Annotated in this window: 254 protein-coding genes, 1 tRNA gene, 2 riboswitches and 4 other annotated features (1 of these 261 cut by a window edge); of the genes, 201 read left to right on the top strand and 54 right to left on the bottom strand. The window is 36.4% G+C overall.

Features of this window, described 5'->3' with window-relative positions:
* Window positions 1–100 precede the first annotated feature (100 nt).
* From recJ to ACHZK0_RS21390, 8 genes are all read left to right on the top strand, one after another.
* Entirely contained in the window at window positions 101–2,440 is a 2,340-nt protein-coding gene (recJ, locus tag ACHZK0_RS21425; RefSeq protein ID WP_242253434.1) for a single-stranded-DNA-specific exonuclease RecJ, read from the top strand.
* A gap of 47 nt (window positions 2,441–2,487) precedes the next feature.
* A complete protein-coding gene (locus tag ACHZK0_RS21420; RefSeq protein ID WP_000346221.1) occupies window positions 2,488–3,000 on the top strand; it encodes an adenine phosphoribosyltransferase in 513 nt (170 codons plus the stop codon).
* Between the two features lie 210 nt (window positions 3,001–3,210).
* On the top strand, window positions 3,211–5,394 hold the full coding sequence (relA, locus tag ACHZK0_RS21415) for a GTP diphosphokinase (protein WP_242253422.1): 2,184 nt from the start codon (window positions 3,211–3,213) through the stop codon (window positions 5,392–5,394).
* Window positions 5,395–5,411: 17 nt separating this feature from the next.
* Window positions 5,412–5,852 carry a D-tyrosyl-tRNA(Tyr) deacylase gene (locus ACHZK0_RS21410; RefSeq protein WP_001266958.1) on the top strand — a complete coding sequence of 147 codons (441 nt, stop codon included), beginning with the start codon at window positions 5,412–5,414 and terminating at the stop codon, window positions 5,850–5,852.
* Between the two features lie 213 nt (window positions 5,853–6,065).
* Window positions 6,066–6,242: a hypothetical protein gene (locus ACHZK0_RS21405; RefSeq protein ID WP_001242605.1), complete on the top strand. Its 177-nt coding sequence runs from the start codon at window positions 6,066–6,068 to the stop codon at window positions 6,240–6,242.
* A gap of 54 nt (window positions 6,243–6,296) precedes the next feature.
* Window positions 6,297–6,527: a binding site (T-box leader), on the top strand.
* A gap of 69 nt (window positions 6,528–6,596) precedes the next feature.
* Window positions 6,597–7,868 (top strand): histidine--tRNA ligase, encoded by a 1,272-nt coding sequence (gene hisS / locus ACHZK0_RS21400; protein WP_033656406.1) that lies wholly within the window; start codon window positions 6,597–6,599, stop codon window positions 7,866–7,868.
* Window positions 7,869–7,880: 12 nt separating this feature from the next.
* Window positions 7,881–9,656, top strand: a complete 1,776-nt coding sequence (aspS, locus tag ACHZK0_RS21395) for an aspartate--tRNA ligase (RefSeq protein ID WP_242240519.1) — start codon at window positions 7,881–7,883, stop codon at window positions 9,654–9,656.
* 220 nt (window positions 9,657–9,876) lie between these two features.
* On the top strand, window positions 9,877–10,644 hold the full coding sequence (locus ACHZK0_RS21390) for a ThiF family adenylyltransferase (RefSeq protein ID WP_000903182.1): 768 nt from the start codon (window positions 9,877–9,879) through the stop codon (window positions 10,642–10,644).
* A gap of 423 nt (window positions 10,645–11,067) precedes the next feature.
* Here ACHZK0_RS21390 and ACHZK0_RS21385 read toward each other — a convergent pair whose 3' ends face one another.
* Together ACHZK0_RS21385 and ACHZK0_RS21380 are read right to left on the bottom strand one after the other, a co-directional pair.
* Entirely contained in the window at window positions 11,068–11,709 is a 642-nt protein-coding gene (locus tag ACHZK0_RS21385; RefSeq protein WP_000857720.1) for an RsfA family transcriptional regulator, read from the bottom strand.
* Between the two features lie 37 nt (window positions 11,710–11,746).
* Window positions 11,747–13,033 (bottom strand): replication-associated recombination protein A, encoded by a 1,287-nt coding sequence (locus ACHZK0_RS21380; protein WP_000812939.1) that lies wholly within the window; start codon window positions 13,031–13,033, stop codon window positions 11,747–11,749.
* Between the two features lie 292 nt (window positions 13,034–13,325).
* On the opposite strand from ACHZK0_RS21380, the gene cymR reads away from it, so the two are divergent.
* From cymR to ACHZK0_RS21345, 7 genes are all read left to right on the top strand, one after another.
* Window positions 13,326–13,742: a cysteine metabolism transcriptional regulator CymR gene (cymR, locus tag ACHZK0_RS21375; RefSeq protein ID WP_000704116.1), complete on the top strand. Its 417-nt coding sequence runs from the start codon at window positions 13,326–13,328 to the stop codon at window positions 13,740–13,742.
* Window positions 13,743–13,777: 35 nt separating this feature from the next.
* On the top strand, window positions 13,778–14,923 hold the full coding sequence (locus ACHZK0_RS21370; RefSeq protein WP_262740327.1) for a cysteine desulfurase family protein: 1,146 nt from the start codon (window positions 13,778–13,780) through the stop codon (window positions 14,921–14,923).
* 16 nt (window positions 14,924–14,939) lie between these two features.
* On the top strand, window positions 14,940–16,055 hold the full coding sequence (gene mnmA, locus ACHZK0_RS21365; RefSeq protein WP_048531354.1) for a tRNA 2-thiouridine(34) synthase MnmA: 1,116 nt from the start codon (window positions 14,940–14,942) through the stop codon (window positions 16,053–16,055).
* 110 nt (window positions 16,056–16,165) lie between these two features.
* Window positions 16,166–16,825 carry a tetratricopeptide repeat protein gene (locus ACHZK0_RS21360; protein WP_073516586.1) on the top strand — a complete coding sequence of 220 codons (660 nt, stop codon included), beginning with the start codon at window positions 16,166–16,168 and terminating at the stop codon, window positions 16,823–16,825.
* A gap of 97 nt (window positions 16,826–16,922) precedes the next feature.
* Window positions 16,923–19,259, top strand: a complete 2,337-nt coding sequence (locus ACHZK0_RS21355) for an ATP-dependent RecD-like DNA helicase (RefSeq protein WP_097844005.1) — start codon at window positions 16,923–16,925, stop codon at window positions 19,257–19,259.
* A 127-nt stretch (window positions 19,260–19,386) separates the two neighbouring features.
* A complete protein-coding gene (locus ACHZK0_RS21350; RefSeq protein ID WP_000469281.1) occupies window positions 19,387–19,575 on the top strand; it encodes a hypothetical protein in 189 nt (62 codons plus the stop codon).
* Window positions 19,576–19,593: 18 nt separating this feature from the next.
* Window positions 19,594–19,722 carry a YrzQ family protein gene (locus ACHZK0_RS21345; protein ID WP_001053553.1) on the top strand — a complete coding sequence of 43 codons (129 nt, stop codon included), beginning with the start codon at window positions 19,594–19,596 and terminating at the stop codon, window positions 19,720–19,722.
* Window positions 19,723–19,757: 35 nt separating this feature from the next.
* Here ACHZK0_RS21345 and ACHZK0_RS21340 read toward each other — a convergent pair whose 3' ends face one another.
* Window positions 19,758–19,970: a hypothetical protein gene (locus ACHZK0_RS21340; RefSeq protein ID WP_000242555.1), complete on the bottom strand. Its 213-nt coding sequence runs from the start codon at window positions 19,968–19,970 to the stop codon at window positions 19,758–19,760.
* 176 nt (window positions 19,971–20,146) lie between these two features.
* Between ACHZK0_RS21340 and ACHZK0_RS21335 the strand changes: the two genes are divergently transcribed.
* Window positions 20,147–21,214: an AI-2E family transporter gene (locus ACHZK0_RS21335; protein WP_242253393.1), complete on the top strand. Its 1,068-nt coding sequence runs from the start codon at window positions 20,147–20,149 to the stop codon at window positions 21,212–21,214.
* Window positions 21,215–21,252: 38 nt separating this feature from the next.
* On the opposite strand, the gene ACHZK0_RS21330 is transcribed toward ACHZK0_RS21335, so the two are convergent.
* On the bottom strand, window positions 21,253–21,597 hold the full coding sequence (locus tag ACHZK0_RS21330) for a PH domain-containing protein (RefSeq protein ID WP_242253391.1): 345 nt from the start codon (window positions 21,595–21,597) through the stop codon (window positions 21,253–21,255).
* A 222-nt stretch (window positions 21,598–21,819) separates the two neighbouring features.
* Window positions 21,820–22,039, top strand: a binding site (T-box leader).
* Window positions 22,040–22,079: 40 nt separating this feature from the next.
* Here ACHZK0_RS21330 and alaS point away from each other — a divergent pair.
* The 12 genes from alaS to ACHZK0_RS21270 all read left to right on the top strand — a co-directional run bounded on the left by alaS (window position 22,080) and on the right by ACHZK0_RS21270 (window position 34,166).
* On the top strand, window positions 22,080–24,722 hold the full coding sequence (gene alaS, locus ACHZK0_RS21325; protein WP_242253376.1) for an alanine--tRNA ligase: 2,643 nt from the start codon (window positions 22,080–22,082) through the stop codon (window positions 24,720–24,722).
* Between the two features lie 76 nt (window positions 24,723–24,798).
* Window positions 24,799–25,065, top strand: a complete 267-nt coding sequence (locus tag ACHZK0_RS21320; RefSeq protein ID WP_000348590.1) for an IreB family regulatory phosphoprotein — start codon at window positions 24,799–24,801, stop codon at window positions 25,063–25,065.
* Window positions 25,066–25,068: 3 nt separating this feature from the next.
* Window positions 25,069–25,482, top strand: coding sequence for a Holliday junction resolvase RuvX (gene ruvX, locus ACHZK0_RS21315; RefSeq protein ID WP_001221203.1), 414 nt, complete (start codon window positions 25,069–25,071; stop codon window positions 25,480–25,482).
* 12 nt (window positions 25,483–25,494) lie between these two features.
* The gene (locus ACHZK0_RS21310; RefSeq protein ID WP_000392245.1) at window positions 25,495–25,773 is read left to right on the top strand and encodes a DUF1292 domain-containing protein; all 279 of its coding nucleotides are present in this window, start codon (window positions 25,495–25,497) and stop codon (window positions 25,771–25,773) included.
* 220 nt (window positions 25,774–25,993) lie between these two features.
* Window positions 25,994–27,064: an endolytic transglycosylase MltG gene (gene mltG / locus ACHZK0_RS21305; RefSeq protein WP_242253374.1), complete on the top strand. Its 1,071-nt coding sequence runs from the start codon at window positions 25,994–25,996 to the stop codon at window positions 27,062–27,064.
* Between the two features lie 202 nt (window positions 27,065–27,266).
* Window positions 27,267–27,908 (top strand): O-methyltransferase, encoded by a 642-nt coding sequence (locus ACHZK0_RS21300; protein WP_000389094.1) that lies wholly within the window; start codon window positions 27,267–27,269, stop codon window positions 27,906–27,908.
* 7 nt (window positions 27,909–27,915) lie between these two features.
* A complete protein-coding gene (locus ACHZK0_RS21295; RefSeq protein ID WP_061677214.1) occupies window positions 27,916–28,845 on the top strand; it encodes a peptidase U32 family protein in 930 nt (309 codons plus the stop codon).
* An 18-nt stretch (window positions 28,846–28,863) separates the two neighbouring features.
* On the top strand, window positions 28,864–30,144 hold the full coding sequence (locus tag ACHZK0_RS21290) for a peptidase U32 family protein (protein WP_061677215.1): 1,281 nt from the start codon (window positions 28,864–28,866) through the stop codon (window positions 30,142–30,144).
* A 17-nt stretch (window positions 30,145–30,161) separates the two neighbouring features.
* Complete coding sequence (udk, locus tag ACHZK0_RS21285; RefSeq protein ID WP_000537082.1) at window positions 30,162–30,800, top strand: uridine kinase; 639 nt, start codon at window positions 30,162–30,164, stop codon at window positions 30,798–30,800.
* 278 nt (window positions 30,801–31,078) lie between these two features.
* Complete coding sequence (greA, locus tag ACHZK0_RS21280; protein ID WP_000179964.1) at window positions 31,079–31,555, top strand: transcription elongation factor GreA; 477 nt, start codon at window positions 31,079–31,081, stop codon at window positions 31,553–31,555.
* Window positions 31,556–31,647: 92 nt separating this feature from the next.
* On the top strand, window positions 31,648–33,402 hold the full coding sequence (locus tag ACHZK0_RS21275) for a peptidoglycan D,D-transpeptidase FtsI family protein (protein WP_242253349.1): 1,755 nt from the start codon (window positions 31,648–31,650) through the stop codon (window positions 33,400–33,402).
* A gap of 116 nt (window positions 33,403–33,518) precedes the next feature.
* Window positions 33,519–34,166 (top strand): YrrS family protein, encoded by a 648-nt coding sequence (locus ACHZK0_RS21270; protein ID WP_242253347.1) that lies wholly within the window; start codon window positions 33,519–33,521, stop codon window positions 34,164–34,166.
* A 35-nt stretch (window positions 34,167–34,201) separates the two neighbouring features.
* Here ACHZK0_RS21270 and ACHZK0_RS21265 read toward each other — a convergent pair whose 3' ends face one another.
* On the bottom strand, window positions 34,202–34,417 hold the full coding sequence (locus ACHZK0_RS21265) for a YrzA family protein (RefSeq protein ID WP_000010984.1): 216 nt from the start codon (window positions 34,415–34,417) through the stop codon (window positions 34,202–34,204).
* A 136-nt stretch (window positions 34,418–34,553) separates the two neighbouring features.
* Here ACHZK0_RS21265 and ACHZK0_RS21260 point away from each other — a divergent pair, with 136 nt between their 5' ends.
* The 13 genes from ACHZK0_RS21260 (at window position 34,554) to ACHZK0_RS21200 (ending at window position 46,387) form a co-directional block, all read left to right on the top strand.
* A complete protein-coding gene (locus ACHZK0_RS21260) occupies window positions 34,554–35,192 on the top strand; it encodes a class I SAM-dependent DNA methyltransferase (protein ID WP_097818249.1) in 639 nt (212 codons plus the stop codon).
* 14 nt (window positions 35,193–35,206) lie between these two features.
* Entirely contained in the window at window positions 35,207–35,902 is a 696-nt protein-coding gene (gene mtnN, locus ACHZK0_RS21255) for a 5'-methylthioadenosine/S-adenosylhomocysteine nucleosidase (protein WP_001217038.1), read from the top strand.
* Window positions 35,903–35,984: 82 nt separating this feature from the next.
* A complete protein-coding gene (locus ACHZK0_RS21250) occupies window positions 35,985–36,908 on the top strand; it encodes an O-acetylserine dependent cystathionine beta-synthase (RefSeq protein WP_242253345.1) in 924 nt (307 codons plus the stop codon).
* 3 nt (window positions 36,909–36,911) lie between these two features.
* On the top strand, window positions 36,912–38,045 hold the full coding sequence (locus tag ACHZK0_RS21245; RefSeq protein ID WP_242253342.1) for a bifunctional cystathionine gamma-lyase/homocysteine desulfhydrase: 1,134 nt from the start codon (window positions 36,912–36,914) through the stop codon (window positions 38,043–38,045).
* A gap of 260 nt (window positions 38,046–38,305) precedes the next feature.
* Window positions 38,306–40,909 carry a bifunctional acetaldehyde-CoA/alcohol dehydrogenase gene (gene adhE, locus ACHZK0_RS21240; RefSeq protein WP_242253328.1) on the top strand — a complete coding sequence of 868 codons (2,604 nt, stop codon included), beginning with the start codon at window positions 38,306–38,308 and terminating at the stop codon, window positions 40,907–40,909.
* A gap of 126 nt (window positions 40,910–41,035) precedes the next feature.
* Entirely contained in the window at window positions 41,036–41,263 is a 228-nt protein-coding gene (locus ACHZK0_RS21235) for a YrhC family protein (RefSeq protein WP_262740352.1), read from the top strand.
* Window positions 41,264–41,421: 158 nt separating this feature from the next.
* Window positions 41,422–42,369 (top strand): ABC transporter substrate-binding protein, encoded by a 948-nt coding sequence (locus ACHZK0_RS21230; protein WP_262740324.1) that lies wholly within the window; start codon window positions 41,422–41,424, stop codon window positions 42,367–42,369.
* Window positions 42,370–42,374: 5 nt separating this feature from the next.
* Entirely contained in the window at window positions 42,375–43,403 is a 1,029-nt protein-coding gene (locus tag ACHZK0_RS21225) for a FecCD family ABC transporter permease (protein ID WP_262740323.1), read from the top strand.
* Window positions 43,390–44,208 (top strand): ABC transporter ATP-binding protein, encoded by an 819-nt coding sequence (locus tag ACHZK0_RS21220; RefSeq protein ID WP_262740322.1) that lies wholly within the window; start codon window positions 43,390–43,392, stop codon window positions 44,206–44,208. Before ACHZK0_RS21225 ends, ACHZK0_RS21220 begins: the two co-directional genes overlap by 14 nt.
* The gene (locus ACHZK0_RS21215) at window positions 44,175–44,570 is read left to right on the top strand and encodes an ankyrin repeat domain-containing protein (RefSeq protein WP_061677232.1); all 396 of its coding nucleotides are present in this window, start codon (window positions 44,175–44,177) and stop codon (window positions 44,568–44,570) included. The genes ACHZK0_RS21220 and ACHZK0_RS21215 overlap by 34 nt, the downstream gene beginning before the upstream one ends.
* 308 nt (window positions 44,571–44,878) lie before the next feature.
* Complete coding sequence (locus ACHZK0_RS21210; RefSeq protein ID WP_242240504.1) at window positions 44,879–45,385, top strand: GNAT family N-acetyltransferase; 507 nt, start codon at window positions 44,879–44,881, stop codon at window positions 45,383–45,385.
* Window positions 45,386–45,441: 56 nt separating this feature from the next.
* On the top strand, window positions 45,442–45,900 hold the full coding sequence (locus ACHZK0_RS21205) for a GNAT family N-acetyltransferase (RefSeq protein ID WP_270339913.1): 459 nt from the start codon (window positions 45,442–45,444) through the stop codon (window positions 45,898–45,900).
* A 109-nt stretch (window positions 45,901–46,009) separates the two neighbouring features.
* Window positions 46,010–46,387 (top strand): MaoC/PaaZ C-terminal domain-containing protein, encoded by a 378-nt coding sequence (locus ACHZK0_RS21200; RefSeq protein ID WP_262740320.1) that lies wholly within the window; start codon window positions 46,010–46,012, stop codon window positions 46,385–46,387.
* 33 nt (window positions 46,388–46,420) lie between these two features.
* On the opposite strand, the gene ACHZK0_RS21195 is transcribed toward ACHZK0_RS21200, so the two are convergent.
* Window positions 46,421–46,966 carry a helix-turn-helix domain-containing protein gene (locus ACHZK0_RS21195; protein ID WP_001020698.1) on the bottom strand — a complete coding sequence of 182 codons (546 nt, stop codon included), beginning with the start codon at window positions 46,964–46,966 and terminating at the stop codon, window positions 46,421–46,423.
* A gap of 156 nt (window positions 46,967–47,122) precedes the next feature.
* On the opposite strand from ACHZK0_RS21195, the gene ACHZK0_RS21190 reads away from it, so the two are divergent.
* Window positions 47,123–47,527, top strand: coding sequence for a DoxX family protein (locus ACHZK0_RS21190; RefSeq protein WP_262740319.1), 405 nt, complete (start codon window positions 47,123–47,125; stop codon window positions 47,525–47,527).
* A gap of 22 nt (window positions 47,528–47,549) precedes the next feature.
* A complete protein-coding gene (locus ACHZK0_RS21185; protein ID WP_395760856.1) occupies window positions 47,550–48,407 on the top strand; it encodes a VOC family protein in 858 nt (285 codons plus the stop codon).
* A gap of 15 nt (window positions 48,408–48,422) precedes the next feature.
* Here the strand turns inward: ACHZK0_RS21185 and ACHZK0_RS21180 are convergent, their stop codons facing one another.
* The 3 genes from ACHZK0_RS21180 to ACHZK0_RS21170 form a co-directional block, all read right to left on the bottom strand.
* Window positions 48,423–48,737: a 4a-hydroxytetrahydrobiopterin dehydratase gene (locus ACHZK0_RS21180; RefSeq protein ID WP_000979537.1), complete on the bottom strand. Its 315-nt coding sequence runs from the start codon at window positions 48,735–48,737 to the stop codon at window positions 48,423–48,425.
* Window positions 48,718–50,472, bottom strand: coding sequence for an aromatic amino acid hydroxylase (locus ACHZK0_RS21175; RefSeq protein ID WP_395760855.1), 1,755 nt, complete (start codon window positions 50,470–50,472; stop codon window positions 48,718–48,720). The genes ACHZK0_RS21180 and ACHZK0_RS21175 overlap by 20 nt, the downstream gene beginning before the upstream one ends.
* Before the next feature lie 164 nt (window positions 50,473–50,636).
* Window positions 50,637–50,864: a binding site (T-box leader), on the bottom strand.
* A 50-nt stretch (window positions 50,865–50,914) separates the two neighbouring features.
* Window positions 50,915–51,143: a binding site (T-box leader), on the bottom strand.
* Window positions 51,144–51,363: 220 nt separating this feature from the next.
* Window positions 51,364–54,111, bottom strand: a complete 2,748-nt coding sequence (locus ACHZK0_RS21170; protein ID WP_262740316.1) for a S8 family serine peptidase — start codon at window positions 54,109–54,111, stop codon at window positions 51,364–51,366.
* Between the two features lie 297 nt (window positions 54,112–54,408).
* Between ACHZK0_RS21170 and ACHZK0_RS21165 the strand changes: the two genes are divergently transcribed.
* Window positions 54,409–55,647 (top strand): TolB family protein, encoded by a 1,239-nt coding sequence (locus tag ACHZK0_RS21165; RefSeq protein ID WP_395760854.1) that lies wholly within the window; start codon window positions 54,409–54,411, stop codon window positions 55,645–55,647.
* Between the two features lie 43 nt (window positions 55,648–55,690).
* Here ACHZK0_RS21165 and ACHZK0_RS21160 read toward each other — a convergent pair whose 3' ends face one another.
* Together ACHZK0_RS21160 and ACHZK0_RS21155 are read right to left on the bottom strand one after the other, a co-directional pair.
* A complete protein-coding gene (locus ACHZK0_RS21160) occupies window positions 55,691–55,813 on the bottom strand; it encodes a DUF4023 domain-containing protein (RefSeq protein ID WP_000071861.1) in 123 nt (40 codons plus the stop codon).
* 69 nt (window positions 55,814–55,882) lie between these two features.
* On the bottom strand, window positions 55,883–56,221 hold the full coding sequence (locus tag ACHZK0_RS21155) for a phosphoglycerate mutase (protein ID WP_262740314.1): 339 nt from the start codon (window positions 56,219–56,221) through the stop codon (window positions 55,883–55,885).
* Between the two features lie 169 nt (window positions 56,222–56,390).
* Between ACHZK0_RS21155 and ACHZK0_RS21150 the strand changes: the two genes are divergently transcribed.
* From ACHZK0_RS21150 to ACHZK0_RS21140, 3 genes are all read left to right on the top strand, one after another.
* Window positions 56,391–56,993 carry a histidine phosphatase family protein gene (locus tag ACHZK0_RS21150; RefSeq protein WP_395760853.1) on the top strand — a complete coding sequence of 201 codons (603 nt, stop codon included), beginning with the start codon at window positions 56,391–56,393 and terminating at the stop codon, window positions 56,991–56,993.
* A gap of 27 nt (window positions 56,994–57,020) precedes the next feature.
* The gene (locus tag ACHZK0_RS21145) at window positions 57,021–57,557 is read left to right on the top strand and encodes a CHAT domain-containing protein (protein WP_242253304.1); all 537 of its coding nucleotides are present in this window, start codon (window positions 57,021–57,023) and stop codon (window positions 57,555–57,557) included.
* A gap of 263 nt (window positions 57,558–57,820) precedes the next feature.
* Window positions 57,821–58,321: a DoxX family protein gene (locus ACHZK0_RS21140; protein WP_098870262.1), complete on the top strand. Its 501-nt coding sequence runs from the start codon at window positions 57,821–57,823 to the stop codon at window positions 58,319–58,321.
* 41 nt (window positions 58,322–58,362) lie between these two features.
* Here ACHZK0_RS21140 and ACHZK0_RS21135 read toward each other — a convergent pair whose 3' ends face one another.
* Together ACHZK0_RS21135 and ACHZK0_RS21130 are read right to left on the bottom strand one after the other, a co-directional pair.
* Window positions 58,363–59,247, bottom strand: a complete 885-nt coding sequence (locus tag ACHZK0_RS21135; protein WP_242253303.1) for an alpha/beta fold hydrolase — start codon at window positions 59,245–59,247, stop codon at window positions 58,363–58,365.
* 15 nt (window positions 59,248–59,262) lie between these two features.
* A complete protein-coding gene (locus ACHZK0_RS21130) occupies window positions 59,263–60,096 on the bottom strand; it encodes a GNAT family N-acetyltransferase (protein ID WP_242253301.1) in 834 nt (277 codons plus the stop codon).
* Between the two features lie 261 nt (window positions 60,097–60,357).
* On the opposite strand from ACHZK0_RS21130, the gene ACHZK0_RS21125 reads away from it, so the two are divergent.
* A complete protein-coding gene (locus ACHZK0_RS21125; RefSeq protein WP_061677265.1) occupies window positions 60,358–61,743 on the top strand; it encodes an alkaline phosphatase in 1,386 nt (461 codons plus the stop codon).
* A gap of 54 nt (window positions 61,744–61,797) precedes the next feature.
* Window positions 61,798–62,265, top strand: a complete 468-nt coding sequence (locus tag ACHZK0_RS21120; RefSeq protein WP_242253296.1) for a hypothetical protein — start codon at window positions 61,798–61,800, stop codon at window positions 62,263–62,265.
* A gap of 77 nt (window positions 62,266–62,342) precedes the next feature.
* On the opposite strand, the gene ACHZK0_RS21115 is transcribed toward ACHZK0_RS21120, so the two are convergent.
* Window positions 62,343–62,993: a GTP pyrophosphokinase gene (locus ACHZK0_RS21115; protein ID WP_097818229.1), complete on the bottom strand. Its 651-nt coding sequence runs from the start codon at window positions 62,991–62,993 to the stop codon at window positions 62,343–62,345.
* A 390-nt stretch (window positions 62,994–63,383) separates the two neighbouring features.
* Between ACHZK0_RS21115 and ACHZK0_RS21110 the strand changes: the two genes are divergently transcribed.
* From ACHZK0_RS21110 to ACHZK0_RS21100, 3 genes are all read left to right on the top strand, one after another.
* Complete coding sequence (locus ACHZK0_RS21110; protein WP_277929653.1) at window positions 63,384–63,968, top strand: nitroreductase family protein; 585 nt, start codon at window positions 63,384–63,386, stop codon at window positions 63,966–63,968.
* Window positions 63,969–64,110: 142 nt separating this feature from the next.
* Window positions 64,111–64,260 (top strand): 50S ribosomal protein L33, encoded by a 150-nt coding sequence (gene rpmG / locus ACHZK0_RS21105; RefSeq protein ID WP_001265617.1) that lies wholly within the window; start codon window positions 64,111–64,113, stop codon window positions 64,258–64,260.
* 68 nt (window positions 64,261–64,328) lie between these two features.
* The gene (locus ACHZK0_RS21100) at window positions 64,329–65,828 is read left to right on the top strand and encodes a YcdB/YcdC domain-containing protein (RefSeq protein WP_395760852.1); all 1,500 of its coding nucleotides are present in this window, start codon (window positions 64,329–64,331) and stop codon (window positions 65,826–65,828) included.
* Between the two features lie 55 nt (window positions 65,829–65,883).
* On the opposite strand, the gene ACHZK0_RS21095 is transcribed toward ACHZK0_RS21100, so the two are convergent.
* Window positions 65,884–66,570, bottom strand: a complete 687-nt coding sequence (locus ACHZK0_RS21095; protein ID WP_395760851.1) for a hypothetical protein — start codon at window positions 66,568–66,570, stop codon at window positions 65,884–65,886.
* Window positions 66,571–66,757: 187 nt separating this feature from the next.
* On the opposite strand from ACHZK0_RS21095, the gene sigK reads away from it, so the two are divergent.
* Window positions 66,758–67,471: an RNA polymerase sporulation sigma factor SigK gene (sigK, locus tag ACHZK0_RS21090; RefSeq protein WP_000051382.1), complete on the top strand. Its 714-nt coding sequence runs from the start codon at window positions 66,758–66,760 to the stop codon at window positions 67,469–67,471.
* Between the two features lie 290 nt (window positions 67,472–67,761).
* Window positions 67,762–68,550: a phosphatidylserine decarboxylase gene (locus tag ACHZK0_RS21085; protein WP_063260778.1), complete on the top strand. Its 789-nt coding sequence runs from the start codon at window positions 67,762–67,764 to the stop codon at window positions 68,548–68,550.
* Between the two features lie 148 nt (window positions 68,551–68,698).
* Here ACHZK0_RS21085 and ACHZK0_RS21080 read toward each other — a convergent pair whose 3' ends face one another.
* The gene (locus tag ACHZK0_RS21080; protein ID WP_000853283.1) at window positions 68,699–68,854 is read right to left on the bottom strand and encodes a sporulation histidine kinase inhibitor Sda; all 156 of its coding nucleotides are present in this window, start codon (window positions 68,852–68,854) and stop codon (window positions 68,699–68,701) included.
* A 247-nt stretch (window positions 68,855–69,101) separates the two neighbouring features.
* On the opposite strand from ACHZK0_RS21080, the gene ACHZK0_RS21075 reads away from it, so the two are divergent.
* From ACHZK0_RS21075 to ACHZK0_RS21040, 8 genes are all read left to right on the top strand, one after another.
* Complete coding sequence (locus ACHZK0_RS21075) at window positions 69,102–69,614, top strand: YqeG family HAD IIIA-type phosphatase (protein ID WP_000765309.1); 513 nt, start codon at window positions 69,102–69,104, stop codon at window positions 69,612–69,614.
* Between the two features lie 3 nt (window positions 69,615–69,617).
* A complete protein-coding gene (gene yqeH / locus ACHZK0_RS21070) occupies window positions 69,618–70,724 on the top strand; it encodes a ribosome biogenesis GTPase YqeH (protein WP_000140794.1) in 1,107 nt (368 codons plus the stop codon).
* A gap of 15 nt (window positions 70,725–70,739) precedes the next feature.
* On the top strand, window positions 70,740–71,573 hold the full coding sequence (gene aroE, locus ACHZK0_RS21065) for a shikimate dehydrogenase (protein WP_061677273.1): 834 nt from the start codon (window positions 70,740–70,742) through the stop codon (window positions 71,571–71,573).
* A 5-nt stretch (window positions 71,574–71,578) separates the two neighbouring features.
* Window positions 71,579–71,872 carry a ribosome assembly RNA-binding protein YhbY gene (gene yhbY, locus ACHZK0_RS21060; RefSeq protein ID WP_000955226.1) on the top strand — a complete coding sequence of 98 codons (294 nt, stop codon included), beginning with the start codon at window positions 71,579–71,581 and terminating at the stop codon, window positions 71,870–71,872.
* Window positions 71,873–72,010: 138 nt separating this feature from the next.
* The gene (nadD, locus tag ACHZK0_RS21055) at window positions 72,011–72,580 is read left to right on the top strand and encodes a nicotinate-nucleotide adenylyltransferase (RefSeq protein WP_270605868.1); all 570 of its coding nucleotides are present in this window, start codon (window positions 72,011–72,013) and stop codon (window positions 72,578–72,580) included.
* Entirely contained in the window at window positions 72,570–73,139 is a 570-nt protein-coding gene (gene yqeK, locus ACHZK0_RS21050; RefSeq protein ID WP_061677275.1) for a bis(5'-nucleosyl)-tetraphosphatase (symmetrical) YqeK, read from the top strand. The genes nadD and yqeK overlap by 11 nt, the downstream gene beginning before the upstream one ends.
* The gene (rsfS, locus tag ACHZK0_RS21045; RefSeq protein WP_000653203.1) at window positions 73,136–73,492 is read left to right on the top strand and encodes a ribosome silencing factor; all 357 of its coding nucleotides are present in this window, start codon (window positions 73,136–73,138) and stop codon (window positions 73,490–73,492) included. Before yqeK ends, rsfS begins: the two co-directional genes overlap by 4 nt.
* Entirely contained in the window at window positions 73,489–74,238 is a 750-nt protein-coding gene (locus ACHZK0_RS21040) for a class I SAM-dependent DNA methyltransferase (protein WP_270339925.1), read from the top strand. The genes rsfS and ACHZK0_RS21040 overlap by 4 nt, the downstream gene beginning before the upstream one ends.
* A 171-nt stretch (window positions 74,239–74,409) precedes the next feature.
* On the opposite strand, the gene comER is transcribed toward ACHZK0_RS21040, so the two are convergent.
* The gene (gene comER, locus ACHZK0_RS21035; RefSeq protein WP_270339926.1) at window positions 74,410–75,237 is read right to left on the bottom strand and encodes a late competence protein ComER; all 828 of its coding nucleotides are present in this window, start codon (window positions 75,235–75,237) and stop codon (window positions 74,410–74,412) included.
* Between the two features lie 77 nt (window positions 75,238–75,314).
* On the opposite strand from comER, the gene ACHZK0_RS21030 reads away from it, so the two are divergent.
* The 3 genes from ACHZK0_RS21030 (at window position 75,315) to ACHZK0_RS21020 (ending at window position 78,871) form a co-directional block, all read left to right on the top strand.
* Entirely contained in the window at window positions 75,315–75,914 is a 600-nt protein-coding gene (locus ACHZK0_RS21030; RefSeq protein ID WP_088028193.1) for a helix-hairpin-helix domain-containing protein, read from the top strand.
* A gap of 63 nt (window positions 75,915–75,977) precedes the next feature.
* On the top strand, window positions 75,978–76,535 hold the full coding sequence (locus ACHZK0_RS21025) for a ComE operon protein 2 (protein ID WP_061677282.1): 558 nt from the start codon (window positions 75,978–75,980) through the stop codon (window positions 76,533–76,535).
* Between the two features lie 14 nt (window positions 76,536–76,549).
* Window positions 76,550–78,871 carry a DNA internalization-related competence protein ComEC/Rec2 gene (locus ACHZK0_RS21020; protein WP_270339928.1) on the top strand — a complete coding sequence of 774 codons (2,322 nt, stop codon included), beginning with the start codon at window positions 76,550–76,552 and terminating at the stop codon, window positions 78,869–78,871.
* A 28-nt stretch (window positions 78,872–78,899) separates the two neighbouring features.
* On the opposite strand, the gene ACHZK0_RS21015 is transcribed toward ACHZK0_RS21020, so the two are convergent.
* On the bottom strand, window positions 78,900–79,034 hold the full coding sequence (locus ACHZK0_RS21015; protein ID WP_000997609.1) for a YqzM family protein: 135 nt from the start codon (window positions 79,032–79,034) through the stop codon (window positions 78,900–78,902).
* Between the two features lie 348 nt (window positions 79,035–79,382).
* Between ACHZK0_RS21015 and holA the strand changes: the two genes are divergently transcribed.
* Entirely contained in the window at window positions 79,383–80,393 is a 1,011-nt protein-coding gene (gene holA, locus ACHZK0_RS21010) for a DNA polymerase III subunit delta (protein ID WP_061677286.1), read from the top strand.
* Between the two features lie 83 nt (window positions 80,394–80,476).
* Here the strand turns inward: holA and rpsT are convergent, their stop codons facing one another.
* Window positions 80,477–80,734, bottom strand: coding sequence for a 30S ribosomal protein S20 (rpsT, locus tag ACHZK0_RS21005; RefSeq protein ID WP_001274014.1), 258 nt, complete (start codon window positions 80,732–80,734; stop codon window positions 80,477–80,479).
* A gap of 181 nt (window positions 80,735–80,915) precedes the next feature.
* On the opposite strand from rpsT, the gene gpr reads away from it, so the two are divergent.
* The 31 genes from gpr to ACHZK0_RS20850 all read left to right on the top strand — a co-directional run bounded on the left by gpr (window position 80,916) and on the right by ACHZK0_RS20850 (window position 112,016).
* Entirely contained in the window at window positions 80,916–82,019 is a 1,104-nt protein-coding gene (gpr, locus tag ACHZK0_RS21000; RefSeq protein WP_262740304.1) for a GPR endopeptidase, read from the top strand.
* Complete coding sequence (locus ACHZK0_RS20995) at window positions 82,016–82,381, top strand: YqxA family protein (protein WP_073516549.1); 366 nt, start codon at window positions 82,016–82,018, stop codon at window positions 82,379–82,381. Before gpr ends, ACHZK0_RS20995 begins: the two co-directional genes overlap by 4 nt.
* Before the next feature lie 210 nt (window positions 82,382–82,591).
* Window positions 82,592–84,415: an elongation factor 4 gene (gene lepA / locus ACHZK0_RS20990; protein WP_063260785.1), complete on the top strand. Its 1,824-nt coding sequence runs from the start codon at window positions 82,592–82,594 to the stop codon at window positions 84,413–84,415.
* Between the two features lie 151 nt (window positions 84,416–84,566).
* Entirely contained in the window at window positions 84,567–84,941 is a 375-nt protein-coding gene (locus ACHZK0_RS20985) for a winged helix-turn-helix transcriptional regulator (protein ID WP_001293536.1), read from the top strand.
* A 51-nt stretch (window positions 84,942–84,992) separates the two neighbouring features.
* Window positions 84,993–86,132 carry a radical SAM family heme chaperone HemW gene (gene hemW, locus ACHZK0_RS20980; RefSeq protein WP_262740303.1) on the top strand — a complete coding sequence of 380 codons (1,140 nt, stop codon included), beginning with the start codon at window positions 84,993–84,995 and terminating at the stop codon, window positions 86,130–86,132.
* Window positions 86,133–86,265: 133 nt separating this feature from the next.
* Window positions 86,266–87,282, top strand: a complete 1,017-nt coding sequence (hrcA, locus tag ACHZK0_RS20975) for a heat-inducible transcriptional repressor HrcA (RefSeq protein ID WP_262740302.1) — start codon at window positions 86,266–86,268, stop codon at window positions 87,280–87,282.
* A gap of 114 nt (window positions 87,283–87,396) precedes the next feature.
* Entirely contained in the window at window positions 87,397–87,963 is a 567-nt protein-coding gene (grpE, locus tag ACHZK0_RS20970) for a nucleotide exchange factor GrpE (protein ID WP_061677297.1), read from the top strand.
* A 26-nt stretch (window positions 87,964–87,989) separates the two neighbouring features.
* A complete protein-coding gene (gene dnaK, locus ACHZK0_RS20965) occupies window positions 87,990–89,825 on the top strand; it encodes a chaperone protein DnaK (protein ID WP_073516545.1) in 1,836 nt (611 codons plus the stop codon).
* A gap of 193 nt (window positions 89,826–90,018) precedes the next feature.
* Entirely contained in the window at window positions 90,019–91,134 is a 1,116-nt protein-coding gene (dnaJ, locus tag ACHZK0_RS20960) for a chaperone protein DnaJ (protein WP_262740301.1), read from the top strand.
* Window positions 91,135–91,162: 28 nt separating this feature from the next.
* Window positions 91,163–92,101: a 50S ribosomal protein L11 methyltransferase gene (gene prmA / locus ACHZK0_RS20955; RefSeq protein WP_262740300.1), complete on the top strand. Its 939-nt coding sequence runs from the start codon at window positions 91,163–91,165 to the stop codon at window positions 92,099–92,101.
* Between the two features lie 144 nt (window positions 92,102–92,245).
* Complete coding sequence (locus ACHZK0_RS20950; RefSeq protein ID WP_001190162.1) at window positions 92,246–92,995, top strand: 16S rRNA (uracil(1498)-N(3))-methyltransferase; 750 nt, start codon at window positions 92,246–92,248, stop codon at window positions 92,993–92,995.
* A gap of 6 nt (window positions 92,996–93,001) precedes the next feature.
* Complete coding sequence (gene mtaB / locus ACHZK0_RS20945) at window positions 93,002–94,354, top strand: tRNA (N(6)-L-threonylcarbamoyladenosine(37)-C(2))-methylthiotransferase MtaB (RefSeq protein ID WP_262740298.1); 1,353 nt, start codon at window positions 93,002–93,004, stop codon at window positions 94,352–94,354.
* A gap of 484 nt (window positions 94,355–94,838) precedes the next feature.
* On the top strand, window positions 94,839–95,012 hold the full coding sequence (gene rpsU, locus ACHZK0_RS20940; protein WP_000048061.1) for a 30S ribosomal protein S21: 174 nt from the start codon (window positions 94,839–94,841) through the stop codon (window positions 95,010–95,012).
* Between the two features lie 15 nt (window positions 95,013–95,027).
* Window positions 95,028–95,471, top strand: coding sequence for a GatB/YqeY domain-containing protein (locus ACHZK0_RS20935; protein WP_000054579.1), 444 nt, complete (start codon window positions 95,028–95,030; stop codon window positions 95,469–95,471).
* A 108-nt stretch (window positions 95,472–95,579) separates the two neighbouring features.
* A complete protein-coding gene (yqfC, locus tag ACHZK0_RS20930; protein WP_000732264.1) occupies window positions 95,580–95,873 on the top strand; it encodes a sporulation protein YqfC in 294 nt (97 codons plus the stop codon).
* Window positions 95,874–96,051: 178 nt separating this feature from the next.
* A complete protein-coding gene (gene yqfD, locus ACHZK0_RS20925; protein ID WP_097819255.1) occupies window positions 96,052–97,251 on the top strand; it encodes a sporulation protein YqfD in 1,200 nt (399 codons plus the stop codon).
* 3 nt (window positions 97,252–97,254) lie between these two features.
* Entirely contained in the window at window positions 97,255–98,214 is a 960-nt protein-coding gene (locus ACHZK0_RS20920; protein WP_061677308.1) for a PhoH family protein, read from the top strand.
* Window positions 98,215–98,407: 193 nt separating this feature from the next.
* Entirely contained in the window at window positions 98,408–100,552 is a 2,145-nt protein-coding gene (locus tag ACHZK0_RS20915) for an HD family phosphohydrolase (RefSeq protein ID WP_262740297.1), read from the top strand.
* Complete coding sequence (gene ybeY, locus ACHZK0_RS20910; protein ID WP_000054689.1) at window positions 100,549–101,019, top strand: rRNA maturation RNase YbeY; 471 nt, start codon at window positions 100,549–100,551, stop codon at window positions 101,017–101,019. The genes ACHZK0_RS20915 and ybeY overlap by 4 nt, the downstream gene beginning before the upstream one ends.
* Entirely contained in the window at window positions 101,016–101,369 is a 354-nt protein-coding gene (locus ACHZK0_RS20905) for a diacylglycerol kinase family protein (protein ID WP_000715483.1), read from the top strand. The genes ybeY and ACHZK0_RS20905 overlap by 4 nt, the downstream gene beginning before the upstream one ends.
* Before the next feature lie 99 nt (window positions 101,370–101,468).
* Window positions 101,469–101,867: a cytidine deaminase gene (locus ACHZK0_RS20900; protein ID WP_063260793.1), complete on the top strand. Its 399-nt coding sequence runs from the start codon at window positions 101,469–101,471 to the stop codon at window positions 101,865–101,867.
* On the top strand, window positions 101,860–102,765 hold the full coding sequence (gene era / locus ACHZK0_RS20895; RefSeq protein ID WP_001080235.1) for a GTPase Era: 906 nt from the start codon (window positions 101,860–101,862) through the stop codon (window positions 102,763–102,765). Before ACHZK0_RS20900 ends, era begins: the two co-directional genes overlap by 8 nt.
* Window positions 102,766–102,941: 176 nt before the next feature.
* Window positions 102,942–103,085, top strand: coding sequence for a YqzL family protein (locus ACHZK0_RS20890; protein WP_000883924.1), 144 nt, complete (start codon window positions 102,942–102,944; stop codon window positions 103,083–103,085).
* A gap of 33 nt (window positions 103,086–103,118) precedes the next feature.
* Window positions 103,119–103,865 carry a DNA repair protein RecO gene (gene recO / locus ACHZK0_RS20885; protein WP_000487012.1) on the top strand — a complete coding sequence of 249 codons (747 nt, stop codon included), beginning with the start codon at window positions 103,119–103,121 and terminating at the stop codon, window positions 103,863–103,865.
* Between the two features lie 107 nt (window positions 103,866–103,972).
* A complete protein-coding gene (locus tag ACHZK0_RS20880; protein WP_000583755.1) occupies window positions 103,973–104,605 on the top strand; it encodes a helix-turn-helix transcriptional regulator in 633 nt (210 codons plus the stop codon).
* A gap of 29 nt (window positions 104,606–104,634) precedes the next feature.
* Entirely contained in the window at window positions 104,635–105,447 is an 813-nt protein-coding gene (locus ACHZK0_RS20875) for a pyruvate, water dikinase regulatory protein (protein ID WP_000368939.1), read from the top strand.
* A gap of 852 nt (window positions 105,448–106,299) precedes the next feature.
* Window positions 106,300–108,096 (top strand): DNA primase, encoded by a 1,797-nt coding sequence (dnaG, locus tag ACHZK0_RS20870; protein WP_073516535.1) that lies wholly within the window; start codon window positions 106,300–106,302, stop codon window positions 108,094–108,096.
* Between the two features lie 59 nt (window positions 108,097–108,155).
* Window positions 108,156–109,283 (top strand): RNA polymerase sigma factor RpoD, encoded by a 1,128-nt coding sequence (gene rpoD, locus ACHZK0_RS20865; protein WP_000764063.1) that lies wholly within the window; start codon window positions 108,156–108,158, stop codon window positions 109,281–109,283.
* Between the two features lie 385 nt (window positions 109,284–109,668).
* Window positions 109,669–110,025 carry a cytochrome c550 gene (cccA, locus tag ACHZK0_RS20860; RefSeq protein ID WP_000828145.1) on the top strand — a complete coding sequence of 119 codons (357 nt, stop codon included), beginning with the start codon at window positions 109,669–109,671 and terminating at the stop codon, window positions 110,023–110,025.
* A gap of 165 nt (window positions 110,026–110,190) precedes the next feature.
* Window positions 110,191–110,898 carry a tRNA (adenine(22)-N(1))-methyltransferase gene (locus tag ACHZK0_RS20855; protein WP_270339938.1) on the top strand — a complete coding sequence of 236 codons (708 nt, stop codon included), beginning with the start codon at window positions 110,191–110,193 and terminating at the stop codon, window positions 110,896–110,898.
* Window positions 110,895–112,016, top strand: a complete 1,122-nt coding sequence (locus ACHZK0_RS20850) for a Nif3-like dinuclear metal center hexameric protein (RefSeq protein WP_262740294.1) — start codon at window positions 110,895–110,897, stop codon at window positions 112,014–112,016. The genes ACHZK0_RS20855 and ACHZK0_RS20850 overlap by 4 nt, the downstream gene beginning before the upstream one ends.
* A gap of 40 nt (window positions 112,017–112,056) precedes the next feature.
* Here the strand turns inward: ACHZK0_RS20850 and ACHZK0_RS20845 are convergent, their stop codons facing one another.
* Together ACHZK0_RS20845 and ACHZK0_RS20840 are read right to left on the bottom strand one after the other, a co-directional pair.
* On the bottom strand, window positions 112,057–113,007 hold the full coding sequence (locus ACHZK0_RS20845) for a 4-hydroxy-3-methylbut-2-enyl diphosphate reductase (RefSeq protein ID WP_000706674.1): 951 nt from the start codon (window positions 113,005–113,007) through the stop codon (window positions 112,057–112,059).
* Between the two features lie 89 nt (window positions 113,008–113,096).
* Window positions 113,097–113,831 carry a YqfQ family protein gene (locus ACHZK0_RS20840; protein ID WP_262740293.1) on the bottom strand — a complete coding sequence of 245 codons (735 nt, stop codon included), beginning with the start codon at window positions 113,829–113,831 and terminating at the stop codon, window positions 113,097–113,099.
* A gap of 180 nt (window positions 113,832–114,011) precedes the next feature.
* Here ACHZK0_RS20840 and ACHZK0_RS20835 point away from each other — a divergent pair, with 180 nt between their 5' ends.
* Both ACHZK0_RS20835 and ACHZK0_RS20830 read left to right on the top strand, forming a co-directional pair.
* Entirely contained in the window at window positions 114,012–115,322 is a 1,311-nt protein-coding gene (locus tag ACHZK0_RS20835) for a DEAD/DEAH box helicase (RefSeq protein WP_061677320.1), read from the top strand.
* Between the two features lie 191 nt (window positions 115,323–115,513).
* Window positions 115,514–116,410 carry a deoxyribonuclease IV gene (locus tag ACHZK0_RS20830; protein WP_061677322.1) on the top strand — a complete coding sequence of 299 codons (897 nt, stop codon included), beginning with the start codon at window positions 115,514–115,516 and terminating at the stop codon, window positions 116,408–116,410.
* A 26-nt stretch (window positions 116,411–116,436) separates the two neighbouring features.
* Here ACHZK0_RS20830 and ACHZK0_RS20825 read toward each other — a convergent pair whose 3' ends face one another.
* Window positions 116,437–116,691 (bottom strand): DUF2624 domain-containing protein, encoded by a 255-nt coding sequence (locus tag ACHZK0_RS20825; RefSeq protein WP_061677324.1) that lies wholly within the window; start codon window positions 116,689–116,691, stop codon window positions 116,437–116,439.
* Window positions 116,692–116,840: 149 nt separating this feature from the next.
* Between ACHZK0_RS20825 and ACHZK0_RS20820 the strand changes: the two genes are divergently transcribed.
* The 4 genes from ACHZK0_RS20820 (at window position 116,841) to ACHZK0_RS20805 (ending at window position 119,986) form a co-directional block, all read left to right on the top strand.
* Window positions 116,841–117,719: a YitT family protein gene (locus ACHZK0_RS20820; protein WP_061677326.1), complete on the top strand. Its 879-nt coding sequence runs from the start codon at window positions 116,841–116,843 to the stop codon at window positions 117,717–117,719.
* 236 nt (window positions 117,720–117,955) lie between these two features.
* A complete protein-coding gene (locus ACHZK0_RS20815) occupies window positions 117,956–118,726 on the top strand; it encodes a metal ABC transporter ATP-binding protein (RefSeq protein ID WP_262740292.1) in 771 nt (256 codons plus the stop codon).
* Window positions 118,726–119,559 (top strand): metal ABC transporter permease, encoded by an 834-nt coding sequence (locus tag ACHZK0_RS20810; RefSeq protein WP_262740291.1) that lies wholly within the window; start codon window positions 118,726–118,728, stop codon window positions 119,557–119,559. Before ACHZK0_RS20815 ends, ACHZK0_RS20810 begins: the two co-directional genes overlap by 1 nt.
* 13 nt (window positions 119,560–119,572) lie before the next feature.
* Complete coding sequence (locus tag ACHZK0_RS20805) at window positions 119,573–119,986, top strand: Fur family transcriptional regulator (RefSeq protein WP_001054512.1); 414 nt, start codon at window positions 119,573–119,575, stop codon at window positions 119,984–119,986.
* A gap of 78 nt (window positions 119,987–120,064) precedes the next feature.
* Here ACHZK0_RS20805 and ispG read toward each other — a convergent pair whose 3' ends face one another.
* From ispG to ACHZK0_RS20790, 3 genes are all read right to left on the bottom strand, one after another.
* Entirely contained in the window at window positions 120,065–121,168 is a 1,104-nt protein-coding gene (gene ispG, locus ACHZK0_RS20800) for a flavodoxin-dependent (E)-4-hydroxy-3-methylbut-2-enyl-diphosphate synthase (protein WP_075308387.1), read from the bottom strand.
* Between the two features lie 164 nt (window positions 121,169–121,332).
* Window positions 121,333–121,698: a hypothetical protein gene (locus tag ACHZK0_RS20795; RefSeq protein WP_262740290.1), complete on the bottom strand. Its 366-nt coding sequence runs from the start codon at window positions 121,696–121,698 to the stop codon at window positions 121,333–121,335.
* A gap of 53 nt (window positions 121,699–121,751) precedes the next feature.
* Entirely contained in the window at window positions 121,752–122,516 is a 765-nt protein-coding gene (locus tag ACHZK0_RS20790) for a DUF1189 domain-containing protein (protein ID WP_262740289.1), read from the bottom strand.
* A gap of 242 nt (window positions 122,517–122,758) precedes the next feature.
* Here ACHZK0_RS20790 and ACHZK0_RS20785 point away from each other — a divergent pair.
* The 14 genes from ACHZK0_RS20785 to glcK all read left to right on the top strand — a co-directional run bounded on the left by ACHZK0_RS20785 (window position 122,759) and on the right by glcK (window position 136,996).
* Window positions 122,759–122,832, top strand: a tRNA-Ile gene (locus ACHZK0_RS20785).
* 221 nt (window positions 122,833–123,053) lie between these two features.
* Window positions 123,054–123,665 carry a superoxide dismutase [Mn] gene (gene sodA / locus ACHZK0_RS20780; RefSeq protein WP_001052034.1) on the top strand — a complete coding sequence of 204 codons (612 nt, stop codon included), beginning with the start codon at window positions 123,054–123,056 and terminating at the stop codon, window positions 123,663–123,665.
* 117 nt (window positions 123,666–123,782) lie between these two features.
* Window positions 123,783–125,060, top strand: a complete 1,278-nt coding sequence (locus ACHZK0_RS20775) for an MFS transporter (protein ID WP_097819265.1) — start codon at window positions 123,783–123,785, stop codon at window positions 125,058–125,060.
* Between the two features lie 109 nt (window positions 125,061–125,169).
* A complete protein-coding gene (locus tag ACHZK0_RS20770; RefSeq protein ID WP_262740287.1) occupies window positions 125,170–127,296 on the top strand; it encodes a peptidoglycan D,D-transpeptidase FtsI family protein in 2,127 nt (708 codons plus the stop codon).
* A gap of 328 nt (window positions 127,297–127,624) precedes the next feature.
* The gene (gene phoX / locus ACHZK0_RS20765) at window positions 127,625–128,542 is read left to right on the top strand and encodes a phosphate ABC transporter substrate-binding protein PhoX (protein ID WP_262740286.1); all 918 of its coding nucleotides are present in this window, start codon (window positions 127,625–127,627) and stop codon (window positions 128,540–128,542) included.
* Between the two features lie 27 nt (window positions 128,543–128,569).
* Window positions 128,570–129,520, top strand: a complete 951-nt coding sequence (gene pstC / locus ACHZK0_RS20760; protein ID WP_262740285.1) for a phosphate ABC transporter permease subunit PstC — start codon at window positions 128,570–128,572, stop codon at window positions 129,518–129,520.
* Window position 129,521: 1 nt separating this feature from the next.
* The gene (gene pstA, locus ACHZK0_RS20755; protein WP_262740284.1) at window positions 129,522–130,388 is read left to right on the top strand and encodes a phosphate ABC transporter permease PstA; all 867 of its coding nucleotides are present in this window, start codon (window positions 129,522–129,524) and stop codon (window positions 130,386–130,388) included.
* A 28-nt stretch (window positions 130,389–130,416) separates the two neighbouring features.
* Window positions 130,417–131,232, top strand: coding sequence for a phosphate ABC transporter ATP-binding protein (gene pstB / locus ACHZK0_RS20750; RefSeq protein ID WP_000226681.1), 816 nt, complete (start codon window positions 130,417–130,419; stop codon window positions 131,230–131,232).
* Between the two features lie 163 nt (window positions 131,233–131,395).
* Entirely contained in the window at window positions 131,396–132,052 is a 657-nt protein-coding gene (gene phoU / locus ACHZK0_RS20745) for a phosphate signaling complex protein PhoU (protein WP_098237943.1), read from the top strand.
* Window positions 132,053–132,432: 380 nt separating this feature from the next.
* Entirely contained in the window at window positions 132,433–134,787 is a 2,355-nt protein-coding gene (locus ACHZK0_RS20740; RefSeq protein WP_088028178.1) for a sugar phosphate nucleotidyltransferase, read from the top strand.
* Window positions 134,788–134,856: 69 nt separating this feature from the next.
* Complete coding sequence (rpmG, locus tag ACHZK0_RS20735; protein WP_001265616.1) at window positions 134,857–135,006, top strand: 50S ribosomal protein L33; 150 nt, start codon at window positions 134,857–134,859, stop codon at window positions 135,004–135,006.
* A 104-nt stretch (window positions 135,007–135,110) separates the two neighbouring features.
* Entirely contained in the window at window positions 135,111–135,689 is a 579-nt protein-coding gene (locus tag ACHZK0_RS20730; RefSeq protein ID WP_270605872.1) for a 5-formyltetrahydrofolate cyclo-ligase, read from the top strand.
* A 103-nt stretch (window positions 135,690–135,792) separates the two neighbouring features.
* Window positions 135,793–135,993: a YqgQ family protein gene (locus tag ACHZK0_RS20725; protein ID WP_000253699.1), complete on the top strand. Its 201-nt coding sequence runs from the start codon at window positions 135,793–135,795 to the stop codon at window positions 135,991–135,993.
* 19 nt (window positions 135,994–136,012) lie between these two features.
* The gene (gene glcK, locus ACHZK0_RS20720; RefSeq protein ID WP_270339942.1) at window positions 136,013–136,996 is read left to right on the top strand and encodes a glucokinase; all 984 of its coding nucleotides are present in this window, start codon (window positions 136,013–136,015) and stop codon (window positions 136,994–136,996) included.
* 80 nt (window positions 136,997–137,076) lie between these two features.
* On the opposite strand, the gene ACHZK0_RS20715 is transcribed toward glcK, so the two are convergent.
* Window positions 137,077–137,250, bottom strand: a complete 174-nt coding sequence (locus ACHZK0_RS20715) for a DUF2759 domain-containing protein (RefSeq protein ID WP_000524846.1) — start codon at window positions 137,248–137,250, stop codon at window positions 137,077–137,079.
* A 170-nt stretch (window positions 137,251–137,420) separates the two neighbouring features.
* On the opposite strand from ACHZK0_RS20715, the gene ACHZK0_RS20710 reads away from it, so the two are divergent.
* Together ACHZK0_RS20710 and ACHZK0_RS20705 are read left to right on the top strand one after the other, a co-directional pair.
* A complete protein-coding gene (locus ACHZK0_RS20710) occupies window positions 137,421–138,050 on the top strand; it encodes an MBL fold metallo-hydrolase (protein ID WP_063260804.1) in 630 nt (209 codons plus the stop codon).
* 9 nt (window positions 138,051–138,059) lie between these two features.
* Entirely contained in the window at window positions 138,060–139,172 is a 1,113-nt protein-coding gene (locus tag ACHZK0_RS20705; protein WP_262740281.1) for a class I SAM-dependent methyltransferase, read from the top strand.
* 144 nt (window positions 139,173–139,316) lie between these two features.
* Here ACHZK0_RS20705 and ACHZK0_RS20700 read toward each other — a convergent pair whose 3' ends face one another.
* The 4 genes from ACHZK0_RS20700 to metI form a co-directional block, all read right to left on the bottom strand.
* Window positions 139,317–139,607 (bottom strand): ArsR/SmtB family transcription factor, encoded by a 291-nt coding sequence (locus ACHZK0_RS20700; protein WP_000894375.1) that lies wholly within the window; start codon window positions 139,605–139,607, stop codon window positions 139,317–139,319.
* A 433-nt stretch (window positions 139,608–140,040) separates the two neighbouring features.
* A complete protein-coding gene (locus ACHZK0_RS20695; protein ID WP_270339944.1) occupies window positions 140,041–140,553 on the bottom strand; it encodes a cysteine hydrolase family protein in 513 nt (170 codons plus the stop codon).
* 159 nt (window positions 140,554–140,712) lie between these two features.
* Window positions 140,713–141,876, bottom strand: coding sequence for a cystathionine beta-lyase (gene metC, locus ACHZK0_RS20690; RefSeq protein ID WP_270339945.1), 1,164 nt, complete (start codon window positions 141,874–141,876; stop codon window positions 140,713–140,715).
* Window positions 141,873–142,985 (bottom strand): cystathionine gamma-synthase/O-acetylhomoserine thiolyase, encoded by a 1,113-nt coding sequence (metI, locus tag ACHZK0_RS20685; RefSeq protein WP_061677367.1) that lies wholly within the window; start codon window positions 142,983–142,985, stop codon window positions 141,873–141,875. Before metI ends, metC begins: the two co-directional genes overlap by 4 nt.
* A gap of 93 nt (window positions 142,986–143,078) precedes the next feature.
* Window positions 143,079–143,188: riboswitch (SAM riboswitch) on the bottom strand.
* A gap of 203 nt (window positions 143,189–143,391) precedes the next feature.
* A riboswitch (SAM riboswitch) is annotated at window positions 143,392–143,501 on the top strand.
* 70 nt (window positions 143,502–143,571) lie between these two features.
* Here metI and ACHZK0_RS20680 point away from each other — a divergent pair.
* The 6 genes from ACHZK0_RS20680 to ACHZK0_RS20655 all read left to right on the top strand — a co-directional run bounded on the left by ACHZK0_RS20680 (window position 143,572) and on the right by ACHZK0_RS20655 (window position 151,273).
* Window positions 143,572–145,404: a bifunctional homocysteine S-methyltransferase/methylenetetrahydrofolate reductase gene (locus tag ACHZK0_RS20680; protein WP_270339946.1), complete on the top strand. Its 1,833-nt coding sequence runs from the start codon at window positions 143,572–143,574 to the stop codon at window positions 145,402–145,404.
* Entirely contained in the window at window positions 145,404–148,802 is a 3,399-nt protein-coding gene (metH, locus tag ACHZK0_RS20675) for a methionine synthase (RefSeq protein ID WP_395760850.1), read from the top strand. The genes ACHZK0_RS20680 and metH overlap by 1 nt, the downstream gene beginning before the upstream one ends.
* An 18-nt stretch (window positions 148,803–148,820) precedes the next feature.
* On the top strand, window positions 148,821–149,879 hold the full coding sequence (gene murG / locus ACHZK0_RS20670; protein ID WP_270339948.1) for an undecaprenyldiphospho-muramoylpentapeptide beta-N-acetylglucosaminyltransferase: 1,059 nt from the start codon (window positions 148,821–148,823) through the stop codon (window positions 149,877–149,879).
* Window positions 149,880–149,945: 66 nt separating this feature from the next.
* A complete protein-coding gene (locus ACHZK0_RS20665) occupies window positions 149,946–150,236 on the top strand; it encodes a DUF3966 domain-containing protein (RefSeq protein WP_097864753.1) in 291 nt (96 codons plus the stop codon).
* 94 nt (window positions 150,237–150,330) lie between these two features.
* Window positions 150,331–150,705 (top strand): nucleoside 2-deoxyribosyltransferase, encoded by a 375-nt coding sequence (locus ACHZK0_RS20660; RefSeq protein WP_262740275.1) that lies wholly within the window; start codon window positions 150,331–150,333, stop codon window positions 150,703–150,705.
* 79 nt (window positions 150,706–150,784) lie between these two features.
* A complete protein-coding gene (locus ACHZK0_RS20655; RefSeq protein WP_270339949.1) occupies window positions 150,785–151,273 on the top strand; it encodes a hypothetical protein in 489 nt (162 codons plus the stop codon).
* A 36-nt stretch (window positions 151,274–151,309) separates the two neighbouring features.
* Here the strand turns inward: ACHZK0_RS20655 and ACHZK0_RS20650 are convergent, their stop codons facing one another.
* A complete protein-coding gene (locus ACHZK0_RS20650; RefSeq protein WP_001093241.1) occupies window positions 151,310–151,621 on the bottom strand; it encodes a hypothetical protein in 312 nt (103 codons plus the stop codon).
* A 253-nt stretch (window positions 151,622–151,874) separates the two neighbouring features.
* On the opposite strand from ACHZK0_RS20650, the gene ACHZK0_RS20645 reads away from it, so the two are divergent.
* Window positions 151,875–152,090, top strand: coding sequence for a DUF3912 family protein (locus ACHZK0_RS20645; RefSeq protein ID WP_001008329.1), 216 nt, complete (start codon window positions 151,875–151,877; stop codon window positions 152,088–152,090).
* Between the two features lie 199 nt (window positions 152,091–152,289).
* On the opposite strand, the gene ACHZK0_RS20640 is transcribed toward ACHZK0_RS20645, so the two are convergent.
* The 3 genes from ACHZK0_RS20640 to ACHZK0_RS20630 all read right to left on the bottom strand — a co-directional run bounded on the left by ACHZK0_RS20640 (window position 152,290) and on the right by ACHZK0_RS20630 (window position 154,856).
* Complete coding sequence (locus tag ACHZK0_RS20640) at window positions 152,290–153,684, bottom strand: L-cystine transporter (protein ID WP_001094339.1); 1,395 nt, start codon at window positions 153,682–153,684, stop codon at window positions 152,290–152,292.
* 107 nt (window positions 153,685–153,791) lie between these two features.
* Window positions 153,792–154,034 carry a DUF2626 domain-containing protein gene (locus tag ACHZK0_RS20635; RefSeq protein ID WP_000440719.1) on the bottom strand — a complete coding sequence of 81 codons (243 nt, stop codon included), beginning with the start codon at window positions 154,032–154,034 and terminating at the stop codon, window positions 153,792–153,794.
* 126 nt (window positions 154,035–154,160) lie between these two features.
* A complete protein-coding gene (locus ACHZK0_RS20630; protein WP_395760849.1) occupies window positions 154,161–154,856 on the bottom strand; it encodes a helix-turn-helix transcriptional regulator in 696 nt (231 codons plus the stop codon).
* Between the two features lie 205 nt (window positions 154,857–155,061).
* On the opposite strand from ACHZK0_RS20630, the gene comGA reads away from it, so the two are divergent.
* The 10 genes from comGA to ACHZK0_RS20580 all read left to right on the top strand — a co-directional run bounded on the left by comGA (window position 155,062) and on the right by ACHZK0_RS20580 (window position 160,677).
* The gene (gene comGA / locus ACHZK0_RS20625) at window positions 155,062–156,105 is read left to right on the top strand and encodes a competence protein ComGA (RefSeq protein ID WP_395760848.1); all 1,044 of its coding nucleotides are present in this window, start codon (window positions 155,062–155,064) and stop codon (window positions 156,103–156,105) included.
* Window positions 156,098–157,129, top strand: a complete 1,032-nt coding sequence (gene comGB, locus ACHZK0_RS20620) for a competence type IV pilus assembly protein ComGB (protein WP_395760847.1) — start codon at window positions 156,098–156,100, stop codon at window positions 157,127–157,129. Before comGA ends, comGB begins: the two co-directional genes overlap by 8 nt.
* A gap of 11 nt (window positions 157,130–157,140) precedes the next feature.
* Window positions 157,141–157,440, top strand: a complete 300-nt coding sequence (comGC, locus tag ACHZK0_RS20615) for a competence type IV pilus major pilin ComGC (protein WP_061677382.1) — start codon at window positions 157,141–157,143, stop codon at window positions 157,438–157,440.
* On the top strand, window positions 157,437–157,892 hold the full coding sequence (gene comGD / locus ACHZK0_RS20610; RefSeq protein ID WP_262743203.1) for a comG operon protein ComGD: 456 nt from the start codon (window positions 157,437–157,439) through the stop codon (window positions 157,890–157,892). The genes comGC and comGD overlap by 4 nt, the downstream gene beginning before the upstream one ends.
* Window positions 157,885–158,187 (top strand): competence type IV pilus minor pilin ComGE, encoded by a 303-nt coding sequence (comGE, locus tag ACHZK0_RS20605; RefSeq protein ID WP_238955220.1) that lies wholly within the window; start codon window positions 157,885–157,887, stop codon window positions 158,185–158,187. The genes comGD and comGE overlap by 8 nt, the downstream gene beginning before the upstream one ends.
* Entirely contained in the window at window positions 158,157–158,627 is a 471-nt protein-coding gene (gene comGF / locus ACHZK0_RS20600; protein ID WP_270605880.1) for a competence type IV pilus minor pilin ComGF, read from the top strand. The genes comGE and comGF overlap by 31 nt, the downstream gene beginning before the upstream one ends.
* Complete coding sequence (comGG, locus tag ACHZK0_RS20595) at window positions 158,624–158,995, top strand: competence type IV pilus minor pilin ComGG (RefSeq protein ID WP_395760846.1); 372 nt, start codon at window positions 158,624–158,626, stop codon at window positions 158,993–158,995. The genes comGF and comGG overlap by 4 nt, the downstream gene beginning before the upstream one ends.
* Window positions 158,996–159,171: 176 nt before the next feature.
* On the top strand, window positions 159,172–159,822 hold the full coding sequence (locus ACHZK0_RS20590; protein WP_395760845.1) for a 2OG-Fe(II) oxygenase: 651 nt from the start codon (window positions 159,172–159,174) through the stop codon (window positions 159,820–159,822).
* Between the two features lie 118 nt (window positions 159,823–159,940).
* Window positions 159,941–160,438 (top strand): shikimate kinase, encoded by a 498-nt coding sequence (locus ACHZK0_RS20585; RefSeq protein WP_395760844.1) that lies wholly within the window; start codon window positions 159,941–159,943, stop codon window positions 160,436–160,438.
* A 38-nt stretch (window positions 160,439–160,476) separates the two neighbouring features.
* Window positions 160,477–160,677: a YqzE family protein gene (locus ACHZK0_RS20580; protein WP_000106080.1), complete on the top strand. Its 201-nt coding sequence runs from the start codon at window positions 160,477–160,479 to the stop codon at window positions 160,675–160,677.
* A 67-nt stretch (window positions 160,678–160,744) separates the two neighbouring features.
* On the opposite strand, the gene ACHZK0_RS20575 is transcribed toward ACHZK0_RS20580, so the two are convergent.
* On the bottom strand, window positions 160,745–161,377 hold the full coding sequence (locus ACHZK0_RS20575; RefSeq protein ID WP_001073110.1) for a VC0807 family protein: 633 nt from the start codon (window positions 161,375–161,377) through the stop codon (window positions 160,745–160,747).
* A 140-nt stretch (window positions 161,378–161,517) separates the two neighbouring features.
* A complete protein-coding gene (locus tag ACHZK0_RS20570) occupies window positions 161,518–161,634 on the bottom strand; it encodes a hypothetical protein (protein WP_003279814.1) in 117 nt (38 codons plus the stop codon).
* 73 nt (window positions 161,635–161,707) lie between these two features.
* On the opposite strand from ACHZK0_RS20570, the gene ACHZK0_RS20565 reads away from it, so the two are divergent.
* Both ACHZK0_RS20565 and ACHZK0_RS20560 read left to right on the top strand, forming a co-directional pair.
* Window positions 161,708–161,935, top strand: coding sequence for a hypothetical protein (locus ACHZK0_RS20565; protein ID WP_000032702.1), 228 nt, complete (start codon window positions 161,708–161,710; stop codon window positions 161,933–161,935).
* 96 nt (window positions 161,936–162,031) lie between these two features.
* Window positions 162,032–162,163, top strand: a complete 132-nt coding sequence (locus ACHZK0_RS20560) for a hypothetical protein (RefSeq protein WP_061677393.1) — start codon at window positions 162,032–162,034, stop codon at window positions 162,161–162,163.
* Window positions 162,164–162,198: 35 nt separating this feature from the next.
* On the opposite strand, the gene ACHZK0_RS20555 is transcribed toward ACHZK0_RS20560, so the two are convergent.
* Entirely contained in the window at window positions 162,199–162,993 is a 795-nt protein-coding gene (locus ACHZK0_RS20555) for a YqhG family protein (protein WP_395760843.1), read from the bottom strand.
* Window positions 162,980–164,662 (bottom strand): DEAD/DEAH box helicase, encoded by a 1,683-nt coding sequence (locus tag ACHZK0_RS20550; RefSeq protein ID WP_061677397.1) that lies wholly within the window; start codon window positions 164,660–164,662, stop codon window positions 162,980–162,982. Before ACHZK0_RS20550 ends, ACHZK0_RS20555 begins: the two co-directional genes overlap by 14 nt.
* Before the next feature lie 392 nt (window positions 164,663–165,054).
* Between ACHZK0_RS20550 and gcvT the strand changes: the two genes are divergently transcribed.
* The 12 genes from gcvT (at window position 165,055) to ACHZK0_RS20490 (ending at window position 174,114) form a co-directional block, all read left to right on the top strand.
* Window positions 165,055–166,155 carry a glycine cleavage system aminomethyltransferase GcvT gene (gcvT, locus tag ACHZK0_RS20545; RefSeq protein ID WP_087956936.1) on the top strand — a complete coding sequence of 367 codons (1,101 nt, stop codon included), beginning with the start codon at window positions 165,055–165,057 and terminating at the stop codon, window positions 166,153–166,155.
* 20 nt (window positions 166,156–166,175) lie between these two features.
* Window positions 166,176–167,519 carry an aminomethyl-transferring glycine dehydrogenase subunit 1 gene (gene gcvPA / locus ACHZK0_RS20540; protein WP_000903236.1) on the top strand — a complete coding sequence of 448 codons (1,344 nt, stop codon included), beginning with the start codon at window positions 166,176–166,178 and terminating at the stop codon, window positions 167,517–167,519.
* Window positions 167,516–168,991, top strand: a complete 1,476-nt coding sequence (gene gcvPB, locus ACHZK0_RS20535) for an aminomethyl-transferring glycine dehydrogenase subunit 2 (RefSeq protein WP_262740575.1) — start codon at window positions 167,516–167,518, stop codon at window positions 168,989–168,991. The genes gcvPA and gcvPB overlap by 4 nt, the downstream gene beginning before the upstream one ends.
* Before the next feature lie 293 nt (window positions 168,992–169,284).
* On the top strand, window positions 169,285–169,488 hold the full coding sequence (locus tag ACHZK0_RS20530; protein WP_000639160.1) for a DUF3929 family protein: 204 nt from the start codon (window positions 169,285–169,287) through the stop codon (window positions 169,486–169,488).
* A 70-nt stretch (window positions 169,489–169,558) separates the two neighbouring features.
* Window positions 169,559–169,750, top strand: coding sequence for a hypothetical protein (locus ACHZK0_RS20525; RefSeq protein ID WP_000535935.1), 192 nt, complete (start codon window positions 169,559–169,561; stop codon window positions 169,748–169,750).
* Between the two features lie 118 nt (window positions 169,751–169,868).
* A complete protein-coding gene (locus tag ACHZK0_RS20520) occupies window positions 169,869–170,243 on the top strand; it encodes a GntR family transcriptional regulator (RefSeq protein ID WP_001021351.1) in 375 nt (124 codons plus the stop codon).
* A 3-nt stretch (window positions 170,244–170,246) separates the two neighbouring features.
* Window positions 170,247–171,119: an ABC transporter ATP-binding protein gene (locus ACHZK0_RS20515; protein ID WP_375811207.1), complete on the top strand. Its 873-nt coding sequence runs from the start codon at window positions 170,247–170,249 to the stop codon at window positions 171,117–171,119.
* Window positions 171,100–171,768: an ABC-2 transporter permease gene (locus ACHZK0_RS20510; RefSeq protein WP_395760842.1), complete on the top strand. Its 669-nt coding sequence runs from the start codon at window positions 171,100–171,102 to the stop codon at window positions 171,766–171,768. The genes ACHZK0_RS20515 and ACHZK0_RS20510 overlap by 20 nt, the downstream gene beginning before the upstream one ends.
* Before the next feature lie 14 nt (window positions 171,769–171,782).
* The gene (locus ACHZK0_RS20505; protein WP_395760841.1) at window positions 171,783–172,415 is read left to right on the top strand and encodes an ABC-2 transporter permease; all 633 of its coding nucleotides are present in this window, start codon (window positions 171,783–171,785) and stop codon (window positions 172,413–172,415) included.
* 31 nt (window positions 172,416–172,446) lie between these two features.
* Entirely contained in the window at window positions 172,447–173,070 is a 624-nt protein-coding gene (locus ACHZK0_RS20500; RefSeq protein ID WP_395760840.1) for an ABC-2 transporter permease, read from the top strand.
* On the top strand, window positions 173,054–173,677 hold the full coding sequence (locus ACHZK0_RS20495) for an ABC-2 transporter permease (RefSeq protein WP_262740668.1): 624 nt from the start codon (window positions 173,054–173,056) through the stop codon (window positions 173,675–173,677). Before ACHZK0_RS20500 ends, ACHZK0_RS20495 begins: the two co-directional genes overlap by 17 nt.
* Before the next feature lie 248 nt (window positions 173,678–173,925).
* Window positions 173,926–174,114, top strand: a complete 189-nt coding sequence (locus ACHZK0_RS20490; RefSeq protein WP_081110183.1) for a hypothetical protein — start codon at window positions 173,926–173,928, stop codon at window positions 174,112–174,114.
* A 16-nt stretch (window positions 174,115–174,130) separates the two neighbouring features.
* On the opposite strand, the gene ACHZK0_RS20485 is transcribed toward ACHZK0_RS20490, so the two are convergent.
* From ACHZK0_RS20485 to ACHZK0_RS20465, 5 genes are all read right to left on the bottom strand, one after another.
* Window positions 174,131–174,388 carry a DUF3975 family protein gene (locus tag ACHZK0_RS20485; protein WP_262740581.1) on the bottom strand — a complete coding sequence of 86 codons (258 nt, stop codon included), beginning with the start codon at window positions 174,386–174,388 and terminating at the stop codon, window positions 174,131–174,133.
* A 15-nt stretch (window positions 174,389–174,403) separates the two neighbouring features.
* The gene (locus ACHZK0_RS20480; RefSeq protein WP_000312621.1) at window positions 174,404–174,718 is read right to left on the bottom strand and encodes a DMT family transporter; all 315 of its coding nucleotides are present in this window, start codon (window positions 174,716–174,718) and stop codon (window positions 174,404–174,406) included.
* 1 nt (window position 174,719) lies between these two features.
* Window positions 174,720–175,052, bottom strand: coding sequence for a DMT family transporter (locus tag ACHZK0_RS20475; protein WP_061677420.1), 333 nt, complete (start codon window positions 175,050–175,052; stop codon window positions 174,720–174,722).
* Between the two features lie 71 nt (window positions 175,053–175,123).
* Window positions 175,124–175,705: a TetR/AcrR family transcriptional regulator gene (locus tag ACHZK0_RS20470; RefSeq protein WP_002073006.1), complete on the bottom strand. Its 582-nt coding sequence runs from the start codon at window positions 175,703–175,705 to the stop codon at window positions 175,124–175,126.
* 95 nt (window positions 175,706–175,800) lie between these two features.
* Complete coding sequence (locus ACHZK0_RS20465; protein ID WP_262740582.1) at window positions 175,801–176,778, bottom strand: LacI family DNA-binding transcriptional regulator; 978 nt, start codon at window positions 176,776–176,778, stop codon at window positions 175,801–175,803.
* A gap of 347 nt (window positions 176,779–177,125) precedes the next feature.
* Between ACHZK0_RS20465 and ACHZK0_RS20460 the strand changes: the two genes are divergently transcribed.
* The gene (locus tag ACHZK0_RS20460; protein ID WP_262740669.1) at window positions 177,126–177,662 is read left to right on the top strand and encodes a DNA polymerase III subunit delta; all 537 of its coding nucleotides are present in this window, start codon (window positions 177,126–177,128) and stop codon (window positions 177,660–177,662) included.
* A 39-nt stretch (window positions 177,663–177,701) separates the two neighbouring features.
* Here ACHZK0_RS20460 and ACHZK0_RS20455 read toward each other — a convergent pair whose 3' ends face one another.
* The gene (locus ACHZK0_RS20455) at window positions 177,702–178,085 is read right to left on the bottom strand and encodes a rhodanese-like domain-containing protein (protein ID WP_048531103.1); all 384 of its coding nucleotides are present in this window, start codon (window positions 178,083–178,085) and stop codon (window positions 177,702–177,704) included.
* 171 nt (window positions 178,086–178,256) lie between these two features.
* On the opposite strand from ACHZK0_RS20455, the gene ACHZK0_RS20450 reads away from it, so the two are divergent.
* A complete protein-coding gene (locus tag ACHZK0_RS20450) occupies window positions 178,257–179,093 on the top strand; it encodes a lipoate--protein ligase family protein (protein ID WP_131934238.1) in 837 nt (278 codons plus the stop codon).
* Between the two features lie 29 nt (window positions 179,094–179,122).
* Here ACHZK0_RS20450 and ACHZK0_RS20445 read toward each other — a convergent pair whose 3' ends face one another.
* From ACHZK0_RS20445 to ACHZK0_RS20430, 4 genes are all read right to left on the bottom strand, one after another.
* Window positions 179,123–179,962, bottom strand: coding sequence for a hypothetical protein (locus ACHZK0_RS20445; RefSeq protein WP_395760839.1), 840 nt, complete (start codon window positions 179,960–179,962; stop codon window positions 179,123–179,125).
* A 200-nt stretch (window positions 179,963–180,162) separates the two neighbouring features.
* Complete coding sequence (locus ACHZK0_RS20440) at window positions 180,163–180,831, bottom strand: DUF1048 domain-containing protein (RefSeq protein ID WP_270605887.1); 669 nt, start codon at window positions 180,829–180,831, stop codon at window positions 180,163–180,165.
* A 7-nt stretch (window positions 180,832–180,838) separates the two neighbouring features.
* Window positions 180,839–181,525, bottom strand: coding sequence for a DUF1129 family protein (locus ACHZK0_RS20435; protein ID WP_270605888.1), 687 nt, complete (start codon window positions 181,523–181,525; stop codon window positions 180,839–180,841).
* A 5-nt stretch (window positions 181,526–181,530) separates the two neighbouring features.
* Window positions 181,531–181,848, bottom strand: a complete 318-nt coding sequence (locus ACHZK0_RS20430; protein WP_000556083.1) for a PadR family transcriptional regulator — start codon at window positions 181,846–181,848, stop codon at window positions 181,531–181,533.
* 157 nt (window positions 181,849–182,005) lie between these two features.
* Here ACHZK0_RS20430 and splB point away from each other — a divergent pair, with 157 nt between their 5' ends.
* The 3 genes from splB to ACHZK0_RS20415 all read left to right on the top strand — a co-directional run bounded on the left by splB (window position 182,006) and on the right by ACHZK0_RS20415 (window position 184,320).
* Window positions 182,006–183,031, top strand: coding sequence for a spore photoproduct lyase (gene splB, locus ACHZK0_RS20425; RefSeq protein WP_270339969.1), 1,026 nt, complete (start codon window positions 182,006–182,008; stop codon window positions 183,029–183,031).
* Between the two features lie 144 nt (window positions 183,032–183,175).
* Window positions 183,176–183,604, top strand: a complete 429-nt coding sequence (gene mntR, locus ACHZK0_RS20420; RefSeq protein WP_001143071.1) for a transcriptional regulator MntR — start codon at window positions 183,176–183,178, stop codon at window positions 183,602–183,604.
* A 53-nt stretch (window positions 183,605–183,657) separates the two neighbouring features.
* Window positions 183,658–184,320 (top strand): HAD family hydrolase, encoded by a 663-nt coding sequence (locus ACHZK0_RS20415; RefSeq protein ID WP_395760838.1) that lies wholly within the window; start codon window positions 183,658–183,660, stop codon window positions 184,318–184,320.
* Here ACHZK0_RS20415 and ACHZK0_RS20410 read toward each other — a convergent pair.
* Window positions 184,317–184,718, bottom strand: coding sequence for an SA1362 family protein (locus ACHZK0_RS20410; RefSeq protein ID WP_046956360.1), 402 nt, complete (start codon window positions 184,716–184,718; stop codon window positions 184,317–184,319). The genes ACHZK0_RS20415 and ACHZK0_RS20410 overlap by 4 nt on opposite strands.
* Before the next feature lie 79 nt (window positions 184,719–184,797).
* Complete coding sequence (locus ACHZK0_RS20405; protein WP_395760837.1) at window positions 184,798–185,718, bottom strand: DUF1385 domain-containing protein; 921 nt, start codon at window positions 185,716–185,718, stop codon at window positions 184,798–184,800.
* Window positions 185,719–185,962: 244 nt separating this feature from the next.
* On the opposite strand from ACHZK0_RS20405, the gene ACHZK0_RS20400 reads away from it, so the two are divergent.
* From ACHZK0_RS20400 to efp, 4 genes are read left to right on the top strand one after another with little or no spacing between them, the layout of a single operon-like run.
* Entirely contained in the window at window positions 185,963–186,451 is a 489-nt protein-coding gene (locus tag ACHZK0_RS20400) for a YqhR family membrane protein (protein ID WP_061677441.1), read from the top strand.
* Between the two features lie 52 nt (window positions 186,452–186,503).
* Window positions 186,504–186,944: a type II 3-dehydroquinate dehydratase gene (gene aroQ, locus ACHZK0_RS20395; protein WP_000757087.1), complete on the top strand. Its 441-nt coding sequence runs from the start codon at window positions 186,504–186,506 to the stop codon at window positions 186,942–186,944.
* Between the two features lie 4 nt (window positions 186,945–186,948).
* Complete coding sequence (gene pepQ, locus ACHZK0_RS20390) at window positions 186,949–188,010, top strand: Xaa-Pro dipeptidase (protein WP_000411051.1); 1,062 nt, start codon at window positions 186,949–186,951, stop codon at window positions 188,008–188,010.
* Window positions 188,011–188,031: 21 nt separating this feature from the next.
* The gene (gene efp, locus ACHZK0_RS20385; protein WP_029439892.1) at window positions 188,032–188,589 is read left to right on the top strand and encodes an elongation factor P; all 558 of its coding nucleotides are present in this window, start codon (window positions 188,032–188,034) and stop codon (window positions 188,587–188,589) included.
* Window positions 188,590–188,624: 35 nt separating this feature from the next.
* Here the strand turns inward: efp and ACHZK0_RS20380 are convergent, their stop codons facing one another.
* Complete coding sequence (locus ACHZK0_RS20380) at window positions 188,625–188,945, bottom strand: hypothetical protein (RefSeq protein ID WP_097818193.1); 321 nt, start codon at window positions 188,943–188,945, stop codon at window positions 188,625–188,627.
* A gap of 275 nt (window positions 188,946–189,220) precedes the next feature.
* On the opposite strand from ACHZK0_RS20380, the gene ACHZK0_RS20375 reads away from it, so the two are divergent.
* The 9 genes from ACHZK0_RS20375 to ACHZK0_RS20335 are packed head-to-tail and all read left to right on the top strand — an operon-like array spanning window position 189,221 to window position 194,757.
* Window positions 189,221–189,502, top strand: a complete 282-nt coding sequence (locus ACHZK0_RS20375) for a YqhV family protein (protein ID WP_000816054.1) — start codon at window positions 189,221–189,223, stop codon at window positions 189,500–189,502.
* A gap of 27 nt (window positions 189,503–189,529) precedes the next feature.
* Window positions 189,530–190,456, top strand: a complete 927-nt coding sequence (gene spoIIIAA, locus ACHZK0_RS20370; RefSeq protein WP_395760836.1) for a stage III sporulation protein AA — start codon at window positions 189,530–189,532, stop codon at window positions 190,454–190,456.
* Window positions 190,450–190,965 carry a stage III sporulation protein SpoIIIAB gene (gene spoIIIAB, locus ACHZK0_RS20365; protein ID WP_000238690.1) on the top strand — a complete coding sequence of 172 codons (516 nt, stop codon included), beginning with the start codon at window positions 190,450–190,452 and terminating at the stop codon, window positions 190,963–190,965. The genes spoIIIAA and spoIIIAB overlap by 7 nt, the downstream gene beginning before the upstream one ends.
* A gap of 14 nt (window positions 190,966–190,979) precedes the next feature.
* Window positions 190,980–191,183 carry a stage III sporulation protein AC gene (gene spoIIIAC, locus ACHZK0_RS20360; RefSeq protein ID WP_000020914.1) on the top strand — a complete coding sequence of 68 codons (204 nt, stop codon included), beginning with the start codon at window positions 190,980–190,982 and terminating at the stop codon, window positions 191,181–191,183.
* A gap of 23 nt (window positions 191,184–191,206) precedes the next feature.
* A complete protein-coding gene (gene spoIIIAD, locus ACHZK0_RS20355; protein ID WP_079998460.1) occupies window positions 191,207–191,590 on the top strand; it encodes a stage III sporulation protein AD in 384 nt (127 codons plus the stop codon).
* A gap of 10 nt (window positions 191,591–191,600) precedes the next feature.
* Window positions 191,601–192,773 (top strand): stage III sporulation protein AE, encoded by a 1,173-nt coding sequence (spoIIIAE, locus tag ACHZK0_RS20350; protein WP_000943696.1) that lies wholly within the window; start codon window positions 191,601–191,603, stop codon window positions 192,771–192,773.
* A 12-nt stretch (window positions 192,774–192,785) separates the two neighbouring features.
* Window positions 192,786–193,418, top strand: a complete 633-nt coding sequence (spoIIIAF, locus tag ACHZK0_RS20345) for a stage III sporulation protein AF (protein WP_395760835.1) — start codon at window positions 192,786–192,788, stop codon at window positions 193,416–193,418.
* Entirely contained in the window at window positions 193,408–194,070 is a 663-nt protein-coding gene (spoIIIAG, locus tag ACHZK0_RS20340) for a stage III sporulation protein AG (RefSeq protein ID WP_262740591.1), read from the top strand. Before spoIIIAF ends, spoIIIAG begins: the two co-directional genes overlap by 11 nt.
* A gap of 15 nt (window positions 194,071–194,085) precedes the next feature.
* Window positions 194,086–194,757, top strand: coding sequence for a SpoIIIAH-like family protein (locus ACHZK0_RS20335; RefSeq protein WP_395760834.1), 672 nt, complete (start codon window positions 194,086–194,088; stop codon window positions 194,755–194,757).
* Between the two features lie 99 nt (window positions 194,758–194,856).
* Here the strand turns inward: ACHZK0_RS20335 and ACHZK0_RS20330 are convergent, their stop codons facing one another.
* Window positions 194,857–195,051, bottom strand: a complete 195-nt coding sequence (locus ACHZK0_RS20330; protein ID WP_033678013.1) for a hypothetical protein — start codon at window positions 195,049–195,051, stop codon at window positions 194,857–194,859.
* Window positions 195,052–195,507: 456 nt separating this feature from the next.
* Here ACHZK0_RS20330 and accB point away from each other — a divergent pair, with 456 nt between their 5' ends.
* From accB to ACHZK0_RS20255, 15 genes are all read left to right on the top strand, one after another.
* Window positions 195,508–195,996, top strand: coding sequence for an acetyl-CoA carboxylase biotin carboxyl carrier protein (gene accB, locus ACHZK0_RS20325; RefSeq protein WP_262740593.1), 489 nt, complete (start codon window positions 195,508–195,510; stop codon window positions 195,994–195,996).
* A 16-nt stretch (window positions 195,997–196,012) separates the two neighbouring features.
* Window positions 196,013–197,365 carry an acetyl-CoA carboxylase biotin carboxylase subunit gene (accC, locus tag ACHZK0_RS20320; RefSeq protein ID WP_061677463.1) on the top strand — a complete coding sequence of 451 codons (1,353 nt, stop codon included), beginning with the start codon at window positions 196,013–196,015 and terminating at the stop codon, window positions 197,363–197,365.
* Window positions 197,366–197,387: 22 nt separating this feature from the next.
* The gene (locus tag ACHZK0_RS20315) at window positions 197,388–197,780 is read left to right on the top strand and encodes an Asp23/Gls24 family envelope stress response protein (RefSeq protein ID WP_000807630.1); all 393 of its coding nucleotides are present in this window, start codon (window positions 197,388–197,390) and stop codon (window positions 197,778–197,780) included.
* Between the two features lie 347 nt (window positions 197,781–198,127).
* Window positions 198,128–198,520 carry a N utilization substance protein NusB gene (nusB, locus tag ACHZK0_RS20310; RefSeq protein ID WP_000830249.1) on the top strand — a complete coding sequence of 131 codons (393 nt, stop codon included), beginning with the start codon at window positions 198,128–198,130 and terminating at the stop codon, window positions 198,518–198,520.
* Between the two features lie 23 nt (window positions 198,521–198,543).
* On the top strand, window positions 198,544–199,404 hold the full coding sequence (gene folD / locus ACHZK0_RS20305; protein WP_262740594.1) for a bifunctional methylenetetrahydrofolate dehydrogenase/methenyltetrahydrofolate cyclohydrolase FolD: 861 nt from the start codon (window positions 198,544–198,546) through the stop codon (window positions 199,402–199,404).
* Between the two features lie 26 nt (window positions 199,405–199,430).
* Complete coding sequence (xseA, locus tag ACHZK0_RS20300; RefSeq protein ID WP_395760833.1) at window positions 199,431–200,789, top strand: exodeoxyribonuclease VII large subunit; 1,359 nt, start codon at window positions 199,431–199,433, stop codon at window positions 200,787–200,789.
* Window positions 200,779–201,009, top strand: a complete 231-nt coding sequence (xseB, locus tag ACHZK0_RS20295; RefSeq protein WP_000428423.1) for an exodeoxyribonuclease VII small subunit — start codon at window positions 200,779–200,781, stop codon at window positions 201,007–201,009. Before xseA ends, xseB begins: the two co-directional genes overlap by 11 nt.
* The gene (ispA, locus tag ACHZK0_RS20290; RefSeq protein ID WP_061677470.1) at window positions 201,009–201,899 is read left to right on the top strand and encodes a (2E,6E)-farnesyl diphosphate synthase; all 891 of its coding nucleotides are present in this window, start codon (window positions 201,009–201,011) and stop codon (window positions 201,897–201,899) included. Before xseB ends, ispA begins: the two co-directional genes overlap by 1 nt.
* Window positions 201,900–202,201: 302 nt before the next feature.
* Window positions 202,202–204,094, top strand: a complete 1,893-nt coding sequence (gene dxs, locus ACHZK0_RS20285) for a 1-deoxy-D-xylulose-5-phosphate synthase (protein ID WP_097864733.1) — start codon at window positions 202,202–202,204, stop codon at window positions 204,092–204,094.
* A gap of 3 nt (window positions 204,095–204,097) precedes the next feature.
* On the top strand, window positions 204,098–204,937 hold the full coding sequence (locus ACHZK0_RS20280) for a TlyA family RNA methyltransferase (RefSeq protein WP_395760832.1): 840 nt from the start codon (window positions 204,098–204,100) through the stop codon (window positions 204,935–204,937).
* A 142-nt stretch (window positions 204,938–205,079) separates the two neighbouring features.
* The gene (argR, locus tag ACHZK0_RS20275) at window positions 205,080–205,529 is read left to right on the top strand and encodes an arginine repressor ArgR (RefSeq protein ID WP_001032581.1); all 450 of its coding nucleotides are present in this window, start codon (window positions 205,080–205,082) and stop codon (window positions 205,527–205,529) included.
* Between the two features lie 268 nt (window positions 205,530–205,797).
* Window positions 205,798–207,537 (top strand): DNA repair protein RecN, encoded by a 1,740-nt coding sequence (gene recN, locus ACHZK0_RS20270; protein ID WP_073516461.1) that lies wholly within the window; start codon window positions 205,798–205,800, stop codon window positions 207,535–207,537.
* A 118-nt stretch (window positions 207,538–207,655) separates the two neighbouring features.
* On the top strand, window positions 207,656–208,954 hold the full coding sequence (spoIVB, locus tag ACHZK0_RS20265; RefSeq protein ID WP_063260843.1) for a SpoIVB peptidase: 1,299 nt from the start codon (window positions 207,656–207,658) through the stop codon (window positions 208,952–208,954).
* Between the two features lie 287 nt (window positions 208,955–209,241).
* Window positions 209,242–210,036, top strand: coding sequence for a sporulation transcription factor Spo0A (gene spo0A / locus ACHZK0_RS20260; RefSeq protein WP_033656399.1), 795 nt, complete (start codon window positions 209,242–209,244; stop codon window positions 210,034–210,036).
* A 290-nt stretch (window positions 210,037–210,326) separates the two neighbouring features.
* On the top strand, window positions 210,327–211,853 hold the full coding sequence (locus ACHZK0_RS20255; RefSeq protein WP_262740596.1) for a glycosyltransferase family 39 protein: 1,527 nt from the start codon (window positions 210,327–210,329) through the stop codon (window positions 211,851–211,853).
* 186 nt (window positions 211,854–212,039) lie between these two features.
* Here the strand turns inward: ACHZK0_RS20255 and ACHZK0_RS20250 are convergent, their stop codons facing one another.
* On the bottom strand, window positions 212,040–212,186 hold the full coding sequence (locus tag ACHZK0_RS20250) for a YycC family protein (protein ID WP_016125813.1): 147 nt from the start codon (window positions 212,184–212,186) through the stop codon (window positions 212,040–212,042).
* Window positions 212,187–212,236: 50 nt separating this feature from the next.
* Between ACHZK0_RS20250 and ACHZK0_RS20245 the strand changes: the two genes are divergently transcribed.
* Window positions 212,237–212,965 (top strand): glycerophosphodiester phosphodiesterase, encoded by a 729-nt coding sequence (locus ACHZK0_RS20245; RefSeq protein WP_262740597.1) that lies wholly within the window; start codon window positions 212,237–212,239, stop codon window positions 212,963–212,965.
* A 161-nt stretch (window positions 212,966–213,126) separates the two neighbouring features.
* On the opposite strand, the gene ACHZK0_RS20240 is transcribed toward ACHZK0_RS20245, so the two are convergent.
* On the bottom strand, window positions 213,127–213,360 hold the full coding sequence (locus tag ACHZK0_RS20240; protein ID WP_001190187.1) for a DUF2627 domain-containing protein: 234 nt from the start codon (window positions 213,358–213,360) through the stop codon (window positions 213,127–213,129).
* A gap of 137 nt (window positions 213,361–213,497) precedes the next feature.
* Between ACHZK0_RS20240 and ACHZK0_RS20235 the strand changes: the two genes are divergently transcribed.
* The 17 genes from ACHZK0_RS20235 to ACHZK0_RS20155 all read left to right on the top strand — a co-directional run.
* Window positions 213,498–215,570, top strand: a complete 2,073-nt coding sequence (locus tag ACHZK0_RS20235; protein WP_262740598.1) for a sigma-54 interaction domain-containing protein — start codon at window positions 213,498–213,500, stop codon at window positions 215,568–215,570.
* A 195-nt stretch (window positions 215,571–215,765) separates the two neighbouring features.
* Complete coding sequence (gene yqiS / locus ACHZK0_RS20230; protein WP_097818210.1) at window positions 215,766–216,665, top strand: phosphate butyryltransferase; 900 nt, start codon at window positions 215,766–215,768, stop codon at window positions 216,663–216,665.
* Window positions 216,666–216,699: 34 nt separating this feature from the next.
* Window positions 216,700–217,800, top strand: a complete 1,101-nt coding sequence (locus ACHZK0_RS20225; RefSeq protein ID WP_000171356.1) for a leucine dehydrogenase — start codon at window positions 216,700–216,702, stop codon at window positions 217,798–217,800.
* Between the two features lie 87 nt (window positions 217,801–217,887).
* Window positions 217,888–218,991, top strand: coding sequence for a butyrate kinase (gene buk, locus ACHZK0_RS20220; protein ID WP_395760831.1), 1,104 nt, complete (start codon window positions 217,888–217,890; stop codon window positions 218,989–218,991).
* A 4-nt stretch (window positions 218,992–218,995) separates the two neighbouring features.
* Window positions 218,996–220,417, top strand: a complete 1,422-nt coding sequence (gene lpdA, locus ACHZK0_RS20215) for a dihydrolipoyl dehydrogenase (protein ID WP_395760830.1) — start codon at window positions 218,996–218,998, stop codon at window positions 220,415–220,417.
* Between the two features lie 27 nt (window positions 220,418–220,444).
* Window positions 220,445–221,446 (top strand): 3-methyl-2-oxobutanoate dehydrogenase subunit alpha, encoded by a 1,002-nt coding sequence (bfmBAA, locus tag ACHZK0_RS20210; RefSeq protein WP_061677485.1) that lies wholly within the window; start codon window positions 220,445–220,447, stop codon window positions 221,444–221,446.
* Between the two features lie 13 nt (window positions 221,447–221,459).
* Window positions 221,460–222,443 carry a 3-methyl-2-oxobutanoate dehydrogenase subunit beta gene (gene bfmBAB, locus ACHZK0_RS20205; RefSeq protein ID WP_000290073.1) on the top strand — a complete coding sequence of 328 codons (984 nt, stop codon included), beginning with the start codon at window positions 221,460–221,462 and terminating at the stop codon, window positions 222,441–222,443.
* A 15-nt stretch (window positions 222,444–222,458) separates the two neighbouring features.
* Window positions 222,459–223,778: a dihydrolipoamide acetyltransferase family protein gene (locus ACHZK0_RS20200; protein WP_270605891.1), complete on the top strand. Its 1,320-nt coding sequence runs from the start codon at window positions 222,459–222,461 to the stop codon at window positions 223,776–223,778.
* Between the two features lie 341 nt (window positions 223,779–224,119).
* Window positions 224,120–225,298: an FtsW/RodA/SpoVE family cell cycle protein gene (locus ACHZK0_RS20195; protein ID WP_098884377.1), complete on the top strand. Its 1,179-nt coding sequence runs from the start codon at window positions 224,120–224,122 to the stop codon at window positions 225,296–225,298.
* Between the two features lie 105 nt (window positions 225,299–225,403).
* Window positions 225,404–226,108 carry a DUF421 domain-containing protein gene (locus tag ACHZK0_RS20190; RefSeq protein WP_061678081.1) on the top strand — a complete coding sequence of 235 codons (705 nt, stop codon included), beginning with the start codon at window positions 225,404–225,406 and terminating at the stop codon, window positions 226,106–226,108.
* Between the two features lie 69 nt (window positions 226,109–226,177).
* Entirely contained in the window at window positions 226,178–226,642 is a 465-nt protein-coding gene (locus ACHZK0_RS20185) for an NUDIX hydrolase (protein WP_061678082.1), read from the top strand.
* Window positions 226,643–226,763: 121 nt separating this feature from the next.
* Window positions 226,764–227,171: a YjdF family protein gene (locus ACHZK0_RS20180; protein WP_395760829.1), complete on the top strand. Its 408-nt coding sequence runs from the start codon at window positions 226,764–226,766 to the stop codon at window positions 227,169–227,171.
* A gap of 143 nt (window positions 227,172–227,314) precedes the next feature.
* Complete coding sequence (locus ACHZK0_RS20175; RefSeq protein WP_262740670.1) at window positions 227,315–227,728, top strand: BrxA/BrxB family bacilliredoxin; 414 nt, start codon at window positions 227,315–227,317, stop codon at window positions 227,726–227,728.
* A gap of 406 nt (window positions 227,729–228,134) precedes the next feature.
* A complete protein-coding gene (locus ACHZK0_RS20170) occupies window positions 228,135–228,914 on the top strand; it encodes a transporter substrate-binding domain-containing protein (protein ID WP_242240320.1) in 780 nt (259 codons plus the stop codon).
* A 36-nt stretch (window positions 228,915–228,950) separates the two neighbouring features.
* Window positions 228,951–229,610, top strand: a complete 660-nt coding sequence (locus ACHZK0_RS20165; RefSeq protein WP_262740602.1) for an amino acid ABC transporter permease — start codon at window positions 228,951–228,953, stop codon at window positions 229,608–229,610.
* Complete coding sequence (locus tag ACHZK0_RS20160) at window positions 229,603–230,325, top strand: amino acid ABC transporter ATP-binding protein (RefSeq protein ID WP_262740603.1); 723 nt, start codon at window positions 229,603–229,605, stop codon at window positions 230,323–230,325. The genes ACHZK0_RS20165 and ACHZK0_RS20160 overlap by 8 nt, the downstream gene beginning before the upstream one ends.
* A 100-nt stretch (window positions 230,326–230,425) precedes the next feature.
* On the top strand, window positions 230,426–230,686 hold the start of the coding sequence (locus ACHZK0_RS20155) for an aromatic acid exporter family protein (RefSeq protein ID WP_000472675.1). 708 nt of this gene lie beyond the right edge of the window; the window shows 261 of its 969 coding nt (coding positions 1–261); its start codon is at window positions 230,426–230,428; the stop codon falls past the right edge of the window.

The raw sequence follows: 230,686 nt of genomic DNA, 5'->3' as shown, positions 1-230,686 counted from the left end.
CATTATTAACATTTTAGTATATAGATATTGCATCGTAGTTTGCATTATATTGTCACCCCTTAATCTGTCTTGTATAATGAACAGGTTAAGGGGTGATTTCGTGTTACAACCGAAGACGCGTTGGAAAGAAAAAGAATATAATAATGAGCGAGTGAGTGAATTAGCAAGTAAATTACAATTATCACCACTTGTCGTTTCGTTATTCCTCGGTAGAGGACTAGATACAGAAGATAAGATTTTAGATTTTTTAAATACAGAAAATCAAGAATTTCATGATCCATTTTTATTAGAAGGAATGGATAGAACGGTAGAACGTGTAAATAAGGCGGTTCAAAATGGAGAGCAAATATTAATATTTGGTGACTACGATGCGGACGGAGTAAGTAGTACGACTGTGTTATATCTTGCCTTGCAAGAATTAGGGGCGGACGTAGAATTTTATATCCCAAACCGTTTTACAGAAGGGTATGGACCAAACGAAGAAGCGTTTCGTTGGGCACATAGCGCAGGGTTCTCGCTAATTATTACTGTTGATACTGGTATCGCAGCAGTGCATGAAGCGAAGGTAGCGAAGGAGCTTGGAGTAGATCTGATTATTACAGATCACCATGAGCCACCACCGGAATTGCCAGAAGCACTTGCGATTATTCATCCGAAATTAGATGGCGGTGTGTATCCGTTCCACTATTTAGCTGGTGTAGGTGTTGCGTTTAAAGTTGCGCATGCACTATTAGGCCGTGTACCAGAACATTTATTAGAAATTGCAGTGATTGGTACAGTAGCCGATTTAGTATCACTTCATGGTGAGAATAGATTGTTAGTGAAGCGCGGTTTAAAACATATGCGCATGACAAAAAATATCGGACTAAAGGCGCTGTTTAAAGTTGCTAACGTTTCGCAAAGTGAAATTACAGAAGAGAGCATTGGCTTCTCGATTGCACCGCGTATTAATGCAGTTGGACGTTTAGAAGATGCTACACCGGCTGTACATCTTTTATTATCAGATGACCCAGAAGAAGCAAAAGAGCTAGCTGAAGAAATTGATGAGTTGAACAAACTGCGAAAAGATATTGTAAAGCAAATTACAGAAGAAGCTATCGCTGAAGTGGAAAATAATTTTCCGCCAGAAGACAATAAAGTATTAGTGCTTGCAAAAGAAGGCTGGAATCCAGGTGTAATTGGAATTGTCGCTTCTAAATTAGTTGAACGTTTTTATCGTCCGACGATTGTATTAAGTATTGATCCTGTAAAAGAAACAGCAAAAGGTTCAGCACGTAGTATTGCAGGATTTGATTTGTTTGCAAACTTGTCAGATTGTAGAGAGTTATTGCCACACTTCGGAGGACATCCAATGGCAGCGGGAATGACGCTACATATGAATGATGTAGCTGAATTGCGCCGCCGCTTAAATGAACAAGCAGAAGTAATTTTAACGGAAGAAGATTTTATTCCAATTACAGCTGTTGATGTCTTTTGTAAAGTGGAGGATGTAACACTTGCAGCAATTGAAGATATGCAAAAGTTAGCACCATTTGGTGTTGGAAATCCAAAACCACGTATTGCAGTGAAGGATGCAGATCTAGAAAGTATTCGTGCAATCGGATCAGACGGTTCACATTTGAAAATGGCTCTTCGTGATGGACAAGCGACGCTGGATACAATTGGATTTGGTTTTGGTGCGTATGCGAAAGAAATTTCTCCAGTTGCAAAGGTATCCGTAATAGGAGAAGCATCTATCAATGAATGGAATAATTTTAAGAAGCCGCAATTAATGGTACAAGATATTGCTGTAGAGGCGTGGCAATTATTTGATTGGCGTAGTATGCGTAACGTAGAGGCGAATGTAGCAGAACTTCCAAAAGAAAAAATAACGATGGTGTATTTTTCTGAAGAGGTATTGAATAAATTTTCTTTAGAAGACTATAAAGAGCATATGATGCATGCATCAGAAGTAACTCATTTAGACGATCAATACATCGTGTTACTTGATTTACCAAAAGGAACAGATGAATTACGAGATTTATTTAAAGTGGGGTTCCCGTCACGAATTTATACGCTATTTTATCAAGAGAATAATCATTTATTTAGCACTGTTCCAACGAGAGAACACTTTAAATGGTACTATTCGTTCTTGAGCCAAAAAGCACCATTTTCTTTAAGACAATACGGAGCACAACTCTGTCAACATAAAGGTTGGTCAAAAGATACAGTAAATTTCATGACACAGGTGTTTTTTGAGTTAGAATTTGTTACAATAAAAGATGGCGTCATTTTTATGGCAGACAAAAAACAAAAGCGTGATTTAATTGAATCGAACACATATCGTGAGAAAATGAACCACTTACAATTAGAAAAAGAATTGGTTTATAGCACATATCAGCAACTATATACATGGTTTGAAACGATTCGTAATCATAAAGAAGTAGAACAGTTAGGGTAAAGGATTTGTATTTACAAACCTTTTAGATCTGAGGAGGATTCAGAAATATGGATTTCAAGCAACATATCGCAATTGTACCGGATTATCCAAAAGAAGGTATTGTATTTAAAGACATTACACCGTTAATGAACGACGGTAAAGCATACAAAGCAGCAACAGATGCAATCGTTGAGTATGCAAAGAAAAGAGACATTGACGTTGTAGTAGGGCCAGAAGCACGTGGCTTTATTATCGGTTGCCCAGTTTCTTATGCGTTAGAAGTAGGTTTTGCACCAGTTCGTAAACTAGGGAAATTACCACGTGAAGTAATTACAGTTGACTACGGTAAAGAATATGGTAAAGATGTTTTAACAATCCATAAAGATGCAATTAAGCCAGGTCAACGCGTGTTAATTACAGATGACCTATTAGCTACAGGTGGAACAATTGAAGCGACAATTAAGTTAGTTGAAGAGCTTGGCGGAGTTGTAGCAGGAATTGCATTCTTAGTAGAGCTTACTTACTTAGATGGTCGTAAAATGTTAGATGGTTACGATGTATTAGTATTAGAAAAATACTAATCACTATATAGGTAAAACTACGGTGATAAGAAGTACCCGTGAATCTCTTGGAGAGGAGCGGGTACTTTTGTATAATTGCACAAAAAAATAAGGTGAAATGTCAGTAAAATCTTTTCCTTTTCACAATTCACAATCATTAGGTTATAATGATAGAATATAATTTATTCTACTTAATTAAGATAAAGTCAATTTTCAATAAAAGGTGATTCGATGGCAAATGAGCAGGTACTAACAGCTGAACAGGTACTCGAGAAAGCAAGTCAATATTTAGCAGATGAAGATATTGAGCTAGTGGCACGTGCCTATGAATATGCACGTGATGCGCATAGCGAACAATACAGAAAATCGGGTGAACCGTACATTATTCATCCAATTCAAGTTGCAGGTATTTTAGTTGATTTACACATGGATCCAGCTACAGTATCAGCAGGTTTCTTACATGATGTAGTGGAAGATACAGAGATTACATTAGAAGATATTGAACGGGAATTTAATAAAGAAATTGCTATGCTTGTCGATGGTGTAACAAAGCTCGGAAAAATTAAATATAAATCTCATGAGCAACAACAAGCAGAAAACCATCGCAAAATGTTTATTGCAATGGCTCAAGATATTCGAGTTATTTTAATTAAACTAGCTGATCGTCTTCATAACATGCGTACATTGAAACATTTGCCTCAAGAGAAGCAGCGTCGCATTGCGAATGAAACGTTAGAAATCTTTGCACCTTTAGCACATAGACTCGGAATTAGTACTATTAAATGGGAGTTAGAGGATACGTCACTTCGCTATTTAAATCCACAGCAATACTATCGTATTGTAAATTTAATGAAGCGTAAACGTGCAGAGCGTGAAGAATATTTAGACGAAGTAATGACTGGTATCCGTGAGAAATTAAAAGAGGTTTCAATTCAACCTGAGATTTCTGGAAGACCAAAGCATATTTACAGTATTTATCGTAAAATGGCACTGCAAAATAAACAGTTCAATGAAATTTACGATTTATTAGCTGTACGTGTCGTTGTAAATAGTATTAAAGATTGTTATGCAGTGCTTGGAATTATTCATACGTGCTGGAAGCCGATGCCAGGTCGTTTTAAAGATTATATTGCGATGCCGAAAGCAAATCTATATCAATCTCTTCATACGACTGTAATTGGGCCGAAAGGTGATCCGCTTGAAGTGCAAATTCGTACGAAAGAAATGCATGAGATTGCAGAATTCGGGATCGCGGCGCACTGGGCGTATAAAGAAGGAAAAACAGCAGAAACAACAGGTACATTAGAGAAGAAACTTACATGGTTCCGTCAAATATTAGAATGGCAAAATGAAGCTTCTAATGCAGAAGAGTTTATGGAGTCATTAAAAATTGATTTATTCTCTGACATGGTATTCGTCTTTACACCGAAAGGCGACGTAATGGAATTGCCACTTGGATCTGTTCCGATTGACTTTTCGTATCGCGTGCATTCAGAGATTGGAAATAAAACAATTGGTGCAAAAGTAAACGGCAAAATGGTGACACTTGATTATAAATTAAAAACTGGTGACATCATTGAAATTTTAACATCGAAACATTCGTATGGACCAAGTCAAGATTGGGTGAAACTTGCCCAAACATCTCATGCGAAAAACAAAATACGTCAATTCTTTAAGAAGCAACGTAGAGATGAAAATATTGAAAAAGGCCGTGAGCTTGTTGAGAAAGAAGTGCGTAGCCTAGAGTATGAGATGAAAGAAGTGTTAGCTCCTGACAATTTAAAACGTGTTGCTGAAAAATTCAACTTTGCAAATGAAGAAGATATGTTTGCAGCAGTTGGGTATAACGGTATCACTGCATCACAAATTGTTACACGACTAACGGACAAGTTCCGTAAGCAACGTGAAGAAGAAGAGATTGTTGAAGTTAAAGAAGTTCGTAAACCGATGAAAATTCGAAAATGGGATTCTGGCGTTAAAGTAAGTGGTGCGGACAATTTATTAATCCGCTTATCAAAATGCTGTAACCCAGTTCCGGGTGATGATATCGTTGGGTATATTACGAAAGGCCGAGGCGTATCGATTCACCGCCGTGACTGTGTAAATGTTCATACAGAAGAAGCTATAGAACGTTTATTAGAAGTAGAGTGGGAAGGTAGCCCTGAAAAAGAAATTGAGTATAACGTTGATATTGAAATTTCAGGTTATGATCGCCGTGGTTTATTAAACGAAGTATTGCAAGCTGTTACAGAGACGAAAACGTACATTTCGGCAGTTTCTGGTAGGAGTGACCGTAATAAGATGGCGACAATTAATATGTCAATCTCTATTCGTAACTTACAGCATTTGAAAAAAGTAGTAGAACGCATTAAACGTGTTCCAGAAATTTATGCAGTACGACGCATGATGCATTAATAGGGAGTGTAGAAAAGATGAGAGTTGTTTTACAACGATCAAAAGAAGCGTCTGTCACAGTAGACGGTGAGATCGTAGGACAAATTCCGTTCGGTTTAACATTACTAGTTGGCATTACGCATGAAGATACAGAAAAAGATGCAACTTACATTGCAGAAAAAATTGCGAACTTACGTATTTTTGAAGATGAGAGCGGAAAGATGAACCATTCTGTACTTGATGTAGAAGGACAAGTTCTATCAATTTCGCAATTCACATTATACGGAGATTGTCGCAAGGGAAGACGTCCAAACTTTATGGATGCTGCAAAACCTGACTATGCAGAGCGTTTATATGATTTCTTTAATGAGGAAGTTCGTAAGCAAGGATTGCATGTAGAAACAGGGACGTTCGGAGCAATGATGGATGTTTCTTTAATCAATGATGGTCCGGTGACCTTAATTGTGGATAGTAAATAGTGTTGCTTAAGAAGAGAGGATGCTATCATCCTCTCTTTTTTATACATTGTTGTATGTTTTGTTCATTTATCAAGCTATTTGTGGACAGTGAACCCCACGGATGAGAGGTTCAATTACTTTGGAATCAATAGCTTTTTCGTTTATGTATAACTCTCTCATCAATATGGAACAATAAAAAGTAAAACATCCATATTGAATGTGAGGGATATACGTATGCGTATGAATGAAAAAGGGCATTCTGTTACAAATGGTGCAAATCAATTGTTTAACGTGAATTTTCATGATTTTATTTCAAAAGAGCAAAACAATACTTCAATGGAGCTCGCTTCTGAGTTTGGAATTTCTCTTCAAGATGTAAAGCGTCTAAAGAAGCAGATTGAACGCTCTTAGAGTACTTGACAATCCTACTCAACAAACGTATAGTAATTTTATATTTACATATGAATATAACCGTTGATAGAGAAGAGTAAATGAGACACACATGGCAAGAGAAGAAATGTCTTAGGCTGAAAACATTTCTACATGATGACTGATTGAATGACACTCTAGAGGTTTCAACTTGAACGGCGTATATGCTTATTAGGGATGAACGCACATTTAAGCGTTATTAAAAAAGTGGAAGCATACGTGCTTCAATTAGGGTGGCACCACGGGTATAATACTCTCGTCCCTACTGTTCAAACAGTAGAGGCGGGAGTTTTTTTATTTTTATTAAGATTAAAACAATTTGAGGAGGAACTGAATATGTCTATTCAAATCCCACGCGGAACGCAAGATATTCTTCCAGGCACTGTTGAGTTATGGCAGTATATCGAAGGGCAAGCACGCGAAATTTGCCGTCGTTACAATTATAAAGAAATTCGTACACCAATTTTTGAACACACTGAGCTATTTTTACGTGGTGTTGGTGATACGACAGATATCGTACAAAAAGAAATGTATTCATTCCAAGATCGTGGAGAGCGTAGTTTAACATTACGTCCAGAAGGTACTGCACCTGTTGTACGTTCTTACGTTGAAAACAAAATGTTCGGTGACGCAACACAACCAACGAAATTATACTATATCGGCCAAATGTTCCGTTACGAAAGACCACAAGCAGGTCGCTATCGTCAATTCGTACAATTCGGTATTGAAGCAATTGGTAGTAACGATCCTGCAATTGATGCAGAAGTAATTGCACTTGCTGTAGAGTTTTACCGCGGCATGGGCTTAAAAAATATTAAAGTTGTATTAAACAGCTTAGGTGATGCAGCGAGCCGTCAAGCGCACCGTGATGCGTTAATCGCACACTTCGAGCCACGTATCGGCGAGTTCTGTTCTGACTGTCAATCTCGTTTAGAAAAGAACCCTCTTCGTATTTTAGATTGTAAGAAGGACCGTAACCATGAATTAATGGGAACAGCACCATCTATTACAGAATACTTAAACGAAGATTCAGCAGTGTACTACGACAAAGTTCAAGAACTATTAACGATGATGGATGTTCCATTTGAAAAAGATCCGAACTTAGTACGTGGTTTAGACTACTACCAACATACTGTTTTTGAAATTATGAGTGAAGCAGAAGGGTTCGGTGCTATCACTACATTAAGCGGTGGTGGACGTTATAACGGACTTGTACAAGAAATCGGTGGACCAGAAATGCCAGGTATCGGTTTTGCAATGAGTATTGAACGTTTAATTATGGCACTAAAAGCTGAAAACATCGAATTACCAATTGAACATAGTATCGATTGTTACGTTGTAGCTCTTGGTGAAAAAGCAAAAGACCATGCTGCGAAAGTTGCGTTTGATCTTCGTAAAGCTGGATTATCAGTTGAAAAAGATTATTTAGATCGCAAAATGAAAGCACAATTTAAATCAGCAGATCGTCTAAAAGCGAAATTTGTAGCTGTATTAGGGGAAGATGAGCTAGATAAAGGCATCATTAACTTAAAAGATATGGCAACAGGCGAACAAGAAGAAGTAGCATTAGATGTATTTGCTTCATACGTAGCAGAGAAATTAATATAGGGGGAACTTACAGTGGCTGAAAGAACACATGCATGTGGAAAAGTAACAGTAGAAGCAGTTGGACAAACAGTTCAATTAAAAGGTTGGGTACAAAAACGCCGTGATTTAGGTGGATTAATCTTTATCGACTTACGTGACCGTACAGGTATCGTACAAGTTGTATTTAACCCAGAAACATCAAAAGAAGCGCTAGAAGTAGCAGAAACAATTCGTAGCGAGTACGTATTACACGTAGAAGGTACAGTTGTTGAGCGTGGTGAAGGCGCAATTAATGACAATATGGCAACTGGTCGTATTGAAGTACAAGCAACGAAAGTAAACGTATTAAATGCAGCGAAAACAACGCCAATCATTATTGCTGATGATACAGATGCATCAGAAGATGTGCGTTTAAAATATCGTTATTTAGACTTACGTCGTCCTGTAATGTTCAACACATTCAAAATGCGTCACGACGTAACGAAAACAATTCGTAACTTCTTAGACACAGAAGATTTCTTAGAAGTGGAAACACCAATTTTAACGAAGAGCACACCAGAAGGAGCTCGTGACTATTTAGTACCAAGTCGTGTACATGATGGTGAATTCTATGCATTACCACAGTCTCCACAGTTATTTAAACAGCTTCTTATGGTCGGCGGATTTGAGCGTTACTATCAAGTAGCACGTTGTTTCCGTGACGAAGATTTACGTGCAGACCGTCAACCAGAATTCACGCAAATCGATATCGAAGCTTCATTCTTAACACAAGATGAAATTTTAGATATGATGGAGCGCATGATGACGAAAGTTATGAAGGATGCAAAAGGTGTAGAAGTGAGTGCACCATTCCCTCGTATGAAATACGCTGATGCAATGGCTCGTTACGGTTCTGATAAGCCAGATACACGCTTTGAAATGGAACTAACAGACCTATCTGAATTTGCAGCAGGTTGTGGATTTAAAGTATTTACAAGTGCTGTAGAAAGCGGCGGACAAGTAAAAGCAATTAATGCAAAAGGTGCTGCGAGCAAATACTCTCGTAAAGATATTGATGCATTAACTGAATTCGTAAAAGTATACGGTGCAAAAGGTCTAGCTTGGCTTAAAGTTGAAGAAGACGGCTTAAAAGGACCGATTGCGAAATTCTTCGGTGAAGAAGAAGCAAACGCGTTAATGGCTACATTAGAAGCTACTGCTGGCGATTTATTACTATTCGTAGCAGATAAGAAAAGCGTTGTTGCAGATAGCTTAGGTGCACTTCGTTTACGTCTAGGTAAAGAGCTTGAGTTAATTGACGAAAGTAAATTTAACTTCCTATGGGTAACTGATTGGCCACTTCTTGAGTACGATGAAGATGCAGATCGTTACTTCGCAGCTCACCACCCATTCACAATGCCATTCCGTGAAGACGTTGAGCTATTAGAAACAGCACCAGAAAAAGCACGTGCACAAGCATATGACCTTGTATTAAACGGTTATGAGCTTGGTGGTGGATCACTTCGTATTTACGAGCGTGACGTACAAGAAAAAATGTTTAAAGCACTTGGATTCTCACAAGAAGAAGCACAAGAGCAATTCGGATTCTTATTAGAAGCATTTGAATATGGTACGCCACCACACGGCGGTATCGCATTAGGTTTAGACCGTCTTGTTATGTTACTTGCAGGCCGTACGAACCTTCGTGATACAATTGCATTCCCGAAAACAGCAAGCGCAAGCTGCTTATTAACAGAAGCTCCAAGCCCAGTTGCAGAAGCACAGCTTGAAGAGTTAAGCTTAAAATTGAGCGTGAAAGAAGAGAAGTAAGAGAAGTAAAAGAAGTAAAAATAAGGTCTAGATGGTTATACTAATACCATCTAGACTTTTTTAATGGATAATTGAGAGAAGAGGTAAAAGCGCGGTTTACACTATGCTTTCCTTCTCGAAATATGTATTTTTAGGAATTCTATAACTTTTTCTATACAAATAGTCGGAAAAACGCTAGAATACATGGTAGACCATTTTTGTAATAGGAGTGTAGAGCTGAATGTTACATCAATTTTCACGTAATGAATTAGCCTTCGGTAAAGAAGGACTTGAAATATTAAAAAATAGTACAGTCGGTATTTTAGGAATTGGCGGCGTAGGGTCATTTTCGGCAGAGGCGTTAGCGCGTTCTGGCGTTGGGCGTCTCGTATTAGTTGATAAAGACGTTGTAGATATTACAAACGTAAACCGTCAAATTCACGCGTTAGTATCTACTGTAGGACGTTCAAAAGTAGAATTAATGAAAGAGCGTATCGCAGATATTAATCCAGAGTGTGAAGTAATTGGACTAGAAATGTTTTATACTGATGAAACATATGAAGAGTTTTTCAAACATGGCTTGGATTTCGTAGTAGATGCATCTGATACGATTACGTTCAAAATTCATTTAATTAAACAATGTTTACGTCGTAAAATTAAAATTATCTCATGTATGGGTGCGGCAAATAAAATGGACCCAACTCGTTTCCGTATTGCGGACATCTCTAAAACACATACAGATCCAATTGCGAAAGTAATTCGTACGAAGCTTCGTAAAGAGGGTATTAAAAAAGGTGTAAAAGTTGTCTTCTCTGACGAAAACCCAATCGTAATTCGTGAAGAAGTACGTAAAGAAATCGTACCAGACGAAAATGCAAAAATTCGTAAAGCGAAATTACCACCTTCATCAAATGCATTCGTACCATCTGTGGCAGGCTTAATTATGGCAAGTCATGTTGTACGTGAACGCATTAAAAACGTAGAAGTGAAACGTGTAGGGCAAGAATAAAGTAAAAGCATATATCCATTTCGGATATATGCTTTTTTGTATGTATTAAAGAAATATGGATATTTGCATTACTACTAGTTCAAATGTAAGCAAAGCTAGTAAGTAATGATCATATTTATCTGATGTATAGGCGGACGTCTTTTTTAAACTGTTAATGGTGAAAAGAGCTAAAGTTAGGACGAGAACACCGAGTGTTATTTTGAAGACTATTAATGAAATAGTAACCATCTCCCTTAAAAGATATATGTTTATAATAACATTTTAGTAAAAAATATCCAATTATTATCCGTGAGTTTTCTTGTATGACAGGGAGGCATATTTCGTCAATTTTTGTCGGTAAATCGATGTAATTTCATGTGCCAATATACTCTTTAACGAAGAAAAAAAGGGATGTCACTTAGTCAAAAAAGTGACATCCCTTTTCTAATTCTCAGCAGAATATATAATATCTAAATTTCCATTTTGATCTGTCTTGAAAATGGGAGCAATCTGTTCTTCTTGTTCTTCAACGGAAACGAGTTTTCGAGCACGGTCCATAATTCTAACAAGCATTGCATAATCTTCTTCGATTGCTTGTTGTTTTTTTGAGAGTACTGCTAATTTTGCTTCGAGTTCATGATTCGTTTTTTGCAGGGATGTGAGCTGAGCTTGTAATACGTCATTTTCAGTTTGTAACTTTGCGAGTGAAGGGTTATTGTGCTCTAAGTTTTGCAAAAATGAAATGACACTTTGCATTGTAAGTTCTTGTTTATTTGGCGTAATATCTTCTGAAAACTCGGCATCGATTACGAGTTGTTTCGTTTGCGTGAAATGCTCTTTTTCTATTTTAGCTTCAGAGCGTTTTAATTCTTTACGTTGTTTTTTTGCAAGTTGCACCGCATCTTCGTAATTCGGTCGTACTTCAGCATTCCATCGAAAGCCGCAAGCTGCTGAAGTGCGGTTCAATGTATCGCCGACTTCATCGAATGCTTTTATTTGTGTACTGCCGCTACGAATATGTCGTAAAACAGTTTCTGCTAAAAGGAGATCGTCTTCTTTTGTCCATGCATCTTGACGTGTTTTCATAAGCGAAGCCTCCATAATGGTGACGTTTTCGCTTATGTTACCCTTTATTTTTCGTTTTATTCGAACTTTGTAATCTTTCATATACAGTAGAAAGTGCTTGCTCAAATTTCCCTGTCGTTTTCGGTTTATAATATTGTTTGTTTTTAATTTTATCAGGTAAGTATTGTTGTTGTACCCAGCCATTTGGATTGTCGTGTGGATATAAGTATCCAATGCCTCTGCCAAGTGATTCTGCGCCTTTGTAATGACTATCTTTTAAATGACTTGGGATGTCGCCTGTTTGACCGTTACGTAAATCGTGTAGTGCAGCATCAAGTGCTTTATAAGCTGAGTTTGATTTTGGTGATAGGCAAAGCTCGATAACAGCATTTGCAAGTGGTATGCGTGCCTCTGGGAATCCAACTCGTTCAGCTGATTCTATAGCTGCTAGTGTACGCGGTCCGGCTTGTGGGCTAGCAAGTCCGATATCTTCATATGCCATAATAAGAAGCCGTCTACCAATGCTCTGTAAATCACCAGCTTCAATAAGGCGTGCTAAATAATGAAGTGCTGCATTTACATCACTTCCGCGCACCGATTTTTGAAATGCCGATAATACATCATAATGAGCATCTCCACCTTTGTCGTGAACGAAGCTCTTTTTTTGTAAGCATTCTTCTGCGATTTCTAGCGTAATTTCCGCAGCTTTGTCATCTGTTGTAAAGCTAGATAAAACAGCTAGTTCAAGTGCGTTATAAGCGGAACGCATATCTCCGCCTGATGCATTTGCAAAGTGATGTAATGCTTCAGGCGTAACAGTTACATCATATTCTCCAAGACCTTTTTCTTTATCTTCAAGTGCTCGTTTTAAGCCAATTAAAAGATCATCTTCTGTTAATGCGTGTAATTCGAAGATTTGACAACGACTTCGAATAGCAGAATTAATAGCATGGAAAGGATTACTCGTCGTTGCACCAATTAAGGTAAGGAGTCCACTTTCTAAATGAGGTAATAGAAAATCCTGTTTTGCTTTATCTAGACGGTGTACTTCATCTAAAATTAAAACGAGGTGTCGATGCATCTTTGCCTCTTGTACGACAACTTCCATATCTTTTTTATTATGAGTAACAGCGTTTAATAGGCGAAAAGGGGTTCCGGTACTCCCTGCAATTGCGCTCGCAATGGATGTTTTTCCAGTGCCTGGAGGACCGTATAAAATCATAGATTGAAAATGATTTGCTTGGACCATTCGCCATAAAATCTTTCCTTCACCAACTAAATGTTGTTGTCCGATAATTTCTTGAATATTTGTAGGGCGCATTCGATGTGCGAGTGGTTGTTTCATTTTTACCGTCTCCCTTAATGTATAATCTCTTTCTATCGTATCATTTTTTTTAGTGGAATTTGAAATAGGATGCCGTTTTGTGGGAAAAATGAATATGAATATTTTCATTTTTCTTTCAATTGTAATAATTTCCGAGTTTTTCAATGTGATTTTATGTTATCATTTTGATACACAAGTTGAAATTTCTTATAATACTATATTATGCTATAATTTCATAGGATTTTAAATTGTGTTCTTTTATAAATAAGATATAACCAATAGAAGTGAAAATTTGAAAAGAGGTGCAAAATAGATGAAGATTTCAACGAAAGGCCGCTACGGCTTAACAATTATGATCGATCTTGCAAAAAAGTTTGGTGAAGGTCCGATTTCCTTAAAATCAATTGCGCAGGCACATGACTTATCGGAACATTACTTAGAGCAGTTAATTTCACCACTTCGTAACGCTCGTCTAGTAAAGAGTACGCGCGGGGCATATGGCGGATATGTATTGTCAGACCAGCCAGCTAACATTACAGCTGGGGATGTAATCCGTGTACTAGAGGGTCCAATTAGTGTTGTAGAAATGATAGAAGAAGAAGAACCAGCACAACGCCAATTATGGATGCGTGTTCGTGATGCGGTGCAAGAAGTGTTAGATAGTACAACGTTAGAAGATTTAGTACGTTATGAGGAAGAAAATCACGGGGGCTATATGTTTTACATTTAATTCCTTGTGAAACGATTTGGAAAGAAGGAGATTTAATGGAACGCATTTACTTAGATCATGCTGCGACATCTCCGACTCACCCAGAAGTGGTCGAAAAGATGATTCCATATATGACAGAAATATTCGGGAACCCGTCTAGTATTCACTTTTATGGACGTCAAACGCGCCATGCAGTAGATGGGGCGAGACGTGTGTGTGCACGTAGCATTCATGCGAATCCGAATGAAATTATATTTACGAGTGGTGGTACAGAAGCTGATAATTTAGCACTTATTGGTGTAGCACGTGCGAATCGTCATAAAGGTAACCATATTATAACGACGCAAATTGAACATCACGCAATTCTGCATACGTGTGAATTGTTAGAGCGTGAAGGGTTTGAAGTCACATATTTACCTGTTGATGAAACAGGACGCGTTCAAGTTTCTGACATACAAAAGGCATTAACAGAAGAGACAATTCTTGTATCCGTTATGTTTGGGAATAATGAAGTTGGAACGATGCAATCAATTGCGGAAATAGGTAAGCTGTTAAAAGAGCATCAAGCTTATTTCCATACAGATGCGGTACAAGCTTACGGATTAGTAGAAATAGATGTGAAAGAGTTTGGCATTGATTTATTATCGATTTCAGCTCATAAAATTAATGGGCCAAAAGGTGTAGGGTTCCTATTCGCTGGTGCAAATGTGAAATTTGAACCGTTATTAATAGGCGGGGAGCAAGAAAGAAAACGCCGTGCTGGTACTGAAAATGTACCGAGTATCGTTGGTTTACAGCAAGCAATTTTGCTAGCTGAAAAAACTCGTGAGCAAAAAAATGCCCAATATGAAGAGTTTAAAGATATAATGGTATCTGTCTTCAAAAATGAAGACATTACTTTCGAGGTAAACGGAAACTTAGAATATCGCTTACCGCATGTGCTTAATATTAGTTTTACAGGAATGAACATTGAACCGTTTCTTGTGAACTTAGACTTAGCTGGCATTGCGGTATCAAGTGGTTCTGCTTGTACAGCTGGTTCGATTGATCCATCACATGTATTAGTAGCGATGTTCGGAAAAGACTCCGATCAAATACGTTCATCCGTACGCTTTAGTTTCGGACTTGGAAATACGAAAGAGCAAATTGAGAAAGCGGCGTACGAAACAGTGAAAATCGTGAAGCGATTAACACAAAATTAGCATAGGAGGTGACATGATGAACAAACTACCTCAAGAAACACGCGTTGTCATCGGGATGTCTGGTGGCGTCGATTCATCTGTAGCAGCCCTTTTATTAAAAGAGCAAGGTTATGATGTAATCGGAATTTTTATGAAAAACTGGGATGATACAGATGAGAATGGTGTCTGCACAGCAACAGAAGATTACAATGATGTAATTGAAGTGTGTAACCAAATTGGCATTCCGTATTATGCAGTAAACTTTGAAAAACAATACTGGGATAAAGTATTTACGTACTTCTTAGATGAGTACCGAGCTGGTCGTACACCAAACCCAGATGTAATGTGTAATAAAGAAATTAAATTTAAAGCATTTTTAGAGCATGCAATTGCGCTTGGTGCTGATTATGTAGCGACAGGTCATTATGCACGCGTTGCTTATATGGACGGCGAATATAAAATGCTTCGCGGCGTTGATGACAATAAAGACCAAACGTATTTCTTAAATCAATTAAGCCAAGAGCAATTATCAAAAACAATGTTCCCGCTCGGTGAACTGAAGAAACCGCAAATTCGTGAAATGGCGAAAGAAGCTGGTTTAGCGACAGCGGCGAAGAAAGATAGTACTGGTATTTGCTTCATTGGTGAGCGTAACTTTAAAGATTTCTTAAGTAATTATTTACCAGCACAACCAGGTGTGATGCAAACATTATCTGGTGAAGTGAAAGGAAAGCATGACGGTTTAATGTACTATACAATTGGACAACGTCATGGCCTTGGTATTGGTGGTAACGGTGATCCGTGGTTTGCTGTTGGGAAAAACCTGAAAGAAAACATTTTATATGTTGACCAAGGATTCCATAACGAACTGCTATATGGTGATGAAGTTATTGCTACGAATATTGGCTGGGTAAGTAATGAAGCGAAAGAAAAAGAATTTAAATGCACAGCGAAATTCCGTTATCGTCAAGAAGACAATAAAGTAACGGTTCAAATCGTTGATGAAAATACAGTTCGCATTCTTTGTGACGAGCCAATTCGTGCAATTACACCAGGACAAGCAGTTGTTTTCTATGATGGAGATGAGTGTTTAGGCGGTGCTACAATTGATGAAGTGTACCGTAGCGGTAAGAAATTGGATTATTTAGGATAAAAAGAGAAGCCTCTGCCGATTCGCGGTTAGAGGTTTCTTTTACATAAAGCGAATTTTCGTTCGCTTGGAAAATACATTCTTTGTTATAATTTGTTGTAGAGGTGAAGGACATGTCAAACAAACTTGAAACAGGTATTCAATATATGCAAGAAGGAAACTGGGAAGAAGCTGCTAAAAATTTCACAGAAGCAATCGAAGAAAATCCGAAAGATGCGCTTGGATACATTAATTTTGCGAACTTATTAGATGTACTAGGTGATAGTGAAAGAGCAATTTTATTTTATAAACGTGCATTAGAGTTAGATGATAAATCTGCTGCTGCTTATTATGGATTAGGAAACGTATATTACGGTCAAGAGCAATTTGCAGAGGCTAAAGCTGTATTTGAACAAGCGATGCAAGCTGGATTACAATCAGCTGATGTAACATTTATGCTAGGTATTACACATGTGCAACTTGGAAATGATCGTCTTGCGCTGCCATTTTTACAAAGAGCAACAGAATTAGATGAAAACGATGTAGAAGCTATGTTCCAGTGCGGACTTTGCTTTGCGCGTTTAGAACATATTCAAGAGGCGAAACCTTATTTTGAAAAGGTATTAGAAATGGATGAAGAGCATGCAGATGCGTATTATAATTTAGGTGTTGCGTACGTATTTGAAGAAAATAACGAGAAGGCTCTTGCTTTATTTAAGAAAGCAACTGAAATTCAACCAGATCACTTTTTAGCTGGTAATGGTGTTCGTTTATTAGAGCAAGAAGCTGAATAAGATGAAAATATAGTTTAATGGGTAGTTATCCCTCATCTAAAAAGGTGGGGGATGTACTGCTCATTAAAGTGAAATGAAATCGGAAAGGAGAGGAAGAATGGGAAATCAACATGCAATGGATTTGTTTGAGGAAGAGAAAAAGTTTATAAAAGCGCAAGTTCTTCATACCATTTTCCACAACGAAGAAAACCTCTATTCCGTTGTCAGTATGAAAGTCATTGAAACGAATGAAACGTACGACGAAAAAAAAGTGATGATAAACGGTCATTTTCCCCGCATGCATGAAGATGAAGTGTTTACATTGACAGGGCATTTTAAAGACCATCCGAAGTATGGGAAACAATATTTAGTTGAAACGTTTAAGAAAGAATTACCGCAAACAAAAGCTGGTATGGTGCAATATTTAGCGAGTGATTTATTTAAAGGGATAGGAAAGCGTACAGCTGAAAAAATTGTGGACCATCTTGGGGAACATGCCATTTCTAAAATTATGGATGATCCTGATGCGCTAAATGGTGTTGTCAACAAACAAAAAGCTCAGGAAATATATGAGACGATTGTTGAACATCAAGGGCTAGAGAAAGTAATGAGCTTTTTAAATGGCTACGGTTTTGGAACGAAGCTTTCTATTAAGATTTACCAACAATATAAAGAGATGACATTAGAAGTGATCCGTAATAATCCATATCAGCTTATTGAAGAAGTGGATGGTATTGGATTTGGAAGAGCGGATGATATAGGACGTGCGTTAGGGATATCGGGTAATCATGATGATCGTGTACGTGCGGGATGTTTTTATACGTTAGAAAATGTATCATTACAACTTGGTCACGTTTATATGGGGAAAGATCAACTCGTAAGAGAAACGATGTCACTTTTAAATAATCAAGAAGGAAGAGTGACAGAAGAAGATATTGTAGGTTGCGTTGAAATGATGCAAAGTGAAGGGAAAGTTATCATAGAAGAAGAACGAGTGTATTTAGCTTCGTTATTCTACTCTGAAAAAGGTGTTGTAAAGTCTATCCGCAGGCTCATGAATCAAGAGGAAACACCTTCATTTCCTGAAGCAGAAGTGTTAAAGACGTTAGGTCAAATTGAAGAACAACTGAATGTACAGTATGCACCATTTCAGCAAGAAGCGATTCAAACGGCACTTCATAAACCGATGATGTTATTGACAGGTGGACCGGGAACAGGGAAGACAACAGTTATTAAAGGAATTGTTGAAATGTATGCATCACTTCACGGGCTATCGTTAAATCCGAATGAATACAGTGATGATAATCCATTTCCGATATTATTAACGGCTCCAACAGGAAGAGCGGCGAAGCGAATGAGTGAATCAACAGGGCTTCCAGCTTGTACAATTCACCGTTTACTTGGCTGGACGCCAGAAGGGTCTTTCCAGCGTAATGAAACGGATCCGGTACAAGGGAAATTACTCATTATTGATGAATTTTCAATGGTTGATATTTGGCTTGCAAATCAGCTGTTTAAGTCATTGCCGACTAATATTCAAGTTATCGTTGTAGGTGATGAAGATCAATTACCATCCGTAGGCCCTGGACAAGTGTTGAAAGACTTATTGAATGCAGGTGCAGTTCCGACAGTAAAGCTTACTGAAATTTATCGTCAAGCGGAAGGCTCATCTGTTATTCAACTTGCCCATGCGATAAAAAATGGAACGCTCCCACCGGATTTAGCGCAAAATCAAAAAGATCGTTCATTTATCGGGTGTACAGGAGCTCAAATTGTTGAGGTTGTTAAGAAGGTTTGTGACAATGCTAAGACAAAAGGGTTTAGCGCAAGAGATGTACAAGTATTGGCGCCGATGTACCGTGGGCCTGCTGGTATTAATGTACTAAACGAAGCGTTGCAAGAAGTGTTTAATCCGAAAAGGGAAAAGAGTAAAGAAATTGCTTACGGTGATGTTGTATACCGAAGAGGCGATAAAGTATTGCAGCTCGTTAATCAGCCGGAGAGCCAAGTGTTTAATGGGGATATTGGAGAAATTGTTTCGGTGTTTTATGCGAAAGAAAACGTTGAGCAACAAGATATGATTATCGTTTCATTTGATGGAATTGAAGTAACGTATACAAAGCCAGATTTAAATCAAATTACACATGCCTATTGCTGTTCGATTCATAAGTCGCAAGGTAGTGAGTTCCCAATCGTAATCATGCCGATAGTAAAAAGTTACAATCGTATGTTACGTCGTAATTTAATTTATACTGGTATTACAAGAAGTAAGAAGTTCCTTATTATTTGCGGGGAGGAAGCCGCATTCCAGTCTGGTGTAAATCGCCTTGATGATGCAATGCGTCAAACGACTTTAGCGAGTCGCTTGCAAGAATCACAAGGAGAAGTACAGATGGTAACAGTTAATGGTGAAGAAATGGACGTGGAAAACATTTCACCGTATGATTTCATGTAACAAGGTGAAATTATATAGTGAAACTTTCAAACGTATAACGTTGAAAGGCTCCAGTAATGTATAAATGAATGCGGTTTGGACATAATGGCGAATAGAATCTGGGAGACTGTAAGGAGATGAAAGCCATATGTTCATTTGTCCAAATTGCAAAGGGAAAGACATTGGAAAAATAGGTGTCAACCAATTTTATTGCTGGAATTGTTATATCGAATTATCGGTTTCAAAGGGGAAAATCCATACGCATCAAGTAGAAGAAGATGGTTCATTAAGCTCACTTGATGATTTATTTGATGAGAACGAAAGAACGATCGGATAACGAAAAGGGGGATTTACTTTGAATCTACGCAATTCATTAATCGCATTAGGTGTTGGAGCGGCAGCATACCAATATGCTCGCAAGCAAGATGTATTTTCAAAACGCAATATGAAAAAAGCACGTAAGATGATTAAATCTTATCTATAAGCGCAAAAAACTCCCTTCATCATAAGGGAGTTTTTTTATGCACTTGTATGCAAATATAAAAGTCCAATTTCAGAGAAGAGATAAGATAGGCCGTAACATCCAACGCCAAGCATTCCGTAATGAAATAATTGCTTCGCTCTTTCTTTTCGTGAGGAACGAATAAAGAAACCTTTCCAAATACCAAACCCGATACAAACCCATTCAAGAATCATAAAAAGTGCTGATAATACGAGCATAAATAAAACCATCATGAACCCTCCTGATTATATTGTTTCATGCTGCATTCTCAGGGGTGGTTGTCCTTGTTATGTTATGTATATGTACGTCTTTACAAAACAGTATGGTCTGGATAAAAAGATTTTAAAACTTTTGCACATAACCTACCCTATTTATTTTCAAAATAAAGGTGGAGGAGGTTTTTCGTGTGAAGAATCTTAAAATTATTTGGATATATCGTTTAGGGTTATTGTTACTCGTATTTCTTTGCTTGCTCGTCTTTTTAAAAATTAAGCCGCTATGGGCACCGATTATTTTTGTATTTAAAGTGGCCATTACACCGTTTCTTATTGCGTGTTTTATTGCGTATTTATTGCATCCTTTAATTGAAAAAATTCATAAGGAAGGGATGCCACGCACACTCGCTATTTTGCTCATTTACATCCTTTTCTTTGGTGGAATTGGTTATGGAATTTATAAAGGAACGCCAGTTGTGATTAAGCAATTACAAGAAATCAATGAACAATTCCCGCAGTTTACAAAAATGTATGATTCTTGGATGGATGGCGTTACGGAACAAACAGCGAATTTCCCGTCATTTATTCATGAAAAGGTGAAACAAATTTTTGGTGGGGTAGAAACGAAGATACAATCACTTTTGAATAAAGTGATGAGCACAGCTCGTGGTGTACTCGATTCGTTACTCATTATTTTTTTAATACCGTTCATTGTATTTTACATATTAAAAGATTACGGTGAGTTTTATCATCTCTTTTGGAAACTAGTCCCGAGTAAGTGGCGGAGTACTGGGCAAATGCTAGCGAAAGAAATTGATAAGTCACTCGGAAGTTATATTCGAGGGCAGTTATTTGTTTGCTTAGTATTAGGGGGCGTATCTGTTCTTTCTTTTTGGTTTATCGGTATGAAATATCCATTATTACTCGGCATTATTATTGGGGTAACGGATATAATCCCGTACTTCGGTCCGATTTTAGGAGCGATCCCGACATTAATGATTGCGGCAACGGTATCAACGAGTTTACTTATTAAGGCGGGAATTACGATTGCTATTTTGCAATTTTTGGAAAGTAACATTTTATCCCCTTACATCGTTGGTAAGTCGCTTCGTATGCATCCTGTTATTATTATGCTGGCATTACTAGTTGGAGGAGAAGTGGCAGGAATTGTAGGATTACTCATATCAGTTCCAATTTTAGCAGTCATTCGTACAGTGATCGTTCATGTAAGGCCTCTTTGGAAAAAAGAAAATGTGTAATAAGAAAGCCCTCTACCTATAAAGGTAGAGAGCTTTCATTATTTTGAGAGTTGCTCGTGTATTTGTTGAACGAGAGAGCTTACATCATTTGTTTGAATATGTTTTATTTTTTTCCATTCATTATCATACATAAAGATAATTTGATTGCTGAAAAGACGCTTTTGTTCTTTTAGGTCAGAAATTTTTTCGAAAGAGTACTCCTCGAATAATGGATTCTTACTTACATCTGGTCCATAAAAGAAGAGCCGTTTGTTCGTTAAAATTAACAGCCCCGGCCTTGCGACGGAACGATAAATAAATATATCTAATGAACATGCTACGTAAAACAATATTGTTTCGTCAGTCGTTAATATAGTTTTTGCTTTGCTTAATAAGGTTGTCATTGTAATCGCTCCTTTATTGTTGATAATTTAATTATAACGAAAATATAATATTCAGAAAAGTTCGTAAGGATAGTACAATTTGTTAATACATGCATAATATATGAAAAGGCTGTTAAGAATGACTAGTAGAATAGCTATGATTAATAAGCAATTGATATAATATAAATGATTATCTACATTGACAAACTTAAGAGAATTCTATTATATTTAGTCATATAATACATTAAATCAATGACGGAACAAGTACGTTACAGTCCATTTATAGAGAGAAGCTTCCATATGGCTGAAAGAAGCTTTAAATGAAGGGTAACAGAAAGCTAATCCTGAGAGCAGCTAATCACTGCCGTTTTGCCACGTTACGGCACCATGAGGTGATGAGTTGATTGTTATAGTAATCAATTCATAATTAGGGTGGTATCGCGAGTTAACTCTCGTCCCTTTTATAGGGGCGGGAGTTTTTTATATTTAAGGAGGAAAATACAATGAAACAACTAACAGGCGCACAAATTCGTCAAATGTTTTTAGACTTTTTCCAAGAAAAAGGACATGCAGTAGAACCTAGTGCATCACTAGTTCCACATGAGGATCCATCTCTTTTATGGATTAACAGTGGTGTAGCAACATTAAAAAAATATTTTGATGGACGTGTAATCCCGCAAAATCCACGTATTACAAATGCTCAAAAATCAATTCGTACAAACGATATTGAAAACGTAGGGAAAACAGCTCGTCACCATACATTCTTTGAAATGTTAGGGAACTTCTCAATCGGTGATTACTTTAAAGAAGAAGCAATTACTTGGGCTTGGGAGTTCTTAACGAGCGACAAATGGATCGGATTCGATAAAGAATTACTTTCAGTTACAATCCATCCAGAAGATGAAGAAGCATTCACAATTTGGAATGAGAAAATGGGTGTTCCAAAAGAGCGCATCATCCGTTTAGAAGAAAACTTCTGGGATATCGGTGAAGGACCAAGTGGACCGAATACAGAGATTTTCTATGACCGCGGAGAAGCTTACGGTAATGACTTTAGTGACCCAGAATTATATCCAGGCGGAGAAAATGAGCGTTACTTAGAAGTATGGAACCTTGTATTCTCTCAATTTAACCATAATCCAGATGGTTCATATACACCACTTCCTAAGAAGAACATCGATACAGGGATGGGTCTAGAGCGTATGACATCTATCGTTCAAGATGTACCTACAAACTTTGACACAGACTTATTCATGCCGATGATTGGCGCAACAGAATCAATCTCTGGTGAGAAGTATCGTAATGGTGACTTAGAAAAAGATATGGCGTTTAAAGTAATTGCTGACCATATCCGTACAGTAACATTTGCTGTTGGTGACGGTGCTCTTCCATCTAACGAAGGCCGTGGTTATGTATTACGTCGTTTATTACGCCGCGCTGTTCGTTATTCGAAGAAATTAAACATCAACCGTCCATTCATGTTTGAATTAGTGCCGGTTGTTGGAGAAGTAATGAAAGACTTCTACCCAGAAGTACTTGAGAAGAAAGATTTCATCGCAAAAGTTGTGAAAAACGAAGAAGAGCGTTTCCACGAAACACTTCATGATGGTGAAGCAATTTTAGCTGAAGTTATCACAAAAGCAAAAGAAGAAAAAACAACTGTTATTTCTGGAGTAGATGCATTCCGTCTATATGACACATACGGTTTCCCAATTGAATTAACAGAAGAATATGCAGAAGAAGCTGGCATGACAGTTGATCAAGAAGGCTTTGAAAATGAAATGGAAAAACAACGTGAGCGTGCACGTGCTGCTCGTCAAGACGTTGACTCTATGCAAGTTCAAGGCGGTGTCCTTGGAGAAGTGAAAGTAGCGAGTGAGTTCGTTGGTTACGGTACAGTTGCAACAGAAAGTAACGTTGTTGCACTTGTGAAAAACGGCGAATACACAGACAGCTTACAAGCTGGTGAAGAAGGACAATTAATGCTTGATGTAACACCATTCTATGCTGAGAGCGGTGGACAAATTGCAGACCGTGGTTACCTTCTTGCTGACGGCGTGAAAGTTCTTGTAAAAGACGTACAAAAAGCACCAAACGGCCAAAACTTGCACAAAGTTGTTGTTGAAGAAGGCACATTAACGAAAGATGCTGCTGTGAAAGCTATCATTGATACAAAGAACCGTAGTAGTGTTGTGAAAAACCATACAGCAACTCACTTACTACACCAAGCATTAAAAGACGTACTTGGAACGCACGTAAACCAAGCGGGTTCTCTTGTAACTTCTGAACGTTTACGCTTTGACTTCTCTCACTTCGGTCAAGTACAAGCTGACGAATTAGAAAAAATTGAGCGTATCGTAAACGAGAAAATTTGGGAAAGTATTGATGTTGAGATTTCTCAAAAAGCAATCGAAGAAGCGAAAGAAATGGGCGCAATGGCATTATTCGGTGAAAAATACGGTGATGTTGTACGCGTTGTACAAGTTGGCGATTACAGCTTAGAGCTTTGCGGTGGTTGTCACGTTGATAACACAGCTTCTATCGGTATTTTCAAAATCGTTGCTGAGTCTGGTATTGGTGCAGGAACTCGTCGTATTGAGGCGGTAACTGGTAAGTCTGCATACGAATTAATGAACGATCAAGTAGGTTTATTAAAAGAAGCAGCAGGAAAAATGAAAACAAATCCGAAAGATATTTTAACAAGAGTAGATGGTTTATTTGCTGAAGTAAAACAACTTCAAAAAGAAAATGAATCTCTTGCAGCAAAATTAAGCAATATTGAAGCTGGAAACTTAACTGATTCAGTAATGACAGTTGATGGCGTGAACGTATTAGCAGCAAAAGTAAATGTTGCAGATATGAACAACTTACGTACGATGATGGATGACCTAAAAAATAAATTAGAATCTGCAGTTGTCGTATTAGCGTCTGTAAGTGATGATAAAGTAAACATCTTAGCTGGCGTAACGAAAGATTTAATTAGCCAAGGATACCATGCTGGTAAACTTGTGAAAGAAGTAGCTTCTCGTTGTGGCGGCGGTGGTGGTGGCCGTCCTGATATGGCACAAGCGGGCGGTAAAAACCCAGCGCAAGTTGAGGAAGCTTTAGCATTTGTACAAGAGTACGTTAAATCTGTTTCAAAATAAAGAGATAGTAGTGTACAATGGTAGGGAGAGGAGAAGTTCTTCTCCCTATACTTACTATATAAGTGAGGTGCTTGAAATGGACGGTTTTGATAAAACAATGAAGTTTAGCATTCAAGATGAAAAACAGAGTGTCCATGTAAATGATGTACTTTTAACTGTGTATGATGCACTTCAAGAAAAAGGTTATAATCCGATTAACCAAATCGTCGGTTATTTATTAAGTGGAGACCCAGCATACATACCTCGCCATAAAGATGCACGAAGCATCATTCGCAAGCTTGAACGTGATGAGTTAATTGAAGAGCTTGTGAAGTCTTACTTGAAACATCATCGTGAGGAGTAATTTATGCGGATATTAGGTTTAGATGTAGGTACAAAAACAGTCGGAGTTGCGATGAGCGACGAAATGGGCTGGACAGCGCAAGGACTGGAAACAATCAGGATTAACGAAGAACGAGGCCACTTTGGTTTTGATCGTATTTCTGAGTTAGTAAAGCAGTACAATGTGGACAAAATAGTAGTAGGTTTACCTAAAAATATGAATGGTACAATTGGCCCACGTGGTGAAGCGTGCCAACAATTTGCAGAAAACCTACGAGAGCTGTTACAATTAGACGTTGTAATGTGGGACGAGCGTTTGTCGACGATGGCAGCGGAACGTCTGCTCATTTCAGCTGATGTAAGCCGTAAGAAGCGAAAGCAAGTAATCGATAAGATGGCTGCAGTCGTAATCTTACAAGGATTTTTAGATAGTAAATAAGAGGTGACCAAAATGGAAGAAAATCAAATTACAATTGTAGACGAAAAAGGTAACGAACATTTATGTGAAATTATTTTCACTTTTGATGCTGAAAAATTTGGCAAAAAATCATACGTAGTCTTCTCTCCAATCGGTGAAGTAGACGAAGATGGAGACCCAATTTATGACGCAATGGCTTATGAGCAAAATGAAGAAGAGGGCGGAAGTTTACTTCCAATCGAATCTGAAGAAGAGTGGGAAATGGTACAAGAAATGTTCAACACTCTAGCTGATGAGCAAGAAGCTGAATAATAAGTACTGAAAAGATGGACGACATATAGTCCATCTTTTTTTTATATGTAAAATGAAAGATTTTTTGTCGAAACCTTGCAATCCTTTGTAGTATAATGAGACGGATTGTAGAAAAATAAAATGTCTATCTAAAAAAGATAAATAAATTTATTGTGTTTTTATGTCGTGTTGTATAGAAAGATATACATGCGGTCTACAATTTAATTAAGGAGGAAGAGTGTTGATAGAGAATCAAGTGAAAAAGAAGCGTAGACGTCTTTTTTTATTTTCGATTATTGCACTGCTTTTAGTTTGTGGTTCAGTCTATGCGTATATTTCATCCGCATTAGGACCAGTTGATAGCGGAAATAAAAAAGAGATTGAAGTAGAAATTCCCAAGGGATCATCTACTAGTAAAATTGGTGAGGTTTTAGAAGAAAAAGGTGCTGTGAAAAACGGTACAGTTTTTAGTTTTTATACAAAGGCTAAATCGAAAAATTTACAAGCGGGTACATATTTATTAAATCCTTCAATGAGTGCCTCAGATGTGATTGAACAAATGTCATCTGGTAACGTTCATCGTCCAGCTCTTTATAAAGTGACGATAAAAGAAGGTGCGCAAGTAACTGAAATTGCAGAGACGGTTGCAAACGAATTAAAGTGGAATAAAGATGATGTTGTACGTCAATTAAACGATAAAGCATTTATTCAAAAAATGCAGCAAAAGTATCCGAAGTTATTAACGGATAAAATCTTTGATAGCAATATTAAATATCCATTAGAAGGTTATTTATATCCTGCGACGTACTCTTTCTATAAAAAAGATACGACGTTAGAAGAAATCGTAATTCCAATGCTTGAGAAAACGAATGCAATCATTGTTCAAAACGAGGCAAAAATGAAAGCGAAGAACTGGGATGTTCATCAGCTTTTAACATTGTCTTCACTTATTGAAGAAGAGGCAACAGGCTTTACAGATCGTCAAAAGATCTCTAGTGTCTTTTACAATCGTTTAGCGAAAGGTATGCCACTGCAAACTGATCCAACGGTATTATATGCACTTGGAAAGCATAAACAACGTGTATTATACGAAGATTTAAAGATAAACTCACCGTACAATACGTATGTTGTGAAAGGATTGCCAGTTGGTCCAATCGCAAACTCGGGTAAACATTCAGTGGAGGCGGCGTTAGAACCTGCGCAAACAGATTATTATTATTTCTTAGCTGCACCAACTGGTGAAGTGTATTATGCGAAAACATTAGACGAGCATAATGCATTAAAGCAAAAATATATTACGAAAAAACAGTGAAATGGGGAGGGGTAGCGAAAAAGGTCGCACATCCCTCTTTTTTGTGGTAAAATATATCGGGTTAAAAACTGGCAGAAGAATCGTTTTTAATATCAAAACGGGACGTACAAGCTAAGGGTGAAAATGGCTTGTATTTTTATTGCATTCTATGTGTGAAAAGACGTCATAGAGGCACTTCTCCATGTAAATAAGGAGGACCATTATGGAGGATGCAGTTAACGAGTACCTATTATCATTTATTGATCCGAAAGATAAATTAATTCTTGAAATGGAAGACTATGCGAAAGAAAATCATGTGCCGATTATGGATCGACTTGGAATGGAATTTATGTTGCAATTTTTACGTTTAATTGGACCAAAAAGCATTTTAGAGCTTGGTACAGCAATTGGTTATTCTAGTATTCGTATGATGCAAGCTATTCCAAATTCGCGTATTGTGACAGTTGAACGCAATCGCGAGCGATATGAAAAAGCACTTGAATATATAGAACGTTCACCAGTTAAAGAACGTATTTCCGTTATTTACGGTGATGCGTTAGAAACAGGCGAGCAAGTAGAAGAACACGGAACATTTGACGTTATTTTTATTGATGCAGCAAAAGGACAATATCGTCGCTTTTTTGACTTATATGAACCGTTATTAAATCCTGGTGGCGTAATTATTTCAGATAATGTTATGTACCATGGCCTTGTAACGACAAAAGAGAAAATTGAAAACAGACGTACACGTGGTTTAATCCGTCGTATTAAGACGTACAATGAATGGCTTATGAACCATGAAGGATATGATACAACGATTTTCCCAATTGGTGATGGAGTAGCTGTTAGTAAAAAGAGAGGGTGACTAAGGTATGAAGAAACCTGAATTGTTAGTAACGCCAAAAGCAGTGGCGGATATCGAACCTCTTGCGAAAGCAGGAGCTGACGCGGTAATGATCGGTGAGCAAAAGTTTGGTTTACGTTTAGCGGGGGAATTTTCACGTGAAGATGTGAAACAAGCTGTGAAGATTGCACATGAAAATGGTGTGAAAGTATACGTAGCAATGAATGCTATGTTTCACAATGATAAAGTAGATGAATTAACAGATTATGTTGCATTTTTAAACGAAGTAAGTGTAGATGCGATTGTTTTCGGAGATCCAGCAGTATTAATGGCGGTCCGAGAAGTAGCGCCAAATATGCAATTGCACTGGAATACAGAAACAACAGCAACTAACTGGTTTACTTGTAACTACTGGGGACAAAGGGGAGCAAAACGTGCTGTATTAGCTCGTGAGCTTAGCTTAGATGAAATTGTTGAATTAAAAGAAAATGCTGAAGTGGAACTTGAAGTACAAATTCACGGTATGACTTGTATGTTCCAATCGAAGCGTTCATTAGTAGGAAACTACTTTGAGTATCAAGGACGTAATCTTGACATTGAAAAGAAAAAATATGAAGAGAATATGTTCTTATATGACCCAGAGCGTAACAATAAATATCCAATTTATGAAGATGAAAATGGTACTCACATTATGAGTCCAAACGATATTTGTTTCATCGATGAGTTAGAAGAGTTAATTGACGCTGAAGTCGCTAGCTTAAAAATTGATGGTGTACTAAAAAGCTCTGCATACATTATTGAGGTAACGAAGAAATATCGTAAAGCAATTGATTTATGTGTAGAAGATCGTGATGCGTATTATGACGTGAAAGACGATTTATATAAAGAGATAGAAGAAATGCAACCAGTGAATCGTCCGTTAGACACAGGATTCTTCTTTAAAGAGACGGTTTACTAAACGAGGAGGGTGTAGGAAATGACTGTACAAGAAATTTCACGAGTAGTCGATGGCAAACGCGTTATTGTGAAGAAACCTGAACTGTTAATCCCTGCGGGTAACTTAGAAAAATTAAAAGTAGCTATCCATTACGGGGCAGATGCTGTATATTTAGGTGGACAAGAATTTGGTCTTCGTTCGAATGCAGGTAACTTTACACTGGAAGATATGGCAGAAGGTGTTGAATTTGCAAAGAAATATGGAGCAAAAATATATGTAACAACAAATATCTTTGCACATAATGAAAATATGGACGGGCTAGAGGAATATTTAAAAGGGATTGAAAAAGCTGGCGTAACGGGAATTATCGTTGCTGATCCGCTTATTATTGAGACTTGTAAACGTGTAGCGCCTTCAGTTGAAGTGCATTTAAGTACACAACAATCACTATCCAACTGGAAAGCAGCACAGTATTGGAAAGAAGAAGGTTTACATCGTCTTGTATTAGCTCGTGAAGCAAGCTATGAAGAAATGAAAGAAATTAAAGAAAAAGTGGATATTGAAATTGAAGCATTCGTCCATGGTGCAATGTGTATCGCATATTCAGGTAGATGTACGTTAAGTAACCATATGACAGCACGTGACTCTAACCGTGGTGGTTGTTGTCAATCTTGCCGTTGGGACTATGATTTAGTTCAAACAGTATCACAACATAAAGATGCAAAAGAGTTGCCTCTATTCCAAGAAGAAGATGCTCACTTTGCAATGAGTCCAAAAGACTTAAATTTAATTTTATCAATTCCGAAAATGATTGAAATTGGAATTGATAGCTTAAAAGTTGAAGGACGTATGAAATCAATCCATTACGTAGCGACTGTAGCAACGGTATACCGTAAAGTAATTGATGCGTATTGTGCGGATCCGGATAATTTTGAGTTTAAACAAGAATGGTTAGATGAGCTTGATAAATGTGCAAATCGTGATACAGCTCCCGCATTCTTTGAAGGGGTTCCAGGACATCAAGAGCAAATGTTTGGAAATCATAGTAAGAAAACAACGTATGATTTCGCTGGTTTAGTGTTAGATTATAATGAAGAAACGGGCATCGTAACGATTGAGCAACGTAATCATTTCAAACCAGGACATGAAGTGGAGTTCTTTGGGCCAGAAATAGAAAACTTTACGCAGACGGTGGAGAAAATTTGGGATGAGGATGGAAACGAATTAGATGCAGCGAGACATCCGTTGCAAATCGTGAAATTCAAAGTGGATCAACCAGTGTATGTGAATAATATGATGCGCAAAAACATACTTCAATAAGAAAGAGTGATAGTCGAATGGGGACGAATAAGCCTGTTGTAATTGGAATTGCTGGTGGTTCGGGATCAGGTAAAACGAGTGTAACGAAAGCGATTTTTGACCATTTTAAAGGTCATTCTATTTTAATCTTAGAGCAAGATTATTATTACAAAGATCAAAGCCATTTACCAATGGAAGAGCGTTTAAAAACAAATTATGATCATCCGCTTGCGTTTGATAATGATCTGTTAATTGAACATTTGCAGCAGTTGCTTGCATATGAGCAAATTGATAAGCCTGTATATGACTATACATTGCATACGCGTTCAGAAGAAGTTATTCCAGTTGAGCCGAAAGATGTAATCATTTTAGAAGGAATTCTTATTTTAGAAGACCCACGTCTTTGTGAATTAATGGACATTAAGCTATTCGTTGATACAGATGCAGATCTTCGTATTTTACGCCGCATGCAGCGTGATATTAAAGAGCGCGGTCGTACGATGGATTCAGTTATTGATCAATACGTAAGTGTTGTACGTCCAATGCACAATCAATTTATTGAGCCTTCTAAGAAATTTGCGGATATTATTATCCCTGAAGGTGGACAAAACCATGTTGCAATTGATATTATGGTGACAAAAATTGCAACAATTCTTGAACAAAAAGTAAATTTGTAATAGCATAGTAAAAGATATACGATAGGAAGGGATTTTTTCCCTTCCCATCGAATACAATGAAACATGCAACCTCATCTATATATAGGTGAGGGCATATTTATATCAACTTTCCATACATATCTTCTTTATATAAAGAAGAATTGGGAATACGGGGTTGTATGTGACAACTCCGCTAGTACAGGCGTGCTAGAAACCTCCGCTATACATATAAGTGGGGGAGTTTTCATATGGAACTCCTCTTTTTTTCGGGGGATTGGTATATAAAAGGAGTGGAAAATATGGCAACAGAAAAAACATACCCTATGACGCAAGAGGGTAAGCAAAAGTTAGAGAACGAACTTGAAGATTTAAAAACGGTAAAACGTAAAGAGGTTGTAGAGCGCATTAAGATTGCACGTAGCTTCGGAGATCTTTCTGAGAACTCTGAGTACGATGCAGCGAAAGATGAGCAAGCGTTCGTAGAAGGACGTATTACACAATTAGAAAACATGATTCGTAACGCAGTTATCATCACAGATAATGGCGAAGAATCTACAGTTGTTACATTAGGTAAAACAGTAACATTTAAAGAGTTACCAGGTGGAGATGAAGAATCTTACACAATCGTAGGTAGCGCAGAAGCAGATCCATTTGAAGGAAGAATTTCTAACGATTCTCCAATTGCAAAAAGCTTATTAGGTAAGCAAATTGGTGAGAAGGTAGCAATCCAAACTCCAGGTGGAGAAATGCAAGTAGAGATTATCTCTGTAAAATAATAAAAAATCACTCGTGTAAAAGCGAGTGATTTTTTTATTTGTATAAAAGAGGAAACACTCCGTCCAAACTATAATAGACGAGGTGTTTTTTTATGAAAATAAAAAGGAGAATTACAATTGTTTTAATTTGTTTTATATGTATCATGTTTATTTTACTTTGTCGTTTAATTCAAATACAAATTATAGATACAGAATCATTTACAGACCGTAAGATAAATTTAATTGAAAAAAGTGTTACACAGCGGACGCAGTCCATTACGGTAGATGATGGACGAGGCCATTTTATAGATCGGAACGGTAAGGAAATAGGTGAGAAAAAGTATCCTGTTTTAATTGTTTTTCCATTTCTACAAATAAAAAATGACATGTTAGAGAAAATTGCGCATATCATTGGTGTGTCGAGACAAGAGATTGAAAGTCAAATGAAAGACAAGAAAAGTGCATTTATCGTGCAAAGGGGAAATGGTCCATTTCACTTGGTACGAGAGCAGATGGAGAAGGTGAATCAATTAAATGTATTAGGTATTGTAGCAGCTGAAGTTCGTTTACGGCAAGCTGACGCGATGAATCATTTAATTGGCGATGTGGGGGAGAATGAACGAGAATTTGAAAAACGATACGGAGAAGTAAGAAATATTTCAAGGCAAACGCCAATTGGCATTTCAGGATTGCAGCAATCATTTGATGAATTTCTTTTGACCGATGGAGAGGCAAAAGTATTGTATCAAGTGGACCGACAAGGAGAACCGATTTTTGGAAAACAAGCGAAATATACTGCGCCTGGAAATCCGTTTTATCCGGTGACGATTCAAACTACTTTACATAACGGGTTACAGCAAAAAGCAGAAGAGGTGGTTGAAGCAAGCGGAATAAAGAAGGGAGGACTAGTATTACTTGATGTAAAGAAAAATGAAATTTTAGCGATGGTCAGTAAACCATCTGTGCAGGTGAAGGATGAGCGTTTATATACCACTACACTTGAAAATCAAATGTTAACACCACATTTTCCCGGTTCTGTTTTTAAAACAATAGTTGCAGCAGCAGTGATTGATCAAAATGAAAATGTGTTGAATCGTACATTTAATTGTAATCAAGATCTATATGGTGAAGACCACCCACAAGTTATGATGGGTACACTTAGTTTTAAAGAGAGCTTTGCTAGAAGCTGTAATAGGACATTTTCAGAGCTAGGTAATGAGCTAATACAAAAGGATGAGATGGTGTTAGAAACTTACGTAGAAGCGTTAGGAGCCGCTGGTAAGGTTGGATGGAAAGGTTCTGTATTTCATACAACTCATTTTGAGCAAATGCCAGAGGAGAAGAAGGTTACGATTTGGGGAAGTGAAGGAAATAAGAATAGTAAAAAGGCGGTAGCGCAAACAGCAATTGGACAGAAAGATGTACGTATGTCACCTCTGGCGATTGCAAATATGATGGCGACGATTGCTAGGGATGGAGAAAAGATGGAAGTGAAAGCTGTGGAAAAAATAAAGTATAAAAATGGAACGGACTTTTATACTTTTGAAGACCATACATTAGGTGGAAAACAGCTTTCGTATGAAGCGGTGAAAACATTACAAGAGTTATTAAGGGGCGTTGTAACAACAGAGAAAGGAACAGGAGCCGCATTCAGGTCGTTGCCACTAAGTGTCGCCGGAAAATCTGGGACCGCGCAAACAGGAAAAGGGGCGAAAGTGAATCGTTGGTTTGCAGGTTATTTTCCATATGAAAACCCAAGATATGCTTTAGTTGTCGTGGATATAGAAACGAATAGCAGTGAAAATAAAGTTACACCTATTTTCAAAGCTATCGTAGAATCAATCTATCGATTAGAGAATGAAAAGTAATCTTGCAATTCATAGTGAAATGTTTTCATTTCGTGAAAATATTATTGTAAATGTTCAACCTTTCTAGATTTAATGTTACAATAGCAAGTATGAAAAACTGCATGGAGGTTTGAAGAATGGCAGGAGGATCTAGATTCCAACAGAAACAACAAAAACGTCGTCAAAACGGTGTTTTAAATATTGCAATTGCAATTGTATTAATATTAGTAGCTATTGTATCATATCAATTGTTTGTTCCTGAAAGAAAAGAACAAGCGTCTTCTAGTGATAAAAAAGTAGCTCAGCAAACAACGAAAGAGAATAAAGCTGAGAAAGCTAAAGGCAAAGAAGAGACGAAGAAGAACGAGCAAGATAAGGCAGATGCTAAGAAGAAGGAAGAAGAGAAGCAAAAGGCTGAAGAAGAACAGAAAAAAGCTGAAGAAGAAGCGAAAACTAACGAGAAAGTAGCAGCTGAAAAAACACAGCCAAAAGCAACTGACGCTTATACGAAACCTTCTTGGAAGCCAGTAGGTACAGAGCAAGGTGCAACACCTGCGATGACGTTTAAAAAAGGTACAGCAGATTGGAATGAGATGAATCAAGCTATTTCAGCTGCAATTGATGTTCCAGTAGAGCAATTAGTTATCCATAGAATTGGAAATAACGGTAAGAATAAAGCTTACGGTAACGTACAAGATAAACAATCAGGCAAGAAATATTATGTGAATATTGATTGGGTAGACAATGAGGGCTGGAAACCAGTACTTGTTCAAACTCTAAACTAAAAAAGAGAAGCTCCTTAGGAGCCTCTCTTTTTTAGTTAGCGTAATTTCTTTAATTTAAAATGAACAACCGCGCTATAATATGGTCTTTTGCTTTCGGGATCCATAACCATTTGATGCGAGATGTGATGAACTTCAAGCATAAGTGCTTTATTATTATCGATTTGTTCACTAATTTTTCGTTCCAAAGAAGCTAAGTCTCCTGCTTCGAAAAACTCTACTTTATCTTCTAACATTTCAAAGGTAAATGACACGAAGACGACCCCTCTCCTATGTAATCAACTATAGTGTAACAAAGAAAAGAAGGAAATACCATGTACATTTCAATTGACATTTTTGGAAAGAGGGCATATTATACTGATAAAACCGATAAGAAAAAGGGGAATTTTTATGGGTACAGAATTTAATGGTTTATTTGATGAGTGGGCTCATACGTACGACTCATTTGTACAAGGCGAAGATATACAATATAAAGAAGTTTTCGCCCGTTATGAGGACATTCTAGAGGATGTAGTTAACAAGTCATTTGGTAATGTATTAGAATTTGGTGTTGGTACAGGTAATTTAACAAATAAATTATTACTTGCTGGCCGCACAGTTTACGGTATAGAACCGTCACGTGAAATGCGCATGATTGCTAAAGAGAAATTACCGCAAGAGTTTTCCATTACAGAAGGTGATTTTCTTTCGTTTGAAGTCCCAAATTCAATTGATACCATAGTAAGCACCTATGCATTTCATCATTTAACAGATGATGAAAAAAATGTAGCGATTGCGAAGTATAGTCAATTGCTAAACAAAGGTGGTAAAATAGTGTTTGCTGATACGATATTTGCGGATCAAGATGCATATGATAAAACTGTCGAAACAGCAAAACAAAGAGGTTTCCATCAGTTAGCAAACGATTTGCAAACGGAATATTATACACGTATTCCGATCATGCAGTCTATTTTTGAAAACAATGGCTTCCATGTAACGTTTACGAGATTAAATCATTTCGTTTGGGTAATGGAGGCAACTAAGCAATAGAAAGAGGGATTAGATTGAGAATTGCTGTAATTGGAGCAATGGAAGAAGAAGTACGTATTTTACGTGACAAATTAGAACAAGCAGAAACAGAAACGGTTGCGGGTTGTGAATTTACGAAAGGACAATTAGCAGGACATGAAGTAATCTTGTTAAAGTCTGGTATTGGTAAAGTAAATGCAGCGATGTCAACGACAATTTTATTAGAAAGATATAAGCCTGAAAAAGTAATTAATACTGGTTCAGCTGGTGGCTTCCATCATTCTCTAAATGTTGGAGATGTAGTTATTTCAACAGAAGTTCGTCATCATGACGTAGATGTAACAGCATTTAACTATGAGTATGGTCAAGTACCAGGAATGCCGCCTGGCTTCAAAGCTGATGAAGCATTAGTTGCATTAGCTGAGAAATGTATGCAGGCAGAAGAAAATATTCAAGTTGTAAAAGGTATGATTGCAACTGGTGATTCATTTATGAGTGATCCGAACCGCGTTGCAGCAATTCGTGATAAATTTGAAGATCTTTATGCAGTAGAAATGGAAGCAGCAGCTGTTGCACAAGTATGCCACCAATATGAAGTTCCGTTTGTTATTATTCGTGCACTTTCTGATATTGCTGGTAAAGAATCAAATGTTTCATTTGATCAATTTTTAGATCAAGCAGCTCTTCATTCTACAAACTTTATCGTAAAAGTACTAGAAGAGTTAAAGTAATGTAACAAAAAGGCAACTGTCTCATATAAAGAAAATACATACAGTTGCCTTTTCTTTATTGGCAAATAAGGGGGAGAACACGATGAATGTATATCGTGGAGTTCATGAGTTGATTGGTCATACACCAATTGTAGAAATTACTCGTTTTTCACTTCCAGAAGGGGTCCGTTTATTTGCAAAGCTTGAATTTTATAACCCAGGTGGAAGCGTTAAGGACCGTTTAGGAAGAGAATTAATCGAAGATGCGCTAGAAAAAGGGCTTGTTACTCAGGGTGGAACAATTATTGAACCGACTGCTGGAAATACTGGTATTGGACTGGCACTTGCAGCGTTACAACATGATTTACGCGTTATTGTTTGTGTACCAGAGAAATTTAGTATTGAAAAACAAGAATTAATGAAAGCACTAGGCGCAACGGTCGTGCATACACCAACTGAGCAAGGAATGACCGGTGCAATTGCAAAAGCAAAAGAATTAGTAAATGAAATACCGAATTCGTACTCTCCAAGTCAGTTTGCGAATGAAGCAAACCCGCGTGCTTATTTCAAAACACTAGGTCCTGAACTTTGGTTGGCACTGAACGGAGAGATTAACATATTTGTTGCTGGAGCAGGAACTGGTGGTACATTCATGGGGACTGCATCTTATTTGAAAGAAAAAAATGTGGATATAAAAACGGTTATTGTGGAACCAGAAGGGTCCATTTTAAATGGTGGTAAACCTGGTTCGCATGAAACAGAAGGGATTGGCCTTGAATTCATCCCACCATTTTTGAAAACATCTTATTTTGATGAAATTCATACAATTTCTGATCGAAATGCATTTTTACGAGTGAAGGAATTAGCCCAAAAAGAAGGGCTGCTTGTTGGGAGCTCGTCAGGAGCAGCATTTCATGCAAGTTTACTTGAAGCAGAGAAAGCGGCGCCAGGTACAAACATTGTAACGATTTTTCCTGATAGTAGTGAGCGCTATTTAAGTAAAGACATATATAAAGGATGGGAATAAAAAATGAGAGCAAAGACAAAGTTAATTCATGGTATTCGCATAGGAGAACCTTCAACTGGATCTGTAAATGTACCGATTTATCAAACAAGTACGTACAAACAAGAAGCAGTTGGTAAGCATCAAGGATATGAATATTCACGTACAGGAAACCCAACACGTTCAGCTTTAGAAGAAATGATTGCTGTATTAGAAAACGGTCATGCTGGTTTTGCATTTGGTTCAGGAATGGCTGCTATTACAGCTACAATTATGTTGTTCTCAAAAGGTGACCACGTTATTTTAACAGATGATGTGTATGGTGGAACGTACCGCGTTATCACGAAAGTATTAAACCGCTTCGGTATTGAGCATACATTTGTAGATACAACAAATTTAGAGGAAGTTGTAGAAGCAATTCGTCCAAACACGAAAGCGATTTATGTGGAAACACCAACGAACCCATTACTGAAAATTACTGATATTAAGAAAATATCTACTCTTGCTAAAGAGAAAGATTTATTAACAATTATCGATAACACATTCATGACGCCATATTGGCAGTCGCCGATTTCTTTAGGAGCAGACATTGTACTTCATAGTGCAACGAAATATTTAGGAGGTCATAGTGACGTAGTTGCAGGCCTAGTAGTTGTAAATAGCCCGCAATTAGCAGAAGACCTTCACTTTGTACAAAACTCAACAGGAGGCATTCTTGGCCCGCAAGATAGCTTCTTACTACTTCGTGGTTTAAAAACATTAGGAATTCGAATGGAAGAGCATGAAACGAATTCACGTGCAATTGCTGAGTTTTTAAATAACCATCCAAAAGTAAATAAAGTATATTATCCAGGTCTTGCATCACATCAAAACCATGAATTAGCAACAGAACAAGCAAATGGATTTGGTGCTATTATTTCATTTGATGTAGATAGTGAAGAAACATTAAATAAAGTACTAGAGAAATTACAATACTTTACACTTGCTGAAAGTTTAGGAGCAGTAGAAAGTTTAATTTCTATCCCATCTCAAATGACACATGCATCAATCCCAGCAAATCGCCGCAAAGAATTAGGAATTACAGATACATTAATTCGTATTTCTGTCGGTATTGAAGACGGTGAAGATTTAATTGAAGATTTAGCACAAGCACTAGCGTAATAAAAATGCACTGCTAATATAGAGCAGTGCATTTTTATTATGTTATTTTGTGAAATAATTCACAAAATGGACATACACAAATGAAATAATTTCATGTATATTAATTTCATGAAGTGTTACTCACGAATAAACTTGTGAAATATTTCACAAACAATGAGGTTCATGTAGGAAAGCAACTCTATTTTTTTTGCGCTAATCGGGACTTATTATGACCTATAGGGTCTTATTTAGTCCACGATAGCAGAATAGGAGGAATTTACATGGTAGTCAAAGAGAAAGCTGTAAATGAAATGCAGGAAGTAAAAGAGATGATTGATACGTTAGTAAATAACGGTCAAAAGGCCTTACAAGCATTAGAAAGTTTTACACAAGAGCAAATTGACAACATTGTTCATGAAATGGCATTAGCAGGTGTTGATCAACATATGCCACTTGCAAAGCTGGCTGTTGAAGAAACAGGTCGTGGTGTATATGAAGATAAATGCATTAAAAATATTTTTGCTACTGAATATATTTGGCATAGCATAAAAAAAGATAAAACAGTAGGGATTATTCACGAAGATCCTCATGAAGAAGTAATAGAAATTGCGGAACCTGTCGGTGTAGTAGCTGGGGTAACGCCAGTAACGAATCCAACATCGACAACAATGTTTAAAGCATTAATCGCGATAAAAACGAGAAATCCAATTATTTTCGCATTTCACCCTTCAGCACAAAACTGTTCCATTGCAGCGGCGAAAACAGTATATGATGCAGCGGTGAAGGCGGGTGCACCAAAACATTGTATTCAGTGGATTGAAAAACCTTCTGTAGAAGCAACGAAACAATTAATGAACCATGAAGGTGTTGCGCTTGTTTTGGCAACTGGAGGAGCAGGTATGGTGAAATCAGCTTATTCTACTGGAAAACCAGCGCTAGGTGTAGGGCCTGGTAATGTACCATGCTATATAGAGAAATCAGCACATATAAAACGAGCTGTTAATGATTTAATTTTATCAAAAACATTTGATAACGGTATGATTTGTGCATCAGAACAAGCAATCATTGTAGACAAGGAAATCTATGATGATGTGAAAACAGAAATGATTGCAAACAATTGTTACTTTGTAACAGAAGAAGAGAGAAGAAAATTAGAAAAGCTTGTTATTAATGAAAATACATGTGCAGTAAATAGTGATATTGTAGGGAAATCCGCACAGTACATTGCCGCATTAGTTGGAATTACTGTGCCTGAAAATACAAAAATGCTTGTAGCTGAAATACAAGGTATCGGAGCAGCATATCCACTATCTCGTGAGAAGCTAAGTCCAGTATTAGCTTGTGTAAAAGCAAATTCACTAGAAGAGGGACTTACATATTGCGAAGATATGTTAAACCTTGGTGGTTTAGGACATTCAGCAGTCATTCATTCTACAAATAAAGAAGTGCAAAAGCAATTTGGATTACGTATGAAAGCGTGCCGTCTTATTGTAAACGCTCCTTCATCACAAGGTGGAATCGGTGACATATATAATGGGTTTATTCCATCACTTACGCTTGGTTGCGGCTCGTACGGGAAAAACTCAGTTTCTCAAAACGTAACAGCGACGCATTTATTAAATATAAAAAGGTTGGCAAATAGAAAAAAGAATATGCAGTGGTTCAAATTGCCACCAAAAATTTATTTTGAAAAACATGCGACAGCATATTTAGCAAATATGCCTAACATTTCACGTGCATTTATTGTAACGGATCCAGGAATGGTTGAGCATGGATATGTAGATACGGTTACGCATTATTTACGTAAACATGCAAATGATGTAAAAGTTGAAGTTTTCTTTGAGGTCGAGCCAGATCCATCAGATGAAACTGTTTTTAAAGGTGCGGAAATGATGAGAAGTTTTAAGCCAGATGTAATTATTGCACTTGGTGGTGGTTCAGCGATGGATGCAGCGAAAGGGATGTGGCTTTTCTATGAGCAACCAGAAACAACATTCTATGGAATTAAACAGAAGTTTTTAGATATAAGAAAACGTACATGTAAATATCCGGAATTAGGGAGTAAGGCACAGTTTGTTGCTATTCCAACAACATCAGGAACAGGATCAGAAGTGACACCATTCGCGGTTATTACAGATAAGAAAAATAATATAAAGTATCCACTTGCAGATTATGAATTAACACCGGATGTAGCAATTGTTGATCCACAGTTTGTAATGACAGTGCCACCACATGTAACAGCAGACACTGGTATGGATGTATTAACGCATGCAATCGAGGCGTATGTATCTGTTCTAGCAAATGACTATACAGATGGATTAGCATTAAAGGCCATTGATCTCGTATTTAAATATTTACCAAGAGCATTTAAAGATGGAAATGACGAAGAAGCACGGGAAAAAATGCATAATGCTTCTGCAATCGCAGGGATGGCATTTGCAAATGCTTTCCTAGGTATTAATCACAGCTTAGCACATAAAATTGGACCAGAATTTCATATTCCGCATGGGCGTGCGAATGCAATTCTTATGCCGCACGTAGTTCGCTATAATGCTATTAAGCCAAGAAAACACGCATTGTTCCCAAAATATGAGTACTTTGTAGCTGATGAGCGCTATGCACATATTGCGAGAATGCTCGGGCTTCCAGCGAACTCAACAGTCGAAGGCGTAGAATCACTCGTCCAAGCAATTATTGAACTTGGAAAAAGTTTAAATATTAATATGAGTATTGCGGGACAAGGAGTTGCTAAAGACCAGTTTGAAGAGGTTGTTGGATTGTTAGCAGAAAGAGCTTTTGAAGATCAATGTACAACAGCTAATCCAAAATTACCTCTTATTTCAGAGCTGAAAGAAATTTATATGGAAGCATATAAAGGGGAGTAATGCTTATGAAAGAGTCGCGATAAAGCGGCTCTTTTTCATTTGGAAAACATCTCCCAGAATGTCTGTATTTACTTGTCTTTAAGTGTAATAGAATATGATACAGTGAAATGGAGGAGTGAGAATATGATGAAAGAATTACAAGAAAAAATAGCAGATTATACTCGGTTCGGACAAATCCTTCTCGCTGTAAGTGCATTGTTAATGGTTGGCTTGTTGATTCCGAATGGAGCAAAAGAAGCAATACAATCTTTTGTTATGATGGGGAGCATCGTTATATTTTTAAGTTTATCCTTCTTTTTCTTCCAGCGTGTAAAAGTGATGCGAGACGAGTTAGAGGGAAATGAATGTGAATAATATTGATAAATAGAGCATTACAAAAAAGAAGGAATCTTTTTTGTAATGCTTTTTGTTTTTTCTAGAAAATGTATGCGTTTTATATTGACAATGATAATCCTTATCAATTAAAGTATAATAGTAGTTAATGATTATCATTATCAGTTAGAGGTGGAAGAATGAAAAAATCTATTACGCTATTCACAGCGATTTTATCTATTTTTTTCTTGTTAATAGGTTGCAATGCAAAGGAAAACGAAAAAGCATCTGCAACAAAAACAGAAAAAGGAAAAGAGAAAATCGAAGTTACCGACCTGTCAGGAAGAAAAGTAACATTCGATAAAGTGCCAGAGAGTTTTGCAACATTAAGTATGGGAGACATGAATATTATTCATGTGTTAGGCGGAAAAATAGTAGGTCGTCCGGATGCAAAAATAACTCTTCCAGAGGATATAAAGAAAGTACAAGTAATCGGGAATGCGCATCAGCCTAATTTTGAGCAAATTGCTAGCTTAAAGCCGGATGTACTTATTGCTAATAATGGGTTCCAAAAGAATGTTCCAACAGTTGAAGGACAAGGAACGAAAGTAATGATTTCTTCTGCGAATTCTGTACAAGATATTCAAAAGAATATTGAACTATACGGAACGATTATGAAGAAAGAAGATAAAGCAAAAGAACTTAACAAAAAAATTAATGATCAAATGAAGACATATGAGAAAAAAAGTGATGTGAAAGCATTGCTAGTGTATGGAGCACCAGGTACTTATTTAGCAGCATTACCAACATCTTTATCAGGTGATATTTTAGAAAAAACAGGCGGGAAAAATATTGCAGCTGATTTTCCTGAAATGAAGGAATATCCGCAATATGCACAGCTAAGTGTAGAACGTATTATTGAGGCAAATCCAGATGTGATTTATTTAATTACACATGGAGATCCAAATAGTGTTAAAAAAGCATTTGAAGGCGAAATGATGAAAAATGAAGCGTGGAAAAATTTAGATGCAGTAAAACAAAATCGTGTAGTGATTTTGCCACCCGACTTATTTGGATCAAATCCTGGAACAAAAGTTACAGAAGCGATGGACTTTATGTATAAAAGTATACAAGATGTAAGGAAATGATACGTATGGAAAGCAGTGAAGTAGTAAGGGAAAAGGAACATCCTTTTGCGAAAAAAAGATGGGTAATAGCAGTTACTTTAGTAGTATTAACAATTTTAGGTCTTTTCTACGGCCTTTTCGCAGGAAGTTTATCCTTTTCATTACGAGATATTCTGATAGGGATACAAGATGAAGATTCGACAGTTCATCGAATTGTATGGGATCTTCGTATACCGAGAGTGCTCGTTGGATTTATAGTAGGAACATGTTTAGCAGCATCTGGTGCCCTGCTGCAAGGGGTTATGAGAAACCCTCTTGCAGACCCTGGTATAATCGGGGTTTCATCTGGAGCAGGCCTTGTAGCAATTGTAATTATGATTTTATTCCCTCAGCACATGGCTTTTTTACCGCTCGGAGCGTTTTTAGGAGCTTTCATAACGGCGATGGTCATTTATGCTTTATCATGGCAAAAGGGGGCACCACCTTCAAGGATTGTCTTAGTAGGTGTGTCAATCAATGCATTAATTGGTGCAGCCACGTCAGCGTTAATGTTATTACATAGTGATAAAGTACAATCCGTGTTGCCATGGTTAGCAGGTGGCATTGGTGGTGTGAGTTGGGCACATTTAAACATGATTATTTATTATGCAATATTTGCTATTATATTAGCCTTCTTTGGTATTAAACATATTCGAGTATTAATGCTTGGAGATGAAATGGCGAAATTATTAGGCCATAACGTGGAGAGAAGCCGGTTTTATTTAATAGTCGTAAGCACATTATTAGCTGGAATTGCGGTTAGTGTTTCTGGTCTTATTGGATTTGTCGGTCTTGTCGTACCACATATGTTACGTTTATTAGTTGGAAATGATTATAAATATTTATTGCCATTATCATGCCTTGGCGGAGGGATATTACTTGTTTTCGCGGATGCGATAGCTCGAAGTTGGTTCGATCCAATCGAATTGCCAGTTGGTATTTTATTATCCTTCTTAGGCGGTCCTTTCTTCTTATATTTAATTCATAGAGGAGGAAAACGAAGTGATTTCCGTTAACAAAGTGTTTTACGCACATTCTGAAAGATTTCAAATGCAAAATATGAATGTACATATTAAAGCTGGAGAGGTCGTTAGTTTAATTGGGCCGAATGGATCTGGGAAATCTACTTTGCTTCGTTTAGTGGCAAGACTACTTAAACAAAGCGAAGGGGATATCATTCTAGATGGAAAAAATATTCATACGATGAAAAGTGCCGATGTAGCGAAGCAATTAGCGATGTTACCACAAATGCATGATCATCAATTAGATTTAACAGTGAAAGAATTAATCGAATTTGGAAGAGGCCCTCATAAATCATGGAGCAGTCGCTTAAATAAAGAAGATGAAGAAATTGTTGATTGGGCATTGTCAGTTACAAATCTTGAAGGGTATGAATATCGTCTTTTACAATCTTTATCAGGAGGAGAAAGACAACGTGCCTGGATTGCAATGACGCTAGCACAACGTACAAATGTCTTATTATTAGATGAACCAACAACTTTTTTGGATATCGTTCACCAATTGGAAGTGATGGAACTTGTGAAACGGTTAAACGAGGAGTTTGGCATGACAATTGTAATGGTTTTACATGATATTAACCAAGCGGCTCAATATAGTGATCGTTTACTTGTATTAAAGCGAGGGCAGCTTCAGTATGACGGTATACCAGAAGAAGTGTTATGTCATGAAATGTTTCAACGTGTGTTTGGCATCGAGGTAGATATTTTTCAAGGAAGCGACAAGCCATTTTTTACACCGAAAAGAATTTCTAAAAGGAGAGAAGCGCGATGCGAACAGAAGAACGTATTACCACTGAGTTAGTAAGAGAATTTGTTATGGCAGCTCACGGAGATTTAGAAAAAGTACAAGAACTGTTGGCTGAATCACCAAGCTTACTTCATGCCTCTTACAATTGGGGCGGATCAGATTGGGAAAGTGCATTAGGAGCAGCGGCACATGTAGGTCGTAAAGATATTGCTCTCTATTTACTAGAAAAGGGTGCTCGAATGGATATTTTCGCGGCCGCGATGCTTGGAGAATTAGAAGTTGTACAAGCTATTTTAGTAGCACAACCAGAGGCATTGCGCGCATCGGGTCCACATGGTATTTCCCTTCTGCAACATGCACGAATGGGTGGAGAAAAAGCGCAGCGTGTATTTGAGTACTTAACGGTGCTCTCTTAATGACCGCAAAGGTTCTTATGTGCGGTAAACTTTTCACTTTCATATAATTGAAAAGTTTACCGCCCGTTAGAACGGGATAAGTATCTAGTATATTTGAAAATCCTACACCCCCCTCAATTGTAGTTTTCTTTATGCTAGTTATGATATGGATGCAGTAGACAATATTTGTCTACTGCCTTTTTTAATTCTTTCGGGATTGAATATTCTGTATTTTATTGTTAGTTCCTTTATAATAGACAGTAACATTTAGTATATATTCAAAACATGGTCGTGTAGTTAAGCACAAATGAGTGGGAAGGAGTGCAGAGATGTTTCATACAGATCGTTTACAAATTCGTAAATATACAATGGATGATTTACAGTTCTACGCTTCGCTATGGGGAAATGAGAAGGTAATGCGCTATATTGGAAATGGGACGTTAAAAACATATATGCAATGTAAAAAAAGTTTGGAGGAGTGGGTGATTCCTAGCTATAAAAACGGCCTCGGTTTATTTGTATTGATTGAAAAGGAAACGGGAATACGAATTGGTCATGCAGGATTAGTAAAGCAGCAGATAGATGGAAAAGAGGAAATTGAAATTGGGTATTGGTTACTGCCTCAGTATTGGGGAAAAGGGTATGCGAAAGAAGCAGCGGCAGCATTTCGAGACTATGGCTTCCAAGCGTTACGAATGAATAAATTAATTTCTCTTATTAATCCGGACCACCCGGCCTCCATCTTTGTTGCTAGAAAAACAGGACTTAGTTATGAGAAAACAACTTCATTTCATGGTATGGATGTTCTCGTTTATTCCATTAAGTGTGTTGGATGAAAAAGGGTAAATTGCATCTTTTGAAGAATGGTATATAAAAATAAAGGGGGGATTACATGTATATTTATCATAATGGACTTATTATTCGTGAGGGAACGAATGGTGTACCTGCATATGCAATTAAAACTTTATTCGAAGATGCCGGTTGGAGCAATGATGATATCCCTTCCTGGCAAATTGAAAAATTCACGATAGCATTTGAAAATTCAACATGGGCATTCACAATTTGGGATGAAGAAGAGATGGTTGCGATGGTTAGAGTCATTTCTGATGGAATTATGGTCGCGAACATAGTAAATTTAGTTGTGAAATGTGAATATAGAGGGAAGGGATTAGGTAAGAAACTTGTCGCTCTTTGTTTGCAAAAGCTGCCACATGGCGATTGGTTTGCACATACATCTGCTAGTAATTTTGATTTTTATAGAAGTTGTGGTTTTGAGGTAAGGGAGTTATCGAGAAATGGGACGTGTGCGTACTATGGGTATCAAGCAGCAAAAAAAGATGGGCACCGATAAAAGTAAGGTAATGTAGAAAAAGGATCGATGTTTTAATAATATAAACTGAACTGAGACTCATTTTATGATAAAATGAAAGAAAATTCTGTTTATTATTAGGGGGATAAAAATGAGTGTAAAAGTTGGGGATGTATTTAAATACGAAAGAAGATTTACTGAGGAAGAGGTTTTTGAATTTGCAAATATTACAGGAGATAAAGGCAGGCATCATATGGAATATGATGAAAATGGACGTTTAATGGTTCATGGTTTATTGACTGCTAGTATTGGAACGAAAGTAGGCGAAGAATTACATTACATAGCAAGAGAATTAGTAAGTGAGTTTATTAGACCGGTTTTTACAGGGGATACGATCACTTGTGAATTGACTTTAACAAATGTTGAACAGATGGAAGGATACAAAAAGGTTTCAATCGAGTCAGTATATCGCAATCAACACGAAAAGACTGTACTAGTTGGGACGAGCTATGGAGTTATAAGGGGATAAAAAAGAAGCCTAATTTACAGGCTTCTTTTTTATTTAATAAACACGTTTTCGATTTTCTGCATGACTAGAGATGAGTAATAATGCCGTTTCTTCTCCTATATTACGCACGATATGAGGAACACATGCATTCCAAGAGAAAGAATCACCTTCTTCGACAATTGCAATATCTTCTCCGTGTTGAACTTCTAGTTTTCCGCGTAATACAAGGTGACACTCTTCCCCCTCATGGGCATTTGGTGAGTTTTCTTTCGGAAACCCGGCAGGAATTTCTACGAGATTTAGGCGAAGGCCACCTTGCTCTGCAACATGTTCAATTCTTTGTTCATCTTTTCCGTATACACTGTATTTACGCTCTACCTTTTTGACAACTTTCAACCGATCTTTTTGTTCTAACAATAAATAGGGAAGAGGAACGTTTAAAAAATTGGAGATCGTTTCTAAAGTTGAGATAGATGGTGAGGTTTTATTATTTTCAACCTGACTCATAAACCCTTTAGAAAGACCTGTTCCCTCACAAATTTGTGCGATTGTTATGCCTCTACGTTGACGAATTTCACGTATTGCAGAACCAATATTCATAAAATCAAGCTCCTTTTTGTAAACAACTATTTGTATCATAGCAAAAAAAATATATATTTTCCCAGTGAAAATGAATTGACGAATAAAAAAAAGTAGTGTATGTTTTGTAATGTAAATAAAAGTTTTGTATAAGAAAACTATAAAGGAGAGAATGAAATGAATCAACATATCGGTAACTTAATTATTCGTATCGTGTTAGGGGTAACATTCTTTATGCACGGCTTAACAAAATTCCAATCGGGAATTGACAATATTGCAGGGTGGTTCACAAGCATTGGTTTACCAGGAGGACTTGCATACGGCGTAGCAACAGCGGAAGTAGTTGGTGGTATATTGTTAATTCTAGGTTTAGGAGTAAGATATATTGGATTATTATTTGCACTTGTTATGGTTGGGGCAATTGTGAAAGTAAAATGGTCAGCTGGTTTATTAGGAGATGGAAAAAATCCTGGCTTCGAATTAGAGCTTGCATTGTTAGCAATGGGTGCGTACTTATTTGTTGCGAAAGCAGACGGTTTTGTAGATAATTTCTTAAGAGAGAAAATGTCAAAGAAGAACTAAATGAAATGGGGGGGCTAACAAGATGAGTTTTCAACTTCATCCCGACACAACACTTGATGTTGTTCATTTATATGTATCAAATATAAAGAAATCACTAGAGTTTTATACAGAAGTACTAAGTATGAAAGTACTAAAAGAAGATGAAATGGTCGTTACATTTGGGAATGAAAATAACGAACCACTCCTTATCATTGAAGAAAAGAAAGAAGCCATACCAAAGCAAAGAGGGAGAACGGGGTTATATCATTACGCAATTTTATTACCGAGCAGACAAGATTTAGCGAATATTCTTCGTCATCTTGTAGAAATGGTATATCCACTGCACGGCGGAGCCGACCATTACTTTAGTGAGGCCCTTTATTTAGCTGATCCAGATGGAAACGGGATTGAAATTTATCATGATCGCCAAAAAGAAGTTTGGCGTGATGAGAATGGAGAACTACCGTTTGTTAGTAACCCGTTAGCTGGTGAAGAATTATTACAACAAGGAAGTGTGTGGAATGGTTTTCCAGCGGGTACTGTGATGGGGCATGTTCATTTCCATGTAGCTAATTTAGAAGAAGCAAAACGTTTCTATGTGGATGGTCTTGGTTTTGAAGTAACAATCCCAGCTCGTAATGGCGCGTTGTTCGTATCGGCAGGTGGCTATCATCACCATATCGGTTTAAATACGTGGCAAGGTGAAGGAATACCACCGCAAATGCCAAATTCTGTTGGCTTGAAATATTTCACAATTGTACTAACGGATGAAAAACAAAAAGAGCAAGTATGTGAAAGTTTAAAAAATATTGGCAAGATTGCTACGTACAAAGATGGAATATTGCAAGTCGAGGATCCATTTGGACATTGTATCCAATTCAAAGTAAAAGGAGAAGCCTAAAAAGGCTTCTCTTTTTTATTTTCTTATAATCGCTTTTTCGTTTTGTAAAAATAGTTCATCAAATTGCTTTGCAAGCTCAAAATCTAGTTTCGTTAAACCTTTTGCATTCCAAGATGACAAAGTAATAATGACTGCTTTATACTGGATAAGGATAAATGGATGGTGATTATGTTCTTCTGATAGTTTGGCGGCTTCAGAGACAAATTCGACTCCTTTTAAGTAGTCGGAAAACATATATTTTCGTTCAATCCATTTCTCATCTTTTACCATCCATTTATCTACCTTCAATAATTCCTCGTGAACTTCTTCTTCAGTTAATCTTAGCATCATTTTTCACATCCTTTATTGGAAGTAACGCAAGACCATTGTTAATAAGGCGTGTTACAGCTTCGTCAGTTGTGAAAGTAGAAAGTTGATGTAGTAATGTTGCCGATGTTTCATGCCCTTTGTTATGCTCTAAAAGTAACTCTAATACTTCAAGGCGCAGCAACCATTCTTTCGCATAAAATTTATTTAATACTTCTTGAATTGCTACTAATTGATCGATATGCGCGTTGTGTAAGATCCCCTCACTTCGAATGTCTCGAACTGTTTGATACATACGTTCAAGTTCATTCAGTACAAGTGGAGCAGGAATTTCTTGAACTTCTTCATCCATTGGGAAAAATGCTGCTGCATCTGCGGCACCTGGGAATACGGAAGTGATTTGTGAGCCAACAGCCATATCAAATGCGCCCCATGAAGCATCAAATAAAACGCGGGCGTTATAAGTAACTGTGCAATCGATAAAGGAAATAAGAGCAATTTTCTTATTGTTTTTTACAATATCTGTTACTGTTCCTTTTACATGAATACCACTTGCAAAAGTAAACTCAGCGATAGTTCCAATTGTAATTCCTAATGATTGTAGTTGTTCGTCTGTACAGGTTTCTAATGCAATATTTTCAGTGAGTAATCCAATCGGTGTTCCAAATCCATCACTGTGTACAGAAGTAGAATGATTCGCTAACTGTTTATTATGAAGCGCTAATGCCGTTGGCGAATTTGTTCGCATGTAAATTAATTCACCTGCATCGTTTTCAATTGTCTCGCTAAATGTACCTGTAATTTGTAATCCGCTATTTAGCTCAGCTGTTGCATAGTTCTCGGAGCGAATTGCTTTTTCTAAACCTTCTTTTCCACCTGTTTTAAAGGCCATTGTTTTAGAAAATGTTTCAAGCGCATCTGTTAATTCTTCAAAGGATTTACAAACAAATAGTTGTGGTTGCATTTTCGTTACGTCATAAGTTGTCCCTGTACATGATTCGATAGAAAATGGAACCTTTTCTACAGCGTCTGTTAAGCAATGTTTGCTTTCGCCAACAGAAGAAAGGAGGCCAGCACCATATATTTTTGGATCATCTATATTTCCAATCAATCCATATTCTACTGTCCACCAGAAAAGACGTGAAATTTGTTCAGCTTCTGATAAACCAGAAACTAAGTTTTGTTTTTCAATTACAGCATTTTCAGCAGCCTTAACTTCATCACGAGTAGATATAGGGCTTTCTTTTACTATCGTTAATGTACGAACAGCTTCAAATGCATCATGTTCTTCTTTTGTAGAGAAAGCTTTTGCACCAATTTGCCCAAAACGTTTCACATATTTTGCATATGTAGGATCAAGTAAAATCGGTGCGTGTCCTGCTGCTTCGTGTACGATATCTGGAGCTGGTGTGTACTCGATATTTTCTACTTTCCGAATATCTGTTGCGATCGGTAGTAATCCATGTCCTTGAAAATCGAAGAATGCTACGCCGGGAATAAGTCCGTCAATCGTTACAGCGCCCCATCCACTTGGTGCCAAACACTCATTCATTTCTTCTACTTTTGGAATTGCATCTATATTAATACCAGATGATTGTAGTCCGTTTACATAGGCTGGATGAGCAACGTCTTTTAAGAAGCTATGATTTTGTCTCATAATATAACGCCACACAGCGTGATTCACCGGTGTGTATTGATCATAATGTTGTGTGGATACGAATGGTTTTAAATGCGATGGAATTTCTGTTTTCTTTGTCATTTAGACATCCTCCTTTTTTTTCAATAAAATTGAATATCGATTTCGTATAGCTTGTATCACCTCCTTTCATTTTTTGTAAGCGCTTATAAAATTTTATCATAAGATTCGGAATTATTTAACATCTGTTTCTGTGAGAAATAGAAAAAGCCCCTATCGGAAAATCCGATAGGGGCGAAAGAATCGCGGTACCACCCTATTTGTAAGTGAAAATATACTTACATCTCAATTAATGATAACGGAAAAATCCCGTCTTTTCCTTCATGCATAAAAGCACTACGAAAAAGAAGCTCCAGAATTGTAATTCATACTTATATATGTGCTAATTTCCACCGACCATTAGCTCTCTGTAACAGGGATATAAGATACTACTGCGATTCTTTCAACGCGTATATATGAAATTGTGTAAGAGGTTGGGCGCAAAAAAGTCCCTATCGGAAAATCCGATAGGGACGATGAAAATCGCGGTACCACCCTATTTGTAAACAATTAATTGTTTACCACTCACTTTACGATAACGGAAAGATCCGTCTTTCTCTTCATGCATAAAAAGCACTACGGGAAAGAAGCTCCAGAATTGTAATTCACCCTTGTATATGTACTGATTCGCACCAACCATCAGTTCTCTGAGACAGTGATATAAGTCGCTACTAGTATTCCTTCAAAGCCGATATATAATTCGTTCAACTAAACTATGTTTTGTATTATAAAACTATATTAAAAAAATTGTCAATAAAAATTTTTCATCCCATGTTAATGAGCAGTAAAACTCCTACCTCAAAATTCGGTGGGAGTAAAGAAGTTAGATGGGAGACTAACTTCTCGTGAACCCCGATTGGTGAAGGCTAATAATCAGTGGGGGATGAACAAAACCCCACTGATTAAAGTTTCACTTTATTTTACTTCTAAATCAACATTTAAATTAGTTGTATTTCCAGCTGCATCTGTTGCAACAATATGAATTGTATTCTTTCCTTGTTGTAATTGATTACGATCGAAATAAATTTCGTAGTTTTTCTCCCAAGTGTTTAGGAATGCACTCTCCCATACACCATTACCGTTAATCTCATATTGCATTCTCACTGGAATACCAGGTGCAATCCAACCGGATTCTGTCATCCAATCTAGTAGAATATCGTCAACTTTTCCTCTAATTATGAGGTTTTCTTGATCAACTTCGTGCGTTAACTTAGGTGCTGTTCGGTCAACAAACACAGCTCCTGTTTGCTTTGTTTCTCCACCAGAGTTAGAAGCAACAGCTTCGATTTGGTATAAGCCATCAGGCAACGGAGATCCGTCAGTTCTTGTACCATTCCATTTGAAAGATTTATAACCTGGTGTTTCGTTTTTACCTTGATATACCGTGCCTTGATATGTCACACGGTCTTTCGTAATTAAATTGGCATGAAACGCTATATCTTCAACTGGTGTAACTAAATAGTAATTGATTAAGTTGTCATCTAGTATGTTGTCATTATTTGGACTGAAAGTAGAATTAACGATTTCAAGGCCATCGATACGTTTGTATTCTTTCGGATCGATGCTAAATGTAAATGGAATACGCATTTCTTCAGTTTTCCCTTGCTCTTTTACATATAGATTCCCTGTATATACGCCTTGTGGTAAGGAGCTATCTACAGTAATAGTAAAAGGTTTTTCAATATTACTATTCGGTTTTATACTAATAGAAGAAGGGAAAGAAGTCTGGATTTTTGTTTTTGTATCTAATAATTCAATACGAGTTGAAAAGTTTTTCTTTTTGTTAGAAAGATTTTCTAACGTAATATTTTGTGTTAGTTTCAGTTTGCCGCTATTTGGTTTAATAAGACCGAAGCTTACGTTGTTCGGTTTCACTAACGCATCCGTTTGAGCTGCTTTTGGAATGTTAATTAAACCTGACCCTTGTGCCATGACAGGATATGTATTTTCATTGACATCCTTTAATGTTTTTGCAGTGTTGGCAAGAGCAGATTTCAATTGTTCTGTCGTCCAATCAGGATGCATTTGACGTAGTAAGGCAACGGCTCCTGCTACTTGTGGCGCAGCCATACTTGTTCCGTTGTGAGATTCATAGCCGCCTCTTGGTACTGTACTAGTAATTTGTACGCCAGGTGCAACAACATCAGGTTTTATGAGCCAACTTCCTTGTGATGGTCCTCTTGAACTGAAGTTACCAATCAGTTCGGTTTTATTTGGTTGTCCAATCTTTATATTTTTCTTTCGTTTTGTAATTAAATTTTTCAGCTCTTCGCCATTTGTATTAGATAGTTGCATAACTGGAAGAGCTATATCTTCACGTCCAAAATATTCGGGCATAATATTAATTTCTTTTTCATTAGAAATTAATAGCACGCCGAGAGCACCAGCTTGTTTTGCTTGTTCTGCCTTTACTAACGTGCTCGAAGTTCCTTGTAAAACAAGGACGAACTTACCTTTCACATCTTGTTTAGCGTAATCGCTGGAATTACCGTAGCCAACATAAACAAGCTGAGCATCGTTTCCTATTTGGAAGTCTGCTTTTGATAATGGTAATCCTTGATAAGATTTATTAGAACCAGCTACCTGGAATGTTGGGAATGGAATAGAAACAGTAGATGCACCAACAGAGATGACGCTACTCGCGTTACCAGGAGCATCAACAGACCAAGGTTTTGGTCCATCATTTCCATTTGAAACGACTGCAGTAACACCAAGTTTTGCTGCACGTTCTAACGTCATTGTTACAGGTTGATCAGGGACATTCAAATCTTGACCGAGAGATAAATTTAAAACGTCAGCGCCATCTTGAATAGCGCGCTCAATACCTTGAAGAATATCTTCGGTCGTACCAGTACCGCTATCATTCATTACACGATAGGCTAGAATAGACGCATTTGGAGCAACGCCTTTAATTTTTCCGTTACCAGCAATAATGCCAGCTACATGAGTACCGTGTACGTTCCCATCCATCGGATCATTATCTTCATCGACTGCATCATAGCCACCGATATAATTTGCTTGTAGGTCAGGATGCGTATAGTCTACGCCAGAATCAATAATAGCGACTTTCATACCTTTTCCATCAAGCGGTTTGCCAGATGGATCTTTTAAATTCCATGCTTCAGGTGTACCGATTGTCGGTCCGCCGATATTTGGCGCTTCTTCTTTAGTAGCGCTTTTTGCTGTTTCATGCAATTTATATGTTAAGTTCGGATAAACAGCTTTTACTTCAGGCAAAGAAGCTAAAGCGGTAACTTGATCTCCTGGGACAGAAATAGAGAATCCAGAAAATAACGTACTATACGTTTCTTTTATTTTTGCTTTTGGTGCTTTTTCTTTAATTTTCTTTGTAGTATCCTCTTGTGCCTTTTTTAGTTGAGCATGGTATGATTGCACATTTCCATTTTTTAAATCTGGAGCATGCTGAATGTTACTTTGTGAAGCAAGCGGAGCATGTTGCAATTCTACAATGACTGAAATTTCTTTTGATGTTTTTGTTTCAACATTTTGCGCGATTTTGTTTTCTCCCCATTGCTCAATATTGGCCTTTAACTGTGGACTAAATTGCTTCTCCTTTTGCAGTGATTCAGCATGCGCGCTTAAAGCTCCAAAACTAGAAAAGACAAGCGCCATACTTAATAGTGCAGATGTAGTTTTCTTCATTAAAACTCCCCCTAATAAAAAGTGCCAATATTCCGAAAAGTTATCTTACATTTTTGTTATGAAATATAAAACTGAATGTTGGCTAAACTATACTTTCGACATAATTCATACCAATCCTCTTTGAATTAAAAATTTCTTGGGAAATTTTTTGGTATTATGTCGAATGGATAATATTCAGTGTGGGGAGGCCCACCCTTACTGGGCATAAATCTACAACAATTGTGCAATGAATCTGGAGTGAAATTCGCATATAGTAAGCGGAATATGAGGAATGCTATAAGAAAAATGGAGGAACGTATGAAAAAGATTATCGTGAGTAGTAGTGTGGGTTTGTTCATTTTTTTATCTTCAATTTTTAGTATTAGTGCGGAACATAATGGGATGAAAGTTGCTTTCATTCGTCATCATGACCTTTGGATTAAAATTGATGAAAAAGAAAAACAAATAACAAAGGGTGAGTACATAACAGGGCCAAAATGGTCTCATGATGGAGAATGGATATCTTATGCTAAAGGAAAGAAGCAAAACACCTTGGAATTGTACCGACTGGAAGATGGAAAAAAAATTAGCCCATTGCAATCTGAAGTATCAAATTATCAATGGTCACCGAAAGAGAATATAATTGCATTTGTATTTGCAGATACATTAAATACGTTTGATGTCCAAAAAAAGAATGCAGATTTTGAAAATGTATCCGCTGGTGTAGGGGATTATGCATGGTACCCTGATGGAAAGAAGTTTCTTGTATCTTCTGAAGCACACTTACTTCCAACAGGATGGACAGGAGCCCAGCTATATGAAGTGCAACAAGATGCACATATGAATCCTCATAAAATGAAACATTTATATGCATTACCAAATGAACATGATGATTTTCTAGCGCTAGTTGCAAGCGGGTTTGAGTGGTCACCAGATCGAAAGTGGATTTCATTTTTAGCTGTACCGACAGCTTCATGGTCAGCTGATAGCAATACGCTTTGCTTAGTTCGAGCAGATGGCAGTCGATTTGAAAAGGTAGATCAAATGTTATTAAACACACAATGGTTCAAATGGGCGCCATCCCAGAATATATTAGCTTATATTGAAGGAAGCGGGAGAGTTGCGTTAGAGAATAAACATTTAAAAGTAAAAGAATTGCCGGCACTTCAGCAGAACACATTTACGCCGAAAGGATATGTCGATTGGGATTTTGCATGGAAGAATGATAAAGTAATTATCGTTTCACGGGCAAAAGAGGCAGGGATAGAAACTCCGCCAGAAAAAAGGCCACTGCCATCTTTAAATGAGATTGATCGTACAAGCGACAAACAACATCAAATCACAAAGCCACCTCATAAGCAAGGTGATTATCATCCGATTTTTATGAATAAGAGCAATCAATTAATATGGATACGTTCAGACCGTGAGAAAGCCAATGTATGGATTGCAAATAGTGATGGGAAACAGGAAAAGAAGTGGATTGAAAATATAGATGTACCTGAGTGGTATTATGAGAAATGGAATTGGGAAAATGTTATCTCAGTGAAAGCAGAATAAAAAAACGTGCCTAAAAGATAATTTTAGGCACGTTTTTTTATTGTTATTTATGTGTTTTATTTGGCTTTTTTTTCGCTGGGTTCCCGTTTCCCTGACGCTTTCTGTTTTGCTCATCTTTTGCTTGTTTTTCATGCAGTGTATCTAAAAAATCATTCGAGTTACTCATTTTTATATCGCTCCTTTCATTTCGTCCTAATTACTATAACCATTTAGGAGGATAATCATGAGATAAAAATTAAGCACTTAGTTTTCTCCGATAATATATATAAAATATGCCATACGTAATAAATAGCATAAATAAAATTTGTAACTCTACATTTTCTTTTAAAATAGTTGAGACAGAAGATGGTAAGTAAGGGGATGTATCGCTCGTTCCTATACCTAACCATTTGTTTAAGAGGTTAATGGTACAAAACATAAAAACACCAGACGAGCTTGCAATAATTTCCTTCTGTTTAATTTTTGTTTCACGTTCATCATCTGTAATCCAAGGATTAGCAGTTTTATCACTACTGAAAAATCCGTTTATATATCCCCATATAATCGTTCCGATTAAGATAGTTATCCATTTCATATTTGTGATTCCCCTCTCTCTTGTAAAAAGTATTTTACATATATGATTGTAATATTTCCTAATTTTGTGTCAAATCTTTTTTACATATCGTTTTTTCTTATAGCAGGAATAATGGATGAGATAGGGAAGGAATTATGTTGAAGGATTTCATAGAGAGAGGAGGATGGGTATGAAACTCGTCTTTGTTCGGCACGGTGAAGGAGAACATACAAAAGACTTGCCGTCAAGTTTACAAGTGTTGCATCCCCTATTAACGGATGAGGGAAGGAATCAGGCTAAATTACTTCAATGCAATGTGCCATTGCAAGGAACGGATATATTAATTGCTAGTCCTACACTTAGAACTTTACAAACGGCGACAATATGGAGTAAGAAGGTATCTTGTCAAACAATTGTCCATCCATATGTATCCCCACGTATTTTTCCTTATCGAGAAGGAGCGAAAACATTACCATGTGATCACATGGTAGAGCAGGAAATGATAGCAAATTTATTTCCACATTTTTTGATAGAGAAAAACACAAATAAGCAGTTATGGACGGAGGGTATAAATACTATTTCAGAGAATCGCTTTCAGCAAATAGTAGATGAATTTCTTCTTTGGTGTTATGAGCTAGACGCTGAAAGAATTTGCATTGTATCTCACGACGGGACGATTACAGCATATAGGCAATATTTACAGAAAGTCGTTTTAACTAGATCTGATTTTTTGAAGGAAACGGGTATATATGAAATGGAGGTATCCCTTAAAAGTTTGATTGATGAGATCTAATGATAGGATGGAGGGTGTGTATGTTGAATGTTGAATGTTGCACTAGTAGTTGGCTTTAACTCTGATTTAGAGGCGCAATCAATCCGGGCATCGCTTGAATATTTTGGGGCAAAAGTTATAACATACTGGATTGGTAGACCGAAAGAGTTCATCGATATTCTTTCTGGAAAAGGTTTATATAATGATATCGATTATGTTGTCTTTTGCTTTCATGGTGAGGAAGGAAAGTTTGTTATGGAAGAGTTAGGTGAAGATATATATGAACAAAATGAACCGAGGGGATACTTTGGTGCAGCAGAAATTTATAAATATGCAAAATTGCATAATACACATATTGTAAATAGCGGGTGTACGTTAGGGGATCGAAAACTAGCAGAATCTTTTTTACGTAGTGGAGCGAAATCGTATATTGGATCGATAGATTATGTAGATGGGAATGCAGCACTTATGTTTACAATACGCTTATTTTATGGGCTTATTAACCATGAAAAAACGATAGAAGATGCTTTTCAAGAGGCGATATTAATCGATGAGGAGATACGTACATTTCAATTCTATAAATAGAAAAAACGCCTTTATTTTATATTCGAATAAAGGCGTTTCACATTTAACTCACATTTTTTTTACATTTTCTTCAATGAAAATGATTATCACCTATGGTATGATATGTTCAAGTTTTTACAGGTAAAAAAAGTTACTATATAAACGTTAGTTTTTAATGTTTCATACACATGTCACAAATTATTCGTAATTAACATTTTAAAAATAAGTAACTAATGTTATTATATTATCTGTAACTAACTTAATTACAACTTTAGGAGGAAGATATGGTTATTCAATTTTTAAGAGAAAACAAAGCAGTTTCTTTTGTGTTAGCAATAATCCGAGTATATCTTGGTTACACATGGTTAATGGCTGGAATCGGTAAACTACAAGGAAAAGGATTCGATGCAACTGGTTATTTACAAGGTGCAATTGAAAAATCTAAAGGAGCACAACCGGCTGTTCAATCTTGGTGGGCATCGTTTTTACAAGATTTCGCAATTCCAAACGTTGATCTATTTAATACACTTGTAACGTGGGGAGAAATTTTAGTTGGAATTGGTTTAATTGTAGGTTGTTTAACAAAAACAGCGGTCTTTTTCGGCCTTGTAATGAACTTTTCCTATATGCTTAGTGGGTCAATTGGTGTAAACCCTGAAATGGTTATCCTATCAATGTTCGTTTTAGTCTCTAGTATGAATGCTGGTAAATTTGGAATAGATGGTTTCGTTATTCCGAAAGTACTAGGATCAAAAACTCAAAAACGCCAAAAGCAAGCTGCTTAATATATGAAAGCGGGTATCTCAAAATGAGATACCCGCTTATGTTATTTTTCAACTTTGATTGGATTGTTCTTAAAGAATTCTTTTACATAACCTACAAATTCTTGTGGCTCTTGACGAAATGGTGCATGATAACCTTTTTCGATAATATGGAAAGTACTATTTTTTAAGAATTGATGATACGTTTCTCCTTCTTTCCAAGAAACGCTACTATCATTTCTTCCCCATATAATTAAGGTTGGTTGTTTCAGTTCATTTGCATTGATTTGAAGACGTCTAGGCCATAATTTCATTTTATTGTAATGCTCTTCATCATTACGTTTAAAATTCACTTTACTTTCATCATAATCTGCAACAGCAGAAACGGTATTTAAATCAGTCGACAACTGTGGTTTTGGTGAGCCTTGTTTATTAACAAATGTATGAGGCCCACCTGTAGCATCAGTTAAGATAAGGTGGGTAACGGCTTCAGGATATAAATATGTTAAATTAAGAGAAATTTCTCCGCCCATTGAGTGTCCCAGTATTGCAAACGAATCATAACCTAGTTTTTTCATTAATTTATAATATAAATTTGCATGAGTTGGGAAAGAATAATAAAAATCCATCGGCTTAGATGAGCGCCCGAAGCCTAAAGCATCTACAGAAATAATTGTATGATCTTTTGCTAAATCTGAGTAAATCTTTTGAAAACCATCTGACGATCCTCCAAATCCATGGATCATAAGTAAAGGTGGCTTTTCATTACCAATCTTTTTAAAGTAAATGGTTTGCCCATCTATTTCTACCATTTTTTCCTCGGTAGCTAGTTTCGCTGTAAGTGTATTTTTAACTTGTTTTACTTGTTCTACTGGCTTTTCTGCTGCACTACATCCTACTAATAGTGTAAGAGTAAGACAACCTACCATAAAATAGCTAAATCGCTTCAATGAGGTGTCCCCTTTCTAACATAACGCTGTATCTATCATAGCAAATAGCATATTACGATTTCCAGGAAGTTGGCTACCACTTTTTATCATAAGAGGTGAAAGGAGCGTTTCTTGGAAATTTTCTGTTTGAAGAAATTGACGAAATGAAAATTGTGAATGTGGGACATCAATCCTTACTGTGCCATTCCAACACTCACAGATTCTCTTGAATAATTGAATAGCGTCCTGCTCTTGCTTTGCGATAAGTGGATTGACGCACAATATATTACCTTTTTGTACACATAAGGAAAAAGCTTCTATACAGTTATTTCTCTCAATTTTAAAAGAGTGGCTTGCTCTTGGTAAGAGTAATGAATAAAGTAAAGAACGATTAGCACCAGTTGTAATTTGATCGAGAGAAATTAGTGATGCAAGGTCCGATTCTTTTACTTGTTGTGTATGAGCAATATGTGTCTTAGTAGTTTGTTTTTCGAAACGATGAATCGTCGTGACTGTTTGAAATCCGCACGATGTATAAAGAGGCTCGCCAGCCTTTGTTGCAATAAGTGCAATTGGTTGTTTTGGGGTGGTGCATTCTAAGCAGCGATTAAGCAACATACGTCCGATGCCCCGGCCTTGAAAATTAGGATGGACAATTAACATGCCAATAGTAGAAAAACTATCTTTAAAAGGAAATACTCCTCCAGATGCAATCAGTTTATTTTCATGCATATAACCGATAAGTGTGCCGAGAGAAAGATACATTTCGAATTGCTTTTTCATAAATGCTTTATCTTGTAACCATCCGATAGCTTTGCAAAGGTCGAGTAAATCAAAAATAGAAGATTCATCTAGCGTTATTATTTTCATAAATGCTCACCGCGTTTCTATTAATTTTCATGAAAGTAGATTAAAAATGTTGAATAAGAGATTTACGTTAAATGAAATCCAACTTATTTTTATTTTGATTGTAAAGGGGAAGAAGGTTGGTACGAAAAGACAAAGTTATACAAATTATAACTGATATTTACATAAGTTAACAAAAAATTTACATATAACTAATTTTCTCTTAATAGTCTTCTATTAAATTTGATAGTGGGAAATGAATAACCTAATTAGGGGGACAATATAGTGAAAAAGTTTGTAAAAAAAGCATGGCCATTTGCAGTTGTTGCATCGTTAGCTGTTACTTCGGTAGCAACTTGGAATTTTACTCGTTCTAGTGAGGTTAATGCAGATGAGAGCGGAAGCAATGCAAAGATTAAAAATGTCATCGTATTAATTGGGGATGGTATGGGACCTTCATATATGACGGCTCACCGTTATATGAAAGATAATCCAAAAACTTTTGAGATGGAATCTACAGAATTTGATAAGCATCTTGTAGGAACGCAAAAAACATATCCGGAAGATGAACATGAAAATATTACAGACTCTGCATCTGCAGCAACTGCTATGTCAGCAGGAATTAAAACATATAATGCGGCAATTGCAGTTGATAATGATAAAGCAGAAGTGAAAACTGTTCTTGAACAAGCGAAAGAAAAAGGAAAATCAACGGGACTCGTTGCTACTTCTGAAATTACACATGCAACACCAGCTGCTTTCGGTGCGCATGACATTAGTCGTAAAAATATGGACGCAATTGCAAATGATTATTTTGATGAAAAAATTAAAGGGAAGCATAAAGTAGACGTTATGCTTGGCGGCGGTGTAAATAACTTTGTTAGAAAAGATCGCAATCTTACAGAAGAATTTAAAAAATCTGGTTATAGCTATGTAACTGATCGCAATCAATTGTTAAATGATAAAAATGATCAAATTCTAGGTTTATTTGCGCCAGGCGGTTTAGATAAAATGATTGACCGTACCGATAAAACACCTTCATTAGAAGAAATGACAAATGCAGCAATTGAACGTTTGAACAAAAATAAAAATGGTTTCTTCTTAATGGTTGAAGGAAGTCAAATCGACTGGGCTGGACACGATAATGATATCGTTGGTGCAATGAGTGAAATGGAAGACTTTGAAAAAGCATTTAAAGCAGCGATTGAGTTTGCGAAAAAAGATAAAAATACGTTAGTCGTTGCAACGGCAGACCATGCTACTGGCGGATTATCTTTAGGTGCGAATGGCGAGTATAACTTTAAAGTAGATCCAATTAAAGCTGCAAAACGCACACCAGACTTCATGGCAAATGAAATTGCAAAAGGTGCAAATGTAGAAGAAACATTGAAAAAATATATTGATTTACAATTAACACCAGAAGAAATTAAAGCGGTAAATGATATTGCTCCTTCAAAAGATGTAACAAAGATTGATAATGCGATTGAGGATATTTTCAATAAGCGTTCGGTTACAGGCTGGACAACAGGCGGACATACAGGGGAAGATGTAAACGTATATGCATTTGGCCCAGGTAAATACTTGTTCTCGGGTGTTCAAGAGAATACAAATATTGCTAAACGTGTCTTTGATATTATCGGCGGTGGCGATCCGAATAAAGGAAGACGCTAATTATAAATGAAAGTGAGGCGAAATGCCTCACTTTTCTTTTTAGGGGATGGAAAGATGAGGGCTTTTTTCAGAGGGATAGGATCCCTTCTAATAAGTGCATTATTACTAGTTGGGTGTCAATCCAAGGAGAGTCATATAGAACAAAAATCTACTACTACAAAAACTGAGGAAAAGGTACAAATAACGAAAGAAGAAGAGAAATCGATTCAAGATGTTATGGAGAAATTTGTACGGACAACAAATGAAAAAAATCTTGCTGAACATATGGATTTATTTTCAAAGAAGATGCCTAGTGCTGAAGACTTAAAAACACAAAAAGAAGCAACTTTTCAAAAGGGAAATAAGAAAATTGAATTGGAACATATAGACATGAAAGCTAGTAAAGCAGGGTATGTTGTTGTTGAGACAAAGGAAAAAGAAATAGAGGGAGAGATCACTCTTCAGAAGAAAGTACAGTATGCACTTGGAAAAGAAGAGGATGGATGGAAAATTGAAGAGGTTCGCACGATAGAGAAGAAATAAAGTGCAACTTTAATCAGAGCGTCTTCCTGCCTGTAAATAGCGAAATAAAAAAGGTTCTCATTGGCGAGAACCTTTTTTTATAGTGGTAACATAATTTGATTTGAGCATGCTTCGATATCATCAATATCTTGGCGGATTGTTGCCATTTTATTATCGAGGTCTTCAGCCTTCATTGCTGCATCATGTAGTTCATCTTTTAAATACTCAGGTATTTTCCCTTCATATTTATAATAAAGTTTATGTTCTAAACTTGCCCAAAAGTCCATTGCGAGTGTACGCAACTGAATTTCTGCAAATACTTCTTTTGTACCAGAATTCAGTGATAAAGGATATTTAATAATCATGTGTAAACTTTTATAGCCGTTTCCCTTTGGATTAGCGATATAATCTTTTACCTCTATAATTTCCATATCTTCACGCTTTTGAATGACTTCTTTTAAATGATAAATATCTTCTACGAAGCAACATGTAATACGAATGCCGATGATGTCTTGTAAATGCGTTTGGGCATTGTCAACTGTCGGTAATAAATTTTTACGTTCAAGCTTTTTAATAATACTTTCAGGTTGTTTTAATCTTGTTTTTATATGTTCAAACGGGTTGTAATCCTCTAAAAATTGAGCTTCCCGGTTCATAATTTCAAATTTAGTTTTTAACTCTTCTAAAGCAAATGTATATGGTAGTACAAAAGCTTTCCAGTAGTTAACTGTTGATTGATTATATTCCATTTATATACACACCTTTTCCTATTTACAAGTGAGGTTGTTATTATACTAAATACCAAAGCATATAAGCGCAAGCAGCAAATGATGAGATCATAAAACGATATTTAGTTTTCATACTTTCAACTCCTTTCGAGTAAGATTCTATATGAATAAACGTGATTGTTAATAAGTTCACTATGTACAATTCCTATAGTAATAGATTCATGTGAATTTCGTATGAACTAATTGTTTCAGATTTTTGTCTTTTTTTGTAAAGCATCATTATTATCCATAATTTAAAGTGTTTTCATTTGATTTATTTAATTGTATAAATTAATGTATATTTGAATTTATGGTTATTAAGGAGGCTATACGGTGAACTTTGAAGAATTAGCAATTGCTAGACGTTCCGCGATGAAATTTGTACAAGGAATAGAAATCCCTGATGAGGATTTTAAAAAAATATTTGAGCTAACAAAGCTTTCGCCATCTTGTTACAATTTGCAACATACACATTATGTTGTAATTCGTGATCAAGAGCGAAAAGAAAGATTAAAAGAGTTAGCTTTCGGACAATATAAAGTATCGAGTGCATCTGCGGTAATACTTGTTTGTGGTGATAAGAGAGCATACCAAAATGTCGAAAATATTTATTTCGGTATGAAGGTTTTAAAGATGATTGATGAATGTGAATATGAAGATACAATTAGGCAAACGAAAGGGCTATATGAAGGAAAAGGGGAGCGCTTCATGGAAGAGGAAGCGATTAGAAATGCTTCGTTAAGTGCGATGACTTTTATGTACGCAGCTAAATATTATGGCTATGATACGTGTCCAATGATCGGTTTCGATGAAAAAGCAGTACAAAGTGAATTAAATATGCCGGACCATGTAGTGCCTGTTTTAATGATTACGATAGGAAAAAGTGATACTACTAAAATTCGCCCAAGAGGATATCGAAAGCCGATTAGTGAGTTTGTTACATACGAAACATTTTAATATAAGGTATAGATTATTGAAAAGAAAGGGTTCTATTTAGACCCCTTTTGTTTCAATTGACAAATAGAATAAAGTTATATAACATATAAATCGTAATCATTACGTTTTATTTTGCAATCTTTGAAAGAAAGGAGAATGACATATGCGTGTAAATATTACACTAGCTTGTACGGAGTGCGGTGATCGTAATTATATTTCTAAAAAAAATAAGCGAAACAATCCAGAGCGCATCGAACTAAAAAAATATTGTCCACGATTAAAACGAGTAACGTTACATCGTGAGACGAAGTAGAAGACTAGAGATATCTCTAGTCTTTTTTGTTTGTTATAATTACCTTAAATTGTAATAAAGGGAGAGGTATGATGAATCAAAAAGATAAAGAAAGAAAAGAGAAAGTGGCTCATATAATTAATATTCCAGATGATTATAGACTTGCTGTAGATGATGAAGAAGGTGTGGATGACCCGTATCATCTATTATGGTGGGAGCATAAAGAGGATGAGGAGAGAACGATACAAATTACGTTGAATAGACATACTGGTAATTTAATTGAATTTAGTATAGATGATGAAAATTTTTTTTCGAGCGGTAAGAAGGCGCTAGAGGAGAATAAAGCAAGAGAGATTGCAAATGCATTCTTAAAAAAATATACAAAAGAAGGATATGAATTTTATACATATGAAACGGTTAAGGACGACAGGCGTGGTCGGAAAGAAGTAAATTATATGCAAGAAGTGAATGGCTACCCATTGCCGAATACAGGGTGTGTTGTGCGAGTTCATCCTTCAGGTAATGTTGTGCATTTTCGTTATAATGGACAAAAAGCTATCGAGAAAAAACCGTTATGGCCAAGTGAAATCGTTGAAGAGAACGTCGTCTTAGAAAATTTGAAAGCTAGACAAGATATGAGACTTGTATTTGTAGATTTAACACACTCTTCATGTGAGTATGAAAATGGAGAAGAAGTAAAAGGGTACCATCTTGTATATGAACCTGAACCTAGTCATGCGTTTATTAATACAAGTACAGGTAAAGATTTATTTGGACCCGATCATTATAAATTGCCTTCAACTGTAGCTGTTGAAAAACCGAAAAAAGGCAGTAAACAATATGATATATTCGATTTGCTTGACTGGGATAAAGAAAGTTTTACAAAAGTAGCTGAGACGGAAAATGATGATGAAATAAGAATGAAATTTGTTCCGAAAGAGGAACTGCAGAAACAGAAAGAAGAAAAGAATCCCTATTTAATGAATGAATTCTTTAAGAAGCATTTACCGATGTTAAAATATAATAATTTAATTGGCATTACGGTTGATAAATCTACCAATGAATTAATTGGCTTTATAAAATTGACAGAAGATAAAGAAGTAAAATCAATATTGTCTAGAGAGGAATGTTTACAAAAAGCACTTCAATTTTTGGAACAAGTTATTCCAGATGTCACACAATATCTACGCCTTTGGGAAGAACGTGAAGAAGCAGAAGGTGGGATTGAAAGATTTATCTTTTCCGTATATGTGAATGGTATTCCAGCAGAGTATAAGCAATTTATGGTCAACATCAATACAGAAAATGGGGCTGTGATGCATTATTCAGGAGAATCTAGCAATTTTATAAAAGAATTACTTACATACGAAACAACACCAAAAGTAACAAAGGAAAAAGCGTTAGAAATATACAGAGGGGCCATGCGAGTTCATTTAGAATGGTTTTTAGAGAATGATGTAGAGGAAACTAGCTACGAACTATTGTATAAACAAACAACGGATGAAAATTATAAAGAATCCTTCGATTGTAGTCGAGAACTGCGTTATATTGATGCGCATACCGGGGAGAAAGTTTGGAGTAAATACTAGTAAAAGCCAATCGATACGTATCGATTGGCTTTTACTACGTTCTTAGAATCATTTATTAATTGCCGTTAAGTGGTTGAAGAATACCATCTTGCGCTTTTGACCAATCATATAGGTTTCCATCAGATCCCACTGCAAAATTTAGAGTACGAGAGTTCTCAGGAGATTCGCGTCCGTATAAGACGTCGTATATCTTAATACCATTTATTGTGCCAATTAGTCTGTCTTCGCTGGAGCCGTAACGAATTTCATTTGAGCGAGCCCCCATTCTTTTTTCTAGAACTTTTATAGCATCTTCACTTGTGAATGTAATAGTATCAGTTTGTTTATTTGGTTGTTTAGTTGGTTGTTGCTCTTTTTGTGTGTTTTTAGATTCTGCTTCAGGTTTTGTATTATTTTCAGGTTTTGTGTTGTTCTCAGTTTTTGCATTGTTTTTAGTTGTTGTGTTGTTCTCAGTTTTTACGTTGTTTTTAGTTGTTGAGTTGTTTTTAGTTGTTGAGTTGTTCTCAGCTTTTGAGTTGTTCTCAGCTTTTGAGTTGTTCTCAGTTTTTGAGTTGTTCTCAGCTTTTGCGCTGTCTTCAGTTTTTTGGCTATCTTCCGTTTTTGTACTGTCTTTTGATACGGCAGTATCTTGTTTAGTAGCTTCGGTTTTTGTAGGAGACGTTTGTTGTCCACAAGCTGAAAGTAAGAAAAATGATGATGTGAGTATTACAAGGTTTCTAATTTGTGACGTAGCATATCGCATGAAAACACCTCTTTCAAAATTTTGGAATCTTACATATTGTAATACATTGGAAAAAATATTCAAGGTATGAAAGACGTATTTCGTTCGACAAAAAGCTAAGGATTCCATATTTATATCGTACAGACACAAACAACCTCACGCCCACATACACATAGTAAAGACCACTATTTTGGCGGAGGTGAAAGGTTTGAGTCTATTCGCCGCAATTGGATATATGGTTCGAGAAGTGTTTGTCTTTGTTTCTTATGTGAAGAATAATGCGTTCCCGCAGCCGTTATCGTCAGATGATGAGAGAAAGTACTTAGAGTTAATGGAGCAAGGTGATGCTCAAGCGAGAAATCTGTTAATTGAACATAATTTACGGCTCGTAGCTCATATCGTTAAAAAATTTGAAAACACAGGGGAAGATGCAGAAGATTTAATTTCAATTGGTACAATTGGGCTCATTAAAGCAATCGAGAGCTATTCGGCAGGAAAAGGCACAAAACTTGCGACGTATGCAGCACGCTGTATTGAAAATGAAATTTTGATGCATTTACGTGTACTGAAAAAAACGAAAAAAGACGTTTCACTTCATGATCCAATCGGGCAAGATAAAGAGGGGAATGAAATATCGCTTATTGATATATTAAAATCAGAATCTGAAGATGTAATTGATATGATCCAGCTTAGTATGGAGTTAGAAAAGATTAAAGAGTATATCGATATTTTAGACGAACGAGAGAAAGAAGTAATCGTGAAGCGTTTTGGACTGGGGCTTGATAAGGAGAAAACGCAACGAGAGATTGCAAAGGCACTTGGTATTTCCAGAAGCTACGTATCAAGAATTGAAAAGCGCGCTTTAATGAAAATGTTCCATGAATTTGTAAGAGCTGAGAAAGAGAAAAAAGCGAAAGAATAATGTATATTACAAGCGGCCTTATGTTAAAATGGGCTGCTTTTCTTTTTGGAAATAAGGAAAGAAAAAGAGTTGTGTTCAGAAGAAATCTATGTTCACTGTTGAAAATGACGGATTCTATCTGTAATATTAGAGGGTGCTAAACAATTTAAGAATAATACCATGCTTAGTTTTCCGCATGTATAATATGGCAGTTCTATATGATATGTGGGAATAAGAACCAATTTTACATATGATATAGAAGGAAAAGAAGGGGAAGCTAAAGTTATAGACTGATTAGGAGGTTTCGCAATTTGCGACGTACATTATATCGACTTATGATCGAACTTACAAATGGTCGTTTTACTTCTTATATATTACGTAAATTTGCACAATCTCGTTTGAGCTCTATCATTATTCCATCGTATGCGAAAGTTTTTCAAATTAATCAAGATGAGATGGAAAAGGGTTTGAAGGAATACAGAACATTGCATGAACTATTTACGCGTAAGCTAAAAGAAGGAAAGCGTAGTATTGATACAGATGCATCGAGTATCGTTAGTCCTGTTGATGGTGTTTTTGCTGATCACGGTCCTATTGAGGACACAAAAACATTTGATATTAAAGGAAAGCGTTATTCAATCGTGGATATGCTAGGTAATGAAGAACGTGCACAGCGATATGCAGGTGGTACATACATGGTTATTTATTTAAGCCCAAGTCATTATCATCGTATTCATAGTCCGCTTTCTGGCTCCGTGACTGAAAGATTTGTACTCGGTAGAAAATCATATCCGGTAAATGCAGCTGGTATGGAATACGGGAAAGAACCATTGTCAAAAAATTATCGCTCTGTTACAGAAGTAAATAGTGACGGTGAACATATGGCGCTTGTAAAAGTAGGAGCTATGTTTGTTAATAGTATTGAGCTGCTGCATGAAAGAGACACTGTTCAAAAAGGTGAAGAAATGGCATACTTTACATTTGGTTCAACAGTTGTGTTATTGTTTGAAAAAGATATGATAGAAGTAGTGCAGAATTTGAAGAGTGGACAAGAGCTTCGTCTTGGTGAAAAAATTGCTACTCGATTGGCTCATAAGTAAAGAAAACATTTTATAACTGTAAGTAAGAGTTATGGACAAAGATGCTTAATGATGAAATTCCCTAGATGGGAGTACTTGTTTATTCGAGAGCCATCGCAGGATGGCTCTTTTTACAAGTTAGCTAGTTAAAATTTCACTTTATATGTAATCAAGACGATTTGACAAGCTTGTCCTCTAATGAGCGTCTAATCATTTCTTGTTTTATAAGTAAAATGAAGTCGGGATTTAATTTTAGTTCTTTTGCTTTATAATAAGACTCAGTGAGTAACTCAGTAGATAACTGTTCCATATATTTTGTTTTCAAGGTGAGTCACCTCCTAATAATTTAAGGATTGATTCGTTGTTGCATTTAATGTACCAAAAAAATATGACAGTCACAAACGAGTGGTTATCCACATACCTAGGTGGATAAAATGTGTATAGATTGTTAGTAAATTCCAAATTGACTGAAAAATTAATGTGGAAAATGTGTACAATTTTATCCACAGGTCATATATCGAAATATGTTGTCGAAAAATTTTTATGAAAACTCCTCAAAGAGGTGAAAGAAATTGAAGCTATTTTTACCAAATGAATATGTGAAAAATGTATATCATGTTCAACCAGAAGATTTGAAAAAACGTGGAATTAAAGGTGTTATTACTGATTTAGATAACACGTTAATTGAATGGGATCGTCCAAATGCAACGCCACAACTTGAAGAATGGTTTTTGAAAATGAAAGAGCAAGGCATTCAAGTAACGGTCGTTTCAAATAATAATGAGCAACGTGTGAAAGACTTTGCTGATCCATTAGGTATTCCGTTTATTCATAGTGCGCGCAAACCATTTGTTCGTGCATTTAAGCGTGCGATACAAGAGATGCAACTGCAACCAGATGAAGTTGTAGTAATTGGAGATCAGTTACTAACGGATGTTTTAGGTGGAAACCGAGTGGGACTTCATACAATTTTAGTTGTACCGGTAGCACAAACGGACGGATTAGTAACGCGCTTTAATCGAAAAATTGAACGAAGAATTATGAGAAATATGAAGAAAAAAGGTTTAATTAACTGGGAGGAATAAAGTTTGACTGAAACAATTAAATGTATTGGTTGCGGTGTAGAAATTCAAACAGAAGATAAAAATGAAGTAGGATATGCTCCTGCCTCATCTTTAGAGAAAGAACAAGTAATTTGTCAACGCTGTTTTCGCTTGAAGCATTACAACGAAATTCAAGATGTATCATTAACAGATGATGACTTCCTACGTATTCTAAACGGAATTGGAAAATCAGATGCATTAGTAGTTAAGATTGTAGATATTTTTGATTTTAATGGTAGCTGGTTACCTGGCTTACATCGTTTCGTCGGAAATAATAAAGTATTACTTGTTGGAAATAAAGCTGATTTAATACCTAAGTCAGTAAAACATGATAAAGTAAAGCATTGGATGCGTTATAGTGCAAAGCAGCTAGGATTAAAGCCAGAAGATGTCTTTTTAATTAGTGCAGCAAAGGGACAAGGAATTGCTGAGCTGGCAGATGCTATTGAGTATTACCGCGGCGGAAAAGATGTTTACGTTGTTGGATGTACGAATGTAGGAAAATCAACATTTATTAATCGCATGATTAAAGAATTTAGTGATGAGACTGAAAATGTAATTACAACATCTCATTTCCCAGGAACAACACTTGATTTAATTGATATTCCGTTAGACGAAGAATCTTCTTTATATGATACGCCGGGTATTATTAACCACCATCAAATGGCTCATTATGTTGGAAAAGAAAGCTTAAAGCTTATAACACCAACAAAAGAAATTAAGCCAATGGTGTTCCAGTTAAATGAAGAACAAACATTATTCTTCAGTGGATTGGCACGTTTTGATTATGTAAGTGGTGGTCGTCGTGCATTTACTTGTCACTTCTCGAATCGTTTAACAATCCATCGTACAAAGCTTGAGAAAGCGGATGAATTGTATAAAAATCATGCTGGAGATTTACTAAGCCCGCCAACACCAGAAGAATTAGAAAATATGCCAGAGTTAGTGAAATACGAATTTAATATTCGTGAGCCAAAAACGGATGTTGTATTCTCTGGATTAGGATGGGTTACTGTGAACGAACCGGGAGCAAAAATTGTTGCACACGTACCAAAAGGAGTAAGTGTTTCATTGCGTAAATCTTTAATTTAATATGGAGAGGGATTTATGAAACAATTATATGGTGTAATCGGAAATCCAATTGGACATTCATTATCACCCGTTATGCATAACGATGCATTTGAACACTTGAATATGGATGCCCATTATCATGCATTTCTTGTTAAAGAGGAAGTGCTAGGGGAAGCAGTAAGAGGTTTAAAAGCGTTAGGTATTTCAGGATTTAATGTAACAACTCCGCACAAAGTTGCTATTATGGATTATTTGGATGAGATTGACCCACTAGCAAAACAAATTGGTGCAGTAAATACAGTGGTTCATAAGGATGGAAAATTGATTGGCTACAATACAGATGGAATTGGTTTTGTCCGAGCATTGCAGTCAATTAGTAGTGAACCGCTTCAAGAGAAACGTATTTTATTGCTTGGTGCAGGTGGTGCTAGTCGAGCTATTTATTTTTCTCTTGCTGATGTAGGTGTGAAAGAGATTGATGTAGCTAATCGTACAGTAGATAAGGCGAAAGAACTTATTGCTGCGTGTACGGCTACTGTTCATTCTGTTGCTTTATCGTTAGAAAAAGCAACAGAAGAACAAGGGAATTATGATATTATCATTCAGACGACAACAATAGGTATGCATCCACGCGTTGAACATACGCCATTACAAATTTCTTCGTTAAAAAAAGGAACGATTGTATCAGATATCATTTATAATCCATTTGAAACGAAAATTTTATGTGAGGCAAAAGAGCAAGGTGCAGTGGTTCAAAATGGTATTGATATGTTTGTTTATCAAGGAGCGCTTGCATTTGAAATGTGGACAGGGCGTGTACCGAATATCGATAGAATGAAACAATTAGTTATAAGAAAGCTTGGAGGCTAACATATATGTTAACAGGAAAACAAAAAAGATTTTTACGTGCACAAGCACATCATTTAACACCAATTTTTCAAGTAGGAAAAGGCGGAGTAAATGAAAATATGATTAAACAAATCGCAGATACTTTAGAAGTTCGTGAATTATTTAAAGTAAGTGTGCTACAAAACTGTGAATTCGATCGTCGTGAAGTTGCAGAAGAACTTGCACAAGGCGCACGTGCTGAAATCGTTCAAGTGATTGGAAGTACAATCGTTTTATACAAAGAATCTAGAGAAAATAAACAAATTAAACTTCCACGATAAAAAGATTAGCATATGCTATTTTTATCGTTAGTGCGCAATGATGTAGAGAGCGAGACCAATTGAACTTTTATTAACAGTGAACTCTCTTCGGATAGGAATGAAGAGAGTTGCTGTACGTAAAAGGAAGGGGCGTTTCTTTTGAGAAAAATTGGCATCATTGGCGGTACGTTTGATCCGCCACATTATGGTCATTTGCTAATTGCAAATGAAGTATATCATGCTTTGAATTTAGAAGAAGTATGGTTCTTACCGAACCAAATTCCACCGCATAAACAAGGGCGGAATATTACAAGTGTAGAAAATCGCTTGCAAATGTTAGAGCTTGCTACTGAGGCAGAGGAACATTTTTCTATTTGTTTAGAAGAGCTAAGCAGGAAGGGCCCATCTTATACGTATGACACTATGTTACAATTGACGAAGAAGTATCCGGATGTGCAGTTTCACTTTATTATTGGTGGAGATATGGTTGAGTATTTACCGAAGTGGTATAACATTGAAGCGTTACTCAATCTTGTGACGTTTGTTGGGGTTGCAAGACCTGGTTATACATTGCGTACACCTTATCCGATCACTACTGTGGAAATTCCGGAGTTTGCAGTTTCTTCATCTTTATTGCGTGAGAGATATAAAAAGAAGAGAACATGTAAATATTTACTTCCTGAAAAAGTACAGGTGTATATCGAGAGGAATGGGTTGTATGAATCGTGAGAAAGCACTTCATATTGTCAAACAACAAATGCATGAAAAACGTTATATACACACAATTGGTGTAATGGAGACAGCAATTGAACTTGCTAAGTTATACGGTGTGGATGAAAAAAAGGCTGAAGTTGCAGCTATATTCCATGATTATGCGAAGTGTAGAGCGATTTCTGAGATGGAAGAGATTATTAAAAGTGAAGATTTGCCGAAAGATTTACTTTGTTATAACAAAGAGTTATGGCATGCACCTGTTGGGGCATACTTAGTAGAAAAAGAAGTAGGCATTACGGATCCCGAAATCCTGCAAGCTATTACATATCATACAAGTGGTCATGAGAATATGACGATGTTAGATAAAGTAATTTATGTAGCTGATTACATTGAGCCTGGGCGAAAGTTTCCAGGTGTGGAGGAAGCTCGTAAACTCGCATATATGGATATAAACCAAGCTTTATTATTTGCGTTAAAGCGAACAATTCAATTTTTAATGGAAAAAAATCAAACGATTTATCCATTAACATTCCAAACATACAACGCAGTTATCAAGGAGGAAATTAGTAAATGAAAGATAAAGATTTATTAGTATTAGCAGCAAAAGCGGCTGATGATAAGAGAGCAGAAGATATGGTTGTCCTAAATATGCAAGGTATTTCACCAATTGCAGATTATTTCATTATTTGTCACGGTAACTCAGACAAGCAAGTGCAAGCAATTGCGCGTGAAATTAAATCAAAAGCACATGAGTTCCAAATCGACGTACAACGTATGGAAGGTTTTGACGAAGCACGTTGGGTATTAGTTGACCTTGGAGATGTAGTTGCTCATGTATTCCATAAAGATGAGCGTAATCATTATAATTTAGAGCGTCTTTGGGGCGATGTGCCGCGTGAAGATATTACAGACGAGCTAGACCAATGAAATACGAACAATTTGCATTGTTGTACGACGAACTAATGAATGATGTTCCTTATGATAAATGGGTGGAATTCACAGAGGAAAGTTTACAGCAAGCGGATATGAAAGAGGCGAAGATTCTTGATGTAGCATGCGGTACTGGTAATGTAACACTTCCACTTGTACAAAAGGGTTACGAGTTAATCGGTGTCGATCTTTCAGAAGAAATGTTAACGGTCGCTCAGCAAAAACTAGGCGGAGAAGGATATTTTATTCCTTTTTACCAACAAGACATGCGAGAGCTTGATGTTCCAGGTGAGTTTGACTGTGTAACGATCTTTTGTGATTCATTAAATTATGTATTGCAAGAAGATGGAGTACAAGAAACATTTCGAAGAGTGTTTCACCATTTACGTCAAGATGGTTTGTTTTTATTTGATGTACATTCTTTATATAAAATACATCATGTATTTCAAAATGAAACATACACAGTAAATGGAGAAGAAATATCTCTTATTTGGAATTGCTTCCCTGGTGAAGAATCAAATAGTGTAGAACATGATTTAACATTCTTTGTTCAAGACCCGGAGGAAGATGTATACCATCGTTTTGACGAGTGTCATGTGCAACGTGCATATCCGGTTGAAGAATTAACGAAATGGCTTGAAGAAGCTGGTTTTACAGTACTTCGCGTAACCGGTGACTTTGAGCGACTTGAAGTTACAGAACAAACAGAGCGTATTTTCTTCATGGCGAAGAAAAACGGGTAAAACAAAAGCAACCGAGAAGGTTGCTTTTGTTTTGTAAAGAAGATGTAATTTTTGTTCTAGCATAATAAGAAGATGATATACGTGAAGTGTGAAAATGCTAGTTTAAGTAAAAATGTAATGTGAAAAAGTAAGTATTTATAAAAAGGATTTGGAATGACGATGACGTATTTATTATGTGTGTTTATTGAATTGCTGATCAACGCATTTTAAATCTTCATCAAATTTCTCGTGTGTCCGCTCGATTAATTTATGAAACATATCCCCAACATGTTCTTCTAAAACACGAATGCCTTCTCCTGTAACGCCGCCTTTAACACATACTTTTTCTTGTAAAGTAGGCAATGTGAAAATCCCTTTTTCAAGTAGTTTCCCCATTCCAACGACCATTTCACTTACTAAAGTAGTGGCTTCTTCATGTGTAATATTTGTTTTATCTACAGCAGCGTTAATGAAAGATTGTAATAAATAACTAAAGAATGCAGGGCCGCAACTTGCTATATCAGATGAAACGCGCGTTATATCTTCTTTTATTACAAGGGGAGTAGAAATGTTTTTGAATAGGCGAAATAGTTTTTGTTGCCACTCGTCAGAGCATTTACTTCCGAATGTAAATAGTGATGCGCCAGACAGGGCGCGGTTTGTAATGCTCGGAATGATACGGGCAACGTGGCAAGGTACAAGTGTCTCTAATTGTGATGGAGATATTGGACTTGTGATAGAAACTAAGCACTTTTCATCAGAAAAATGTTCAGCATATTTTTGCAAGATCGGGTATATATCTATCGGTTTTACACAAATAAAAATAAGATGTGATCGTTCGATTACCTCATCAATAGTTTTGGCTATATGAACAGAAGGGTATTTTTCCTTTATATGATATGCTTTGGCGGGCGTTCGATTAATGATTGTAAGGCACGAAGGTTTGACAACACGGGTTTCTAAAAATGCATCGATTAGTATATTCCCCATGTTTCCTGTCCCTATAATTCCTATGTTCAATGTTTCATCCCTCCTTCGTAACAGCTTTCTCCTAAACAATATGAATGATGTTATAAATTTATGATTAGAGGTGAAAAATGATGTGGGATTTTCCAAAGAAATGGTTGGGATTAGTAGCTATTATTGGAACTGTACTTTTTCTTCTTTTTTGGAAAACAAACCAGTACACAGAGCGAGCGGTCATTGCAACGGATGTGCAAGCGAAAGAGATAGAGAAAAAAAGTAAACCGAAAATATCGGATACAAAAGAACAGAAAAAAATAATTGTAATTGATATGAAAGGGGCTGTTGTTAAAGAGGGAGTCTATGAAATGAAAGAAGGGGATCGAGTCAAGGATGCCATTGAAAAGGCAGGCGGTTTTTTGCCTGAGGCAGATAGGATGAAGGTAAATTTAGCGCAAATGGTACAAGATCAAATGATCCTTTATGTACCGAATAAAAACGAACAAGTACAAGAAGCTGCGGCTGCCTTAAAGGGAGAGGGGAAAGTTCAAATAAATGCAGCTTCTAAAGAACAACTTGAAAAAATTACAGGCATTGGTTCTCGGAAAGCAGAAAGTATTTTGAAATATCGAGAGGAACATGGTCCGTTTCAGAAAATAGAAGATTTGTTAGAGATTGATGGGATCGGTGTGAAGTCATTGGAAAAAATAAAAGATCAAATTATTATTCCGTAAAAGATTGACGAAGTTTTTCTTCATTCGCTACACTACAAGTAGACAAAAAAGTAGGTGAAAAAGATGGAACGAATTTCATGGGATCAATATTTTATGACGCAAAGCCATTTGCTATCTTTACGTAGTACATGTACAAGGCTTGCAGTAGGAGCGACAATCGTTCGTGATAAACGAATTATTGCTGGTGGATATAATGGTTCAATTAAAGGTGGCGTGCATTGCATAGATGACGGGTGCTACGTTATTGATAATCATTGCGTTCGTACAATTCACGCAGAAATGAATGCTTTATTACAATGTGCAAAGTTTGGTGTGAAAACGGAGGAAGCGGAAATTTATGTTACGCATTTCCCTTGTTTGCAATGTTGTAAGGCGATTATTCAAAGTGGTATTACGGCAGTTTATTATGCGCAGGATTATAAAAATCATCCATATGCAGTAGAGTTATTTGAAAAGGCGAATGTAAAGGTAAAACACGTTCCGCTAGAATATGATATTGCAGCATTAGAGGATCAAAAGCGTCATATCGAGTTAAAAGAACTATTTGCATCTTTAGAAAAAGAGAACTTATCGATGGAAGAATTACAGCATGTATTCACGAAAGCAAAAATGATGCTATAAGGAGTGAGTATAAGTTGCATGGACAATGGGGCTATGTTGCAATCTCATTTATCACAGGGATTGCAATTGCCTTTTCCACTTCAGTTTTATTACTGACTTGTTGTCTCGTTTTGTATGTTTTCTTTTGTTTATATCGTACTTCGCGTAAAACCTTCCTTTACTGTATGATAGCGTGTTTTAGCGGCGCTATGTACACTACGTATGTTCAAGGGCAAAACAAGCCTTTAGGAGAGCCCTACGAAGCTACAAGAGGGGTGATACACAATACACCTCTTATTAACGGGGATCGCCTATCATTTCAAGTTGAAGATCAGAATAAAAATATAGTGCAGTTAAGTTACAAAATTAAATCAGCCTCGGAAAAGAAACAACTGCGACAATTACATGCAGGAGTATCATGTGTATTCGAAGGGGAGAAGAAAGAACCACCAATAGCTCGGAATTTTCATGGTTTTAATTATCGTGATTATTTGTATAAGCAAAATATTCATTTCATATTGGAGGCTACATATATTTCTGAATGCCATAAAACATCGTTGTCACTCGTGCAATGGATTCTTCTTTTGAGACAACAAGCGATCTCGGGAGTTACAGAAATGTTTCCAGCGCAATCAGGTGCTTTTATGAATGCGTTAGTATTTGGTGATAGACAACAAATGACATTTGAAGTTGAAGAGCAATATCAGCAATTTGGTCTTGTACATTTGTTGGCGATTTCAGGATCGCATATCGTATTGTTAATGGTGATTGTGTATTTTATTTTGCTAAGAAGTGGTGTGACGAGAGAGGTAGCGACAGTATGTCTTATCTTTTGTATTCCTCTATATATGATTTTAGCAGGAGCATCACCGTCTGTTATAAGAGCTTCTATAACAGGGATTTTAATGTTGATTGCTTTCATATGTTCTATTCGTTTATCTAGCTTAGATGCTTTAAGTGCCACAGCTATATGTATGCTTATATTTGATCCGTATCTTGTTTTTAATATCGGCTTTCAGTTTTCTTTCGTTGGTAGTTTTGCTTTACTTTTATCAGCCCCGCTTTTACTAGAGACTAATAATGGAGTAATCCGAAATTCCATTTATATTTCTCTTATTTCACAACTCGTTAGTACTCCGATTTTGTTATATCACTTTGGTTATTTTTCCCCATATAGTATTTTTCTTAATATCATATACGTTCCGTTTTTATCTCTCGTTGTATTGCCGTGTAGTATTTTTATTTTGGTATGTATACCGATCGTCCCATTTCTTGCAAAAGGACTTGCGAATGTACTATCGATAGGTTTGAATCTTTCTAATGATTTTCTAATTTATTGTGAAAATTTACCGTTTATTCGCTTTGTTTTCGGGCAAACACCCTTACTTCTTGTAGCGCTATATTGCGCGAGTATTGTTAGTATATTGATGGTTTGGGAAAGGCGAATGTCGAAGAAAATTACGTTCATAGCTTCGGGTATATTTCTTTTTGTTTGTACATGTCATTATGTATATCCGTATTTTCGAGAAAGTGGGAGTGTGACATTTCTTGATGTTGGACAGGGAGACGCAATATTAATTCGCCTCCCGTATGACAAAGAGATTTATCTTATTGATACTGGTGGAACAATTCGTGTAAATAAGGAAGAATGGCAACGGAAAAAGCATGAATTTTCTGTTGGAAATGATATTTTAATCCCTTATTTACAAAAGGAAGGGATTAAAATAATCGATAAATTAATCGTAACGCATGGAGATGCGGATCATATAGGTGCCGCGCAAGAGTTATTATCAAATATAACTGTAAAAGAAGTTGTATTTGGCCGAAAAGAACAAGAGGCGGTATTAGAAAAAGTGTTAAAGAAACAGGCGTTAGAAAAGGAAGTGAAAATAAGTGAAATGGGAGAAGGAGAGAGTTGGAGTGTAAATGAAGCGGAATTTTTTGTGTTAGCTCCAACAGGAAAAGCAAGAAGTGAAAATAACGCTTCAATGGTAATATGGGCAAAATTAGGAGGGATAAAGTGGCTGTTTACAGGTGATTTAGAAGAAGAAGGAGAGAAGTTTTTAATAGCTACGTATCCAGAGCTACGGGCCGATGTTTTAAAGGTTGCTCATCATGGGAGTAACACGTCATCTATAGCGCCTTTTTTGAGCGCTGTAAAGCCTGATGTAGCGATTATTTCTGCCGGTGAGCGTAATAGGTATGGGCATCCTCATAAGGAAGTTATAGAGCGTTTTGAGAAGATGGGGATTGAAATATGGCGTACGGATAAGCAAGGTGCTATTTCCTATGTTTTTAAAGCGGAACACGGAACCTTTCGTAGCAAAATCACATATGATGAAACACATAATAGATAAAAAGAAGACTGCCAGTAAGCAGCAGTCTTTAAGAACCGATAAATTTAATAACAGTTGCAATGATGAAAAGTGTTGCGAAAAAACCAAATGAGACGATAAATCCTACCCCTGAATCAATAGCGTCATTGCGTTTACTTTGAACGTTTTGTTCAAAATCATTCATTTAGAATCCCTCCCCAACATTCCACTTTAGTATAAAATATTGTCAGAAAAAAATCTACAATTTCCAGTGTGAAGAGAAATCGAGCGTTCTTACTACTTTTAGATCATGAAGGAACGTGAGTTTTTTTGTTTCCAAGCATGTTAACAGTTGGCACTTATACTCGAATTTTTATTGTGAATAATAAAGGGAAGGTGATTACCGCACACCAATAAGAAACCCGGGACTTATTGCGTGGCGTTTAATATAAATAAAGGGACGGGTTATACAGCCTGTTCCTTTGTACTTGTAAAACGAAAGCTAGGGCATTAGTATAAATATATATTGCCAAGTTAGGGAGTAGGAAAAAGTATGAGTGATGTACATAAAAAGATTAAAAAAAAGCAGTTTGCTCCGTTGTATTTAGTGTATGGAACGGAAGCGTTTTTTATAAATGAAACGATAAAGCTTATTACAACAGAAGCGCTTGAAGAGGAAGATCGCGAGTTTAATGTTGTGACATACGATTTAGAAGAAGCATATTTAGAAGATGTGGTTGAGGATGCACGTACACTTCCTTTTTTCGGAGAACGTAAAGTGCTATTAATAAAATCACCACTATTTTTAACTTCACAGAAAGAAAAGTTAGAGCAAAATATAAAAATTTTGGAAGAATATATTGGGGAGCCGTCTCCATTTTCTATTCTTGTTTTTGTTGCGCCTTATGAAAAACTTGATGAACGAAAAAAGATTACAAAATTATTAAAGAAAACAGCGGACGTAGTAGAAGCGAATGCGATGCAAGTGCAGGATGTTCAGAAGTGGATTGTGGCTCGTGCAGATGAAGTGCACGTGCATATTGATAATGCAGCTGTTAGTTTGTTGTTAGAGCTTGTGGGAAGTAATGTAACGATGTTGGCGAAGGAGATGGACAAGTTAACGTTATACGTCGGTATGGGCGGAGAGATTAGCCCGAAACTTGTTGCAGAACTTGTGCCAAAATCAGTTGAGCAAAATGTGTTTGCTTTGACAGAAAAAGTGGTAAAAAAAGATATAGCGGGTGCGATGCAAATATTGGATGGATTATTTACGCAGCAAGAGGAACCAATTAAACTGCTTGCATTATTAGTAAGTCAATTCCGCTTGCTGCATCAAGTGAAAGAGTTACAGCAGCGTGGTTATGGACAAAATCAAATTGCGTCTCATATTGGTGTGCATCCATATCGTGTAAAGTTAGCGATGAATCAAACGAAGTTTTTCTCTTTTGAAGAATTAAAAAAAGTGATTATAGAATTAGCGGAAGCTGATTATAGTATGAAAACTGGAAAAATGGATAAGAAACTTGTGCTTGAGTTTTTCTTAATGCGGTTAAATCATATGTAATGAAACAAAAAAGTTCACGTGCTTAGTGCGTGAACTTTTTTGTATATAAAAAAACGATCCAAATGGATCGTTTTTTAAACGCCTTACGCGTTTACTTGTTTCGCTAAGCGAGATTTTTGACGAGCTGCAGCGTTTTGGTGGATAAGACCTTTACGAGCTGCTTTGTCAAGTTTTTTAGAAGCAGTTTTGAAAGCTTCTTTAGCATTTTCAAGATCGTTATTAGTAACTAAAGCTTCTACAGTTTTAACAGCAGAACGCATGTCAGACTTGATAGAAGCGTTATGTGAACGACGCTCTTCGCTAAGTTTAGCGCGTTTGATAGCAGATTTGATGTTTGCCATACTTTTCACCTCCCTGGTGCAATCGAATGACTCGATTCTTAACATAGAACAAGTGATATTCTATCAAACGGTGAAGAGAATTGCAATAGTATATCAATGAAATTTCACGTAAAGGAAAGAATGACCTTATATAACTTTGGGAAATCTAACGATATTTACTATGAATTACGGAGGAGATACGATGAAAGAACCATTAGATTTAAGTAAATATAGTGTTAGAACTGACCTTGCTGTAGAGGCGCATCAAATGTTGCAAGAGCGCCAAGAAGAGCAAAATGGGATACAAGGAGTTATTGTAAAAGAGAGGGAAGAAGAAGGTATTACCATTACGAAAGTATCGATTGATGAAGTTGCCTCTGAATCAATGGGTAAAAAACCTGGTAATTATTTAACACTTGAAGTACAAGGTATACGTCAACAAGATACAGAGCTGCAACAAAAAGTAGAGCGCATTTTTGCAAAAGAATTTTCTTATTTCTTAGAAGATGTTGGTGTTACGAAAGAAGCGAGTTGTTTAATTGTTGGTCTGGGGAATTGGAATGTAACGCCAGATGCGCTTGGACCGATAGTTGTAGAAAATGTATTGGTAACGAGACACTTGTTTCAATTGCAGCCTGAAAGTGTAGAAGAAGGGTTTAGACCTGTTAGTGCAATTCGGCCGGGGGTAATGGGAATTACAGGGATTGAAACGAGCGATGTTATTTATGGAATCATTGAGAAGACAAAGCCAGATTTTGTCATTGCAATTGATGCATTAGCTGCCCGTTCTATTGAACGAGTAAATAGCACGATACAAATTTCTGATACGGGAATTCATCCTGGATCGGGTGTTGGGAATAAGCGTAAGGAACTTAGTAAAGAAACTTTGGGTATTCCTGTTATTGCGATTGGTGTCCCGACTGTGGTAGATGCCGTTTCGATTACAAGCGATACAATTGATTTTATTTTGAAACATTTTGGACGGGAGATGAAGGAAGGAAACAAACCTTCCCGATCTTTGTTACCAGCTGGCTTCACATTTGGAGAAAAGAAAAAGTTAACAGAAGAAGATATGCCGGATGAAAAGAGTCGGAATATGTTTTTAGGTGCTGTAGGTACACTGGAAGATGAAGAGAAGAGAAAATTAATTTATGAAGTGTTATCTCCTCTTGGCCATAATTTAATGGTGACTCCGAAAGAAGTGGATGCTTTCATAGAGGATATGGCAAATGTAATAGCCAGTGGTTTAAATGCAGCCTTGCATCATCAAATTGACCAAGATAATACAGGAGCATATACACATTGATGGGAAGAGACGATAATCATTTAAGCCGCTTTTCGCTTTTATGTATATGTAGTGCGGCCATATGTTTACTCATGATAATAGCAGGGGTGGCACTTGCTAATCATGGTTTGAAAAGTATGAAAGGTTATCAGCAAATGTCGTATGAACAAATCGCCCATATGACAGGAACAGAGGGTGCGGGTGCAGAATCAGAAATTTTAGGAAGTTCGTTTTCCGTTACTGAAAAACAAAAACAATTAGAAAGCTTAAAGAGTTTTAATGTTGTAGAAGGAATTGGTATGGCAATAGCAAGTGCTACTTATGAAGTAACAAAGTTTGGAACGGATATAGTTATTGGGAAAGTGAAAGAGATTTTTAGTTAAGGGTAGCAAGAAGAACGGTTGTCTTACCATTTTGTACGACAGCCGTTTTTTAATTTGAAAAAGGTTTGTCTCTTATGGTTTGTTCGCATAAGATATAGATAGAATGATTTGTATTGTAAGCAGCACGAGTTTTCATTGAATCTTTGCTGCTCTATTGATATAATCAGTGCTAGTGTATATTGGCGAGACTATTAGGAGTTGAGAACATAGATGAACAAAGAAGAAAGAGCAAAAAGACAGTCCAAAATTCGTAATTTCTCTATCATTGCTCATATTGACCACGGAAAATCAACGTTAGCAGACCGTATTTTAGAGAAAACAAACGCGTTAACACAACGTGAAATGAAAGCTCAATTGCTTGACTCTATGGATTTAGAGCGTGAGCGTGGTATTACAATTAAATTAAACGCAGTACAGTTAACGTATAAAGCAAAAGACGGTGAAGAATATATTCTTCACTTAATTGATACACCAGGACACGTCGACTTTACGTACGAAGTATCTCGTAGTTTAGCGGCTTGTGAAGGTGCAATTCTTGTAGTGGATGCAGCGCAAGGTATTGAGGCGCAAACGTTAGCGAACGTGTACTTAGCGCTTGATAACAATTTAGAAATTTTACCGGTTATTAATAAAATCGACTTACCAAGTGCAGACCCAGAACGTGTACGTCAAGAGGTAGAAGATGTAATCGGTTTAGATGCATCAGAAGCGGTACTTGCTTCAGCGAAAGCTGGTATTGGTATTGAAGATATTTTAGAACAAATCGTTGAAAAAGTACCAGCACCAACAGGTGATTCAGAAGAGCCGTTACAATGTATGATCTTTGACTCTTTATATGATCCGTACCGCGGTGTAATTGCTTATATCCGTGTTGTAAATGGAACGGTAAAAGTTGGCGATAAAGTACGTATGATGGCAACTGGTAAAGAATTTGAAGTAACAGAAGTAGGTGTATTTACACCGAAGACTACGCAGCGTGATGAGTTAACTGTAGGTGATGTAGGTTTCTTAGCGGCATCGATTAAAAATGTTGGTGACACACGCGTTGGTGATACGATTACACATGCGAAACGTCCAGCTGCAGAGCCGTTAGCAGGTTATCGTAAATTAAACCCAATGGTATTCTGTGGTTTATATCCAATCGATTCTGCACGTTACAACGACTTACGTGATGCGTTAGAAAAATTAGAGTTAAACGATTCTGCACTTGAGTTTGAACCAGAAACATCTCAAGCACTAGGATTTGGTTTCCGTTGTGGATTCTTAGGACTTCTTCACATGGAAATCATTCAAGAGCGTATTGAACGTGAATTTAAAATTGACTTAATTACAACAGCGCCAAGCGTTATTTATAAAGTGTATTTAACAAACGGTGAAGATGTAATTGTTGATAATCCATCTAATATGCCAGATCCACAGTCTATCGATCGCGTAGAAGAGCCGTTTGTGAAGGCTTCAATTATGGTGCCGAATGACTATGTTGGAGCTGTAATGGAAATTTGCCAAGGTAAACGTGGAACGTTTATTGATATGCAATATTTAGATGAAACGCGTGTTACATTAACATATGAAATCCCATTATCAGAAATCGTATATGATTTCTTCGATCAATTGAAATCAAATACAAAAGGGTATGCATCATTTGATTACGAGTTAATTGGTTATAAACCATCTAAACTTGTGAAAATGGATATTCTTTTAAATAATGAACAAGTGGATGCTTTATCATTTATCGTACACCGTGATTCAGCGTATGACCGTGGTAAAGTAATCGTAGAGAAATTAAAAGAATTAATTCCGAGACAACAGTTCGAAGTGCCAATTCAGGCGACTATCGGAAACAAAGTTGTAGCACGTTCTACAATTAAGGCGATGCGTAAAAACGTACTTGCAAAATGTTACGGTGGTGACATTTCTCGTAAGCGTAAACTTCTTGATAAGCAAAAAGAAGGTAAAAAACGTATGAAGTCTGTTGGTTCTGTAGAAGTACCGCAAGAAGCATTCATGGCTGTACTGAAAATGGATGACAACTAATAATTGATTGTTATCTCATGCGAATTGATATAAAAAAAAGAAGTCGTCTATACGGCTTCTTTTTTATATCATTACTTTTTAGACAACGTAGCTTCTCTCATTTACAATGGTGAGAGAGCTTTTTAGTTCATATAGAGTTAGGAGTTTGTTAATGTCCGAAAATATTCGAAAAGATATTCACGAGAAAATACAAAATGGCAATTTTAATTGTGAAAAGGAATTGACGCTTTCTATTATTAGTGGGAAGTGGAAAGTTGTGATACTGTGGCATCTTGGTGTGGAAGGGCCTCATCGTTTTAGTGAATTACAACGATTATTCCCAAGTATCTCTCATAAAGTTTTGTCGAATCAATTAAAAGAGTTAATGGAAGATGGGATTGTTGACAGAACAGTATACCCAGAAATTCCTCCGCGAGTGGAGTATTATATGACGGAATTAGGCATGTCGCTTTTACCAATCGTTGAAATGATGTATGATTGGGGAAAAATGCGAATGGAGCAAATTCGTAATACGTTAGAGAAGTAAAGAAGCCTCCCGAGCGCGGAGGTTTTCTTTTTAGAAAGGTAGGAGTTATATTTGGTGCAAGCTGCATATATTCATATTCCGTTTTGTCAGCATATTTGTCACTATTGTGATTTTAATAAAGTGTTTATTGAACGCCAACCGGTCGATCAATATTTAGAGTATTTAGAGAAAGAAATAATAAATACAGTCCAAAAGGTACCGTTTGATAGTATGAAAACGATTTTTGTTGGTGGAGGAACTCCGACAGCGTTGAATATGGAGCAGACAAAAAAGTTACTCGATATTATAAACCGTCGCTTACGTCCATTTGCTCCGAATTGTGAATTAACATTTGAAGCGAATCCAGGTGATTTACCGAAAGAGAAGTTACATGTATTGCTAGAAGGTGGAGTGAACCGCATTAGTTTTGGTGTGCAAACATTTCGAGATGAATTGCTTGAGAAAATTGGGCGCAAGCATACGAGGGAAGATGCGTTTGTAGCAATTAGAGAAGCGCAGGAAGTGGGCTTCAAAAATATAAATGTAGATATTATCTATGCTCTGCCGGGGCAGACGATAGAAGATGTGAAAGAAACGTTAGATATTGCTTTTACGCTCGGTGTACAACATTTCTCGGCCTATTCATTAATTGTGGAACCGAAAACTGTGTTTTATAACTTAATGAATAAAGGGAAATTAAGACTTCCGGGTGAAGACCATGAAGCAAAAATGTACGAAATGGTCATGGATGAAATGGAGAAACACGGCTATATCCAGTATGAAATTAGCAATTTCTCAAAAGGTGATAATGAAAGTAGACATAATCTCACATACTGGAATAATGAAGAGTATTATGGATTTGGAGCTGGGGCACATAGTTATGTAAATGGAGAACGTATCCAAAATGTAGGGCCGCTCAAGCAATACTTCAATAAAATCGATGAAACTGGATTTCCATATTTAGATGTTCACGCGGTGACGGAGAAAGAAAGAATGGAAGAAGAGTTGTTCTTAGGACTTCGAAAAACAAAAGGTGTATCTAAAATAGGATTTCAAAAGAAATTTAATATGGAAATGGATCAAGTTTTCGCGAAGCAGTTACAAAGCAACGAAGAACAAGGGTTGCTTGAAGAGAGCGATGGATATGTTCGTTTAACGCGAAAAGGAAAATTATTAGGGAATGAAGTATTCCAATCATTTTTGATTGACTAATTAAATGTTCCATTGATGTGAAAAAGTTTCATTATTTCGTGACGTTTCCGTTGACAATTGAATGTCAATTTTGGTAAGTTATTAATAGATTTAGCACTCGAAGACAAAGAGTGCTAACAGAGGTGATGATGAGATGCTTACGGAACGTCAGCTCTTAATTTTACAAACAATTATTGATGACTTTATTGGATCAGCGCAACCTGTTGGGTCGAGGACGTTGGCTAAGAAAGATGAAATTACGTTTAGTTCAGCTACTATTCGAAATGAAATGGCTGATTTAGAAGAACTAGGATTTATTGAAAAAACCCATAGTTCTTCAGGACGTGTTCCTTCTGAAAAAGGATATCGTTTTTATGTAGACCATCTTTTAGCGCCGCAAAACTTACCGAACGATGAAATTGTACAAATTAAAGATTTATTTGCTGAAAGAATTTTTGAAGCAGAAAAGATTGCACAGCAATCGGCTCAAATTTTATCAGAGCTTACGAATTATACGGCCATTGTTCTTGGACCGAAGTTAAGCACAAATAAGCTTAAAAACGTACAAATTGTACCGCTTGATCGTCAAACTGCAGTCGCTATTATTGTAACGGATACAGGGCATGTACAAAGTAAAACGATTACCGTTCCGGAATCTGTTGATTTATCAGATTTAGAAAAAATGGTTAATATTTTAAATGAAAAGCTGTCGGGCGTACCAATGGCAGAACTGCATAACAAAATCTTTAAAGAGATTGTTACAGTTTTACGTGGGTATGTTCATAATTACGATAGTGCAATAAAAATGTTAGATGGTACATTTCAAGTTCCTTTATCGGAAAAGATATACTTTGGAGGCAAAGCAAATATGCTTTCGCAACCAGAGTTCCATGACATTCACAAAGTAAGATCCTTACTGACGATGATTGATAATGAAGCCGAGTTTTATGACATTTTGCGTCATAAACACGTAGGTATTCAAGTGAAAATAGGTAGGGAAAACTCTGCGACAGCCATGGAAGATTGTAGTTTAATTTCTGCAACATATTCGATTGGAGAAGAGCAACTTGGAACAATTGCTATTTTAGGTCCGACAAGAATGCAATACTCTCGGGTAATTAGTTTGTTACAGTTATTTACGAGACAATTTACTGATGGACTTAAAAAGTAAATGAGAGTAATACATTCGCTCAAGTAATGAAATTTTCATTGCTGTGTGTAATATATAATGCTTAGGTAATTGTGTTCAGCATAATACCTAATACCTTTTAAGGAGGTGAATATTGTGGAAGAGCGTAACGAACAAGTGGTAGAAGAAGTAAAAGAAGCGCAAGTTGAAGAAGCTGTCACGACAGAAAACAGTGAAAAAACTGTAGAAGAAAAAAGTGAGGCTGCTCTTTTACAAGAAAAAGTAGATGAGTTACAAGCGAAACTAACGGAAACGGAAGGTCGCACATTACGTCTACAAGCTGATTTTGAAAATTATAAGCGTCGTGTCCAAATGGATAAACAGGCTGCTGAAAAATATAGAGCACAAAGTCTAGTTTCAGACATTTTGCCAGCTCTTGATAATTTTGAAAGAGCGATGCAAGTGGAAGCAACTGATGAGCAAACGAAATCCTTGTTACAAGGTATGGAAATGGTGCATCGTCAATTGTTAGAAGCGTTGACTAAAGAAGGCGTTGAAGTGGTTGAATCTGTTGGTAAACAGTTCGATCCTAATGAACACCAAGCTATTATGCAAGTGGAAGATAGTGAATTTGAATCAAACGCGGTAGTTGAAGAATTCCAAAAAGGTTATAAACTAAAAGACCGTGTGATTCGCCCATCAATGGTAAAAGTAAATCAATAATTTACATAAAAGTAGGAGGATTCGCCATGAGTAAAATTATCGGTATTGACTTAGGTACAACAAACTCTTGTGTAGCTGTTATGGAAGGTGGAGAACCAAAGGTTATCCCAAATCCAGAAGGAAACCGTACAACACCATCTGTTGTAGCTTTCAAAAATGAAGAGCGTCAAGTTGGGGAAGTTGCAAAGCGTCAAGCAATTACAAACCCAAATACAATCATGTCTGTTAAACGTCATATGGGTACAGACTACAAAGTAGAAGTTGAAGGTAAAGATTATACACCTCAAGAAATTTCTGCAATCATTTTACAAAACCTAAAAGCTTCTGCTGAAGCATACTTAGGTGAAACAGTTACGAAAGCTGTTATTACAGTACCTGCATACTTCAACGATGCAGAACGTCAAGCAACAAAAGATGCTGGTCGTATCGCTGGTTTAGAAGTTGAGCGTATCATTAACGAACCAACAGCAGCAGCGCTTGCTTACGGTTTAGAAAAACAAGATGAAGAGCAAAAAATCTTAGTATATGACTTAGGTGGCGGTACATTTGACGTATCTATCCTTGAGTTAGCAGACGGAACATTCGAAGTTATTTCAACTGCTGGTGACAACCGTCTTGGTGGAGATGACTTTGACCAAGTTATTATTGACCACTTAGTAGCTGAGTTCAAAAAAGAAAATAACATTGATTTAAGCCAAGATAAAATGGCACTTCAACGTTTGAAAGATGCAGCTGAAAAAGCGAAAAAAGATCTTTCTGGCGTAACACAAACACAAATTTCATTACCATTCATTAGTGCTGGAGCTGCTGGTCCATTACACTTAGAATTAACATTAACAAGAGCGAAATTCGAAGAGCTTTCAGCAGGTCTTGTTGAAAGAACGTTAGAGCCAACTCGTCGTGCATTAAAAGACGCTGGTTTTGCTCCAAGTGAATTAGATAAAGTTATCCTTGTTGGTGGATCTACTCGTATCCCAGCTGTACAAGAAGCTATTAAACGTGAAACTGGTAAAGAACCATATAAAGGTGTAAATCCTGATGAAGTTGTAGCATTAGGTGCTGCAGTTCAAGGTGGCGTACTTACTGGTGATGTAGAAGGCGTACTATTATTAGACGTAACTCCACTTTCTTTAGGTATTGAAACTATGGGTGGTGTGTTCACGAAATTAATCGAGCGTAACACTACAATTCCAACAAGTAAGTCACAAGTATTCTCAACAGCTGCTGATAACCAACCGGCAGTAGACATTCACGTATTACAAGGTGAGCGTCCAATGTCAGCTGACAACAAAACATTAGGTCGTTTCCAATTAACAGACCTTCCGCCAGCACCACGTGGTATTCCACAAATCGAAGTAACATTCGATATTGATGCGAACGGTATTGTTAACGTACGTGCAAAAGACTTAGGAACAAGTAAGGAGCAAGCTATTACAATCCAATCTTCTTCAGGTCTTTCTGATGAAGAAGTAGATCGTATGGTACAAGAAGCAGAAGCGAATGCTGACGCTGACCAAAAACGTAAGGAAGAAGTTGAACTTCGTAACGAAGCGGACCAACTTGTATTCCAAACGGATAAAGTTGTAAAAGATTTAGAAGGTAAAGTGGATGCAGCTGAAGTTGCAAAAGCAACAGAAGCGAAAGAAGCACTACAAGCTGCGATCGAGAAGAACGAGCTTGAGGACATCCGTGCGAAAAAAGACGCTTTACAAGAAATCGTACAACAATTAAGTGTTAAATTATACGAGCAAGCTCAAGCAGCTGCAGGGCAAGCAGAAGGTGCACAAGGAGCACAAGATGCTGGCGCGAAAAAAGACAATGTAGTAGACGCTGAGTTTGAAGAAGTAAAAGAAGATAAGTAATATAAATAAGTAAGATGACAAAAAGTCAAAGTCAAGCGTGCCTTGGCTTTGGCTTTTTTCATGAATGAGAAGAAAAGTGTGAGGTTCTTAAGTTTTTTACTTTGCATACTGTAAGTGAGGAAACTTTGTTGCAAAGCACTTTCTTTCGGTGTTAAAATTACGTTTATGTGAAAGATTCGGGGGTTGTAAATTTATGAGTAAACGAGATTATTATGAGGTCCTTGGACTTAGCCAGGGTGCTTCAAAAGATGAAATAAAAAAAGCGTATCGTCGTTTGGCTAAAAAATACCATCCAGACGTAAGTAAAGAAGAAAATGCAATTGAAAAGTTTAAAGAAGTACAAGAAGCATATGAAGTATTAAGCGACGATCAAAAGCGCGCGCAATATGATCAATTTGGTCATGCTGGTGCAAATCAAGGTTTCGGTGGCTTTGGCGGCGGAGGAGACTTCGGCGGTGGCTTCGGTTTCGAAGATATCTTTAGTTCGTTCTTTGGCGGCGGTGGCGGTAGACGTCGTGATCCAAATGCTCCGCGTCAAGGTGCTGACTTACAATATCAAGTTACTTTAGAGTTTGAAGAAGCTATTTTTGGTAAAGAATTAAATGTCGAGATTCCAGTAGAAGATCCATGTGATACTTGTAAAGGTAGCGGAGCGAAACCAGGAACTTCAAAAGAAACATGTAAACATTGTTCAGGTTCAGGGCAAGTAAGTGTAGAACAAAATACACCATTTGGTCGTATCGTAAACCGTCAAGCTTGTGGTCACTGTTCAGGAACTGGTCAAATGATTAAAGAAAAATGTACGACATGTCACGGTTCTGGTAAAGTACGTAAACGTAAAAAAATCAACGTTAAAATTCCAGCAGGTATCGATAATGGTCAACAAATCCGTGTATCTGGAAAAGGTGAAGCGGGTGTAAATGGCGGACCAGCAGGGGATTTATATGTAGTTGTTCATGTGAGAAATCATGAATTCTTTGAGCGTGAAGGAGATCACATTATTTGCGAAATGCCATTAACATTTGCGCAAATGGCACTTGGTGCTGAAGTGGAAGTTCCTACTGTTCATGGGAAAGTGAAGCTGAAAATTCCAGCAGGAACACAAACAGGAACAGAATTCCGCTTAAAAGGAAAAGGTGCTCCGAACGTACGTGGATACGGTCAAGGAGATCAATATGTAGTTGTTCGTGTTGTTGTACCGACGAAATTAACTTCACATCAAAAAGATTTATTACGTGAATTTGCGGGACAAGAAGAGCAGGATGATAGTTTGTTTGGAAAGCTTAAACGTGCTATCAAAGGGGAATAATGGAAATAAAAAATGGAGTTGGTAAATTGTGAAATGGTCAGAAGTTAGTATTCATACAACAGAAGAAGCAGTAGAAGCTGTCTCTCATATTTTACATGAAGCTGGTGCTAGTGGAGTTGCAATTGAGGATCCAGCGGAGTTGACGAAAGAGCGCGAGCAACAATATGGTGAAATTTATGCATTGAACCCAGATGAATATCCGGCGGAAGGTGTATTAATAAAAGCATATTTCCCACAAACGGATTCTTTACAGGAAACGATTGCGGGTGTAAAATCATCTATTGATATGCTTCCATCTTACGACATCGAAATTGGTACTGGAAATATTACCGTTAACGAAGTCAATGAAGAAGATTGGGCTACTGCTTGGAAAAAGTATTACCATCCAGTACAAATTTCTGATACATTCACAATTGTGCCGACGTGGGAAGAGTATACACCAGCTTCTCCGGAAGAAAAAATTATTGAATTAGATCCAGGTATGGCCTTTGGGACAGGAACTCATCCGACAACAACGATGTGTATTCGTGCTTTAGAAAAAACAGTTCAGTCAGGTGATACGATCATTGATGTAGGAACAGGTTCTGGTGTACTTAGTATTGCAGCGGCAAAATTAGGTGCGTCTTCTGTTCAAGCGTATGATTTAGATCCGGTTGCAGTGGAAAGTGCAGAAATGAATGTACGTTTAAATAAAACAGATGATATCGTGTCTGTTGGACAAAACAGTCTTTTAGAAGGTATTGAAGGTCCTGTTGATTTAATCGTAGCTAACTTATTAGCAGAAATTATTCTTTTATTCCCTGAGGATGCAGCAAGAGTTGTGAAGTCGGGCGGATTATTTATTACATCGGGCATTATTGCGGCGAAGGAAAAGTTAATTTCTGAAGCGCTAGAAAAAGCTGGATTTACAATTGAAGAAGTATTACGAATGGAAGATTGGGTAGCAATTATTGCACGAAATGCGTAATATAGATTTTAGTCTATAATGAAAAGGGGAGTCTCTCACTATAAAGTGAGGGACTTGCCGTTTGTTATATGAAAAATGATAACGTTTCGTTCTTTTCGTAAGTATTGACTTACGAAAGGAACGAAACTCTACTAAGGTGATTATATGCAACGTTATTTTGTAGAAGAGAAATATGTAAATGAGACAAGTATTCGCATTGTAGGTGATGACGTACATCATATCGCAAGAGTGATGCGTATGTCAGCTGGTGATCACATTTATTGCTGTGTAAACGGAAAAACAGCCGTATGTTCAATTGATGAAATTACCAGTGAATTTATTAATACGGCTATTGTAGAATGGGTAGAGGCGTCAAGTGAACTTCCTGTTTTCGTGACGATTGCAAGTGGACTGCCGAAAGGAGACAAGCTAGAGTTAATTTTTCAAAAAGGAACTGAGCTTGGGGCAGCTGCATTCTTACCATTTCAAGCATCTCGTTCTATTGTAAAATGGGATGCGAAAAAAGCTGATAAAAAAGTTGAGCGTTTAAGAAAAATTGTGAAAGAAGCTGCGGAACAATCACATAGAAGTGAAGTTCCAGAAGTACATGCTCCGGCATCATTTAAACAATTGCTTTCGATGAGCGGTGAGTATGATGTTTGTCTTGTTGCTTACGAAGAGGAAGCAAAACAAGGCGAGAAATCTAACTTTGCGAAAGCTTTAACGACGATGAAACCAGGTCAAAAGCTATTGATTGTATTTGGCCCAGAAGGCGGTTTAGCTGAGGAAGAGATTACAACGCTTCGTGAACATAAATTTGTACCATGTAGTTTAGGACCAAGAATTTTAAGAACAGAAACGGCGCCGTTATACGCGTTAAGTGCTGCTTCGTATCATTTTGAATTGATGGGGTGATGATCAATGTCAACTGTTGCGTTCCATACGTTAGGTTGTAAAGTAAACCACTATGAAACAGAAGCCATTTGGCAATTGTTTAAACAAGGTGGATATGAAAGAACTGAATATGAAAAGAAATCTGATGTATACGTTATTAATACGTGTACAGTAACGAATACGGGAGATAAGAAAAGCCGTCAAGTTATTAGACGTGCTGTTCGCCAAAATCCGGACGCGGTTATTTGTGTAACTGGATGTTATGCACAAACATCTCCAGCGGAAATTATGGCGATTCCAGGTGTAGATATTGTAGTTGGTACACAGGATCGTGAAAAGATGTTAGGATACATCGAAGAATTCCGCAAAGAGCGTCAGCCAATTAATGCTGTCCGCAACATTATGAAAACACGTGTATACGAAGAACTGGATGTACCTTATTTCACGGATCGTACACGTGCATCTTTAAAAATACAAGAAGGTTGTAATAACTTCTGTACATTCTGTATTATTCCTTGGGCGCGTGGTTTAATGCGTTCTCGTGATGGGAAAGAAGTTATTAAACAAGCGCAGCAATTAGTAGATGCAGGCTATAAAGAAATCGTATTAACAGGTATTCATACAGGTGGGTACGGTGAAGATATTAAAGATTATAACTTAGCTGGATTACTTCGTGATATGGAAGCGGAAGTAGGCGGATTAAAACGTCTTCGTATTTCTTCTATTGAAGCGAGTCAGATTTCAGATGAAGTAATTGAAGTGTTAGATAAGTCTGGAGTAGTTGTACGTCACTTACACATTCCGTTGCAATCTGGATCTAATACAGTATTAAAACGTATGCGTCGTAAGTATACGATGGAATTTTTCCAAGAGCGTTTAGATCGTTTGAAAGAAGCGTTACCAGGTCTTGCGATTACATCGGACGTAATCGTTGGTTTCCCAGGTGAAACAGAAGAAGAATTCATGGAAACATACAATTTCATTAAAGAGAATCGCTTCTCTGAGTTACACGTATTCCCTTATTCAAAACGTACGGGAACACCTGCAGCGCGTATGGAAGATCAAGTTCCTGAAGATGTGAAGAACGATCGTGTGCACCGTTTAATTGAACTATCTAATCAATTAGCGAAAGAGTATGCGTCACAGTTTGAAGGCGAAGTACTTGAAATCATTCCAGAAGAGCAATTTAAAGAGGGCGACCGCGAAGGGTTATATGTAGGTTATACAGATAACTACTTGAAAATTGTATTTGAAGGATCAGAAGAATTAATTGGTAAACTAGTGAAAGTGAAAATTACGAAAGCTGGTTATCCATATAACGAAGCGCAATTTGTTCGTGTTCTTGAAGATGATGTAAAAAAAGAATCAGCAAGCGCATAAAGTGAAACTTTAATCAGCGGGGGGATGAATCCCCCCGCTGATTATTAGCCTTCACCAATCGGGCTTTTACGGGCAGCCGATCCCCGCCTGACTTCTTTGTTTTGGCTGAATTTTTAGGTGGGGTCTTACTGCCCTGGTAAATAGCGGCATAAAAAGGCATGCAAACGGAAACGATTTGCATGCTTTTTTTGTGGAGAATTTAAGTGCTGAAAAGGCAGGGACATCGAATGAGTAGTTATTTAATATTTTCTTGTATTAAAAAAGGTGTAAAGATAAAAATATAGTTGTCTTCAGAGGGAAAGAATAATAGCTATCTACATAGCTTTTGAACAGGGAAGGGCATCTATTCTTCTTTTATTCTGCCAAATAGTTGACCTGAAGTGATAAAATGTATTATAATCGTAAAAGACATGCTGAAGAAGGGTTTCTTTTTGCATGCTGAAATTAGTATGTAAGTGTGATGTTTCGGAGGGAGGGAAAGAGAATGTCAAAAACAGTCGTTCGTAAAAACGAGTCTTTGGAGGATGCACTTCGCCGTTTTAAAAGATCGGTTTCTAAAACTGGTACACTTGCTGAAGCAAGAAAGCGCGAGTTTTATGAAAAGCCAAGTGTAAAACGTAAGAAGAAATCTGAAGCGGCAAGAAAGCGTAAATTCTAAGAGAGGGTGTAAGTTATGAGTCTTCTCGGTCGTTTAAACGATGATATGAAACAAGCGATGAAGAATAAACAAAAAGAAAAATTAACCGTTATTCGTATGGTTAAGGCTGCTTTACAAAATGAAGGTATTAAACTGCAACATACTCTTACTGAAGAAGAGGAACTAACAGTTTTAGCTCGTGAAGTAAAACAGTATAAGGACTCCCTCCTTGAATTTAAAAAAGCTGGTCGTGAAGACCTTGTTAATAAACTGCAAAGTGAAATTCAGATTTTAAGCGCATATTTGCCGGAGCAATTAACAGAAGAAGAACTAGCGAATGTAATTAAGCAAGTTATTTCTGAAGTTGGTGCGACTTCTAAAGCAGATATGGGTAAGGTGATGACTGCTGTTATGCCGAAAGTAAAAGGTAAAACAGACGGATCACTTGTGAATAAGTTGGTTATCCAGCTATTAGCATAAAAAAACGTCTCATTTCGTATGAGACGTTTTTTTATGCTTTTTTTCAGTTTGGACGTGATATTACAAGCTCTTTTTTCATACATATGGGATGAGAGGGGGTCTTTTGAGATGAAAAAATTAGAACAAATGAAGAATTGGTTAACAAAGCAAATAGACCTGCCAGTGGATGTGCTAATGGATCTACCTCGGATCACGCTTGTTGGGCAAGTGCATATCTATATAGAAAATCATCGGGGTTTATTAGTGTTTTCAGATAAAGAAGTAAGATTGTTATTAAAGCACGGTCAATTATTAATTAAAGGGCAATCCTTTATTATTAAAACAATCCTTCCAGAAGAACTTTTACTTGAAGGAATAATTGAGCAAGTGACGTTTTTAGAAAACGAAAAAAAAGAGGAGTGAGGGAAACTTCCATATGTGAAGTTTTTCTTCGTTATTTTCGTGATTCGACCTTACTATTCAGTTTATCTCGCTATTTATGGGTGGTAGAACTCTTTATTTCATTTTCGTACGAGCTATTTTGCTAATTAAAGCGAAAAAAGTAGTGTGTATACTTTTGGAAAGGTAGTGGAGATAGTAGATGAAAAATAAATGGTTTATAAAGTGGCTTGGATATGTAAAAGTACGAATTGAAGGTAGAGGAGCGGAACGGTTCGTTAACGAATGTGTGCGTAGAAAATTATTAGTTTGGGATGTTAAGAAGATTGCTGATGAAACGTTAGTTTTTTGTATGTTATTACGAGATGTGAAGAAAATAAAACCAATTTATAGAAAAAATGAATGTAAACTATATTTTATTGGGCGTTACGGTTTTCCTTTTTTGAATAAGCGTTTAATTAAAAATAGTGGATTCTTAATTGGTTTTTTAATTTTCTTTTTTGGTATGATTGCATTATCCAATATGGTTTGGAAAATTGAAATTACAGGAGCGAAACCTGAAACAGAATATATATTGATGAAAGAATTGGACAAAATGGGTATTAAAAAAGGAAAATTACAATTCCAGATGCCTAATGTAGAAGATGTACAGCGTCACTTGACAGACAATATTAATGCGATTACTTGGGCGGGACTAGAAATAAGAGGAACGACGTACCATTTTAAAATTGTTGAAAAAAACGAGCCGAAAAAAGAAAAGGAACAAAGGCCGCAAAATTTAGTAGCAAAAAAAGAAGCGATTGTGACAAAAACATTTGTTGAAGTAGGAAAACCCGTTGTCTTGAAAAATGATCATGTCGAAAAAGGGCAGCTTCTCGTATCAGGGATATACGGTAACGAGGAGAGTCCGACGATTGTTTCGGCCCAAGGTATTGTATATGGAGAAACGTGGTACACATCTGAGGTGAATGTGCCACTAAAGACGCAATTTCAAGTATATACTGGCAATGCATATAATGAGCATTACCTTACATTTGGGAGTACGAAAATAAAAATATGGGGATTTCAACATGATAAGTATAAACGCTCTCGTACGGAAAGTGTAAAACACGATGTGAAACTATTTGGTTTTACACTGCCAATCGCGTACGAAAAAGATATCGTGCGAGAAGAGGAAGAAGCGAATCGGGAATATACAGAAAAACAGGCAATGAAAGTAGCGAAAGAGATGGCTGAAAAAGAACTAAAGAAAAAATTGGATGAACATGCTATGATTGTAAGTGATAAGATTTTGAGTAAACAGGTTGAGGCGGATCAACTAAAAGTCACATTGCATTATACTGTGATCGAAAATATTGCAGAGCCACAACCGATATCCGAATCCGATATTCAAGGAGACTGAGTAATGGCAGAACAATTAGTAGAAATGAACCAACAATTGGAAAATACTAACGAAGCAATCGCTCTTTTTGGAGTCAATGATGCTCATTTGAAAGTAATTGAACGGGAACTGAATGTATCGATTGTAACTAGAGGTGAAACTGTTCATGCATCTGGAGCAGTTGAAACTGTGACACTCGTAGAAAAAATCTTACAGCAATTACTTGTTGTGATTCGAAAAGGTGTATCAATTACAGAAAGAGATGTTGCGTATGCAATTCAGCTCGCACAACAAGGGAAAATTGCTCAATTTGAAGAGTTATATGAAGAAGAAATCTTTAAAACGGCAAAAGGTAAATCCATTCGTGTAAAAACAATGGGGCAAAGAAGATACATTCATGCAATGAAGAAGAATGATGTTGTATTTGGAATAGGACCTGCTGGGACTGGGAAAACATACTTAGCTGTAGTAATGGCTGTAAGAGCTTTAAAGCAAGGGTATGTAAAGAAAATCATTTTAACGAGACCGGCTGTAGAAGCTGGAGAAAGTTTAGGGTTTTTACCAGGTGATTTGAAAGAGAAAGTAGATCCATATTTACGTCCATTGTATGATGCGTTGCACGATATTCTTGGACAAGAATATACACAGCGTATGATGGAGCGAGGGGTAATTGAAATCGCGCCTCTAGCTTATATGAGAGGGCGTACGCTCGATGATTCATTTGTTATTTTAGATGAAGCGCAAAATACAACGGGTGCACAAATAAAAATGTTTTTAACTAGATTAGGTTTTAGTTCTAAAATGGTTATTACGGGAGACCCTTCACAAGTAGACTTACCAAAAGGGGTAAAATCAGGGCTTTCGCTAGCTTCTAACATTTTATCTGGTGTATCAGGTCTTTCGTTCATTACATTAGAACAAACGGACGTTGTGAGGCATCCGCTGGTGCAACGTATTATTGAGGCATATGATAAAATGGAATGATCCTATTTGTCAGGATCATTTCTTTTTGTATTAAGGTTGGCGAACGGCATATTTTTTACTATCATAAAAGATAAGAGAAATAAACTATAGGTACTGGTGTATCAAAGTGTTCTCTAAAAGTATCGTTGGCTAGAAGAAATGAAAGCTATAAATAGTTTCACTTTATTTCTGGAGAGGAGAAGGTATTGAAATCATGTTAAGAGCTCAAGAAATTTCTAAGTGGTTTCGTAATTTACAACATTCGAAAAAACTAAGTTGGATTTCTTACGTTTTGTTAGGAGCAGTGCTGTTTTTTGCACTTATGAATAATGTAAAACCAGAGCAATTAGATGTTGATATGTATTCTATTGCGAAAAAAACAATTCATTCTCCTATTAAAATTGAAGATAAGGTTATAACGGACAGAAAAAAACAAGAGGCCGCTCAAAAAGTCGGGGATCAATATACATATAGAAGTGAATATAAACAAAATAGAGTAGATATTGTAAATGATGTTTTTGCTAAGGTAAATGAAGTAATTCAGGAGATGAAAGCTGCTGGGCCTGAAGAGCAAAAAAAGATGACCGATGCAAATAAATTAGAAAAGTTGAAGAAGAAGTTACCATCTAATTTAACAAAAGAATTATCGGATGAGAATTTATTATATTTTATTAATGCAGAACCGGATCAATTAGAATTAGCAAAGAACGCGGCTTTAACGTCTGTTAGTGTTATTATGGGTGGAAATATTAAAATGTCCGAAGAAATAGCAGCAAAAGAGCGATTTGTTAATGAAATGAAAAGCCTCAATGTGAATAGTGGATTGAAGGAAGCTGTGAATGCGCTAGGATCATATGCGATTGCAGCGAATTATTTTTATGATCCGGCTGTAACGAAAGAGAAGAAGAAAGCGGAAGAAGATTTAGTTCCACCTGTTTATATTCTTCAAGGACAAGTTATTGTTAGAGAAGGTGAAACAATTTCAAGTGATATGTATAATCAGTTGAAATTAGTCGGTTTATTAGAGAAAGGTAATAGTTTTCAGCCTTATGTTGGATTAGCTGTGCTCATTGGTGTGTTACTGTACTTTATGCATAAGCAGTTTGAAGTATTTTTACAGCGTAAAAGGGAAGATAGACCGTATATTTTAGCGTATATTACAATTTTGTCTATCACGATTGTTTTAATGAAAATTATTAGTTTGTTTCAAAAGCTTGAATATGCAGGGATTGCGTATGTTGTCCCAGTTGCGATGGGAACAATACTTGTAAAACTAATGATTGGCGATCGATTTGTATTTTTAACAAGTATGATTTTTTCTGTGTGCGGAAGTATTATGTTTAATGAAGGAGTAACAAGTACACTGAATTATAGTGTAGGTATTTATGTGTTATTAAGTTCATTATCAGTAAGCATTTTCTTAAGAGAAAAAAATCGTCGTACGATGATTTTGCAAGCTGGTATACTCGTTTCTATCTTAAATGTAGTTGTCTTAGCGGCGTTATTATTATTACGTAATGGGAATTTTTCACCTCTTGAAATTGGAACGCAATTATTGATGGCTTCCGTTTCAGGGATTATTTCATCCGTTTTAGCGATGGGGATATTACCATATTTAGAGAGTGGACTTGGAATTGTATCAAGCATGAAGCTTATGGAACTATCAAGTCCGAATCATCCGCTCTTGCGTAGAATTTTGTTAGAAGCGCCAGGAACATATCACCACAGTGTAATGGTAGCGAATCTTTCTGAGGCAGCATGTGAAGCGGTTGGAGCGAATGGTGTATTAGCACGTGTAGGGGCTTATTATCATGATGTAGGAAAAACAGTACAACCGCAATTCTTTATTGAAAACCAGATGGGAATTGAAAATCCGCATGATAAATTAGACCCTGTGACGAGTAAAGATATTATCATTGCTCATGTAACAGATGGAGTCAGAATGCTCGAAGAATACCATATTCCGCAAGAAATTATCGATATTGCTGGACAACACCATGGTACAACATTACTTAAATATTTTTATTATAAGGCAATTAAAGAAGATAAAGAAAAATATACAGAAGAGATGTTCCGCTATCCGGGATCAAAAGCAACTTCTAAAGAGTCGGCAATTGTTGGTATTGCTGATAGTGTTGAGGCGGCGGTACGTTCTATGAATCACCCAACGCCAGATCAAATAAATAATTTAGTACAAAGTATTATTAAAGATCGCCTGCAAGATGGGCAATTTAGTGAATGTGATTTGACGTTTAAGGAACTACAAATCGTTGGAAAAACGTTATGTGAAACGTTAAATGGTATTTTCCATTCGCGTATTACATATCCGGAACTACCGGAAGAGAAGGAGAAAGAATGAGTTTATTAATTGATTTCATTGATGAAACAGAAGAAGTGAAAGAAGAATATGTGAATTTAATTCGTGAGATATTAGAAAAAGCAGCTCAAATGGAAAAAATAGAGGATGGTGCGGAGTTATCAGTGACATTTGTAGATAATGAACGCATTCGCGAGATTAATCGTGATTACCGAGATAAGGATCAGCCTACTGATGTCATTTCCTTTGCTATGGAAGAAATGGGAGAAGGAGAGATGGAAATTGTAGGTGCAGAGATGCCTCGTATGTTAGGTGACCTTATTATTTCTATTCCGAGAGCGAAAGAACAAGCTGAAGAGTATGGACATTCTTTTGATCGTGAACTTGGCTTTTTAGCGTTACATGGCTTTTTACATTTACTTGGTTATGACCACATGACAGAAGAGGATGAAAAAGAAATGTTTGGAAGACAAAAAGAAATTTTAGAGGCATTTGGATTAGGTCGATGAAAAAAGGAAAACTTATAAATAGTTTTGGATATGCTATAGCAGGTATATTCTTTTGTCTTCGTCATGAACGAAATATGAAAATTCATTATTTAGCCGCAGTCATTGTTATATGCTGCGGCTTTTATTTCCATATTACGAAAGTAGAGTGGATGGTATTACTTATTGTAATAGGAATTGTAATGAGTTTAGAGATGGTAAATACGGCTGTGGAAAAAACAGTAGATTTAGCGACTACCGATATACATCCGTTTGCGAAAATTGCAAAGGATGTCGCAGCCGGAGCGGTTTTATTGTTTGCGATAATAGCCGTTATAATTGGTGCTATTATCTTTTTGCCGTATGTGGTATAGTTGCATTCCAAAGCTTTTATTAAGCTTTGGAAGTGCCGTAAAGGCCTTTAATCAGAGAGTGTATCTATTCACAGCTGTGGACAGGAAGGATGCGGGAACATGAATAGTGAACAATTAATTCAAGAAGCAATCGAAGCGCGTAAACAAGCGTACGTACCATATTCTAAATTTCAAGTAGGTGCAGCATTATTAACACAGGATGGAAAAGTATATCGTGGATGTAATGTTGAGAATGCATCATATGGCTTATGTAACTGTGCAGAAAGAACAGCTTTATTTAAGGCGGTTTCTGAAGGAGATAAAGAGTTTGTAGCTATCGCAATTGTGGCGGATACAAAGCGTCCGGTACCTCCTTGTGGAGCATGTCGCCAAGTTATGGTAGAATTATGTAAACAGGATACGAAAGTATACCTATCAAATTTACATGGTGACGTTCAAGAGACGACAGTCGGAGAATTGTTGCCAGGAGCATTTTTAGCGGAGGATTTACATGAATAGAAAAGGTTATAAATCAGGTTTTGTCTCTATTATTGGCAGACCGAATGTTGGAAAATCTACATTTTTAAATCGTATTATCGGCCAGAAAATTGCCATTATGAGTGACAAGCCACAAACAACTCGTAATAAAATTCAAGGCGTATATACAGAAAATGATTCACAAGTAATTTTCATTGATACACCAGGAATACATAAACCTAAACATAAATTAGGCGACTTCATGGTGAAGATGGCTCAAACGACATTAAAAGAAGTTGATATTGTTCTGTTTATGGTCAATGCAGTTGAAGGATTTGGTCGTGGTGAAGAATTTATCATTGAGAAATTAAAAGAAACGAAACAACCAGTATTTTTAGTAATTAATAAAATTGACCAACTTCATCCAGAGCAATTATTAGAGTTAATTGATCAATACCGCAAACTACATGATTTTGCAGAGATTGTACCGATTTCTGCATTAGATGGTAATAATGTGGACGCTTTAATTGGAACAATTAAAAAGTATTTACCAGAAGGACCACAGTACTACCCAGATAATCAAGTAACGGATCATCCAGAGAGATTTATTATTGCAGAGCTTATTCGTGAGAAAGTACTACATTTAACACGTGAAGAAGTGCCGCATTCTGTGGCTGTTGTTATCGATGCAATTCAAAAACGCGAAGGCGGGGCAGTTTATATCAATGCAACGATTGTTGTGGAACGTCCATCGCAAAAAGGGATTATTATCGGAAAACAAGGGAAGATGTTAAAAGAAGTTGGTAAGCGAGCTCGTTTTGATATTGAAGCATTACTTGGTTCTAAAGTATTTTTAGAAGTATGGGTAAAAGTGCAAAAAGATTGGCGTAATAAAATGTCTCAGCTTCGTGACCTTGGTTTCCGCGAAGACGAGTACTAAAATAGAGTAAAGCTGTAATCAGCGGATGTTTTGTTCATCCGCTGATTATTGGTTTTTATGAGTTTTGATAAATTAGGAAAAATTTTTCTCACATGAAAATGGACAAAATGGGTCAATTTAATAACAACAAAGGAAATTGGTTTATAGGCTACGCTTATTGAGAAAGGTGGATTCTTATGCTAGATTTTACCTGGAAGTTTTTCTCCAAAACAGGAAGCATTGAAACGTACTTGCTTTTGAAAGAAATGGAAAAAGACGTAAACGATGAGATGGATCAACATGAAGAGGAGCTAGCACATCTAGACTCTCCAATTTCTTGACCCGTTTTGTTCAAACCTTGGATGGTGACGAACATGTTTCAAAAAGTTGAGGGCATCGTTATCCGTACGACAGATTACGGAGAAACGAACAAGATTGTTACAATATTCTCAAGAGAATTGGGTAAGGTAAGTGCAATGGCAAGAGGAGCGAAAAAACCGAAAAGCCGGTTAGCATCTGTTTCGCAACTTATGACACATGGTAATTTTCTTATTCAAATGGGATCTGGACTTGGAACTTTACAACAAGGCGAGATTATTTCAACTATGAAAGAAATTCGCGAGGATATATTTTTAACTGCTTATGCATCATTTATTGTTGAGTTAACTGATAAAGCAACAGAAGATAAAAAACATAATCCATATTTATTTGAAATGTTATATCAAACGTTGCATTATATGTGTGAGGGTGTTGATTCAGAAGTATTATCACTAATTTATCAAACGAAAATGCTTCCGGTATTAGGGATGCGCCCGTATTTTGATACATGTGCGATTTGTCATCAAGAAACAGATTTTGTCGCCTTCTCTGTCCGAGAAGGCGGTTTTCTGTGCTCACGTCATGCTGAGCAAGACCAGTATCGTATACCAGTGGGGGAAGCTGTTCATAAATTATTACGTCTTTTCTACCACTTCGATTTACATAGACTTGGGAATGTATCAGTGAAGGATAGCACAAAAAAACAAATGCGTTTAGTATTGAATACATATTATGATGAATATTGCGGGATTTATTTGAAATCAAGACGTTTCTTAGAACAACTTGATAAGTTTCAAATATAATTTTGGGCCGTATACGGTCCTTTTTACATCCTATCTTTTTCAAATAGCATATTTAGTATATAATATTTAAGAGATAGTATAACTTTTTTCGTTGTGCACTGAAGGTGGTGATTATCATAGAGCTGAATAAACGGCAAGAACATATCATTCAGATTGTAAAAGATCACGGTCCTATTACAGGGGAGTCAATTGCTGCGCAATTGGGATTAACACGTGCAACGCTAAGACCAGACTTAGCAATTTTAACGATGGCTGGTTATTTAGAAGCGCGTCCACGCGTAGGTTATTTTTATACGGGTAAAACTGGGGGACAGCTATTATCTGAAGCTGTTAAGAAAATTAAAGTACAAGATTATCAATCTAGACCGGCTGTAATTGATAAAAATGTATCAGTATATGATGCGATTTGTACGATGTTTTTAGAGGACGTAGGTACATTATTCGTTGTAGATCAATCGACTCTATTAGTTGGCGTCGTATCTCGTAAAGATTTATTACGAGCTAGCCTAGGAAAGCAGGATTTAACCTCTCTTCCGGTTAATATTATCATGACAAGGATGCCAAACATTGCGATGTGTCGTAGAGAAGATTCTTTATATGATATTGCGATGGAATTAATAGAAAGACAGATTGATGCGATGCCAGTTGTAAAAGATACGAAACAAGGTTTAGAAGTGATTGGACGAATTACAAAAACAAATATTACACGTGCGTTTGTAAACTTAGTAAATAACGAATAAGTGTAATTTGTTTAAAGTGAGGTAATGTAATGGATAATAAAATCGTATATGTCGTATCTGACTCTGTTGGAGAAACGGCTGATTTGGTTGTTCGAGCAGCGATGGGGCAATTCCCATTCGCTCCTGATATTAGACGTGTACCGTATGTAGAAGATACAGGGACATTAAAAGAAGTGATTTCAATTGCTAAGAGCAATCAAGCGCTTATTTGTTTCACGTTAGTAAAGCCTGACATGCGCCAGTATTTAGTGACAGAGGCCGCGAAAGAAGGTGTAGAGGCATATGATATTATCGGGCCTCTTATCGATCAAATTGAAGAAATTACAGGGCAAGTACCAAGATATGAGCCGGGTGTTGTTCGTAGATTAGATGAAGAATACTTTAAAAAGATTGAAGCAATTGAGTTTGCTGTAAAGTATGATGATGGTAGAGACGCACGTGGTATTTTAAAAGCAGATATCGTGTTGATTGGGATTTCGCGCACATCAAAAACACCACTTTCTCAATATTTAGCTCATAACAAACGTTTGAAAGTTGCCAATGTACCGCTCGTACCGGAAGTAGATCCACCTGAAGAATTATATCAAGTGGCTAAAGAAAAATGCTTCGGTTTGAAAATTACGCCAGATAAGTTGAATCATATTCGAAAAGAGCGATTGAAATCACTTGGATTAAGTGACGGTGCAACATATGCCAATATTAATCGTATTAAAGAAGAAATTGATCACTTTGAGAATGTAGTCGGTAAAATAGATTGTCAAGTAATTGATGTATCGAATAAAGCGATTGAAGAAACAGCTAACATTATTGTGAATGCAGTGCAAAACCAAAAATTGTTTTAGCACATTTACCAAAGGTGAATGTGCTTTTTTCGCTCATGAAAAAAGCAATGCCTGTTGATTTCGTAATAGATTATAGCGGAGTGGTTATACTTATATTCTTCTGTTTTTTTATTATGCAAAAGCAGGGTTTCGTTATCCTGAAATAGAAGATGAAAAAATAAAGGGATATGTAGCGCAGTTGAAGAAAATATATTATAATAAAAAATTGTGATAAAAACCTATATTTTACGTTTAGACTTTAATTTTTCAGAATAAACTAGGGATAGGATTTACGCAAAGACATGTAATTACGTTAAATCGACAAAATCTATACAAGAAAACGCACATTATGGAAGGATTCGCAGAAGGGATGTAGAATACAGAAATATGCAAAACATCAATATCGTATTAGTTGATGCAGATGCATATCCTGTGAATGCTGAAAATTGTGCAAGTTGGAACGAAAGTTCATGTCGAAATTTTGTTTGTCACATCGTATGCTCATCGTTTAAGGAAGTAGCAAGGGAAATTGGATCTATGTAGATGCTGAATAAGCTAAAGTTGATTTTTTATATGTATCAACATGCAAAAGAAGCAGATCTCGTGATCACATAGGATATGGTGCTTGCTAGTCTTCTTGTAAAAAAAGTGTATATGTATTGTCTCCAGGAGGTACATTTGTAACAGGTGAGCAAATGGATACAATTTTATATAGTAGGTACGTATTTGCGAAATTACGCAGAAAAAGGCCTGCAAAATCGTTTGATAACGTGATCGACAACACTTTCTAATAAGTTTAGAAAAAATATTGTCGAATTATAAAGGAATTTTTTAATTTATATCGAATACAAAATACGACACGGAGATGGATTTATGGGGAACAGAATTCCCGAAGAAGTTGTTGAACAGATTCGGACGTCATCGGATATTGTAGAAGTGATTGGTGAATACGTTCAACTTAGAAAACAGGGACGTAACTATTTCGGCCTTTGTCCATTTCATGGTGAGAATTCTCCGTCATTCTCTGTTTCATCGGATAAGCAAATTTTTCATTGCTTCGGATGTGGAGAAGGTGGAAATGTATTTTCCTTTCTAATGAAAATGGAAGGATTGGCTTTTACCGAGGCTGTTCAAAAGCTAGGTGAAAGAAATGGAATTGCGGTTGCAGAGTATACATCAGGGCAAGGACAACAAGAAGACATATCTGATGACACTGTCATCATGCAACAGGCTCATGAACTTTTGAAAAAGTATTATCATCATTTATTAGTAAATACAGAAGAAGGAAATGAAGCACTTTCGTATTTGTTAAAACGTGGTATTACGAAAGAGATGATTGAGAAGTTTGAAATTGGTTATGCGTCACCTGCTTGGGATGCAGCAACGAAAATTTTACAAAAAAGAGGTTTATCGCTGTCTAGTATGGAACAAGCTGGTCTTCTCATAAGAAGCGAGAAGGATGGTAGTCATTATGATCGCTTCCGTGGAAGGGTTATGTTTCCAATCTCTACGTTACAAGGTAAAGTGATAGCGTTTAGTGGAAGGGCGCTAGGAGATGATACTCCGAAATATTTAAATAGCCCTGAAACACCGATTTTTCATAAAAGTAAATTGTTGTATAACTTCCACCAAGCGAGGCCGTTTATTAGAAAACGTGGGCAAGTGGTCCTTTTTGAAGGGTATGCCGACGTACTAGCTGCGGTAAAAAGTGGTGTGGAAGAAGCTGTTGCGACAATGGGAACAGCTTTAACTGAAGAACAAGCAAAACTTCTGCGACGTAACGTTGAAACTGTTGTTCTTTGCTATGATGGTGATAAAGCAGGGCGAGAAGCAACGATGAAAGCAGGGCAATTATTGCTAAAAGTCGGTTGCCAGGTGAAAGTTACATCCTTGCCAGATAAGCTTGACCCTGATGAATATGTGCAACAATATGGGACAACTGCTTTTGAAAATCTTGTGAAATCAAGTATAAGTTTTGTTGGTTTTAAAATAAATTATTTGCGTTTAGGGAAAAATTTGCAAGATGAGTCTGGCAAAGAAGAATATGTGAAAAGTGTTTTAAAAGAGTTATCGTTGCTACAGGATGCGATGCAGGCAGAATCATATTTGAAGTCATTATCGCAAGAATTTTCGTATTCAATGGAAACACTTTTGAATCAATTGCACCAATATCGCAAAGAACAAAAGGTACAGCAAAAACAAGTAAAGCAGGTTTCTAAGCCGTCTCAAATTGTTCAAACAAAACCGAAGTTAACAGGTTTTGAAAGGGCAGAAAGAGAAATTATTTACCATATGTTGCAAAGTCCAGAAGTGGCTGTTCGTATGGAATCCCACATAGAAGATTTTCACACAGAAGAACATAAAGGGATTTTATATGAACTATACGCATATTATGAAAAGGGAAATGAACCTTCAGTCGGAACATTTTTAAGTTGGCTCTCTGATGAGAAGTTGAAAAATATCATCACTGATATTTCGACGGATGAATTTATTAATCCAGAATACACAGAAGAAGTGTTACAAGGCCATTTGGAGACGCTTAGACGTCATCAAGAAAAACTTGAAAAGACGGAAATCATCTTTAAGATAAAACAAATGGAAAAAACAGATCCTGTAGAGGCTGCTAAATATTATGTAGCATATTTACAAAATCAAAAAGCGAGAAAATAGCTTTTTTGATAAATTTTTAGTATAATGAATGTTTGTATCTCGCGTAAGGAGGGGAACAGATGGCTGACAAACCAGCTCGTTCTAAACAAATTGAAACTGAAATGACCCTTGAGCAAGTGAAAGAACAACTCACTGAGCTCGGAAAAAAACGTGGCGTTCTTACATATGAAGAGATTGCAGAACGCATGAATGGATTTGAAATTGAATCCGATCAAATGGATGAATACTATGAATATTTAGGTGAACAAGGGATTGACTTAGTTGGTGACAACGACAACGAAGAAGGTCCTAATAATCGCCAAATTTCAAAAACAGAAGAAGAATTTGACCTTAATGATTTAAGTGTACCACCTGGGGTTAAAATCAATGATCCTGTTCGTATGTATTTAAAAGAAATTGGTCGTGTAGATTTACTATCTGCAGAAGAAGAAATTCGACTTGCAACGCGTATTGAAGATGGCGATGAAGAAGCGAAACGTCGTCTTGCAGAAGCAAACTTACGTCTTGTAGTAAGTATTGCAAAGCGCTACGTGGGCCGTGGTATGCTTTTCTTAGACTTAATCCAAGAAGGGAATATGGGTCTAATTAAAGCGGTTGAAAAGTTCGATTATCGTAAAGGTTTCAAATTTAGTACGTATGCAACTTGGTGGATCCGCCAAGCGATTACACGTGCGATTGCAGACCAAGCACGAACAATTCGTATCCCAGTTCATATGGTTGAAACGATTAATAAGTTAATTCGTGTACAACGTCAATTATTACAAGATTTAGGACGCGAACCATCTCCTGAAGAGATTGGTGAAGAAATGGATCTTGCTCCAGAAAAAGTACGCGAAATCTTAAAAATTGCACAGGAGCCAGTTTCTCTTGAAACACCAATTGGTGAAGAAGATGACTCCCATTTAGGTGATTTCATTGAAGACCAAGAAGCAACATCGCCTGCGGACCATGCAGCGTATGAATTGCTAAAAGAACAATTAGAAGATGTGTTAGATACACTAACAGATCGTGAAGAAAATGTTCTACGTCTTCGTTTTGGTTTAGATGATGGACGAACTCGTACGCTTGAAGAAGTTGGGAAAGTATTCGGCGTAACGAGAGAACGTATCCGTCAAATTGAAGCAAAAGCACTTCGTAAATTAAGACATCCAAGCCGTAGTAAGCGTCTTAAGGATTTCTTAGAATAGGTTCTTTTTAAGTTTACTTCACCTTTGTGAAGTAAACTTTTTTATTTTGTTAACTTTTGTTAAACTTTAGCTAGCGGCAACGATTACAATTTCTTGTAATTTATTTTACAGAATTGTCTTTTGATTTGCAAATGCTCATTTTTCGATTTTTCGATTAATTTTGTTTATTCTATACAAAAATATATGTAGAAAAGTGAAAAATATGATGAGAAACGTTAATAATTATCGAAATAATAAGCTATATAACAATAAAAAACAATAAACTGAATTTATGGAATATTTTTAACGATTAGCAGTTTACTCTTTTCTGATAGAGCGTTTTCAAGTACAATGGAAATGACTGAATCATCTAACTATTTAGGGGTATAGAGGGGGGAGAAGAGATATGAAACGTAATCCGCTGATTCCGTTCGCTCTTATTGCAGCATTAGGTATTATCGTTATGTTTGTATTTTCATTTCAGGGGCTAAATAAATCTAAAGAGTTAGCTGATGCAAAAAATGGTGGGAAGCCAGCGCAAACAGCATCGAAGCCAGAGGATATTGTGAAGCAAAGCTGTACGAGCTGCCATGGTGACCAGTTACAAGGGGCAGTAGGGCCTAATTTACAAAAGATTGGTGGGAAGCTTTCAAAAGATGAAATTAAAGAAATTCTTTCGAAAGGAAAAGGAAATATGCCACCAAATATAGTTCCAGCTGATCAAGCGGCTAAAGTAGCTGATTGGTTGTCGAAGAAAAAATAAAGTTCCGTATGACAAGCCTTTTGCTTATGCAAAGGGCTTGTTTTTCTATATTTTCTAAAATACGATGAGTGATCGAGAAGTGAATTATTGTTATGGGCTTGCAACAACTACTATAAATTCATTATCATGGAGACAGACTGACAAGAGAAGGAGTAATGGAAATACATGAATGAAGTAAAGCTTTCAAAACGATTAGAAGAAGTTGTGCGTGAAATACCAGTAGGATCTACAGTTGCTGATATTGGATCGGATCATGCGTATTTACCGTGTTATACAATTATAAATAATATTGCTACAAAAGCAGTTGCAGGAGAGGTTGTAGATGGACCATTTCGCTCTGCACAAGCAACTGTAGCTGAAAGTGGCTTACAAGATAAAGTGGATGTGCGTAAAGGGAATGGATTAGCTGTTATCGCGCCAGGAGAAGTAGATGTAATTACGGTTGCTGGAATGGGCGGAGCGTTAATTCGTGACATTTTAGAAAGTGGTAAAGAAAAATTAGAAGGTGTAACGCGTTTAATTTTGCAGCCGAATATTGCAGCGCATCACATTCGTGAATGGTTTATTGAAAATGGGTGGGAACTTATCCATGAAAAAATCGTAAAAGAAGATGGGAAAATTTACGAGATCTTAGTAGGAGAGCGTGGAAACATTGCGATGCCTTACTCTGAAAATAAGCAAGCTGAATTGTTTATGGGTCCATTTTTAATAAAAGAAAAAGGTGAAGCTTTCGTTGAGAAATGGGAAGGAGAATTGAAAAACTTCCAAAATATTCTAAAACAGTTAGAACGTGCGGCTGATTCTGAAGAAACAAAAGCGAAGCGTGTGGAAGTAGAAGCGAAAATGAAAATGATAGGGGAGGTTTTATCATGAGTAAAATTCCAAACGGCCATGAAATTATTTCTTTATTTGAAAGTATGTATCCGAAGCATTTGGCAATGGAAGGAGATAAGATTGGCCTGCAGATTGGAGCGCTTAATAAACCTGTACAGCATGTATTGATTGCGTTAGATGTAACGGAAGAAGTTGTGGAGGAAGCAATTCGATTAGGAGCAAATGTCATTATTGCGCATCATCCTTTAATTTTTAATCCGTTAAAAGCGATTCATACAGATAAAGCGTACGGAAGAATTATTGAAACGTGTATTAAAAATGATATTGCCATTTATGCAGCACATACAAATGTGGATGTCGCTAAGGGTGGGGTAAATGATTTACTTGCTGAGGCGTTAGGATTGCAAAATACAGAAGTTCTGGCACCGACATATGCAGAAGAAATGAAAAAAATTGTTGTGTTTGTGCCAGTAACTCATGCAGAAGAAGTACGGAAAGCATTAGGAAACGCAGGTGCTGGTCATATCGGCAATTATAGCCACTGTACGTTTAGTAGCGAGGGTACAGGTATGTTTGTACCTCAAGAGGGGACAAATCCTTATATCGGGGAAACTGGACAGTTAGAGCGCGTAGAAGAAGTGCGAATCGAAACGATTATTCCAGCTTCACTACAGCGAAAAGTGATTAAAGCAATGGTAACGGCACATCCATATGAAGAAGTAGCGTATGATGTGTATCCGCTTGATAACAAAGGCGAAACATTAGGGCTTGGGAAAATAGGATACTTACAAGAAGAAATGACACTTGGACAGTTTGCAGAACATGTAAAGAAATCATTAGATGTAAAGGGTGCACGAGTTGTTGGGAAATTAGATGATAAAGTGCGCAAAGTAGCTGTACTTGGTGGCGATGGTAATAAATACATCAATCAAGCTAAATTTAAGGGAGCGGATGTATATGTAACAGGTGACATGTATTATCATGTTGCTCATGATGCGATGATGCTCGGCTTAAATATAGTTGACCCAGGACATAACGTTGAAAAAGTAATGAAGCAAGGTGTGCAAAAGCAATTACAAGAAAAAGTGGATGCAAAGAAACTCAATGTACATATTCATGCTTCGCAATTACATACAGATCCATTTACATTTGTATAAGAAAAATAAAAACCGTTGCTCATATAGGCAACGGTTTTTATTATTGTTCTTTTTTCACTTTTACACGAGGTAATATTTTTTGTAACGGTACTTTTCGAACTCTCTCCCACGTAGCGGGATTCATTGGATCATATTGATCTAAGAAAGCGATAACTTCTTTCGTAATTGGAGTTGGAGTAGAAGCACCTGCTGTAACAGCTACGTTTTCTACACCTTGTAGCCACTCTAATTTAATCTCACTTACGTCTGCGACGCGGTATGCTTTCGTACCAGCGATTTCTTGTGATACTTGTGCTAAACGGTTTGAGTTGTTACTTTTTGGATCACCGACAACAATTGTTAAATCGGCAACATCAGCTTGTTTAGCGACCGCTTCTTGGCGAACTTGAGTTGCTAAACAAATTTCCTTATGGAATTCTGCTGTTGGGAATTTCTTCTGAATGTCCTCCATTAAATGCTGAACATCCCATTGGCTCATTGTCGTTTGGTTCGTAACTAAAATCTTATCCGTTGGAATTTCTAATGTTTTTAAATCATCAGCTCTTTCAATAAGATGAACGATATCAGGTGCGATACCAACTGCGCCTTCTGGTTCTGGATGATTTTTTTTGCCGATATAAATGACATGGTAACCTTCAGCCTTCTTTGCTTCGATAAGGTCATGTGTTTTTGTAACATCTGGACAAGTGGCATCGATTGTCGTTAAACCTTTTTCTTTTGCACGTTGTTTAACTTCTGGCGAAACACCGTGTGCAGTGAAAATAACAGTACCAGATTCGATTTTATCTAAAATTTCTAATCGACTTGGACCGTCTAATGTAATGATGCCATCCTCTTCGAACGCATCTGTTACATGTTTGTTGTGAACAATCATACCTAAAATATAAATAGGTCTTGGTAATGATGTATCTAATGCGGCGTTACGTGCAATAACCATCGCGTCCACAACACCGTAGCAATAACCACGAGGGGAAATTTTAACAATTTTCATATGAGTAATCCTCTCCTTCTAAACAAGGGATACTTTTGTGCATAGTCTTTTACATTATAAAGGAGGAGTGGATAGAAAACAAAGGATTGTTACACATATAGTTTTGGTTTTGTTGCTATTTTTTGAACAGGCTCCTCTCGTAATTCTTTTTCTATGACTGGCTCAATCACTATTTTTTTTCTTTTTCTTTTTTTTTGTGGAGGAGGCGGAGTTGCTACCTCAACCTTTTCTGCTATGTCTTCAGCTTGATCTTCAGTTGGATCTTCTTCCGTACTTTTTCCAGAGGTGAGGATTTTAACGATGCTTGGTAAGTTACGCATAATAGGACCGTACTGTTCGACGACAGGGCTTACAGATTGAACGACTTGGGAGACTTTTTCAATATTGTTTATCATATTAGTTGGATTCGAAATTAAATTCGCAAAAAAACTGCCGATGCCGCTACTGGATGCTGCTGTAGTTGCTGCACCGCCGCGCGTTTCATTTGATTCATACATTTGAGGGGGATTCATTTGCTCTGGATGCCGCTGCATGTATGGTTGATATTGTTGTGAGTATTGCTGCGGGTATTGTTGTTGGTATTGGTATTGTTGTTGATATTGTGGCGGCGGTTGCTGGTGCATCATTGGCGGCGGTCCTTCCATTTGTCGATAAGGTGGAACCATTTGCATGAAAGGCTCGGTGGGATCGTGTTTTTTAAAGAGTTTAGCAAGGAACCCTTTCTTTTTTTGTGCCATCGGTGGTAGTTGTGGAATTGGATATGGTGTATAAGGTTGCTGTCCTGGATTCGGATACATTTGCCTTGTGGGGGATTTTGGAAACATGTGAGAAATCCTCCTTTCTTCAGTTAGGTATATACACATACAATATGCAATAAGAGGGAAGAAGGTTAGTTTTTGAAGGAAAAACCTAAACTAAAGATGGATTTTACTTGTAGATTTCGATATAATGTAGACTTGACTGATTTGTGCGCGCAGTAGAAATTTAGAAAGAAGGTGTAACTTATGACACAACAAACTTTTACACAGTATGATTTTAAACCATTTTTAATAGATGCAGTTCGTGAACTACGCTTTACAGAACCGACAGGAATTCAAAAGAAAATTTTCCCGGTCGTGAAAAAAGGTGTAAGTGTAATTGGACAATCCCAAACAGGTTCTGGGAAAACACATGCATACTTACTTCCTACATTGAACAGAATTAATGCAAGTCGTGAAGAAGTACAACTTGTTATTACAGCGCCTACTCGTGAGTTAGCACAACAAATTTACGAAGAAATCGTGAAATTAACAAAGTTTTGTGCGGAAGATCAAATGATTACAGCACGTTGTTTAATTGGTGGAACTGATAAACAACGATCAATTGAAAAGTTGAAAAAGCAACCTCATGTTGTAGTTGGAACACCAGGACGTATTAAAGATTTAGTAGAAGAGCAAGCGCTATTTGTTCATAAAGCAAATACGATTATTGTCGATGAAGCAGACTTAATGCTTGATATGGGATTCATTCATGATGTAGACAAAATTGCAGCACGCATGCCTAGAAACTTACAAATGCTAGTTTTCTCTGCAACAATTCCTCAAAAACTAAAACCGTTTCTGAAGAAATATATGGAGAATCCAGAGCATATTCATATCAATCCAAAACAAGTTGCGGCTGGGAATATTGAACATTATTTAGTACCTTCTAAACATCGTAACAAAATCGATTTAGTGAACAAAATGTTGCTACAATTTAAACCATATTTAGCAGTTGTTTTCACGAATACGAAGAAGATGGCGGATCAGGTTGCTGACGGATTAATGGAACGTGGCTTAAAAGTTGGACGAATTCACGGAGATTTATCACCGCGTGATCGTAAAAAGATGATGAAACAAATTCGTGACCTTGAATTCCAATATATTGTTGCAACTGATTTAGCAGCACGTGGTATTGATATTGAAGGAATTAGTCATGTTATTAACTACGAACTTCCATCAGACTTAGATTTCTTCGTTCACCGCGTTGGAAGAACAGCACGTGCAGGGCATTCAGGTATTGCAGTGACGATTTATGATCCAGCAAACGAAGAAGCGTTAGATAGTTTAGAAAAACAACGTCATATTGAATTCAAGCATGTAGATTTACGCGGAGATGAGTGGGCGGATTTAGGTGAACGTCGTCGTCGTAAGAGCCGTAAGAAACCAAATGATGAACTTGACGTTATGGCAACAAAAGTTATTAAAAAGCCGAAAAAAGTAAAACCAAACTATAAACGTAAACTTGCAACAGAACGTGACAAAGTGAAGAAAAAATATAGCAATAAAAAAAGATAAGGGGAGCCCCCTTATCTTTTTTTATCTAGCTATTTGCGGGATAATAATCAGTGGGGAATGGAAAAAACACTGATTAAAGTTTCGGTGTAGCCAGTTACAATTTGCGTAGTGTTTTAGGAACAAACAATTCACTACATATTTCTACAAATTATGCTATCATTATATCTATTGTATATTGAAGAGGTGATTGTATGTTAAAGATTGGATCTCATGTTTCCATGAGTGGTAAGAAAATGTTATTAGCAGCAAGTGAAGAGGCTGTTTCATACGGTGCAACGACGTTTATGATTTATACAGGTGCGCCGCAAAATACACGAAGAAAACCAATTGAAGAATTGAATATAGAAGCAGGAAGAAAACATATGGAACTAAACGGTATTGAGGACATTATCGTACATGCGCCATATATTATTAATGTTGGGAATACGACGAAGCCAGAAACATTCCAATTAGGTGTAGACTTCCTTCGCATGGAAATTGAAAGAACATCGGCATTAGGTGTGGCGAAACAAATCGTTCTTCACCCAGGTGCGCACGTTGGGGCAGGAGCGGATGCTGGTATTCAACAAATTATTAAAGGGCTTAATGAAGTGTTAACGCCAGAACAGACGGTTAACATTGCGTTAGAAACGATGGCAGGAAAAGGAACGGAATGCGGTCGTAGCTTTGAAGAAATTGCAAAGATTATTGATGGTGTAAAATATAATGAGAAATTATCAGTATGCTTTGATACGTGTCATACGCACGATGCAGGATATGATATTGTAAATGATTTTGACGGCGTATTAAACGAATTTGATAAGATTGTTGGTATTGATCGTTTGCAGGTACTTCATATTAATGATAGTAAAAATGTACGCGGCGCAGGAAAGGACCGTCATGAAAATATCGGCTTCGGTCATATCGGTTATAAAGCGTTACATCATATTGTGCATCATCCGCAGTTAATGCACGTACCAAAAATTCTTGAAACTCCATATGTAGGTGAAGATAAAAAAGATAAGAAGCCGCCATATAAATTAGAAATCGAAATGCTGAAAAATGGTACTTTTGATGAAGGAATTCTTGAGAAAATTAAAGCGCAATAAGCAATAAGGAGGGGATTTCCCCCTCCTTATTTTAGTAGTTGCTGAAATAAAGTATTTACTTGCTGGGCAGTAGCAGGGGAGGTTACTTTTGCTATTTGTTTTAAGAGCGCTAGCCGTTCGTCATTATCGTAAATGTTAATATTCTTTCCTTTCATAAGTAAAACAATTTGATCGGCTTGGGCAGTCGTAATAGAGACTTCATATTCTTTGCTATATTTCAATAACTCTTTTGTAGAAATATGATTTAATTTTTTATTTACGAGTTGTTTAATGAGGTTCATCGAGTTATCCTCCTTCACACGTTCTTCTATCGAAATATATGAGTACGTAGCTTGTACATATTCGTATAGAGTTTCTTTTTTCATGAGAAAAAGAAGCGTATGTTATAATATAAGGACAAAACTATAGAAAAAGAGTATAGGGAGGATTTATGGAGCAGAAGCAACATCGAAAAGAAAGTGTTATCCATCTTATTTATCGTTTAGTTATGATTATTTTTGGGGCGGCATGCGCAGCGGTAGCGATTGAACTATTTTTAATGCCAAATAAAATTATTGATGGTGGAATTATTGGTATTTCTCTTATATTAGATTATCTTACTCCTAATATTTGGTGGTTAAGTTTCTCTACTTTAGTCGTTATTCTCAATATCCCATTTATGTATTCAGGCTATAAGCAAATCGGAAAAACGTTCATGCTATCTTCGGCGTTCGGTATTGTAGCTTTAGCATTTATTGAATCAACGTTACATGCTGTTCCGCCATTTACAACAGAGCCAATTTTAGCGACAGTGTTTGGTGGTCTTATTTTAGGTCTTGGTGTAGGACTCGTTATTCGCCATGGTGGATCAATGGACGGAACAGAAATTATGGGTATTTTATTAACGAAGAAATTACCTTTCTCTGTTGGTGAATTTGTAATGTTTGTGAACTTATTTATTTTTGCATGGGCAGCATTTGTATTTGGTGTTGAACAAGCTATGTATTCTGTTATGGCGTACTATATTGCCTTCAAAACAATTGATACAGTCATTCAAGGTTTAGATGAAACGAAAGCCGTTTTAATTGTATCAGATCAATATGAAGAAGTATCAAATGCGATTTTGCATCGTCTTGGTCGTGGAACTACAAAGCTTGTAGCGAAAGGCGGTTACACAGATAAAGAAAAAGAAGTTATTTATGCAGTTGTAACGCGTCTGGAAGTGACAAAGTTAAAATCAATTGTGTATGAAATTGATGCGAATGCGTTTGTTACGATTATGAGTACGCAAGAGACAAATGGTGGTAAGTTTAAATCAGCTATTCACTAAAACATGTATCTTGAGGGCAAATAATCAGTAGGGGATGGCCTCATCTGATTAAGGTTACGTTTTATAGGGATATTTTTCGAAAGCAGAGAATTTTTCTCTGCTTTTTGTTATAATAGTAAGGTTTCTTGAAAAAAATGATATATTTTAGGCAGATTGGTTTACAACTATAATAAGCTGTACTATAATTCAAATAGATATAAATCGGAATCATTCTGAATTAAAATAGGTGAGATGCTATGAATAATATATTAGAAATAGAAGGATTGTCATTTCGATATGAAGATCGAAATGTGTTAGAAGATATTAATTTGCAAGTTCCGAAGGGAGCTTTTTTAGGTTTAGTTGGGCCAAATGGTTCTGGGAAATCAACTTTGCTAAAATGTTTATTAGGCGTTTTAAAGCCAAAACAAGGAAGTATTCGTTTGTTTGGTGTTGATAGTAAGAAGTTTAAAGAATGGAACAAAGTTGGTTATGTGTCGCAAAAAGCAAATAGCTTTAATTCTGGTTTTCCGGCAACTGTCTTTGAAGTTGTATCAATGGGACTCGTTTCGAAAAAAGGGCTGTTTCGCTTTTTCACAAAAGAGGATAAGAAAAAGGTAGAAAAAGCGATTGCTGATGTAGGGATGAGTGAGTTTCAAGGGCGCAATATCGGAGAGCTTTCTGGTGGACAACAACAGCGTGTATTTATTGCTCGTGCACTCGTTAGTGATCCTGAATTACTTATTTTGGACGAGCCCACTGTTGGAATCGATGTGAAGAATGTAGAAAGTTTTTATGAGATATTAGAGGATTTAAACAAAAGGTTAGGAATCACATTAATTCTCGTTACTCATGATATGGGAGCTGTTACGGAAAAGGTAACACATGTTGCATGCTTAAACCAACATCTACATTTCCATGGAAATGTAGAGAAGTTCCGAGAGTTAGAAGATGCGGAAATGTCCGTCTTATATGGACATCATGTTCATCGTTTAGAACACGAGCATGAGCATCACGGGAGGATATAATGATACAAGATTTTTTACAATATGACTTTTTACGTAACTCTTTATATGCAGGAGTTTTAATAGGACTTGTTGCGCCGCTTATCGGTGTGTTTGTTGTCATTCGCCGTATGTCGCTTATTGCGGATGCATTAAGTCATGTGACATTATCGGGTATTGCTGCAAGTTTACTACTAGAAAAAACAATTTTTACAGGAGGATTTTTAAATCCTTTATATATGGGAATGGTTTTTTCTATTGGTGGGGCGTTACTAATTGAAAAATTACGTACTGTATATAAACATTATCAAGAATTAGCAATTCCGATTATCCTTTCAGCAGGAATGGGGATTGGGGTTATTTTTATATCACTTGCAAATGGATTTAACACTGATTTATTTAGTTATTTATTTGGGAGTGTAAGTGCTGTAACAAGTACAGATTTAATCATTATTGGCATTGTAGCAATTGTTGTTATTGTAACGATTACTTTATTATACAAAGAGTTATTTTTACTATCGTTTGATGAGGAATACGCTGTATCAACTGGTTTGAGCGCAAAGTGGATTCACTTTATTTTCATTATATTGGTTGCCCTTGTCATTGCAGTATCAATGCGTGTAGTAGGGGTTCTTCTCGTATCATCATTAATGACGCTACCAGTTGCAGCAAGTATTCGTATTGCGAATGGATTTAAACAAACAATTTTCTTTTCCATTTTATTTGGTGAAATTGCGGTAATTGGTGGAATGTTTGCTTCATATCAACTTGATCTAGCGCCAGGTGGTACAATTGTTATGATAGCAGTTCTTATTTTAATTGGTGCAATTTTATGGAAAAAGAAAAAAACTGCATAAAGTAGGGATAGATATGAATCTAACAGAAGCTTTACGCCTAATGAAAGATAAAGGATACAAACATACTGGGAAAAGGGAAGAAATGCTCAGGTTATTTGCAGCTCACAATCGTTATTTAACGGCAAAAGACGTTTTAGAGCATATGAAGGATGATTATCCAGGTCTTAGCTTTGATACGATTTATCGTAACTTAACGGTGTTTGCTGAAATTGGTGTTCTGGAACAAACGGAATTAAATGGTGAAAAACATTTTCGTTTTACATGTTCTATTATGGAACATCATCATCATTTTATTTGTTTAGATTGCGGGGGGACGAAAGAGATTACTTCCTGCCCGATGGATTTTATGAATAAAGATTTTAACGGTTATGAAGTAACCGGTCATAAGTTTGAAATATACGGCCGTTGTCCAAAATGTGCAAAGTAAAAGCTCGTCAGTTATATAACTGACGAGCTTTTTGCGTAGAAAAGAAGGTTGCTCACAAATATTGTGGCAACCTTCTTTTTATTGTTCTTGTGTTTCTTTTTCTTTTTCTCGTTCAGCAGCCATTTCAGCAGCGATTACGTCGATTTCTTTTTTCAGTTCTTCTACCATGATTTCTTCAGGTACTTTACGAACAACTTGCCCTTTACGGAATAATAATCCTTCTCCACGTGCACCGGCAATACCGATATCAGCTTCACGAGCTTCACCAGGACCGTTTACAGCGCAACCAAGTACTGCAACTTTAATTGGTACTTTTAGTGTAGAGATGTATTCTTCTACCTCGTTAGCGATGCTAATTAAGTCAATTTCAATACGACCGCAAGTTGGACAAGAAATAAGTGTTGCTGCATTAGATGCAAGGCCGAATGACTTTAATAGTTCACGTGCAACTTTTACTTCTTCAACTGGGTCAGCACTTAATGAAATACGTAGTGTATTTCCGATGCCTTTATTTAAGATTGCTCCAAGACCAGCGGCACTTTTTACAGTTCCGGCAAATAATGTTCCAGATTCTGTAATACCTAAATGTAATGGATAGTCAAAAGCACGTGCGGCTTTTTCGTATGCTTCAATTGCTAAATTAACATCAGAGGCTTTCATAGATACGATAATATCGTGGAAATCTAAGTCCTCTAAAATTTTAATGTGATGTAGGGCGCTCTCGACCATACCATCTGCAGTTGGGTATCCGTACTTTTCTAAAATGTGACGCTCTAATGAACCTGCGTTTACACCGATACGGATTGGAATACCGCGTTCTTTTGCTGCATTTACAACAGCTTCTACTTTATGGCGACGACCAATGTTACCTGGATTGATACGTACTTTATCAATGCCACCTTCAATTGCTTTTAAAGCAAGGCGATAATCAAAATGAATATCAGCAACAAGTGGAATGTTGATTTGTTTTTTAATATCAGCAATAGCATTTGCTGCGCGTTCGTCTGGAACAGCAACACGAACGACTTGACAGCCAGCTTCTTCTAAGCGTTTAATTTCAGCAACTGTTGCTTCAACATCATGTGTTTTTGTTGTTGTCATACTTTGTATAATTAATTCATTATTACCGCCAATTGTTAAATTACCGACTTTAACTGGACGTGTTTTTGTACGATGAGTCATTTCATTCACGAATAGATCGCTCTCCTTATAAAAGAAGTTTCTTATTTAGTCCCTCATATCAATGATAGTATACGTGATACAGGGCTATAGAAACCGAAGTGCTCGGTTTCACTTTTACTATTGTATCAGCGCCTTTATGTAATTGACAAGGATTAAGTGATTGCTTATTGATATAACGGGAATTTATAAGACTTTCCAATTTGTATTTTTGTAGCAGATGTATTTTTATTTAATTGTTTAAAATCATCAATTACTTTTTCGATAGAAGGGATTTTCTTCTTATTAATCGCTTCTGTAATGGAAAGAACCGTATCACCTGTTTTGACTTCTATTGTTTTATAAGTGACATCTGTTTCTTTTTCTGTTTTGTTCTCTTTATTTTGTTTTGTATCTGTATTTTCTTGTTTTAACGTTTGGGCCGCATTTGTTTTTTTATATGAACTTAACATCGGTAAAGTGCCGATTTTTATATCGTAATAAAATATATAACCAAGAACAAGCACGAATAAGAATATACCTAATCTCTTCATATTCTTCACTCCTTTGCTAGGAATATATGCTTGTCCAAAAAAAAAATGCCTATTTAGGCATTTTTTTCGTTCGGTTTTGGAACTTCTTTAATCGTTAAGTATAGAACAATTAAAACAACTGCGATATAAATGAATGTTGAACCAGGTACAACAATTTTGAATAAATCCATAATCATAAAGAAGATTGTTGGAATTGTGTAGCTGTATGCAGTTAACGTCCATACTTGCTTATAAGATAATTTACGTTGACCACTCATAGCAGAACCTATAAACGCAAGTAAAGTAATTCCTAAGAAAGTAATAAACAATTGGAATAGGTACACTAACACGCCAATAACGGCTAGTAAAATTGGATAAATACTATCGAATACAGAAATAAAATCTTGCAAATCTTTCTTCTCAAGAGATGTCCCTAATAAATCATTATAGGAGTATGTTTGTGTTTGACCATTTCCTATAGAAACTACTTTATCTTTTAAAATAAATAAACCAGTTTTGTTTTGATATTGTTCTATATCTGTTGTATTGGGATCAAATACGAAAAGAGCATCTCCCTCTTCCTTTTGAATAGGTTGTTCAATATCTGCTTTTAGTTCACCGTTTTCGATTTTAAAATCAGGTAAATCTTTTTCAATTGCTTGATTTACCATAGTAACACTATCTTGGATAAAGCTACCGTAAAAGAATGTTCTTGGAATAGTAGTGATTAGACAAAGTAGCATAATATACAAAATGGTTTTTCCGATTTTTTGAAAACGGAATAGCGCCATATCTTTAGGCGAATATACGCTTTTTGCTAATTGGGTAAATATGGACATAGATTCACTTCCTTTATGCATGTATAAAATCATTGTAACGTAGGAATCTAGAGAATCTCAAGATATATTATATTTACATATAGTGGAGATAACTAAATTTCTTTTTATTAATTTTCTTCTTTTAAATGAGAAAAATACAATTGACACTTTTCTTTTTCGTATGGTAAATTTATCTTACATTTCTTAAAGGATATATCCGATAGGAATTCCTTTATTTGATATGTTGTTACATACATAATTGTGGACCCTTAGCTCAGCTGGTTAGAGCAGACGGCTCATAACCGTCCGGTCGTAGGTTCGAGTCCTACAGGGTCCATATCCATTTCACATGTTTATTACGTCAGTAGGAAGCTTCCTTGTAGAAGGGAGCTTTTTTTACGGAATATATGAGCATTTTAATTGAAAAGAAGTGGGAATTTTGCTACGTTAATGATAGCAAGACAATGTGATTTATTTGTTTGCACCCTATGGCAATTAGGGTAGAATGAAGTTGTATGTCACTTAAGTGGCAATACATAAACTGGGAGGAATATAACAATGGCAAAACACGAATTACCAAATTTACCTTATGCGTATGATGCTTTAGAGCCTCACTTTGACAAAGAAACAATGAACATCCATCATACAAAACACCATAACACGTACATTACAAACTTAAACGCTGCTTTAGAAGGTCATGCAGAATTAGCTGACAAAAGCGTAGAAGAATTAGTTGCAAACTTAAACGAAGTACCAGAAGCAATCCGTACAGCAGTACGTAACAATGGTGGTGGACATGCTAACCATACATTCTTCTGGACAATCTTATCTCCAAACGGTGGCGGACAACCAGTAGGCGAACTTGCAACTGCAATTGAAGCGAAATTCGGTAGCTTCGATGCATTCAAAGAAGAATTCGCAAAAGCTGGCGCAACTCGTTTCGGTTCTGGCTGGGCTTGGTTAGTAGTAAACAATGGTGAGTTAGAAGTAACAAGCACGCCAAACCAAGATTCTCCTCTAACTGAAGGTAAAACTCCAGTTGTTGGTTTAGATGTTTGGGAACATGCTTACTACCTAAATTACCAAAACCGTCGTCCAGACTACATCGGTGCATTCTGGAACGTTGTAGATTGGAACGCTGCTGAAAAACGTTACCAAGAAGCTAAATAATTGTAATAACGATAGAAAAAAGCTAGGAGAATGCTCCTAGCTTTTTTCTATGCTTTCCTTTTACATAATTGGGCTTGTCTTTGGAAGACTAGAACATGAAGTAAAGGAGAGTTGTGTATGAAGTGGAAACATATAATTGGTGACGTTGAAGTGAATCGGGATTTAGTGTTATTGCTTCTTATTGGAGGTTTATACACGCTCGCAATTTCTTTATCGAATACGTTTGTTAACATTTATTTATGGAAACAAACACAAAATTATGTGAATCTTGGCTTGTATAATTTGGCCAGCGTTGTATTACAGCCTCTCACATTTCTTATAGGTGGGAAATTAGCGAAACGTATTGATCGCTCAATCTTGTTACGAATAGGCGTAGGCACGTTAGCAATTTTTTTTATCGTTGTTTTAGTAGCGGGAAAAAGCGCTTCTCACTATATTTTATTAATGGGGGCTCTTTTAGGAGTCGGATATGGTTTTTACTGGCTCGCGTTTAACTTATTAACATTTGAGATTACAGAGCCAGAAACAAGAGATTTCTTTAACGGGTTTCTTGGACTTCTTACATCCTTCTCTGGCATGATTGGACCGATAGCAGCTGGATACACAATTTCACGTATGGAAAAATGGAGTGGCTATACGGTTATATTCTTTCTTTCGTTATTGTTATTTGCAATTGCTGTCATTTTAAGCTTTTTTGTATCTAAGAGAGAATGTGAAGGACGGTATGAAATTGTACAAGTATTGAAAGAGCGGCAGATTGATAAAAATTGGGGAAGAATTACACGTGCTCATTTTTTCCAAGGGCTGAGAGAGGGAACATTTATTTTTGTGATTTCCGTGTACGTGTATTTAGCAACTGATAGCGAGCTCGCATTAGGGAAGTATAGCTTAGTAAATTCGGCTGTATCATTTGTGTGTTACTATTTAGTTACTCGTATGTTAAAGAAAGAATGGCGAAAAAAAGCAATTTTGCTTGGAGGCATTATTTTATATGCTGTCGTATTTTTAGTTATATTCAATGTTACATACGCAAAATTACTTATTTATGCAGCGTGTATTGCGATTGCATACCCTATTTTGCTCGTTCCGTACGGGTCCATGACATATGATGTAATTGGCAGAGCGAAAAATGCGAGAGAGTGGCGTGTAGAGTATGTAGTTGTCCGGGAATTATGGTTAAATGCAGGAAGAATTTGCTCGATTTTAAGTTTTTTATGTGCTGTACTATTCTTTCCGCCTGAAAAAAGTTTACCTTACTTATTATGTATTTTAGGTGCAGGACATTTTCTTATCTATTTTGCAGTTAAAAATGTCAAATATGATGAGGGAAATGCGAGTAAAACAAGTGTTGTAACGCAAGCGACTGCGCAGAACCAAACAGAACCAGAAGGTTAACTTCTCGGTTGTTTTATGCTAGAATAGAAAAAGATGTAAGACAGCAGTGAGGACACCTGTATGAAGGTGTCCCTTTCACATTACATAGCTGTTGGTAGAGGGGGTTTGTATGAGCAAGAAGCAGAAACAACAAAAGAAAAAGACTCACGTTCCTTTTCGGTTAAACGTGCTGTTTTTCTGCGTGTTTTTATTGTTCTCCGCGGTTATTGTAAGGCTTGGATATGTACAAATTGTTCGCGGTGAGGAATATAAGAATGAAGTGGAGAGGAAAGAGAACTCGACGATAAGTAATCCTGTACCACGTGGGAAAATATTTGACCGTTTTGGGCGACCTGTAGTAGATAATGCAGCTGTACGTACGATTACATTTACAAAAATGAAAGGATCAACTGCAGAGGCTCGCTTAGAAACAGCGAAAAAGCTAGCAGATTTGATTGAAGTACCGACAGATAAATTAACAGATCGCGATAAAAAAGATTATTGGCTTGCTATGCATAAAGAGGAAGCTAAAGAAAAAATTACAAATAAAGATCGTCAAGAGTTAAAAGATAAAAAAATTGACGATAAAGAATTAGATGAGCGTCAACGAAGTCGCGTGACAGAAGAGGAAATGAATCAATTATCCGCAAAAGATTTAGAAGTACTAGCGATTAAAAGCAAAATGGACGGCGGATATGCAATGACACCTCAAGTCATTAAAAAGGATGCTACAGAAGTAGAATATGCGATTATTAGTGAAAACCTAGCAGCATTACCGGGTGTAGATACGAATGTTGATTGGGATCGAAAATATGTTTATGATGATTTATTCCGAAGTGTACTTGGCGGGGTGTCAACATCTGATGAAGGTTTACCTAGAGAAAGACTAGATTACTATCTTGTTCGTGATTATAATCGAAATGACCGCGTAGGGAAAAGTTATCTTGAGCAGCAATATGAAGATAGCTTGCACGGTAATAAAGCGGAAGTGAAAAATATTACAGATAAAAACGGTAATATTTTAGAAACGATTAATGTATCAAAAGGGCAAAGTGGTAATAATCTGAATTTAACAATTGATATGGAATTACAAAAGCGTGTAGAAGAAATTATCACTAAAAATTTATTGAGATATAAAGGGGGACAACCTCTTTTAGATCGTGCATTCGTTGTAATGATGAATCCAAAAAATGGTGAAGTTTTATCTATGGCAGGGAAACAGTTAGTGGAAGAAAATGGCGAAACGAAAGTGCAAGATTTCGCATTAGGAACGATGACAAGCTCTTATCCGATGGGATCAACTGTAAAAGGTGCGACAGTACTTACAGGCTATCAAACAAATGCGATTCAACCAGGTTCAGTTCAGCTCGATGAACCAATCGTGTTGAAAGGAACGCCGAAAAAATCTTCTTGGAAGACGATGGGATATATTAATGATCTGACAGCATTAAAAATGTCTTCTAACGTATATATGTTTAAAACAGCGATGAATATCGCAGGTGTTCAATATGTGCGAGGTGGTACGTTAGATATACCACAAAAAGCATTTGATACGATGCGTTATTATTTTGGACAGTTTGGACTTGGTGTGAAAACAGGTATTGATTTACCGAATGAATCAGCGGGTCAAACAGGTAAAGGAACTCAGCCAGGTTTCCTATTAGATTTATCAATTGGACAGTATGATACGTATACACCACTTCAATTAGCACAATATGTTTCAACAATTGCAAATGGTGGTTATCGTATGCAGCCGCAAGTTGTAAAGGAAATTCGTCAACCGGCAGCGAAACCAGACGAAGTTGGAAAAGTTGTTCATTCAATGGAACCGAAAGTACTAAACCGTATTGATATGCCTGAATCACAAATTAAACGTGTTCAGGAAGGATTTAGACAAGTATTTAACGATTCTGGTGGTACAGCTGCGAAATACTTTGCAGGTGCACCATATAAAGCTGCTGGTAAAACAGGTACAGCTCAAACTGTGTATGGCGGAGATAAAGAGATTGGTAGAAATGCAAAAGGTGAGCGTAAAGAAACATATAACTTAACATTAGTTGGTTATGCGCCACTTGAAGACCCTGAAGTAGCATTTTCTGTTGTTGTACCTTGGGTAGATGATAAATCAGGTATTAACGGTTATATTAGCCGTGACATTATGGATGCGTACTTTGATTTGAAAAAAGTAGAAAATGGCGAAGCTACACAAGAGGAAATAGATAAGAAAAATAAAAATAAAAAGCAAGATGATGAATAAAAAAGTTGTAAAAAAGCACACTATCTGAAAAGATAGTGTGCTTTTTTTTATGGTTCACGCATACGTTTTAATAAAGTGGACAAGCATATCATATCGGAAAATCAAGGGCCTCATAATTGATACTTGTACATCTTTCTGGAGGATAACGGTTTTATGGACTAATCATCAGTGAAGATGAACAATGGCTACGGATTAAATTTTTACTTAATGTTGATTCTTGTGGAACTTTACAAAACTTTTACAAACAATTAAAACCGAATTAATAGTTTAGCAGTATTCTTATATCTGTAATCCTGTTATTTCCGGTTACTTCTAGGAGGAAGAACACGTGAAATGGATAAGTGCATCGATTAAAGTTTTCATACTGTCGACATGTTTCCTTTATGTTGGCACGTCTACTGCATTTGCTGTGAATGAAATGGGAGAAGTGAGAGTTGATGGATCCTCAACAGTTTTTCCTATTATAGAAGCGGTAGCGGAGGAATATACAAAGGTGCATCCAAACGTGAAAATTTCCATCAGTGTTTCTGGAACAGGAGGAGGATTTAATCGTTTCAGTAAAGGAGAAGTAGATATAAATAATGCTTCGAGAGCAATGAAACAAGTAGAAGAAAATGAAATGAAGAAAAACTCCATTCAGTTTACACCGTTTGAAGTCGCTTACGATGGTCTTACGATCGTTGTAAATCGCCAAAATACTTGGGTAGACAATATGACGGTAGACGAGTTACGTCTATTATGGAGTGAAGATGGAAGCGAAAAGCGATGGTCACAAATTCATTCATCATGGCCACGTGAACAGGTGAAGTTTTATGCGCCAGGTGTAGACTCTGGTACGTATGATTATTTTCAAAATGTCATCTTACAAAATAGTCGCATTGTAAAAAAAGTCTCTTTGTCTGAAGATGATCAAGTTATTATGCAAGGGGTAATGAATGATAAAAATGCCATTGCTTTTGTAGGATATGCTTATTATATGGCCAATCGAGATAAGGTGAGAGCAATAAAAGTGAATGGTGTACTTCCGACGAAAGATACCATTCAATCAGGTAAGTATAAGCCATTATCTAGGCCGCTATTTGTTTATGTGAATAATGCATCTATCCAAAATAAAATGAATGTAGCAAATTATATTGAGTTTATGATTCAGCATGTAGGTAATCTTGCTGAAGAGGTTGGGTATGTAAAATTACCAAAAGAAAAATACAATGAACAGCTGCGGATGTTAACAGAAATAAAAAGGTAATGTCAGGGTGGAAAGGGGTTTTCATCTTTGGCTCATAATGACAAAAGTCAAATTACATTTTCTGTACAACATTTGATTGAAAGAAATACAAAACAAAGAAAAAAAACGCAGCGAATCAATCGAATCGTTCCATTATTACTAAAAATAATTGCTAGCGCGTCTATTGTAACGACACTTGGAATTATTTTCACATTGGCAAATGAAACATTGATGTTTTTCCGAAAAATACCATTACTCTCCTTTTTGACAGGAAAAGAATGGTTACCTTTTTTTGAAGATCCTAAATTCGGTATATTACCACTTATATGTGGAACGTTCCTTGTAACAGCAATTGCCATGCTCGTAGCAATTCCTATCGGTTTAGCCTGTGCCGTATTTTTAAGCGAATATGCTTCAAACGGTGCAAGAAAAGTATTAAAACCGATGTTAGAACTATTAGCAGGTATTCCGACAATTGTATATGGTTTTTTTGCATTAACAGTTGTCACACCGCTTTTTCAACGGATTATACCAGATTTACAGTTTTTTAATGCGATCAGTCCAGGTATTGTTATTGGCTTTATGATGATACCTACAATTGCGTCTCTATCTGAAGACGCGATGAGAGCTGTAGCGAAAGGAACGAAAGAAGCTTCGTTAGCACTTGGAGCAACTCGGTTTGAGATGGTAAAACAAGTCGTGTTTCCTTCGGCTTTTACAGGGATTATGGCAGCGATCATATTAGCTGCTTCCAGGGCAATTGGTGAAACGATGATCGTTGTAATTGCAGCGGGATCTACACCGAATGTATCACTCGATCCTACACACTCTATTCAAACGCTAACAGCCTATATTGTGCAAGTGAGTTTAGGTGATGCTCCGCATGGAACAATTACGTATTACAGCATGTACGCTGTAGGCGCAACGTTATTCTTGTTTACTCTTATAATGAACATTATTTCGCAGTCTATTATGCGCCGCTTTAGGAGGGTGACATAATATGCGAATGTTGAATCATAAAAAAATACAAGAAAATATGGCATCACGTTTTTTTAAGGACCGAGTTTACAAATTGTTATTTTATATAGCAATTTTGTTTTCAATAGTAATACTGCTTATTCTTCTTTTTCAAATTTTTGAAAAAGGTATAAGTTATCTTTCGTTAGATTTCTTTACAAACTTCGCTTCGCGTAATCCGAAAGAAGCTGGGATTGCTGCAGCTTTGTCAGGAACAATATTATTTATGAGTATTGTTATACCAGTCTCCTTTATATTTGGAGTCGGAACTGCTCTTTATTTAGAGCAATATGCGAAGGAATCTATATTTAAAAAGGTAATAGAAATTAATAATCAAACGTTAGCAGGAGTACCTTCCGTTGTATTTGGATTACTCGGCTTAACTATTTTTGTATATGCTCTTCATTTAGGTGAGAGTATTATTGCGGCGGCACTGACGATGAGTTTACTCGTTTTACCGACTGTTGTTGTAGCGAGTCAAGAAGCGATACGATCTGTACCAAGTTCATTATTAGAAGCTTCTTACGGGTTAGGTGCTACGAAGTGGCAAACGATGTATCGAATTGTATTGCCTTATGCTTTCCCAGGAATTATAACGGGTTGTACGCTAGCGATATCAAGAGCGATTGGAGAAGCGGCACCGTTATTAGTTATCGGGGCACTTGCATTTGCAAATTATGTTCCATTTAGTATGTTTGATAGATTTACAGTTTTACCAATTCAAATTTTTAATTGGATGAGTAGGCCGCAAGAAGAATTTCAGTATGTAGCAGCTGCTGGAATGATTGTTTTGTTAGGTTTGTTGCTCTTTATCAATATATTTGTCTTATGGTTACGAAATCGAAAATAAGTTGGAAATGGATGAAAGGGGAATTCAAATGGTAGCAACAGTAGTAAATGTACAGGTGAAAAACGAGGAGAAAATCGAGACTGCACCAAAGAAAGTAGTATTTGATACGAAAAACTTAAATTTATGGTACGGAGAAGACCACGCTTTAAAAGATATTAACTTAAGCATTCATGAGAATGAAGTTACAGCAATTATCGGGCCAAGTGGTTGTGGTAAATCAACGTACTTAAAAACATTAAATCGTATGGTAGAGTTAGTACCAATCGTGCGAACTACAGGTGTAATTGAATATAGAGAGCGCAATATATTTGATAAATCATACCCAGTTGAAGAATTAAGAACTCATGTGGGAATGGTGTTCCAAAAGCCAAATCCATTTCCAAAATCTATTTATGAAAATGTAGCATATGGACCGAAAATTCATGGTATTCGTGATAAGAAAACGTTGGATGAAATTGTTGAAAAAAGTTTACGTGGAGCAGCAATTTGGGATGAGTTAAAAGATCGTTTGCATGATAATGCATACGGTTTATCTGGTGGGCAGCAACAGCGTCTATGTATCGCACGTTGTTTAGCAATTGAACCAGACGTTATTTTAATGGATGAGCCAACATCGGCACTAGATCCAATTTCAACATTAAAAGTAGAAGAATTAATTCAAGAGTTAAAGAAAGACTTTAGTATTGTGATCGTAACGCATAATATGCAACAAGCCGCACGTATTTCAGACAAAACTGCTTTCTTCTTAAGTGGAGAAGTTGTGGAGTATACAGATACAAATAAATTATTTACGACACCTTCAGATAAGCGTACAGAAGATTATATTACAGGCCGATTTGGTTGATGTCGTTGCAAGGCTAAGAGCAAATACCCTCTTAACAGAGGGTATTTCTTATTTTGCTGAGAAGGAATACTTCTCCTATTTTAAGGCTGATTACAGAGATAAGAAGCCTTAAAATAGGAGATTTATATATATAATGGCACATAATATTGAGGGGGAAGAAACGATGGTAAGAGAACAGTTTCAGTGTGATTTAAAAACGTTACAGCAAAAGGTGATTGAGCTTGGAGAGCTAGCGAGGGAGGCTTTATTGCTTGCTATGGAAGGTCTTCATAAAAGGGATGTAGAGAAAGCGTTAGAGGTAATAGATGGTGATTATCGTATGGATAATTTAGAAGAGGAAATAAATGATCTTGCGCTTATGCTTATTACAAAGCAGCAACCTGTAGCAAGTGATTTAAGAAGGATTTTTATTTCAATTAAAACAGCGACAGATTTAGAGCGTATTGCAGATCATGCTGTTAATATTGCGAAATCAACAATTCGTCTAGGGGAAAAAGAAGTGGTTGTTAGTTTGCACAATCTTGATGAAATGTTTGCAATTGCAAATAAGATGTTACAGTTAGCGTTGGAAGCATATGAGCAAGAAAATTTAACTTTTGCGAAACAAATTGCCGAAATGGATGATTCAGTTGATGAAATATATGGGAAAGCGATTCGTGAATTTATATCTTCAGTCCCAGAACAACCAGAAGCGATTACACAAATTACACAATTATCCTTTGTGGCGAGATATATCGAGCGTGTAGCAGATCATATTACAAATATTGCTGAAAATGTTTTTTATTTAGTAAAAGGAAAGCATTACTTATTAAATGAATAAAGAAAAAAAGCAGGTGAAACATCACCTGCTTTTTTTAGTCAAAACATGACAAAAAAAGCTCGTTGTTTCCTTTAGTTTATGATGATAAGATGTATCATAATATAATGGAAAAAATAGGGCATATATGTTATTCATTTCATAAGTAATATTTTACCTAATTAATGGTAAGCGCTTTCTTGTTAGGTGTTTAAAAGGTACATGTATATAGGGAGTTTTACTGCCTGTAAAAGCCTGAGTGGTCAGGGGTAATAATCAGTGGGAGATGCAGCAAAATCCCTACTAATTAAAGTTTCATTTTATACTGCTAGTTAATGCGGGGTAGATAATATACATATCGTATATGAAGTTACTGAACATTATATAAGTGGAGGCTGAAGTATATGAAGGGGGTTATTTTAGCTGGAGGAAAAGGACGACGCCTTAGACCATTAACATGTAATACTCCAAAGCCGATGTTGCCATTATTAGAAAAGCCAGTTTTGGAATACAATATTGAATTATTACGTCAGCATGGTATTCGTGAAATTGCAATTACTGTTCAGTATATGAGCACAGCCATTAAGCAATATTTTGGTGACGGTAGCAAATGGGGCGTTAATTTGTACTACTTTGAAGACTCTCCGCCGCTTGGAACCGCAGGGAGTATTAAACAAGCGGAAACATTTTTAGATGAAACGTTTGTTGTGATAAGTGGGGATGCGTTAACTGATTTTCAATTATCAGAAGGAATTACGTTTCATGAGCAAAAGAAAAGAATGGTAACTATGTTTGTAAAGGAAGTAGAAAATCCACTCTCATTCGGTTTAGTTGTAATGAACAAAGAACAAGAGGTTACACGATATATAGAAAAACCGAGCTGGAATGAAGTAGTCTCTAATATTGTGAATACAGGTATATATATTATGGAGCCAGAAATTTTTTCTTACATACCGCCCCGAGAATTTTTTGATTTCAGTCAAGATGTGTTTCCATTATTGGCAAATAAGAACGCATTATTTGCATATTTGTCAGAAGGCTATTGGTTAGATATCGGTACATTTGATCAATATCGACAAGCACAATTTGATTTGTTAACGAAAAAATTACAAGTGCCTATTCCTTATACGGAAGTATTGCCGATGGTATGGATGGGAGAAGGTGTGGCGATTGGAAAAGGAACGAAAATTCACGGTCCTTCTTTTATTGGAGAAGGAGCAAAGATTGGTGCTGGAGCTGTAATTGAGCCGTACTCTATTATCGGGAAAAATAGTATTGTTTCAAGTTATTCTCATCTGCAAAAAAGTATTGTTTTTGCAAATGCGCACATTGGACAGTATTGCGAGCTATTAGAAACGACAATAGGAGAGCATACAATGGTGGAAGATGACGTTACATTGTTTCAAAAAAGCATTGTGGCGGATCATTGTCATATAGGGAAAAGTACGGTAATTAAGCAAAAGGGAAAACTATGGCCATATAAGGCGATTGACAGCTATTCGGTAGTAGGATCGGCTGGTGTTCAAGAAAGTGAAAAGAGTGCAGGGTGGTTGCAAAAAAGCCGCATTGTAGGAAGAGGTAATGTTGAAATCACTCCTCAATTTATTGTGAAGGTTGCGATGGCGTATGGATCTCTTTTTGCTAAAGGAGAAAGTATATTAATCGGGAGTCAAGAACATATAGAAACGACTTCTTATAAAAATCTCTTTCTTCATGCGATTCATGGTATCGGGGTTCATACGATGGAATGCAAAGAAATGAACGAGTCGCTTTTTCAGTATAGTATTCAGGATTTGCAATGTGCAGGTGGGGTTTTCATTCAAGTAGAAAATGAAAAAGAGGTTGTAATAAAGTTGTATGGTAAGGATGGGGTACAATTAACGTATAAGCAGCAAAAAGCGATAGAACAAGTATATATGTCTGAGTCGTTTTATTACGTATGTGAGAAGGAAATGGGACGGAATAAGCTAGTCCACGTTTCTTTACATGATTATATAGAGGCTGTATTAGAACGTATTGATATTGAAAAAATACAAAAACAGAAGTTTCATCTTCTTATTAATAAAAGAAATGATATGTTACAACATTTAATTATGCTCTTTTTGCAAAGGCTCGGATGCACAGTTACATGGATTTATGCAGGTGAACAAAAGGATCATGTGAAAGCCTTGATGAAATCAAGTAAAGCAAATATGGCACTTATGTTTTCGGAGCAAGGAAATTATTTCGAGTTATATGATAATCATAGTAATATTTACCAAGGTACAGATTTTGAGGAGGTAGATATTCCGGATTTATTGCTTGAATCGGCAGGAAATATTTACCCAATGTCTTTGAAATTAGGAGAATGTTACCTTCTATTTTATACGCAGGATGAAAAGAAGTCGTTTCAAGCGAGATGGAAGAGAGATATTTTATATCGAATAGGAAAATTATTTGAGCTAATAGCATTGCAGGGAAAAACATTTCTCAGCATAGTAGAGCAATCGCCTCCACTTTATTTACTGTGTGATGAAGTTGTATGTTCATGGAATGAAAAAGGGAAAGTAATGAGGAAATTATTAGCTGATATGGAAAGAAAAGAAGAAGGTATATTTGAAGGAGTACAGTTCAAATATACCGAAAAAGAGTGGTCTTATATCGTTTCTGACACAAAACAACCGAAATTTTTAGTGTATTCGCATGCTAGAAACCCAGTGATAGCAAGGGAAAACATGAAAAATCTTATAGAAAAAATTAGACAATATCAAAAGGTGTAGAATTTTTATTTTAAAAGTGGTATTATAGTATAGTCTGATTTAAGTTATTAGTACTGGAGGGAAATAAGAATGCGTGTGAATATTACTCTAGCATGTACAGAATGCGGAGATCGTAACTATATCTCAAAGAAAAACAAACGTAACAACGCTGAGCGTATCGAGCTTAAAAAGTATTGCAAGCGTGACAAGAAGTCTACGTTACACCGTGAAACAAAGTAAGCAGTAGGAATATTTTCCTACTGTTTCTTTTTTTATTCGATTCCTCTGTTAAAAGTGATACACTATCATCGTAGAGAAAAGTATCACTGTGAGGAGGAAAATGTGTGAGAGAAGAGAAACTACGTTTACGTAAACAAATAATAGAGCACATGAATTCTTTATCAGAAGAACGGTATACAACTTTATCAGAGCAAATTGCATTTTCGTTGTATGCACAAAAAGAGTGGGCTGAAGCTAAAACAATCGGAATCACTCTCTCAATGGAAAATGAAGTGAATACATATCCTATTATCGAAAAAGCTTGGGAAGAGGGAAAGAACGTTGTTGTTCCGAAGTGTAATAAAGGAACACGAACAATGTCCTTCCGACAAATTAGTAATTTTGATCAATTAGAAACAGTGTATATGAATTTACGTGAACCAATTCCAGCGCTTACGGAAGAAGTGGGTGCAGATGACATTGATCTTCAAATCGTGCCGGGCGTAGCTTATACAGGGCGAGGAGAACGGATTGGATATGGCGGTGGCTATTATGATCGTTATCTCGTGCATTATAAAGGGAAAACGCTATCATTAGCTTATAGTTTTCAAATGGTGGAACATATTCCAGTAGAGCCGTTTGATAAAAATGTAGAAAAAATTATTACAGAAAAAGGAACAATGGTTAAAAATGGGCTTGTATAGACAAATAAAAATTGACGAGACTTTTTCTTCTTGATTATAATAAAATATGTGAACGTTTTCTTATTATAATTTTTTATAGTAAGTGAGCATAGAGGGTGATGAAATGGTATCTATTTATGATATTCAGCAATTGCTAAAGAAATTTGGTACGATTATTTATACGGGTGATCGAATTGCAGATTTACAATTAATGCAAGATGAATTGCGTGAATTAAATCAATCACAGCTAATCGATCCACAAGACTATCAAACAGCTTTATTTTTATTGAAGCAAGAAATTCAAAAAGAGCTAAATAAGAATTAGATAAAGGTAGGTAAGCAACATGGAAGAGAAATGGTTAGTTGGTGTTGACCTTGGTGGTACAACGATTAAATTAGCATTTATTAATGTGTACGGTGAAATTTTACATAAGTGGGAAATCCCTACGAATACAAATGAGCAAGGAAAACATATTACGCTTGATGTAGCGAAAGCTATTGATAAAAAGTTAGAAGAGTTAGGCGAATTGAAAAGCAAGTTAATCGGTATTGGTATGGGAGCTCCTGGTCCTGTACACGTGGCATCTGGAATGATTTACGAAGCGGTTAACTTAGGATGGAAAAACTATCCGTTAAAAGATTTATTAGAAGTAGAAACAGGATTACCTGTTGTTATTGATAATGATGCAAACTTAGCAGCGCTTGGTGAAATGTGGAAAGGTGCTGGTGAAGGAGCAAAAGATTTAATTTGTATGACACTTGGCACTGGTGTTGGCGGCGGTGTAATTGCTAACGGTGAGATTGTACATGGCGTAAGCGGTGCTGCTGGTGAGATTGGACACATTACAGTCGTTACAGAAAATGCTTTCCCATGTAATTGCGGGAAGTCTGGTTGCCTAGAAACAGTAGCATCTGCAACAGGTATTGTGCGTGTTGCAATGCAAAAAATACAAGAGACTGATAAAGAGAGTATGCTACGTTCTATGTTAGCCGAAGAAGGGCGCATTACATCAAAAGATGTATTTGAAGCACTTGGACAAGGTGACGAGCTAGCAAGCGAAGTAGTAGAAAGAGTAGCTTCTTATTTAGGATTAGCTGTAGCGAACCTTGCTAGTACGTTGAACCCAGAGAAAATTGTTATTGGCGGCGGTGTGTCTAAAGCTGGAGATGCACTATTAGAGCCAATTCAACGCTATTTCGAGCAATATGCTTTTTCACGTGCTGTAAAGAGCACGAAGTTAGCGATTGCAATACTTGGTAATGATGCAGGTGTTATCGGAGGAGCTTGGCTTGTAAAAAAGCACAAATACGAAGCGAAGATGGTATAAGTTGTGAAATATGAGAAGAGGAAGGGGAAACCCTTCCTCTTTTTGTGTGAAATCTTGATGAAGAATAACATGTTAATGAATTAAGCTGCTGGTGGGTACCCGTTATATAGAACAGTCATGATCGTAAACCATCCGAAAACGAGTACAGTTGCAATTGCAAAGCCGCCTGCGAAAAAGTTCTTTTCACGAAGTGTTCTAAGCGTAGCAAATACAGCTAACAGAGTGACTAGCGCAAAAATAATAACAAGGCCCATACAATATCCTCCTCTGTCTACCCATTCCTCAATATGAGTTTTTGGAATATTTACTCTTTTATATTGTACATGTTTTAAAAATGATTGTCGAGATAGCATCCTTTCTTTTCCTAAGAGAAAAAAATGTTGTATCATTGAAAGTAAGTTTAATAATTGGAGGAGATTTTCATATGAAATGGATACAAATGCCGTTAGGCCCATTACAAACGAATGCTTATATTTTAACGAATGATCAAAATGAGTGTATTATCTTTGATCCTGGTCACGAAGGAGAGAAGCTCGTTACATATTTACAAGAAGAACAATTAAAGCCACTGGCTGTTTTATTAACACATGCTCACTTCGATCATATCGGCGCTGTTGATGCGGTAAGAGACGCTTTTCATATTCCTGTGTACGTACATAAAGAAGAAGCAGATTGGTTAGGCGATGCAACTGTAAATGGCTCTCAAATTTTTATGATGAATCGCAGCATTACAGCAAAACCAGCAGATCATATTATTGATGCAGAAGGTGCATTAGCAATTGGTTCATTTAATTTTGAAATTTTTGAGACGCCAGGACATTCTCCGGGCAGTATTTCTTATTACTCTAAAGAGGCAAATGCTGTATTTTCTGGAGATGTATTGTTCCAAATGAGCATTGGAAGAACAGATTTACCTGGTGGAAGTTTTGCTGAATTGATTGGAAGTATTGAAGAAAAATTATTTGTATTACCAGATGAAACAGCGGTGCTATGTGGACATGGTCCAGAAACAAGCATTGGTTTTGAAAAAGAAAATAATCCATTTTTACAGTAAGGAGTCATTATGGGGATGGAGCTCATTTTAAAAGAATGGATGGGGAAAGAGAAGGATTATTCAATTTCGTATAGTACGTATATGAACCTTGTATTGTATACAGAGGGGCATGGTTATTATATGAAAGAACGTGAAAAAATTGGAAGGCAAGGGGATTTTTTTACAAGTAGCAATGTATCCTCTGTTTTTGCAAAAACCTTTGCTAAGTTTTTTATTCGTCTTGTTGAAAGTGGTGAAGTTGCTCCGAATATTTGTGAGATTGGTGGGGGAACAGGAAGATTTGCCTATGATGTTTTACAAGAGTGGAAACAAGTATCTCCAGAAACCTTTATTGATTTAAACTATTCAATGATTGAAATGAGCCCTTTTCATAGAAACTTGCAGCAGAAAAATCTCTGTTCGTTTTCAAATGTGTCGTACTATACGTCGCATAGTGAAATGGGAGAATCGTTCGATGGGATTCTTTTTTCGAATGAGTTATTTGATGCATTTCCTGTTGAAGTAATTGAGAAGAGAAATGGAATGTTGTATGAGGTACGTGTTACGTACACGGAAGAAGGGAAACTTGCAGAAGTATGGAGGCCGTTACATAAAAGCATCGGTCGATACTTATTGAAATATAATATTCATCTTGCAGAAGGCCAGCGTTTTGAAGTGCCAATTGCGATGGAAAAATATATAAAAGAAATTGCGAAATGGTTTCAAAAAGGTGTATGTATTACCGTTGATTATGGATATACAAAAGAAGAATGGATGCATCCTGCACATCAAGAAGGAAGTTTACGAGGGTATTACGAGCATAAGCTAATCCATAATCCTTTAGCACATCCAGGTGAAATGGATCTTACTACTCATATTCATTGGGACGAACTGAAAGAGATGTTTAGCTTGCAAGGCATGAATACATTATGGCATAAGAAGCAGTCTGAATTTTTGTTAGCGGCAGGAATAATAGATCAGCTTACGGGTCACCAAGATAGAAATCCTTTTTCTGAAACTCAAAAACAAAATCGTGCAGTTCGTTCTATGATTTTGAGTGGAGGATTAGGGGATGCATTTGATGTTGTGATACATACGAAACATATGCAACAGTTACGCTTGGAACGGTATTTGAAAATATAAAAAAACAAGACACAGCATATTTCTGTGTCTTGTTTTTTAATACGACTTATGTAGCATCATATATTTCCTCTCATGATATATATTTATATTAAAGATATGAGATGAAAAATATAGAATACGTCCTTTTTCTCTGTTTATGAGTCCCTAACCCAGTAATACGCGAACGAGTTGAATAATTGTCTCGTTTTCTACTTTGTAATAAATTTCCAATCCTTTTCTTTCACTTGAAACGATTTTAGCACTTTTTAACTTTGCTAAATGCTGTGAAATTGTAGATTGTGGCATGTTTAAGCCAGTGTACATTGTAGAAACGTTGCTTGGACCACGTTCAATTAATCCTTTTACAATACATAAGCGAACAGGATGAGCAAGCACTTTCAATAATTCTGCATTGCTTTCATATAGTTCTATTTCTTTTTGAAAGGTTTCTAACATGTTCTTTTCCACCTCCGTGTGAGCTGTTATACCATACTATACATACCAAAAAATTAAAGAAAAGAAAACAGTTGTTGCAGAAAAAAAGTCCTAAAGTAAAGAAATTGTAAGAAAAGAGACCCTGATGTAAATAAAGTAGATAAATTAGCACGGTTTTGTAAAATGACATTTTTGGGTGAAAATTTCGATGCGTTTTAAAAATTGAAAGATATAGATATATTTGTAACACAATTTTATCATGAATTTCTTATTCTTTCAAATGAATATACAAAATTTTTAAAATAATATGACAAAGGAATTATAATGTTATATATAGAATATAAAACAGGTTATAAGAAAAGTAGCTGAATGTAGTCAGCTGCTTTATGGTGAAAACGAAATGTTTGAATATAGCTGATAAATCTTAGAATTACCAAGACATTAGTTATATATTCTAGCGTTCACCTTGTATCAACTGTAAAAATCTGTGATTCCATATATTTTCATAAAAATCAATTGTATCTTTTGCAGACATAAATGGATTATTTAACGTAGAGGTTGTTTTCTGTACCATGAAGTTTTCGTATCCTAGTCCATGAGCGAATTTAATCGTAGCATCCATACAGTACTCTGTTTGGGCACCACAAAATTCAATACGATGTACAGATAATTGATCTAAAATCTCTTTTAAGTTTGTCTTATAAAATGAATTGGCATGTGTTTTTCTTACAAAAAAATCTTGTTCTTGAACATCTAAATCAGCATGAATAGCCCAAAGTTCTTTTTCGGGTACTAAATCATCATCACAATGTTGAACGAAAAGAATTGGTTTATTTGATTTTCTGTATGAAGAAATTCTGTTATTTACTTTTGTAAGTAAGTTTTGTAAATCAAATAAATGTTCTTCGCTATAACATACTCCATTTTGTAGATCGATAACGATTAAAACATCTGCACAAGTATCCATTATTTTTGCCCCCTTTTTTACTTCTTAATATATCAATTAATTTATTAATTGGAAATAGATGGTGCTCTTTCGTTTTTTTATGAACTATACGAAAAGTAAAATATACGCAACAGCATAAAAAGAAGATATGAAAATTTAATTTCATATCTTCTTTTCTCTCTATGCATTTACAGGTTCTTCTACATAAGAAAGGGCATTTTCAAAATCGGATATTAAATCGTCAACATTTTCAAGGCCGACGGATAATCGAAGTAATGAATTAGAAATCCCTCTTTCATCACGAGCTTCTTGCGATAGTGCTGCATGTGACATTTTAGCTGGGTAGGAAAGAATCGATTCGACAGCTCCTAAACTAACGGCAAAGACAGGTAATTTTACTTTTGATAAAAATTGGCGGAGTGCATCTTCTGATTGTAAAGTGAAAGATAGGACAGCTCCGGCTGATGTAGCTTGAGATTGTTGAATGTCAAATCCAAGATGTGTTTGTAAACCAGGATAATAGACATTTTGAACTTTAGCGTGCTCTTGTAAATAGTGCGCAATTTTATTGGCGTTAGCAGCTGAATGTTCAAGACGTACATGCAATGTTTTTAGACCGCGAAGCACGAGAGAACAATCTTGAGGACCTAAAATAGCGCCGAATGCATTTTGTAAAAATCCAAGTTTTTGAGCGAGTTCGGCATCTTTTACAACCGCTAATCCGGCAGTAACATCACTATGACCAGCAATGAATTTTGTGGCACTATGAAGAACGACGTCGGCACCAAGATCAAGTGGCTTCTGGAATAATGGTGTCAAAAATGTATTATCAACAAAAGTAAGGGCATTAATAGATTTTGCAAGTTGAGAAACAGCACGAATATCGGTCACTTTTAAAAGCGGATTAGAAGGTGTTTCCACATAAAAGAGTTTCGTGTTTGACTTAATGTTCTGCTTTATTTCTTCTAGATTGGTCATATCAACAAATGTATGTGAAACACCGTAACGGGAGAGAACTTCAGTTATAATTCGATAAGTGCCTCCGTATACGTCTTCTGAAATGAGTACGTGATCACCTTGTGAAAGAAGGAGGAATGCAGTAGAAATCGCTGCAATTCCCGATGCGAAGGCAAATCCTTTTGTTCCGCCTTCTAATAATGCAATGATATCTTCAAGAGCTTCACGTGTTGGATTACCAGAGCGGCTATAGTCATATTTCCCGAACGTATCTACATCAAATTGGTGGAATGTTGATGTGTTATAGATGGGAACGTTAACAGCTCCTGTTTGCGAGTCATGCTTATATTGGTTGTGCAGTAAGAGTGTATCAATAGAATAACTCATATCCTTACACCTTCTTTTACAAGTTTAATGGCTTGCTTTAAGTCTTGAATTAAATCGTTACTATTTTCAATGCCAACGGAAAATCGAAGAAGACGATTGCATACACCGTTTGCTGTTCGGATTTCTTCAGGAATATCAGCGTGTGTTTGCGTTGCTGGATATGTCATTAAACTTTCAACACCACCAAGACTTTCAGCGAATGTAATTAAGGATAAAGATTGTAAGAATGGATTAATCCATGTTTCATCTTTTAGACGAAATGAGATCATGCCGCCTCTTCCAGGATAAAATACATCTGTTACCCCGTCTTCATCATTTAAATAAGCAACAACTGCTTTTGCATTTTCTTCATGTTGTCTCATACGAAGCGCTAACGTTTTCATACCACGAATTAATAGCCATGAGTCAAATGGGCTTAAGACCGCACCAGAGGCATTATGATAATGAGCGATTTCCTCACAAAGTTCCTTTCCTTTTGCAACGACAAGTCCGCTTAGTACATCGTTATGCCCACCTAAATATTTCGTTGCACTATGCAGTACAATGTCAGCACCTTCTGTTAATGGCTGTTGTATATAAGGCGTGTAGAATGTGTTATCTACAATAAGGAGTAGTCCGTGTCTTTTCGCTACAGTTGCGACAGCGGCAATATCAGTAACTTGCATTAATGGATTAGTCGGAGTTTCTATGAAAATAGCTTTCGTTTCAGTTGTGATAGCTTTCTCAATTTGTTTAATAGATTGTGTATTTACGTATCTACATCGAACGTTCCACTTTTTTTCGTGCTCAGAAAATAATCGATAAGTGCCCCCGTATAAATCTTCAGACACAATAAGTTCGTCTCCAGAACGGAATAGCGAAAGGACGAGGAGAACAGCCGCCATTCCGGAGCTACAGGCATAACCTTGTTCGCCGTATTCTAAGTCTGCGATTGCCTGTTCTAAAAGGCCGCGAGTTGGATTTCCAGTTCGTGAATAGTCAAAACCAGTAGATTTACCAATTCCTTCGTGACGATAAGCAGTTGAGAAATAAACAGGCGGATTAACAGTTCCTGTTGTAGTTTCGCTCCGATTTCCGATTTGTGCTAGTTTTGTTTCAATAGTTGACATGTAAAAATTCCTCCTTTTTAAATTAACAATTAAGTGAATGTAAAATAAAAAAAGCCTTCTAAGAAGAAGGCTTTCGGTTTGAATAGAGTCTTCTTCTCATCTGTCAAATCTTTCACAATTTGCTGGAATTAGCACCTTATTAACGAATGTTAATGGTTGCTGAGGCGTCACAGGGCCAGTCCCTCTACCTCTCTAGATAAGAATGTTCGTATGAAATTTTATTATGTTTTTAACTTTACAACAAAAGATAATTGAATTGCAACTTTATTTTAAATAATTTTTATTTTTCCGCAAGTGTCATTGACTTTTGTATTTGTGCATGCTAAATTTATTAAAAAATTAACAAACATTGTTAAAAGGGGAACGCATTTCCTTTTAGCTACATAAATAAAATAATAAAGACAAACTCTTATTGAGAGCGGTGGAGGGAAAGGCCCTGTGAAACCCGGCAACCTTCAAACTAAATGTTTGAAACGGTGCTAATACCTGCAAAACGAATGTTTTGCATGATAAGAGGAGGATCGATTATGTCCCCCTCTTCAAAGTGAAGAGGGGTTTTTTATATTGATAGAAATGAGGGAGATTTGTGAAATTACTAGATTTATTATCAAAAGGAATTGTAATAGGTGATGGCGCGGTTGGGACGTTATTACATTCACATGGCTTGCAAAGTAGTTTTGAAGAATTGAATATATCTGATCCGGATTTAATTATATCAATTCATAAGCAATATGTAGCTGCTGGGGCTGATGTAATTCAAACAAATACGTACGGAGCAAATGAAGCGAAATTACGTATGTATGGTTTAGAAAATCAAGTTACTGAAATTAATAGAGCGGCAGTAAAATTGGCGAAAGCATCTGTGACAGATAGAAATGCAATTTTAGGAACAATTGGTGGTATGAAACATATCGGAGCTGTTACAACGACTGATATAGAAAGAGAATTTATGCTACTTGAGCAGGCAAGTGCATTACTAGAAGAACAAGTTGATGGACTGCTATTAGAGACTTTCTATGATGAGTTTGAATTACTTCATGCTGTTCAGGTGTTACGAAAACAAACGAATATTCCAATTGTAGCTCAATTAGCGTTACATGAGGCAGGTACGACTCAAAATGGAAATGATGTAAATGAAATATTAAAACAGCTTTTAGATTATGGTGCAAATGTCGTTGGACTGAACTGCCAATTAGGACCACTTCATATGACGGAAGCTTTTAAAATGATATCGATTCCGCAAAATGGCTACTTGTCAGCATATCCGAATGCAGGTCTCCCCAATTATGTGGAGGGACGTTACGTATATGAGGGAAGTCCAGCTTATTTCGAAGCGATGACACCGAAATTTATTGAGCAAGGTATTCGGTTATTAGGTGGTTGTTGTGGCACGACTCCAGAACATATTGAAAGTATGAAACGTGCAATTGCAAATGTTACGCCTGTAATAGAAAAGGATACGATTCAAAGACCGAAAGTAGTTCATACACACGAGAAACGTTCGAAAGCTCATGTCACATTAGCAGAGAAAGCAAAAAAACAAACGACAGTAGTAGTGGAATTAGATCCACCGAAAACGTTAGATACGCAGCGGTTTTTTGAAGGCGCAAGAGCATTGAAAAGAGCTGGAGCAGATGCTATTACTCTAGCAGATAATTCATTAGCATCGCCTCGCGTCTCGAATATGGCAATGGGAGCATTATTAACGAAGCACGATATTCCGGTATTGACTCACTTAACGTGTAGAGACCATAACGTCATCGGACTACAATCTCATTTACTAGGTTTATCAGCGTTAGGCATGGAAGAAGTGCTAGCTTTAACTGGAGATCCAGCGCGTGTTGGTGATTTTCCAGGTGCCACTTCTGTATATGATTTGTCCTCTATTGAGCTCATTAAAATGATCAAAGAAATGAACGATGGGCGCTCCATTTTAGGGAAATCAATAGGTCCAGCAACAAGATTTTCAGTGGGAGGTGCGTTTAATCCGCATGTAAGACATTTAAAGGCAGCGGTTAAGCGAATGGAACGGAAAATAGATGCTGGGGCGGAATATTTCTTAACACAGCCAATTTACGATATTGCGTTAATTGAAGAAGTGTATGAAGCGACAAAGCATTTGGAACAACCTATTTTCATTGGTATTATGCCATTAATAAGTAAACGGAATGCAGATTTTCTTCATTTTGAGGTGCCAGGCATTACGCTACCTGAAGAAATAAGGGAGAGAATGGATGGACATGAAACGAAAGACGCGGCAATTGAGGAAGGGATTCTCATTTCACAAGAATTGATCGATACAGCGATGAAATATTTTAACGGCATTTATCTTATTACACCATTTCTAAAATATGAAATTACAGAACATCTTGTTAAATATGTGAGAGAAAAGCAAGAAGTGAAAGAAGGTATTAACTGATGAAATGTATAGAAGAAAAATTAACAAATAACATCTTAATATTAGATGGTGCAATGGGAACAATGATCCAGCAAGAGGACTTAACTGCGGAAGATTTCGGAGGAGAAGAGTACGAAGGTTGTAATGAATATTTAGTAGAAACAAGGCCTGATGTTATTTTAAAGATTCATAAAGCTTATATTGAAGCTGGAGCGGATATTATTGAAACAAATACATTTGGGGCGACAAATATTGTATTAAGTGATTATGAGTTGTCTCATTTAGACGAGGAACTAAATGAGAAAGCAGCGCGTTTAGCGAAGCAAGCGGTCAACGAAAGTGGGAAGGAAGTATATGTTGCGGGAGCAATGGGACCGACAACGAAAGCGATTAGTGTTACTGGTGGTGTGACGTTTGAAGAATTAATTGAAGCCTATACACGGCAAGCAAGAGGATTATTAAATGGCGACGTAGATGTATTACTCGTTGAGACGAGTCAAGATATGCGTAACGTGAAGGCTGCTTATATTGGAATTCAAGCAGCTTTCGATGAGCTAAATAAAATTGTACCCATCATGATTTCGGGAACGATTGAACCGATGGGAACGACTCTGGCTGGGCAAACAATTGAGGCTTTTTACTTATCGGTAGAACATATGAAGCCATTGTCTGTTGGATTAAACTGTGCGACTGGTCCGGAGTTTATGAGAGATCATATTCGTTCCCTATCTGATTTGTCGGAGTGTTACATTTCTTGTTATCCAAATGCAGGTCTTCCTGATGAAGATGGACATTATCATGAATCTCCATCTTCTCTCGCTGAAAAAGTGAAGCGATTTGCTGAAGAAGGATGGGTTAATATTATCGGTGGTTGTTGTGGCACAACACCAGAACATGTAAAAGCAATGAAGTCTGCGTTAGCGTCTCTTAAGCCGCGTGAACAGCAAGAGAGAGCTGGACATGGGGTTAGTGGATTAGAGGCACTTCAATATGATGATTCTATGAGACCGTTATTTGTTGGTGAAAGAACAAACGTTATTGGATCACGTAAATTTAAACGATTAGTAGCAGAAGGGAAATTTGAAGAGGCTGCTGAAGTCGCCAGAGCGCAAGTGAAGAAAAATGCTCATATTATTGATATTTGTATGGCGGATCCTGATCGCGATGAAATAGAAGATATGGAAAACTTCTTGGCAGAAGTTACGAAAGTTTTAAAAGTACCTATTATGATTGACTCAACAGATGAAAATGTGATGGAGCGAGCTCTTACTTATATTCAAGGAAAAGCTGTTATTAATTCAATTAATTTAGAAGATGGAGAAGAACGATTTAAAAAGGTGACGCCGCTCCTTCGGAAATATGGTGCTGCTATTGTTGTAGGAACAATTGATGAAGATGGTATGGCGGTTAGTGCAGAACGAAAACTCGAAATTGCGAAAAGAAGTTATGAGTTATTGACGACGAAATATGGTATACGCCCGTCAGATATTATTTTTGATGCACTTGTATTTCCTGTAGGTACAGGTGATGAAGAATATATTGGTTCGGCGGCAGCGACGATAGAAGGGATTCGTCTTATTAAAGAAGAGTTACCAGAGTGTTTAACGATTTTAGGTGTAAGTAACATATCATTTGGTTTACCACCAGCTGGACGCGAAGTATTAAATTCCGTCTTTTTATATCATGCAACGAAAGCAGGATTAGATTATGCGATTGTGAATACGGAAAAGTTAGAGCGGTATGCGTCAATTCCTGAGGAAGAAAAACGTCTTGCAGATGCATTGCTTTTTGAAACGACGCAAGCGACGTTGGAAGAATTCACAAACTTCTATCGCGTGGCAAAAAAGAAAGATGTCGTTATCCAAGAAACATTAACTCTTGATGAAAGGCTAGCAAATTACATTGTAGAAGGTACGAAGCAAGGGTTACAAGAAGATTTAAGTCTTGCACTTACAGAAGGAAGAAAGCCTTTGGATATTATTAATGGTCCACTTATGACAGGAATGGATGAGGTGGGACGATTATTTAATAATAATGAGCTTATCGTTGCTGAAGTATTGCAAAGTGCTGAAAGTATGAAAGCTGCCGTAAGCTATTTAGAGCCACATATGGAATCTAGCGATAGTGCGAAAAAAGGGAAAGTATTATTAGCAACTGTTAAAGGTGACGTACATGATATTGGGAAAAACCTCGTTGAAATTATTTTATCGAATAACGGATATGAGATTATTAATTTAGGAATCAATGTTCGCTCAGATCGTATTGTACAAGAAGTACAAGAAAAGAAGCCTGACATTATTGGTCTTTCTGGTTTATTAGTAAAATCAGCGCAACAAATGGTAACGACTGCTGAAGATTTAAAAGCAGCAAATATTGATGTTCCAATCGTTGTAGGCGGGGCAGCGTTAACGAGAAAGTTTACAGAGAACCGAATTTCACCATCATATAAAGGACTCGTATGCTATGCGAGTGATGCGATGACTGGTCTTGATATTATTAATAAGCTTCAAAAGGAAGAAGAGCGCGAGAAGATGAAACAAGATAAAAAAGAGCGTCATCTTCATATCGTAGAAAAAGAGGAGAAGAAAGTAGAGATTCCAGCAGTAATTGAGCCATTACCGAAGGCAGAGATTATAGTGCCTGATTCAACAAAGCGAATTGTATTACGTGATATTCCAGCCCTTCATCTCGCTCCATTTTTAAATAGACAGATGTTACTCGGACATCACCTTGGATTAAAAGGAAATGTGAAGAAGCTTCTGCGAGAGGGAGATAAAAGAGCACACGAATTAAATGATTTAATAGACGAACTATTGCAGGAAGGACAATCTTGGTTAAAACCGAAAGCAGTGTATCAATTTTTCCCAGCGCAAAGCGACGGACAAAATATTGTAATATATGATCCAGAAGATCATACGCGTGTTATAGAGCGTTTCACATTCCCTAGACAAGGAAAAGCACCATATCGTACTTTAGGTGATTATTTACGCCCGGTTGGAGATGAGATGGACTATGTTGCTTTCCTATCTGTTACGGTTGGAGAAGGTGTTCGAGACATTGCTGAAGAGTGGAAGGTGAAGGGTGATTATTTACGCAGTCATGCCATTCAATCATTAGCACTTGAACTAGCAGAAGGACTTGCTGAAAAGACACATATGCTTATTCGTGATCGTTGGGGTATTCCAGATTCACCAGAACTGACAATGGAAGAACGCTTCCGTACGAAATATAGAGGAATACGCGTGTCCTTCGGTTATCCAGCATGTCCAGAACTCGCAGATCAAGAAAAGCTATTTCGCTTAATTCATCCAGAGGAAATAGGTATTTCATTAACGGAAGGATTTATGATGGAGCCAGAAGCGTCTGTAACGGCTATGGTATTTTCTCACCCCGAGGCAAGATATTTTAGTGTATTATAGTCTAGAAGGGGGAGACGTATGAAAAAAATAGTCTTTACAGGTGGCGGTTCGGCAGGGCATGTAACACCTAATTTAGCTATCATTCCACATTTACAAGAACAGAATTGGGATATTTCTTATATTGGTTCTCATCAAGGAATTGAGAAAACGATTATAGAAAAGGAAGGCATTCCGTACTATAGTATTGCCAGCGGAAAGCTACGCCGTTATTTTGATTTGAAAAATATAAAAGATCCATTTCTTGTAATGAAGGGCGTTATGGAAGCATATGTAAGGATTCGAAAACTAAAACCGGATGTGATTTTTTCAAAAGGTGGTTTCGTATCTGTACCAGTCGTAATTGGAGGATGGCTAAATAGAGTCCCTGTTTTATTACATGAATCTGATATGACGCCAGGACTAGCAAACAAAATTGCGCTCCGTTTTGCTTCGAAAATATTTGTTACATTTGAAGAAGCTGCGAAACATTTACCTAAAGAAAAAGTAATCTATACAGGATCTCCTGTACGTGAAGAAGTGCTAAAGGGAAATCGTGAAAAAGGTTTAGCGTTTTTAGGTTTTTTACGTAAAAAGCCAGTTATTACAATCATGGGAGGAAGTTTGGGCGCAAAGAAAATTAATGAAACGGTTCGAGAGGCGTTACCAGAACTTCTGAAAAAATATCAAATCGTTCATCTTTGCGGAAAAGGTAATCTTGATGAAAGTTTACAAAATAAAGAAGGATATAGACAATTTGAATATATACATGGAGAGCTGCCAGACATATTAGCGATAACAGACTTTGTTATTTCGCGTGCGGGCTCTAATGCCATTTTTGAGTTTTTAACATTGCAAAAGCCGATGGTTTTAATTCCGCTATCGAAATTTGCAAGTCGTGGAGATCAAATATTAAATGCAGAGTCTTTTGAAAGACAAGGATATGCTTCTGTATTGTATGAAGAAGATGTGACTGTAAAATCTCTTATAAAGCATGTCGAAGAATTAAATCAAAATAATGAGATGTATAAAACAGCTCTAAAAAAATATAATGGAAAAGAAGCAATTCAAACAATCATTCAACATATTTCAGAGGCATGATGAAACAATCATGTCTTTTTTTATAGGATGAAAGATTCCAAGGATTGATATTTTTATGTTACAATAATGAATGGATTAGTAGGGAAATTCCAATTAAAGAAGCGTGAAAATACGAATGGATTAGGAGTGACTGTGTTGGAGCTAAGTCTCTATGAAAATACTGCACTTATTATATGCTTTGTGTTGTACGTTGGTAGTGTTATTGTTTATATTTCAAGGAAATTTTCGCAAGAAAGAGAGCTTGAAAAATCAGAAATAACAGCTGAACTAGAAATGTTAGCTGATGAAAGTTATAAAAAGAAAAAAATAAAAGAAGAGCATGAAGAATCCCATCATTTAAACGCAAATAAGTTTTAAAGATGGGGATTTTTTTTTGAAGTCGTTCTTTATTATGTGTATAGCAAGTAACGCTAAAAGGAGTTTCCCATACATAATGAAGGAGTGTATATAAATGAATTTTTATGTCGCCTCAGGATTCCAAAATAAACATCTTGTACGTTCTATAGCAAATGAACTGAAACATGCAGGATGGCACCATACATATGATTGGACAAGAAACGAAAGAGCAGTGAATCAAGATCAATTAAGAGAAATTGGTCAGGCAGAAAAGAATGCTATAAAAGAAGCGGATGCCTTTTTACTTATATTAGATGGTGGAAATGGGAGCCATACAGAGTTTGGAATGGCGATTGCGCTAGAGAAAAAGATATATGTATACCATGAAAGAAACCCGCTTCAAACAACGTTCTATCATTTGCCAGAAATAAATATTTTTGAAGGAGATGCAACTGAATTTGCATCTTATGTTATGGATCACGTGAAATAATAGTAGCTGTCTAAAAGGTTATAAAAGTGATCTTTTGGGTACAGTGATGATAAGAAACGTATATAAAGGAGTATATAATATGAAATTAGAAAATGGATGGGAAACGAGCTTTTTAGAAGTCGTACAAAATAGTGAGTTTAAGAAAGATGCACTTCTTAGTCAATTGCTTTGTGAGGATAGTGAAGAAGTTGAGGAGCTTGTTGATGATTATGGTTATGAAGAAATTATTGACCGCGAACATGATGAGGAATTAGCTGATATTTTAGGAGAAGAACTTTTTAGTGAGATGGAACGATACGTATTCTTATCTTCACAGCCAGAAGAAAAACTTATCTCATTCGTAAATGGATTAGGTTTTCACGTGTTAGATTGGATCGTTCTTCTTGAAACAGAATTTGGCATTGATAGTGCACACTTTACGTCGGACGCCGTGAAAATGTTAGAAAAGCGTTTTAGACAGTTTCCATACATAGAAGATAAGACAATTTTTGACATGACATTTGGAGAAGCAATGGATGTATTACAATCCATTACAGGATTACAACTGAAGGAAAAGATGAACGTATAATGTAAAAAAAGAACGTGATATCCTCACGTTCTTTTTTTACATTATAATAATTTTGTCATCTAGCTTTGTCTGTCCGCTAAGAAGTGCGTTTAAATATTCCACTTTTCTTATACAGGCTTGTATATGTCTTTCAACCTCTTGCAACTCTGCTTGGTGATGTGTTTCAATCGGATGAATTTGTACGTTGAATTTTTCAAATTGACTACTATATGTTATTTCTGCATAGCCGCTCATAATATCCATTTCGTTATGAAATAAAAATTGCTTCGTTTTGTCACAGAATGATACATTCTGAAAGCCATATACTTTTAATGCTTCAATTACTTTTTTTATCATTTTTGTATTCATTTTTTTAACCCTCTTTACGAAGTTCTACTTATACATTATACCATAAAAAATTACAGAGAAAGCGCTTCCAAGTGTATTTTATTATAAACTTTACGTTTCAATCACAAAAATGAAATAAAGAAAAAATAATTGTAAAGAAGGGAGGACTCTTTTATTGTTTCGTCATATATATAGAGAAATAGTGCAATGAAAGGAAATTTTCCGAGGTGGAGATCGTATTTCCAATTTGAGCGCAGTAAAAGAGGTGAAAATCTTGAACTTTGATATTGTAGGACAAAAAGCATATATAAAAGATGGACCGCATCGGAACCGAATTGGAATTGTAAAGAAAAACGAGACAAAATTAGAATCGCAGTTTGCTATTGTAATTGGAGAACAAATCATTGATGTAGACCTAAAGGATATCGTGTTAGTTGGAGTAGACGTAGGACAATTTCATAAATGGTGCGAACAAAATGGTTATTTGTGAAAAGGACGGGCTGTGAGATAATGAAATATATTTGAGAGAAGAGAATATGTTATTATATTCTCTTTTTCTATGTGTAAGGAGAGGGAAATGAAGTATAAAGAACGAGATTTTACATAGTATGTGATGCCTTATGTATAAAAGACAAAGAGGAAGATGAAATAAAAAAGGACGCTAACAGTTTTTGTTAGCGTCCTTTTCATTATGAAGCAATTTCACCAGTTTTTGTATCATCTTGATTGTACGTATCTTGATCTAATTCACCAAGCCATTTACTAGAAATAAGACCTGCTGTCATAGAACCACTCACGTTAAGAGCTGTACGACCCATATCGATTAATGGTTCAACTGAGATAACAAGAGCGACAATACCGATTGGTAAGTTCATTGTAGATAGTACGATTAACGCTGCGAATGTTGCACCGCCACCAACACCGGCAACACCGAATGAGCTAATCGCAACGACAGCGATTAAAGTTAAAATAAATTGTGGTTGTAATGGATCGATTCCTACAGTTGGAGCGACCATCATTGCAAGCATTGCTGGATAAATACCTGCGCAACCGTTTTGCCCGATAGATACCCCAAATGATGCTGCGAAGTTGGCAATCCCTTCGGAAATACCAAGCTTTTCTTTTTGCGCTTCAATATTTAATGGCATTGCACCAGCACTAGAGCGAGATGTGAATGCAAACGTTAATACAGGGAATACCTTTTTTAAATATTGAATTGGATTTAAACCAGATAGAGCAATTAATAGTAAGTGGATAACGAACATTACGATAAGTGCTACGTAAGACGCTAACACGAAGTTACCAAGTTTTAAAATAGCATTAATATCGCTACCAGCAACTGTTTTTGCCATAAGAGCTAATACGCCGTATGGAGTAAGACGTAAAATTAATGTTACCATACGCATTACGATTGCATATACAGCATCAAGCATTTTCTTAAATAGTTCTGCTTGTTCTGGATATTTTCGTTTTACACCTATAAAGGCGATACCGATAAAGGCTGCAAATATTACAACAGAAATTGTTGATGTTGGACGAGCGCCTGTTAAATCAAGAAACGGATTTGTAGGCAATAGTTCTAATAATTTATCTGGAATTGTTGTTTTTTCAATAGAAGTAAATCTTTCTTCAACTAGCTTCAGACGAGCAGATTCTGCATCACCTTGTTGTAGGCCTGTTGCTGATACATCAAATCCAGCACTTGCAGCGATACCAACAGCTGCAGCGATTCCTGTAGTAAGAATTAAAATACCGATAATAAGACCACTAATTTTACCAAGGTTTTTCGTTAACTGTAATTTTGTAAAGGCTGAAATAATAGATACTAAAATAAGTGGCATAACGATCATTTGAAGTAATTTCACATAACCGTTACCGATTAAGCCAAACCAAGTATTTGATTCAATAATTACTTTAGAAGTTGGCTCATAAATAAATTGTAATATAAGACCGAATATAATTCCGACTCCTAAAGCAGTAAATACACGTTTATTAAAAGATACATGCTTACGTTGCATATAATATAATACGCCAACTAAGATGAGCATGACTGCAACGTTAATTCCGACAAGCAGTGTATTCATGTTGATTCCCCCTAATTCCAATCTGTTATATAGAATATAAGGTAATAAAACCTATAAGTCAACTAGGAAATTGCGGAATTAAAAAAAAGATGGCAAAATGCCATCTTTTAATGCCCAGCCCCAGGGACAAGTAAAAACGTCGTGTAGTATGTAAATCCTATGAAGAAAACAGTTAAATATGCCCCAAATACGTATATATACATACGCTCTGTTAAATTTAAATAGCTTAAAAGTACGAAGAATCCTGTTTGTCCTAAAAATAGTAGTGCGGCCTGTTGCATATCCCCTACGTAAAACATAACCGAGAAAATTCCAGTCCAAAAGCCGAGAACGCGAAACATGCGCTCCATGCCATCTCCCTCCTTTTCTAAAAAAAGTAAACCTCACCTCATTATAGTTTATTTTTCTTACTATTGTAAATATTCGTTCATATAAAAAGAAGCCAATTATAATTGGCTTCTTTTTATATGAGAAAATTAAATTGTTAGTTTATAATTACAAGATTTACATCCATCTAGTAGACTGTCATTTCGTGTTAATTCCGTGTTAGGAAATAGGATTTCAAAAATCCCTTTCATCATATCTCCGTGCATATTACAAATTTCAGTTGGGTGATGAACAGCAACTTCTTTAAATGGACAATTGTGTACATCATAGAAAATTTTCGTTCCATCTGCACTTAATTCAAATGCAGGTGATAAGCCAGCTGTTGAGAAAGCTTCTTTTGCAATTTGAACTTTTTGCTCGACTGTTAAAGCATCTTCATTCACATTTAAACGCAGCATATGTTGTTGCATTAATTCGGCTCCGAACTGTTTTCCAGTTTCGTATAGCGCTTTTTCACCAGCAGCACCAAGACTAAGTAAAGAATTAAATGCGATTCTTGCTAATAATTGATAATCACGGAATGGAAATTGTAATTGGATAACATCTTCAGATAATACATATAATTTGCTTGGTCGTCCGCCTTTTCCAGTTTTCTTCGTTTCAGATTTCAGCATATGAACATCTTCTAATTTAGATAAATGTAAACGCGCTACGTTTGGATGAATTTCAAACTCATCTGCAATTTCTTGTACAGTTACGTAACTATGTTTTTGAGAAATATATTTATAAATGTAATAACGAGTTGGGTCAGATAATACACCTGTAATTTTTAAAGCTTGTTCCATGAGGATCTCCACCTTTATCACTTTATCCAAGATAATAACATTATAATACAGATAAACTTTCATATAGGTAATTTCAGACAATAATTCGGAAATTGTTCATAATTTCACAAACATATTTTTCCTTTTTTCTCTGGTGAAAATACAAAAATGCTGATTTTTCTTTTGAATTTTTTCATGCTATATACATAGTGGGGAGGGAAAAATAATGAATGGAATTGAAAGTTTTGCGAATACGATTTTGAAAGAGGCGTGTAGGGTACAAGCTTCGGATTTACATATTGTGCCCCGGAAGAAGGATGTAGCGGTTCAACTGCGTATAGGAAAAGATTTAATGACGAGACACTGTATCGAAAAAAAATTTGGAGAAAAACTTGTTTCACACTTTAAATTTTTAGCATCCATGGATATAGGGGAGAGGCGGAAGCCACAAAATGGTTCACTGTATTTACAAATGGATGGGCAAGAAGTATATTTACGCCTTTCCACGCTACCAACTGTATATCAAGAAAGTCTCGTTATTCGTCTTCATTTACAAGCATCTATTCAGCCGTTATCTCATCTTTCGTTATTTCCAAGTACAGCGAAGAAACTACTCTCTTTTTTACATTATTCACATGGGTTACTCGTATTTACTGGACCAACTGGTTCTGGAAAGACAACAACAATGTATGCATTGTTAGAGGTAATTAGAAAAAAGAAAACACGTCGCATCGTTACACTGGAGGATCCAGTTGAAAAAAGAAATGACGATGTATTACAAATTCAAATAAATGAAAAAGCAGGTATCACATATGAGGCGGGATTAAAGGCTATTTTACGTCATGATCCGGATATTATTTTAGTCGGTGAAATTCGTGATGAAGAAACAGCGAAAATTGCTATAAGAGCAAGTTTGACTGGACATTTAGTAATGACGACACTGCATACGAATGATGCGAAAGGGGCGATACTCAGGTTCATGGATTTTGGTATAACGAGGCAAGAAATTGAACAATCTTTATTGGCTATAGCTGCACAACGACTTGTCGAATTGAAGTGTCCGTTTTGCAAAAGAAAGTGCTCAACTTTATGTAAATCAATGAGGCAAGTAAGACAAGCGAGTATTTATGAGTTGTTATATGGATATGAGTTAAAACAAGCAATTAAGGAAGCGAATGGGGAATGTGTCACATACAAGCACGAAACATTAGAATCTTCAATACGAAAAGGATACGCTTTAGGATTTTTAGAAGAGGATGTGTATGTTTAAGAAAATATGGAGTTTAAGTGATCAAGTAGTATTGCTGAAACGATTAGGAGAACTATTAGAAAAAGGATACCCCCTTTTGCAGGCATTAGAATTTTTACGGTTTCAATTACCTTTAGAAAAGAAAGTACAATTGCAGCACATGATTGATGGATTAAAAGATGGAAAAAGTCTACACGATTCTTTTCATCAATTAAAGTTTCATCAGGAGATGTTAAGTTATTTATTTTATGCCGAGCAACATGGTGATATTTCTTTTGCATTGCAACAAGGTAGCGCACTTCTTTATAAAAAGGATAAGTATAGGAAAGATATGATGAAAATCATGCAGTATCCTATGTTTTTGGCGTTCTTTTTAATAATCATGATTTTGATTTTTAACCGCATTTTATTACCGCAGGTTGATATGGTATATAGTTCATTCGGTTCTACAGCATCGTTATTTACAGAACAAATATTAAGTGCAATTAAGCTACTACCCTATCTTATTTTTAGCACTATTTTTATCGTTATGATTGGTTGTAGCGTATATATATTTTACTTTCGGAAACTCCCGCATATTCAGCAGGTAAAATTTAAGCTCCGTATCCCCCTCGTAAAAACATTTCTTATTTTAAAGCATTCACATTATTTCGCCACTCAATTAAGCGGCTTATTACACGGCGGACTATCAGTATTTGAGGCGCTAACAATAATGATGGAGCAAAAATATCATCCGTTCTTTGAGTATGAAGCAGGCCGAATTGAACGCCAATTAATTGCGGGAGAACCGTTGCAATCTATTATTGCTAAAAGTGGATATTATGAGGAAGAACTTTCTTATATTATTACGCATGGACAAGCAAATGGTAATTTGGCTATTGAATTAGGTGACTATAGCGATCTTATTATGGAAAAGATGGAGCAAAAAGTTAAACGTATGTTAGTGATTATTCAACCAATTTTATTTACGTGTATTGGAGGAATAGTCGTTCTTATGTATTTAGCGATGGTTATGCCAATGTTTCAAATGATGAATTCTATTTAGGGGGTGTTTACATGCAGAATGAGGAGGGATTTACCCTTTTAGAAATGCTATTAGTTATGGTCGTCATAACTGTATTATTACTATTAATTATTCCGAATGTAGTTACACAGCGCTCATCCGTCGAAGGAACAGGATGTAAAGCCTATGTGAAATCTATAGAAGCTCAAATACAGGTGTACCAATTACAACATAATAAAATCCCCTCGCTAAAAGAGTTAAGGGATGGAAAATATATTACAGCTGATGAGTGTCCGAATGGTGAATCCATTCATATTTCAAATGATGGCACAGTAACAACTGGGAAACTGTGAAACAAAAAGGTTTTACTCTTTTAGAAATGCTACTCGTTCTATTTGCAATTTCTGTACTAAGTATGGTCACGTATTTTAACGTACATTCACTACATGAAAAACAAAAAGTCGAACAATTTTTAAGACAGTTTTCAAATGATATTTTGTATATGCAACAATTAGCGATAAATCGGCAAAAACACTATACATTACGATGGCATAAAGATAGACATACGTATTATATAGGGGAGCTAAGTATGAATCTTACTATCATTAAAAGAGAATATGATAGCGATATACAAATTGATTTGAATACATTTCCCAATCCGATGACATATAATCCGAGTGGAAATATTAATAGAGGTGGCACGATTTTACTTTCGTATCGAAATTATAAATATGAGATTGTATTTCAGCTTGGAAGAGGGAGATTTACGTATCGTGAAATGTCAAAAAGGGTCAGTGATGGCTGAGATGCTTGTAGCGTTAAGTATAGTAATGATGGCAGTGACTTTACTACTTCCGCAAACAGTATTGATTATGCAAGAACGAAAAAACATACAAATTCGTTATAAAGCATTTGTATTATTAAAAAGAGAAGCGGCTTTATATACGTATGAAAATGGGGCGAAACAACAACAAGAAAAAGTCGTAAATGGAAATGTATATTACACATATTGGGGAGGAGATGAAGTTTGTGCTATGTGGAAAGATGTGAAAGGAAGAATGGTGGAACAATGCTTTTATGCAGGAGAAAAAATAAATTAGAAGTTGGTTTTACATTAATAGAAATGATCGTATGTTTTTTTCTGTTATCACTGTTCTTTTTACTCTTGCCACGTTTAAATTTTATTGGGATAGAAAACGACCAATCAAAAGGATTAAATAATTGGGAATGGGATGTGTTTTTAGGACAAGTACAGTTAGAGTTTCGTGAAGTATCTTTTGTAGAAAAAGTAGTCAATGAAAATAAAGATAGTCTTTTGCGCTTCCGCCTTCGCACTGGAGATGAAGTGACGTATGAAAAATTGAATAATCACCTGATAAGAAAAGTGAATATGCGCGGAAGAGAATTTATATTACAAAATATTGAAATGGTTTCGTATGAAGTAACACCTCATTTGCTTTTTATAAATGTGAAAGATAGGAGTGGGAAAATATATGAAGGTGTAGCTGTAAGGTATAGCGAAATGGAAATAAATATATGAGAAAACAAGATGGATTTACGATGCCAGGAACAATCATTTTTCTTGTATTATTCACTTCGTTCTTTGTATACGAAACGAATATGTTACTTATAGATAAAAAATTTTATATTGAAATAGAGCAAAAGTTTGTAATGGAGGAACTACTAAATCGATCGATTACAAGTATAAAAAAAGACTTACAGCAAAAAGAAAAGGAAGATATATTTTTCTTTCAATATGAAAAGGGCGAAGCAAGTGGAAATTACGTCTTTGAAAACGATGTTATACTCGTGTCGTTGCAGTGCAAAATTAAACAGGAAATTTTCTATAAAGTAAGCTTTCGGTATAGAAAAAAGGATGAGAAAATATTCGATTGGATAGAAGGATAGTATGTGAAATATACGGATAAAAAACCATAAATTTTCATTTAAAAAGAGGTTATTTTTTCAAAGAAAATGGATAAATAAAACAGTTGAAAGTTTAAATTTTCTCAAAAAAGAGAAAGGTAGAAAGAATGTGATATATTCAAGCTATCCAAACATATTTTTTTAGGGAGAATAGGGAAATGACAAATAACAATCAAATAGGTGAAAATAAGGAACAAACTATTTTTGATCATAAAGGAAATGCAATTATGACAGAAGATAGGGAAATACACATTATTTCAAAATTCGAAGAACCTCTTATTGTCGTGTTAGGAAATGTATTAAGCGATGAAGAATGCGATGAATTAATTGAATTGTCTAAAAGTAAGTTAGCGCGCTCTAAAGTTGGTTCATCACGTGATGTAAATGATATTCGAACGAGTAAGGGTGCATTTTTGGACGATAATGAACTTACTGCGAAGATTGAAAAACGAATTTCTTCTATCATGAATGTTCCAGCGTCGCATGGAGAAGGATTACACATTTTAAATTATGAAGTGGATCAACAATATAAAGCGCACTATGATTATTTTGCGGAACATAGTAGATCAGCTTCTAATAATCGTATTAGTACGCTTGTTATGTACTTAAATGATGTAGAAGAGGGCGGAGAAACATTCTTCCCGAAATTAAATCTTTCTGTGCACCCTAGAAAGGGAATGGCAGTATACTTTGAGTATTTTTATCAATACCAATCATTAAATGAGCTTACGTTACATGGAGGGGCACCTGTAACGAAAGGTGAGAAATGGATTGCAACGCAGTGGGTGAGAAGAGGCGCTTATAAGTAAAAGTGTGTATGAAACGTTTTGTTCTTCATTGTATAAGAAGAACAAAACGTTTTTTTATTAAATAGTGAAATCTTTCGTTATAATAACAAATAATAAAGGATGATTGAGAGGAACGAACATGAAATCTATATACATAACCGGTTATATGGGAGCTGGGAAAACAACAATTGGAAAAGCGTTAAGTAAAGAACTTCATATGGATGTTATCGATACAGACCAAAAAATTGAAGAGAAGCAGGAGAAGGCGGTTCGTGATATTTTTGCTGAAGAAGGCGAAATGGCTTTTCGGGAATATGAAAGTGAAATGTTACGTTCACTACCGAGTTGTAATGTAATTATTACAACTGGTGGTGGAATCATTGAACGAGAGGAAAACCGAAAGTGGATGAAGGAAAATGGAACTGTCGTGTATTTATATTGTGATCCACATGTAATTGCAGAAAGGCTTCGTGAAGATACGACGCGTCCACTATTTCAGAAGAAAGATATAGAGACATTTGTGGAAAAATTTGAATCGCGCCGAGCTTATTATGAAGAGGCTCATATTCATATTGATACGACGAATAAGTCTGTAAAGCAAATTATGAATGAATTAAAAGAAAAGATTAATGAATGAAAAAGTGGACATACTAATCAAGTAGAGGTGATGATAATATGTCTACTAATGATTATGTTCGCTTTGTGACACAGCAGTTTGTGTCGTATATGGATGCTCCAAAAGAAGATCGTAAACAAAAGAAAGAACAACGCCGTGCTGAAAAAGAGCCATTTATGAATAAGTGGTTTGGTGTTATGCCGCTAAGTGCTGCTTTGTTTTATCGAAACGTAAAAGATAAAAGAAAAAAATCAAGTTAACGATTTCGTAATATGTGTAGCAAAATAAAAATCCCCTAGTAGTATGATGCTACTAGGGGATTTTCATTTACTGTACGGATTCTTTTTCTTCTGTAACGGCATGTATTTTATTGTTCACCCAGACAAATCCAATTCCGATACAAATGGAAATGCCCCATCCAACAGCGGTCATAATCGCTCTCATTTCACCATAGCCATCTACACCGAAAACAGAGATGAAATAAATTTTTAAGAAGCTTTTTAATATGAATTGCAGCCCGAAAAATAGCGTTAAATATTGTAGTGCCGGATAGATACGACTATCACGATACAGTTCACGACTTTTATCACGGTCATGGCCTTGCAGTGCGGCAATATCTGCTGCGAAATATAACATAAGTGGTTTTTTTATAAAAATGGTACATATAACGATAATACCTAGTACGATGTGATAATACGCATCGTTCCACAACATGCGTTCAGCTGATCCAGATAATAAATCTACCGTTGTATTAGAAATGAGTGTAATTAAAATAAAGAATCCTGTTACGTTAAACTGTTTTTCTTTTTTAAAGGTATACAGTGTATAAATAATCCCCGGAACAGAGGAAAGTAACATCGCGTAATAAGGATCGATATAAGGTTTTGCAAATTTCCAAATGAGGAATGGGATTACGAGATAAAAGACAAGATCTAATATAGCTTTTTTATTTTGATTCATATAGGGCCTCCTTAAGTCATACATATATTTTATAATATAATTTCTGAAAATTGTATAAGGTTTAATGGGAAAAGAAAAAATATATAGATTTTTGAGGGATTAGTAGATTGAAAAAATTGCCCCTAGCGTAGTAAGTTTTTTTAGTATATAATAAAGGAAACGCTTTCATTTTTAGTTTGTTCACAAAATGGACGGAAAATCACATATTTACTATCGATATGTTGCTTTATAATGAAACTAATTAAATATACATGCATACAATATTGTGAAATAAATAACATAAATAATCTATATAAATGTAAACGTTATCAAAAGAGAGAGGTGGAGACAATGAGTAAATTTTTCTTCAATCATAATCCAGCAACAGTAGAGGATGGAAGGCTTGTTAAATATGCTGAAATTATTTATGGAGAAGGTGGCCGTTCTGTATTAGAAAATTTAATGGTGAAGGCATCTATCAGATTGCGTGATCGTTATCCGAATAAATCTGACGAGCAGATCTCGAACCTTGTAAATAAAGGCATCCATGATATGTTTCAAAAATATGTGAGTGAGTAAGAGTAGCCAATGGCTGCTCTTATTTTTTTGTATAAGGATTGTATCTATAGCTGAAAATAAGGGTGTATTTTGAAAGATATAAAAGGAGTGAAACAGATGAGCAACGGAATTGGCCGTTCAAAAGAAAATCTTCCAACTGATGCAAATCATGTGAGTGCAAAGGATCGTGCGCATCAAAAACGTATGGCAAAGCAAAAACAACAAGAGCGTAATAGCGATAGAGGATAACTCAAAAAAGCTCCTTCTAAAACAGAAGGGGCTTTTTAAGATAGAAAATGATTCGCGGTAACATAAAAAAGTCCACCGTTAATAATTTGCACTGTAATACGTGGCTCGTATTGTTCTTGCAGTGCTTGTTTTTCAATTTCGTAGCTTTCGGGAAGTTCATCACTTTCTTCATAAAAACGATTTAAAAGGTCTAAATCGTGATTCCAGCGCACTCTTGCTTCCTTCGCCCACGTATGGTCATCTTCTGCAATAATATTTTTTAAAGCGTCCTCTATACGTTGTAAACCACTTTGCGGTTTAATGATAGGCGAGAGCGTAAAACAAAAATCAGGTATTTTCGGTGTAAGTTTAATTTTAGCTAATGTTTCATGAAAGTTTGCGATCATTGTGCCAGAAATGAGATGAATCCCAATGGAGTGAAGGATGTCTTTTTTTCGATCACATTGATAGGAAACTTTAATATTTACACCGAGCCAAGGGTGGAGCGGTGTATGTGTTGCCCTGCTATGCCGTACTTCCTCATATAAACGTATGTAAGAGCCTAATTCTTTAGTCGTTTGAAAAATTTGATGAAGACGTGGTGAACCGTAGTGAATAAGCTCGCCATCGTTTTCTTCATTTTCTGGATTTGTAATAAGAGTAAGGCGCATCGGATTCGGTACGCCTCCTGTTTTCTCAAGATAGTGCCAATAAAAAGGGCGATTCATTAATAATTTATCCATCTCAATTGTTAACTGCACATCTAATAGATGAGGGGAGCGCTGTAAAATTTCACAGTTATTCGCCTCGAAAAAATTGTATAAGTAATTATGAATTTCATGTTGCTGCATAGCCTTGCACCTCAGCTTCATTTCGTTTCGCGAAGTCGATAATAGATGTTAAGTTTTCCATCTTAATTCGGATTTCTCCTTCGCTTTTTGATTGCGCAAATATTTCTTGAATGTGCGCGTCGATGTTTTTCATATTAATTCTCGTTAAAATTTCATCAAGTTCACCGATAACACGCTCAAATAAATTGATTTTTTCATATAACAGCTTCAAAATATGTTCTTCAACAGTATGTTTTGTAGCTAAGTTATAAATATGAACATCATTCTTTTGACCAAGACGGTGAATACGTCCGATTCTTTGTTCAAGACGCATTGGATTCCATGGCAAATCATAATTGATCATATGGCTACAAAATTGTAAGTTAATCCCTTCACCACCAGCTTCAGTTGCAATTAATACTTGTGCGTGATTTTGGAAAAGCTCCTTCATCCAGTCTTTTTTCCCGCGTTTAAATCCGCCGCGGAATGGAACGGAAGAAATGCCGTGTTGTTGTAAAAACCATTGTAAGTACATTTGTGATGCTCGATATTCTGTGAAGATGACGACTTTATCGTCAATTTCTTTTATAAGCTCAAGAGCTTTATTCGCTTTTGAGTTGAAAGGAATATGATTAATTTTATCCATTAGCACATCAATATGCGGGTCTTTTATGTAATGCTCATTTTCCTTCTGTCGTTTTTCTACATGTTTTTTTAATGAATAGTAAACGGCCTCACGACTACTACACGCTTCTCGTTTTAAAGTTAACGATGAGAAAGCAGATGTGAAGGCATCTTGACCTCGCCAATTTTCAATCCCGTTATACAAAGCTTGTTCTTCTTCATTAAACTCAACGAAAATTGTACGTACATGTCTCTTTGGCCAATCAATTCCGGTATTATGCCGTCGATTTCGGACCATCACCTTGTTAATAAGAGCTTTTAAATCTTCATCAGATTCGGCTGAACGATTTTTTGAAGCGTAATATTCTTCAAAGTTGGATTGATTGCCTAAATGTCCTGGTTTTAATAAAGAAACAAGGTTGAAAATTTCATCAATCTTATTTTGAACAGGAGTAGCAGTTAGTAATAAGCAAAATTTCTTTTTTAATCGCTGTGCAAATTCATAGTTTTTTGTTTTATTATTTTTAAGTTTATGTGCTTCATCGATAATAATAAGGTCATATTCTAAGTTCAAAACGATATCGCGATGCGGTGAACGTTTTGCAGTATCAATTGATGATACAATCACATCGGCTTGTTCCCATGAATAGCTTTTCCTTTGGGCTACAGCGGGAATGAAAAACTTTGTATTTAGTTCGTATGCCCATTGTGATACGAGAGAGGCCGGGACGAGTATAAGTACTTTTTTCACAAGGCCGCGGACCATGTATTCTTTTAAAATAAGTCCAGCTTCAATCGTTTTCCCAAGTCCTACTTCATCTGCTAGTATCGCTTTACCATTCATTTGTTCAATGACATTTTGAGCGACTTCTAATTGATGAGGAAGTGGTGTGAAATGAGATAAATGTTTCGGTGCTTGTAATCCATCGAAAGTAGGAACAAGTAACGATTTTTCTGTTTTATAAGCTAAATGATATAAATCCCAGTTTGTCCAAGGGCCATCTTCGTCAATTCTATTTAAAAAATTGTTTTGCCACGTTCGATCTACGGAAATATCGACATTCATTACGACGCACCCACCTTTTATAAACTAAAGTAATTATTAAAAAAATCTTTATTATATAAACCTTGTAATAAGGCACTATTACACATACTAAAAGTTAAAGAATAGGCAAAGATAAAGGGTTGAATTTTGAAAGTTGTATTTAATAAGATTAAGAATAAAAAATTCTAAATTATTTTTTATGCTAGAATATTGATGAAATATAGCGAATAATGTTAGGATAATGGTGTGAAATGTGTGGAATCTTTCGTATTTTATCCAAGAAAGTGATTTTTTATTTACGCTTTCATAAAAAAATATAATGAGATTCCGTATATCCTATCTTTTCAGAGTGAAAATGTTTAGATATGGCGAGCAACTTTTATTGATTTGTCAAAGCATAAGGGGGAGAGAGCATGATTACATTACAACGTACACCGTTATTTGATGTATACGCGAAGTATGGTGGGAAAACAATCGACTTCGGTGGTTGGGAATTACCAGTTCAATTTTCAAGCATTAAAGAAGAACATGAAGCTGTACGTACGGCTGCAGGTTTGTTCGATGTGTCTCATATGGGAGAAGTTGAGGTAAAAGGTGTAGATAGTTTAGCATTTTTACAACGTGTTGTTACAAATGACGTTTCTACCTTAAAGGTAGGAGGCGCACAATATACAGCTATGTGCTACGAAAATGGTGGTACAGTAGATGATTTATTAATCTACAAACGTGGTGAAGAGGACTATTTATTAGTAATCAACGCATCAAATATCGAGAAAGATTACGAATGGTTAGCTAGCCATGTAATTGGCGATGCGAAAGTAGTCAATGTTTCTAGTGAAGTTGCACAGCTTGCAATTCAAGGACCAAAAGCAGAAGGCATTTTACAAAAAGTTGTGTCAGAAGATTTGAAAGAAATTAAGTTCTTTAAATTTAAAAACGATATTCTTGTAGATGGAATTCCAGCACTTGTATCTCGTACGGGTTACACTGGTGAAGACGGATTTGAAATTTACTGTAAGAGTGAAGATGCTGCAAAACTTTGGGAGAAACTTCTTGAAGTTGGAGCAGAAGAAGGCTTAAAAGCATGTGGTTTAGGTGCTCGTGATACACTTCGCTTTGAAGCAACATTACCACTTTATGGTCAAGAATTATCAAAAGATATTACACCGATTGAAGCTGGAATTGGCTTTGCGGTAAAACCAAATAAAGAAGCAGACTTCTTTGGAAAAGCAACGTTAAAAGAGCAAAAAGAAAACGGTGCGCCTCGTAAGTTAGTCGGCATTGAAGTAATCGAACGTGGAATTCCTCGTACGCATTACCCTGTATTTATTGGAGAAGAAAAAATCGGGGAAGTAACGAGTGGTACACAATCTCCAACGTTAAAGAAAAGCATTGGTTTAGCACTAATTGATGTAAAATACGCAGCAGTTGATACAGAAGTAGAAATTGAAATTCGTAATAAACGCGTCAAAGCAGTAGTTGTTCCAACACCATTTTATAAACGTTCAAAGTAACGGGGAGAGGGGTAGATTTCATGTTGCATCGTTATCTTCCAATGACAGAAGAAGACAAAAAAGAAATGTTACAAACGATCGGCGTTCAAACGATCGATGAGTTATTCTCTGATATTCCAGAGAGTGTTCGTTTTAAAGGGGATTTAAAAATTAAAGAAGCAAAATCAGAGCCAGAGCTGTTAAAAGAGTTATCTCAAATGGCTAGTAAAAATGCTAACTTAAAAGAATACGCTTCTTTCTTAGGAGCAGGCGTATACGATCATTACGCTCCAGTAATTGTAGATCATGTTATCTCTCGCTCAGAATTTTATACAGCTTACACGCCATACCAACCAGAAATTTCACAAGGGGAATTACAAGCAATCTTTGAATTCCAAACAATGATTTGTGAATTAACAGGAATGGATGTAGCAAACTCTTCTATGTACGATGGAGGTACAGCTTTAGCTGAAGCGGCAATGCTAGCAGCTGGCCATACTCGTAAAAAGAAAATTCTTGTATCTAGCGCAGTTCATCCAGAATCAAGAGCAGTACTTGAAACGTATGCAAAAGGTCAACATCTTGAAGTTGTTGAAATTAATCATAAAGATGGTGTAACAGATTTAGACGTATTACAAAGTGAAGTAGATGATACAGTTGCTTGTGTAATCGTTCAATATCCAAACTTCTTCGGACAAGTTGAAAAATTAGCTGATATTGAAAAAATCGTTCATCAACAAAAATCATTATTTATCGTTTCTTCAAATCCATTATCATTAGGCGCATTAACACCACCAGGGAAATTTGGTGCTGATGTTGTAATCGGTGATGCACAACCATTTGGTATTCCAACGCAGTTTGGTGGACCACACTGTGGTTACTTTGCAACAACGAAAGCATTTATGCGTAAAATTCCAGGACGTCTTGTTGGACAAACTGTAGATTCAGATGGTAAACGTGGATTTGTATTAACGTTACAAGCGCGTGAACAGCATATTCGCCGTGACAAAGCGACGTCTAACATTTGTTCAAACCAAGCGTTAAATGCATTAGCAGCATCAGTTGCAATGACGGCACTTGGTAAACAAGGTGTGAAAGAAATGGCACGTCAAAACATTTCTAAAGCACAATATGCAAAACGTCAATTTGAAGCGAAAGGCTTCACTGTAACATTTGCTGGACCATTCTTCAATGAGTTTGTTGTAGATTGCAAGCGTCCAGTGAAAGAAGTAAACGATGCATTATTACAAAAGAATATTATCGGCGGTTACGACCTAGGCCGTGATTATAAAGAGCATGAAAACCATATGCTTGTAGCAGTAACTGAGCTTCGTACAAAAGAGGAAATTGACACACTTGTAAACGAAATGGGGGCTATCCAATGAAGAACCAAGACCAAGCACTTATCTTTGAAGTGAGTAAAGAAGGACGCATAGGATATAGCCTACCAAAATTAGATGTAGAAGAAGTGAAACTAGAAGATGTGTTTGAGAGCGATTATATTCGAGTAGAAGATGCAGAGCTACCAGAAGTATCTGAACTTGACATTATGCGTCACTATACAGCACTTTCAAACCGTAACCACGGTGTTGATTCTGGATTCTATCCACTTGGATCTTGTACGATGAAATATAATCCGAAAATTAATGAGAATGTAGCTCGTTTCGCAGGATTTGCAAATATTCATCCGTTGCAAGATGAAAAGACAGTACAAGGTGCAATGGAATTAATGTACGACTTACAAGAGCATTTAATTGAAATTACAGGTATGGATACTGTTACATTACAACCAGCAGCTGGTGCACATGGAGAATGGACAGGCTTAATGTTAATTCGTGCATACCATGAAGCAAATGGTGACTTTAACCGTACGAAAGTAATTGTTCCTGACTCTGCTCACGGAACGAATCCAGCATCTGCAACTGTAGCTGGTTTTGAAACAATTACAGTAAAATCAAATGAAAATGGTCTTGTTGACTTAGAAGATTTAAAACGTGTTGTAAACGAAGAAACAGCAGCACTTATGTTAACAAATCCTAATACATTAGGTTTATTCGAAGAAAACATTTTAGAAATGGCAGAAATCGTCCATAATGCAGGCGGTAAATTATACTATGATGGTGCAAACTTAAATGCGGTATTAAGCCAAGCACGCCCAGGAGATATGGGATTTGACGTTGTGCATTTAAACCTTCACAAAACATTTACAGGTCCTCACGGCGGCGGTGGCCCAGGTTCTGGTCCAGTAGGTGTGAAAGCTGATTTAATTCCGTACTTACCAAAACCAATTTTAGAGAAAACGGAAAATGGCTATCGCTTTAACTATGATCGTCCAGAAGCAATTGGGCGCGTAAAACCGTTCTATGGTAACTTCGGAATTAACGTTCGTGCATACACATACATTCGTTCTATGGGTCCAGATGGACTACGTGCAGTAACGGAGTATGCGGTATTAAATGCGAACTATATGATGAGAAGACTAGCACCATTCTATGATCTTCCATTCGATAGACATTGTAAGCATGAGTTTGTATTATCAGGTCGTCGTCAAAAGAAACTTGGTGTACGTACATTAGATATTGCAAAACGCCTGCTTGATTTCGGTTACCATCCACCAACAATTTACTTCCCATTAAATGTGGAAGAATGTATTATGATTGAGCCGACAGAAACAGAATCAAAAGAAACATTAGATGGTTTCATTGATAAGATGATTCAAATTGCTAAAGAAGTAGAAGAAAATCCAGAAGTTGTACAAGAAGCGCCACATACAACGGTAATTAAACGTTTGGATGAAACATTGGCTGCTCGTAAACCAGTTTTACGTTATGAAAAGCTAGCACCTGTACAAGTTTGATTAGCATAACAAAGGAAGAACTCGCTATGTGCGGGTTCTTTTTTTTATATGGAGAATTTGTGCAGAATTAGTGAAAAAAATGTTAAAACTTTATATTTTTTGTTTCATAATGGCGTAAAGAAGCAGTTTTATAAGTGATTTTGTTGAAAAAGTCGGTTTGATAAAAGTATTTATTTTTGTTAGAATTTTATTGAAATTAAGAAGATGTAATGAGATAGCAACGACTCATTTTTATGTATATGTGAAAAAACGAGCAAGTTGGGGGTGGAAATGTGGGATATCGGTGTTATAGAATGATATACCATTTAGAAAACGGAAAAACGATTAAAGATGTAAAAGAATTTTGTTATCGAGACCAAGGAAAAGTACTAGAAAGAGTAGCGCATCGTGTAATGGATAATAGAGAAGTGACGGCAATTGATAAGCAAGGAACGATCATTTCAATAGCATGTGAGGACATTGTAAAGGTGGAACTTGATTACATAACAGAAAGTTAGCCTTGAGTCATATCGAATTATTCGATAAAATATACTGTTGAATGGTGAAGTGAGAAGAGAGGAGTTTATTATGGGTAGTACAAGACACTTTTATATGTTTATCTTAGCGTTTGTTCTTGTTGTCGCATTAACGATTTATTTAATTGTTGATAGCACTTGGTACAACACAGTTCATCCGGCGTTCCTTCTGTTTATGTATGTAGGAATTGCGGTAGTGAGTTTCGGAATGAGAGATGAGATGTTAGATCGCTTTGAAAAGTGATACATATACGAAAGACCAACAGGAAAATGTTGGTCTTTTTTTCTTGCCAAAAATAGGATGTTGTGTATATACTGTGTATATAAGGTATACACAGTATATACACGCACTGGAGGAAAACATGAATATTATTATTTCGAATTCTTCCCAAGACCCTATTTATGTGCAAATAAGAAAACAATTAAGCCAGCTTATTTTAAATGGTGGTTTAAAGGGTGGAGACCAATTACCGTCTATTCGTAGCTTAGCGAAGGAATTACAAATTAGTGTAATTACAACGAAGCGTGCGTACGAGGAGCTTGAAAAAGAAGGATATATAGAAACTGTTGCTGGGAAGGGGACTTATGTTTCACGTAAAAATAATGAACTACTAAAAGAACAGCGGCTACGTTTACTGGAAAGTAAAGCGGAAGAGATTGTGAATGAAAGTAAAGCGTTGCAGCTGTCACTAGAAGATTTACAGCAGATGATTGCGTGTTTATATGAGGGGGAATAAGAGATGTTAGAGCTAAAAAATGTTTGTAAAAGTTATCAAGATTTTGCAGTGAAAAATATAAGTTTTACATTACCACGCGGATATATTATGGGATTTGTCGGACCGAATGGGGCTGGGAAAAGTACGACGATCAAAATGATTATGAATTTAATTCGAAAAGATAGCGGCGATATAAAAATTTTTGGCAAGGACAATAAGAAAGCCGAAAAAGAAATAAAACAAAATATCGGTTTTGTATATGATGAAAATCATTATTATGAAGATTTAACGTGTGAACAAATGAAGCGTATTATTGCGCCGTTATATAAAAAGTGGGACGAAGAGCAGTATCAATCGTATATGCATAGATTGCAAGTTCCGAAGTATAAAAAAATTAAAGAACTATCAAAAGGGATGAAAATGAAATTTGCGATTGCCATCGCACTTTCGCACCACGCGGAATTTATTATTATGGACGAACCGACAGCAGGATTAGATCCAGTTGTTCGAAGTGAATTACTTGATATGCTGCAAGAAATTGTAATGGAAGATGAAGTATCTGTTTTATTCTCAACACACATTACAACAGACTTAGAGCGCATCGCAGATTATATTACGTTCATCAACGATGGAGAAATTATATTTACTGGTGAAAAAGACGATTTAATGGAGAACTACGTAGTCGTAAAAGGAAGTAATGATTTATTAGACCGAGAAGGAAAAGAACTATTTGTTGGATTACGAAAAAATAAATTTGGTTTCGAAGGTCTAGCGAAGGATAAACAAGCAATTGTCGATTGGTTTGGAAATGAGGTTGTACTAGAAAAGCCTACATTAGATGATATCATCGTTTACACCGCGAAAGGGAGAGGTGCCTATGCGTCAGCTCGTATATAAAGATTTGTTCTTTTTTCGAGGGATATGGCCAGTGTATCTTACTATACCCTTTATATTCTTTTTATTTGAAAACGGTGATGGAATGCTGTTTCCTATGAGTTGTTTATTTGTAACACTTTCCTCAGTTACGATATTAATTGTAATAGATGAACGGAATAAAAGCGACATTGTTATGAATAGTTTACCGTTAAGTAGAAAGGATATCGTGATTGCTAGATATATCTCCAGTGCAATATTTATTGTAGGTGGCATGTTCTCTACTTTGTTGCTTATTTTCCTTATAAGAGGTATCGCTGTTATTGGTGATATCGGTGCATATCATCCTAATCTATACATTGAAATTCCATGGTATGGAGTAGTAAATGGGCTTGTTTACGCCGTATTTTTAGTTGTCACCTTTTTCCCTAGTTATTATGCTATAAAATCGAATGTAGTAAGAAGTCTAGTATCAGCAGCATCAATAGGAGTCGGGGGGATACTTTGGATATTTATTAGTGATGGGCTGAATGAAACTACACCTTCATTCATGGAGTGGATTATGAATCCTATGCATATTGGTGTATTTATATTTGGATTCATTGCATTAGTCAGTATTTATATCGCTTCTATGTTTCTTACAATTAGAATTTATGAAGCACGTGATTTGTAGAGAGGAGAATTCATATGAAACAGTTGATTTTGAAGGAGTTTTTCTTACAGAAGAAGATGTTTCCTTTCTATTTTTTAATACCCATTTTATCTATTTTTAAGAATTCCGTCGACCCGATGGGGATTGCGATAGGATTATTTATAACATGTAGTACGATTATATATATTTCTTTTTATTATGACGAGAAAAGTAAAGCAGAAAAAGTATTAGTGAGTTTGCCTATAACAAGACAAGAGATAGTTATAGCTAAATATATTTCAAGCACATTATTTATTATGGTTGGTTTGAGTGCAACTTTTATAGTCGTAATATTAAAAAATATTTTGTTGGACAGGGATATAGTTATGCCTGGATATGCAGTGTTTTCAGCAATAGTAGCAACTTTAATTTATTGTGTAGTAACGATACCTGCTAATTACATTGGGGGATATAAAGGTATTACTATCTTGAATGTGATTATGGTGTTTCCTTTAATGGGTATGATTGGCCTTATGTGTAATATTTTTGGTGATGAAATAATCATGTTAAAAGTACTCCACTCTCAAGAGGCTATACTAGCAATGAGTGTTGTTGGTATCGGAGTGTTAGTAAGTATAGTCATATCAATGTTGCTCTCAATGAAAATGTTTCAGGAGGCAGAGTTATAGAAGGGGCATTTTCATATTAGGAGGGTAAAACATGATCAAGCAATTAGTCTTAAAAGATATGATGTTGCAAAGAAAGTTAGGATTTGTTTATCTTATATGTTTGTTTTTCCTTGCTATTGTTGATTTTCATAGTGATAGTTTCCTTATGTCGATTAGCGTATCTATACCTTTTCTTGGTATGGTACTGTCAATGAGCTATGAGGGGAAAAATAAAAGTGAAATAATAGTAAATAGTTTACCGTTTGAGCGGAAAGATATTGTCATAGGGAAATACATATTTGTAAGTATTTTAGTTGCTTTAGGTGGAGTTTTCTCGCTAGTGATTGGTTTAATTCAGTTACAAAATGAATATATAACTGGACTTATGCTGTGGGGAGCTGTTCTTGGCGGAATAACAGGAGGATTGGTTTGTAGCATAATCGTACTCCCAATTGAATTTTTAGTAGGATATAGCAGTGCAAAACAAATTGCTCCGTTCGCCGGACTTGCGTTGGGGTATTTAAGTGGACTGATTGTAAGTAACGTCTGGTTAGATGTAGAAAATGCTTGGAACACGAGTTTAGTCGTAAATATTTGTTTTATAGCAGGGCTGCTTCTTTTATATGTTATGTCCATGTTTTTCTCAATTCATTTTTATAATGAGCGTGATCTGTGAGGGGGGAATAGCATTGAAACAACTAATTTTAAAAGATTTCATCATTCAATGGAAATTTTTAATTTGGTACATACTGTATCCTGTTTTCTTTTATATGGCTTTAACAGATACGGAAAATCTGTTCATAATTATGTCAGTAATTTTTACAATTGGGGCAACAGTAAAAACATTTGAAGCAGATAGTAAAAATGAGAGTGAAGTTATAGTAAACAGCTTACCAATATGGAGAAAACAAATTGTGTATGCGAAATATATAGTAGCAATTATTATTCTTTTTATAAGCGTAACGGTCGGTTGTTTCACGATGGGAATGAAGAATGGGGTTAACCTATTTGAATTTATTGAAACGAAAATGGTTGCTAGTATTAGCTTTATTTTAGTGTATTTAAGTTTCGTTTTACCAATATCGTTTTGGTTAGCGTACAAAACAACTATTTTTATTACGTTTTTCATACTAATAGCACCAATAGTAATTGGTACCATGTTCTTTGAAATCAACTTGGAACAAATTCAACTATATAACAACTTGTTATTCGTTGGTTCAATATGCATGTTCATAGTATCTATCTTCGTTTCAGTGAAGTTGTATGAGAAGAGAGAATTTTAAAAGGTGCCCTATAAAAGGCACCTTATTCAATAACGACAATATGAAAGTAAGAGTTTATAAACAGAGAGGCTATTCGGTACAACATCTTTTGGAGTATGTAATATAAAGCTGAAAATGATAACGAGAATGAGAAAGAAGAAAAATAAAAATAGGATCTGCTTATGTATAGAATTTTGCATATTATTCACTCCTTTTTTAGGTAGTATGTCCAAAAGAAAGGAGTGTATGAAGAATTTTAGGAGGGGAGAATGATGAACAAAAGAAAATGGTTATATAGAATAGGGATATTTTTATTTTCGATCGGTCTCGTATTAGCGAATTTTTATTCAGATATACCATCACCATTTCCTAATTTGCATAAAGGGATTGGTATCAGTATTGTCATAGTTGGTCTTCTTTGTCTTATCACATCAAACTTCTACAGAAATTCCGAATGAATATAAAAAAGGACAGTTACTCTTTTTCAGAAGTACTGTCCTTTTTAAATAATGTATTCCATAGCTTGGCGATACTCCATATAATGACAATTGCAATGGAGGCAATAATAGACCAAGCAATAGATGCAATTTCAAGTGCCATGCTAGGAAGAAATGTAAGAATGGATATTACTTTATGAAACAACCATTCTATTATGTGAAAACTGATTTGCAGTAGAATGACAATCCCGAGTGTAATCCATGCTAACATTTGTTTTCCTTTTTCTTTCCACATGACGTTCACCTCACGTTAGCTTAATAGTTTTAAGCCAACAGCGCCGCATAGAATGCAGCTTAAGAAGGCAAGTCGACGCCAATCCGCTGATTCACGGAAAATAAGAATACCTAGAAGTGCACTTCCGGCAGTTCCGATTCCGGTCCAAATCGCGTAAGCAGTTCCCATCGGTAATGTGTCCATCGCAAGAGATAAGAAGAAGAAGCTTACGCCGAAGTTAGCGATTAAAATAACTTTTGGTGCCCAGCCTTTCTTTTCAGTGGCTACTTTCATAAAGAGTACACCAATAATTTCACAAATACCAGCTAGAATTAAAAATACCCAAGCCATTTTATGCGGCCTCCTTCGCTTCTTTTTCTTCTGTTACTCGTTTTAGCCCAATTACTCCGAAGAAGATTAAACCGATTAATAAAACTTTTACAATAGAGAAAGGTTCTCCGAAGATGAAAATCTCTGTCAGAACGATCCCGCCAGCTCCAATTCCTGTAAAGACTGCATATACAGTGCCGACAGGTAAATCTTTATAAGCTTTAAATAATAAAACGAAACTAATTGTAATTAATAATGCAACGCCAGCCCATTCAAGTGGTGCCTCCGCGTGTTTTAGTCCAATGACCCAAAAGATTTCAATAATACCAGCTATGATTACATAAATCCATGCCATATGTCATTTCTCCTTCCTACCAGTCGTTAGGTAAAGGGCTTAAAAACGACGCATTGCAAAGGAGCAATCCGTCAGTTTGAAAGGCCTCGCCAAAATACTTGCCAAGAGGCGTTTAAACGAGTCTCAAAGCGATTTAAACCTGCAAATAGTAGCTCAACCATAAGTCCGTCTAGTAAGCATAGAAAAGCTTCTAGAGCGTCTTCTACTTCAATGTTATGCAGTTCACTTTGCTCGTTTGCACGTTTAAATATAGGGAATAAAAGTTTTCCGACGTTCTCAATGTGTGTATTCGCTTTTTCGATAATTTGTTCGCGAAATGCATCGGGCGGAAAATAGGAAGTTCGTAACCAAAACATTGATTCTTCACTTTCACCAAATCGTTTTGCGTAGCCCTTTAGTAACTGTAAGAGCGATTCTTCAGTAGACGAATTTGAAAAATTTTCGATATCGTCTGTGAAGCTCTGTAAATCTTTTTGAAGAGCGGATTCTAAGCATATAAAATATAGCTCTTCTTTTCCTTTAAAGTGTGCGTAAATCGATGGTTTTTTAATCCCAACTTCTTGAGCAATATTTGCTAATGAAGTTCCTTCATAGCCGTAGCGTGCGAAATGAGAAAGTGCTACAGCTTTAATGCGGTTTGCTGTCATTTTCATCCCCTACCTACCGTTCGTTAGGTTCATTATATGAGATGGAAAATATAAAGTCAATAGGGGAATAGCTGAAAAGAGCGCAATAGGTAACGCTCTTTTTAGACAGTATCTCGCTCAATTAAATGGAATGAAAGCTCTTTTGCGTTCCCGACAATTTGCTCGCTCTGGATTTGTTTATGGAATAAAGAAAAAGCATGTGAGCCCATTGCGAGACCAGGATGCTCAATAGTTGAAATTTCTAACGCCTTTGAAATTTCATGATTATCAAATCCGAGGATAGCGAGATCTTCAGGGACTCGAATGCCATGTTTTCGCGCCTCTGTTAATAAACCAGCTGCAACTTGATCGTTCGCTGTAAAAATAGCGGATGGACGATTTTTCATGTTTAAAATACGATGGAGTATTTGTGCACCGTCTTGCATTGTATAGCATTGATGAAAAATCCAATCAGGATGTGCCGTTTTACCTGCGTTACGAAGTGTATCTGCGAATGCTTTTTCGCGCTCTATAGAATTTGCACTCGTTTTTCTTGCTAAACATATCCCGATTTTCTCATGCCCTTTACTGAGTAAATAGGCAGTACCGAGACGGAAGCCTTCGTAATGATCTACATAGATAGATGAAATGAGGGGGTGGTTCATTTTTTCGCATGAAATAATAGGGGCAAATTTGGCGAAAGGTTCAATTTGTTCCCATGAACTCGTTTGAGAGCAAATAATCATTCCGTCGAATTGTTTCATTTTCATCATTTCAAGAACGCGAATTTCTTCAATGCTATCGTAATTCGTTTGGCATAAATTAATGTGATATCCAGCTGCCAACGCTTCGTTTCCAATTCCTTCAATAATGGTACTAAAGTAAGGAACATTAATGAAAGGGAGCATAACCCCGATCGTATAGGTTTTTCCCTTTATTAAATGAATAGCATTTATATTTTTGGCATAGTTCAATTCTTCAACAGCATCTAGAACACGCTTACGTTTTTCTTCTTTTACGTAAGGATGATTATTAAGGACGCGGGAAACAGTTGATATGGATACACCAGCGGTTTTTGCAATTTGTTTTATATTGGCCATATGTATCACCTCTTTCCACTATTATAAAGGGAAAATAATAAGAATGAAAAAATCTTGACCTGAAAAGCTTTTCACAAACTATGTTATAAACATGACTTCTGTTATTCGCGTAACCTTTTTATTTGGGCGTGAGAATGATGGGGGTCTTTTTTGCGTCTATAAAAGAGTTTTTGTCAAAATGTGTGAGAATAACGTGGAAAGTTTTCAAAGGGGGAGTTTGTTAATGAAGCGAATATGAATAGCATATAAAGTGAAACTTTAATGAGTCGGGCATTAACGCTTTATTCATAAAGAGAGCGGTATGAAGAAAGGGCGGAAACAAATTGAAAAAAAGAATCATTTGTTTCGTGTTTTCTAGTCTAGTACTAAGTTCATGTTCGTTTCAGCAAACGATGCAAGAAGAGAAAAACTTTGTGGGAACAACAGGGGGAGCTATGGATCGTGTTACGGATCCAATTCCGCTGAAGGAGCTTCCAAAATATTTTCCAGTGAAATTTAAAGTTCCGGCGTTTTTACCGTATGACATTACGAGTGATGTGAAGGGGGAAGTCAGAACGATTGGAAAAAAGAACACTGTTTTGATGATTAAATATAAACAGCGGGAGTCGGGGAGAAATGAGTATATTGAGTTAAATGTTGCGAACTTTCCTTATAGTTTTCCGGATCTCGTGGAAGAGAAGCGATTTCAAGAACAAATGAAATTGAATAATGGAGCACTCGCTTATTTTAAAAATAAGGATGATACTGAGCGAGGAGACGAATTTGCTACGCTTATATGGAAAGAGAAAGGACTTGAATATCAGATTTTGTATCGTAATGCACAAGAGAATGATAAAGATGTAATTAAGCAAAATTTATTATACATTGCGAATAATATGGAATGAAAAAACTAGCTGAATTATTCAGCTAGTTTTTGTATGTTATTATTTCTTTTTAATTTTTCCAGTCCACGTTTTGAATCCACCTTGTAATTGGTAGAAATCTTTGTAGCCTTGTTTCTTTAAGTATTGAGCCGCACGACCAGTACGGAATCCGCTTTGGCAGTATAAGTAAACTGGTTGATCTTTACGAAGTTCTTTATGACGAAGGCGAATTTGTGATAACGGAATGTTACGTGCGCCTAAAATATGCCCTGCAGTATATTCGTCTGCTTCGCGAATATCGATAAGCTGTGCTTTACGGTAGCCAGCGCGAAACTCTTCTTCTGAAAGTGTTTTAATTAATTTTTTCTGATAGAAATACATCCATACAGTGTAGCCGATGAACGCTACGATTACGGCTAATAAAATAATCCAAGTTGTTGACACGATTCTATCGCTCCCTTTTTTCTTATCCTACTTTCAATATTATAATGCCCGTATGTATTTATGCAACAGATTCATTTGCATAATAAGAAGAAATTTCGTATTCTTTCACAAATTTTGTCGAATTTGGTAGACTAGAGAATGTGAAAAATAATTGGTTATATGAGGTGCAGGATGGGAAAAGAAAAATGGTGTTATATTAACTCTGGTCAATGTTCACCGGCATTTAATATGGCGTTAGATGAATGTTTATTAAATTGGCAAAGTGAAAAGAAAATGCCACCAACCATTCGTTTTTATGAATGGGAAGTACCAACATTAACAGTTGGGTATTTCCAACGTGTTGAAAAAGATATCAATATGGATGTAGTTAACGAAAAGAAATACGGATTCGTTCGTCGTCAAACAGGCGGCAGGGGTGTACTACATGATAAAGAATTAACGTACAGTGTTATTGTGTCTGAAGATCATCCAAATATGCCAAAAACAGTTACAGAAGCGTATCGTATTATTTCGCAAGGTTTATTAGACGGTTTTAAGGCATTAGGATTAGAAGCATATTATGCAGTTCCAAAAACGGAAGCAGACCGTGAAAATTTAAAAAATCCACGTTCAGGCGTATGCTTTGATGCACCGTCTTGGTATGAAATTGTAGTAGAAGGAAGAAAAATCGCAGGTAGTGCTCAAACACGTCAAAAAGGTGTGATTTTACAGCACGGATCGATTCCGTTAGAAATAGATTTAGATGAATTATACGATCTGTTTTTATTCCCGAATGAACGTGTAAAAGAGCGTATGAAGAGTATGTTCTCTTCTAAAGCGGTAGCAATTAATGATTTAACAGACCGTACGTTTACAATCGAACAGTTAATTAAAGCGTTTGAGGTTGGGTTTGAAAAAGGATTAGATGTAGAGCTTGTTCCGTATGAATTAACAGAAGAACAGTTACATGAAGTGCAAACATTAGCAAAAGAGAAGTATGAAAGTAAGGAATGGAATTATAAAAAATAAGAGGTGGCAATTGCCACCTCTTATTTTTTTTATAGTAAATTAAGTACTTTTTCTACTTTGATTCCTTTATCTTGTAAAGAACGAAGGCGATTTACAACGTCCATAATTTCTTTGTCGAATGTAACGCTAATACCTTGGTTTTGTAGTTCTTGTTTTAAGCTTTCAATAGAATCATCTATGTCGATGCCAAGCTCGTAATCTTGACAAACTTCAATTGTCTTTTTCACGAGTTTCACATAATTTTCTTGTAGTTTTGTATTTGTTTCAGTCAAAGCAGGTTGCTTCGGTTTTGCAGGCGAAACCGTTGCTGTCTCTTGCTTTGTAACTGGAGTTGGTACTACTTTTTTCACAGGTGCTGGAGTAGATAATTCCACAGCAGCTTCTACACTTACTGGCTTCGGCGTTGGTGCCGGAGTAGGTTTAGGTGCTACAGGTGTTTCTACTCGCGTAACAGGTTTTGGAGCGGCTGTAACTGCTTTTGGAGCTTCTACAACTACTTCTTTTTTCGGAGTAGGTTCTACAACTGTTTCTTCTTGCTCAGCAGCTTCTTTATTTTCTTTGCTCCACATAACGCGTTCAACTTCTAGAGAAACATTGTTTTTGTTCATTGCTGTTAATGTAACTTTACCAACTTCAGCGTTCCCAGTGAAATCGACAATTTTATAAATAACACTCTTGTTCCAATCCACGTTTCCGCTCAAAAATAATTCTTCGTTACATTTCGGCGTTAAGCCCTCGATTTTAATTTCTGCGTTTACACCGTTTTCACTATATACCATAATTAGCGAAGCATTTACATCTTCGTCTGCTAACATTAGTTCACGTACCATTTTGCCGGTGCGTACTTGCGTTTTCTTCTTAACTGACATCTAATTTCTCCTCTCAAAAATTCAGTAATAATAAAAAAATCGTATAACGAAAAATAATTGCTCACGAAGATTTATGATACCGATAATAAAAGCATCACGTCAACAATTAACTTTAATTATTTTGCATTTTTCTTATTTTCTTTATGAAATTTTTCAATTTGTAAAATTAGACAGAAGAAAAACAGCCTATTGAAGGGCTGTTAAAATTTAGATGTTTTATATAAAAATTTGTACAAAATATAAAAAGAAAGTGTAACAAGGGCACCTTGCAAAATCGACAAATTATAAAATAAATATGGTTGTGTTTTGAAAAATACGTTTGCAAAAACTGATAAGACAAAAGGTATAAATACTGATATCAAGAGGAGTGCTTTTTGTTTCCAGGAAACTAATATTGTAAATGAGAAACGTCTAAATAAAGAAAAGGTTATAAAAGCACCAATTGTTAAAACAATAGCAGATAATATTGTTCCGGGAATACTAAATGGAATTCCTGAAGTGTTTGTATTTGAAAATAGTTTTTGCATAAGAGTAGTGAATGTATCGTATCCAATTTGAACAGCTAATAATAAACTAACTGCAAACCCAATAACGGCAGCTTGTTGCAAAGTATTTTGATGTTCTGAAGAGCTAATCAATTCATCGCAGTAAGTTTTTAAATCTTCTCCGAAAATATCATGTGCATTTTTACCGTCTTCTTGTGCTTCTAAAAGATGATCCAATATTTCTAAAAGTAATTCCTCCATTTGCTTTTGTGGAACGCTAGTAAAGCGTAAATAAATAAGCATATCACCATAAGCAGCTTCGTTTTCAGCTGTTAATAACTTTCTTTTTTCATTGTTTAACTTAACCATTTCTTTTTCGGTCATCGTATCGTTACTCCTTTTTAAAGTCTAAATATTCTTTTTTGAAGAAGATTTTGTATAGTGCATAGCAAGAGATGGCCAGTAAAGTGCCAATCCAAGGTGAGATTTGTAATGTAGTATAAGGCTGTTTCATAAATAAAAAGGAAATACCGATTAATAGTACCCATAGACTATGGCGTATTAAAAAACTTCCTACGTGTCTCCAAATAGCTGTTTTATTTTTAAATAAGTCAGTGTTAATAAAGTCAAAGACGAAACGTATGATGAGATGTATGGACAGTATAAATGCAAACAGATAAATGAAATCAATGTGTACAAATTTAAAACGTGTTTCATTTGAAAAGAAGGGGAATACCAATGCAGTCACGGAAGAAATTGCAAAGTATATTGCTAACAAATAACTAGTTATAAATAAAGGAATCGATAATTGTTCCCATACACTTGGTTTCGGTAGGGCAGCAATTAGTTCGTCGCAGTATGCCTGTAAGTCGTCGCCGAAAATATCATAAGCAGTTTTTTCTTCTTGCTGCGCTTCAATAAGGTGATCTAGAATTTCAATTAGCAATTCTTCCGCATGGTATTCTGGCACTTTAGCCAAACGGATGTATATTAACATATCACTATAGGCGTTTTCATTTTCTGTGGTTAATAATTGACGCTTTTGGTTATTTAGTTCGATTAAATCTTTCGCATTCATCCCTATCACTCCCCTTGTAATAAATTGTTCACCGTTGTTGAAACCATTCCCCAGCTTTGTTTAAATTCTTCAAGCTGTTCTAATCCTTTATCCGTTACGTGATAATATTTTCTCTTTGGACCAAGTGAGGAGGCTTTTAATGTTCCTTCAATCAATTTTTCTTTTTGCATACGTAATAATAATGGATATATGCTTCCTTCGCTTACGAATGTAAATCCGTGTTTGTTTAATTTTGTACTCAGCTCATATCCGTACACTTCTTCTTGTGAAATGATGTATAGGATACAACCTTCGAGCACACCTTTTAACATTTGGCTGTGCATGATTTCACCACCTTTTATTCAGGTAACTTGCCTTGCAAGGTAGCTGATATCCAAATTATAACACTTCAGTAACTTGTAACGCAAGTTACTGAAGTGGAAAACTTTAATACGTGTTAAAGTTTCAACGTTTCCCATACTAACGAGAGGAGGGAAGCGTATGAAACCATTTATGCCAAAACTCGTTTACTTTGAACCGAAGGCACTTGAATATCCGCTTGGAAAAGAGTTGTATGAGAAGTTTACGAAGATGGGATTAGAAATTCGCGAAACGACATCTCATAATCAAATTAGAAATTTGCCAGGTGAAAATGATTTGCAAAAGTATCGTAATGCAAAGGCAACGCTGGTCGTTGGGGTGAGGAAGACATTAAAGTTTGATACGTCAAAACCGTCAGCTGAATATGCAATTCCGCTCGCAACAGGGTGTATGGGGCATTGTCATTATTGTTATTTGCAAACGACACTTGGGAGTAAGCCTTACGTTCGCGTGTACGTTAATCTCGATGAAATATTTGAGAAGGCAAAGCAATATATGGATGAAAGAGCACCTGAAATAACACGATTTGAGGCGGCTTGTACATCAGACATCGTTGGAATTGATCATTTAACACATGCATTAAAGCGAGCGATTGAATTTATTGGAGAAAGTGAACATGGGCGTTTACGTTTCGTTACGAAATATTCGCACGTTGATCATTTATTAGATGCAAAACATAATGGGAAAACTCGTTTTCGGTTTAGTATTAATTCACGGTATGTGATTAAAAATTTTGAGCCGGGTACATCACCGTTTGAAGAGCGTATTGAGGCGGCACGTAAAGTAGCAGGCGCGGGTTATCCACTTGGGTTTATAGTTGCGCCACTTTATATGCATGAAGGATGGGAAGAGGGATACCGTGAATTATTTGAGCGACTGTACAATGCACTAAAAGATTTATCCATACCGAATTTAACATTTGAATTAATTCAACATCGCTTTACAAAACCAGCAAAAAAGGTCATTCAAGAGCGTTATCCGAATACGAAACTTGAAATGGATGAAGAAAAGCGTAAATATAAATGGGGACGATACGGCATCGGGAAATACGTATATAAAAAAGATGATGCGGAAGTATTGGAAGAAACAATAAGAGGTTATATACATGAGTTTTTTCCTGATGCAGAAATACAATACTTTACTTAAGAAGAGTCTGTATACAAATACAGATTCTTTTTTGTTTTATATATTTAGGCTTGTTTTCAACTTGTCACGTTATTCTTTCTGGTGTATCATTTTATTGATTGCTTCGTACGGAATGAGCAAAATGAAATTGGATGGAGGAAACCGATGCCTACCCCTAGTATGGAAGATTATATTGAACAAATTTATTTGTTGATTGATGAAAAGGGTTATGCCCGCGTATCTGATATTGCTGAAGCGCTGAGTGTACATCCATCCTCTGTAACGAAAATGGTGCAAAAATTAGACAAAGATGAATATCTAATTTATGAAAAATATAGAGGGCTTGTATTAACATCAAAAGGTAAAAAAATCGGAGAACGTCTCGTATACCGTCATGACTTGCTAGAGCAATTTATGCGTATTATCGGTTTGGATGAAAGCAAGATTTACAATGATGTAGAAGGAATTGAACATCATTTAAGTTGGGAAGCAATTGACCGCATCGGTGATTTAGTGCAATACTTTGAACAAGATGAGGTTCGAGTGGAAACACTTCGTGGTGTTCAAAAAGCAAATGAAGAGAAAAGTAATTAAGGGGAACGTATGTCGTTTCCTTTTTTATTTCAATCGAAAAGGATGGGAGAATTATGAAAGCAATTATTTTTGATTTTGATGGATTAATTGTGGACACAGAAACAATATGGTTTCACTCTTTCAGAGATGCCGTTCGTGAGTATGGCGGGGAGTTACCTTTAGAGGAATTTGCAAAATGTATTGGAACGACAGATGATGTACTATATGCATATTTAAATGAGCAATTAAAAGAGAAGTTTAACAAGGATGCATTAAAAGAAAAAGTGAAAACTTTACATAAAGAGAAAATGAAAATACCAGAAGCTCGTGACGGGGTAAAAGAATATTTAGAGGAAGCGAAAGAGATGGGATTGAAAATCGCATTAGCTTCCAGTTCATCTAGAGAATGGATTATTCCTTTTTTGGAGGAGCTACAAATTCGAGATTATTTTGAAGTCATTAAAACGAGAGACGATGTTGAAAAGGTAAAACCGGATCCAGCACTTTATCGATTCGCGATAGAAGATTTAGGGATTGATCCGTCTGAAGCAGTTGTATTTGAAGACTCGTTAAACGGATTGAAAGCAGCGATTGCAGCAGGATTAAATTGTGTCGTAGTACCTAATGATGTGACACGGAACTTACCTTTTGAAAATCATCACCTTCGAATTGAAAGTATGAAAGATAAAAGTTTGAAAGAAGTACTGCAAAATATAAAAAAAGACCGTATTTCCTAAAAGGAAGCACGGTCTTTCTTTTTTGTTTTTTTACCTTCAATGACAGTTAAATGAGATTGTTTTCTTTTTCGCTTCAAAGTGGAAGGAGTGCCTTTTTTCCCTTTGTCATTAGAAGCGTTTGATTTAAATAAAGAATTGCTTAGGGGTGCTACATTTTGTTTCCCATGTTTGCGGTTCGATTGTTTTGCAGCACGCTTATAAGAGCTTTGCGAATTTGCAGAACCACTAGAGTTTGTAAACATTTTGTAGAGTAAATAAAAGATACCAACGACAGCCAACATGATACCAATATTTCTTAACACTCCCATTGGGTCTGTAATGACAGATGAAACAAGGCCGAATATTGCTAATCCGATAATAAGCACAAATATAGCGAAAGTAAACGAACGACCGTTCATAAGGAACACCTCCTAAAAACATATATTAAAAATAGTATATTAACGATGAGGAAAGGAGTTGAACACCATTTTTAAATAATTATTGTTTGTTTTCTAAACGTAATAATTCTTCAAACGATGCAATGGCTACTTCCACTTGATCATCTGTTGGTTCTTTCGTTGTTAACAGTTGCAGCCATAATCCGGGATATCCAAGTATGCGTAATACTGGAATATCGCGTAATCGATTTGTAAATTGTAACACTTCGAAAGAAATGCCGAGAACGACTGGAATTAATAAAATTCGGTTTATGACTCTGGCCCAAAGTGGATCTGTAGGGACAAGGAAATAAACAAACATTCCAATAATGACTGTAAATATAATAAAGCTACTGCCACAACGATAATGAAGGCGAGTTTGTTTTTGTACATTTTCTACAGTCATTGGAAGGTTATTCTCATAGGCATTAATTACTTTATGCTCCGCACCATGGTACTGAAATACCCGCTTAATAAGTGGGGTTAAAGAAATAAAGTATATATAGCTCAATAATAGCATGAGCTTAATGACACTTTCGACAATGATTTGCCCTGTATGAGAGGGGAAAATCGGTCTTGTTAATTCAGCTAGTAGTGCAGGAACTGCTGTGAAAATGACTTTACCGAATATGAAAGATAAAACACCAACTGCTGCAACTCCTAATACCATCGTTAATTTCGATTGTTCTTCTTTTTTATTTGCAATTTGTTCGTCTTCTTCTGGGTGGACATCAAATCGTTCTGAAGCAAAGTTTAAATGTTTTGCTCCGTTCGCACTTGCATCCACAATAGCGGCAATCCCTCGTAAAAATGGAATTTTTTTCAGGATAGATAATGCTTTATTACGAACGCGTGGTAATCGATAAAATTCAATCGATTTATCTTTACGACGAACCGCTGTAACAGTATATTCTCTACCGCCAAACATAACTCCTTCTATGACTGCTTGCCCGCCATATATTTGTTTTGACTCTTCTGCCATGTTAACACCAACCTGTATTTGTTTCTCTCTTATGTAGAAAAAGAGGCAATTGTCATACTGGGCTCTGTCATTTTGAAATAAGACAATCACCGAGTTTTCTTTATTTTATCGACAAATACAAGTATATGACAAGGAAAAATGTTACGAGAGTCGGACATTTCTTATTCTTTTTATAGACAAATTTCGCAGTATTTAAACATGGTTCAAAATAGTTTCGGGCATACTATTGAGCGGAGGTGTCGATGTGAGTCAAGAACAATTAGGAACAAGGAATTTTGTGCAAATTGGTTTATTTGGTGGAATCTTTTGGGGTGGAATATGGTATTTCCTTCATATATTTTCATTTACGGAAGCGGGACCGAACTATTTACTTTTACCATTTGCCTTTGGAAGCTGGAAAGAAGGGGTATGGGGCAATGTGTCAGGAATTGTTTGTATGGGACTACTTTCGATTTTAATTGCCTTTTTGTATAAAGCGTTTTTAGCAAAGTTTGAAGGAATTCTTCCAGGGATGATTTATGGTCTATTTTGGTGGGCGTTACTATTTTTCGGAATGGGGTTAATAGCGCCTGCTATTAAAAGCGCACTCCATCTACCGAAAGAAACAATTGTGACGACGATATGCATTTTTATATTGTATGGTGTGTTTATAGCATATTCTGTTTCCTACGCAGTAAATACCAATAAAGCTGAGCGAGAAGGGGAAGAGAAGACGAACTATTCAAATAAGTAACTCCTATGTTAAAATGTTGTATAGATATTTAATATTAAGGAGTTTTAAGCATATGAAAAAGGTACTCCTCGTAAACGGTCCTAACCTAAATCGCCTCGGTGTCAGGGAGGTAAATGTATATGGAAAGGGCACGCTAGCGACACTTGAAGCAGATATGAAGCAAGAAGCAGAAACAATGGGAGTGGAGTTAGAATGTTTCCAATCGAATCATGAAGGTGCGATTATTGATCGTATTCATGAGGCGGAAGATATATATGAAGGGATCATTTTAAATCCTGGAGCATTTACGCATTATAGCTATGCGATTCGAGATGCAATTGCGAGCATTTCGATTCCTGTTATTGAAGTACATATTTCTAACATTCACCAGCGTGAGTCGTTCCGTCACGAATCTGTGACAGCAGCTGTTTGTGCGGGACAAATTGTTGGATTTGGTTTTTATGGCTATAAGTTAGCGTTATTTGCATTAATGGAGAAATTGAGGGAGGCATAAAGTAATGGAGAAGATCGAAAGATTAAGAAGTGCATTTGATGAGGCTGGTATTGATGGTATTTTGTTAACAAATGAACATAGTCGTAGATATATGGCTAACTTTACAGGAACAGCTGGTGTTGTACTGATTTCGAAAAACCGTGCTCAATTTATTACAGACTTCCGTTACGTAGAGCAGGCTACTAAACAAGCTGTTGGATATGAGATTGTACAGCATGCAGGATTAATTATCGATGAAGTTGCAAAGCAAGTGAAAGAACTAGGAATTCAAAAGCTTGGCTTTGAGCAAGATACTCTTACATATAGTTCTTATTCAGCTCATAAAGAAGCAATCGATGCTGAATTTATCCCAACTTCTGGGCTTGTAGAAAAGTTACGCTTGATAAAGACTGATTCAGAGATTAAGATATTAAAGGAAGCTGCACAGATTGCAGATGCTGCCTTTGAACATATTCTATCATTCATTCGCCCGGGAGTATCTGAAATTGAAGTGTCAAATGAACTTGAATTTTTCATGAGAAAACAAGGAGCAACATCTTCTTCGTTTGATATTATCGTTGCTTCAGGTCTTCGTTCGGCATTACCGCACGGCGTGGCATCTGAAAAAGTGATAGAAACAGGAGATTTCGTTACATTAGACTTCGGCGCTTATTATAAAGGGTATTGTTCTGATATTACTCGTACGATCGCAGTTGGTGAACCATCTGATAAATTGAAAGAAATTTATAATATCGTTTTAGAAGCACAATTACGTGGTGTGAACGGTATTAAAGCTGGTTTAACAGGCCGTGAAGCGGATGCGTTAACGCGCGATTACATAACGGAAAAAGGATACGGTGAATACTTCGGACACTCTACTGGTCATGGAATCGGTCTTGAAATCCATGAAGCACCAGGTTTAGCGTTCCGTTCTGATACAGTTCTTGAACCAGGTATGGCTGTAACAGTAGAACCAGGTATTTATATTCCAGGTATTGGCGGCGTACGTATTGAAGATGATATCATTGTAACAAGTGAAGGTAATGAAGTAATTACGAAATCACCAAAAGAACTTATTATTTTGTAATACACAGGAGGATTTTTTTACATGATTTCAGTAAACGATTTTCGTACAGGTTTAACAATTTCAGTGGATAATAGCCTTTGGCAAGTACTTGATTTCCAACACGTAAAGCCAGGTAAAGGTGCTGCATTCGTTCGTTCTAAACTACGTAACCTTCGCACAGGTTCTGTTCAAGAGAAAACATTCCGTGCAGGTGAGAAAGTAGAAAAAGCACACATCGAAAACCGTCGTATGCAATACTTATACGCAAGCGGTGAGGCTCACGTATTTATGGATAACGGAACTTATGAGCAAATCGAACTTGGTGAAAACCAAATCGAGCGCGAGCTTAAATTCCTAAAAGAAAACATGGAAGTATCTATTATGACTTACCAAGGCGAAGTACTTGGTGTTGAACTTCCAAACACAGTTGAATTACAAGTTACAGAAACAGAGCCAGGTATTAAAGGAGATACTGCTTCTAACGTAACAAAACCAGCTACATTAGAAACTGGTCTTGTTGTACAAGTACCAATCTTCATTAACGAAGGCGAAATGCTTATCATCAACACTGGTGAAGGTAAATACGTTTCTCGTGCATAGTAGAAAAGCACTCGTGATTATCACGAGTGCTTTTTTTATAGGAAATAGGGTAGATAATAAATCCCCGTTATAACAAAACTAACTAAGACAAGTGAAAGAGTACCCATAATATAGGGAGTCAAAACAATTTGAAATGGTTTTATCTCGCCAGTCTCAACGCCAGTCAGTGTTTTACTGATAGCATGATCTGTAATGTTGTTTCTATGATTACTCATAATAATTAGCCACGTAATTGCAAATATTGCTAAACTACCAAGGAAAAAGGCCTCCATAAATGACCAACTGACCAATAATGAAAAAAGATAAATAAGAGCTAATTCTACTACAATCGTTAAACTAATTTTCAATACCTTCATATTTTCCCCCTCATTTTGTACATATAGTTAATTTAAAAAAATGGCATGATACGATCGTACGCGAGATGACTTTAGTTCTGTCTCTCATGCTGCATCGTCTATACCCCTTTTTAATTAAATGTACCATTAAATAATACGAATATTCTGATTGTGTAAAGGTGTTAGATAAAAATTATGTTTTTACTTCTGAAATAGACAACCTCTGCATATGGTTGTACAAATATACTCTTTTGTAGCAGACAGCATTAGTAACCGTTATGGGAGAAGGTGGGAGAATGAAACAGTGGCTAGCGGCAATGGAAACATCCGTGCTTGTAATGGGGTTACTTCGGTTGTTTTCAGGTAGCGCGGAAATATTCGCCGCTTTGCTTATGCTTTATGTGAATGATGCGAAGAAAGCATTGTTTATAAATGGTATGTTGGCGTTTGTTGGACCGACCGTATTAATTTTAACAATGACAATTGGCATTGCGAGTGTGGCAAGTGAGATTTCTTTTTTGAAACTCTTTTTTCTAGCGCTTGGAATTGGCTGCATTTTTATCGCGTTGTTGAAATAGTAAGTCGAGTATAGTGGGGAGAAGCTGATGAAAGAAGTATTAGAAGTTTTACCGAAAACGATGAAGCAGCTAGTGGAAAGTTGTAAGCAGTACGATGCTCTAGAGGAAATTCGTGTTCGAATTGGAAGACCGCTAGAGTGTATTGCTCATGGCGAAGTGTTTTTTTATGACTATATCGTTACGGCAGAGGATGCCATTTACTTATTGAATAAGTTAAGTCAATTCTCAATTTATACGATGGAAGAGGAATTAAAACGTGGGTATGTGACACTTCGAGGAGGACATAGAATCGGCTTAGCGGGAAAAGTCATTACAGAAAAAAGCGCAGTGAAAATGATTCGAGATGTCTCTTCCTTTAATATTCGTATCGCTCGTCAAAAAATAGGAATTGCTGAACCACTTTTGCCGTATTTGTATGAAACACGATGGTTAAACACGATGGTTATTGGCCCGCCGCAAACGGGAAAAACAACGCTTTTAAGAGATGTAGCACGTTGCATGAGTCAAGGTGTAAGTGATTCGAACATTCCTTCTTGTAAAGTTGGAATTGTAGACGAACGGTCAGAAATTGCAGGCTGCGTGAAAGGTATTCCGCAATATGACTTCGGCACACGAGTAGATGTGTTAGACGCATGTCCAAAAGCTGAAGGAATGATGATGATGATTCGTTCTATGAGTCCAGATGTTTTGATTGTAGATGAAATCGGACGTAAAGAAGATAGTGAAGCAATTATGGAGGCGGTGCATGCAGGGGTTCAGCTTTTTATAAGTGCACATGGATTTTCTTATGATGATGTTGTGAAACGTCCATCACTAAAAGCGGTGCTGGAGCTCGGTATATTTGATAGGTTTGTGGAGCTATCAAAAGCAAGAGGACCAGGAACAGTTATGCAAGTGAAAGATAAATATGGAAAATCGGTATTACCTCATAGAAAGGCTGAGGGCGTATGGTAAAAATATTTGGTGCAGTGTTAATCGTTGCAGTCAGCACCTTTTTCGGATTTTCATACGCAAAAAAATATAGCGAGAGGCCGCGGCAACTTAGATTGTTAAAAGCGGCACTTCAATCATTAGAGGCAGAAATTATGTATGGGCATACACCTTTGTCTGAAGCCGCGGAGCGGTTAGTGAAACAAATGCCGAAGCCGTTAAATTGGATATTTCAAAGTTTCGCTAGAAGGCTAGAAAGTGGAGAACAAACAGTAAGAGAAGCTTGGATAGATAGTTTGAAAGAAAATTGGAAGCTAACAGCATTTCAACAAACTGAGTACGAGATTTTGCAGCAATTTGGTGAAACGCTTGGACAACATGATCGTGAATCACAACAAAAGCATATTCGCTTATGCATTACACATTTAGAGAGAGAAGAAGAAGAAGCGAAAGCGTTACAACTGCAATATGAAAAAATGATTAAGAGCTTAGGGGTACTAGCGGGGCTACTTATCGTAATTTTACTGCTATAGGAGGGAGAAAGGCGATGTCCATTGATGTTGGATTAATATTTCAAATCGCCGGAATCGGCATTGTTTTAGCTTTTATTCATACTGTACTAAAAGAATTAAAGCGAGAGGATATTGCAAATTGGGTTATCCTCGTCGGTTTTGTCGTTATTTTATTTCATGTGGCATTTTTAATTAATACGCTATTCGACAAGATTAAGAGTGTCTTTCTCTTCCAGTAAAGGAGGCGGTTCGAATCGAAATTATACAAATTGTCGGATTAGGCCTCGTTGCTACGTTTTTAGCAGCTGTATTGAATCAGCATAAATCTAGCATTACGTCGTTATTTATTGTGTTCGTAGGTAGCGTGATGTTTCTTCTTTTAATTGATCAAATTCACTCTATTTTACAAATGATTGAGAGGGTAGCGAGTGAAGCGAAAGTTAGCAATGTATATGTAGAAACGTTGCTAAAAATTATTGGGATTGCTTATATTGCTGAGTTTGGAGCACAAATTACAAAAGATGCAGGGCAGGGTGCAATCGCTTCGAAAATTGAATTAGCTGGAAAAATCTTAATTCTAGTAATGGCAATTCCTATTTTGACGGTTGTAATTGAGACTATTCTCGGATTTTTACCGACGGGATAAGGGGGAGTGAATGTTGAGGGGGTTTGGAGCTAAGCTGCTATTTGCTTGCTTCCTTTTCTTTTCTTTACCGGTTGTTGTACAAGCTTCTCCTGTAGAAACAAACGTCGTTGATCAACAATTGGATAAGCTCGGAATTGAAGATGTGAAGCAATTTTGGGACGGGCTTGTTACAAAATATGGAGGTTATTTACCAGAGAGTCAAAAAGGTAGCTTTATGGAGTTCGTAAAGGGAGAAAAAGAAATTTCTATAAAAGAGTGGATGCTAGGTTTATTAAAGTATTTATTTCACGAGCTTGTTGCAAATGGGAAGCTACTTGGAACGCTCATTATGCTTACAATTTTTAGTGCATTGTTGCAATCACTACAATCTGCATTTTCAAAGAGTAGTGTAAGTAAAATTGCCGATGCTGTTGTATATATGGTACTGATTATTTTCGCATTAAATAGTTTTTATGTCGTCATGACATATGCAAGAGAAACGATACAAACAATGGTAGATTTCATATTAGCGCTATTGCCAATCTTGCTTGCACTCATAGCAACTGGAGGTGGTGTTGTATCTGTATCGTTTTTTCATCCGATTATCATCTTCTTAATGAACACGAGTGGGCTTTTGATGAATTATATCGTTCTACCACTTTTATTACTTGCAACGATATTAAGTATTGTAAGTACGATGAGTGATCAATATAAAGTTACGAAATTGTCCAAGCTTCTGCAAAACGTTAGCGTTGGGATTATCGGTATTTTTTTAACGATTTTTTTAGGGGTATTATCTGTACAAGGAACAGCGACAGCTGTTGCTGATGGAATCGCTGTGAAAACTGCTAAATTTGTAACAGGGAACTTTATTCCCGTAGTAGGAAGAATGTTTACAGAGGCGGCGGATACTGTTATTAGTGCATCGGGATTATTAAAAAACACAGTCGGAATTATTGGGCTCGTCATTCTATGCTTAATTGTTGCTTTTCCAGCGATTCAAATTTTTTGCATTGCGTTTATTTATAAATTCGCAGCAGCAGTATTACAGCCAGTTGGCAGCGGAGCAATTATTCAATGTTTAGATATTATCGGGCGAAGCATCATTTATGTATTTGCTTGCTTAGCTATCGTATCATTTATGTTCTTTTTAAGTATCACAATTATTATTGCTGCGGGGAACATTACACTTATGATGCGGTAGGAGGTGAAGGGTATGCAATTTGTTACAGAGTGGATTAGAAATATTATCGTTTTTTTACTCTTAGCAACAATGCTGCATCTTATTCTTCCAAATTCTAATTTGCAAAAGTACGTCAAATTCGTTGTAAGTCTATTATTAGTTGTTTTAATTTTAACGCCTCTTTTTAAACTATTGCAAACAGATGTGAATGAAGTAATCGCAAATTTTAATGAAGAGAAGTACGTAGCAGAAGGATCTGTAAAAAATTCAATAGATTCGAAGAAAAAAGAAATACAAGCTCTAACACGTGCATATAGTTTAGAAGAGATGGCTACCAAAATGAAAAAAGAAGTAGGAAAAGAGTTCGAGAAAAAGTATGGTATGACAGTCTCTGAAATACAAATAGTCGCAGCGGAAAGCACCGCAGAAGTAAAGTCAGCGAAAGATATTCAAACTGTTGTTGTGACGCTGAAAGAAAAAGAACGTAGTAAAAATGATGCAATCGAAACAGTAAAACCAGTTGAAATTAACATGAAAGAACCACCGAAAAAAGTAGAAGAAACGAATGTAGAAATGAAAGACTTCTTTTCAAGCAGGTGGCAACTAGAGAATAAACAAATCCAAGTTCAAATGGAAGGGAGGACAGGTAGAGTAAATGGACAATAAAGATAAAAATTCGAAGTTCTCATTTTTTCGAAACTTATTGAATGGGGATGAAAAAGAAAGCAATGAGAAGGGAAAAAAGGTGAAACCTAAGTTTTTACTTGTCCTACTCATACTTGGGATTTTGCTTATGTTTTCTAGTAATTACTTTTCAGGAAAAAAAGAAGAAGTACCTGTATTTAAAGAACAAAAAACGCAAAGCCAAGAAAAAGACGTACCAACTTTTGGACAAAAAAATAACGATAGTATGTCAAATGTAGAAAAGTATGAAAAAGCGTATGAACAAGAATTAAAAGCAGCCTTAGAAGAAATAGCGGGAGTAAAAGATGTAACGATTAAAGTGAATTTAGATTCATCTGAAGAAAAAATATTAGAAAAAAATACAGTGAAACGTTCACAAACAACAGGTGAAACAGATAAGACAGGTGGTAAGAGGGAAGTAGAAGATGAGTCCCTTGATGAAAAGACAGTTATTATACGTGAAGGTGATAAAGAAACTCCCGTTGTTTTACGAACAGAGAAACCGAAAGTGCGAGGTGTCCTTGTCGTAGCAAAGGGAGTGGATAATATACAAGTTAAAGCGATGGTAAAAGAAGCTGTTATACGGCTGCTAGATGTACCAGCCCATCGTGTTTCAGTTTCGCCGAAAAATTGATAGGGAGGAAATAAAGTGTTAAAAAAACAAACGGTTTGGCTATTAACGATGTTAAGTTTAGTTGTTGTACTATCTGTTTATTACGTAACAACTCCTGACAAAATGAATACTGCATCACCGGCAACAGGTGAAAAGATTGGACAAGAAAAACAAGGTACTGATAAAGCAGTAACAAATGAAGCACCGAAAGAAACGCCAAAAAAAGAAACTACAAGCAAAGAAACATCAAGCAAAGAAACATCAAATAAAGAAACAAATAAAGAAACAGACAAAAAAGAGAGTGCTAACAAAGAAACAAGTAAAAAAGATGCTAACGTAACAGTTCAATCAAGCGATGAAAATTTCACAGCGTTACGTATGCAAATGGAAGATCAGCGAAGTGAACAAAAATCAAGATTACAAGAAGTGATGAATTCAGCAAAATCTTCAGCAACAGAAAAGAGTAAAGCAAAAGATAATTTTGATGCAATTACTACAATGGAAACGAAGCAAGAACTACTTGAGACAGTAATTAAATCTCAAGGTGGATATAAAGATGCTCTTGTAAGAGCTGATGGAACTGACATTAGAGTAACTGTGAAAGCAGCAAAGCATTCACAAAAAGAAGCGAATAAAATTATACAACTTGTAAGAAGTGAAGGCGGATCAAAAGATGTAGGTGTGAAATTTGATCCACCAACAAAATAAAAACTAATAATCCGCGGGGAAAACCTCCGCGGATTATTAGTTTTTACGAATTGGGTTGTTTGAAAATAGTTAGATAAAAATAATAATAGAAAAAAGCTATCATTTTCGATAGCTTTTTTCTGTTTCATCTTTGTAGTTGTTTTTACTATGTTCAACTCGGAACGGAGAAATGCGTTGTGAGTAAAAGATTAGCGGTTCATGGTAACGATGATTACTTTTTCCGGATTTGACGTGGATGAAGAGAACGAATGCCCAGACCATTACGGCAGGTAAGAAGAGAATGAGCCATATCATGTGTCCACACCTCGATACAATATATTTTCTACACTTTGAACATACTATTCTTATATGAAGGAATGATGAACGACGTGTAAACAAAAAAATAATATTTGGTAAAATATGTTGTTGACTATAGATGAGGTGAAGAGTAGAGCGGTAATTTGTGGCATTTTGAAAAAGTAAGGAATGTTTTTTAGGAAGTGGTCTTGCCAATTTCGCATAAAACTTGGTATTATTACTAGGTAATAAATTTTTATTGAAATAATATTTTTACAGGAGTTTCGATTTATTATAAAGAAATATAAATTGGAATGTTTAAAAAATTTATCGTAAGATGGAAATAGCAATTATTTCTATTAGTAAATGAAATGTATTTTCTAATAGAGTACATCGTATTTTTACAGTCAATCTAGTTTTAGTGACGAGAATCTGTAAAAACGGGACAAACAAGAGTATGGGAGTGGATTTTACATGTTTAAAATTCAAGAAGTTCGTGAATTAATTAAATTAATTGATAGCTCTAATATTGATGAATTTGAATACAAAAAAGATGGTACGACAATCAAAATGAAAAAGCGTGGTAATGAAGTTGTTGCTATGCAAACACCTGTAGCAAAACAAGTCGTGCAACCAGTAGCACCTGTTGAAGTTGAAACAACAGTAGCGGCAGCACAAGTGGAAGTACCAAAACAAGAAGAGAAAAAAGCTGTTCAAAATGAAAACCTACATAAAATTACATCACCAATGGTAGGTACATTCTATTCTTCTTCTTCGCCTGATACACCTGCATATGTAAGTGTAGGGGATAGAGTATCGAAAGATTCTATCGTATGCATTGTCGAGGCTATGAAATTATTTAACGAAATCGATGCTGATGTAGATGGTGAAATTGTTGAGATTCTTGTTAATAATGGACAACTTGTGGAGTATGGACAACCGCTATTTCTTGTAAAAGCGTAATAAGGGAGTCTTTGTGATGATAAAAAAAGTATTAATAGCCAATCGTGGGGAAATTGCTGTACGAATTATTCGTGCTTGTAAAGAAATGGATATTGAAACAGTCGCAATTTATTCAGAAGCAGATAAAGAGTCACTTCACGTACAAATTGCTGATGAGGCATATTGTGTAGGGCCAACGATTTCGAAAGAAAGCTATTTAAATTTGACGAACATTATTAGTGTTGCGAAGTTAACAGGCTGTGATGCTATTCATCCGGGATACGGATTTTTAGCAGAGAATGCAGATTTTGCAGAGCTATGCCGTGAATGTAACTTGATTTTTATCGGTCCAAGTCCAGAAGCTATTTCAAAGATGGGCACAAAAGACGTTGCTCGTGATACAATGAAAGAAGCAGGGGTTCCGATTGTACCAGGTTCACAAGGGATTATTAAAAATACCGAAGAAGCGATCGAGCTTGCTAATCAAATTGGATATCCAGTTATTATTAAAGCGACTGCAGGTGGCGGCGGAAAAGGTATTCGTGTCGCACGCCATGAAGAAGAGCTTGTAAAAGGAATTCAAATTACACAGCAAGAAGCTAGTACCGCTTTTGGGAACCCTGGTGTATACTTAGAAAAGTACGTTGAAGATTTCCGCCATGTTGAGATTCAAATAATGGCAGATACACACGGAAATGCCATTCATTTAGGAGAGCGTGATTGTACAATTCAGCGCCGCTTGCAAAAACTACTAGAAGAAAGTCCATCACCTGCACTTGATGAAAATGTTCGCAAGCAGATGGGTGAGGCGGCAGTTAAAGCGGCGGTAGCGGTTGATTATACAGGTGCTGGTACGGTTGAGTTTATTTATGAATATAGAACGAAAAGCTTTTATTTCATGGAGATGAATACGAGAATTCAAGTTGAGCATCCAGTTACTGAAATGGTAACAGGGATGGATTTAATTAAAGAACAAATTCGTGTTGCTTCTGGAGAAAAGTTATCGTTACAGCAAGAAGAAGTACAATTTAATGGTTGGGCAATTGAATGCCGAATTAATGCGGAAAACCCTGCCAAAAAATTTATGCCATCTCCAGGTAAAGTAGAAATGTACTTGCCACCAGGCGGATTTGGTATTCGCGTCGATTCAGCTGTATATCCGGGATATTCAATCCCACCTTTCTATGATTCGATGGTTGCTAAATTAATTGTTCACGGAAAAACACGTGAAGAGGCAATTGCAAAAATGAAGCGTGCACTCAGTGAGTTTGTCATTGAAGGCGTACATACAACAATCCCGTTCCATTTGCAATTGCTAGATCATCCTGATTTTGTAAAAGGTGAGTTTAATACGAAATTTTTGGAAGAGCATGAACTTGTGACGCAGTGATACATTAAAGGAGGTTTTTTTCATGGCTGAACATATGTTAGATATGGGTCAAGATACAACTCTTGGTAAAGTAGAAATTGCACCAGAAGTAATTGAAGTAATCGCAGGTATTGCAGCTGCTGAGGTAGAAGGTGTAGCGGCAATGCGTGGTAATTTTGCTACAGATGTTGTTGAGAAGTTAGGTAAGAAAAATCATGGTAAAGGTGTAAAGGTTGAATTAGCAAACGAAGATATTATCGTTGACCTTTATGTTGTGATGTACTTTGGCGTAGCAATTCCAGTTGTTGCACAAAAGATTCAAGACAACATTCGCCAGGCACTCTTTACAATGACAGGGCTTGAGCCAAAAGAAGTGAATGTTCACATCGTTGGCGTAACATTCGAAACACAAAAAACAGAAATCGAACCAGTGTAAGAATGAAAAAGGTGCCTAGTAACATAGGCACCTTTTTTATCGTTTCATTTCTTCACAAATTAAAACCCTCTAATTATTATACTATTTCAAAAAATAAGAAATAAAAAAAGAAATGTTTCGTTTTTCCAAAAAACGTACATTGTGATAAGATATGGAACTTGAAGTTAATCTTTTTATTATTTTTCAGCCTTGTAACCCGTGTGTGAAACGATAAATTGTGTTATTATCATTGTATTATAAGGTTGGAAAATCAATGAAAACTGTAAGAGTAAGTGAATTGACGGCTTATAAATTATAATAATATAACAAAGCATAAGGAAAGACTTGAAGCATAAAGGAGAGTTACAATGAAACGTAGGACGGCTAGAGAAAGAGCGATGCAAGCATTATATCAAATGGATATTACAGGTGAATTAGAACCGAAAGTAGCTGTGGAAAACACGCTAGATGAAGGTGAAGAAACAAATGAATTTCTAGAATCACTTGTAGTAGGTTTTGTAGAAAATAAAGAAGTAATTGATGAAGCGATTCGTCAAAACTTAAAAAAATGGAAGCTTGAGCGTATTAGTATTGTTGATCGCAGTATTTTACGTGTAGCTGTGTATGAAATGAAATACATGGAAGAAATTCCACACAACGTAACAATTAACGAAGCGATTGAAATTGCTAAAACATTTGGGGATGAGGAATCTCGTCGTTTTATTAACGGCGTTTTATCTAATATAAAAGATACACTGTAATTTCTTTAAGGGGGAATCTTAAAATGGTAGCAGTAATCATCAAAGGAAATGAAGTTGCGGAGAAAAAACGAGCACAATTAACAGAAGAAGTTGTGAAGTTGAAAGAGCAAGGGATTGTACCAGGATTAGCAGTTATTCTAGTTGGAGAAGATCCAGCATCTCGTTCTTATGTAAAAGGAAAAGAAAAGGGCTGTGAACAAGTAGGAATCTATTCAGAGCTAATTGAACTTCCTGAAACAATTACTGAGGAGCGTTTGCTTGCTGAAATCGATCGCTTAAATAGCGATGACCGTATTAACGGCATATTAGTGCAATTACCTTTACCAAAACATATTGAAGAAAAAGCTATCATTGAAAGAATTTCACCAGAAAAAGATGTAGATGGATTTCACCCAATCAGCGTGGGACGTATGATGACGGGACAAGATACATTCCTTCCATGTACACCGCACGGTATTGTAGAATTAGTAAAAGAAACAAACCTTGATATTTCAGGAAAACATGTTGTAGTAATTGGAAGAAGTAATATTGTCGGCAAGCCAGTGGGACAATTGTTCTTAAATGAAAATGCAACTGTCACATACTGTCATTCTAAGACGCAAAATATGAAAGAGTTATCGAAGTTAGCTGATATTTTAATCGTAGCAGTTGGGCGACCTAAGATGATAACAGCTGATTATATTAAAGAAGGAGCGGTTGTAATCGACGTTGGTGTAAACCGTTTAGAAACAGGCAAACTTTGTGGTGATGTTGATTTTGAAAACGTGTTGGATGTTGCGGGTTACATTACACCTGTGCCAAAGGGTGTTGGTCCAATGACGATCACAATGCTTCTTCATAATACTGTTGAATCTGCTAAACGTGCAGGTGTCGTTTGTAAATAATTTGATTCGGCTATGAGGAGAGAGAAATGGAGAAACAATATTTAACCGTTACAGCGTTAACACGCTATATAAAAACAAAAATAGAATATGATCCGCATTTGCAGTCTGTTTGGTTAAAAGGTGAAATTTCCAATTTTAAAAATCATAGTCGTGGTCATATGTATTTTACATTGAAAGATGAAAATGCAAGAATCGCAGCGGTTATGTTTGCGGGTCATAATCGTAATATTAAATTCAGACCTGAAAATGGGATGAAGGTACTTGTGAAAGGGAAAATTTCCGTTTACGAGGCGAGCGGTTCTTATCAAATTTATATTCAAGACATGCAGCCGGACGGAATCGGAAACCTGCATTTAGCTTACGAACAATTAAAGGTTCGTTTAGAGGAAGAAGGTTTATTTTCTCAAGTTTATAAAAAAACAATTCCTCCGTATGCTAAAACAATAGGTGTGATTACGTCGCCAACAGGAGCTGCGATTCGTGATATTATAACAACGATTAAACGTCGTTATCCAATTGGAAATATTATTGTGTTTCCAGTACTTGTACAGGGGGAGTCAGCAGCTCCCTCAATTGTACAAGCGATTCGTACAGCGAATGAAATGGGAGAGATAGATGTCCTAATCGTTGGGCGAGGGGGAGGCTCTATTGAGGAATTGTGGGCGTTTAATGAAGAAATGGTTGCAAGGGCAATCTTTAAGAGTGAGATCCCAATTATTTCCGCAGTAGGCCATGAAACGGACTTTACAATTGCGGATTTTGTTGCCGATTTACGTGCGCCAACACCGACTGCAGCAGCTGAGCTGGCAGCGCCTAACATTATAGAGTTACAAGAAAAGGTATTACAAAGAACTCTAAGATTGCAAAGAGCGATGAGAGAGTTAGTACATAAAAAAGAAGAAAAACTACAAGTATTGCAAAAATCTTATGCGTTCCGTTATCCAAGACAAGTATATGAGCAAAAAGAAGAGCAATTAGATAGAGCGTTAGAACAGCTTGCTTTAGCGAAAGAGCGCTATATTGATAAAAAGGTAAATCAGTTAAAACAACTTTCATTTTATTTAGAGAAGCACCACCCAGCTCAAAAAATTATGCAAACAAAGGTAGCGGTTGAAACATTGCAAAAGCAATTGCAACGTGAAATGCAAACATTACTTCAAACGAAAGAATTTGCCTTTGTAAGAGCAGCTCAAAAACTCGAAGCGTTAAGTCCGCTTAGAGTAATGATGAGAGGGTACGGGCTTGTATATGATGAAGAGAAGCAAGTGTTAAAAAGTGTGAAAGATGTCAGCCTTGGAGATGCTGTTTCAGTTCAATTACAAGATGGAATACTAGATTGTAGCGTAGCAGGCATAGAGGAGCGTGAATTGAATGATGGAAAATAAATTAAGCTTTGAAGAGGCAATTTCGCAACTTGAGCATCTCGTTTCTAAGCTAGAGCAAGGTGACGTACCTTTAGAAGAAGCAATCTCTTATTTTAAAGAGGGTATGGAATTATCTAAGCTTTGTGATGAGAAGTTGAAGAACGTACAAGAACAAATGGCAGTTATTCTTGGGGAAGATGGAGAGCTTGAACCGTTTACTGCTTTAGGAGATGAAGCATAGTGACTGTTGCTTTTGATACTTTTTTGAAAGAAAGTAAAACTTTCGTAGAAGAGAAGCTTGTAAGCTATGCAAATGAATTACAATGTCCAAATGTACTTCGTGAAGCGATGGCATATTCTTTGGAAGCGGGTGGAAAGCGTCTCCGCCCGTTACTTTTATTTGCGACATTACAAGCGTTTGGTAAAGAACGAAATCTTGGAGTAGGTGCAGCTTGTGCCCTTGAAATGATACATACATACTCGTTAGTTCATGATGATTTACCTTGTATGGATGATGATGATTTAAGAAGAGGGAAGCCCACAAATCATAAAGTATTTGGTGAAGCGATGGCAGTTTTAGCAGGCGATGGTTTGTTGACGTATGCTTTTCAAGTTATTATGGCATATGAACAAAAGGAAATCTCTGCAGAAAAAAAAGTAAGACTTGTACTTGAGCTTGCAAAAGCGGCAGGACCAGAAGGAATGGTTGGCGGACAAGTGGCAGATATGGAAGCTGAAGGGAAACAGCTTACGATTGATGAGTTGGAGTATATTCATAAGCATAAGACTGGGAAACTACTTGAATTCGCTGTACTTGCCGGATCGATACTTTCTGATGCCACAGAAGAACAAGAAGAAAAATTACTTGCGTTTGCGAAATATATTGGCCTAGCGTTCCAAATTCGAGATGATATTCTAGATGTGGAAGGAACCGAAGAAGAGATTGGAAAACCGATTGGTAGTGATGTTTCCAACGAAAAGAGCACATATACGACGTTATTTACTCTAGATAGAGCAAAGGATATTTTGGAAGATACAATTGCAAAAGCAAAAGATGCTATTGGTTCCTTGCAATTACAAGATGAATATTTACTATCTATTTGCGATTTGATTGCAAAACGTAATAACTAATATAACAGCGTTTCCATTTGTTGAGTCATTCATCATTTTATGATATAAATGTAGGAAAAGGTTTTTCTTTTCTTGTTATTGGCAAAAATATATGTAGATTACATTGCCGTTATCACTTCGTGTTAGCGGCTATTTTTTTCATCGCCTAAAGAAATATGGTTTATAATAGGATTAGGGCGCAATAGACTGGTTAATTGCAGGACAAGGTGAAAAATAAAAAAAGATAATTTCTTGTTTTGTGTAAATGTTTTTTATAATATTTGACATGTTGACAGATTATGAAATGAAAGTGAGTGATCCATGTGGATCTAACGCAAATTCAAAACCCTAGTTTTTTGAAAGATATGTCTATCGGTGAACTAGAGGGATTGAGTGAGGATATTCGTAAATTTTTAATTGAAGAGCTCTCTCAAACAGGTGGACATATTGCACCTAATTTAGGTGTAGTAGAACTCACAATTGCTCTGCATAAATTATTTGATAGTCCGAAAGATAAATTTTTATGGGACGTAGGACATCAATCCTATGTACATAAAATTTTAACAGGACGTGCAAAGGAATTCGGTACATTAAGGCAATATCAGGGCCTATGTGGTTTCCCAAAACGTTGCGAGAGTGAGCACGATGTATGGGAAACTGGCCATAGCTCGACATCATTATCTGCTGCAATGGGAATGGCTCTAGCACGTGATTTAAAGAAAACGAAAGAATATGTTATACCAATCATTGGAGATGGTGCTCTAACAGGCGGAATGGCTTTAGAGGCATTGAACCATATTGGACATGAAAAAACAGACATGATTGTTATTTTGAATGATAATGAAATGTCAATTGCACCAAACGTTGGTGCGCTTCATAATGTGCTTGGACGTCTACGTACCGCAGGGAAATACCATTGGGTAAAAGATGAACTAGAGTATATATTAAAGAAAATCCCAGCAGTCGGTGGGAAAGTTGCTGCGACAGCAGAGAAAATAAAAGATAGTCTTAAATATTTACTAGTATCCGGTGTCTTTTTCGAAGAATTAGGCTTTACATATTTAGGTCCAGTTGATGGGCACGATTATGAAAAGTTATTCGAAACGTTGCAATATGCAAAGAAAACAAAAGGCCCAGTGCTTGTTCATGTTATTACGAAAAAAGGAAAAGGTTATAAACCAGCTGAGAGTGATGTTATTGGAACTTGGCATGGAACAGGGCCTTATAAAATTGAATCAGGTGACTTCGTTAAACCGAAAGAAGTTGCACCAGCATGGAGTGCTGTTGTTAGTGATACAGTACTTAAGCTAGCGAGAACGGATGAGCGTATCGTTGCAATTACACCTGCAATGCCTGTTGGATCGAAACTTGAGAAATTCCAAAAAGAATTCCCGGATCGTATGATTGATGTTGGTATTGCAGAACAGCATGCTACAACAATGGCAGCGGGTATGGCAACGCAAGGTATGAAGCCATTCTTAGCGATTTATTCAACATTTTTACAAAGAGCATATGACCAAGTTGTTCATGATATATGCCGCCAAAATTTAAATGTCTTTATCGGAATCGATCGCTCTGGTTTAGTAGGAGCAGATGGTGAAACGCATCAAGGTGTGTTTGACATTTCATTCTTACGTCATTTGCCGAATATGGTACTTATGATGCCGAAAGATGAAAATGAAGGGCAACATTTAGTATATACGGCGATGCAATATGAAGATGGACCAATCGCATTACGTTATGCACGCGGTAATGGACTTGGTGTTCATATGGATGAAGAATTAAAGGCGATTCCAATCGGTTCATGGGAAACGTTAAAAGAAGGTACACAAGCGGCTATTTTAACATTTGGTACCACAATACCAATGGCAATGGAAGCAGCTGAGCGTCTTGAAAAGGCTGGAATTTCAGTGAAAGTAGTGAACGCTCGCTTTATTAAACCGATGGATGAAGCATATTTACATGACCTCTTAGGAAAAAATATACCGATTTTAACGATTGAAGAAGCTTGCTTAATCGGCGGTTTTGGAACGGGAGTAGTTGAATTTGCATCTGAGAACGGGTACCATAGTGCGTTAGTTGAAAGAATGGGTATTCCAGACCGTTTCATAGAGCACGGTAGTGTAACAAAATTATTAGAAGAAATAGGTTTAACGACAGAAGCTGTTGTAGACCGTATTCATACAATGATTCCATCAAAACAAAAAAGGGCGTAACAAATGAGTGCAAAAAAAGAAAGAGTAGATGTACTATTAGTAGAGCGAGGACTTATAGAAACACGTGAGAAAGCAAAACGCGCCGTTATGGCCGGACTTGTATATGCAAATGAGATGAGACTTGATAAGCCAGGAGAGAAGATCCCACAAGATACGGAGATTACGGTGAAGGGACAAGTTATGCCGTATGTAAGCCGTGGTGGTTATAAACTTGAAAAGGCACTAGAGACATTTCATCTGGATTTACAAGATAAAGTTATGATAGATATTGGTTCATCAACTGGTGGCTTTACAGATTGTGCGCTTCAAAACGGAGCGAAATTATCTTATGCATTAGATGTAGGATACAATCAACTTGCATGGAAATTGCGTCAAGATGAGCGTGTTGTCGTAATGGAACGGACAAACTTCCGTTACGTGACACCAGCAGACTTAGACCGTGGTTTACCGCAATTTGCTAGTATCGATGTTTCATTTATATCATTAAAGCTCATACTGCCGGTTTTAAAAACAATGCTTATGCCTAATGGAGATGTAGCGGCGTTAATTAAACCACAGTTTGAAGCTGGAAGAGAGCAAGTTGGGAAAAAAGGTATCGTTCGTGATCGAAAAGTACATGAGGCTGTCGTGGAAATGATTGTCGACTTTGCTATAAAAGAAGGATACGACGTAGAAGGTTTAACATTCTCACCAATTACGGGCGGGGATGGTAATATTGAATTTTTAATTCATCTGAAATGGCACGGTGAACGCGAGAATGGCGAAAATCATTCTCCAGTTTCTGTTGAGCAAGTAGTTACAGAGGCGCATGATGTCCTAAAACAAAAAGGAAAAGAGGAATAACATATGTTGTTCCTCTTTTTGTTGTAATTGTATAATGATTGTAAAAACAATTGTGTACAAGCAACGAATTATAAGTTAACATAAATAAGTGAAGTATACCAATGTTTAAACTATGGTAAGAGATAGTGTGAGGTGCAAATGTATGAATAAAGGTCAGCGCCATATTAAAATCAGGGAAATTATTGCGAACAAAGAAATTGAAACACAAGATGAATTAGTTGATATTTTACGTAATGAGGGATTTAATGTAACGCAAGCAACAGTATCGCGCGATATTAAAGAACTGCACTTAGTGAAAGTGCCATTACATGATGGTCGCTATAAATATAGCTTGCCAGCAGATCAACGATTTAACCCGTTACAAAAATTAAAACGCAATCTAGTGGATTCATTTGTAAAATTAGACACGGCAGGACATATGCTTGTGCTAAAAACATTGCCTGGTAACGCTCATTCACTTGGAGCACTTATTGATCATTTAGAGTGGGATGAGATCATCGGAACCATCTGTGGTGATGATACTTGCTTAATTATTTGCCGTACACCTGAAGATACAGGTGTTGTCTCTGATCGTTTCTTAAATATGTTGTAACAAAAAAATCTTGTTTGCTTTCCTCTGTAAAGTGGAAAGTGAACAGGATATTTTTTATTGGTTAAAAATGTGAATTCTTAATTGTAATATAATATTTTCTTTGAATAAAATTAGAAAATAGGTGGATTGACCCGTAAAACAAATGTTTGGTACAATGGAGCGGTTAGAAAAGTAATTTATACATACAAACATATAGTATGAATATTTGAATGAAGAACTGAGAAAAGCCCTTAATAGGGGATTAGTCTATAACGAGGTGAATGGGGCATTGTTATCGGAATTATCGATTAGAAACTTTGCTATTATTGAGGCATTAAATATTTCTTTTCAAAAAGGATTAACGGTTTTAAGTGGTGAAACAGGAGCCGGAAAATCGATTATTATTGATGCGATTAGTTTACTTGTAGGTGGCCGTGGTTCAGCGGAATTTGTTCGATACGGAACAGAAAAAGCTGAGATAGAAGGGCTATTTTATGTAGAAGATGATAAGCATCCATGTATTGAAAAGGCAGAAGAATTGGATATAGAAATAGAAGACGGCATGATTATTTTGAAGCGTGATATCGCTGCAAACGGAAAAAGTGTATGTCGTGTAAATGGGAAACTGGTTACCCTTAGTATATTAAAGGAAATTGGAAAAACACTTGTTGATATTCATGGGCAGCACGAAACACAAGATTTAATGAATGAAGAGCGTCATATGTTTATGCTTGATCATTTTGATGGAGATCGCATTGTTAAACAATTGGGTATATATCAAAATGTATACGCTGACTATGAGAAATTAAAAAAACAGTTAAAATCGTTAAGTGAAAATGAACAACAAATGGCGCATCGTTTAGATTTAATTCAATTCCAGCATGAAGAAATCCGTAAGGCGGATTTAAAGATGGATGAAGAAAATGAATTAACTGAAGAACGATTGCAAATTTCTAATTTCGAAAAAATTTACAAAGCATTAGGCGATGCATATCGCTCATTAAGCGCTGACGGACAAGGATTAGATAATATACGAAGCGCAATGGGACAAATGGAGAGTATTACACATTTAGATGAAGTGTATCAAGAAAACCATGATTCAATTGCAAATAGCTACTATTTATTAGAAGAAGTTGCATATCAACTTAGAGAAAAGCTCGATATGATGGAATATGATCCGAATCGTTTAGACGAAATTGAAACGCGTTTAAATGAAATTCGTATGCTAAAGAGAAAATATGGAAATACTGTAGAAGAGATTTTAGCGTATGCAGATAAAATTGAACAAGAAATTTTTACGATTGAAAATAAAGACGTTCATATTGAAACGACGAAGAAGCAATTAAAGGAACTAGAAAGTGTTATTCTGAAAGAAGCAACGTCGTTAAGTAATATGCGTCATGAGCTTGCAGAGCATCTTACAAATGCCATTCATCAGGAATTAAAAGAATTGTATATGGAAAAAACAAAATTTGAAGTGAGAATTATGAAGCGAGTAGGAAATGCTGAAGAGCCTCTTGTAGAGGGAGCACCGGTAAGACTTACGGCGGATGGCTACGATCATGTGGAATTTTATATTTCAACAAATCCAGGTGAGCCGCTAAAACCACTTTCAAAGGTCGCTTCTGGCGGAGAGTTATCTCGTATTATTTTAGCTTTAAAAAGCATTTTTTCTAAGCATCAAGGTGTTGCATCAGTTATCTTTGATGAAGTGGATACTGGTGTAAGTGGTCGAGTTGCACAGGCTATTGCGGAAAAAATTTATCGAGTATCAGTAAACTCGCAAGTACTTTGTATTACGCACTTACCTCAAGTGGCTTCAATGGCGGATTCGCATTTATTTATTCGAAAACAAGTAGCGAATGATCGAACAATTACATCAGTTACCGTTTTAACTATGGAGGATAAAGTAACCGAAATCGCTCGAATGATTTCTGGTGTGGAAATTACAGATTTAACGACAGAACATGCGAAAGAATTACTTACGCAAGCGCATCATTTTAAACAGACAGCAGAGGCTATCCAGTAATGGATAGCTTTTTTTCTCAAATAATGATTTCTTAATTCTTCCGGTTATAAATAAAGCACTGCAAGGAGAGATTAAAAAGTGAAGCCAAAAGGCTGAATGTGGGGTAGGAGCGAGGAGAGTGAACAAATTGAAATTAGAAAGATTTCGCAAAATAATAGGTATTTGTCTCCTTGTTTCTTTAGTTTTTATTGGGTGTTTTAAACCGCTTCGGACGTTTATTTCATCTCCGAAGCAACTTGTTGTTTTTGAAGGACAACAATCAGAAATAGCGTCATTACCGGTTTTTAAAGCCTCATCTACAGATCGTCATGTGTTTACAGTAAGTTCAAATGAACAAAAACAAGGACTTATGGTAAATTCTCATCAAAATGGTGAAGCAGATATGGTGTTTCAGCTTGCTGGTTTTCCAGTAAAAAAAGTAAATGTGAAAGTATTGAAAGATTTTAAAGTTATTCCAGGTGGACAATCAATTGGTGTGAAGTTAAATACAAAAGGGGTACTTGTTGTAGGCCATCATTTAATTCAAACTGAAAAAGGGAAAGTATCTCCTGGTGAGACAGCTGGTGTGCAAATTGGAGATATGATTACTGAAATTAATGGTAAAACAATTGAAAGAATGAGTGATGTAGCACCATTTATTCATAATAGTGGTGAAACAGGTGAACCGCTTAATCTTGTTTTGTTAAGAGATGGAAAACACATCCGCACTAAGTTAACACCACAAAAAGACAGTGGAGAATCGTCTTATCGCATTGGTTTATATATTCGTGATTCGGCAGCTGGAATCGGAACAATGACATTTGTTCATCCTGATTCTATGAAATATGGGGCACTTGGTCATGTCATTTCTGATAACGATACGAAAAAGCCGATTCAAGTCGAAGATGGACAAATTATGCGTTCGACGGTTACATCAATTGAAAGAGGTAGTCATGGGAATCCAGGAGAGAAATTAGCGAGGTTCTCACCAGATCGTGAAGTGATTGGTAATATTACAATAAATAGTCCATTTGGTATATTCGGGAAATTAAATACAAATATACCAAATGGTGTAATGGATAAAGCAATGCCGATTGCACTATCTCATCAAGTAAAAGAGGGACCAGCAAAAATATTAACAGTTATTGATAAAGATAAAGTGGAAGCGTTTGATATTGAAGTTGTTAGTACAGTACCGCAAAAGTTTCCGGCTACAAAAGGCATGGTAATAAAAGTCACAGACAAACGTTTATTAGCGAAAACGGGTGGTATCGTACAAGGCATGAGCGGAAGTCCAATTGTACAAAACGGAAAAGTAATTGGTGCTGTTACACATGTATTTGTAAATGATCCAACATCAGGATATGGTGTTCATATTGAATGGATGTTACATGAGGCTGGAATTAACATTTATGAACAAGAAAGAAAAGCGAGCTAATGATTAATTAGCTCGCTTTTCTGTTGAAAAATTCGTTGAAATTTTGTAAAAGCTCCGCAAGAGGTGTTTTTTGTTGTAAAATAAAAGAAAAGGGTTGAACGTTTCGTTGTATTTCTATGATGGAATGTGTTGCGAAAGGGAATAAATGAGCGATAAACATATTTTTTTGTGATTTTATCGGAAAGTAACAAACTTTAAAAGGGAATTTTCACACAATTGTCGAACAATTCATGTAGCCTAGAAGGATACACATGTCGGAGAATCGATTCGGTAAGGGAGGAAAAGCTGTGGAGAAAATTAAAGTATGTCTTGTGGATGATAATAAAGAATTAGTATCAATGCTAGAGAGTTATGTAGCTGCTCAAGATGATATGGAAGTAATCGGTACTGCTTATAATGGTCAAGAGTGTTTAAATTTATTAAATGATAAGCAGCCGGATGTACTTGTTTTAGACATTATTATGCCACATTTAGATGGTCTAGCTGTACTAGAGAAAATGCGACATATTGAAAGGCTAAGACAGCCTAGCGTAATTATGTTGACAGCATTTGGACAAGAAGATGTGACGAAAAAAGCAGTTGACTTAGGTGCTTCATATTTCATATTAAAACCATTTGATATGGAGAATTTAACGAGTCATATTCGTCAAGTTAGCGGTAAGGCGAACGCTACCATTAAACGTCCACTTCCATCTTTCCGCTCAGCAACGACAATAGATGGAAAACCGAAAAACTTAGATGCAAGCATTACGAGTATCATTCATGAAATTGGTGTGCCTGCTCATATTAAAGGGTATATGTATTTAAGGGAAGCGATCTCTATGGTGTACAATGATATCGAATTACTGGGATCTATTACGAAAGTATTGTATCCAGATATCGCGAAGAAATATAATACGACAGCAAGCCGCGTCGAGCGTGCAATCCGTCACGCAATTGAAGTAGCATGGAGTCGAGGAAATATTGATTCTATTTCGTCCTTATTCGGTTATACAGTATCCATGTCAAAAGCAAAACCTACGAACTCTGAGTTCATCGCAATGGTTGCGGATAAGCTGAGACTTGAACATAAGGCTAGCTGAGATTAGAATCGGTAAGGAGTTTAAGCTTTAGTAAAGCTTAAACATTCTTAAAATTTATACTTGATATTAAATGTAAAACCAATAAACTTTGTATTTAATGACCAATGAATGTTAGAATTCGTTGGTCTTTTTATTTCCTTCGATTTAAGGGTTTTGAGGGAATATATAAATTTATGTGGAAAAATGCAGTGAACATAAGGATATGTACAGGAAATACGTGAGTTTGACATCATAATCTCTATAACGTATCATTGATTGGGAAAAGTTAAGAGATATAGGAGAATGGATGAATGACTTTTAAAAAAATAGTGAATCGAGCTTACCCAATCATTGTTATGACGGTGTTTTTATTTATATTTTCAATGATAGTAAGTAAATTTTTTATCCCGAAAACAATTTTAATGAGTGGTGAATTTCCTTATCCGACTGAGGAGTATACTCCCAAAAAGGTCGGTGCTGTTATAGGGGCAACGTTGCTTTTATTTGCGCTCTTCTTTATGTATTATAAATGGGTTATTAATAAAATGAAAAGAACGTACACAAGTATTATGATTGCTTTAGGTATCGTAATTATTTTAACGATGGAAATAATTATTACTTCCATAGCATTTAATCCTGTTGTAGGAGACTATGCCATCCTTAAAGAAGGAATTGTCTCTGTGTTTAAGGGAGATAATCATTTTTTAGAAATGGGACAGCTTCTATTTTATCCATATAATACACATATTGTATTATTAGGAGGATATTTTGCTAAATTGGTAGGAAGTGTAGATATAGCAATAAAAATATTACCAATAGTATGTATAACAGGTAGTATCATTTTAAATGTATTGATTGTAAAGAAAATTACAAACTTTAAAGTTGCTCACATATCGATTGTGTTATCTGTGCTAAACATTTTTGTATATTGGCAGGCGCCAGTTTTTTATACGCATACATTAGTAATATTTTTTATTTCAGCAACGATGTATACATATTTATGTTTGAAAACAGCGGAAACCAAAAGAATGAAGATTATTTTATGGATTTTATTAGGAGTTTTCGCAGCTTGTACTTATATTATAAGACCGACAGCATTGGCGGTAGCGTTAGCGATTTTAATTGAAAATATTTTTAAGTTTCGTAAGGAGTATTCCGTAAAGGTATTAAGTAGTGTTATATTTTGTTTAATCCTTATTGTAAGTTTTAAAGGTATAACGACAAAGTTAAATCTCAGCACCGATAATGAAATTGAAAAAATTCCATATACCCATTGGGTACAAATGGGCTTGAATAAAGATACGTATGGTGTTTGGAATCAGGCGGATACAGATTATATTAATGATGAAAACATAAAAAATACAAAGGATTTGGATGAACATAATAAAAAAGTTATAGTACAGCGTTTTAATGAACTTGGCGTAATGGGGTATGTACGGCATTTAAATGAAAAAATAACTAGAGAATGGGTATCGAGTCAGTTCTCCATGTACCGTATTGGAGAATGGTTTGAGCAGAAGAACGACACGATAACTAATTACGTATCGAACTATAGTACAACGAATTATAAAATCGTTACTGTATATTCGTATGTTATCAAATTATTTGTTTATGTAGCTGTTCTGGCGGCTGTTATACTTTATAAAAAGAAAGATGAAAATGAATCGGAAGTTATACGGATTGCGATGATTAGTACGTTAGGGGTGTTTACTTTCTTATTACTATGGGAAACAGCTCCTCATTATACTTATGAAGCATTTGCATTTATGAATATTCCAGCTTCTTTAGGATTATATAAATTGTTTATGATTTTTAACAAAGAAAAGAAAAATGCATAATTTGAGTAATTGAAACGAGTAGTAAGAACCCCCTCTTTTATTAAAAGAGGGGGTTTAATGTATTGATTATAAATGTTTGAAGAAAAGATTAAATGGAATCATAGTATATCTGTTAAAGGATTTTAGTAGGGAAGTCATCCATGATATAATAGAAAATAATAAAAAGCCCTGCAAAACAGGACTGTATTATTCTTTGTCTTTATTTTGTTTTTCTAATTCAACTAACTTTTGAATTAAAATGTGCTGCGGCATGTGCATCAGTTGTTCGAGTGGAACACCTAATGCTTTTGATAGGCGGACTGCAGTGTCTGGAGAAATTTGTAATGGTCTCATAGAAGTACCTCCTTTTTCGTATAGTATAGCATAAGATTGGGGGAGTGAGGATGACTCTTATATTTGCACATCGTGGTGCAGCGGGAACGTACCCCGAAAATACAATGATTTCATTTGAAGCAGCTGAATCTTTTAGAGCAGATGGAATTGAACTTGATGTTCAATTAACGAAAGACGGAAAGGTTGTCGTCATTCATGATGAAACAGTGAACAGGACAACAAATGGAAAAGGTGCGGTTCGAAATTATGTATATGAGGATTTATGTAAATTAGATGCGAGCTACACATTCAGTGATAAAGTAGGATTTTGTAAAATACCTCTTTTAGAAGAGGTGTTAGAATGGATTGAAAAAACAGAGTTGCTACTTAATATTGAACTTAAAAATAATAAAATCCCATACAGAGGTTTAGAAGAAGAAGTTATAACGCTTGTGCGGAAATATAATCTAGAAGATCGTGTTATATTTTCTTCATTTAATCACTACAGTATGAAAAAGTGTCATATGATGGCTCCTGATATTCAAACAGCGATTTTATATCGCGAAGGTTTGCATAGTCCATGGGCGTATGCAAAAAAAATGGGTGCTACAGCAGTACACCCGAATTATCGTTATCTGCAAGATGCCGTTGCTGAATTAACAATGGAGAGTGGTGTAGAGGTTCGTCCTTATACAATTAATGAAGAAACGCTTATGCGAAAATATTTTGATATGAATATTTCAGCGATTATTACTGATTACCCTGAAACGGCAAGAATGTTATTGCCAATAAAAAAATGAGACCGCGTGTAACGGTCTCATTTTTTTATTTTTTATTTATCCCGCTATTTGCGGGCAGTAAGACCCCCGCCTCAAAATTCAGTGAAAGCAAAGAAGTTAGGTGGGAGATCCACTGCCCGTAAAAGCCCGATTGGTGAGGGCTGATAATCAGTGGGGCTTTCTTATCTTCTAAAGCGAGCTTGTACTTTATTTCGTTTACGGTCTCGGTGTAAGACGAAGCCACCAAAAATATAAAACCCGAGTGCGAAGCAAAGAGCGCCAATTAAAAATTGTAACCACAGTATAGAAAGTGGAGGAAATAGAATCCCAAATACAGTATCTCTCATTAACTTAATGCCAAACACAGCTAATGAAATAGGGATGAGTGCTAATAATAGAGCAAGGTAACGCTGCATATAAACGCTCCTTTTCGGATTATTTTGTTTATTTTAATGATGTTATATGGAAAGGGGGTTTGTCAAGAGGGGGGCTGAACGAGTAAGATAAGGGTGTGAAAAATTTTGCAGAGATACTTCGAGAGGAAGTGTAATATATGAAACAAAAAGTGTTAATTGTTGGTGCTGGTGAAGGTGGCAGTACACTGCTCAATCTGTTACAAAGTTCAAATATATTTCAAATTATAGGGATTATTGATATAAATCCGTTAGCGAAAGGATTACAAATGGCTACGGAATATGGGGTTACGATTGGAGAGAGTGTAACGCAGTTTCTTACTATGCACATTGATGTAATGTTTGATATGACAGGTGACGCTGATTTACATAAAGTTTTATTAAAGAAGAAGCATAAAGATACGCTGCTTATACCAGGCGATATTGCGAAAATTGTTACGAGATTAGCACATGAGAAGGAAGATTTAATTGGAAAGTTAGAAGAACAAACGCAGCAAGGGGATTTAATTTTAAATTCTACACATGACGGTATGATTGTGATTGATCGAGAGGGACAAGTTCGTCTGTTTAATAAAAGTGCAGAGCGTATTATCGGATATAAAAAAGAAGATGCGGTAGGGAAATATATTTTAGAAGTTATTCCGACTAGTAAATTGCTTCGTATTATACGTACGAAACAAATAGAAGTAAATTATGAACTGACATTAGAGAATGAAAAGAAAATTATTACAACCCGTATTCCGATATTAAAAGAGGGAGGAGAGGTACAAGGGGCATTTGCTATTTTTAAAGATATAACAGAAGTTGTAGATCTTGCGGAAGAAGTTACAGATTTAAAAGAGATTCAAACGTTACTTGAGGCAATTATTAACTCATCTGAAGAAGCGATTTCGGTCGTGGATGAAAAAGGAAGAGGGTTAGTAATTAACCCTGCCTATACGAAATTAACAGGTTTAACAGAAGAGGACATTATTGGAAAGCCAGCTACAACTGATATTGTAGAAGGTGAAAGTATGCATATGAAAGTACTTCGAACGCGTAGAGCGGTACGAGGGATACATATGAAGATTGGGCAAAAAAAGCGAGATGTAATTGTAAACGTAGCGCCAGTCATTGTGGATGGGATATTGAAAGGGAGCGTTGGTGTAATTCGTGACGTATCAGAAATTCAAAAGTTAACAAATGAGTTGAATAGGGCAAGGCAAATTATTCGAACGTTAGAAGCAAAATATTCATTTGATGACATTGTCGGAAAATCTGATGAAACAACGGCGGCTATCGAGCAGGCAAAACTTGGGGCGAATACACCAGCAACAGTATTACTACGCGGAGAATCTGGAACGGGTAAAGAATTGTTTGCACATGCCATCCATAATGGAAGTAATCGAAAATATAATAAGTTCGTTCGTGTAAACTGTGCAGCTATTTCGGAGACATTGCTAGAAAGTGAATTATTCGGTTATGAGGAAGGGGCATTTTCTGGCGCGAAAAGAGGCGGAAAACGTGGATTCTTTGAGGAAGCGAATAACGGTAGTATCTTTTTAGATGAAATAGGGGAACTATCTGCAAATACGCAGGCGAAACTCCTTCGCGTGTTGCAAGAAAAAGAGATTGTAAAAGTTGGTGGAACGAAAGCGATTCCTATCAATGTTCGAGTAATTGCAGCGACACATGTGAATTTAGAAAAAGGCATTCTAGAAGGAGAGTTTAGGGAGGACTTATATTATCGATTAAATAAAATTCCAATTCAAATTCCATCTCTTCGTCAGCGTAAAGGGGACATACCGGCAATCGCAGAAAGATTAATTCAAAAAATTAATCAAGATTATGGCCGAAATATAGAGGGGCTCACGGATCCAGCTATTTTATATTTACAATCATATGAATGGCCAGGAAATGTGAGGGAGCTTGAAAATATTTTGGGGAGAGCTATTATCTTTATGAATTATAACGAGACCTATATTGATGTACACCATTTACCGCCATTACATAATGAAGAGCAGGTGGAGTCAAAGCAAACTCATTTGTTACCCGAGTTAGAGGAAAAGCCACTTGAACATTTAGTGACAGAGTTTGAAGGGAATATCATTCATGAATATTTAGAGAGGTTTGGCGGAAATAAAACACAAACGGCAAGAGCGTTAGGAATTTCGGTCCGAAATTTATATTACAAGCTAGAAAAGTATGAGTGTGCAAAAAATAGCATGCAATAAATTGCGTACCGTGCAATTTATTGCATGGTATACAAAATACGACAAATCAAGACAGAATATTTTGTTATTTTCCAAAGTATTGATTTTACTGCATTTTGAATGCGTTTTCATTATTGGTAAGACCACTTTGAAAAGTTGGCACGGTATTTGCTTTATAAAAAGACGAGGGACGACGGAAAGGGTTGATTACAAAATATGAAGTTAGAACACTTAATTGATCAAGCAGCAGGACAGCCTAAAAAAACTGTGGCTGTAGCAGTAGCTGAAGATCATGAAGTAATTGAAGCTGTAGCGAAAGCAATTACATTACAGCTAGCTCAATTTCGTCTATATGGAAATCAAGAAAAGATAATGGGGATGTTACAAGAACATGGTTTACAAACTTCAGAACATATTGAAGTGATTGCAGCAGCATCAAGTGCTGAGGCTGCAGAACTTTCTGTTAAAGCTGTAAGAAATGGCGAAGCAGATGTGCTTATGAAGGGAAACATCCCAACAGCAAATATTTTGAAAGCTGTATTAAATAAAGAGTGGGGACTTCGTAAAGGTAGCGTACTTTCACACGTTGCAGCATTTGAAGTTCCAAATTACGATCGTCTAATTTTTGTTACAGATGCAGCGATGAACATTGCACCTGATGTAACACAGAAAGCTGCTATTATACAGAATACTGTAGAAGTTGCCCAGGCAATAGGAATGGATTTGCCAAAGGTAGCACCAATTGCAGCGGTAGAGGTTGTGAATCCTGCGATGCAAGCGACAATTGATGCAGCGATGTTAACTCAAATGAATCGCCGCGGACAAATTAAAAACTGTGTCGTTGATGGACCACTTGCTTTAGATAATGCAGTATCACAAATTGCAGCAGAACATAAAGGCATAGTAAGTGATGTAGCAGGTAAGGCAGACATTTTACTCGTCCCAACGATTGAAGCTGGAAATGTGCTATACAAATCACTCGTATACTTTGCGGATGCAAAAGTAGGAGCAATGATTGCTGGCGCAAAAGCACCGATTGTTTTAACGTCTCGTGCTGATTCAGCAGAAACAAAAGTATATTCATTAGCATTGGCAGTTGCGACTGCTTCAAAATAAACCAAATAGGGTAAAACACTAGGGGGAAACGACAATGACATTAGAAATCTTCGAATACTTAGAAAAATATGATTATGAGCAAGTAGTATTTTGTCAAGATAAAGAATCTGGTTTAAAAGCAATTATTGCAATTCATGATACAACACTTGGACCAGCTCTTGGTGGAACAAGAATGTGGACATATGATTCTGAAGAAGCGGCGATTGAAGATGCATTGCGTCTTGCAAAAGGGATGACATACAAAAACGCAGCAGCTGGCTTAAACTTAGGTGGTGCGAAAACAGTAATTATCGGTGATCCACGTAAAGATAAGAGCGAAGCGATGTTCCGCGCATTAGGACGTTACATCCAAGGACTAAACGGACGTTACATTACAGCTGAAGATGTTGGTACAACAGTAGATGATATGGATATTATCCACGAAGAAACTGACTTTGTAACAGGTATTTCACCATCATTCGGTTCTTCTGGTAACCCATCTCCAGTAACTGCATACGGTGTTTACCGTGGTATGAAAGCAGCTGCGAAAGAGGCTTTCGGTACTGATAATTTAGAAGGAAAAGTAATTGCTGTCCAAGGCGTTGGTAACGTAGCATATCACCTATGCAAACATTTACACGCTGAAGGAGCAAAACTAATCGTTACAGATATTAATAAAGAAGCTGTACAACGCGCGGTAGAAGAATTCGGTGCATCAGCAGTTGAACCAAATGAAATTTACGGTGTTGAATGTGATATTTACGCACCATGTGCATTAGGCGCAACAGTTAATGACGAAACTATTCCACAACTTAAAGCAAAAGTAATCGCAGGTTCTGCAAATAACCAATTAAAAGAAGATCGTCATGGCGACGTGATTCATGAAATGGGTATTGTATACGCACCAGACTATGTTATTAATGCAGGTGGTGTAATTAACGTAGCAGACGAGTTATATGGATACAATAGAGAACGTGCACTAAAACGTGTTGAGTCAATTTATGACACAATTGCAAAAGTAATCGAAATTTCAAAACGCGATGGCATTGCAACTTATGTAGCAGCAGATCGTCTAGCTGAAGAGCGCATTGCAAGCTTGAAAAACTCTCGTAGCACATACTTACGCAACGGTCACGACATTATTAGCCGTCGCTAATCATTCATATATTACTTTTACAAAAGGTGTGGTTACCTCTTATGAGGTTTCCACTTCCTTTTGAATTTATTAGTGGAGGTAGCAACAGTGTCCTTAAATCGAATTCTTGTTATTAATCCGGGTAGTACATCCACAAAAATTGGTGTTTTTGATAATGAAAGACCCGTTTTAGAAGAGACTATTCGTCATGACGAAGAACAAATTGGAAAATATAAGAGAATTATCGACCAATATGAATTTCGTAAAGAAACGATCTTAGAAGTTCTACATTCTCACGGTATTAACATTTCAAAGTTAAATGCAGTTTGTGGGCGCGGGGGATTACTCCGTCCAATCGAAGGCGGAACATACACAGTAAACGATTCGATGTTAGAAGATTTAAAAAATGGATTTAGTGGTCATCATGCTTCAAATCTTGGAGGCATTTTAGCATATGAAATCGCTTCTGGATTAAATATTCCAGCATTCATAGTAGATCCTGTCGTTGTAGATGAAATGGAGCCGATTGCTCGTATAAGCGGTATTGCTGGTATGGAGCGTAAAAGCATTTTCCATGCATTAAACCAAAAAGCAGTTGCTCGTAAAGTAGCTGAAGAATTAAATCACAAATACGAGGATTTAAATTTATTAGTTACACATATGGGCGGCGGTATTACGGTTGGTGCTCATAAAAAAGGAAAAGTTATTGATGTGAATAACGGCTTAAACGGTGAAGGACCATTTAGTCCAGAGCGTGCTGGTACAGTACCGGTAGGGCAATTAGTTGAGATGTGTTTCTCTGGTGAGTATTACCGTGACGAAATGGTTAAAAAGCTTGTTGGACAAGGTGGACTTGTAAGTCTAATCGGTACAAATGATGCGATCAAAGTAGAACAAATGGTTGAAAAAGGTGATCCTGAAGCAACTCTTATTTATAAAGCAATGGCATATCAAGTTGCAAAAGAAATTGGCGGAGCTAGCGCTGTACTTCACGGGAAAATTGATGCAATCATTCTAACTGGTGGACTTGCGTACAGTAAAATTCTTGTCGATGAAATAAAAGAACGTGTGGACTGGATTGCTGATGTTATCGTACATCCAGGGGAAGATGAATTACAAGCATTAGCAGAAGGAGCACTTCGTGTATTACGTGAAGAAGAAGCGCCGAAAGAGTATGTTGTACGAGAAAAACAAACAGTAGCTAGGGGTTGAGATAATGGCAAGAGAATATGATTTAGTCATCGTTGGCGGCGGTACTGGTGGTTATGTTGCTGCTATTCGAGCATCGCAACTAGGTTTAAAAACTGCACTTGTTGAAAAAGAAAATCTTGGTGGTACTTGTTTGCACAAAGGATGTATTCCTAGTAAAGCTCTTTTACGTAGTGCGGAAGTATACGCAACTGCTAAAAAAAGCGAAGAGTTCGGGGTTATTGCAAGTAATGTAGAACTAAACTTTGCGAAAGTGCAAGAGCGTAAAGAGAAGATTGTAACGCAACTTCATAAAGGTGTTCAACACTTAATGAAACAAGGTAAAATTGATGTGTTTGAAGGTATTGGCCGTATTCTTGGCCCATCTATTTTCTCTCCAATGCCAGGGACAATTTCGGTTGAACTTGCAAGTGGAGAAGAGAATGAAATGTTAATTCCAAAAAATGTACTTGTTGCAACAGGGTCTCGTCCGAATTCATTACCAGGTTTAGAATTAGACGGAGAGTATGTAATGTCTTCCGATCATGCTCTAAAAATGGAAACGCTTCCTAGTTCGATTATTATCGTTGGTGGCGGTGTAATCGGTATTGAGTGGGCATCTATGCTTGCTGACTTCGGTGTAGAAGTTACAGTATTAGAGTATGCGAAAACGATACTACCACTAGAAGATCAGGACGTTTCAAAAGAAATGCAACGTCTATTCAAGAAAAAAGGTATTAAAGTGGTAACTGGTGCAAAAGTATTACCAGAAACATTGGTAAAAGATAATGGAGTAACAATTCAAGCTGAACATAACGGTGAGAATAAAGAATTTAAAGCAGAAAAAATGCTTGTATCTGTAGGAAGACAAGCCAATACGCAAAATATTGGTTTAGAGAATACGGATATCGTTGTGGAAAAAGGATACATTCAAACAAATGAGTTTTATCAAACGAAAGAATCTCATATTTACGCAATTGGAGATGTAATCGGTGGCTTACAACTTGCTCACGTTGCTTCTCATGAAGGAATTGTTGCAGTAGAACATATTGCGGGTAAAGAAGTTATACCAATTGATTATTCTATGGTATCAAAATGCGTATATAGCAGTCCGGAAGTTGCTTCTGTCGGTTTAACAGAACAAGAAGCGAAAGAAAAAGGCTATAAGTTAAAAGTAGGTAAGTTCTCATTCCGTGCGATCGGAAAAGCACTTGTATACGGCGAATCAGATGGTTTTGTAAAACTTGTAGTTGATGAAGAAACAAATGACATTCTTGGTGTTCACATGATTGGACCACACGTAACAGATATGATTTCTGAAGCTGGTCTTGCAAGAGTACTTGATGCAACACCGTGGGAAGTAGCACATACAATTCATCCGCATCCATCATTATCTGAGGCGATTGGTGAAGCAGCATTAGCTGTAGATGGAAAAGCGTTACACGCATAAAAATGTGGATTTAGGAGGTTATGAAAAATGGCAGAAGTAAAAGAAAAGCGCCATGAAGAGCTTGGCTTAAGTGATGAGCAAGTATTAGAGATGTTCCGTACGATGTTACTTGCACGTAAAATCGACGAACGTATGTGGTTATTAAACCGCGCTGGTAAAATTCCATTCGTAATTTCTTGTCAAGGACAAGAGGCGGCACAAGTTGGAGCAGCATTCGCTCTTGATAGAGAGAAAGATTATGCATTACCATACTACCGTGATATGGGTGTTGTACTAGCGTTTGGTATGACAGCTAAAGAACTTATGTTGTCTGCTTTCGCGAAAGCTGGAGATCCAAACTCTGGTGGTCGTCAAATGCCTGGTCACTTCGGTCAAAAGAAAAATCGTATTGTGACAGGATCATCTCCAGTAACAACGCAAGTACCACATGCAGTTGGTATTGCATTAGCTGGAAAAATGGAAAAGAAAGATTTAGTAACGTTTGTTACATTTGGAGAAGGTTCTTCAAACCAAGGTGACTTCCATGAAGGCGCAAACTTTGCTGGCGTACACAAACTACCTGTTATTTTCATGTGTGAAAATAATAAATACGCAATCTCTATTCCGGTTGAAAAACAATTAGCATGTAAAAATGTATCAGATCGTGCAATTGGTTACGGTATGCCTGGATATACAATAGACGGAAACGATCCACTTGCAGTATATACAGCTGTAAAAGAAGCTGCAGACCGCGGCCGTCGTGGTGAAGGCCCAACTTTAATTGAAACAGTATCATATCGTTTAACAGCACATTCTAGTGACGATGATGATCGTGTTTATCGTGATAAAGAAGAAGTAGAAGAAGCAAAGAAAAAAGATTCAATTATAACATTTGCTGCTTATTTAAAAGAAGCTGGCGTGTTAACTGAGGAATCTGAAAAACAAATGTTAGACGAAATTATGCATATCGTAAATGAAGCAACAGAATATGCAGAAAATGCTCCGTATGCAGCACCTGAAGATGCATTGAAGCACGTATACGCAGAATAGGGGGGAACGTTTCATGGCTGTAATGTCTTATATTGATGCTATTACATTAGCAATGCGCGAAGAAATGGAACGCGATGAGAAAGTATTCGTTTTAGGTGAAGATGTTGGTAAAAAAGGTGGCGTATTTAAAGCGACACATGGTTTGTATGATCAATTTGGTGAAGATCGTGCGCTTGATGCACCGCTTGCGGAATCTGCAATTGCTGGGGTAGCAATTGGTGCGGCAATGTATGGTATGCGTCCAATCGCTGAAATGCAGTTTGCTGATTTCATCATGCCAGCAGTAAACCAAATTGTTTCTGAGGCAGCAAAAATTCGTTATCGTTCTAATAACGATTGGACTTGTCCAGTTACAATTCGTGCACCATTTGGTGGGGGTGTCCACGGTGCATTGTATCATTCACAATCTGTGGAAGCGATGTTTGCAAACCAACCAGGTTTAAAAATTGTTATCCCTTCTACACCATATGATGCAAAAGGCTTATTAAAAGCAGCAATTCGTGATGAAGATCCAGTATTATTCTTCGAACATAAACGTGCATATCGCTTAATTAAAGGTGAAGTGCCAGAGGATGATTACGTATTACCAATCGGAAAAGCAGATGTAAAACGTGAAGGTGATGATATTACTGTTATCACATACGGATTATGTGTTCATTTTGCTCTTCAAGCAGCTGAAAAGTTAGCACAAGATGGCATCTCTGCACACGTTCTTGATTTACGTACTGTATATCCATTAGATAAAGAAGCAATTATTGAAGCAGCTTCTAAAACAGGTAAAGTTCTTCTTGTAACAGAAGACAATAAAGAAGGAAGTATTATCAGTGAAGTGGCAGCAATTATTGCTGAAAACTGTCTGTTTGATTTAGATGCGCCAATCGCACGTCTTGCAGGTCCAGACGTTCCAGCAATGCCATATGCACCAACAATGGAAAAATTCTTTATGGTAAATCCAGATAAAGTTGAAAAAGCAATGCGTGAACTTGCGGAATTTTAATCGGGGGGACTATACATGGCTGTAGAAAATATCACAATGCCTCAGCTCGGGGAGAGCGTTACAGAGGGTACAATTAGTAAATGGCTCGTTAATGTTGGCGATCACGTAAATAAGTATGATCCGCTTGCAGAAGTAATGACTGATAAAGTAAATGCTGAAGTACCATCTTCTTTCACTGGTATTGTGAAAGAGTTAATCGCTGGTGAAGGTGAGACGTTAGCTGTAGGTGAAGTAGTTTGTGTTATTCAAGTAGAAGGCGCAGATGAAGTAGCAGCGACAGCTGTCGAAGAAAAAACAAAAGAAGAACCAAAAGCAGAAGTAGCTACGTCTGCAAAAGCACCGAAAGCAAAACAACCAACTGATGGAAAACCACGTTTTTCACCAGCTGTTTTAAAACTTGCGGGTGAGCATAACGTTGATTTAGATCTAGTAGAAGGTACGGGAGCAAATGGCCGTATCACTCGTAAAGATATTTTAACGCTAGTGGAATCTGGAAATATTCCGCAAGCAGGTGCGAAGAAAGAGGAAGCGGTAGCAGCAGCAGTAGTAGTAGCTCGTCCAGAAGCACCAAAAGCAGCGCCAGTAGCACAAAAAGTAGAAGCGGCAAAACCAGTTTCTGTACCAACAATGCCTGGCGATATCGAAATTCCAGTAACAGGTGTGCGTAAAGCAATTGCAGCGAACATGTTACGTAGTAAACACGAAGCACCACACGCTTGGATGATGATTGAAGTAGATGTGACAAACCTTGTGTCATACCGTAATTCAATTAAAGGTGATTTCAAAAAACGCGAAGGCTTTAACTTAACGTTCTTTGCTTTCTTCGTAAAAGCAGTAGCACAAGCGTTAAAAGAGTATCCTCAAATCAATTCAATGTGGGCTGGCGATAAGATTGTTCAGAAGAAAGATATTAACCTTTCTATCGCTGTTGCAACAGAGGACGAACTATTTGTACCAGTAATTAAACACGCGGACGAGAAGACGATTAAAGGTATCGCTCGTGAAATTACAGAGCTTGCAGGAAAAGTACGTACGAAATCGTTAAAAGCGGACGAAATGCAAGGTGGAACATTTACAATTAATAACACAGGATCATTCGGTTCTGTTCAATCTATGGGTATTATTAATTACCCACAAGCGGCTATTTTACAAGTTGAATCAATTGTAAAACGCCCAGTCATTATGGATAACGGTATGTTCGGTGCTCGCGACATGGTTAACTTATGTTTATCACTTGATCACCGTGTACTAGATGGCCTAATTTGTGGCAAGTTCTTAGGACGTGTAAAAGAAATTCTAGAAAATACGTCAGAAAATAATACATCTGTATATTAATAAAAAGCTCGCTTATGGCGAGCTTTTTATCATCTTCTTTCTTCATTTGCACCCTACTATATGTACAACACTTTTCCCGGCAATCTTACAATGAACGAGTATGTATTAGAAATTTACGAAAATACATTGCTGATATATGGTATATAGATATAAAATAAGAAAAGAATAATTTTTTTGGCAAATCTTACTGACGAAACTGTAGTATAATATATTGTATTGTATGAAAAAGAGAGTTATTCTATATAAGTGTTTTATAGATAATGTGTAATCAGTCGTCAAAACATGAAGAATGTTGACTCCTGGTTTTTTATTTTGCTGTAACAATGTTTCAGGAGGATGTCATGAAAAGAAGTACCGAGTTTCTAAAAAGTTTAGATGTGAAATTAATATTAATTTTGTTTGCATTATGTGTTACGAGTATAGCTGCTATATATAGCAGTCAGCAAACTGGCCAATATGGCGCTGAGAATTTTGCTCTGAAACAAGGTGTTAACTACATAATTGGGATTGTAATGTTACTTCTTGTTGCAAGTGTTGATTCAGATCAGCTACAAAAATTATCTTGGCCATTGTATATTGCTACATTTGCTTCGATTATTTTGTTGAAGATATTACCAGTTTCAAACTTTACACCTGAAATACTTGGGGCGAAAAGATGGTTTAGGTTTCCGGTAATTGGATCTATTCAACCGTCGGAGTTTTTCAAAATTGCACTGGTTATGTTAGTAGCAAATTTAGCAGTAAAGCATAATGCACAGTATATGGTTCGAACATTTAAAACAGACCTAATATTAATAGGAAAGGTAATGTTAGTAGCTATTCCTCCTACGGCTGTTGTATATAGCCAACCGGATACAGGTATGGTGTTCTTATATGCTGCTGCAATTGCATGTATTTTATTTATGTCAGGTATTCAGAAGAAATTGATAGCGTTATGTACAATTATTCCGGTGACCATAGTATCGGCGTTAATATTTATTTACGTAAGGTATGAGGATTTCTTCTTTAATAATTTAGTTACGTTACTAAAACCTCACCAACAATCACGTATTTTAGGTTGGTTAAATCCATTTGAAAATGCAGATCAAGGTTATCAAACACAGCAATCGATTTTAGCTGTAGGTAGTGGTGGTATGGAAGGGAAAGGCTTTGGTGAAGGGAACGTCTATATCCCTGAGAAGCATACTGACTTTATTTTTGCTACAATTGCCGAAGAAGGTGGATTTATCGTAGCAGCTTTAGTTGTATTCTTGTTCCTATTACTACTATATAGAACAATTATTATTGGTTATTCTGCTGATAATTTATTCGGTACATTATTATGTGCTGGATCAATTGGGATATTAACGGTTCAAATATTCCAAAACATCGGTATGATCGTTGGATTAATGCCTGTAAAAGGGATTGCATTACCTTTCTTATCATACGGGGGAAGTTCCTTATTCTCGAATATGATTATGATGGGTCTCATATTATCGGTACGGAAAACGTATAAAAAGTATATGTTTTCTGTTAAGTAAAAAGCTGGTTCGTTTAAATACGAACCAGCTTTTTTACATATATGCTCTTAAACGTTGCAAACTAAAACAGAATAGCAGTTTGAGACGGGTAAGGAGTGCAAAGTGATGCATATGCATATTTTTGAAGGGGCACGGCATCTTTCTAATAGTGAGTGGGTTATTCGGGCTATTATAGCATACATATTTTTAATATTAGTTGCGAAAGCGATGGGACAAAGGTCCATCGCACAACTTCGTTTTTTAGATGTCGTATTAGTATTATTGCTTGGTGGAAATATTTCTAACGCATTATCTGATGAAAAGGTCGGATTACTCGGCTCGATGATTACAACGTTCATACTCGTTGTACTTCACATTATAAGCTCAGTTTTAATGTTGAAATGGGATAGATGGAGACGCTTTTTAGAGCCGGCACCTATTATTCTTATACACAATGGTTCCATTGATTTTAGCAATTTGAAAAAAGCGAGAATTACGGTGGAATATTTATTTTCGGAACTTCGTATGCGAAATGTGAGCGATATTCAAACGGTTAAATTAGCATTATGGGAAGCAAGCGGTGTTGTTTCTATATTTCAGTATCCCCAATATGAAGCAGCTTCACGGCTTGATCTGAAAGTGGCGGGAAGAAGATCTCCAGTTTCTTTTGTATTAGTAAAGGATGGGAGCATTCAGCAAGATGTTTTAGCTTTAGTAGGAAAAACAGAAGAGTGGGCGAGAGAATTTTTAGAGAAGAGTGCAGAAGTTGAATCCATTATGTTAGCCACAGTAGATGAAGCTCATAAAATAAATATTTTGTTAAAAAAATGAAAAATATACGCATTTTGTCGTTTCATACATATGATACAATAGTGTGGACAACGAAAAAGGAGGGATACGATGGGATATGTAGAGGAGTTACGAAAAGTAGTTGGTCATCGCCCTTTAATTTTAGTTGGTGCTGTTGTACTCGTTATAAATGAACATGGATATGTATTATTACAGCAAAGAACAGAGCCTTACGGAAAATGGGGATTGCCTGGCGGGCTAATGGAGCTTGGCGAATCACCAGAAGAAACAGCTTGCCGTGAAGTATATGAAGAGACAGGAATAGAAGTGAAGAACCTGCGATTAATTAATGTATTTTCAGGAGCGAACTATTTTACAAAACTAGCAAATGGTGATGAATTTCAATCCGTAACGACAGCCTATTATACAGAAGAATATGAAGGGGAGTTTGTTATGAATAAAGAAGAAGCGGTTCAGCTTACATTCTTCCCACTAACAGAACTACCTGACTATATTGTAGGATCGCATAAAAAAATGATTGTGGAATATATAAAAATTATGGGAAATAAGATATAATACAACGAAAGAGATACAAAAACACAGTTCTGGTCGGTAGTCCAGACGCATGATTACATGTCAGTAACCTTCCCCTCCGGGATGTCCAGTATTTCTAATTTTTTTAAAGGAGGGGCTGTCAATGGATTTGACAGTATATCACGATGGTCAATTTTTCGTAGGAATTATTACGCATAAAGAAAAAGGGAAATTGTATGGAGCACGGTATATTTTTGGAATGGAACCTTCAGATGAAGAAGTACTTATATTTGTGAATGGTCCAATGTTAGCATATTTCCAGCACGTTGCAAAATGTGGTGTGGAAGTGAAAGAAAAACAACGTCCAAAAAATATAAAACGTATCATACGACAAGTGGCAAAAGAAGTAAATGTAAAACGTTTTACTAAGGCACAAGAGGCAATTGGCTTATCTTATGAACTGCATAAACAAGAAAAGAAAGTGCGGTCTAAAGAGATGCGAGAAGCTGAAAAACAAAGAAGACGTTTAATCAAAGTACAAAAAGCAAAGCAAAAGCATCGTGGCCATTAAGAAAAGGTGTTAGAGCAAGAGCTCTAACACCTTTTCTATACCCAAATACAAGTAAACTTACTTGTATTTCATAAACATTAACTGGTAAGATACAAATAGGTAGTTTTAGAGGAGGGAAAAGATTGATTAATTTTAACTTTTTTATGAATGATGTTGTCCGCCAAGCGCGTGAAGAGATTGTCTCTGCTGGATATACAGAATTGACGACGCCGGAAGCAGTAGAAGAAGCGTTTAAAAGAAATGGAACAACACTTGTAATGGTAAACTCTGTATGTGGTTGTGCAGGTGGTATTGCTCGTCCTGCAGCTGCGCATTCCGTACATTATGATAAACGTCCTAACCATCTTGTAACGGTGTTTGCAGGTCAAGATAAGGAAGCAACAGCAACAGCTCGTGAATATTTCGAAGGGTATCCACCTTCTTCTCCATCATTCGCTTTATTAAAGGATGGAAAAATTGTAACGATGGTAGAACGCCATGAAATTGAAGGTCATGAACCAATGCAAGTTATTGCAAAGCTACAATCTTATTTCGAAGATAATTGCGAAGAGCTATAAAAAATAAGCAAAAAGGCGGTACGTCCACAATGAAGTGGATGTACCGCCTTTTTTTATTTAGTATTAAAATTAATCCCGCTTTAATGGGCAATAAGACCCCCACCTGAAAATTCAGCGAAAGCAAAGAAGTTAGGTGGGGGTCGGGCTGCCCATAAAAGTCCGATTGGTGAGGGCTAATAATCAGTGGGTGATGAAGAAAACACCCACTGATTAAAGTTTCACTTTATGGGACATGCATAGTTATATTGTTTTATGCATTATTTTATGCATTACAAACGGTGATAATATTGTTATTTTATTTATTTTTATTTTATATATTGCATAAAAATGAAAGTGCTGATACAATACAAACATCGAATAAATATTCTATTAAACTTTTAAATATACATTATTAGGGGGAAGAAAGATGAAGAAGTTATTATCGATATCGTTTGCACTTATTTTAATTGTAAGTATGTTCAGCGCTTGTAGTAATGGGGAAGAAAAGGCTAGTGGAAAAAATAAAAAAGTACTGGTTATGGGGACTTCAGCAGATTATAAACCATATGAATACGTGGAAGCTTCAAAAAGTGATGAAATTATCGGCTTTGATGTTGATGTTGCTAAATATATCGGAAAAGAACTTGGTTATGAAGTGAAAGTGAAAGATATGGATTTTGGTGGTTTATTAGCATCTCTTAGCTCAGGAAAAGTTGATTTCGTAATGGCAGGTATGACGCCAACGGCAGAGCGTAAAAATAATGTTGATTTCACAGATATTTATTTTGTTGCGAAAAACATGGTCGTTTCTAAAAAGGATTCTAACATTCAATCTGTAGAGGATTTAAAAGGGAAAAAAGTAGGGGTACAAACAGGATCTATTCAAGAAGAGAAAGCGGCAGAATTTAAAAAACAAGTAGATTTCAAAGTTGAGGGACGTGACCGTATACCAGAAATCGTACAAGAAATTAAAGCTGGTCGTTTTGACGCTGCAATTATAGAAGACACAGTTGCTAAAAATTATGTAGAGAAAATGAAAGATTTACAAGGAATTGAAATTCAAGAAGCACCAGAAGAAGTAGGAGCAGCAATTGCCCTTCCGAAAAACAGTGATAAAACAGCAGAATTTAATAAAGTAATTAAAAAAATGCAAGAAAATGGAGAAATGGATAAATTAGTGAAGAAATGGTTTGGCAGCGAAAAATAAGCTGCCTTTCACTTTTCTGTGAGGGGAATGAACAGAATGAACTTAGATTTTTCGGCGATTACGCCTTCGATACCATATATACTAAAAGGCCTAGAAGTTACTTTGAAAATTGTAGCAGTATCAGCGCTAGTAGGATTTATTTTAGGAACGTTATTAGCGCTTTGCAAAATTGCTAGAATACGAGCATTAAATATAGCGGCAGATTTTTATACATCAATTTTCCGTGGTACACCACTTGTATTGCAATTAATGATTATTTATTTCGGTGTCCCGCAAATAATTGGTTATGATATACCAGCATTCGTAGCAGCTGTATTAGCATTTAGCTTAAATTCAGGTGCATATATGTCAGAGGTAATTCGTGCCGGCATTCAAGCGGTTGATAATGGACAAACAGAGGCAGCGATGGCTTTAGGGATTCCTTACGGAAAAATGATGCGAAATATTATTTTCCCTCAAGCATTAAAAAATATATTACCAGCGCTTGTGAACGAGTTTGCGACACTTACGAAAGAATCGGCTGTAGTAACAGTAATAGGAGCGACAGATTTAATGCGCCGTGCTTATATTGTAGGCGGTGAGACGTTTAAATATCTTGAACCATTACTGTTTGTTGGACTAATCTATTATACGCTAGTCATTATTCTTACATTAGTCGGGAAGGCAATTGAAGGGAGAATGAAGAAAAGTGATTAAAATTGAAAACCTTCATAAATCATTTGGAAAGAACGAAGTATTAAAAGGGATTACAACAACGATTGAAAAAGGGGAAGTAGTAGCAATTATTGGACCGTCTGGATCAGGGAAATCAACATTTTTACGTTGTATGAATGTGTTAGAAGCACCGACAAATGGTCAAATTTGGATTGGAACGGAAGAAGTAACGAATCCGAAAACGAATATTATGCATGTTCGTGAAAATGTCGGAATGGTATTTCAGCATTTTCACCTATTTCCTCATATGACTGTATTAGAAAATATTACGTATGCTCCTATCAATGTAAAAGGAGTAACGAAACAAGAAGCTGATAAGAAAGCCGAGAACCTTTTAGAAAAGGTCGGTTTATTAGATAAAAAAGATACGTATCCAAACCGTCTTTCAGGAGGACAAAAGCAACGTGTAGCAATTGCGAGAGCGTTAGCGATGGAACCAGAAGTTATGTTATTTGATGAACCAACATCAGCACTAGATCCAGAGATGGTAAAAGAAGTGTTAGAAGTTATGAAATCATTAGTTACGACAGGAATGACAATGGCGATTGTTACACATGAAATGGGATTTGCAAAAGAAGTAGCAGATCGTGTTCTCTTTTTAGATGGTGGAAAACTTGTAGAAGATAGTGCGCCAGCAGAATTTTTTGCAGCACCGAAAAGTGAACGTGCGCAACAATTTTTACAAAAAATATTGTAATATGTAAAGGTTACGTGAATAATAAGTAGAAAAGGATGACATTGTGTCATCCTTTTTTTATACTAACTGTAAATACGTTTATACATATAGGAGCAGTGCTATGTTCAAAATTGGATACCGTACAGTAAAAACAGCAATAGGGACAGGCGCAGCAGTTTTTATTGCTCAGTTATTAGGATTAGAATTTTATAGTTCAGCGGGCATTTTAGTTATATTATGTGTACAAAATACGAAACGTAAATCACTTCAAGTATCGTTACATCGTTTTTTAGCTTGTGTATTATCAATGGTATTCGCGTTTTGTATTTTTGAAACAATTGGATATACACCGCTAGCAATTAGTATATTGTTACTTACATTT

Origin of the sequence: Bacillus sp. 3G2 (assembly GCF_044324725.1) — a bacterium.
Classification (GTDB): Bacteria; Bacillota; Bacilli; order Bacillales; family Bacillaceae_G; genus Bacillus_A; species Bacillus_A mobilis.
This window is presented reverse-complemented; position numbering and strand designations above follow the sequence as displayed.

Coding starts and splice junctions, on each gene's coding strand:
- ACHZK0_RS21380 (WP_000812939.1), bottom strand. CDS start 13,033: ATGAAACAACCACTCGCACATCGAATGCGCCCTACAAATATTCAAGAA.
- ACHZK0_RS20170 (WP_242240320.1), top strand. CDS start 228,135: ATGAAGAAGTTATTATCGATATCGTTTGCACTTATTTTAATTGTAAGT.
- splB (WP_270339969.1), top strand. CDS start 182,006: ATGAAACCATTTATGCCAAAACTCGTTTACTTTGAACCGAAGGCACTT.
- ACHZK0_RS21150 (WP_395760853.1), top strand. CDS start 56,391: ATGAAACTCGTCTTTGTTCGGCACGGTGAAGGAGAACATACAAAAGAC.
- ACHZK0_RS21195 (WP_001020698.1), bottom strand. CDS start 46,966: ATGAATATTGGTTCTGCAATACGTGAAATTCGTCAACGTAGAGGCATA.
- ACHZK0_RS20250 (WP_016125813.1), bottom strand. CDS start 212,186: ATGAGACCATTACAAATTTCTCCAGACACTGCAGTCCGCCTATCAAAA.
- ACHZK0_RS20405 (WP_395760837.1), bottom strand. CDS start 185,718: ATGGCAGAAGAGTCAAAACAAATATATGGCGGGCAAGCAGTCATAGAA.
- ACHZK0_RS20175 (WP_262740670.1), top strand. CDS start 227,315: ATGAATGATGTTGTCCGCCAAGCGCGTGAAGAGATTGTCTCTGCTGGA.
- alaS (WP_242253376.1), top strand. CDS start 22,080: ATGAAACAACTAACAGGCGCACAAATTCGTCAAATGTTTTTAGACTTT.
- sodA (WP_001052034.1), top strand. CDS start 123,054: ATGGCAAAACACGAATTACCAAATTTACCTTATGCGTATGATGCTTTA.
- ACHZK0_RS21405 (WP_001242605.1), top strand. CDS start 6,066: ATGCGTATGAATGAAAAAGGGCATTCTGTTACAAATGGTGCAAATCAA.
- ACHZK0_RS20550 (WP_061677397.1), bottom strand. CDS start 164,662: ATGAATGTCGATATTTCCGTAGATCGAACGTGGCAAAACAATTTTTTA.
- ACHZK0_RS20185 (WP_061678082.1), top strand. CDS start 226,178: ATGGGATATGTAGAGGAGTTACGAAAAGTAGTTGGTCATCGCCCTTTA.
- ACHZK0_RS20830 (WP_061677322.1), top strand. CDS start 115,514: ATGTTAAAGATTGGATCTCATGTTTCCATGAGTGGTAAGAAAATGTTA.
- ACHZK0_RS21175 (WP_395760855.1), bottom strand. CDS start 50,472: ATGACAAAGAAAACAGAAATTCCATCGCATTTAAAACCATTCGTATCC.
- ACHZK0_RS20470 (WP_002073006.1), bottom strand. CDS start 175,705: ATGAAAATGACAGCAAACCGCATTAAAGCTGTAGCACTTTCTCATTTC.
- ACHZK0_RS20710 (WP_063260804.1), top strand. CDS start 137,421: ATGAAATGGATACAAATGCCGTTAGGCCCATTACAAACGAATGCTTAT.
- yhbY (WP_000955226.1), top strand. CDS start 71,579: ATGTTAACAGGAAAACAAAAAAGATTTTTACGTGCACAAGCACATCAT.
- ACHZK0_RS21410 (WP_001266958.1), top strand. CDS start 5,412: ATGAGAGTTGTTTTACAACGATCAAAAGAAGCGTCTGTCACAGTAGAC.
- ACHZK0_RS21145 (WP_242253304.1), top strand. CDS start 57,021: ATGTTGAATGTTGCACTAGTAGTTGGCTTTAACTCTGATTTAGAGGCG.
- rpsT (WP_001274014.1), bottom strand. CDS start 80,734: ATGGCAAACATCAAATCTGCTATCAAACGCGCTAAACTTAGCGAAGAG.
- mntR (WP_001143071.1), top strand. CDS start 183,176: ATGCCTACCCCTAGTATGGAAGATTATATTGAACAAATTTATTTGTTG.
- ACHZK0_RS21245 (WP_242253342.1), top strand. CDS start 36,912: ATGAGAGCAAAGACAAAGTTAATTCATGGTATTCGCATAGGAGAACCT.
- ACHZK0_RS20500 (WP_395760840.1), top strand. CDS start 172,447: ATGATCAAGCAATTAGTCTTAAAAGATATGATGTTGCAAAGAAAGTTA.
- ACHZK0_RS20235 (WP_262740598.1), top strand. CDS start 213,498: ATGAAACAAAAAGTGTTAATTGTTGGTGCTGGTGAAGGTGGCAGTACA.
- metH (WP_395760850.1), top strand. CDS start 145,404: ATGAAATGTATAGAAGAAAAATTAACAAATAACATCTTAATATTAGAT.
- ACHZK0_RS20475 (WP_061677420.1), bottom strand. CDS start 175,052: ATGGCATGGATTTATGTAATCATAGCTGGTATTATTGAAATCTTTTGG.
- yqfD (WP_097819255.1), top strand. CDS start 96,052: ATGAAAAATAAATGGTTTATAAAGTGGCTTGGATATGTAAAAGTACGA.
- ACHZK0_RS20640 (WP_001094339.1), bottom strand. CDS start 153,684: ATGAATACACTGCTTGTCGGAATTAACGTTGCAGTCATGCTCATCTTA.
- yqfC (WP_000732264.1), top strand. CDS start 95,580: ATGAAAAAATTAGAACAAATGAAGAATTGGTTAACAAAGCAAATAGAC.
- gcvT (WP_087956936.1), top strand. CDS start 165,055: ATGATTACATTACAACGTACACCGTTATTTGATGTATACGCGAAGTAT.
- argR (WP_001032581.1), top strand. CDS start 205,080: ATGAATAAAGGTCAGCGCCATATTAAAATCAGGGAAATTATTGCGAAC.
- bfmBAA (WP_061677485.1), top strand. CDS start 220,445: ATGGCAGAAGTAAAAGAAAAGCGCCATGAAGAGCTTGGCTTAAGTGAT.
- ACHZK0_RS20575 (WP_001073110.1), bottom strand. CDS start 161,377: ATGAATCAAAATAAAAAAGCTATATTAGATCTTGTCTTTTATCTCGTA.
- ACHZK0_RS21295 (WP_061677214.1), top strand. CDS start 27,916: ATGAAGAAACCTGAATTGTTAGTAACGCCAAAAGCAGTGGCGGATATC.
- murG (WP_270339948.1), top strand. CDS start 148,821: ATGAAAAAAATAGTCTTTACAGGTGGCGGTTCGGCAGGGCATGTAACA.
- comGF (WP_270605880.1), top strand. CDS start 158,157: ATGCTTTTATGCAGGAGAAAAAATAAATTAGAAGTTGGTTTTACATTA.
- glcK (WP_270339942.1), top strand. CDS start 136,013: ATGGAAGAGAAATGGTTAGTTGGTGTTGACCTTGGTGGTACAACGATT.
- ACHZK0_RS20380 (WP_097818193.1), bottom strand. CDS start 188,945: ATGAAGGTATTGAAAATTAGTTTAACGATTGTAGTAGAATTAGCTCTT.
- dnaJ (WP_262740301.1), top strand. CDS start 90,019: ATGAGTAAACGAGATTATTATGAGGTCCTTGGACTTAGCCAGGGTGCT.
- xseB (WP_000428423.1), top strand. CDS start 200,779: ATGGAAAATAAATTAAGCTTTGAAGAGGCAATTTCGCAACTTGAGCAT.
- ACHZK0_RS20585 (WP_395760844.1), top strand. CDS start 159,941: ATGAAATCTATATACATAACCGGTTATATGGGAGCTGGGAAAACAACA.
- gpr (WP_262740304.1), top strand. CDS start 80,916: ATGAAAGAACCATTAGATTTAAGTAAATATAGTGTTAGAACTGACCTT.
- mtaB (WP_262740298.1), top strand. CDS start 93,002: ATGTCAACTGTTGCGTTCCATACGTTAGGTTGTAAAGTAAACCACTAT.
- ACHZK0_RS21330 (WP_242253391.1), bottom strand. CDS start 21,597: ATGACAACCTTATTAAGCAAAGCAAAAACTATATTAACGACTGACGAA.
- gcvPA (WP_000903236.1), top strand. CDS start 166,176: ATGTTGCATCGTTATCTTCCAATGACAGAAGAAGACAAAAAAGAAATG.
- ACHZK0_RS20790 (WP_262740289.1), bottom strand. CDS start 122,516: ATGTCCATATTTACCCAATTAGCAAAAAGCGTATATTCGCCTAAAGAT.
- ACHZK0_RS20570 (WP_003279814.1), bottom strand. CDS start 161,634: ATGCATGTATATTTAATTAGTTTCATTATAAAGCAACATATCGATAGT.
- recO (WP_000487012.1), top strand. CDS start 103,119: ATGTTTCAAAAAGTTGAGGGCATCGTTATCCGTACGACAGATTACGGA.
- ACHZK0_RS21110 (WP_277929653.1), top strand. CDS start 63,384: ATGAAATTTGTACAAGGAATAGAAATCCCTGATGAGGATTTTAAAAAA.
- ACHZK0_RS21420 (WP_000346221.1), top strand. CDS start 2,488: ATGGATTTCAAGCAACATATCGCAATTGTACCGGATTATCCAAAAGAA.
- ACHZK0_RS20740 (WP_088028178.1), top strand. CDS start 132,433: ATGAAGGGGGTTATTTTAGCTGGAGGAAAAGGACGACGCCTTAGACCA.
- gcvPB (WP_262740575.1), top strand. CDS start 167,516: ATGAAGAACCAAGACCAAGCACTTATCTTTGAAGTGAGTAAAGAAGGA.
- ACHZK0_RS20725 (WP_000253699.1), top strand. CDS start 135,793: ATGGTATCTATTTATGATATTCAGCAATTGCTAAAGAAATTTGGTACG.
- efp (WP_029439892.1), top strand. CDS start 188,032: ATGATTTCAGTAAACGATTTTCGTACAGGTTTAACAATTTCAGTGGAT.
- ACHZK0_RS20810 (WP_262740291.1), top strand. CDS start 118,726: ATGATACAAGATTTTTTACAATATGACTTTTTACGTAACTCTTTATAT.
- cccA (WP_000828145.1), top strand. CDS start 109,669: ATGAAACGTAATCCGCTGATTCCGTTCGCTCTTATTGCAGCATTAGGT.
- aroE (WP_061677273.1), top strand. CDS start 70,740: ATGAAACAATTATATGGTGTAATCGGAAATCCAATTGGACATTCATTA.
- ACHZK0_RS20905 (WP_000715483.1), top strand. CDS start 101,016: ATGAAAAAAGGAAAACTTATAAATAGTTTTGGATATGCTATAGCAGGT.
- ruvX (WP_001221203.1), top strand. CDS start 25,069: ATGCGGATATTAGGTTTAGATGTAGGTACAAAAACAGTCGGAGTTGCG.
- ACHZK0_RS21290 (WP_061677215.1), top strand. CDS start 28,864: ATGACTGTACAAGAAATTTCACGAGTAGTCGATGGCAAACGCGTTATT.
- ACHZK0_RS21215 (WP_061677232.1), top strand. CDS start 44,175: ATGCGAACAGAAGAACGTATTACCACTGAGTTAGTAAGAGAATTTGTT.
- hisS (WP_033656406.1), top strand. CDS start 6,597: ATGTCTATTCAAATCCCACGCGGAACGCAAGATATTCTTCCAGGCACT.
- greA (WP_000179964.1), top strand. CDS start 31,079: ATGGCAACAGAAAAAACATACCCTATGACGCAAGAGGGTAAGCAAAAG.
- spoIIIAE (WP_000943696.1), top strand. CDS start 191,601: ATGTTGAGGGGGTTTGGAGCTAAGCTGCTATTTGCTTGCTTCCTTTTC.
- ACHZK0_RS21250 (WP_242253345.1), top strand. CDS start 35,985: ATGAATGTATATCGTGGAGTTCATGAGTTGATTGGTCATACACCAATT.
- ACHZK0_RS20225 (WP_000171356.1), top strand. CDS start 216,700: ATGACATTAGAAATCTTCGAATACTTAGAAAAATATGATTATGAGCAA.
- dnaK (WP_073516545.1), top strand. CDS start 87,990: ATGAGTAAAATTATCGGTATTGACTTAGGTACAACAAACTCTTGTGTA.
- ACHZK0_RS20375 (WP_000816054.1), top strand. CDS start 189,221: ATGAAACAGTGGCTAGCGGCAATGGAAACATCCGTGCTTGTAATGGGG.
- ACHZK0_RS20850 (WP_262740294.1), top strand. CDS start 110,895: ATGAGTAAAATTCCAAACGGCCATGAAATTATTTCTTTATTTGAAAGT.
- ACHZK0_RS20280 (WP_395760832.1), top strand. CDS start 204,098: ATGAGTGCAAAAAAAGAAAGAGTAGATGTACTATTAGTAGAGCGAGGA.
- ACHZK0_RS21360 (WP_073516586.1), top strand. CDS start 16,166: ATGTCAAACAAACTTGAAACAGGTATTCAATATATGCAAGAAGGAAAC.
- ACHZK0_RS21140 (WP_098870262.1), top strand. CDS start 57,821: ATGGTTATTCAATTTTTAAGAGAAAACAAAGCAGTTTCTTTTGTGTTA.
- ACHZK0_RS20180 (WP_395760829.1), top strand. CDS start 226,764: ATGGATTTGACAGTATATCACGATGGTCAATTTTTCGTAGGAATTATT.
- ACHZK0_RS21235 (WP_262740352.1), top strand. CDS start 41,036: ATGAAAGAATTACAAGAAAAAATAGCAGATTATACTCGGTTCGGACAA.
- ACHZK0_RS20580 (WP_000106080.1), top strand. CDS start 160,477: ATGTCTACTAATGATTATGTTCGCTTTGTGACACAGCAGTTTGTGTCG.
- cymR (WP_000704116.1), top strand. CDS start 13,326: ATGAAGATTTCAACGAAAGGCCGCTACGGCTTAACAATTATGATCGAT.
- spoIIIAB (WP_000238690.1), top strand. CDS start 190,450: ATGGTAAAAATATTTGGTGCAGTGTTAATCGTTGCAGTCAGCACCTTT.
- ACHZK0_RS21100 (WP_395760852.1), top strand. CDS start 64,329: ATGATGAATCAAAAAGATAAAGAAAGAAAAGAGAAAGTGGCTCATATA.
- comGG (WP_395760846.1), top strand. CDS start 158,624: ATGAGAAAACAAGATGGATTTACGATGCCAGGAACAATCATTTTTCTT.
- udk (WP_000537082.1), top strand. CDS start 30,162: ATGGGGACGAATAAGCCTGTTGTAATTGGAATTGCTGGTGGTTCGGGA.
- ACHZK0_RS20900 (WP_063260793.1), top strand. CDS start 101,469: ATGAATAGTGAACAATTAATTCAAGAAGCAATCGAAGCGCGTAAACAA.
- phoU (WP_098237943.1), top strand. CDS start 131,396: ATGGTAAGAGAACAGTTTCAGTGTGATTTAAAAACGTTACAGCAAAAG.
- pepQ (WP_000411051.1), top strand. CDS start 186,949: ATGGAGAAGATCGAAAGATTAAGAAGTGCATTTGATGAGGCTGGTATT.
- ACHZK0_RS20465 (WP_262740582.1), bottom strand. CDS start 176,778: ATGGCCAATATAAAACAAATTGCAAAAACCGCTGGTGTATCCATATCA.
- ACHZK0_RS20855 (WP_270339938.1), top strand. CDS start 110,191: ATGAATGAAGTAAAGCTTTCAAAACGATTAGAAGAAGTTGTGCGTGAA.
- spoIIIAC (WP_000020914.1), top strand. CDS start 190,980: ATGTCCATTGATGTTGGATTAATATTTCAAATCGCCGGAATCGGCATT.
- ACHZK0_RS20655 (WP_270339949.1), top strand. CDS start 150,785: ATGAAATTAGAAAATGGATGGGAAACGAGCTTTTTAGAAGTCGTACAA.
- ACHZK0_RS20630 (WP_395760849.1), bottom strand. CDS start 154,856: ATGGAACAAGCTTTAAAAATTACAGGTGTATTATCTGACCCAACTCGT.
- ACHZK0_RS21370 (WP_262740327.1), top strand. CDS start 13,778: ATGGAACGCATTTACTTAGATCATGCTGCGACATCTCCGACTCACCCA.
- aroQ (WP_000757087.1), top strand. CDS start 186,504: ATGAAAAAGGTACTCCTCGTAAACGGTCCTAACCTAAATCGCCTCGGT.
- ACHZK0_RS20195 (WP_098884377.1), top strand. CDS start 224,120: ATGAAAAGAAGTACCGAGTTTCTAAAAAGTTTAGATGTGAAATTAATA.
- metC (WP_270339945.1), bottom strand. CDS start 141,876: ATGAGTTATTCTATTGATACACTCTTACTGCACAACCAATATAAGCAT.
- comGA (WP_395760848.1), top strand. CDS start 155,062: ATGAATGGAATTGAAAGTTTTGCGAATACGATTTTGAAAGAGGCGTGT.
- ACHZK0_RS21130 (WP_242253301.1), bottom strand. CDS start 60,096: ATGAAAATAATAACGCTAGATGAATCTTCTATTTTTGATTTACTCGAC.
- ACHZK0_RS20805 (WP_001054512.1), top strand. CDS start 119,573: ATGAATCTAACAGAAGCTTTACGCCTAATGAAAGATAAAGGATACAAA.
- ACHZK0_RS20435 (WP_270605888.1), bottom strand. CDS start 181,525: ATGAATGCGAAAGATTTAATCGAACTAAATAACCAAAAGCGTCAATTA.
- ACHZK0_RS21200 (WP_262740320.1), top strand. CDS start 46,010: ATGAGTGTAAAAGTTGGGGATGTATTTAAATACGAAAGAAGATTTACT.
- rpmG (WP_001265616.1), top strand. CDS start 134,857: ATGCGTGTGAATATTACTCTAGCATGTACAGAATGCGGAGATCGTAAC.
- comGC (WP_061677382.1), top strand. CDS start 157,141: ATGCAGAATGAGGAGGGATTTACCCTTTTAGAAATGCTATTAGTTATG.
- lpdA (WP_395760830.1), top strand. CDS start 218,996: ATGGCAAGAGAATATGATTTAGTCATCGTTGGCGGCGGTACTGGTGGT.
- ACHZK0_RS20700 (WP_000894375.1), bottom strand. CDS start 139,607: ATGTTAGAAACCTTTCAAAAAGAAATAGAACTATATGAAAGCAATGCA.
- ACHZK0_RS20410 (WP_046956360.1), bottom strand. CDS start 184,718: ATGAACGGTCGTTCGTTTACTTTCGCTATATTTGTGCTTATTATCGGA.
- ACHZK0_RS21270 (WP_242253347.1), top strand. CDS start 33,519: ATGGCAGGAGGATCTAGATTCCAACAGAAACAACAAAAACGTCGTCAA.
- ACHZK0_RS21385 (WP_000857720.1), bottom strand. CDS start 11,709: ATGAAAACACGTCAAGATGCATGGACAAAAGAAGACGATCTCCTTTTA.
- ACHZK0_RS20715 (WP_000524846.1), bottom strand. CDS start 137,250: ATGGGCCTTGTTATTATTTTTGCGCTAGTCACTCTGTTAGCTGTATTT.
- ACHZK0_RS21205 (WP_270339913.1), top strand. CDS start 45,442: ATGTATATTTATCATAATGGACTTATTATTCGTGAGGGAACGAATGGT.
- ACHZK0_RS21340 (WP_000242555.1), bottom strand. CDS start 19,970: ATGGTTTTATTTATGCTCGTATTATCAGCACTTTTTATGATTCTTGAA.
- rpmG (WP_001265617.1), top strand. CDS start 64,111: ATGCGTGTAAATATTACACTAGCTTGTACGGAGTGCGGTGATCGTAAT.
- ACHZK0_RS20795 (WP_262740290.1), bottom strand. CDS start 121,698: ATGAAGAGATTAGGTATATTCTTATTCGTGCTTGTTCTTGGTTATATA.
- ACHZK0_RS21025 (WP_061677282.1), top strand. CDS start 75,978: ATGGAACGAATTTCATGGGATCAATATTTTATGACGCAAAGCCATTTG.
- pstA (WP_262740284.1), top strand. CDS start 129,522: ATGCGAATGTTGAATCATAAAAAAATACAAGAAAATATGGCATCACGT.
- ACHZK0_RS21355 (WP_097844005.1), top strand. CDS start 16,923: ATGGGAAATCAACATGCAATGGATTTGTTTGAGGAAGAGAAAAAGTTT.
- bfmBAB (WP_000290073.1), top strand. CDS start 221,460: ATGGCTGTAATGTCTTATATTGATGCTATTACATTAGCAATGCGCGAA.
- ACHZK0_RS21225 (WP_262740323.1), top strand. CDS start 42,375: ATGGAAAGCAGTGAAGTAGTAAGGGAAAAGGAACATCCTTTTGCGAAA.
- ACHZK0_RS20490 (WP_081110183.1), top strand. CDS start 173,926: ATGATGAACAAAAGAAAATGGTTATATAGAATAGGGATATTTTTATTT.
- metI (WP_061677367.1), bottom strand. CDS start 142,985: ATGTCAACTATTGAAACAAAACTAGCACAAATCGGAAATCGGAGCGAA.
- ACHZK0_RS20775 (WP_097819265.1), top strand. CDS start 123,783: ATGAAGTGGAAACATATAATTGGTGACGTTGAAGTGAATCGGGATTTA.
- ACHZK0_RS21350 (WP_000469281.1), top strand. CDS start 19,387: ATGTTCATTTGTCCAAATTGCAAAGGGAAAGACATTGGAAAAATAGGT.
- hrcA (WP_262740302.1), top strand. CDS start 86,266: ATGCTTACGGAACGTCAGCTCTTAATTTTACAAACAATTATTGATGAC.
- ACHZK0_RS20515 (WP_375811207.1), top strand. CDS start 170,247: ATGTTAGAGCTAAAAAATGTTTGTAAAAGTTATCAAGATTTTGCAGTG.
- relA (WP_242253422.1), top strand. CDS start 3,211: ATGGCAAATGAGCAGGTACTAACAGCTGAACAGGTACTCGAGAAAGCA.
- ACHZK0_RS21155 (WP_262740314.1), bottom strand. CDS start 56,221: ATGAAATGGATAACTATCTTAATCGGAACGATTATATGGGGATATATA.
- ACHZK0_RS21390 (WP_000903182.1), top strand. CDS start 9,877: ATGTTACATCAATTTTCACGTAATGAATTAGCCTTCGGTAAAGAAGGA.
- ACHZK0_RS20330 (WP_033678013.1), bottom strand. CDS start 195,051: ATGATATGGCTCATTCTCTTCTTACCTGCCGTAATGGTCTGGGCATTC.
- nusB (WP_000830249.1), top strand. CDS start 198,128: ATGAAACGTAGGACGGCTAGAGAAAGAGCGATGCAAGCATTATATCAA.
- ACHZK0_RS21015 (WP_000997609.1), bottom strand. CDS start 79,034: ATGAATGATTTTGAACAAAACGTTCAAAGTAAACGCAATGACGCTATT.
- ACHZK0_RS20445 (WP_395760839.1), bottom strand. CDS start 179,962: ATGTCAGTTAAGAAGAAAACGCAAGTACGCACCGGCAAAATGGTACGT.
- ACHZK0_RS20660 (WP_262740275.1), top strand. CDS start 150,331: ATGAATTTTTATGTCGCCTCAGGATTCCAAAATAAACATCTTGTACGT.
- ACHZK0_RS20510 (WP_395760842.1), top strand. CDS start 171,100: ATGCGTCAGCTCGTATATAAAGATTTGTTCTTTTTTCGAGGGATATGG.
- ACHZK0_RS20485 (WP_262740581.1), bottom strand. CDS start 174,388: ATGTGGAAAGAAAAAGGAAAACAAATGTTAGCATGGATTACACTCGGG.
- comGB (WP_395760847.1), top strand. CDS start 156,098: ATGTTTAAGAAAATATGGAGTTTAAGTGATCAAGTAGTATTGCTGAAA.
- spoIIIAG (WP_262740591.1), top strand. CDS start 193,408: ATGGACAATAAAGATAAAAATTCGAAGTTCTCATTTTTTCGAAACTTA.
- mnmA (WP_048531354.1), top strand. CDS start 14,940: ATGAACAAACTACCTCAAGAAACACGCGTTGTCATCGGGATGTCTGGT.
- spoIIIAF (WP_395760835.1), top strand. CDS start 192,786: ATGCAATTTGTTACAGAGTGGATTAGAAATATTATCGTTTTTTTACTC.
- ACHZK0_RS20665 (WP_097864753.1), top strand. CDS start 149,946: ATGAATGGATTAGTAGGGAAATTCCAATTAAAGAAGCGTGAAAATACG.
- ACHZK0_RS21115 (WP_097818229.1), bottom strand. CDS start 62,993: ATGGAATATAATCAATCAACAGTTAACTACTGGAAAGCTTTTGTACTA.
- ACHZK0_RS20820 (WP_061677326.1), top strand. CDS start 116,841: ATGGAGCAGAAGCAACATCGAAAAGAAAGTGTTATCCATCTTATTTAT.
- ACHZK0_RS20815 (WP_262740292.1), top strand. CDS start 117,956: ATGAATAATATATTAGAAATAGAAGGATTGTCATTTCGATATGAAGAT.
- ACHZK0_RS21320 (WP_000348590.1), top strand. CDS start 24,799: ATGGACGGTTTTGATAAAACAATGAAGTTTAGCATTCAAGATGAAAAA.
- ACHZK0_RS20505 (WP_395760841.1), top strand. CDS start 171,783: ATGAAACAGTTGATTTTGAAGGAGTTTTTCTTACAGAAGAAGATGTTT.
- ACHZK0_RS20315 (WP_000807630.1), top strand. CDS start 197,388: ATGGCTGAACATATGTTAGATATGGGTCAAGATACAACTCTTGGTAAA.
- holA (WP_061677286.1), top strand. CDS start 79,383: ATGAGTGATGTACATAAAAAGATTAAAAAAAAGCAGTTTGCTCCGTTG.
- ACHZK0_RS20985 (WP_001293536.1), top strand. CDS start 84,567: ATGTCCGAAAATATTCGAAAAGATATTCACGAGAAAATACAAAATGGC.
- ACHZK0_RS20430 (WP_000556083.1), bottom strand. CDS start 181,848: ATGCACAGCCAAATGTTAAAAGGTGTGCTCGAAGGTTGTATCCTATAC.
- ACHZK0_RS20950 (WP_001190162.1), top strand. CDS start 92,246: ATGCAACGTTATTTTGTAGAAGAGAAATATGTAAATGAGACAAGTATT.
- ACHZK0_RS20495 (WP_262740668.1), top strand. CDS start 173,054: ATGAGCGTGATCTGTGAGGGGGGAATAGCATTGAAACAACTAATTTTA.
- adhE (WP_242253328.1), top strand. CDS start 38,306: ATGGTAGTCAAAGAGAAAGCTGTAAATGAAATGCAGGAAGTAAAAGAG.
- ACHZK0_RS21310 (WP_000392245.1), top strand. CDS start 25,495: ATGGAAGAAAATCAAATTACAATTGTAGACGAAAAAGGTAACGAACAT.
- ACHZK0_RS21275 (WP_242253349.1), top strand. CDS start 31,648: ATGAAAATAAAAAGGAGAATTACAATTGTTTTAATTTGTTTTATATGT.
- ACHZK0_RS20845 (WP_000706674.1), bottom strand. CDS start 113,007: ATGAAAATTGTTAAAATTTCCCCTCGTGGTTATTGCTACGGTGTTGTG.
- ACHZK0_RS20840 (WP_262740293.1), bottom strand. CDS start 113,831: ATGTTTCCAAAATCCCCCACAAGGCAAATGTATCCGAATCCAGGACAG.
- xseA (WP_395760833.1), top strand. CDS start 199,431: ATGGAGAAACAATATTTAACCGTTACAGCGTTAACACGCTATATAAAA.
- ACHZK0_RS20705 (WP_262740281.1), top strand. CDS start 138,060: ATGGGGATGGAGCTCATTTTAAAAGAATGGATGGGGAAAGAGAAGGAT.
- ACHZK0_RS20520 (WP_001021351.1), top strand. CDS start 169,869: ATGAATATTATTATTTCGAATTCTTCCCAAGACCCTATTTATGTGCAA.
- ACHZK0_RS21185 (WP_395760856.1), top strand. CDS start 47,550: ATGAGTTTTCAACTTCATCCCGACACAACACTTGATGTTGTTCATTTA.
- ACHZK0_RS21190 (WP_262740319.1), top strand. CDS start 47,123: ATGAATCAACATATCGGTAACTTAATTATTCGTATCGTGTTAGGGGTA.
- accC (WP_061677463.1), top strand. CDS start 196,013: ATGATAAAAAAAGTATTAATAGCCAATCGTGGGGAAATTGCTGTACGA.
- ACHZK0_RS21120 (WP_242253296.1), top strand. CDS start 61,798: ATGAGGGCTTTTTTCAGAGGGATAGGATCCCTTCTAATAAGTGCATTA.
- era (WP_001080235.1), top strand. CDS start 101,860: ATGAATAGAAAAGGTTATAAATCAGGTTTTGTCTCTATTATTGGCAGA.
- yqeK (WP_061677275.1), top strand. CDS start 72,570: ATGAATCGTGAGAAAGCACTTCATATTGTCAAACAACAAATGCATGAA.
- rpsU (WP_000048061.1), top strand. CDS start 94,839: ATGTCAAAAACAGTCGTTCGTAAAAACGAGTCTTTGGAGGATGCACTT.
- ACHZK0_RS21170 (WP_262740316.1), bottom strand. CDS start 54,111: ATGAAGAAAACTACATCTGCACTATTAAGTATGGCGCTTGTCTTTTCT.
- ACHZK0_RS20890 (WP_000883924.1), top strand. CDS start 102,942: ATGCTAGATTTTACCTGGAAGTTTTTCTCCAAAACAGGAAGCATTGAA.
- ACHZK0_RS20560 (WP_061677393.1), top strand. CDS start 162,032: ATGAGCAACGGAATTGGCCGTTCAAAAGAAAATCTTCCAACTGATGCA.
- ybeY (WP_000054689.1), top strand. CDS start 100,549: ATGAGTTTATTAATTGATTTCATTGATGAAACAGAAGAAGTGAAAGAA.
- ACHZK0_RS20190 (WP_061678081.1), top strand. CDS start 225,404: ATGCATATGCATATTTTTGAAGGGGCACGGCATCTTTCTAATAGTGAG.
- ACHZK0_RS21180 (WP_000979537.1), bottom strand. CDS start 48,737: ATGATGCTAAGATTAACTGAAGAAGAAGTTCACGAGGAATTATTGAAG.
- ACHZK0_RS20440 (WP_270605887.1), bottom strand. CDS start 180,831: ATGACCGAAAAAGAAATGGTTAAGTTAAACAATGAAAAAAGAAAGTTA.
- ACHZK0_RS20565 (WP_000032702.1), top strand. CDS start 161,708: ATGAGTAAATTTTTCTTCAATCATAATCCAGCAACAGTAGAGGATGGA.
- ispG (WP_075308387.1), bottom strand. CDS start 121,168: ATGACTCATCGTACAAAAACACGTCCAGTTAAAGTCGGTAATTTAACA.
- ACHZK0_RS21260 (WP_097818249.1), top strand. CDS start 34,554: ATGGGTACAGAATTTAATGGTTTATTTGATGAGTGGGCTCATACGTAC.
- ACHZK0_RS20165 (WP_262740602.1), top strand. CDS start 228,951: ATGAACTTAGATTTTTCGGCGATTACGCCTTCGATACCATATATACTA.
- ACHZK0_RS20935 (WP_000054579.1), top strand. CDS start 95,028: ATGAGTCTTCTCGGTCGTTTAAACGATGATATGAAACAAGCGATGAAG.
- ACHZK0_RS21095 (WP_395760851.1), bottom strand. CDS start 66,570: ATGCGATATGCTACGTCACAAATTAGAAACCTTGTAATACTCACATCA.
- accB (WP_262740593.1), top strand. CDS start 195,508: ATGTTTAAAATTCAAGAAGTTCGTGAATTAATTAAATTAATTGATAGC.
- ACHZK0_RS20415 (WP_395760838.1), top strand. CDS start 183,658: ATGAAAGCAATTATTTTTGATTTTGATGGATTAATTGTGGACACAGAA.
- ACHZK0_RS21160 (WP_000071861.1), bottom strand. CDS start 55,813: ATGAGTAACTCGAATGATTTTTTAGATACACTGCATGAAAAACAAGCA.
- spoIIIAA (WP_395760836.1), top strand. CDS start 189,530: ATGAAAGAAGTATTAGAAGTTTTACCGAAAACGATGAAGCAGCTAGTG.
- ACHZK0_RS20555 (WP_395760843.1), bottom strand. CDS start 162,993: ATGCAGCAACATGAAATTCATAATTACTTATACAATTTTTTCGAGGCG.
- lepA (WP_063260785.1), top strand. CDS start 82,592: ATGAACAAAGAAGAAAGAGCAAAAAGACAGTCCAAAATTCGTAATTTC.
- ACHZK0_RS21030 (WP_088028193.1), top strand. CDS start 75,315: ATGATGTGGGATTTTCCAAAGAAATGGTTGGGATTAGTAGCTATTATT.
- comGE (WP_238955220.1), top strand. CDS start 157,885: ATGGCTGAGATGCTTGTAGCGTTAAGTATAGTAATGATGGCAGTGACT.
- ACHZK0_RS21230 (WP_262740324.1), top strand. CDS start 41,422: ATGAAAAAATCTATTACGCTATTCACAGCGATTTTATCTATTTTTTTC.
- ACHZK0_RS21300 (WP_000389094.1), top strand. CDS start 27,267: ATGGAGGATGCAGTTAACGAGTACCTATTATCATTTATTGATCCGAAA.
- ACHZK0_RS20915 (WP_262740297.1), top strand. CDS start 98,408: ATGTTAAGAGCTCAAGAAATTTCTAAGTGGTTTCGTAATTTACAACAT.
- ACHZK0_RS20200 (WP_270605891.1), top strand. CDS start 222,459: ATGGCTGTAGAAAATATCACAATGCCTCAGCTCGGGGAGAGCGTTACA.
- ACHZK0_RS21165 (WP_395760854.1), top strand. CDS start 54,409: ATGAAAAAGATTATCGTGAGTAGTAGTGTGGGTTTGTTCATTTTTTTA.
- ACHZK0_RS20635 (WP_000440719.1), bottom strand. CDS start 154,034: ATGGAGCGCATGTTTCGCGTTCTCGGCTTTTGGACTGGAATTTTCTCG.
- ACHZK0_RS20920 (WP_061677308.1), top strand. CDS start 97,255: ATGGCAGAACAATTAGTAGAAATGAACCAACAATTGGAAAATACTAAC.
- ACHZK0_RS20480 (WP_000312621.1), bottom strand. CDS start 174,718: ATGGCTTGGGTATTTTTAATTCTAGCTGGTATTTGTGAAATTATTGGT.
- ACHZK0_RS20825 (WP_061677324.1), bottom strand. CDS start 116,691: ATGAACCTCATTAAACAACTCGTAAATAAAAAATTAAATCATATTTCT.
- ACHZK0_RS20650 (WP_001093241.1), bottom strand. CDS start 151,621: ATGAATACAAAAATGATAAAAAAAGTAATTGAAGCATTAAAAGTATAT.
- pstB (WP_000226681.1), top strand. CDS start 130,417: ATGGTAGCAACAGTAGTAAATGTACAGGTGAAAAACGAGGAGAAAATC.
- ACHZK0_RS21210 (WP_242240504.1), top strand. CDS start 44,879: ATGTTTCATACAGATCGTTTACAAATTCGTAAATATACAATGGATGAT.
- ACHZK0_RS20695 (WP_270339944.1), bottom strand. CDS start 140,553: ATGGATACTTGTGCAGATGTTTTAATCGTTATCGATCTACAAAATGGA.
- ACHZK0_RS20770 (WP_262740287.1), top strand. CDS start 125,170: ATGAGCAAGAAGCAGAAACAACAAAAGAAAAAGACTCACGTTCCTTTT.
- rpoD (WP_000764063.1), top strand. CDS start 108,156: ATGGCTGACAAACCAGCTCGTTCTAAACAAATTGAAACTGAAATGACC.
- ACHZK0_RS20255 (WP_262740596.1), top strand. CDS start 210,327: ATGACTTTTAAAAAAATAGTGAATCGAGCTTACCCAATCATTGTTATG.
- ACHZK0_RS21040 (WP_270339925.1), top strand. CDS start 73,489: ATGAAATACGAACAATTTGCATTGTTGTACGACGAACTAATGAATGAT.
- ACHZK0_RS20590 (WP_395760845.1), top strand. CDS start 159,172: ATGACAAATAACAATCAAATAGGTGAAAATAAGGAACAAACTATTTTT.
- ACHZK0_RS20525 (WP_000535935.1), top strand. CDS start 169,559: ATGGGTAGTACAAGACACTTTTATATGTTTATCTTAGCGTTTGTTCTT.
- ACHZK0_RS20530 (WP_000639160.1), top strand. CDS start 169,285: ATGATATACCATTTAGAAAACGGAAAAACGATTAAAGATGTAAAAGAA.
- ACHZK0_RS20835 (WP_061677320.1), top strand. CDS start 114,012: ATGACACAACAAACTTTTACACAGTATGATTTTAAACCATTTTTAATA.
- ACHZK0_RS20875 (WP_000368939.1), top strand. CDS start 104,635: ATGGATAATAAAATCGTATATGTCGTATCTGACTCTGTTGGAGAAACG.
- ACHZK0_RS20245 (WP_262740597.1), top strand. CDS start 212,237: ATGACTCTTATATTTGCACATCGTGGTGCAGCGGGAACGTACCCCGAA.
- ACHZK0_RS20450 (WP_131934238.1), top strand. CDS start 178,257: ATGGGAAAAGAAAAATGGTGTTATATTAACTCTGGTCAATGTTCACCG.
- rsfS (WP_000653203.1), top strand. CDS start 73,136: ATGAAAGATAAAGATTTATTAGTATTAGCAGCAAAAGCGGCTGATGAT.
- dnaG (WP_073516535.1), top strand. CDS start 106,300: ATGGGGAACAGAATTCCCGAAGAAGTTGTTGAACAGATTCGGACGTCA.
- folD (WP_262740594.1), top strand. CDS start 198,544: ATGGTAGCAGTAATCATCAAAGGAAATGAAGTTGCGGAGAAAAAACGA.
- ACHZK0_RS20240 (WP_001190187.1), bottom strand. CDS start 213,360: ATGCAGCGTTACCTTGCTCTATTATTAGCACTCATCCCTATTTCATTA.
- yqiS (WP_097818210.1), top strand. CDS start 215,766: ATGAAGTTAGAACACTTAATTGATCAAGCAGCAGGACAGCCTAAAAAA.